This window comes from Thalassotalea litorea (assembly GCF_005843925.1).
Lineage (GTDB): Bacteria > Pseudomonadota > Gammaproteobacteria > Enterobacterales > Alteromonadaceae > Thalassotalea_A > Thalassotalea_A litorea_A.
This window is the reverse complement of sequence record NZ_VCBC01000004.1, coordinates 1-230686: the sequence shown is the minus strand read 5'-3', so window position 1 is coordinate 230686 and position 230686 is coordinate 1. Positions and strand designations below refer to the sequence as shown.

Sequence of the window (230686 nt, the reverse complement as noted above, 5' to 3'; positions counted from 1 at the left end):
CGATAGTGGGAATATAGAAGTTTGTGGTAAACGATAAAATCATTTTTGGCTGCACCCGAAAATATTAAAATAACAATAAAGGGAAAATCCTATGTCCAATGTTATCCAGTTATTAGAGCGTTTAGGTGAAGAAGCGAATCTGTCTGAGCACACGTTAGAAAATCTGCAAAAACAAATGGCAAACCTAGAGCTTTCAGAGCTTACCCAAGAAGCAATTTTGCAAGGGGATCCTCAGGCCTTGGAGTCCCTTTTAGGCTTATCACCAAACCTATGTAATATCGTCCATCAAGATGATGATGAAGAATCGGACGATAACGAAGAAGATACTTCTGACAACAACGAGCAGGCATCCTCTCAACAAGCAATTGCAATGTAATTGTTCAGTATTTGTTGTTTAGCGAAAAAGCGCCAGTGTTGTGATCTTTTCTTCTTTATCCTGCACCTGCAATGGGATTACCCAATCTCAGCGCTTATGCTCGGCTTTGAAGTCTTATTACGTTTTTTTTCAGTCGACAATCGTGCACATTTTCAACACCTTGCGGATGAAAACCGCGAGCGAAGCAAACGTTATAAAATGCTCGTATCATAAAAAAACAATCACACTGGCACTTACGGTTTCGATTACATTACTACTCTTTCAATCGGGATACGCCCGCAGCGAAGTCGTCCAACCATTGCAGGCAACGACTCAGATACAAACACTAGATGAGCTTGAGCACTGGCGAAAACGTTGGCAGCAGCAAGCCAAAGCAATTTTGCATGCACAAGGCTCACAGCAATCACAACTGCTAACGACTCAATTCAATGAAGAGCTGCATGGGAAGTTACCCAGCATTGAAGCAAACCGTACCAAAGACAGCCTCGGATTTATTCAATTAGTAAACTCTCTGAACGCATTTTTAAACGCGTACAAAGTGCGTCTGAATGAACGTAACCAAGTTCAGTGGACGTATTTAAATGCGCAAAAAGAAACCCAGGCAAATAATATTCCTCAAGCGCTTATCCTGCATAAGCGTTTAGTTCAAAATAACGACCCGTTGGTGCGTGCCAGAGCCAATTACAACATCTTGAATATTGCGATTATCACTGAAGATTATGCACTTGCCATTGAGCAGCAAAAGCACATTAGAGAAAACCTGGCCAACTTGCCCACCGGCCAAGTCAAAAGTATCAGCAAATTGATGCTCGCATATTTCTACAACTTTGTTGGTGAATATACACTTGCCTCGCAAACTCTAGAGAATATTTCAATTGCAAATTTATCTCCCAGAGATCGTTGCATATTTCGACTGCACCAATTTAACAGTGAAAAGAATCATGCGGGTCTCAAAACGATAGAAACGATTTTTAATCAGTCAAAACTTGACTGTTTATCAATAGGAGAAGCACTCCTGTTTAACGCCATTTTATTTAATGTCATTGAATATTATTTGGAGCACGATGAACATCAAAAAGTAGGTGCATTGTTCGATAAATATGCGCAATTGATGGCAAACGATCATTACCATTATGCTGAAACGTTGAGAGTTACTCTAAATTATCAACTTACCGTGAATAGACTCGAGCAGGCGAAAATCACTGTCCCTAAATTAATGGCTGAATTAGCTAGGCTCGAAGACACAGGCCGTTCTAGTCGCTATATAGCCGAGAGCTATAAATTGCTTGCTCAATACTTTTTCCAACACCAGGATTACCAGCAAGCATCTGACTTTTTACATCAATATCAACGTCATCAAGAATATACAAGTAACGAACGTCTAGCTAAAGCTCAAGCCCGAGAGCAAATGCACCAGGCACGAATGTTAGACGAACAAAGTCGTCTGCAATTAAAACAAAATCTGTTAACCAGTAATGAAAATCAGCAGACAGTACAGCAGGTATTTCAACAAAGCCTTCATCATCAGATCGCAATTCAGTTTTCGTTACTCGCGCTGGCCATTGTGATACTTGTGCTTTACGTGTTTATGCGCCGCCACCTTCTCATCATTACACCATTAAAAAAACGTCTGCAACTGGATGCCGCCAGTGGAGCCCTGACTCGACAAGCACTGGAAAACATCTGTGAACAGTGCCTGCCTACCTGGTATAAAGCCAAAGTCCCGGTAAGCGCGTTAATTATCCAATTGCCTATGGCAAAGTACCCTGCAAGTTCAGACGCCAATTCCCTGCCGTCCAATTCAATAAATACGCATATTCAAAAACCGGGTATTCAAGAACACGGGCAAGATCAACGAGCGGATATGGACCGGACTCTGCATGCCAATATCTCCAAGCAGCGTTTATGGGAATATCAGCAACAATTATTGGAGCAACAAACGGTCGCTACAATATCGTCTTTAGGAAACAGTGAACTTGGCGTTAAACAAATCAATAGATGCAACAAAAACTCAAGCGCTTGCGCTAAGCTAAAAATGGTATATCACGCGTTATTTAACGATCATGACGACCAACCAAAACACCAGTCAATGATGATTGCGCGGGCAAGTCAGCGACAATTTATCGTGCTCTACAACCAAGTTGATAAAGAACATTCAATGATATTTGCTGCCCAGCTGCAGAAAAAACTAACCGCAAAACTGGGCATCGATAATATTCGAATAGGTGTAACCCATAGTGAAAACAGCGGCTATCGTTTCCGTTACATTATGATGGATTTAATTGCTGCATTACAGGCAACCACAAATGACTCAGCGCTAGGCAATTCGGAAAACAACCTAAATCACGCGTCAAACGGTGAGTTAGGAAGCCTCTCCACTGAATTGGCCTCAGGAAAAAATAAAAATGCAATGGTTGCCTATTGCCCTCTAACAATTATTGAAAGTCCCAGTTACCAGGATAACCAATCTTCAACGCTATTTAAGCAAGCGCAACGCGATACCAATGTCACCTATCGAGATAATGACGCACAAAGTGACAAAGCGCAGTCATACCAAAAGGTTAGCGGGGAGGCGGTTGATGTTTAAGATGCTTAAGCCTGGAATGTGGTTGTCTTCGAGTTCATTATTGAGCAAAATATTTTGCAATAAAGGTCCACGTATCAGCTTGTATTTGCGGGGCAATAGAAAACAATTTTCCTTGTCCAGAGCACAGCAAAAAAAACCGCAAACTGTAGCGATGATCGTGATTACACTATTTGGGTTAAATCTGATTGGTAGTGCTTGGGCTACAAATCAGGCTGCAGATAACCCAACCGCAATCACCGCTGATTCAGGTAACGATAATTATTCCCAGTGGACAACCGAAGATTTACTCCGCAATGCCGAACAATATCGCTCTACCGATATTGAGCTAAGCAAGGCATTACTCGATATTCTTGCCCTGCGTTCATTAGATAATCAACAACATGCGCAATACTCATATCTACGCGCTTATCACTTGATACTCATTGGTGAGTATCAACAATCGTTAACAGCATTTACACAGCTTTCCGCAAGTAAGAATGTTAATACTCGCCTGCAAGCATTGTCGTATATATTAAATTTGCACCTGCTAGAGCGGAATTATCAGCAAGCATTTTCGCAATTGGACAGCATCCTTACCCTATTAAGCCACCCAGACATTGAGCCAAAGCTCTATACAAAAACGTTAATGGGTATCGGCTATTTTTATAATAAATTAGGCGCGTATCGTCAGGCATTAGATTATTTGGGCCGGCTTACCAATCGTCCATTAACTAAACGACAACAGTGTTTAGTGTTTGCTCACAAACTAGATGCCTTAATCGGATTAGACCAAACCTCACCGCAAGATGTTTTGTATCACTCAACCCTCAATTTTTGTACAAGCATTGGAGAGAACATTATTGTTGAGGGGGTAATAGCGGATATGGCGTTACTACAGATTCGCGAAGCCAACTATTCCTGGGTTATTGAGACCTTAGAATCTCGACTGGCAAGCGTCGAACAGAATAACTATCCGATGAATATGGCAGAATTTTATGCCCACCTCGCGGTAAGTTATTATCGCATGGAAAATGCACAAAAAGCCTGGTTTTATGGCACTAAGGCAATGTCGTATTCGGAATCTTTTAAGATCAATTCAAGTCTCCATCAAGCGTCTAAGATTATGGCGGAGCTGGCTAAATCCCAAGGAACGCCAGAACAGGCCTATATTTATCTGGCAGATAAATTAGAACGTCAGCAAACTCACTTTATCCAACAGCGTGCTCAGGAAGGGGTGCGACAAAACCTTGAATTTGAATTAGAGAAAAATAAACAGTTGTTTACCGATCTGAGCATTCATCTGGCAAAGCAGAACAGCCAGATTCGTATCGTCAATCAGGAAATCGATACCTTAAATAAGCAGAACTTAATCAGCCTGGGCTATATAGGCCTAGGGATATTTGTCGTGTTGGGCCTAGGTTTGAGTGTATTTGGCACTCGTAAATCAAAAGAAGCCATCTTGAAAAAATCACAACTTGATGACTTAACCCAGGTATACGATCGCGCGCATTTGCTCAAACACTTTAGTAGCAAGTGGAAAGATATTCAGAGTATGGATGAGCAAAAAGCTTGCCTGTTTTGTTTGCAACTCGATCAATTATCCGAGATAAATTATCGCAATGGTCATAACTTAGCCGACTGGTTAATCGAAAAAACATCGCAAATTCTACGCAATAATGCTCCTCACTCAAGCCTTATTGGTCGTTATAAGGGTAGTATGTTGGTTATGCTATTACCCGCGACAGACATGCATCGATTATTACAAATTCAAGGCAGAGTGATTGAGCAAATCGAACGACTTAACCCGAGTATCTTTTTAACGTATAAGTTTCCATACCACTCTACGAGTATGCTGGTAAATCTTCAAGGGCGAAAACAAAACATCTACGCGCTGTTGGCCCATTGCCAGGCAAAAATGGCGGTAAAGACACAAACGAAAGGTCATAAGTTGATTATCGATGACGTTACGCATCAGCAAGACAATGAAATCGCTACCCAACAAGTTCCTGACCAACCAGTGGAATTAAACCAAAGTTAAAGGTATTGGCTTTCAAACCAGCTTTCTAAAATTACCACGGCAGATTGACAATCGATATTATCTTTTTGTAAATTCCGGTACCCACCCTGGGCAAATAAACTTTGCTTTGCATCGGCTGTAGTCAGTCGCTCATCCTGCATGACTACTTCAAGTCCGAACCTGCCATGTAATCGATTCGCAAACTTTTTTGCTCTGGCGGTAAACGGTTGCTCGGTACCATCCATATTTAATGGCAATCCAACGACCAAAATATCCGGTTGCCACTCTTTGATTATTGCCTGGATCAAATCGAAATTTGGAATACCATCTTTTGCCTTAATGGCTTTCAATGGTCGGGCGGTACCGGTGAACTCCTGCCCTACGGAAATACCTATGTGTTTCGTGCCATAATCAAAACCAAGTGCGGTGCGAGAACCGATAGATGCGGGCAAAAGTGTTTCTCCAGGGAAATCGAGGTTTGTAGGATCAGAAGTTTAAAAGGATTATTCGAGTTGTACAAGGTTAGCCACAGCTTCACTTATATTTTGCCACGGAATTGTATTAGAAAAACATACCTGACGACTCTGGCAACAGGGCCAAGTGACTAAACCAGTTAAGTCTGCGCTGAGGATAATTGCTGCATTGCCAATGGCGTCCACGACGCAACGCAACGCAACGCACCAGAAAATCACTTTTATCCATCGACGCGTCAATCAGCGAAAACAAGGCATTATCCGCGTTTTTGCCATCGACCCAGCCTATGTAGATAACAGTGACAAGGCGTTAGCCTCATCGCTTAACGCTACGCATGCCCTACTTCACTCGACAGGTGCCCTAAATCGATACCTAGCTTTTCCGCCGCCCGCTGCCAGCGCAGCTCAATTGGCGTTTCAAACAATATCTGTTTATCCGCATCCGTATTTAGCCAAGAATTTTTCTGAAGTTCCTGTTCGAGTTGCCCCGCTGACCAACCAGCATAACCTAGGGTAACGATAAACTGCTTTGGCGCGCGTTCAGTCCCAAAGGATTGTAAGATATCTTTTGACGTGGTGATCATAATGTCATCATGCAATGACAGTGAGGAATGCCAGCCAGGTTGACTACTGTGCAAAACAAAACCGCGATCAGGAGAGACTGGCCCTCCCGCCAACACCCTTTGATTGCTGACGTCCTTTAACGGTTGTTCCGAATCGATTTGCTTTAACAGCTCTTTTAAGGTGATACGAACAGGGATATTTATCACCAATCCCATCGCGCCATTTTCATTGTGCTCACAAATGTAGGTCACCGTTTTGGTGAAATACGGGTCATCAAGGCTGGGCATGGCAATCAACAACTGATTTTCTAAACTTTGCACGCAAATGTTCCTATGCTTGGACCAGGAAGCCAGTGTCGCCACTGGCTTTGCGTTTATTGTTATTGTTGAGGCGAATTCTGGTTGATGTTTTCTTCAATGGCATCCATCAATTTACCACTGATATTAATTGGATATGCCGCTTCAATTTCGCGAATACAGGTTGGACTGGTAACGTTGATTTCTGTGACTTTATCACCGATAACGTCAAGACCAACAAAATATAAACCACGTTTTTTCAGCTCTGGAGCTATGGTCTCGGCGATCAGACGATCATTTGCTGACAGGGGACGCGCTTCACCTCGACCACCAGCGGCCAGATTTCCTCGCGTCTCACCCTTGGCTGGAATACGAGCCAGACAATAAGGCATCGGCTCACCATTTACGATCAGGATGCGCTTGTCACCGTCCACAATCTCAGGCATGTACTCTTGGATCATAGCATACTGGCTACCATGTGCCGTCAAAGTTTCAATAATTACCCCGACATTCGCTTCATCATTTTTCATTCTGAAAATCGATGCTCCCCCCATGCCATCCAGAGGTTTAATAATAACGTCTTGATACTGATGATGAAAATCTCTTATCCGTTGGCTATCTCGAGTGACTAAAGTGGCAGCGGTTAATTCAGGAAACCAGGCGGTAAATAGTTTTTCATTACAGTCGCGCAGGCTCTGCGGTTTATTCACGATTAGGGTACCGTGCGCCTCAGCGCGTTCCAGCATATACGTTGCGTAGATGTACTCGGTATCAAATGGCGGATCCTTGCGCATAATAATGGCATCCAAATCCGTAAGAGGAATGTCCTGCTCACCGGTAAATTCATACCATTTTTGGGCATCGTCAAAGACACGAACCGTTTTCGTAGTCGCTCGCGCCTCTCCCTGGAGCAGATATAAGTCATTCATCTCAATGTAATGCAGTTGATAACCACGTTTTTGTGCTTCAAGCATCATTGCCATGCTCGAATCTTTGGCAATTTTCACCGCTTCGATAGGATCCATTACCACGCCAAGTTTAATCGTCATTCACTATTCCTGAATTATTGTCTATCGCCAACTGGGCGATGTAAGATTTCATAGTTGCTATTCTAGTTCAGCCGTATCAACAAGTTAAGGGCTAACGTAAATCTCCAAAGCGACATTGAAGTGCGGTTATCGCGGTAAGCGCGGCCGTTTCCGTTCGCAATACTCGTGGTCCCATAAGAACCTCGGTATAGCCCTGATTGCCCGCCGTTTCAATTTCGTCATTGCTCAAACCGCCTTCTGGGCCAATAAGCAAGCGCACTTTATTCTGATGCGAAGCCGCTATATCCTCTATCGGTAGCCCCATTATTGAATGCTCAGCTCTTGGGTGCAGGTTAAGCTTTAAAGCGTCACTTTTCTGCTGTAAAAACTCTTCGAGATTGATTGCATCATTTACCTTAGGTACGAATGCTCTGCCACTTTGCTCGCAAGCAGAAATAACAATTTTCTGCCATTGCGACACCCGCTTTTGTAATCGTTCATTACTGAGTTTTACGCCGCAACGTTCGCTAAACAAGGGAGTAATTTCGCTGACTCCCAACTCTACCGATTTTTGCAAAGTGAAATCCATTCTGTCACCTCTGGATATCACCTGTCCGAGGTGCAGTTGCAGCGGTGACTCGTTGATCACCGGCGTTTGTTCGAAAATTTTAATGTTGGCTCGTTTTTTCGCAACATCACTTAGGGTCGCCAAATATTCATAACCATCACCATTGAATACCGCGATGGTATCCCCTTCAGCCAGTCGTAATACCCGTACCACATGGCCAAAAGCATCGTCGGTTAGCGCTTGAGTCGTTCCACACTGTAAATTATCGGGAACAAAAATACGTGTTTTTGGCGTCATAATGATTCAGTAGTGTCGCTAGATGGTGAGTCAAAAAAAGTATTGTACGGAAAAAAAACTGAAAATGAAAAGAGCGATATCCGCAAACGTATAGAAAGAAATTAATATCACCTCGTATTTAAGCTCGCAGACAATATTACTGGGCGAATGATTGACGAGCTTATGGCCTAATATGAAACCGTGCGGCTTCAATAGTCATTAATGGCAATCAGGAGGATTTACCCGATCATGCTGTGCGCATAAACGGACATAATCAATATGCTAAAAGGCAAAAGGTATTTCACGAAGATTCGATATTTTAAAGGCATCGCTTACTCCTTGTTGATAACTTAAAGAAACACGCTACTACTGACCTCCGCGAATTTGATGGCTGGTTATCGTTGCAACGATAACGATAGAGGCGCCAGACTTACTTCTGTGCATCATCATGTTTGCATTATCTATGCCTAAATAAAATACCCTTTATTTACAGTACTTTAGACATAACCTCTAAATTTTAAACATTGTTAGTGTTAATTCTCCTGACAACATTTAAAGCAATTGTCGACTTTTTATACAGAAACTTGATTGAACCTTTTTAGACGTCTAGACGTAAAAAAGTAGATTTCTGTTTTTTGAGAAGGTAGAATTCGCACTATATTGAACTTGGCATATGCTTTTTGATAGATGGCCAAGCAGTCGGTGCGATTGGTACCAAGACTGAATTTTTTATAGATAGAGGCATTATGGCTAAGCAATTCTTTACTTCAGAGTCGGTTTCTGAAGGTCACCCAGATAAAATCGCAGATCAAATTTCCGATGCTGTACTGGATGCGATCATTGCCCAGGATAAGCATTCGCGTGTCGCGTGCGAAACCATGGTAAAAACCGGGGTGGCGATCATTTCGGGTGAAGTGACCACTGAAGCCTGGGTCGATTTAGAAAAAATTACCCGCCAAGTAATTTGTGATATTGGCTACACCTCTTCCGATGTAGGTTTCGATGGAGAAACCTGTGGCATTATGAATTTAATTGGTCAACAATCTCCTGAAATTGCTCAGGGTGTTGATCGAGCAAAACCAGAAGATCAAGGTGCTGGGGATCAGGGTCTGATGTTTGGTTATGCAACCAACGAAACCGAATCCTTAATGCCCGCGCCATTGTATTACTCTCATCGTTTGGTCGAGCGTCAGGCGGAAGCGCGTAAATCCGGCATCTTGCCATGGTTGCGTCCAGATGCGAAATCTCAAGTTACTTTTGTCTATGAAGATGGTAAACCCATCGCCATTGATACCGTTGTGTTATCGACCCAGCATAACCCAGATATCAAACAGGAAGACCTATACAATGCGGTGATGGAAAACATCATCAAGCACACATTACCACCGGAATTATTAACCGAAGATACCAAGTACCACATCAACCCAACAGGTCGATTCGTAATTGGTGGTCCGGTTGGTGACTGCGGATTAACGGGTCGTAAAATTATCGTCGATACATACGGTGGCATGGCTCGTCATGGCGGCGGTGCTTTTTCAGGTAAAGATCCATCAAAAGTGGATCGCAGCGCCGCGTATGCTGGTCGTTATGTAGCGAAAAATATCGTCGCTGCTGGACTGGCAGATCGTTGTGAAATACAGATATCCTATGCCATTGGTGTCGCAGAACCGACCTCAATCGCAATAGAAACCTTTGGTACCGGTAAATTGGACGAAGATACGTTGGTTGAGCTAGTGCGCAACCATTTCGACCTACGCCCGTACGGCATAACCAAAATGCTCGATTTATTACACCCAATGTATCAGCAAACCGCCGCTTATGGCCATTTTGGTCGCGAGCCTTACCAAATGACTGTCGGTGAAGACACGTTTACCGCATTTAGCTGGGAAAAAACTGACAAGGCCGATACGTTACGCAAGGCCGCAGGGTTAGACTAACCCAACTCATCATTCCAATAAAAAAGGGCTTTCAAGCCCTTTTTTCATTTCCATCACACGAGTAACGACATCAGCGATCAAACCCCTGCAGCAACCTCTTATCAAGACACCCACAATAATCTTTTAACAAGACACCCACAGTAATCTCTTATCGAGACACCCACAGTAATCTCTTATCAAGACACCCACAGTAATCCCTTATCAAGACACCCACAGTAATCCCTTATCAAGACACCCACAGTAATCCCTTATCAAGACACCCACAGTAATCTCTTATCGAGACACCCACAGTAATCCCTTATCAAGACACCCACAGTAATCCCTTATCAAGACACCCACAGTAATCCCTTATCAAGACACCCACAGTAATCCCTTATCAAGACACCCACAGTAATCCCTTATCAAGACACCCACAGTAATCCCTTATCAAGACACCCACAGTAATCCCTTATCAAGACACCCACAGTAATCCCTTATCAAGACACCCACAGTAATCCCTTATCAAGACACCCACAGTAATCTCGAATCAATAAACGCGAAAATTTCGACTGTTGATGTTTAATGGCCAGAAGCTATCGAAACTTCCTCCCCCTGTTTTTCACAAAAGCCATAATGACCCGACGATTGCATCGTTATCGTGGGTGTCTTATTAAATATCTATTGCATAGCTGGGTTGGCAACCATGGCTGTCTTGTTAAATAATGGCTGTCTTGTTAAATATATCGATGAAAAGTGCGGGGTTTATTTTGATAGCTGTTTAATGAAACGTAGGCAGACTAAATCGGATTGGAGGGGGTTCAAGAAAATTATTGAGTTGTTATCCTATCTTTTTAATGACATAAAAAAAGCAGAGGATAAGCTCTGCTTTTTAGTGTTCCAACTATTTTTCTAACCTTGGATTTTAGCGTGATTAGTCGTCATCAAAGCCGTCTAAGGTCGCTCCTTTTAATCCACCCATACCAGTTTGTTCATTTGAACGAAGCTTGATCATCAAGCGTAGATCATTCGGTGAATCCGCATGATGCAAGGCATCGGTATAGCTGATTGTTCCGGCTTCATACAAATCAAACAACGCCTGGTCAAAGGTCTGCATCCCTAATTCTCGGGACTTAGCCATCACTTCCTTGATATCGCCAACATGGCCTTTTTTAATCAATTCACCAATGTAAGGAGAATTTAACAGGATTTCGATTGCCGCCGCACGCCCATCACCGTCACGCGTTGGTACCAATTGCTGAGCGATAATGCCTCGCAGGTTAAGTGCCAAATCGAACAATAACTTGCCATGCTGTTCTGCTGGCACTAAGTGCATAATACGGTCAATGGCCTGGTTGGCATTGTTTGCATGGAGTGTTGCAATACATAAGTGACCCGTTTCCGCGAAACTTAACGCATGTTCCATGATTTCCTGAGAACGGATCTCACCTATCAGAATGACATCGGGAGCCTGACGTAAAGAGCTTTTCAGCGCTGCATCAAACGATTCGGTGTCCATCCCAACTTCACGCTGGGTGATCATCGATTTTCCATGCTCATGGACGAATTCAACCGGATCCTCGATGGTCAGGATATGACCACGGGCATTGCGGTTTCGATAGCCGATGAGTGACGCCATCGAAGTTGATTTACCAGTACCTGTACCACCAACGAACAACACCAGACCACGCTTGGACATCACCACGTCTTTTAACACTTGCGGTAGACCGAGCTGATCAACATCTGGGATTTGGGTGACGATTCGACGAATGACCATGCCTGGCATTTCTCGTTGCCAAAAAGCCGAAATACGGAAACGACCGATGCCATCTACCGCAATCGCATAGTTACATTCTTTGGTTTCTTCGTATTCTTTTAACTGCCTTTCACTCATCGAACCTTCAACCAGCTCCAGTGCCGATCCATAGGTCAGTACTTCTTCAGAAACTGGCGTTAATTCGCCGTTAATTTTGGCACTGGGTGGCAGATTCACCGTGATAAATAAATCCGAGCCATCCATTTCAATCATTTTTTGCAATAATTGATGAAAATACATAATTAATCCCTGCTTACGGTTATCAGCCTTAGTAAACTCTGAATTGGTTTTTATCTACGGCTTTTGCCATTGCGTCATCACGGGAAATCATGCCGCGACTCAGAAGGTCCTGCAGGCATTGATCCATGGTTTGCATACCATGTTGCATCCCGGTTTGAATCGCAGAATACATCTGTGCAATTTTATCTTCTCGAATCAGGTTACGAATTGCCGGAACACCGATCATGATTTCATGGGCCGCCACTCGACCACCACCAACTTTCTTGACGAGGGTTTGTGAAATTACCGCGCGCAAAGATTCCGAAAGCATGGAGCGAACCATGTCTTTTTCAGCGGCAGGGAATACATCGATAATACGGTCAATCGTCTTCGGTGCTGAGGTTGTATGCAAAGTACCAAATACCAGGTGACCGGTTTCTGCAGCGGTCATCGCCAGGCGAATGGTTTCCAAGTCACGCATCTCACCAACCAGAATCACATCGGGATCTTCACGCAGTGCTGAGCGTAATGCATTGTTAAAGCTCAGAGTGTCACGATGTACTTCCCGTTGGTTAATCAAACATTGTTTATTTGGATGAACAAATTCGATTGGATCTTCAATGGTTAATATATGATCACGCTTGGTATCATTAATATAATCGACCATTGCCGCCAATGTCGTAGATTTACCTGAACCTGTAGGACCGGTAACCAACACTAAGCCACGCGGGTTTTCTGAAATCGTTCGGAAGATATCGGGACAACCTAAATCGTCCAAAGATAATATTTCACTGGGGATAGTACGGAAAACAGCTGCCGGCCCACGATTCTGGTTAAATGCATTTACCCTGAAACGTGCAAGATTTGGCACTTCAAAGGAAAAATCCACTTCTAGATTTTCTTCGTATTCTTTTCGCTGGCGATCAGTCATAATATCGTAAACCAGCGCGTTGACGTCTTTATCTTCAAGGGCGGGTACGTTAACTTTACGTACGTCACCGTCTACTCGAATGGCGGGGGGCATGCCTGTAGATAGATGTAAATCGGATGCATTGTGTTCAACACTAAATGCCAAGAGTTCGGTAATATCCATACATTCCCTTAACTTATTATCATTGTTATAAAGAAATAAAACATGACAGAAATTGTTACCAGGCTGACTCAGGTTCAACAACAGATTCACAATGCCTGTATTCAGGCAAATCGAGCCCCGTCTTCAGTTACCCTTTTAGCGGTCAGCAAAACAAAATCAGCGCAGTTAATTCAGCAGGCGATAGATGCGGGACAACGAAATTTTGGTGAAAACTATGTTCAGGAAGCTGTCAGTAAAATTCAACAACTTGCACATAATTCTGACCTAAACTGGCATTTTATAGGGCCAATTCAAGCTAATAAAACCCGTTTGATCGCGGATAATTTTTCCTGGGTCCACAGTGTCGACCGGGAAAAAATCGCTAAACGCCTGAATGAACAACGTGATCCTAACATTACCCCTCTGAACGTTTGTTTACAAGTGAATATTAGCGACGAGCAAAGTAAATCTGGGGTTAGTGCTCAAGAATTATTCACTCTTGCAGATTTTATCAACAACTGTAAACAGTTACGACTACGCGGGGTGATGGCAATTCCAGAAAAAACCGACAATATCGAACAGCAATTGCAACAATTTTCGGCGTTACAAAACTTGTATCTGCAACTGCAACAGCGCTACCCTGAAGTCGATACGTTGTCGATGGGAATGAGCAACGATATGGCGCAGGCAATTGGATGCGGATCAACCATGGTACGCATCGGCACCGCGATTTTCGGCAAGCGCGATTAAATGTTTTCAACTACCTTTGCGGTAATTAGAATTGTAAATGAAACTGGTTGCTATCAATGCAATACAGCAAAAATACGAAATAGATAAGTAGACACCTATGACCAATAACACCATTGCCTTTATTGGCGCCGGCAATATGAGCCGAGCGATTATCGCTGGATTAGTTGCCAACGGTTACCCTGCCAAAAACATCATTGCTGCAAACCCAAGCATCGGTAAGCTCGACGCTTTGCATCAGGATTTTGGCATCACCATCACTCAAGACAACGTTGCGGCTTGTTCGCAAGCTGACCTTATCGTTTTGGCGGTAAAGCCGCATTTCATTCAACCGGTCTGTGAACAACTGGCAAAAAATGTCAGTCTGTCGAACAAATGTTTTGTCAGTGTCGCCGCAGGCGTCAATATTAAACCAATACAAAACGCACTAGGATTTGCGGCGCCGGTAATTCGCTGTATGCCAAATACGCCTTCACAATTGGGCTTAGGCGTCAGTGGCATGTTTGCATCCGCTGAGGTCAGTGATCCGCAAAAACATTTGGCAGATACATTGATGGCGAGTGTTGGTATAGTCCAGTGGTTGGAAGCGGAAGAAAATATCGATGATTTGATTGCCGTATCCGGTTCCGGACCAGCGTATTTTTTCGCATTTATGGAAGCGATGCAAAATAAAGCCATTGCCCTGGGCTTTAATCCGCAACAAGCCAGAGCCTTAGTGCAACAAACTGCTTTAGGGGCTGCGCAGATGGTTGTTGAAAATCACGATCAAGAAATTTCTACGTTGCGCGAAAATGTCACCTCGAAAGGCGGCACAACGCAACAAGCGCTTTTAACATTTGCACAAGGCGGATTGCCTGAATTGGTCGATAAAGCCATGCAAGCCGCAAAAGATCGAGCCATTGCAATGGCCAAAGATAACGCATAAACCGAAAAAATCTGATAATTTTAAACTAGTTAATAAAAAAATTTGGAGAATTCATGGAAGCTGTCAATTTCCTACTGACCTTTTTATTTGACACCTACATAATGATTCTGTTGTTAAGAGTCTGGCTACAATTAGCGCAAGCGGATTTTTATAACCCTCTAAGCCAGTTTGTAGTTAAAGCCACGGCACCTGTAGTCAACCCATTTCGCCGCATCATTCCAGGCTTTGGCGGTGTTGATGTCGCCACGATAGTCGTTGCGCTGCTCGTCGGCATTGCTAAATTCATCGTTTTAGCCGTTGTCCATGGCGCCTCGATTGATATTGTGACCTATATCATCATTGGCGTAATTTTTACTATCAAGCAAGCGGGATTCTTAATTTTCTGGGTCTTAATACTGATGGCATTGATGAGCTGGGTTGTGCAAAGTGGTAATCCTGTGCAATCTTTATTTCACCAGTTAACCCAACCACTTCTGAATCCCATCAGACGCATGCTACCGGATATGGGTGGCTTAGATCTCTCGGTTTTAGTCGCACTGGTTGCATTGAACTTTCTCAATCTATTCCTCGGCGGCTTCGTGCCCTTTTGGCAGTCGCTGTAACCCCATCGAAAGGCGCTCTTAGCCGAGCGCTTCAATTCCCATATACCAAATCGTTCGTTAAAACAGTATGATAGCCCAGTGATTTACTGGCTTTGGGCCTAGTTAGAATGGCCGTTCAACATTTGATGTCGATTTTCATATTTGGGAAACACCAATTATACCCGCCAGAGCGCTGTCCTAACTATGCACTGGCTATGCCTTAAAGCTGTTATAATTAACTTAGATCTAATGAGCTGGAAATGAATATGTTTAAGCCTTGGTTATTACTAGTTGCCTGTCTAAGCCTTGTTGCCACCGCTTCTGGCCAACAACAAGAGCAAAACGTAAAACAACTGGGAAAAATGGAAGTCCATTACATCGGCATCCCGACGACTTTTTTAACCCCGGAAGTCGCACAATCCTACAAAATAGAGCGTAGCCGCTATCGTGGATTGCTCAATATCGTTGCCTTGGATACAACCAAAGAGGATACACCGGCGCTGTCGGTGGGGATCTCAGGCACCGCTACAAACCTGGTTGGGCAAACCTTCACTTTGAAATTTAATAAGGTCACAGAGGGCGAAGCCATCTATTATCTGGCGACCATCGACTACCCAAATGATGAAACCTATCGCTTTGATATTTTGATTAACAACAATGGCGACGAGCAGCAATTGAAGTTTACCCAAAAGTTCTATGTAGAAGAGTAGCCCCCTCCTTTGTAATACTCGACGGTGGTCCTGGTTTTAGTCCTGGTTTTAGTCCTGGTTTTAGTACTGGACTTGATACCGGCAATTGCACTGGCATAACATTTGAAATGCGGTATCATGCCGCATTTTTTATTGCTCGCTTATTTAACCTAACAAGATGGAATAATGATGAAACAATCCCTGGTATTGGCCACCGGTAACCCCGGAAAAGTAAAAGAACTCTCAGAGTTGTTAGGTGAACATCAGATTGAAGTGTTACCACAAAGTGATTTTGATGTGCCTGATGTTGCAGAAACCGGCACAACGTTCGTCGAAAACGCGATAATCAAAGCCCGTCATGCGGCAAAATGCACCGGTTTACCGGCGATTGCCGATGACTCGGGATTAGAAGTGGATTTTCTAAACGGTAAGCCCGGCATTTACTCGGCGCGCTATGCTGGTGAAGCTGGTAATGACAGTGCTAACAACGACAAACTTATGGCAGCCATGAAGGATGCAGATGATAAACAAAGAAGCGCTCGATTTCAGTGTGTTTTGGTGTATATGCGCCATGCCGATGACCCGACGCCAGTGATTTGTCATGGTACCTGGGACGGGAGTATTTTAACCACTGCACAAGGCGAACAAGGGTTTGGCTATGATCCATTGTTTTGGGTAGATGCCCATCAATGTACGTCTGCGCAATTACCCAGAGCCGTAAAAAATCAGTTAAGCCATCGCGGGAAAGCATTAAAGCAATTGTTAGCCCATTTTCAACACCTGGATTAAGCTGATGCTCGTATCTCCACCACTGTCTTTGTACATCCATATTCCATGGTGTGTGCAAAAATGTCCCTATTGTGATTTTAATTCCCATGCTCTGAAACAAGATATTGATGAGCCCGAATATGTTGCTGCGCTGCTCAAAGACCTCAGTGATGATATCGTCCGATTTACGATTCAACGGCCGGTGCATTCGATTTTTATCGGCGGCGGCACGCCAAGTCTATTTTCGCCAAAAGCTATTGGCAATATCCTCGATGGTGTCGGTCAGCGCCTCCATATCAGCAATACGACCGAGATCACCCTTGAAGCAAACCCAGGCACCATAGAGGCCGATAAATTTAAAGGCTTTGCTAGTGCGGGAGTAAATCGATTATCCATTGGCGTACAAAGTTTTGCGTCGGATAAATTAATAAAACTCGGGCGAATTCACGACTCAGGCCAAGCCATTCGCGCCGCAGAATTAGCGCATCAAGCGGGGATACGCAGCTTTAACCTGGATTTAATGCACGGCCTTGAAAATCAAAGCGTCAACCATGCTCTGGATGATTTACGGCAGGCTATTGCGCTAAATCCACAACACCTTTCCTGGTATCAACTCACAATCGAGCCCAATACCGCCTTTCATTCAAAGCCACCGACATTACCGGAAGATGAAACGCTCTGGGATATTCAGGAACAAGGTTTTGAATTACTTAGCCGCGCAGGTTATCAACAATACGAAATTTCCGCGTTTAGTAAAGGTGAACAATACCAAAGCCAACACAATTTGAATTATTGGCAGAACGGCGATTATCTGGGAATTGGCTGCGGGGCCCACGGTAAAATTACCGATATCGATGGGCAAACCATACACCGCACGGTTAAAGTTAAACATCCGAAAGGTTACCTACAAAAAGACCGCCAGGCGCTCGATAAGTGGCATCAGGTAGCCGAGGCAGAACGCCCTTTTGAATATATGATGAACCGTCTGCGCTTATTCAAACCGTTTACCTTGCTGGATTTTCAACAAGCTACCGGCTTGAACGCAGACAGCATCACACAACCCTTACAACAAGCAACGAATAAAGGCTTGTTGCTAAAAGACAATGATCAATATCGGATCTCTGAACAGGGGCACCGATATCTGAACGACTTACTGTCCTTATTTTTATAAGCGTGTCTTTTTTATAAATTATCAATTTCACTTTTCAAATCGTAGCCCTTATCGGTTACGATTTTCTCTAAAGTTTCAATGCGCTGTTTCATTTCACCGATTTCATTCAGCAATTCATCATGTTTTTTTTCAGAGCTGGTATTGTTGTGTTGTAGCTTTTGGCGCTGATTAAAATATTCATATATCAGTGAACAAACAACGATAATAATCACAAAGTTAAATACGGTCATATGGCTTTTCTTTCCTTAAGTTGCACGGCCCTGTAGGCAAAGTTCATTGGTTAATTTACTCGACTATTATAGAATAAGCAATTTGCAGACCAACGCTTAACCCGATATAAAATTCAAATGAAAAACAGTGGGTTAAGCTTTTTAAGCCGTATAAATATTGAGCACAGGATCACACCGATAGAGTGCTGTTAGACCAATATTTAGTGAAAATCCCCAAACATAAGGTTTAAGTAACGTAAATGAACAGTGACACACACGAGCAAGATCAGATGTTTATGCGTGCCGCAATGGTAGAAGCAAAACGTGCGGCTTCTGTTGGTGAAATCCCTGTAGGGGCTATATTGGTTTATAACGGTGAGATTATCGCCCGCGGTTGCAACCAGAGCATAACCCTCAACGACCCGTCGGCTCATGCTGAGATGCAGGCAATTCGAGCGGCAGGTGATGTCCTCAATAATTATCGAATGCTCGATTGCACGCTTTATGTCACCCTCGAACCCTGTCCGATGTGCGCTGGGCTATTGGTGCATAGTCGTATTAAACGCCTGGTGTTTGGTGCCCGTGATGAGAAAACCGGCGCATGTGGTAGTGTTTTTAATTTGGTGCAATCGGAGCAACTCAATCATCAGCTGGAGATAACTGCTGGCGTACTCGCACAGGAATGCTCAGAAAATTTGTCCGCTTTTTTCAAGCAAAGACGTGCCGATAAGAAAAAACAAAAGCAGGCAAAACAACAGGGATCATAGCCGTCACTCAACCCGCCAACCAACCAGTTGAATTAAATAACTCATTTAAATTCAGATGGTTATTTGAGTACGTCGCGAACGCCCTAGATAGCAATAATAGGTGTCGTTGATAAACACTTGCAACAGGCTAGTGCAAACTTTCATGTTTAGACTAAAGCCACACGCAACAGCGCTTAACTACCTTCCTGGCTTTGCAACACGACCCGGAAAAATACCCGATAACGCGCATTAACTTTACGATGCGTTGAACGCGCCTGGCGACGCCGGTGATTCGATCTTAGCGCTTTTCTTTTCATGACAACCTCCGTGATACCATAAAATTAGCCATAAACTGACGATGACCTCGTGCATATTTAAAAGGTCAATGTGGTGAACTATTGCTATCACCTACACAGGTTTTGGCCAATGGCATTACTCTTTAAGTATACAAAACCAATATGACATTTTTATGACCTGGGTGTCGAGGCCAACACCCTGGAAAGTAGGAATTTTGATAGTTTGCTCTGTAATGGCAAGTTTTTCAGCACGTTAGCTATTTAGTTATCATGCAAATTTTCTTCATCTAAATGCACTAGCGTGTCGTAATAGGCGCGAATATTCTCCACGTAGCGCACCGGTTCATCGCCTCGAACATAACCGTACTTTGCATGCTGGTAGTACTTTCTCTCTTTGAGCTGTGGCAACGTAGTCTTAACATCGAGCCAGCGATCCGGATCGCCGCCTTGTTGTTCGGTTAACAAACGAGCGTCCTCTAAATGCCCCCAACCAATATCGTAAGCGGCCAGCGCAAACCATTGTCTGTCCGGGTTACTAATGCGATGAGGGATGCGGGCAAACATTTGCTGAAACAGTTTAGCAGCACCGCGTACACTCTGCTCTGCATCCAAACGGGAATGGACATCCAATTGCTGCGCTGTTTTTTTATCCAGCATCATCATTCCCCGCTCTCCCGTGTGGGAACGAGCAGTCGGTTGCCATTGTGACTCCTGATACGCAATGGCCGCCAACAAACGCCAGTCCATTCCTTCCGCATGGCGACGGAACATGGGTTCAAACTGAGCCAGTTTTACCTTGGTAGCATTAACAAAACCGCTGTTATCGACGCCATCGATGGTTGTAATGTCGGTATAATATTTTTGCGTTAAGGTCAGTAAAGTCCCGTCATGATGCGCTTCGCCAAAAAATTCCACTAATGAAGCCAGTAATGCATCATCAGCGTTTTTTAAGAGCATCCAGGCAATGGGTTGTGATTGTTGAATGGTAAAGGCCACATTGATTTGCGGGTAGGTTTGTTGATTTAGTGTCAGCGTATTTGAATCGACGATGGTAAAATCAATGTCCCCTTCTGCGACCGCTCGCAACAATTCCTCACTATCATGGGAGCTACTTTCCTGCCACTTTAATTGCGGCTCAAGCTTTTGTAATTGCTTTAGGTTTTGCGCGTGAGAAGAGTCTTTTACGACCAGCAATTTTCCGTCAACTTCACTAATGGATTTAGGCCATTTGCCACCTTGTTTAAAGACCAGTTCCTGAGAAACCTGTCCGTAACTTGGTGCAAAGCGGTATTTTTCCAAACGCTCACTGGTCACACTAATTCCAGCCGCGACAAAGTCTACTTGCCCGGATTCGAGCTTGTGTAACAATTCACTTAGATTCTTGGCCGGTACCATCTCCAACTCGACATCAATGTACTGGCTGTACCTACGTGCCAATTCATATTCAAAACCAGCTTCGTGAGATGCGTGATGATAATAATTCCCAGGCCCCTGCAAAGTACCGACCCGCAACGTATTATGTTCGAGAATTTGCTCTAGGGAAGCGGGTTTGTCCGGTTCGCTACAGGCAAATAGCATAAATGCCACTGCCGACAACAAAACCAGTCGAAGATGTTGAGCTGTATGGATAAATTTTTTCATAATAATTTTATTGTGTCGTGAATTATGCAAATTTTACAGCACTTTTTCGAATTAGTTCGCTTTAAGCGGGTTTTTATCTTATCAAAGGTCATCTTTTCTTCTATAATGCGCAGCAAAATTTACCCTTCAATCTAACCATGGTATTTAGTTTATGGAAATCCTACGCGGCGCTCCGGCGTTATCCGATTTCAGATTAAAAAAACTCCTGACGCAATGTGCGCAATTGAATCTGCCGGTCACTGACATTTATGCAGAGTTCATGCACTTTTCGCACAATGATGCGGCGTTGACCAGCGATGAACTCAGCAAACTGCAAAAGCTGCTGACTTATGGGCCAACCATCGAAGAACACGAGCCGCAAGGTACTCTCTTCCTGGTGACTCCTCGCCCTGGAACCATCTCCCCCTGGTCTTCCAAATCTACCGACATCGCACACAACTGTGGCTTAGAAAAAATCATCCGACTTGAACGTGGTATCGCCTACTACGTTGAAACGTCAAATGAGTTATCCGCAGAGCAACAAAATGCATTGCTTGCGCTGTTCCATGACCGAATGATGGAAGTGGTATTTGCGAACTTTGAACAAGCGGAGCAATTATTCGCAAGCGCCGAACCTGGCTCTTTGGCATCCGTGGATATATTAACCGGTGGTCGCGAAGCACTGGCTAAAGCCAATATTGAATTGGGTCTGGCATTGGCCGATGATGAAATTGACTATTTAGTGGAAAATTTCAGCAAATTGGGTCGCAACCCAAATGACATCGAATTGTACATGTTTGCCCAGGCAAACTCAGAACATTGTCGTCATAAAATCTTTAACGCCGATTGGACAATCGACGGTGTTGCTCAGGATAAATCATTGTTTAAAATGATTAAAAACACCTATGAGCTTAACAGTGATTTTGTCTTGAGTGCCTATAAAGATAATGCTGCGGTTATGACCGGTTCTGAAGCCGGCCGTTTCTTCCCGAACCCAGTAAGCCATGAATACGAATACACTCAGGAAGACATCCAAATCCTGATGAAAGTCGAAACCCATAACCACCCAACCGCTATCTCACCTTACCCTGGTGCGGCAACCGGCTCTGGTGGTGAAATTCGCGACGAAGGTGCCACCGGTATTGGTTCGAAACCGAAAGCGGGCCTCGTCGGCTTCACGGTTTCAAATTTGCGCATCCCTGGTTTTGAACAACCTTGGGAAACGGATTTTGGTAAACCCGGTCGTATCGTCACTGCATTGGATATCATGATTGAAGGTCCGTTAGGTGGCGCTGCATTTAACAACGAATTTGGCCGCCCCAATATTCTTGGTTATTTCCGTACTTACGAAGAACAGGTGCATTCATTTAACGGTGAAGAAATTCGTGGTTACCACAAACCAATTATGTTGGCCGGTGGATTAGGCAATATTCGCGACGAACACGTCCAAAAAGGTGAAATCGTTGTTGGTGCTAGCCTGATCGCACTTGGTGGGCCAGCAATGAACATCGGCCTTGGTGGCGGTGCAGCCTCTTCCATGGCGTCCGGTCAGTCTAATGAAGATTTAGATTTTGCCTCGGTACAGCGTGAAAACCCAGAAATGGAACGTCGTTGTCAGGAAGTTATTGACCGATGCTGGCAGCTTGGTGATGACAACCCTATTTTATTTATCCACGACGTGGGTGCTGGTGGCTTATCCAATGCATTCCCGGAACTGGTCGCCGATGGTGGCCGTGGTGGTAAGTTTGAGTTGCGCAATGTTCCAAACGACGAGCGCAGCATGTCGCCACTGGAAATCTGGTGTAATGAATCTCAAGAACGCTATGTATTGGCCGTCGCGCCAGAGCGTATGGATGAATTTAAAGCCATTTGTGAACGTGAACGCGCGCCATTTGCAGTGGTCGGATACGCAACCGAAGAAGAACACCTGACGTTAACCGATTCGCATTTTGCCGATGACGCTGAGAAAAATACGCCAATCGATCTGTCTTTGGACTTATTGTTAGGTAAGCCTCCGAAAATGCACCGTCAGGTAGCAAGCAAAACCGAAACCGGTAAAGCGCTTGCCCTTGATGACATTACCCTAGATGACGCCGCAGATCGCATTTTGAGTCTGCCAACAGTTGCAGAGAAAACCTTCTTAATCACCATTGGTGATCGCAGTGTTACCGGCATGGTAAACCGCGATCAAATGGTTGGTCCCTGGCAGGTACCTGTGGCAGATTGTGCGGTAACCGCTGCAGCGCTTGACAGTTATCATGGTGAAGCAATGTCCCTTGGTGAACGCACCCCTGTGGCATTGTTAAATTATGGCGCCTCGGCAAGACTGGCAGTGGCTGAGTCACTCACCAATATTGCCAGTGCCGATATTGGCGATTTAAACCGAATCAAACTGTCTGCAAACTGGATGGCCGCAGCGGGCCACCCGGGTGAAGATGCCGGTCTTTATGAAGCCGTAAAAGCCGTTGGTGAAGAGTTATGTCCAGAACTTGGTCTAACCATCCCTGTGGGTAAAGACTCAATGTCGATGAAAACCCAATGGCAAGATGAAAACGGTGAAGATAAAGCGGTAACATCACCACTCTCTCTGGTTATCACTGCATTTGGCCGTGTCGAAGACATTCGTAAAACCGTAACCCCGCAATTACGCACCGATAAAGGTGAGTCGCGTATTGTTGCCATTGACCTTTCCGGTGGTAAAAACCGATTGGGCGGTTCTTGTCTTGCTCAGGTTTACAAGCAACTGGGTACACAAACCCCGGATGTTGACGATGCGAAAGTACTAAAAGGATTCTTCAACGCCATCCAAACTCTGGTTCGCGAAGAAAAACTGCTGGCATACCATGACCGTTCCGATGGTGGTTTGTTCGCCGCGGTTGCGGAAATGGCATTCGCAGGCCACACCGGTGTTGATATTGATATCAGTAAACTCGTTGGTGATGATTTAAGCGTATTGTTTAACGAAGAACTCGGTGCTGTGATTCAAATCCGAGAAACGGATATCGATGCCATCCATGCGGTTTTTGCTGACCATGGCATTTTAGAGTACTGCACCGATATTGGTCGTTTGAATAATGACGATCAAATCCGCTTTAGCCGTGACGGCGATGAAGTCTTGAGTAATACTCGCACCCACTTCCGTACGGTTTGGGCGCAAACTACATTCAGAATGCAATCGTTACGCGATAACCCTGAGTGCGCCGAACAAGAACATATGCTTAAGTTTGATACTGAAGATCCAGGTCTGAATGTAAACTTAACCTTTGATCTTAACGACGATATTGTCGCCTCGCATATCGCAGCTGACGCAGAAAACGAAACCAATCCGAAAGTCGCAATTTTACGTGAGCAAGGGGTCAACTCCCACGTAGAGATGGCCGCAGCATTTGATCGTGCTGGTTTTATTACGGTCGACGTGCATATGTCCGACGTTCTCGCGGGTCGTGTCGATTTGGCTGACTTTAAAGGCTTAGTTGCCTGCGGTGGTTTCTCCTACGGTGACGTACTGGGCGCTGGTGAAGGTTGGGCGAAATCGATTTTGTTTAACGATAAAGCGCGCGAAATGTTTAAGACATTCTTCCACCGTGAAGATACGTTCTCTTTGGGGGTATGTAATGGTTGTCAGATGCTTTCTAATCTTCATGAAATCATCCCTGGCTCTGATGCATGGCCGCGTTTCGTGCAGAATAAATCTGAGCGTTTCGAAGCACGTTTCTCACTGGTAGAAATTCAGCAAAGCCCATCCATATTCTTTAAAGGTATGGAAGGCTCACACATGCCAATCGCCGTTTCACATGGTGAAGGTCGTGCCGAGTTTACGTCAGAGCAAGCCATTGCAGACGCAAATGATTCCGGTACAGTGGCGATGCGTTATGTCGACAACTATGGTCAGATAACAGAAACGTATCCTTCAAACCCGAATGGTTCACCGGATGGTATTACGTCCCTTACAACAACCGATGGCCGGGTGACGATTATGATGCCACATCCTGAACGTGTATTTAGAACTGTGGCCAACTCCTGGCATCCCGATGAGTGGCAAGAAGACTCGCCATGGGTGCGTATGTTCCGCAACGCCAGAAAGTTTGTCGGTTAATAACATTTCAATGCTTAAAAAAGCGCCTCCGGGCGCTTTTTTTCTTTGTCCGCGTATGTAGTATTACGCTATTCATGTACGACCTCCCGAGGTTTATTACCAACATTTTCGAGTGCCTGACACCCTAACAACATCTTCATCGGTCGCAATGCCTTAGTCCCTTACTTTGTGGTTCATCTATTTTCTGCTCATCTATTTTTTTGCTCATCTATACTTAGCACAGTTTAATTTCGATAAGCGAGATACCGATGTTACGCCGCCAATTTTTAAACCGACTGGGATTGGGTATGGGAGCCGCATTTCTTCCCGCGAGTCAGGCACTTGCATTAGGTGCAAGCGGGAATTCAAATCCACAAAATCCTGCCAATGCCGGACCAATATCTCAGGGAGACTGGAAAGCGTTAAGAGACTTGTTTCCGCTGACTCGCGACTACATACAGCTCGCGACATTCTTACTGGCATCACACCCAAAACCTGTCGCCGATGCGATTAACCGTCATCGCCAGGCTTTCGACGAAAACCCTGCCGATTACTGGCATAGCAAATACTTAACGATTGATCACGACATAGCCAAATCTGCTGCGGATTACATGGGCGGAGAGCCACAATGCATTGCCTTAACCGATAGCACCACGATGGGACTGGGCCTGGTTTACAGCGGTCTGAAACTAAATTCTGGCGAGGAAATACTGCAAACCACTCACGACCATTATTCGACCGATATGTCTTTAGCCCACCGTGCTAAAAGAACCAGTGCAAAAGTGAGACAAGTCGCACTTTATGAGAATGCCTGGCAAGTGGATGTTGATGACGTATGTCAACGGCTAAAAGCGGCAATTAAACCCGAAACACGGGTATTTGCTTGCACTTGGGTGCATTCATCGACAGGCGTTAAACTGCCAATACGGGCGATGGCCGATGTAATAGAAGAAATGAATCGCACCCGTAACGACAATGAGCAAATTTTATTTTGCGTCGATGGGGTACACGGCTTTGGTATTGAAGATCAGGATGTCAGTAAGCTCGGTTGTGATTTCTTTATTGCCGGCACCCATAAATGGATCTTTGGTCCAAGAGGGACAGGTGTTATCTGGGGAAAAGAAACTGCGTGGCAACGCAGCGAAGTTGTGATCCCGAGCTTTAGTGCCTCCTATGAAGTCTGGTTAGGAACTATTGAGCAGAAACAAGTGCCTATCGGTGAACATATGACGCCAGGTGGATTTCACTCGTTTGAACATCGTTGGGCGCTACCTGAAGCGTTCAAATTACATCGTCAGCTCGGCAAAGACAATGTGCAGCAAAGGATACACCAGCTAAATACCCAAACCAAACAAGGGTTAGCAAAAATGTCCCACATAAAACTGCACACGCCAATGGCTACGCAATTGTCCAGTGGCTTGGTTTGCTTTGAAGTCGATGGCATGCATCCAGAAGAGGTGGTAAAAACCTTACACAGTAAGGGCATCATTATGAGCAATACTCCTTATCGGAAAACCTATGCCCGATTTGCCCCATCGCTAATTAATAACGAAAATGAAATCGAGCAGGCGTTGGCGCAAATAAAAGCACTGGCCTAAGCAATGCAACATGACCAATTGTTTACAGGAAGGCTGGTATGGAAATAATCGAGGTTGATAATGCAACCTTTGAAATTCATCAAGATTTTATCATCGCGCGCTTTGCCGAAGGTAGCGATCAGGGGCTTGAAGAAGCGGTTCTTGTACGTGCCCTGCTAGCGGATAAATTTACCGGAAAATTTGGCTGGATATCGGATCGTATCAACAGCTACTCGATTCAGCCAAAATTTATCGAAGGGGTATTGGAAGATTTTGATCACTTAAAGTGTATGGCATGGGTCACATATGGATGCGCAATAAAAACCGAGGTTAGCAAACTTTCTGGATTTATCCCCGAAAGCATAGAAAAGAAATCATTTGAATCTTTAGCTGAAGCGGTGATCTGGACTAAATCTTACCTAAATACGTTGCCATCAGAGTAAGCTTCCCTTGCACTGAGAAAGTCTATGGAATCAATTAAGTCAAACAATGCAATTTATGAACTTCATGAAAATTATGTGATCGCGAAATACTTTGAAGGAAGTGATCCTGGCTTACAAGAAGCAATATTTATCTATCGATTTCTTGCTGAAAAATACACCTCGGATTTTGGCTGGATATCAGATCGTGTTAACAGCTATTCAAGCCACCCGGAATTTATCCACAATTTACTGGAGGATTTTTCCAATTTCAAATGCATTGCATGGGTAACATACAAAGATTCACTAAAGACCAGAATCAGTCCACTGCCGGGTTTCCTACCCAAACGAATAAAAACCAGCAGCTTCCATTCTTTACCTGAAGCCGTTGCCTGGACACAAACGATATTGTCAAAATCAAGCGACTAAGCAAACACAAAAATTACCCTAAGATTACGCTCGTATTGAATGCCTGATGGCGAATGCTTAATCGCTTCAGGCTTAATTGGCTCACGTTCAATTACCAGTTTTTTTAATCTTGGCCCTTAAAGCCACACGTGAATAACTGTTCTTTTTTAGTTAGCTGCCTGTAATTGTGCTTGCTCCGGCGCAGGTGTGATTCTCACCCACTGACTGGCAATCAGTGAACATGTTGCAATTGCTGCACCACTATAAAAAACCCAGGAAGGCTCGACTAGCCACATCAAACCAAACGATGCAGGTATCACCACCGCCGCAATATGATTAATGGTAAAGCTGACGCCAGCATTCGAAGCGATATCAGCAGGATCGGCAATCTTTTGAAAATAGGTTTTAATCGCAATCGCCATCGCAAAAAAGATATGATCAATCACATACAAACCTGCTGCAACGTAAGCGTTTTCGACTAAACCATAGCCAGTAAAAACAATGATCAAACCGATGTATTCCAACGTGAGTGCTTTACGCTCACCAACTTTCCCAATCCATTGGCCGACCTTTGGCGCGATATAAATATTCAAAACATGATTGAGCATATACAGCAAGGTGATGTCTGCGACCGAATAGCCAAATTTTTCCACCATCATAAAGCCGGCAAATACCACAAATATCTGACGTCTGGCACCACTTAAAAAAGTCAAAAAGTAATACAGAGAATAACGTTTACGCAACACGATATGTTTGTGTTGCGCCACTTTCACCGGAAACAACGGCATGTACAGCCATAACCAGGCGGTAAGGGCGAGCCCTAAGCCACCAAGAATTAAATAGGCGGTGGCAAAAGGCATTGATAAATATTCAAACGCGATATAAATAAAACCATATACGACGAGTGCCGCAATGGATTTAATCGACAATAACTTCCCCAATTTTGCCGGTGCTTCCTGTTTAGAAAACCATTGCAGACTTAAGGATTGGTTAACCGTTTCAAAGTAATGAAAACCTATCGACATCAACACCGTAGTGGCATACAAACCGTATTCGAATGGAAAGAAGCCCGTAATTGCGACCCCAACGGTTAGCAAACATAAAGAGACCAGAGCAAAGTGTTGCTCTTTGATAACCAACAACAGAAATACCGCAGTAAAGGCAAGAAAGCCGGGGATTTCACGCAATGACTGCAACATACCGATTTCGGCACCGGTGAAATCCGCGGCTTCAATGGTGAAGTTATTTAACAACGCCTGCCAACCCGAAAAGCTTAAGGTCATGATGACCGAGGAAACAATTAAAAAGACAAAAGGAGTACGCCAGGAAGAAGATGCAGGCTGAGTCATAACGGTCATAAAAGTCTATGGGAGCAAAGACATAAGAGTATCAGGAAACATCCATTATTGATATTTCTTGCGACAATTATTGTTCAATAATTCAGTTATGGGTATGCTTATATCCATGCCAGTTAACCCGTCCAATAAGAGTCCTGAATGAAAGACCACGAAAACGCACCGCTCACTGATTACATTGAATATCCACCCGCTGAAATGTTAGCGCGTTCAGCGCAGTTCTATGACGATATCAAGCGTCGCCATTCGGTTCGCAAATTTAGCGAACGCGCGGTTGATAAAGCGATTATTGAAAACTGCATTAAAGCGGCAGGTAGAGCACCAAGTGGTGCGAACCACCAGCCCTGGCATTTCGTAGCCATTGAATCCGCACATGTAAAAAAACAAATTCGAGAACAGGCCGAAGCCTTAGAGCAAAGTTTTTATCAAGGCCGTGCAGGTGATGAATGGTTAGAAGCATTAAAGCCCTTAGGGACGGATTCTAACAAACCATATTTGGAACACGCTCCCTGGTTGATCGCAGTGTTTAGTCAGAAAAAAGGGGGAATTCATGCCGATGAAAAAAATACGAATTACTACGTCCATGAATCCGTTGGTCTGGCTACAGGCTTTCTGTTAAATGCCCTGCACCACAGTGGCTTAGTTACCTTAACCCATACGCCCAAGCCCATGTCATTTTTAAGCAAAGTCTGTAATCGAGATGATAATGAACGGCCGTATATGCTGATTATTGCAGGTTATCCCGCGGATGACGCCACCGTACCTGAGCATGCCTTGGTCAAAAAAAGCCTGAAAGATATCGCTACGTTTATCTAACGAGTCTTTTGGGCGCAGCATTAACTTTCATCACCCTCGTCTTCGCCCTCAATATTTTGCCTTTGTACATGGGCAATCAATTGAGGAAAAAAGCATTCAAAACTGGCTCGGTACAGTTCATACCGAGCCTGCACAGGAGCGATCGCCGCATCTAGTGGGTTGGCAAAACGCATTCGCCGACCAATCCCTTGTAGCGCCCGGTCAACATTGGCGAAATCCTGATAGCCACTTAACCAATCCTGAGAAATCATTCGCTCAACCATAATTTGCATTTTTTCAGGCATTAAAGGATAACCCTGTGCTAACTTTTGATAGCTGTGTTGGCGAAATTCCAGGAAATTTTTGTCACTAAACTGCTGCCATTGCAACGCTAGAAAATGATCAAATACCACATCAGAAATAATCCCCGAAAACCTTTGCAATTGTGGTGGCAAACAGGATTTCAATGCTCGTACCTTTGGGTGACTATCGGTAAAACGATCAATGCTGCGGTGATTATGAATGCCAAGTTGCACAGCGAGAGGGAGTTGCTTGATATCCAATCCCTGACAAAAATCTCCCATGAGATTGCCGGTAAGCGAATCCCGATTGGTTTTGGCAAGGTATAAATGAGCCAGGTAGTTCATGTCATTCGTAGCGTAATGGGTACGATTCTAATTACCGCCAGGTACATGCTTAACATTGGTTTAGCACCAATTTCCGTAACCGGTTATGGCCAACCACGGGCGCTATATTCGATTCACGGCTTGCAATTTTTTCAAAGCCCTGGCGCAGATACAACTGCTCGGCTTTGGGATTGCTATGGGCAACATCTAAGACTACAGATTGATAATTCTCTGATATTGCTTGTTGCTGGACAAACTCAATGAGTTGTTGACCGATCCCTTGTCCGCGCAGGTTTTTAACGACCCCAAGATGAGCCAGATAAAGGGCATTAGCCTCAGGTTTGGGCACAATACATTCAAAAGCCAGACCGCGTTTGGCGGCAATCGGGAAGTTCCAGCGACAGACACTCAGCATGTCGAGTATGCAACCCACTTCCATTTTTATCAGTTGCTGACGATCAAAGCAGGCCACTGAACCGACAATAACACCATCGATAAGGGCAACATAATGGTTTTGAAAACCGAACTGGCTACGTCCTTTATTGACGCTGTAATGTAAAAATTTTCTGCCATCGGTAAACACATAATCAAATGCTACTGGACCAGAGCTGTAGATCAGTTCTACCAATGCCGATAATTGGCTTGCCACCAATGCCGGCGTAACGCGGACGATTTGTATCTCAGACATAGGGCAGGCCAAATAATATCGACTGACAATAGAGAAAGCTTAACTGATATCTAATTCGATATCAGTACATCCTTGCCGACAACGGATTGTCGCGCCCTTGCTATCCTGGGTTTCCAAAAATTGCAGATTTTGCTGACAAGTCGGACATTTTGCAGGCTTGCCCATCAAAATGCGCTTAATCAGGGCTTTTTGGTCATTATAAGATTTTGCGGATAATTTATTTAATTGTTTTAGTTGATTTCGATCCATTCAAAACTTCTCTGGGGTTATTCTGGAATTACTCAGAACTGTGCGGCGGACAATACCAACCATCATAGATACCATCGAATTTTCGTGCATGGGTTTCTAACAACATCTGATAACCAATAATGTTGTCGTAACTCGCTGGCATTTCTGGGTATGCGGTGATTTCCCATGGATGTTCGGGATTATCTAAATACGGACAAAAGGATAATTTTTGGTTATTTTCGAGCAGGATTTGTCCAAACTGCAGCGCTTTTTCCTGACTTGGAAAAATCACTGAAAATTGAATTTCTCGAGGAGTTGTCAATTTGTCTCCGGTTTGCAACATATGCCAAAGCATATTGCCATTGGAGTCAGAAGGATATTTGGAAAGATCTCTAGCCACGGTGCACCTTACGAAGATTATTATATGAAGCTTATACCCAAGTTATACGAAATTTATACAAAACTCATACTAAACTGATACTAAATAACGAGTTAGATAATTTTCTAATCCTGCTTTATCTAGCTTAGCAAGGGTTGTCGGATTTCGAAACTCGTTGCAGGGTAAATTTATCACCGCTGACGATGTGTTCATAGGTAAATTGTTTGGTTGTTAGTTCCAATACTCGATAAGCGTGATAGTTGTCCGCATTCGTGCGATCGGCCTGATATTCACTATCATGTTCAATCTCAGAGTTTGTGATCGTAAAGTGAATATCTGCGACTAAGCCCCAATCTCCAAATTCACTGATTTGAGACAGCAACTTCCCTTCCAGGTTATAGGTATAAAATGTGAATACGAATCGCCCATCTTCGGTTAATTCAGCAATTTCACTAAATTGTTGTTTACCTAAATCTTCGCTGCGATGCCAAACCCCAACTAATTGCTCACGTTGATACACGTTCTTTCCACATTATGCATAGCTCAATGACTACCCCATACTTTAACAAAAATTACAGCATCTTATCGTCAAAAACCGACATTTGGCGTGTTTTAAGTTGATTTAACACCACCAACCCAGTTTAATCAGGGCTAAACTAATAAAAACGGGTTCAAATATCACGCTTATGCGCAAATCAACGCTATTTATCTCTGCCTTGATAACAGTAATTCTGTCAGCCAGTTTCATTGTTCGGAGTGAACAACGACCTCTGTCAGTGACCGACATCATGAAATTTCGCAGTATCGATGATGCCAGACTTTCCAATAATGGAAAGTGGCTGGCATATGCCGCTGAACCAGACCGTGGTAACACTACCTATTATGTGCAATCCGTTACCAGCGACGTACGATATCAGGTAGCTCGTGGCACCTCAGGCTATTTCAGTGATAATTCCCAATACATCGCCATCACGCAAGCGCCAGCATTACTTGCGCGGGAAAAAGCCACTAAGAAAACCCGTAAAGATTTGAAAAATGAGCTGATGGTGATTAATTTGATCACTGGCGAAAAGCACCACTTCCTCGACGTTGAAGATTTTCAATTACACCTCAATTCTCATTGGCTAGCTTTCTCCCAGACAATTAAGGCTGATGACAACGCCAAAGATACGCCATCATCGTCAAGTGAAGATGCAGAGGCTATCGAGCCAGAAGAAGCCAAACTTGCGGCTAACGATAAAGAAGAGGCACCCGAGCTTTATAACAAAAAGCAAATTAATCAGTCGTTGACCCTGGTCGATTTACGCAATGGCGAAAAGCAAATCATTGAGCATGTTGATGCCTATCAATTTTCTCCACAGCAGCCTATGCTCGCGTATAGCGCTTCCAGCGAAGACGGTAGCGACAACGGTTTATATTTACGAAACCTTGAAAGTGCCAATAACAATGCCATTGCGAAACAAAAAAATGCCAGCTTCAGCCAATTAAGCTGGAATGAACAAGGCAATACCCTGGCATATCTGCAAGGGGATTTTAGTGAAAAAACGGAACGTCGCCAGCACCAGTTAGCACTCGTTTCAATCGCCAGAAACAAAACGAAAACCAAAACTGTCGACATCAGCAAGCGCGCGCCCGACTTAGCCAACCCTTACATCCCTTCAGTAAGCAAGCTTACCTGGAGCCAGGATGACAAACGCCTGTTTTTTGGATTTAAGTCGCTTCCGGAAGCACCAGCAGAACCGGCCAAAATAAAAACCGAAGACGATTTGTTTGATATCGAGCGTTTAACCAAGCAAAAGCAACTTCAGGTTTGGCATGGTGATGACCCGTTAATCAAGACCAACGAAAAGTTTCAATATAATCGTGATAAAAAGCACACTTATCCGGCGGTATACCATGTCGCTAAAAATAAAGTCGTGCCTTTAGCCAGCAAAGATATCCCACAACTGCGCATTAATGAAAATGACCAGGCTTTAATAGCCAGCAGCGATTTGAAATATCGAAAACTACGCACCTGGGAAGGGTTTTTCAGTGATTTCTATTTAATCGATATCGATGATGGCGAGCAAACCTTAATCAAAGAAAAACTTAGCTCATACAATGATATGAAAGTCAGTGAATCTGGCCGGTATGTGGCGTATTACAATGATGGTCATCTCTGGATTTACGACAGCCGTAAGAATCGTCACCGCAACTTAACTGCGGACATGCCGATAAGTTTTGCCAATGAAGATCATGATTATCCGTCAAATGTGCCTGGCTATGGTATTGCCGGTTGGATTGAAGATGATCAAGGCTTCTTAGCCTACGATAAATTCGATATCTGGTTTTTCTCCTATGACGGCGATGATCGAGATTGTTTAACCTGTGATATGGGGCGTGTCGAGCAACGGCAATTTCGCATCAATATCGAAGATGAAGATCATCATGTGTTTGACGAAGCGCAAACCTTGTTATTAACCAGTTACAACGATCAAATGAAAAATTTTGGCTTTTATCAGCTGGCGTTAAATAGCAATAAATTGACAAAGTTGGTCGAAGAAAACAAAAAGTTTGAATATCTGAGCACCGCCAAAGACGCCGATGCGATTATTTACACTCGTGAAGATTTTAATGAATTCCCTGATTTATGGGTCAGCAACCATGGCTTTGATAACGCCAAAAAGCTGACCGAGGTTAACCCGCAAAAAGAAGAGTTTTTATGGGGAGATGCTGAGTTGGTTGAATGGACGTCGACCATGGGAGAAGCCCACCAAGGTGTATTGATAAAGCCGGCGAACTATGTCGAAGGACAAACCTACCCAGTACTGGTTTATTACTATCGACTATTTTCTCAGCGCCTCTATGAATTTAACGCGATGAACGTGAATCATCGTCCAAACTTCCCATTTTATTCATCCAATGGTTATGCGATTTTCCTACCGGATGTGCATTTTGAAATCGGTACTGTTGGTCATTCCACCAACAAGTCAATTTTACCCGGCATTCAGAAAATCATTGATATGGGTATTGCCGATAAAGACGCCATTGGTTTGCACGGGCATAGCTGGAGTGGTTATCAGACTTTGTTTGCGATTACCGAAACCGATATGTTTGCCGCAGCCGTATCCGGTGCGCCGGTTGCCAATATGACCAGTGCTTATTCTGGTATTCGTTTAGGAACCGGTCTTGCGCGGCAATTTCAATACGAAAAAGGGCAAAGCCGAATTGGCGCCAGTTTATTCGAACGCAGAGATCTTTACATTGAAAACTCACCGGTATTTTTCGCTGACCGCATTAACACGCCGTTGCTGATGCAGTTTGGCGATATTGATGATGCGGTCCCATGGCAGCAGGGTGTAGAAATGTATCTGGCGATGCGTCGTTTGGGTAAAGAGGTCATTTTGTTACAGTATGAAGGTGAACCGCATCACTTGAAAAAGTATCCCAATAAAGTGGATTACACCATCAAAATGAAACAATACTTTGATCACTTCCTCAAAGGCGAGCCGGCGCCAAAATGGATGACGGAAGGCGAGGCCTACCGTGAATAACTAAAACCATGAAAGCGGCTTACCAGCCGCTTTTTTTTGCGTCTCTCCAGCTAAATCGCCAATCAACTGCCGCAACCATCCAGGACAAAACTCACTCACGGATTTGCAGAGCCTGAATTTTCAATACCGATCAACAATAAGGAAAAATCGCGATTTGTGAATATTCTGGCCAAACGTTATTGTTTAAAACATAATCAATAAGGATTTGAATACGTTACAGAGGGATCTGATGAAAATTTCAGACTTTACATACTTGCATCTTTTCGGTTTGCTTTTAGCGCTTACATTGTCAATACCCAGTAGCGCCGCCTCTATCGCGCCACCAATCGAAGCATTCTCCAGCACCCCAGATGTTGCAAATGTAACGCTTTCACCTGATGGCCGCTATCTGGCTTCGATCGTCAAAGTGACAGGAGAATCATCAGGATCCGTTGTAAGCATTGTTGATATTGATACCCAAAGTACCCTGCATTCTATGTTTACGGATAACAACAAGTATGTATTAACTTCATTATTTTGGGCAAACAATGAAGTCTTGCTGGTAACGGCAAAATTTCCTGCCTTTCGCGGCAATACGCCAAGCGATGAATGGCGAACCTATCAGGTGCATGCCAAAACGGGTGAGAACAAAACAATTATTCCTAAACACTTGGGCAGGAAGTTGCGTTACACACCACAAATTCAAACAAGAGTTGTCGATTTATTACCTGATGATAAAGAGCATATTCTGGTCGCACTAGCCGGAACTCGTGCGCAAATTGAAACCAGTATTTATAAAATTAAATTAGGATTTTACGGCGATAACGACTTTGAAACACTGCAGCAACCCATTGATGGCGTGCGCGATTGGATCTCGGATAACCAACATAACATTCGTATCGGTATCAAGGTAGACGGTACAAATTTCGACATTATTGAACGTAAAGATGCCCTCCAACCTTTTCGGACACTATGGTCGTATGAGGCGTTTAGCGATAAGAAAATAATGCCTTTAGGCTTTGCTAACAATCCAGATATTCTATATGTCTTAGCATTACATCAAGGCAAAGATGCGCTGTTTAAAGTCAATATTCAAGACCCAAAACTGCAATTGCAACTTGTCTTTGCCAATGCCAGTTATGACGTTAGTGGTCAATTACGTCGCGATCCGACGACGAGCAATGTGATCGGTATTGGCAATCATTATTGGGATTCGCATATTTCACGATTGCAATCCTCAGTCGATGCAGTGCTATTAAATACCAACAATGTATTACTCGGCATATCAAAAGATGCAAACCGCTATCTGGTTTATTCGAGTAGTGCTCAAGAGTCCGGTACTTATTATCTTGGTGATAGAAAGGCCAAATATTTAAAAGCCGTCGCGCATAAATATCTTGCCCTGCCTCCTGAAAAGCTGTCTCCTCGGACAGAAATTTCCTTTAAAGCGCGCGATGGGTTGACCATTAAAGGGTATCTGACCTTACCCAGAGACAAGTTTGCAGGCAAACTTCCCACCATAGTATTTCCTCATGGTGGGCCTATCAGTCGGGAAACGTCAGGGTTTGACTACTGGAGTCAATTTCTGGCGAGTAGAGGCTATGCCGTTCTGCAAATCGATTTTCGTGGTTCGTCAGGATATGGACACGACTTTATGATGCGAGGTCTTAAACAATGGGGAAAAGCCATGCAGGATGACATTGAAGATGGTACTCGCTGGCTGATTTCTCAAAACATCGCCGCAGCTGATAAAATATGCATTCTTGGCGCCAGTTATGGCGGTTATGCGGCACTAATGGGCACCATTAAAACCCCGGAACTTTACCAATGCGCAGTCAGTTTCGCAGGCATTACTGATGTTGAAATGTTGGTGAAATACTCGCGACGATATCGAAACTCTCAACTTGTGGAGAAGCAAATAGGCAATGACTATCAAGCCCTATGGAATATCTCTCCAGTAAAGCATGCGCAGAAAATTAACACGCCGATTTTACTGCTTCATGGTGAATACGATCGCACCGTACGCTATCGTCATTCTGAAATTATGGCCCGTGAATTAAATAGCCACAATAAAGTGGTTCAATTTGTCACTTTAGATAAAGGCGATCATTTTTTGAGTATTTCCGACAATCGCCAGAAAGCGTTTCAGGCAATAGAAGCGTTTTTATCGAAGTATTTATCACCTTCAAGCGGTTAATAAATGGTTTTACAAGTCAAAACGATGCAAATTATATCAAGGGGTCAGAGTTATTGATTTTCAACCACTCTGACCCCTTGATGTTATTCACTGCAAATGTCGTCTTCGTCAACGACCATTTTAATGTCGCTAAAGCCCATTCTGGCAAATTCCTTCTGGCGAAAGTCTTTTACTGCATGTTTTCCTTTCGAGGTCATTCGTACCTGCTCTTCCATGGCTAAAAATCCAGAGATATCAACATTCTCAGCAGCTGCTGCGGCCTCATAGATATCGTGATGACGAGAGTAGGAAAATGGCAGTTCCTTGCGATCGCCTTTATAGACATAGGTTAGTTTTCTAGGCATCGTAACTCCAGCTTAATTGTGATTCGTTTGGGGGACAGAGCCATCATTTAATCATAGTTAATCTATTGATTTTTATAACAATGTATTTTCTTAAATTGACTCTGACCCCATAGGATTAGCTTAGGCGCTGTTGTAGCCAGTTGGAAATATCTCTTACCTGTGGGGCGCAAACGGAATGGGGCATTGGATACGTATAATATTCAGGATGAAAACCTAAAGTTTCCAATACCGATTTTGCCTGAGTCCCAAGTATTGGATTTACCACAGGATCCTGACTACCATGCATGATGCAAATATCAATACTACGATTTGCATCCGTTAATTCGATAGAATCTTTGGTAGCAAAATAGGTCGACATGGTAAGTAGCCCACCTAAGCTTTTAGGGTAGGATAACGCGGCTTGATAGGCGACCGCGCCACCTTGGGAAAATCCTGCTAAAACAATGCGTTCGGGCGCAATACCGGATGCGATTTGTTCATCAATCAAAATTTGAACTGCGCGAGCCGACTGGGTTAATTGCGCAACATCAACTTTGCGTTCAACACTCATATCAAGAATATCGTACCAGGCAGGCATCACCATTCCACCATTGATAGTGACAGGCATTTTGGGAGAATGGGGAAAGATAAAGCGCACCGATAGATATTCTGGTAATCGCAGTTCAGGAACAATCGGCTCAAAATCATGACCATCCGCGCCTAATCCATGTAACCAGATCACACAGGCTGTGGCTTGGCGTTGTGGCTCTACTTTGATTGTTTCTAATGTTAATTCACGCATATCACGCATCTACAACTTCCCAGAAAAAATGTCGATTATACACGCTTCATTTCGTTGTTCGATACTCTTTAGCCGTTTAAAAATATATTTGCGCGGCTAAATCAGAACATTTGCCTGGCATTAGCAACATCGACTCCAGAGACGATTACCAGCATTGCCAGTAAGCGGTCTGACGGCCCCTGTCATTGACTCAATTTAACTCCAATGATTTCAATATCATCGAGATGAAAATCAATGAGTTAATAATATTAATTTTATGCTAGGGTAAAAACAAAAAGGTAGCGTTATGGACAAGCAACTGCCCAAACTAACCACTCTGAGTATTTCTTTACTGCAGGGGATAGCGTTATGGTTTCTCTATTACAGTTTCGAACAACAGATTTTTCCTGCCACTAACCCAATTTGGTTCAATCCTTTAGCCACCTTGAGTATCGCCCTACCGGTACTACTTCAATTGTCTGCGACCCCTCAAAACTGGCAGCGGCTGCTTATATTTTTAGCTCTATTCGGAATTGTTCTGAGTTTAACGGCAAGCTATATCGGTTATCAGCAAATACCGGTAGCGATTATTGAATCCGGTTCAATGCAATTTATTTTTATAGTGACGACGGGAATTGCCGCTTTTAAAGCCATCATGTATGGACAATTATGGAGTGAGAAGTCCAAATTAGATTACCAAAGGTTATTTCAACTTTCCTGGCGTAACTTTTTAATCGCTGCCGAATCCTTACTGTTTACCGGGATTTTCTATGGCATCCTCAATTTGGGCGCGGCACTTTTTAACGTGATTGGCATTGATGTTTTCAGTCAGTTGTTGGAAAAGCCCTGGTTTAATATTCCTGTGCTTTGCATGGCATTTGGCTTTGCTGTGATTACGTTTCGCCGGATTGCCAAGACCGTTGATATTATTGCTAATATCTTACAAACCTTGATTAAGTTTTTACTGCCGCTCCTTGCGGTTGTGGCACTGGCATTTGTCATCACTCTCCCCTTTACCGGACTACAAAAACTTTGGGATACCGGTTATGGCAGCACACTCTTGCTGTCGCTACAGGCAATGACGCTTTTTTTTGTCAATGCGGTTTATCAAAACCATCAGGAACAACGCGCCTACCCGATATTCTGGCATCGATTTATTTACCTGAGTATCGCGATACTACCAATCTTTAGCGTGATCAGTGCCTATGGTTTGTGGTTACGCATCGATCAATATGGCTGGACTGTCAGTCGCTGTTGGGGTGTGGTTGCCTGGTCAATCCTCACCTGCTTTTGTCTTGGTTATTTACAAGGCATATTACGAGAACGAGACCATTGGTTGCGCTCGCTTAGTTGGGTCAATGTGCGGATGGGGTTAATCGTTTTGGCGCTGATGCTGCTGGTAAATTCGCCACTGTTAAATTTTCAGCAAATTTCGACTCAAAGTCAGCTAAAGCGAGTCGCCGATAATGTTATCGATATTGATCAACTGGACACCTATTATTTTAAGTGGAGTCTGGCGCGTCAAGGGTATATCGGTTTACAAGAATTAAAGGATGCGATTAACGATGAGCAATTTTCGCTGAAAATAGATCGCTTGTATGCGCCGAAAAGAGATGCGCAACAACAAGTTTCTCAACAAGAGTTTTTTCGTTATGTCGATTACTGGCCAGAACAACATACGTTTCCCGAAGAACTAAAGCTCGCCTTGTTCGAAAAGGAAAATAACCGTTGGTTTCGGCCTGGTCAGCAAGGTTACTATCTATTGGCTATCGATTTAAATAAAGATGGGTTAGCAGAATACATCAGTGTTAAAGAATCCACACAGTTTACCGATATGAATATTTGGCGACTGGACGAGCAAGGAAAATGGCAAAACAAATATCTCTATCGCAATAATCCAGCGTCTCTGCGCGGTAACAAAACCGATATCCAATCATTACTGCAAGCGAACAAAGTTCAGGCAGTCGAGCCGAAATGGCAGGATTTACTAATTGGCGATATTCGCATTCAAATCAGCTTCTAAGGCTAGTTGAGGTGAGTCAATGACAACAACAAGGCAAGACGGATGTCTTGCCTTTGAGGTTTTAGATCACATAGGTAAATGCTGCTAAATTATTTTTTCAAAACTTTAATCGAGCCGTTAACGCTTTCCAATTCCAGGTCTGAACTTGCATCACCGAACTTACCCGATAAATCCGTACCGTAGTACTTGCCTTTATCACCGGTTAAACCAAAGTCAGTGCGAATTGAGCCATTGCCGGTACTCGCTTCGACTTTAGCGCCAAAATTTTCCGGGAAGAACAGACGAATGCCACCATTGACCGTTTCAACTTCGATATCCAGATCTTTCGCATCGTCTGCAAACGTTAACTCGATTCCACCGTTTACCGCATCGACTTCCACATTAGACGCTAAACCTGTCGCTTCGATAGAGCCATTCACCATATCGGCATTGAGCTCACCGCGCACACCTTCGATAGTTAACGCGCCATTGACTAAATCGATTTCTTTTAAATCAATGCTTGCCGGTACTTGAATAATGTATTCGACACTCCCAGAGCCGTTGCTGTTGCCCCAACCTCCGCGCTCCTTATAATCGGTTTCGACACTGACACGGTCGCCACTTTGATGCATTTTGACTTCAACATTTTGCAAATCATCTTCGTCATCGGCGGTAATGATGGCTTTTACCGCAATTTTGTTTTGATCCCATGCACTGATTTCAACGTTACCATTGACGTTATCAACCAAAAGTTCACCCTGACCGCTTAAATCAAAGGTTTTCTCTACGGTTTTATCAACATCGGCTTGCGCTTGAAAAGTGATAAGACTGGCTAACGCTACGCTTACCAAAGATAACTTTTTCATTGTTTTGTCCTTTTCTAAAATTGCTACAGCAATAAATTACATGATTGAGTTGTAGAGTAAGATGCAGCAAATTGAGAAAAGGTTTAAAAAGAATTATTTTTTATTAAACACCTCATTAACGTTATGATTAACGTCAATCAAATGAATGGATTTATAACATGCTAAATGTGCAATTATTGCTAACGGGCAATGAATTATTGGCTGGCGATATCGTCGATACGAATTCGGTTTTTATGGCCCAGCACCTAAAAGAGTTAGGTGTAGAAATCACCAAAAAAATTACCGTGGGCGATACATTAAGCATCTTAGTTGAACACATAACAACACTTTCAACCGACGCCGATGTCCTGATCATCAACGGCGGACTTGGTCCAACTATCGATGACTTAACCGCTCAGGCACTTGCCCAGGCGGCAGGCGTTGCACTGGAAGAACACCCTCAGGCATTAAAAGAATTGCAAGATTGGTGCGATCGACGCCAGTATCCATTAACCGAGCCGAATCGTAAGCAAGCAATACTGCCTAAAGGTTGCGATATTGTTAGCAATCCAATTGGTAGCGCCCCCGGATTTTCCTTAACCCTAAACAACTGTCTGGTGATCTGTACACCGGGAGTGCCCAGGGAAATGAAACTTATGCTCAGCGAAAGCATTTTGCCAATTATCCAGACCAAAATGCCTGCCGATATGAACAACAAGACTCACAAACTCAAAGTCTTTGGGATTGGCGAATCGGGTCTGCAAAAAATCATTAATGACCAAATAAGTGATTGGCCTGAGCATATTGAATTAGGATTTCGAGCCAGTCAGCCGTTATTAGAAATTAAGCTGACCGCGCATTATTTATCAGATCACGGTGATCTGCAGCTTTGGACTGAAAAATTAAGGCGTTTGTTTTCACACCATGTTGTCTGTGAAGGGGAAGGCGACCTGCCCTCGACACTCGTCGAACTATTGAATACTCAGAATAAAACCCTAACCATGGCCGAATCCTGCACAGGGGGTTTAATTGCCGCATCCATTACCTCCGTTCCTGGCTCCTCTGCGGTATTCGAGGCGGGTTACATCACTTATTCCAACCGGATCAAACACAAACTTTTAGGGGTCAGTGAACAAGATTTGCAAAATGTCGGTGCGGTGAGTGAAACCGTTGTAAGGCAAATGTTGATTGGCGCATTAAATGCCTCAGGAGCAGATGTTGGTGTAAGCGTGTCAGGCATTGCCGGGCCCGATGGTGGCTGTGAAGACAAACCGGTTGGGACAGTCTGGCTTGCCTGGGGAGATAAGACCACTCAGCATACGCAACAACTGTATTTCCCAGGGCCAAGGCGTTTTTTTCAAAATTATATCGCCTATGCGGGGTTAGATTTAGTGCGTCGTTTTCTTCTCAATTATGATGAAACACCTAGATATGTCATTGAGAGACAACGAAAAAACTAAATACAATATTGACTAATTATTGGTGGTATTGACTAACCTTTACTCATAGCAGTCATCCAGTAGTTGCAATGAAACCAATAACCCATTGTTTTTATTGCATTTAGAAATATGGCAAGGGGATTGCAACACTCGTTATATCTTAATGATAAATCGTTGAAATCGTCGATATTTATCATCTCTGACAACTTACGCTGTCAGATAAAAATAACAGGTTGTGGTGCGTGCACTGCAAAAATTCAGGAGTGAAACATGAAAAAGTTGATAATAGCCAGTTTATTAGGTTCCGTATTTGCAGTCGGAGCTGCCTATGCCCACGAGGAAAATGAATATTCGAGCTTTTCTTCTGATCATTGCTCTATCAATATGAACTATGGCGTCATTGTCGAAAATGACACAATTCGCTTCCTTGATGAAGATAGCACTATCGTGCAGATCAACAATCAAAAGGATTTATTTGTAGAAGGTAAGCAAATATCACTCAGTGATGATCAACAGGCGTTAGTGTCCGAGTATGCGGCAGGGGTGAATCAGCAGGTTCCCAAAATCGTCAACCTGGCATTAGATGCGGTTGAAATCGCATTTTCAGCTCTATCGCAGGTGGCCATTGGCCTGGGCGGTGAAGATAGCGAGTCTGCACAATCGTTAAATCAGTCCTTTGCCGACATTAAGGAAAAACTATCGACCCGCTTCCACTCAGAGGATGGCTCCGTTTACCTTGCTGAGCAAAACTTTGATAGTTTAGATGAATTTATCGAAGATGAACTGGAGCAAGAAATTGAAAACATCGTCACAGATTCCATTGGTAATGTTTTTATTGCCATTGGCCAGGCAATGAATAGTGAAGATGGCGATTTTGAGCAAAAAATGGAAGCCTTTGGTGAGCGAATGGAGCGCATGGGTGAAGAAATCGAAGTTGCCGTGGAAGATAAAGCTGAGCACTTAGAAGCGCAAGCAGAGACCTTATGTACGGATCTTCAACAATTAAATGCGTTGGAAGACCAGTTGACCAGCAATGTCGACGAACTTGCCGATTTTGATTTAATTGATGTCACTGAATAAATATTAAAACCAATACGGGAGTCTGTGATTGACTCCCTTTTTATTTTAAAACACAAAGCTACCTGGGATCTGTCAAGGTTACATCAATACGTTGTTGATGTTTTTGCTGAAACTCTCCCAACGCCGGATAGGGCGTAAAATCAACCAACTCCCGATACATCGCCCAATCGATCAAGCAATACAAACAAATCGCAGGGTAATTCCAATTATCGAATGTTTGATCTTTGCAGTCCTGCTCCAATACCGCAAAAATTTTGCTGAGTCGCTCACGCTGCAAATTAAAAAATAACGCATTTTGCGCCACATCAAAACCGCTGCGCATTAACAATAATATTTCCACCAGCGAATCACTCGCAGCATCCATTAACGTCAATTGGTTTTCCTGTTCCCAGGTTAATGGCACAAGGGTGAATTTTTCACTGAGGTAACGGAAAATAATCCTTGAATCAAAGACCTGACATTCTCCATCCACAAGAAATGGGACTTTCATCGTCGGGTTATGGGCACCAAGCAGAGCCCTACCCCGCTCATCAAAAATATCAATATTATGAAATGTCAGGCTATCGTTTAAAAACGCAGCAGAAAGTAATCGGGTACGTCGTACAAATGGCGACGTTGTGGAACCGTAGAGATCCATAAAAGCTCCGGATAATGGTATGTGCTATTAATCGTCTTATCATTGCATTGAATCGGTAAACAGGAAAGTGAAAATCGGCTAAAATAGGCCGTCATTACAAAACCGGTTTGGAGCCATAATGCCTGTCAGCAGACACACCCGCCTACTCAGCTCGTTACTTGTCGTTTTATCTGTGGTGATATCCACCCAGTTAAATGCCGAGGGTCAATCAGAAATCGCGATCAAACGTGCCAAGTTTTTCGCCAATGAACAACTGCAACAACAAGCCCCCGGTGCATTTGTATTACAACCGCAAGCAAGAGAATTTGTTAATAGCGCAGAACAGAAGACCTATCAGCAAGCGGACGACTTAGTGACCGCAATACTGGCACACCCGTTACTCAATAAAGCAATAACAAAGTGGCCTGAACTGACAATTGAGCAGCAAATCCCGTACCTCAAAGAGATTTTTAAGCTAGAACACCAGGTGCTGAATATCGAGCCACCGACACTGCTCATTGATACAACGACTTACCCCAACCGTGCGGTCAACTTCGTGTTTAAAACCGATTTTAGCGGTAAAATAATCGATACAGGAACGGTTTACCTAAACCCGGAAAAGCTAAAGAGTCAGCCACATTATGGCCCGCTAGCCTTTGTTATTCATGAAACTCGTCACTCTTACCAGTACCAATTGGCACAATTAGATCAGTCCGATGCCTTATCTCAAGGTTATAAACAGGCATTTATCGCGCAAAAGCAATTATCCGGCTTTTCATTTAGTGATTTTTTAACCCTAAATAATGAATATGAAGCGTTTTTATTCGGTAATTACGTCGTAGGCCGCCTGACCAACTGGCAGGTTGATATGGTCAATATGGGCACCTTTGCCAGTCAATTTGATAATAAGGGCGTATTAAAAATCAATCTTAAGGCGATGGCAAAAAAACACGCCGCCAGACAATCCATACTACCGGCCTATAATCGAGCGGCAGAAACTCAGTTTCGTCTGCGAAAATAAAGCCGCGAGAATTCTGCTTAATCATCAACCGATTGAGCAGCCTCTAAAGACTCGTACAGTATTCCTGTATTTGCTTTTTCGCATCAATAAGTCCTAGGTTTTCCCGGCAAGGCATATAAAGCATTCCTTGATACTCCATGTTTAAGTATTTGAATGTTTCTGAAAACATTTCTTCAAAGCAGCGCTTTGGAACCATGTCATAACCTTTCGCCAATAATACAAATAGACAGGCGAGGCAAATAGGATTTTCGGGTATTGCAAAAGCACATCGATCAGCGGCATAAACTCATCAATTGGCCGGTGGTTTTGAGCCTGCTTCTCGTATCGATAAGGATGTATGCAGTACTGGTTTAAATCAATCACAAAGGCGCCTGTTTGCTCTGCGACTCGATTTGCTAAGGATGCAGTATTGCCATTGGCACGACTGCTTGCCATGAGAATCACACTGTTATTTTCGTTGTTCATATGACCGCTTCCTTTTATTGATATTGATTTCGCTGCTGGGGTAAATCACTCAGATATTCAACAAATTCCACTTCATAACCACTCGGGTCAATAAAGTAGACATTTTTACGAAACGGATTGTCCGCGCCGGGTTTTGCGACTTGAAATCCCGCATTAGCGAGACGACTGGTTAGTGCGGATAAGTTTGAGGTAACGAAGGCAAAGTGGGCTAATCCGAGGCGATTAGATGTTAAATCTCGATTGTCTCCCTGACCATTATCATTAAAGGTTAAATATTGATAATCGTCGCCGAAATGCAACCAATGTCTCAAAGTCCCGTGCCAGGTATCTTCCCCTTCGCCACGAACGTGCCAATGGGGAAAGGCGGCCTGATAAAAGGCAAGGGTTTGCGGCAAATCTTTTACCACTAAGTTTAAATGTTCAAGGGTTAGCATGAGGTTTTCCTTATCATCTGATTCACGAATTGCTGCCATGCTAAAACCTAAAGTCAGGTTGAGGTAAAGAATTAATTTCAATTATTTTTTGTTGCTTAAAACGCTTTATATGATTACTGACAAAATTTCCAACACACCACATAAGTTGCGTAACTTACTAAAATATATTTGAAATTTATGTTAGGTCCGATATATTGGGTCGCGTCGTTGGTTTAGATTGACCAGTTGTAACTATTAAGGAAGATTATGAAAAGTTCTCATTTAATGGCGCTATTACCTTTCGTGCTAACCCTTGGCGCCTGTAAATCTACACCAGAACTTAGCTTCAATCCAAAACGGTTTGATAGCCCTGAAGTTTACTCGCAACCTTTGAAAGTCAATATTGCGACGGGGTTCACAGCCCGAAGCTTAATCGTTATCGACCGTTACGAAGACTTGAATGACCATACAATCGATTCCCAAGTTCGAGAGAAAAACTACGGGGATGATGAAGTTATTTTATTCGCGTCGGCTGACGTTACTGCAGGAAACGGCTGGGAGTTTAGCCTGAGCGGAGCGGACAGTTTAAAAGCGGCGGTAAAGTATCAATTTTATGGTGAGCACTCTGAAAATTCCGATATTGGTAATCTCTCTCAAGCCGTTACATTGGGTTATGAACGCCATCAAAAAGATGAAGCAGATTGGCATCAGAAATCCGATATTATTGATATTGCCTGGGTCGTGGGTTATCGAGCACTTGCTAAAGGAATTATATACGGCGGGCCATTTATTCAGTGGGGGAAGGCCGACGGGCAAGTCAATGCCTATGAACTATCGCCTGAAACCGGAGATAGATTTTTAGCCGAAGAGATTAATTTCAGTCGCAATGGTACATTTTTGGGGCTCAATATCGCGTATGAGCACAGGTTTAATTTTGGCCTTGGCTGGGGGATCGAATTCGTCACTTATACAAACAAATGGGGTGACGATGATAAAGCTGACCAAATGTTAAATTTAATGTTGGATTATCAGTTTTAAGGTTAATACTTTCTGACAATCAACAAACAAAAAAGGCCTGCTTGATGCAGGCCTTTTGGATTCAACAATGAATTGTTATACCAATCACATTAAATTATTAGCGGGTTATTCCCACTCAATCGTCGCTGGTGGTTTACCGGAAATATCGTAAACCACACGGGAAATACCGTCGATTTCATTAATGATACGGTTTGATACCAACCCCAGGAAATCATATGGCAAGTGAGCCCAGTGGGCGGTCATAAAGTCGATGGTTTCAACGGCGCGTAAAGAAACGACCCAGTCGTATTTACGGCCATCGCCCATCACACCAACAGAGCGCACAGGCAAGAACACCGTAAACGCCTGACTGACTTTGTGATACAAATCCGCGTTATGCAATTCTTCAATAAAAATCGCATCGGCACGACGCAATAAATCACAAAACTCTTTTTTCACTTCGCCTAAAACGCGCACACCCAGGCCCGGCCCTGGGAATGGATGACGATAAAGCATATCGTAAGGTAAACCTAGTTCAAGGCCAATCTTGCGAACTTCATCTTTGAATAATTCACGAAGTGGCTCAACTAAGCCAAGCTCCATATCTTCCGGAAGACCACCCACATTGTGGTGTGATTTGATCACATGCGCTTTCCCGGTTTTTGACGCCGCAGATTCAATCACATCGGGATAGATAGTACCTTGCGCCAACCATTTAGCATTTGCCAGTTTACTTGCTTCTTCATCAAAAACTTCAACGAAAACATTGCCAATGATTTTACGTTTGGCTTCAGGTTCATCAACACCACCAAGACGATCCATAAATCTGTCTTGTGCTTTAACATGAACAATGTTGAGACCAAAATGGTCACCAAACATTTCCATCACCTGCTGGCCTTCGTTTAAGCGCAGTAAACCGTTATCAACAAATACACAGGTTAGCTTATCGCCAATGGCACGGTGTAAAAGCATTGCTACGACTGACGAGTCAACCCCACCGGATAAACCAAGAACCACTTCATCATCGCCGACTTGTTGCTTCATTTTTTCGATGGCATCTTCAATAATCGAACTCGGTGTCCAAAGCTTTTCACACTGACAGATATCGATAACAAAGTGCTCAAGAATCCGTTTACCTTGTTTGGTATGAGTCACCTCTGGGTGAAATTGCACACCATAAAAGCGTTTCTCTTCATTAGCCATCGCTGCATATTTGCAGCTTGGCGTTTGTGCAATTGTGGTAAAGCCTGCCGGGATTTGTGAAACCTTATCACCATGACTCATCCATACGTCTAGCAAGGCATTACCATTAGCACCAATACTGTCTTCAATATGTTTGAACAGATCCGATTGCTGGATGATTTCCACAGAAGCATAACCAAACTCTTTATGCTCTGAGCTTTGCACGCCACCCCCCAGTTGTTCTGCCATGGTTTGCATACCGTAGCAAATACCAAAAACCGGTACATCGGCATTAAAGACATACTCAGGTGCTCTTGGAGAGTCGGTTTCAGTAACGGACTCCGGACCACCCGCTAAGATAATACCCGAAGGATTAAATTCACGGATTTGTTCTTCCGTAACATCCCAGGCCCATAACTCACAGTAGACACCAATCTCTCGTACACGACGAGCAATAAGCTGGGTGTACTGGGAACCAAAATCTAATATTAATATTCGATGATCATGAATATCTTGACTCATTCGTCTCTTCTCTTAGTCAGGTGGCTGTCTTTATACCAATTCGATTAAATAATCGCTCACAAAGACCTATTGGTATAACAGCAAAAAATAAACAGGTACTAAATCGTTACTAAATCGGTTGTACACATAGGTACATGAAATAGGGACAAAGAAAATGGGCCCTTTTGCGGGCCCAGTTACTTAGCCTAAACGATAGTTCGGGGCTTCCTTAGTGATGGTAACGTCATGAACGTGCGACTCTCCCATCCCAGCAGCGGTAATTTTTACGAATTGCGGCTTAGTGCGCATCTCTTCGATGTTTGCACAACCGGTTAACCCCATCGCAGAACGAATACCACCAATTTGCTGATGAATAATTGCCGCCATTGGGCCTTTGTAAGCCACTCGACCTTCGATCCCTTCCGGAACGAGTTTGTCGGCTTCGTCGGATTTTTGGAAATAGCGATCACTTGAGCCTTCTTTCTGATTCATCGCCCCAAGCGAACCCATACCGCGATAAGACTTATAGTAACGGCCTTGATAAAGTTCTACATCGCCTGGCGCTTCTTCGGTACCGGCTAACATGCTGCCAACCATGACACAATGTGCACCAGCAACTAAAGCTTTGGCGATATCTCCAGAAAAACGAATCCCCCCATCAGCAATAATAGGAATGTTCATGCCGGAAACGCCCTTGACGGCTTCAGAAATCGCGGTAATTTGTGGAACACCACAACCGGTCACGATACGAGTCGTACAAATAGAGCCAGGGCCGATACCGACCTTCACCGCATTGGCACCAGCTTCTGCCAACGCTTTCGCACCTTCGGAGGTGGCGACATTACCGGCGACGATTTGCAAATCCGGATATTGTTCACGGGTTTTCTTTACGCGATCTATCACCCCTTGTGAATGACCATGAGACGTATCGATTAATAAAATATCGACACCGGCTTCAACCAATGCGGCAATACGCTCTTCGGTACCCGCACCAACACCAACAGCGGCACCGACACGTAAGCGACCAAACTCGTCTTTACAGGCATTAGGCTTGCTTTCGGCCTTTTGATAATCCTTAACCGTAATCATTCCGACCAATTCAAAATCATCATTAATCATTAAGATTTTTTCGATGCGATTGGTATGCATCAGGTTCAAAATTTCTTCACGGGTTGCATCGGGCTTAACCGTGATTAAACGTTCTTTCTCAGTCATCAATTCTGAAACTGGCTTTGCAAAGTTAGTTTCAAAACGCATATCACGACCGGTGATGATGCCGACCAGGTTTTTGTCACTATCGACTACAGGGAAACCCGAAAATTTAAGCTCATCGGCGAGTTTCGTCACTTCACCAATCGACATATCCGGACCCACGGTAACAGGGTCAGAAACAATACCACTTTCGTATTTCTTTACCTGGCGAACATTGGCAGCCTGCTCTTGTGCAGTCATATTTTTGTGAACAAAACCTAAACCACCCTCTTGAGCCAGGGCAATAGCAAGACGTGCATCGGTCACCGTGTCCATAGACGCGGATAAAATTGGCACATTAAGTTCTATCTTTTCGGTTAATTTGGTTTTAAGATTTGCGGTGTGGGGTAAGACAGTCGAGTGGGCAGGTACAAGCAGTACGTCATCGAAAGTCAGGGCTTCTTGAGCGATTCTTAGCATGGCAACATCTCACCTAAAGGCATTTAAATATTGCGGACGGATTTTATCGGTTTCCATCCGTCCAGTAAACTTAAATTTGTAATTAACTTAATAAAATAACTAAAATTTCACAAAATATTATCATGAACCCTAATTATCACGAAAAACGCAGTATTCTGCAGGTTAGCGAATTAACCAAAAAGGTTCGACTGCTGCTGGAAAGTGAGATGCATACCTTGTGGCTATGTGGCGAGATTTCCAACTTTATGGCTGCCGGTTCGGGTCATTGGTACCTTTCATTAAAGGACAGTAAAGCGCAAATCCGCTGTGCCATGTTTCGCGGTAATAATCGAAATGTGCGAATCAAACCCGGTAATGGTCAGCAAGTTTTGGTAAAAGCCAGAGTTTCTCTGTATGAACCCCGCGGTGACTTTCAGTTAATCATAGAACAAATGGAAGATGCTGGTGAGGGTTTATTAAGGCAAAAGTTTGAACAACTCAAAGGACAACTGCTTCAGGAAGGTTTGTTTGACCAAAGATACAAACAAGCAATGCCGGAGAATATTCAGTCTGTTGGTATTATCACCTCCGCGACTGGGGCGGCAGTACACGATATTCTAACGGTAATGAAAAGGCGCAACCCTGGCGTCAATGTGATTCTCTATCCAACGCTGGTTCAGGGCGATGGCGCAGCGGCGCAAATAGCTGAAACTATCGAAGTGGCCGATCTTCGTGATGAATGTGATGTACTGATTGTCGGGCGCGGCGGTGGTTCTTTAGAGGATTTATGGGCCTTTAACGAAGAAGCTGTGGTGCGGGCGATATTTGCCTGTGAAATCCCCGTCATTAGTGCGGTAGGCCATGAAGTTGATATCAGTTTAAGTGATTATGCCGCCGACATGCGAGCACCAACACCTTCAGCCGCTGCCGAACTGGTAACCCAGGATAACAAAGCGCTGTTGAATAAAGTGCAACAATATCGTCGGCATCTGGCGCACTTAATCACCGGTAAGTTTCATGCCCTGCACAGACAACAGGATCGTTTGCATCATCGTCTGGTACTAACCCATCCGAAACAGCAATTACAAAAACAACAGCAACTCGTCGATGAGTTACAGCAACGACTGAATTTCGGATTATTGAACCAGCTACAACAAAAGCAACTTCGCTTTGAACGTGTTCGTCATCAATTGCAGTCATTATCCCCGGCAAGAGAATTGCCATTGCAAAAGGCACGGTTCACGGATTTGTCGGTTCGGTTGCATAATGCGATATTGACCAGCCAGGATAAAAAACACCAAAAGCTGGCAAACCTTGCCCACAACCTCAATATTATCAGTCCATTAGCGACAATAGCCCGTGGTTATAGCATTACTCGAGATGCTGCCGGAAATATCATCCGCACGGTTGCCAACATTACTCCGGGCGATAATATCAGTGTTCAGGTTAGCGACGGTCGGCTGCACGCCAAAGTGATTGAGAAAACCAAACCTTAAAGCAGATCCTTAAAACCAAGCGCTTGATTATCCCGCTTTAGTCTACACTTATTGCTTAAATCGGGTTTAATCCAGCCATATAACTCCATCTATGGCTTAATCGTTGTGGTTTTATGTTGTGGTTTTAGTGCAAAAATGGCTCCGTATTTTCGTTGTTTTGCTGGCAGTAGCATCCTGTAATAGCGATGATAATAGTTCCGGTGTTAATTCCGATGTTAATTCCGATCCCAATCCTCAATCGGTTACGCCGCAAAGTACATCCCAACCTCCTTTGGTTTGTGGCAGCGCCATTGAGCCGTTTGATCCTCAAATTTTCAATACGCCTGGCTGGCACCTGTTTGTTTTAGGCGATACGGGTAAAGCCAATGAAGCACAGTTGATCGCGGCCCAGATCATAGAGTCCTATCATACCCAATATCCACTCGATGCCATTATTCATACCGGTGATGTATTTTATGATGATGGCATTAGCAGTGCCGATGATATTCTTACCCAAACCGCATTTGCTGACATCTATACGCCTCTTGGTTTGACCGATATTCGATGGTTTTTTTCCGCAGGAAACCATGATTACAACGGCGACATTCAAGCATTATTGCAATGGGGTGATGCTCAACCATTTATTGTTTTTCCTGAGCTTTACTATCAAACCCAAATAAATCGCAATCGCTTGTCGTTTGCCGATACCGTTAACCAGTCGCAGGGGCCTTCACTCAACTTGATCGCCATCGATACCACCCCCTTTACCTCTGGCATAGGTCAAGCAGAGCAGCTGGCCTGGTTACAGCAACAGCTCGCCAATGATGATGCTCGATACACCCTAGTATTTGGCCATCACCCTATCGTTTCCTATGGTGAAGATGGTAATGAAGAAGGCCTGCAGGGTAACGTCAGAGCCTTGCTTAAACAATATGAGGTAGATTTCTATTTGGCGGGCCATGAGCATAGCTTGCAAGTCATAGATGTGCCTGATGAACCGGTAAATATTGTCAGCGGTGCTGGTGGTGCGGAGATCACCGAATTGACGTGCGATGAACAACACCTGTTCGGGATCAGCCAGTTTGGCGGAGTTGCGCTATATGTCACCCAAAATCAGGTATTTTCTATTCCTGTGTCGCAACGGGGTATTGAAGGAATGATCCGCCATTAGCGCTTGTCGCTCACATTCTTGCTGTGCTGGACTTTCCTGTCTAAGCTTTGGACTATGAAACGCGTATTACTTTGTTTGTTGTTATTGGCATTGATGGTTTCTTTCTCCGTTGCGGCGGTGGAATCACAAGTGGATAATCGAGATATTCAATTGTTTATCGGTTACGAGAGGCAACACCCGCTTTCCCAGGATGTAGATTTTGACGGGCCAGTGTTAGGTCTGGTATTTCCTGTATCCAAACGCTGGTTTATCTATTCAGAAGCCAGCTTCCAATCAGACTCCATACGGAACAATGACTTTGAGCTAAATCGCCAGCAAATTACCTTAGGGTATAAGTTCTGGGATCAAGGCAATAGTTTTTGGCAGGTAGAACTCGGCACCATCAGGGAGCAATTTGAACAACAAATTGCGGATTTTTCAGGGCAAGATAGCGACACGGGATATCTGGGCAAGCTGGGCTGGCACTACTTATTTAATGATCGGCATCAGTTTGCGATTCAGCTTCAGGGGCATCTGCTTTATGAAACTAATCGCTATCTGGTACATAATCAATATCGATATCAGGTGAATCAAGACTGGTCTGTGGGAGCTCGCTTTAGCTTAGGCTACGACGAGACGTTTCAACATGACTTAAATGAATATCGCCTGCATATCGCTTATCACTTCTGATAACTTTCTGCAGGCTTATCTAAACCCCAAGAGTAAGCGAATGCTTACTCTTTTGTTTTATAGCCCTGGGTAGCTCGTGCTTTTTTCTTTTGCTCGGTGTAAGTGAGCTTGCGTTTATTGGCAAAAGGATTATTCGTGCTTCTAAATTCCACTTTAATTGGCGTCCCCATAATTTTCAGGGCTTTGCGGAAATAATTCATTAAATAGCGCTTATACGACTGAGGCAATGAATTTACCTGGTTGCCGTGGATCACGATAATTGGTGGATTGTACCCGCCGGCATGGGCGTATTTAAGTTTAATACGACGTCCATTGACCATTGGTGGTTGATGATCAAACACGGCCATGTCCATAATCTTGGTTAACATGGCGGTAGATGTACGCCTTGTCGCGGAATCAAACGCTTCTTCCACCGACTCGAACAAGTGACCGACACCGGTTCCATGTAAAGCCGAGATAAAGTGTAACCGAGCAAAGTCAATAAAACCCAGACGGCGATCCAACTCGGATTTCACCCGATCTTTTACCGCAGTATCCAATCCATCCCATTTGTTTACGACGAGCACCAATGAGCGACCAGATTCAAGGACATAACCTAACAAAGACAAATCCTGATCGGTAATACCATCGCGTGCATCAATGATTAGCAATACCACATTGGCGTCTTCAATCGCCTGCAACGTCTTGATAACTGAAAACTTTTCAACGGCATCTGTAACGTTTTTACGACGTCGAATACCGGCAGTATCAATTAATGTATATTCTCTGTCGCCTCGCTCCATCGGAATATAGACACTGTCTCGAGTGGTTCCTGGCATATCAAAGACCACAACACGCTCTTCACCTAAGATACGGTTGGTAAGGGTGGACTTACCCACATTTGGCTTACCAATAATCGCCAGTTTGATTTTATCGTCCTGAGCCGTCTCTTCACTATCGTCGAATTCTTCGCCTTCTTCGAGGTCAACAACCGTATCGAATTCATCGTCATGCTCATCGCTTTCGTCGTCACTGAGCACCATGCCATCGATATGAGGAGAAAGAGCCAGATTGAGTAGTTGTGTTACTCCACGGTTGTGTGCAGCCGCAATTTGATGAACCGTATCGCCAAGTCCTAAATGATAAAACTCCGCCACCGCAGAATCTGCGTCGATACCATCAATTTTATTGGCAACCAAAAAAACTTTCTTACTTTGTTTACGCAGATAATCGGCGATCGATTGATCCGCTGACGTTAAACCCGCACGAGCATCGACCAAAAACAAAACGGCATCGGCTTCTTCGATAGCCATTAATGACTGTTCCGCCATTAATGCATCAATACCTTCTTCATTACCAACAATACCGCCGGTATCAATCACGATAAAAGGCTGCCCTTCCACTTCCGCCTGACCATATTGACGATCACGGGTAAGGCCCGGGTAATCTGCAACTAGCGCATCACGGGTTCTTGTAAGGCGATTAAATAGAGTTGATTTACCTACATTAGGACGCCCAACCAGAGCAACAACAGGAAGCATGGCTACCTCTAAAATGATTTCATACTAAACCTCGTAACAAGGTGAACCTTTGCGAATGTTCACCTGCCTCAAAGAGTTAGTATTATTAAAATAATAGCGGCCCCGTAAATTTTACGGAGCCGCTGATAACTTTAGCAAACTTTGACCTTTACTGCTTTTTGTCAAATCTTGCTATTGCCCTGATACATCAGAGCAACTGATAATTTTTGGTTTTATTCAGGCGTCTTAATTACCTGAAGCTCGCCGTCACGAGACTGAGCATAAATAAGCCCTTCACTCACCACTGGTGTGACATAAATGGCACTGCTATCGACACGATAACGAGCAACAATGCTGCCATCGGTTTTCTTTAGCCAATGTAAATAACCTTCCAAATCACCGACCACAATGTAATCACCTACGCTTACGGCACCGGTCGTATCACGATTCGTCAAAGACAGCTGGCTCCACATTTCAGTACCATCATTGCGGTTTAGCGCATAAATATGGCCTTTCTCATCGGTGGCAAAAATTTGATTGCCATCAACCGTCAGTTGTCGATATGACGAGTATTTACGCTTCCAAATCTCACGGCCTGAACGCATATCTAATGCGGCCAAATTACCATTCGCAGAAATTCCATAAATTTTGTCGCCAAACACTACAGGTGTGACATCAACATCGACGATACGTTGTAACTCTGTGGCACCGGAAGGTTCGCCAATTTCAGTGGCCCAACCCTGTTGACCGCTGTCAGCGATGTACACGGCAAGCTCACCCTTTGCGTTGCCAATAAAAGCACCACCTGAGCTACTTACTACACCACTTGCACCGCGCAATGATAGAGGCGGAACGTTCTGATCTGCCTTCCACACTTGCTCACCGGTTTGTGAATCCAGTGCAACCAAAGCACCAGAAACCGTATTCACCAACACCATATTGGATTCAAGCGCAGGATTTGAAATCACTTCACCCGGTACTTTCGCTTGCCAGATTAACTCACCAGTTTCCTGATTAAGTGCATAGACAATGCCGTTTTCGCTGCCCCAGAACACCATGTTATAGCCGGCAATTCCGCCACCCGAGATACGTGCGCTAACTCGATCATCGAAGAAACTGCGAGTGCCTTCAATGTCACTTAAATCGACTTCCCAGATCTTTTTACCCGTCGCTTGATCAAACGCATAAGCTTCGCCCATTCGTTCCGCGGTAAAGACTTTATCGTAGGCAACCACAGGGTTTAATCGCGAGAAATAATGCTGTACGCCTTTATTTGTGGACTGTTCCCACAATAACTCCGGTGTAAACTCGGCCGTAATTTCGGTTAATTCTGCGACAAGGTTACTGGTATCTTCTTCTTCATCGTCAGTGGCACATCCAAACAACATCGAAGATGCTAGCAGGGTGCTGAGTAGTTTCTTATTCAAGTTTTTCACACCGTTCCCTTAGATTAGTCAGCCAGATTTACAGCAACAGCCAAGTCATCTAGCTTTAATTGTAACTGTGGGCTGATTTCTAAACCACCCGCATCGGCCGCTGCCTGATATGCACTGCGAGCCTGCTCCTTGTCACCTTTAAGCAGATAAGCATCACCTTTAGTCTGAGCTACGCTTGCCTGAAATTTCTCAGGGAAAGATTTACCTAATGTTGCCAAAGCGCCATCAATATTTTCTTGCTGAATTTGCACACGAGCCAAACGCAATTGAGCAATCGCTTTCACTTCATCACTCGGAGCCAGTTCAATAGCACTCGCCAGTTGTTTCTCAGCTTCTTTCCAGTCACTGTGTGATGCTGCATCTTTGGCCAGAGCTAATGCACTGAATGCCGCGTAGCTAGAATCTTTATTGTCATTGATAAAGCTTTGACTGCTGGTACGGAAAGTCTCGCCATCCGTTGTCATTACTTCAATGTTTTGCTGATACTGACTCGATGCAGATTCCATCGCTTCAATTTTGCTATCTTGATAATAGTTATAACCCAAGAATCCGCCTAAACCGATTACCAGGCCGGCGATAATAGAGTTACCATTTTCTTTCCAAAATGTTTTGATCGCTTCAACTTGTTGTTCTTCAGATTGATAAATTTCCACAACGTTACCCTTCTAATAAATTTGTTAGCAGCTCTGCGACTTGTTCAAAAGGCAGACTGATTTGTTCTTTTTTCTGACGTAAATATTTTACCGTCACGTTTTTTTGTTCGACTTCCGAGTCACCAAGTATTATGGCGATCTCAGCACCGGATTTATCGGCGCGCTTTAATTGTTTTTGGAACTTACCACCACCACAATGGCTTTGAATGCGAATTCCAGGAACTGCATCACGCCACTGCTCGGACAACGAGAGTGCCGCCATTTCCGCTGCGTCACCCATACTTACAACGTACACATCTGTCGCTGGTCGTAAGTCATTAAATTTGTCTAACCCCGACAATAGCAATACCAGGCGCTCAATACCTAACGCAAATCCAACGGCCGGCGTTGCTTTACCACCCAGTTGCTCAACCAGGCCATCATAGCGCCCACCGGCACAAACCGTACCTTGTGCACCTAATGAGTCGGTGACCCATTCAAATACAGTACGATTATAATAATCCAGACCGCGAACCAGTTTATCGTTGAGACGATAAGCGATCCCTGCGGCATCCAATCGTTTACATACCTGCTGAAAATGCTCTGCAGATTCGACATCCAGATACTCTGACAACTTAGGCGCAGTCACGAGTAAAGCCTGAACCTCAGGATTCTTGCTATCCAGTACCCGTAACGGGTTTGAATGCATTCGACGGCGAGAATCATCATCCAGTTGTTCCTGGTGCTCGGTTAAGAACTCCACTAACGCCTGACGATAATCTGCACGAGCTTCATTAGAACCGAGTGAATTCAACTCTAGTGTGACAAACTCTTCGACACCAAGTTCCCGCCAAAGACGAGCACTTAAGATAATAACTTCGGCATCGATATCAGCACTGCTAATACCAAAGCTTTCCAGACCAAATTGATGGAACTGTCGATAACGGCCTTTTTGCGGACGCTCATGACGAAACATCGGCCCCATATACCAAAGACGTTGCTCCTGATTGTAAAGCAATCCATGTTGGTTACCGGCTCGCACACAGCTGGCCGTGCCCTCTGGGCGCAGCGTCAGAGAATCGCCATTGCGATCCTCAAAGGTATACATTTCTTTTTCAACAATATCCGTAACTTCACCAATACCGCGCTTAAACAAAGCGGTAGATTCAACCACGGGCATGCGAATTTCTGAGTAGCCGTAGTTACTGGCGACTTTGCGCAATACCTGTTCAACCCGTTGCCACTTTTCAGTTTCTCCGGGAAGACAATCGTTCATACCACGAATGGCTTGAATAGCTTTACTCACTCGAATGTTCTCTTAAATCTTTGTTGGTAAATTCGCCACAAGGGCGGCATTATAGGCAAATCAACAGCAAACGTAAAACCTTATTCCGTTATCGCAATGACTGACAGAATGATATTGCTGTTACACTTCCTTTATCTTAATTTTTCGTTCACTGGACAATAAATCGGCCTTAGCGCGAATTTTCTTTTCTAACTGATCAACGATGTCATTATTGTCAATACGTTCTTTTTGACGCAATCCATCGAGATAAAATCCACTTTTACGGTTTGATCCTGTTAACCCAAGGTCAGATACCGTTGCTTCACCGGGGCCATTAACCACACAACCGATAATAGATACATCCATCGGTGTCAGGATATCTTCTAAGCGCTCTTCCAGCGCATTGACGGTAGAGATAACGTCAAACTCTTGACGAGAACAACTAGGGCAGGCAATAAAATTGATACCGCGAGAACGCAAACGTAAGGATTTGAGGATATCAAAACCAACTTTAATTTCTTCTACAGGGTTTGCAGCAAGTGACACTCTTAATGTATCGCCAATGCCTTCGGCAAGTAGCATCCCCATCCCCACGGCAGACTTTACCGCGCCTGCTCGAAAGCCACCGGCTTCAGTAATACCAAGGTGTAAAGGGTTGTTAATTTGCTTCGCCAGCAATCGATATGCACCGACGGCAAGAAATACGTCGGAGGCTTTTACGCTGACCTTAAACTGATCAAAGTTCAGGCGATCAAGGATATCAACATGACGCAGTGCTGACTCTAAAAGCGCTTCTGCTGTTGGTTCGCGATATTTTTCCTGAAGATCTTTTTCTAACGACCCACCGTTAACCCCAATGCGAATTGGGATATTATTGTCCCGCGCCGCATCGACAACCGCTCGGATACGATCTTCACGGCCGATATTACCCGGATTGATACGCAAACAATCGACGCCGTACTCGGCGACTTTCAGGGCAATTCGATAGTCAAAATGAATATCCGCAACTAGGGGTACTTTTACCTGCTGCTTAATTTGCTTGAATGCTTCGGCGGCATCCATTGTCGGTACAGAAACGCGAACGATATCGGCACCAACATTTTCTAAGTCACGAATTTGCTTTACCGTGGCTTCGACATCAGTTGTCGGTGTATTGGTCATAGATTGCACGGATATAGGTGCGTCACCACCTACAGGAACATTACCCACCATAATTTGTGTGGATTTACGACGTTTTATCGGATTTTCAGTAAACATGGGTAGTCTATTAATTTAATGTGATAATTTCAGGCCAGCGGACATTATTCCGCCGCTTCCTCATCGACAGGTTCAGGAACGGTAAGCTTGGCAATTTGACCGACTTTAAACTCAGCCAGAGAAATCTCTTCCCCTTGATAAGTCATTTGCACCAGTTCCGGTTTACCCAAAGTGACACTAAACGGTGGTTTGCCCGTCAATGTCATAACATAATCGTTTTTCTTGATCCCCCAGGCCAAACGATTGCCATCGGCGTCAAAAATATTTACCCAGCAATCCCCGGTAAAGACAAAGTTCAATTCCGCTTCAGCGACCACTAAATTGGTTGCGTCGGTCTGTTGCGCGGGAACCTGCGTCGTAACGGCATTCTGATTGGTGTTTGAATTTGTGCTCTGGGTGCGATTCTGAACTTCGCTAACCACGCCAGCAAGATGAACTTCAGGTACAGAGCTTTGCGATTCATCTGGTTCAACGGTGGCAATCTCACGTTCTTGTGTCTCTGAGTTAAGTAATTGATTGGCTCCCTGCTCACCCGGCGCGACCGCTGCGACATTGATCGTTGATTGCGTACCTGCTGCATTGGCGCCGCTGTCAGAAACAAGCTCTGTAGATTCAATCACATTGTTCGCGTCATCCGCGAATGCTTCGGAAAGCGTTGCAGTGTCAACAGTTTCGGCGGTCGAGGCAATGGTGACTGACTCACTATTGTCTTCAAGAATAAAGTGATACGCCGAAAACCCTATCATTAAGGTAGCAAGGACCGAACTGGTCACCATTAACAGCTTATTTTCCGCTTTTTTGGCAGTACTTCGAGAGAAACTTTTCATTTCATCCCGCTGCTGACGAGCTACCCCGAGTGTTTCATAACTGGCAAGTATGTCTTTGTCGTCTATTCCAAGAAATTTCGCATAGTTTCTTAGGTATCCCCGTAGAAACGTGCTTGGCGTACTCGCATCAAAGGCTTCCGTTTCTAGTTCATTAACCAGGGCCAATCGAAAATTCAAATGGGTTGCCACGTCTTGTTGACTCAGACCTTTGGCTTCCCGGGCCTCCCGGAGCATTTGTCCCGGCCCTACTACTTCAATATCATCACAGATATCAATAGGTTGGTTTTGTTCGCTCATAATATTCTATTAACTCTGATTATTTTTTTGGCCGACTCAAGCGTAATGCCTGGCCAACTTCAATATTTTCATCAACTAAATCATTCCAACGACGCAAGGTGCTGATTGTGATGTTGTACTTAAGAGAGATTCGGTACAAGTTATCACCTTTGACTACCACATGCACGGGTCCATTCGCAGTGTTTGCTGTTGTGACCTTAGGTTGAGGGGTCGCAGGCTTGGGCGTTTTCACTTTCGGTTGTGGCGTTATCGTGGATTTTGCCTGAGGTTTACTGGCGCTTGGATCCACCACGGTAACCGATGCAACAGTCATTGGCTGTGCCTTTGTTGCAGGATCTTTCGCCGTCGTTTGTTTATCCGCCTTTGCCACAGGTTCCGGTTTCGGTAACCTTGTTGGCTTTGTTGCCGGTGTTATCACTGCGGCAACCACCGTTGGTGCGTTTTTAACGCTTTGTCTGTCAACGTCTGAGCCCGATTTGGCTGTTGGCTGCGACTTAAGCGTGGGCGTATTTTTGGGTTTATCGGCAGCTTTACGTGTCGAGCTCGATTTCGCGGTCAGTGTAGGACTGCTAATCGGCTTGGATTTTGCCAAAATAAACTGATGATAACGGTCAGCAAGCTTATCTTCGTCGATTCTGACCAGACCATTATCCAGATATTGCAGCGCTTCATCAGATTCCGGAAACATGTTGATTAACATTTTCGCGTAATTTTCAGCAATGTCTGCATTCCCCATATTATTCTGGATCTTAAATGCCAATGCCATGGCTTGCGGGGTAAAACGACGAGTCGCCAGTTCAAAACGGCTCAAATACATGGCAGCCTGATCGTAATCGCCTTTGGCATAATTAAACTGAGCCAGTTGCTGCAATCCCGACGCGCGATTGGGGTTATGGGCCAAACTGCGCTCTAATGCGTGCTCTGCTTTGGTGAAGTTATCGATTTTTAAGTGACAAAGGGCGATATTCTCGTAAGTTTGAGCAACACGCAGATAGCTAGGTACTCGAATCGCCGCTTTAAAATAATTTTCCGCTTCATTCACCCGCTCTTGGCGACATAAAAACACACCAAAGTTGTTTAAAGTATCCGCGTCATTATCGTCAATATCCAACGCTTTGCGATAAGCCTCTTCAGCTTGTTCGTTTTCGCCAACGACTTCAAAATAATGCGCAAAAGCGCTATAAACCTCGACAGATTTCGGCGCATAGTCTTTTGCTCGCTCGAGATTGAATTTAGCTTGGGCCATATTGCCCATATTCAAATAACTCAAAGCCAGGGAGATTCGGGTTTTTGCTTTTTGTTTGTCATTTACGGCACGATCAACGACCGGCTTTTCTTCCGCATAATTTTGCGTAACACAGCCGCTAGTACCAATTGCTGCGATTAAGCCCAGCGCAATCATGGAAAATATCTTCACTGATTTTTGCATCTTCCTGCCCTTGTAGGGTTATTGTTGTAATTAGACCATTTTTACCGAAATCGCATCGCCTTGCATCTGTTTTTTTCCTGTACGCTTGGTTCTGTCTAATACATCACCCGCAAGCTGACCACAGGCAGCATCAATATCATCGCCTCGAGTGCGTCGAGTGATCACCGTAAGGCCATAAGATTGCAATACTTTATCGAAACGATCGATACGAGAATTGCTCGAACGTTTGTAAGGTGAACCAGGGTATGGATTAAATGGAATTAGATTCACCTTGCTCGGCGTACCTTCCAAAACTTTCGCCAATTCGTGGGCCTGTTCGGTTGAATCATTGACATGATCTAACATCACGTATTCAACGGTAACCTGTTTATTGGCTTTAGAGCCTTCAATATAACGACGACTGGCTTCGAGAAAATCGCGAAGTGGATACTTTTTATTAATGGGTACAAGTTCGTTGCGAAGTTCATCATTTGGCGCGTGCACGGAGATCGCCAGCGCACAGTCGATTTTCTCTTTAAGCATATCAAGCGCCGGTACAACCCCTGACGTACTTACCGTTACGCGGCGTTTAGACAGGCCATACGCGAGATCATTTAACATGTTATCCAAAGCTGGGATCAGGTTTTTCATGTTTAATAGTGGTTCACCCATTCCCATCATTACGATGTTGGTGATCGGGCGAGTGCCAGCAATCCGGGTTGCGCCAATATCGTTGGCGACACGCCAAACCTGACCAATAATTTCCGATACAGAGAGATTACGGTTGAAGCCTTGTTGGGCTGTTGAACAAAACGTGCACTCTAATGCACAACCAACCTGAGACGAGACACATAAGGTTGCCCGGCCATTTTCAGGGATCCATACGGTTTCAACTTCCTGGCCACCTTCCAGCTTTAAAGCGTATTTAATGGTACCGTCATTCGACACCTGTTTTTCTGAAATTTCTGGAGCTTTAATGTCACAGGAGCGCTGCAATTTTTGACGCAATGCTTTGTTAAGATTGGTCATTTTTTCAAAGTCATCATAACCAAAGTGGTAAATCCACTTCATAACCTGATCGGCACGAAATGGTTTTTCACCGATGCTGGCGAAATATTCACGCATCATCTGGTGATCAAAATTCAATAAATTGACTTTGGACGGACTTGCAGATTCTTGGATTTCTACTGGATTAGCGGACATTAAAATCTCGAATTCTCTGGTGGTAAAACGGCGTTCATTGTACACATTTTAAGCGTACCAAACAATTTTCAAATGTTAGTAAACTGTAATCTACAGTTATTATCTTGGTTAAATATTCATCAAGGTTTCGCTATGAATAGTTGACCCGTTTTTGGCGACGTAAAAACGACAAAAGGATTTTACCAACATCATGGTAAAATCCTTTCTCAGCCTCTAGAAGCATACCCCCTTGGTTCAATACAATGATATGAACCTGAGTTATTGCTCCTAGTTACTCAAATTAGCGAGTACGAGGACAGATTTCATCGTCGCTGAAGAAATATGCGATTTCACGAGCAGCTGACTCAAGAGCGTCAGAACCGTGAACAGCATTTTCGTCGATAGACTCAGCGTAATCGTGACGTAAAGTGCCGGCTAGCGCTTCAGCAGGGTTGGTAGCACCCATGATTTCGCGGTTTTTAAGTACCGCGTTTTCGCCTTCTAAAACCTGAACCATTACTGGGCCAGATGTCATGAAATCAACCAAAGCACCAAAGAAAGGACGCTCGCTGTGTTCCGCATAGAAACCTTCAGCTTTTTCACGGCTCAAGTGAACCATTTTTGACGCGATGATTTTAAGATCAGCAGACTCAAAACGGTTGTAGATAGCGCCAATTGCATTTTTCGCAACAGCATCTGGTTTTACGATAGAAAAAGTACGTTCGATAGCCATGATAAGCCCTCAATAAACAGATATTAAAAATTTGGCGCGAATTATAGACGAAAGGCAAAGGAATTACATTAACTTTTTACCTTCACCATTGCCTTGTGAAGCGATAAAACATCGGGGCAGCTCATAGCATGCAAAACTCTATTTTCAGCGGTTATCGGCATTTCCAATGGTGGTAATATTGGCTTTTGCATTCAAGCCTGGTGTGGAAAACGAAAAAAGGAGCCCGAAGGCTCCTTTAGCATTTAACTAACTTTTTATTATCAGTATTAGTTTTTAAGAGATACAAACTCAGGATAAGCTTCAACACCACAATCGGACTTATCAACACCGTTGTATTCTTCTTCATCGCTAACACGGATGCCAACAGTCTTCTTAAGAAGTAGCCAGATTGCAAAGCTCGCCGCGAATACCCAAGCGAAGATTACCGCAGCACCGTAAAGTTGAGCACCAAACGTCGCATCACCGTTACTGAAAGGTACTGCCATCAGGCCGAATAGACCAACAACACCGTGAACAGAGATAGCACCAACTGGATCATCAATCTTCAACTTATCGAACGTTACGATAGAGAATACAACCAGAATACCACCAAGCGCGCCGACTAAAGAGGCGAACAGAGGTGATGGAGACAGTGGGTCAGCGGTAATCGCTACAAGACCTGCTAAAGCACCATTAAGAACCATGGTTAGGTCAGCTTTACCCCAGATGGCTTTGTTTAATAACAAGGCGGCAACCGCACCAGCAGCCGCTGCTGCATTGGTGTTCAGGAAGATTTGACCAACAGCCGTTGCGTTTTCAGCGTCAGAAACCATTAACTGAGAACCACCATTAAAACCGAACCAACCCATCCAAAGGATAAAGGTACCTAACGTCGCCAGTGGCATATTAGAACCAGGAATTGGGAAGATTTCGCCGTTTTCACCGTACTTACCTTTACGAGCACCGAGTAGAAGTACACCCGCTAATGCTGCAGCAGCACCGGCCATGTGAACAATACCAGAACCGGCAAAGTCAGAGAAACCTGCTTCAGAAAGGAAACCGCCACCCCAAGTCCAGTAACCTTCTACTGGATAAATAACACCGGTTAAAACAACGGTGAAAATTAGGAAAGACCAAAGCTTCATACGCTCTGCAACCGCACCAGAGACGATTGACATAGCCGTTGCTACGAATACAACCTGGAAGAAGAAATCAGATTCAAGAGAGTGATCTGCATCACCCGCTTGTGTTCCAATCAAGCTTCCAAATGATGGTAAAATTCCGCCTTCAACGTTATCAACATACATGATGTTATAACCAATCAATAGGAACATTACACAGGCAATTGAATATAGACAGATGTTTTTAGTTAGAATTTCTGTCGTGTTTTTAGAGCGTACTAAACCGGCTTCCAGCATGGCAAAACCTGCCGCCATCCACATTACTAGTGCGCCCGAAATTAAAAAGTAAAAAGTATCTAGTGCAAATCTCAATTCGGAGACTGTTGTTGATACTGATGCTAACTCTTCCATTATTATCTCCTACTTATAGTGCAGCTACATCAAGTTCACCGGTACGAATACGTACCGCTTTATCTAGGTCATATACGAAAATCTTACCGTCACCAATTTTGCCTGTGTGGGCAGATTTGGTGATCGCTTCGATGATGCGATCCGCATCTTCCGCTTTAACCGCGATTTCAAGTTTTACTTTCGGTAAGAAGTCTACCTGGTACTCAGCACCACGATATAACTCAGTGTGACCTTTTTGACGGCCAAAGCCACGTACTTCACTTACGGTCAAACCTTCAATGCCTACTTCGGAAATTGCTTCACGGACATCGTCGAGCTTGAATGGTTTTATTATTGCGTTGATTAATTTCATTTCGCCCCCTATTAAAAGTTATTACGACTGTTACAAGTGGCGTGCCAACTTTTCAAAGACCAGTATTTATGGGCGTTAGGGGAATATTGTGATTTCGCACAAATTTAGCGCACCACAACAGTGCAAAAAAGCGCAATCGATGTGCAATTCCTTGGTGCAATTGCTCAATGCAATGAGTAAGTTGGTTCTGTCTGAATCGACCAGATTTCCTAAGACACAAATAAGTCGTAAACTTTGTGCCTTAGAAGGGTAAATGAGCGCTAAAAGATTTCCCGAAGAATTTAATTTGTCGAATGGGTAATTAGCGTCGCAAAAACTGTTTAATTTTACTGTCTTCAATTTGGCAAGGTTCGATCCCTAAGGCCTGCCGTGACAATTTATCGACCAAGCGAAGTACGTCTTTAGAATACACCATAGAGGTATGGGTTTGCTGCACCAGAATGTGCTCTGACATTCCTTCAATACGGGTTTCTTCAACACTTACCGTTCCATCAGATTCTTCTACGCTATCGCGCCAAACGCGATCCAATAACGGTCTTGCACCAATTTTCACATTGCCGGCAATGGAAATCAGCTTATTCGGCAAATCCCACTCGGGTTCATAGTGACTTGGTAATAAACCAAATTGTGGTGAAGAACCGAGCATGCCTTGAATATTCAGCTTTGCCAAATCCTCAGCAATCGTTGCGCCTTGATGCGGCGTGCCTAAGGTAATCACCAAAGGCACTTTTACCTCAGAAACTTTCCTGTGCTCAAGAAAATCTTTTATCACCAGCCCGCCGAGAGAGTGACCGACCATAACTACGGGCCCCTCTCCCACCGATTCTGCAAGCACATCAAATAGTGCTGCCTTATCTGAACTGGTGCTTGGATAAGAAAGATTATCTACCTCCCAGCCAAGCTTTTCTAATCGTAACGCCATCGGCGCCATGATCAGCCGATTCATAAACAATCCGTGTAGTAGTACGATTTTCATGGGATATTACCATTTAACCTGCAATCGATTCTTATCTGCTTCGGTGTCTGCTTTGCGCCCAAACCATCGTATATTTTGAATATCTTCCTTAATTAAATATAAGGCGGGTATTAAAAATAGGGTGATGACCGTTGCAAACAAAATACCAAACCCCAACGATATTGCCATCGGAATAATAAACTGCGCCTGCAAACTGGTTTCGGCATAAATTGGCAGTACCCCGAAGAAAGTGGTTAATGAGGTTAGCAATATCGCCCGAAAACGTTGCATACCAGCACTGACTACAACATCGAATAAACGCATGCCTTGATCTTTGGCTTTATTAATAAAGTCCACCAGTATCAAACTGTCGTTAACCACAACACCAGACAATGCAATAAAGCCAAACATCGACATCATGTTAACGGTTTTGCCCAGTATTAGATGCCCGAAAATTGCGCCGATAATACCAAATGGGATCACCGACATTATGATCAGTGGTTGTGCATAAGATTTGGTCGGAATGGCAATTAATCCGTAGATTAAAAATAAAGAGATAAGAGTTGCCATAATCAGTTGCCCGATTAACTCCATCTGCTCTTTACCAGCGCCTTCCATCCCGTATTCAACACTGGGGTATTTTTCCAATATTTTCGGGATCACTTCCTGGTTTACATCCGCGATGATCTTGCTCGATTCAACTTTTTCAGAATCGATTTCTGCCGCAATGGTAATTGAACGTTTCTGGTTAATACGGGTAATTCTTGAAAACCCCTGACCCAGCTCAATATCCGCAACCTGATAAAATGGCACAGCATCGCCGGTTGGAGTGCGAACCCACATATTTTCCAAATCCGCTAATGAACGTCGTTCCTCTTCAGGATAACGCACCATGACTTTGAGCTCATCACGGCCCCGTTGAATTCGTTGTGCCTCCTCACCATAAAAAGCCTGGCGGGTTTGTCTTGCTAAATCGGTAAGGGTTAAACCCAAAACTTCTGCGGCAGGTTTAATCTTTAATTTGATCTCTTCCTGACCACGGCTAAAGGAATTACGAATGTCATATACACCAGCATATTCTGACAATTGATTTTGTAACATTAACGCTGCAAGTTCCAACTCATCGTCGTTTTTACCGGTTAATTGGAATTCCAGAGCGGAGCCGCCACCGGCATTCGTACCGGCAAATAATCTGAGTTCGCGCACGCCAGGCAAAGAGCCTACTTCTTCACGCCACAACTTTTCGATTTCAAAGGAATTAAGGTTTCGAAATTCAGGTTTGTTTAACTCCAGCAGCATACCGCCACCGAGATCTCCCTGAGTCCAAACCATACTGTGGGCGATAAACGTCTCACCTTCTTCGCTATGCTTTTTCGAGGTTCGGTAGGCGGCATCAATTATCTCATCAATTGCCTGATTGCGCTGTTCCGGTGGTGTACCGTCAACCATGGTTATCTGACCTTGAATAAAATCACTTGGCACATTAGGAAATACTTCGACTTTCACCAGTGAACCCAAAATCAACCCCATGGAAATACATAAAATGGCAATGAAAGATGCTAGCGTGTTATAGCGATTTCTTAGGGCGATTTCGAGGGTATTCTTGTAGGTCGTTTTAATGAATTTATCTAACCAGTTTTTAAACCAAAGCTGCACGCGATGAATTAAATGAGCGTTTACGGGATCAATTTCTTTGTACTTAATGTGTGCCAAATGCGCAGGCAAAATCCATTTCGATTCAATGATCGAAAACACCAGACACAAACCGACAACCACCGCGATCGACCGGAAGAAAGTCGCCGCGTTGGCATCGATAAAGATTAATGGTAAAAATGCAGCTATGGTCGTCAACACCCCAAATGTTGCTGGCATCGCAACTTTGTGAGTTCCACGAATAACACTATTTTCGGAATGACCACTGGTTTGAATCTCAGAATAAACACTCTCGCCAATCACAATGGCATCATCAACGACAATCCCTAAAACCATAATAAAGGCGAATAAACTGAGCAGATTTACGGTGACGGAATACTCCCCAAGAAGAGGCATAAACATAAACGCCCCAAGGAAACAGATCGGAATACCAACCATCACCCAGAAAGCGACACGAATTCGCAAAAATAAGGTCAGGACAATAAAGACTAACAGCGCCCCGAGAAGGAGATTGCTAAACATCATGTTCAGGCGCTCGGACAAATAGAACGAACTATCGCCATACACATCTAAAGCCACGCCATCGGGAACTGCCGCACGCTTTTGTTCAACATACTTTTTCACCGCTTCGGCAATCGCAAGATCGTTTTGATCGGCGGTCGATTTAATGCGGATATTTGATGCCTCTTTGCCGTCAAAGCGAGCAAAGCCCTCCCCTTCAACAAACTCATCCCTAATCGTGGCAACGTCTTTTAAGAGCAACCGAGTGCCGTCCGGCTCCGTGCGCAACACAAGGTTGGCATATTCCTCACCGGTATACGCCTGACCTTCAGTTCGCAGTTGAATATAACCGCCACGGGATTTAATCGTTCCACCGGGTAAATCCAATGAAGAACTGCGAATTGCCTGACTAATTTGATCGAAGGTTAATCCGTATTCGATTAAAGTCAGTTCTGACACTTCAATGCTAATTTCGTAATCACGGTTACCAACCACGGAAGCAATATTCACTTCCGGCAACAGCATGATTTCATCACGGATGTTCTGCGCCAACTCCTGCCGGGTACGACGTTCCATATCACCGTAAACGGAAACCCATAATACATCCGCTTCAAACTCTTGTTTTACAACAAGTGGGCGCTCTATTTGATCCGGGAACGTCTGAATGGTGTTTATCTGCATCTGGATTTCATCGAGTTTTTCAGACAGTGGGAATCCATTTTTAATCTCAATGGTCACCGTACCTGAACCTTCTCTGGATTGAGAGGTGATGCGTTTAATTCCTTTAATGTTTTCCAGAACATCTTCAATTTTGATCACTACAGACTGTTCAACATCTTCAGGAGCAGCGCCAGGATGAATAACGCTGACCTGAATAGAATTAGTGGAAAACTCCGGAAACATTTTTTTGGTAATGGTGAGATAAGAGTAAATCCCCATGACCAGAATAAACACCATAAGCAGATTGGCAGCAACACTATTGCGGGTAAACCAGGCAATAATCCCTGTTAATTTTTCATCGACCGGTTGCATTACTATTCCACCCGAGTACTAGTTTGTTGAGTTTCAGTCGCATTTGAGGTTTGGGCGTCATTAGCTTTCTCAGCTTCCGCGGGTTCTGAAACCTCGTTTTGCTCGACTTCTTCGCCACTTACCCGTAGCTCCATTCCTTGTACCGGTGTTTCCAGACGTGTGGTAACCACCCGGTTACCCGCGACAATATCGCCTTGGATATACGCATAATCTTTGTCCGAGCGCAAAACATCGACGGTAACGATTTTCAGTCTATTCTCTGGATCAATTAAATAGAGCTGGCCGGCACCACGAATCGCACTGCGCGGTATGGCGGTAATGTCAGAGTATGATTTGCCTTTAATACTTGCCTTGACAAACATGCCCATTCGCAATTCAACATCCCGTTCTTCGGTTAGCAGATTGTAAGGATCGTCAATGTGAGCGACCAGATAATGAACCCGGGATCGGTCATTGACAACGCCTTCATAGCGAGAAATATAAGAATCCCAGGTTAACGTACGCAAGCCCTGCTGCGTGGATACCACGACAGTATTTGATGCATCGCCTTGTTGGTTAACTTTTGGCAGTTTGATAAAACCTATATCTTGTTGTTTCACCGGTAAACGAACTTCGGCGTAATCAACAGCAAAGGTATCAACCAATTGCGTGCCTGTGCCGACGTACTGACCAATATCAACATATTTGGCTTTTATCAGCGCATCATATGGGGCAATAATTTTCGTGCGCTTTAATTTGAGTTGAGCGCCTTGCATATCGGCAGTGGCAGCTTCCGCATCAGCCATTGCTCTTTGCAGTTGCGGCAATCGCAACGCTAAAACCGGTGCCTCAGATAACGGTTTTCCCGTAAGTTGCCATTCATCTTCTGCTTGATCGGCTCGAGCCTTTTCTTCCACTAAAGTGGCTTTTGCCGCATCCAAGCGAGATTGGGCTTCTAATACACCCACCTGATAGGTAATCGGGTCGATTTCCATTAAAACCTCACCCTTTTTAAAGAAGCCACCGACTTTCATCTTGTCGGCTACAAAGGTGATTTGTCCTGAAACTTCGGATATCAGCGCGGTTTCGGTGCGTGGCATGACTGTGCCCTGACTATGAATCGTAAAGGTAACGTCTTGTTTGGTTATCTCGGCCACTTCAACAACAGGCAGTTTTGCCAAACTTGGTTTTTTCTCTGGCTTTTCTGCCATGGCGGACAAACCTACGCATCCAGCAAATCCAAACGCGACAATGATAAACGGTGCCAGGACTACGAAAATGGATCGTTGCGATTTAGTCTTGGAATTTTGTTGTTGGAAGTCGCTACTCACACTACTCATAAAGTTCTCTAATTGTTAATTTCACTTTTAATTTTTTAAAAGCATTCAATGCATTGCTGGGCATAATTGATTCAGGCAATTATACGCATAATTTAACCCAATGGATCCCAATTTAGCTTAAAAACTCTTGCCATAACATTAACATATGCACTAAATCCGGACTACCGCATTCGGCTTCGACAAACATCGGATTTTCGTCGAATTCCTGTTGTTCAAACGGTTCGGCATCACCTTCTTCAAGATCCACATGCCTACCTTCAGTGACAATGCCCGCCTGCAAATGACTATTCGCCAAAATTGTCGCATCCTGAAAATCTGCGTCTAAGCTAAATTCTCTGCCCGATAGTTGCAATTGGCCATACCTGTCATTAATCATTTGTTGCAATTGCTGGATCAACGCTGACAACTTACTGACATTTGTGCCGATTTCTTGCTCAAGCCAAAAGCCTATGACCTCATGCCCATAAGAAAACTTAGCTTTAGGACTCCCATCGATAAAATCCTGGTAAAACTCGTACTCCATAAATCATCTTATCCGATTACCACCATCTCCTATAGTTTAACCGAGAACTTTTAACTGACGTAGTAGTCTTATGCTCAAACAACAAATCAATTATTGGTTTATTCAAGGATGAAATTGGTAACAACGATACCTAAGTCTTATGCAGTGCCGTTGGCGATGGCGTTGAGTTTGCACTGCCTTATTCTTTTTTTGCTGTTACCAAAACCCGTTACTATCATTGAAAATGCGCAAATTAAGCCTAAACCGGTAAAAATAGACAGTTACTTATACCCTCCTTCAAAAACCTTACCCCAACCGGAAGTTTCTCCCCATGAGGAAGCCGCGAGCCATGCTAACGCTGTGCCGATAAAGCGAACAACAAAACAATTTAAAGAGGACCGTGTTGTAGAGAATACTGAAGGTGTAGAACGTGTTGAAGGCTTTGAAAGTACCGATACTACTGAGACAAATATAAACACGCAGACAGACGAAACGGTAAACCGCCAAACTCAATCCAGAGTAGACACTGCAACAGAAACAGAAACTAAAGCCAGAAAACCGCTAGGAAAGGCCGTATTTAACCCTTATAAGGGATTAGATACGTTGAGTTCGCAAAAAGATCAAGACAATACGAATAATCCTTATCAAAGCTCACGAGGCTACTCGGTATTTCAGCAACTGCCTGCCTCCGTTCCAATAAGCGTTGTTAAACCAACGGCGGACCAGATTCGCGCCCAGAACACGACAATTGTCGGCAATGAAACCATCGAAAAACGCGATGGCTACTGTTATCAGGAAACGGACTTAAGCTTTATCAACGATGAGTTTGGCAAAAGCTCATCCTTTAGCGCCTGCGGGGAAAGTCGCAAAGATAAATACTTTCGAGAATTTATGCAACAGGTCGGGGAACGGCGGTAAGGGCGAGGGAGTTTGGGGGTGTCGGAGCTTGAAGGTGTCTAAGGGTGACGAAAGGTGCAAAAGAAAACGGTGTCGAAAGGTGACGAAAGGTGCAAAAGAAAACGGTGTCGAAAGGTGTCTAAAGGTGTCTAAAGGTGTCAAAGAAAAAAGCTGCTGTTGCTTGTTCCGAGACCTGCGGCCTGAAACCTGCGACCTTGCCTTTAGGCTGAGCTAATTAAACAAAAACGAGCCAATCCGAAAAGAAAGGCTCGCTTTAAGGCGAAATTAGCGTTAACTAATTAAGCGACGTTTTGTGCAATAACGACTTCTTTCGCTTTGCTGGTGTAACTGTCCATTTGATGGAAGTTCAGGTAGCGATAGGTATCGGCTGCTGTCGCATTAATTTGCTTAGCATATTCCATGTACTCATCAACCGTAGGCAAACGACCCACGATGGCACCAACTGCGGCAAGCTCGGCCGAAGTTAGATAGACATTAGCACCATTACCAAGACGGTTCGGGAAGTTACGTGTCGAAGTAGAAAGTACGGTCGACTTTTCAGCAACTCGAGCCTGGTTACCCATACATAAAGAACAACCTGGCGTTTCAATACGAACACCGGCTTTACCATAGGTAGAATAGTAACCTTCGGCGGTTAACTGATCGCGATCCATCTTCGTTGGAGGGGCAACCCACATACGAGTATTTAACACACCACCAAAGTTTTCGAGTAGTTTACCCGCTGCACGGAAGTGACCAATGTTCGTCATACAAGAACCGATGAATACTTCATCAACTTTATCGCCAGCAACATCCGATAACAATTTTGCGTCATCCGGGTCATTTGGACAACAAACGATAGGTTCTTTGATGTCACTTAAATCGATTTCGATTACGTGCGCATATTCAGCATCGCTGTCGGCTTCCATGAGCGATGGGTTATCCAACCACTCTTGCATCGCATTAATACGACGTTCGATTGTGCGAACATCACCGTAGCCTTCACTGATCATCCATTTAAGCATAACCACATTAGACTGTAGATATTCCGCAACGGCATCTTCTTCAAGCTTGATAGTACAACCTGCAGCAGAGCGCTCAGCAGATGCATCAGACAATTCAAATGCCTGCTCAACGGTCAAACCTTTAAGACCTTCAATTTCAAGTACACGACCTGAGAATTCGTTGATCTTACCGGCTTTCTCAACGGTCAAAAGACCATTTTTAATACCGTAATACGGGATAGCATGAACCAAATCACGTAGTGTGATACCCGGCTGCATTTCGCCTTTAAAGCGAACCAATACCGACTCAGGCATATCCAAAGGCATAACGCCGGTCGCTGCAGCAAATGCAACAAGACCAGAACCTGCCGGGAATGAAATACCCAGAGGGAAACGGGTGTGTGAATCACCACCAGTACCAACCGTGTCAGGCAATAACATACGGTTCAACCATGAATGAATAACACCATCGCCTGGGCGCAGTGATACACCGCCACGATTCATAATGAAATCAGGTAAGGTGTGGTGAGTCTGTACATCAACTGGCTTAGGATACGCCGAAGTATGACAGAAAGATTGCATGGTCAAATCAGCGGAGAAGCCAAGACATGCCAAATCTTTTAATTCGTCACGGGTCATAGGACCGGTAGTATCTTGAGAACCTACTGTGGTCATCTTCGGCTCACAATATTGACCGGCACGAACGCCATCAACACCACAAGCTTTACCAACCATTTTTTGGGCCAGAGTGAAACCTTTGCTGGACTCGGCAACATCGACAGGTTTTGCAAACAATTCCGTTTCACCTAAACCTAATGCTTCACGAGCACGACCGGTTAAACCACGACCAATGATCAATGGAATACGACCACCAGCACGAACTTCGTCTAACAATACTGGGCCGAGTTCAAACGTTGAAATCACTTCATCCGTGCCTGAACGCTTTACAACACCTTCGTATGGGAAGATATCAATCACATCACCCATGTTCATCGCTTGTACGTCTAATTCAATCGGTAATGCACCCGAATCTTCCATTGTGTTGTAGAAAATTGGCGCGATTTTACCACCTAGACATACACCACCACCGCGTTTGTTCGGTACATGAGGAATATCTTCACCCATAAACCAAAGCACCGAGTTCGTTGCAGATTTACGCGAAGAACCAGTACCAACTACGTCGCCAACATAGGCAAGTTGAATACCGTCTTGTTGCAATTCTTCGATCTGTTTAAGCGGACCAACAGTTCCATCATCATCAGGGTTGATGCCATCACGACCAATTTTCAACATCGCTTTCGCGTGTAACGGAATATCAGGGCGCGACCAGGCATCCGGTGCAGGTGATAAGTCATCAGTGTTCGTTTCACCGGTGACTTTAAATACTTTAACGGTAATTTTTTCAGCGACAGCTGGCTTGTTCAGGAACCATTCAGCATTCGCCCAGGATTCCATCACTTTTTGCGCCGTAGCATTACCCGCTTTAGCCTTCTCTTGTACATCATAGAAAGCGTCAAACATTAGCAAGGTTTTAGACAAACCAGCAGCCGCAATATCGGCATTTGCAGAATCGTCTAATAAGTCAATCATCGGCTGGATGTTATAACCACCTAACATGGTACCTAACAATTCAGTCGCTTTTGCTGCATCCAGAATCGGTGAGTTCGCTTCACCTTTTGCAATGGCAGCAAGAAAAGCAGCTTTAACATACGCTGCGTCATCAACACCCGGTGGAACGCGATTTGTGATCAGGTCAAGAAGAAACGCTTCTTCACCGGCTGGTGGGTTTTTGATTAATTCAACAAGTTGAGAAACTTGTTCAGCATCAAGGGGTTTGGGAACGATGCCTTCAGCGGCGCGCTCTTCAACGTGTTTACGATAATCTTGAAGCACAGTACTTTCCTCTTTTCTGTGAATGCTGGAGTACCCCTGCTTGTTTCAGGGGCTTTTTAAGCTGGCCGCATTATACGTGAATCAGCCTTTAAACTGAACCCAATATCCAAAAATGTGAGTTATATCCACTATAAATACCAAGAATAGCACTTGGCGATCTCTAACCCTTATTTTTAGCAATTAAGTTTCGCAAAAACAACCAGTAAACGCCTTTGAAACTGGGAATTTATCGAGTTTTCTACTAATTTTAAAGGATGGCATTTTGACTACCTTCAGGCTTCTGATTTGAATAGAAAAATCTCTCAACAGGATAATTTTATCTTTTTAATCGTAGCCTTGGTGATGTTGCTGGCAGGGATGGCGCTTGCGCAGCAATTTTTTGCCGGAGAGATGCAGCGATTGATGCAGTCTGCCACCGTGGTGACGCTACTGGTAGCGGTCTGGGGGGCCCATGACAAAAACTACATTTTTCGTCGTGGCCTTGTTTTTCCCGTTGTAATTATCCTAACCTCTCTCGCAAGCTATTACCTTGAAAGTATTGATAAACTCTTCTTACAACTGTTCATTATGCTTTTGTTTTTCCTGATAACGGCGAAAAAAACCGCTACTCAGGTTCTGTTTTCTGGTTCCGTAACCTGGAATAACATTCTGGGGTCGATTTGTCTTTACCTACTTATGGCAATGATTTGGGGGCTGCTGTATACGCTAATGCAACTATTTGCTGGCAGCGCATTTAACGGCATAGAGGCAGATTTACAATGGTATGAGTTATTACCGGATCTTATGTATTTTTCATTTGTAACCATTACAACATTAGGTTTTGGTGATATTTCACCTTCTACCCCGATCACACAATTTCTGGTTTATATGGAAGCAATCGTAGGCCAGTTTTATCTGGCGATTCTTGTGGCCAGTCTGGTTGGCGCCCGTATGACCGCCCCACATTCACATAGAGAGCAAAACAATGACAGATCCTAAAAGTGAACAGCCTGAAAATCAGCCCGAGCTGACCGAACAAGATTTACGTTTTACCCGGCGGATGATAGATACAGCAATCAAATTGGCGGCTATTTTTATTGTCTTGATTTGGTGTAGCGCGATACTACGACCGTTTATTATGCTGATATTGTGGGGCGGCATCATTGCCATTGCTTTATATCCTTTCTTTGCAAAGATTAGCGGTGCATTGGGAGGTCGTAACAAATTGGCGGCATTAATTATTGCCATCCTTGGGCTTGCACTGTTAGTGGTGCCGACCATCAATATCTCCGCATCTACTATCGACAGCGTGCAAACCGTTTCCGAAAGCATTAAAGAAGGAACGTTTAAGGTGCCACAACCCACGGATGCGGTTAAATCCTGGCCTCTGGTCGGTGAGAAAATTTATCAAATTTGGGGGCATGCATCGACTAACTTCGAAGCTTTTGTCGTTGAACATTCCGACGCATTCAAGTCGCTCACAGAAGCCCTCTTTAGCACCATCGCCGGAATTGGCGGCACGGTGCTGCAATTTATCATTTCATTACTGATTGCTGCGGTGATGCTAGTTAACCATGAAAAATGCTTATATGGATCACGTCTGGTTTTTAATCGCATCATGGCAGAGAACGGCGAAACGGCGATTGTTGATTCTGTTGCCACCATTCGTAGCGTCGCTCAAGGCATTCTTGGCATTGCGGTCATTCAGGCACTACTCGCCGGTATCGGTATGTTTGTCGCCGGCATCCCCGGCGCTGGTGTATGGGCACTGCTGGTTTTGATTCTGGCAATCGTACAACTTCCACCGCTCCTGGTACTGGGTCCTATCGCCGCTTATTACTTTTCCATTACCACAACAACGCCTGCGACTATCTTCTTGATATGGGCGCTTCTGGTTAGCTTTAGTGATGCGGTATTAAAACCCATGTTGCTGGGTCGAGGCATTGATATCCCAATGCTAGTAATTTTATTGGGAGCCATCGGCGGAATGTTGCTATCGGGGATCATAGGGTTATTTGTCGGTGCCGTAGTGCTGTCTCTTGGCTATAAGTTAACCATGCATTGGTTACAGCATTCGACCATACAAATCGAAAAACCCTACTCCGACTAAGCCGTTATATATGTTAAACAAAAACAATAATCCTTAAAGGTGGTCCATGACGAGTAATGAAGACAGTATCGACAACGAAAATAAATCGGCTTTGACGAATGCAGAAACAGCCACGGATGTGACATCTGATGAAAAGGCGGATAAGGAAGAATCCAAGCCGGATCTGGCCAATCGTCTAACCCGGATTATTCTGATCATCGCGGCTCTTTACTTTGTTTGGTATATCGCCAGCGATCGCTTGACCCCAATAACCGATCAAGCGAGGGTCAGAGGTTTTGTGATCCCAATTGTGCCCGAAGTTTCCGGGAAGATTTCGAGGATTCATGTCGGCGGTGATAAGCACGTCAAAAAGGGCGACGTCTTATTTGAAATAGACCCCAGAGATTATGAACTGGCGGTTGAAAAAGCCGAAGCAGCGTTAGAGCAGGCAGGTCAGGATGTTGGAGCCAGTACCGCCAATGTTGCCTCAGCGAAGGCCATTTTGGAAAAGGCTAAGGCCAATTTAAACACGATAAACGAAAATGCCGATAGGATCTTTGCCTTGGAGCAACAAGGTATCATTTCCACGGCACAAGCGGATGAAACACGCGGTACCGTGACTCAGGCGGAACTGGAAATAGCCAATGCGCAAGCCGCTTATGAACAGGCAAAGCAACAGTTAGGGGCTTCAGGGAAAGACAACCCAGCAATTCAAACGGCTATCACCCAATTGTCAGACGCCCGACTACAACTATCTAAAACTAAGGTTATGGCCCCCAGCGATGGGGTCGTTTCCTATGCCAAAGTCAATGTTGGCTATTTCGCCGCCGCCGGTGCAAAAATCATGACTTTTATTTCCACCGATGTGGCATGGATTGAAGCTTCTTACCGGGAAAACAACCTCGGTAATATTAAAGAAGGAGATGAGGTAGATATTGTTCTCGATTCGGCGCCAGGTAAAATATTTAAAGGGCAAATTAAATCGGTCGGTTACGGTGTCAGTTTTGATAAAACCCAACCTGGAGAGCTGTCTACCCCAGAAAAACCCAAAGGCTGGATGCGAGATCCGCAACGATTTATTGTTGTGATTGTTTTTAAAGATGAAGACGTTCGTGGCTTTCTTCGCGAAGGTGGTCAGGCGGACGTAATCACCTACACCGGTAGCAATATCGTTCTTAATAGCATTGGCAAACTGTATATGCGTCTGACGACTTTTATGTCTTATGTTTACTAGGTTTTTGTGGTCTTACCCGGTTAATACAATTCGCACCATACGCCTCGTCGTCGGCTTAGGTGCAGCGATTGCCATTGCGTTTGGCTATAACTGGCCGCTGGCCTTTCTTTGCCCTGTGCTGGCATCAAAATTTCTGGCGACGGACAAACCCAAAGTTCCTTTCAAAACCTTAGGAAATATATTCCTGATTGTGGTGGTGGCGTTTTCCTCGGGCATATTAGTGACCCGATTTTTACTTCCTTTCCCTGTGGTATTTATGCTGGTAAGTTTGTTACTTATCTTTTGGTTATCCTATTGGAGCCATAGTGGTGGCAATGAATTTGTGATCACCATGCTGTTAATCGGTTTTACTATTATTCCGCTATTAGCATTGCTCCATCAGGCCGTCGTTATTGAAGTTACCTATGGGTTTATCTTTTCCTGCTTAATGGCGTTAGTGATCACTATGATGGCCCATGAGCTTATTCCCGATAAGCCCGGCACTAGCTATGTGAATGCCAAAAAGGCGGCACAGGCTGAACGAAACCTCCCCAAACAAACACGCTTGCAGCTGGCATATCTGTCCACCATTATTATCATGCCAGTATTAACGATGTTTTTAATGCTGGATTTGAGCAATGCAATTTTAGTGCTGGTATTTGTGGCGATATTGGCGCAAAAGCCAAATTTACTGGTAGGAATTCAGGGGGCAAAAGCATTATTGTTAGGCAATAGCATAGGCGGTATTTTTGCCATGCTTATCTATGCCACCCTAGTGATGGTACCTCAATACAGCTTCCTTATTTTATTGTTTTTATTGTTGTTCTTGTATTTTGGCGGGCTTATTTTCTCGGCAAGGCCATTAGCCCCTATTTATGCCATGGCGATGACAACGGTGATTATTCTGGTGTCTTCTGCCACCCTTGGTAATGCTGATGCCGATGAAAAATTTTATACCCGTTTAATTCAGGTTGCGATGGCTTGTGGTTACATCATTTTCGCAACAACGTTAACCCGACCTTACTTAAATAAGATTCAGGCGACGGAATAAGCGGTGTCGCCGAGAGCTGTCGAAAGGTGTCTAAAGGTGTCTAAAGGTGTCGAAAGATGACTAGTCAAAAGCCTTTGTTGCTTTTTCTGCAGCCTGAAACCTGCGACCTAGCCTTTAGCGTCAAAGGTGGCGAATGCCTGAAGGCATTTCCTATGTTATCGAAACAAAAAAGCCAGGTTGATAACCTGGCTTTTGACTAAAAACGTTTGTTTTTATTTCTTTTTCTTAACAGCTTTGGCATTGGGTAAATCGGTAATTGAGCCTTCAAAGATCTCAGCTGCCATACCAATGGATTCATTCAGTGTCGGGTGAGCATGAATGGTTAAACCAACATCTTCCGCATCGGCGCCCATTTCAACGGCTAAACCAATTTCACCTAACATTTCACCGGCATTAATACCGATAATCGCACCACCTAAAACACGACCGCTGTCTTTATCAAAGATAAGCTTAGTTTTACCTTCAGTACGAGCAGATGCAATGGCGCGACCCGAGGCTGCCCACGGGAAGTTTGCTACTTCAATGTTTAAACCTTGTTCTTTTGCTTCGCGCTCAGTAACACCAACCCATGCAATTTCCGGATCGGTATATGCGATTGAAGGGATACAGCGAGGATCGAATACATGCTTCTTACCTGCAATAACCTCAGCAGCAACATGAGCTTCATGAACCGCCTTGTGCGCTAGCATCGGCTGGCCAACAACATCACCAATGGCAAAAATGTGATTTACATTGGTACGCAATTCATTCGTAACATTAATAAAGCCACGCTCATCAACGTTAACGCCAGCTTTGTCTGCGTCAATCATATGACCATTTGGCTTACGACCAACCGCAACTAAAATCTTGTCATAACGTACCTGACCTTCTGGTGCGTTCTTACCTTCAAACGTCACATATAAGCCGTCGTCTTTGGCATCAACTGCTACAACTTTCGTTGATAGCATTAAGTTGAAGCGTTTCTTCACGTACTTAGTATAAATCTTCATGACATCGGCATCGGCTGCAGGGACTAGCTGATCCGCAAACTCAACAACCGATACATTAGAACCTAATGTGCTGTATACCGTACCCATTTCCAGGCCGATAATACCGCCACCAAGAACCAACATTTCGCCCGGTACGTCTTCTAGCTCTAGTGCACCCGTAGAATCAAGAACGCGAGGATCTTCCGTCGGTATAAATGGCAAGTTAACCACAGAAGAACCGGCTGCGATGATAGCATTATCAAAGTTTACGGTAGTTGTACCGCTTTCACCTTCAACAACAATGCTGTTAGGACCCGTAAATTTACCAAAACCATTTACGGTGGTAACTTTACGTTGTTTTGCCATACCCGCTAAACCGCCGGTAAGCTGACCCACAACTTTCTCTTTCCAACCGCGAATTTTATCGATATCGATTTTCGGCTCACCAAAGGTTACACCGTGATCTGCCATCTCTTTTGCATCATCAATTACTTTGGCAACATGAAGTAATGCTTTAGAAGGGATACAACCAACGTTCAGACAAACACCACCCAGAGTGGCATAGCGTTCAATTAATACTACGTCTAAACCTAAATCAGCTGCGCGGAACGCCGCAGAATAACCACCAGGTCCAGAACCTAAAACAACGACTTGAGTTTTAATATCGTTACTCATGTTAACCTCAAACTTTTTATATTGGCTCGCGGCGCTTAACGCTCAGCGAGACTAGATTTTGTTCAATTAAACTTTAATTGTTTAAATAATGTTCCGTTCAACAGAGTGCATTTTTAAAGATTAAAAACGTTTATGATTGAACCAAACACGAAATTTTTCGCGCGCCAAGTGTACCTTGTGTAACAAATTTTCGCCAACTTTCGCGACAAATATTGGTAATAAGTACTATCTATAACGCCCTTCGCCAAGCTCCAGCCAAACTTGCATCGCTGGAGCTATTGGCATGTAACCTTGCAGGTTACAATATCAATTGACGAATATCAGACATTACCGACGATAAATGCACAGTAAAGCGCGCAGCCAGAGCACCATCAATAACACGGTGATCGTAAGACAGCGATAACGGCAACATTAATCTTGGGTCAAAATCTTTACCATTCCATTTAGGTTTCATTTCTGACTTAGAAACACCAAGGATGGCCACATCCGGCGCATTGACGATCGGCGTAAATGCGGTACCGCCAATCCCACCAAGGCTGGAAATGGTAAAACAAGAACCCTGCATATCTTTCGCAGTAAGCTTGCCTTCACGAGCTTTCATGGATATTTCCAATAGCTCTTTCGATAACTCGTGAATACCTTTTTGATCAACGTCACGAACAACAGGGACAACCAAACCATTCGGGGTATCTACTGCGACACCAATATGAACGTACTTTTTCATGATCAGGCTTTCACCGGATTCACTCAAACTTGAGTTAAATACCGGGTACGCGCGTAATGCGCTGGCGGCCGCTTTCATGATGAAGACCAAAGGCGTGATTTTAAAACCAAGCTTTTGCTTTTCTGCAATCACATTTTGTTGTTTACGGAATGCTTCAACATCGGTGATATCCGCTTCATCAAATTGCGTGACGTGCGGAATAGTTACCCAATTACGGTGCAAGTTAGGACCAGAAATTTTCTGGATGCGAGTTAACGCAACTTCTTCAACTTCACCAAACTTGCTGAAATCAACTTTCGGCTGGGCAATCACTTGTAGACCACCAGCACCTGCTGCAACACCGCTGCTTGCCGTCGCTTTCGGACGTGACAACTCGTATTTAACAAAAGACTGAACGTCTTCTTTTAAGATACGACCTTTGCTACCCGTACCTTTTACTACCGTAAGATCAACGCCGAATTCACGGGCTAAGCGACGGATAGAAGGTGACGCGTAAATATTGCCTTTGCTTTGACGCTCGCCGGCACTTGGATGGTGCGGAACCGGAGCCGCTTTTTGCGGTTTCGGTGCCGGTGCGGCAACGACCGTTTGCTCTTTAGTTTCAGGAGCCTTCGGCGCAGGCGCGGCGGCAGGTGCTGATGCACCGCCAGCAGTTTGCAACGTAATAATTAATGAACCTTCGCTCACTTTATCACCGGTGGCGACTTTAACATCGATAACTTTACCGGCTTCTGGCGCTGGAACGTCCATCGTTGCCTTGTCCGTTTCCAAAGTAATCAAACCGTCTTCGGCTTCAATTTCATCACCTGGGCTAACAAGTACTTCAATGACATCAACTTCACCATCTTCACCAATATCGGGAACATGGACATCGATGACGGCCGAAGCTGCAGTTGCCGCTGGCGCTGATTCAACCACCGCTTCACTGGCTGCGGGAGCTGCTGGAGCTTCGACTGTTTCCGGTGCGGCAGCTGCGCTTTCTGTCGTTTCGGTACTGGCTTCTGCGCTCGTACCTGCCGATGCTGATTCTAATATAACGATTAAATCGCCCTCAGAGATCTTGGCACCAACATCAACCTTTATTTCTTTGATAACCCCAGCGATCGGTGCTGGAATATCCATTGAGGCTTTATCTGTTTCTACACTAACCAGTGCATCTTCCGCCTCGACGCTATCACCAACAGCAACACAAAGTTCAATCACTTCAACTTCATCGCCGCCGACATCTGGGACTAGAATTTCTTGAATATCTGACATCTAAATTTCCTTACTAGTCAATTACGCGTATAGCGGGTTGATTTTATCTGTATCAATACCAAAGTCGCTAATCGCTTTGGTTACGACACTCATTTCAATATCACCACGTAGCGCTAACTCATAAAGTGATGCAACCACGATATAGTTTTGGTCAACTTCGAAATGACGACGCAAGTTTGCACGACTGTCAGAGCGACCGAAACCATCGGTACCTAGTACACGGTAATCCGTATCGATAAACGCGCGTAATTGATCGGAATAAGCTTTAACATAATCGGTGGCAGAAATTGCAGGTCCAGCATCTTTGGTAATTACCGAGCTGATGTAAGGAACTTTTTGCGCAGCTTCTGGGTGCAACATGTTATAACGTGCAACTTCCTGGCCTTCACGTGCCAACTCGTTGTACGACGTTACCGAGTAAACATCAGAAGAGATGCCGAAATCTTCGGCAAGAATGCGCGCCGCTTCACGGACCTGAACCAAAATGGTACCAGAGCCCATCAACTGTACGTTCGCTTTCGCTGCCTTGGCAGGTTTCACGGTATCCAGTTTATAAATCCCTTTGATAATGCCTTCTTCTGCATTGTCAGGGATCGCCGGGTGCTCGTAGTTCTCATTCATTAGTGTCAGGTAGAAGAAGATATTTTCATTTTCTTCATACATACGACGTAAACCTTCACGCACAATCACTGCAACTTCGTAACCATAGGTTGGATCGTAAGTTACACAGTTCGGGATCAGGTTCGCCTGAACATGAGAATGACCATCCTGATGCTGCAAACCTTCACCGTTCAATGTGGTACGACCGGCAGTCGCGCCTAATAAGAAACCACGTGCCTGGCTATCACCAGCCGCCCAAGCCAAATCGCCTACACGTTGGAAACCAAACATTGAGTAATAGATGTAGAACGGGATAGTGGTGGTATTACAGGTTGAATAAGACGTACCTGATGCAACCCAAGAGGCCATCGCACCTAATTCATTAATACCTTCCTGCAGTACCTGGCCTTTTTTATCTTCACGATAATAAGCAACCTGATCAGCATCCTGAGGAACATATTTTTGTCCTTCGTGGGCGTAAATGCCAACCTGACGGAATAGACCTTCCATACCAAAAGTACGGGCTTCATCCGGAATGATAGGAACAATACGCTTACCAATCTTCTTATCTTTTAGGAGACTGTTAAGGACACGAACAAACGTCATCGTTGATGAAACTTGACGTCCGTTAGAACCTTTCAAGATGGCATCGAAGATGGAAAGCTTTGGAATTTCCAGCGTTTCTTCCGCTTGCTCTAAACGCGCGGGTAATGAACCACCAAGGGCGGTGCGACGTTCTAGCATATATTTGTATTCAGCAGAATCTTCCGGGAACTTGTAAAAAGGAAGATCGGCGATATCGTCGTCACTGACCGGAATATTAAAACGATCACGGTATTGCTTGATGGAATCAACGTCCATCTTCTTAACATTGTGGGCAATGTTTAACGCTTCACCAGATGCACCAAGACCAAAACCTTTCACCGTTTTCGCCAGGATTACCGTAGGACGGCCTTTGGTTTCCATTGCTTTTTTGTATGCCGAGTAAACTTTCACCGGATCGTGACCACCGCGGTTTAAGCGATAAATGTCTTCATCGGACATATTCGCCACGAGTGCAGCAGTTTCTGGATATTTGTTAAAGAAGTTTTCGCGGGTGTACTTACCGCCTTTGGCTTTACAGTTCTGATATTCACCGTCAACAGTTTCATTCATCAGTTGTAATAGTTTACCTGAAGTATCACGGGCCAATAGTGCATCCCAGTATGAACCCCAGATAACTTTAACTACTTCCCAGCCAGCACCGCGGAAGGTACCTTCCAGTTCCTGAATGATTTTACCGTTACCACGTACCGGGCCATCAAGACGCTGTAGGTTACAGTTGATCACGAACGTTAAGTTATCTAAACCTTCACGAGATGCCAGACCAATCGCACCTAATGATTCAGGCTCATCGGTTTCGCCATCACCTAAGAAGCAATATACGCGCTGTTCAGAACAATCTTTAATGCCACGATCGGTTAAATATTTTAAGAATCGAGCCGTATAAATCGCTTGTAATGGACCAAGACCCATAGATACGGTTGGGAATTGCCAGAAGTCTGGCATTAGATGAGGATGCGGATAAGAAGACAGTCCGTTACCATCGACTTCCTGACGGAAGTTGTTCATTTGCTCTTCGGTTAATCGGCCTTCAACAAAAGCACGGGAGTAGATACCCGGAGAGATATGACCCTGGGCGAAAATAAAATCGCCGCCGTCTTTTTCTGTTGCCGCTTTAAAGAAGTGGTTAAAACCCACATCGTAAAGCATTGCAGAAGATGCGAATGAGCCAATATGGCCGCCTAGTTCAAGATCCTTTTTCGAGGCTCTTAATACCAAGACTAACGCATTCCAGCGGATCGCTGCACGAATGCGTGCTTCGATGGTTAGATCGCCAGGCATATTAGGTTCCTGGCCAGCTGGGATGGTATTGACGTATGCAGTTGTTGCATCAAATGGTAAGTGAGTACCGCTGCGACGAGCTCGGTCAATCAGGGTTTCAAGTAGTTGGTGTGCTCGCTCAGGGCCTTCCTGTTCCAGCACCGCTTCCATGGACTCAAGCCATTCTTGTGTTTCTTGCGGATCGATATCGTGGTTGAGGATCTCAGACATAACGACGTTCTAACTCCAAATTATAAAAAATACCGGCAAAATTTTTGTATTAAAGATAGTTGAAATATCGCAACTGTCTTAAGTTTCGCCATTAAAAATTAAGTCTTTAAGAAATTAACCAAACCGAGTAACTATACGGTTTGTAAGCGTCTTAAAGAGCGCTTAACTCGGCTATTTTCATCGCCGAGCTTTAATAATACTTCTTCTATATATGCCAGATTCTTATGACTGGCACCCCAGGCTTTGTTCGGTTCACCACTTATAATGGCTTCCAATAAACGTTTGCGATAATGGGCTATTTTTCCTGGCACTTCCGGACGTTTGGCCAGAACCATCAGGTTTTTCTCAATGTTATCAATCAACAAGGTCGACATTGAGCGCGACAAATGTAACAACACGGCGTTATGGGACGCGTTACAAATTGCCAGATAAAAATCAAATACGGCAACGGCCTCACCATGAAAATTTTCACTGATTGTGGTGTTTTCAATCTGCGCGTCCGCCATTGCATCATACTTTTTCTGGATCTGTTCGAAATCCGCTTTGGTGCCTCGCATTGCCGCATAATACGCAGCCATACCCTGGATACCATGGCGAAATTCCAATAAGTCATATTGGGATTCGCCTTTTTTGGCCAACAAATCAAACATGGGATCGCCCATGCCGCTTAGCAATGTATCATTGACAAAAGTACCGCCACCCTGGCGACGATAAACCAATTCTCGCGTTTCCAGTTTTTGAATGGCTTCACGCAACGAAGGCCGAGACACTTCAAACTGCTCCGCAAGCTCTCTTTCCGGTGGCAACTTTTGCCCGGGCTTGAGACTGCCTTCCAAAATCATGCCTTCAAGATGCTCAACAATGACATCAGAGATTTTTGCTTGCTGTATCTTCTTGTAGGCCATTGGCTTCATCCTGTGTCCATTGATGTCGACTGATATATCAAATACAACCATCAATTACATTGGTTAAATGGTCTTACCAATATTGAAATTTCTAGGTTAAAACATAACAGAAGATCTTCGACATGTAAAATTTTGCGACACAATCGCTAGGGAGATAAAGATATTTTGGAGGGTAATTATACCGAAAAAACATAATGGTCAGACCAATTTTTACTGCGTTATAGCCTGCTAAAATGATATCTAAAGGTGCTATGAATTGTAATTCGATTGGATAAAAGCAATGCAGAGAATATTTAGGTTGTATAAAGGCAATGTGGACAAAATTTAGCTTATATAAACGCAATGTAGAGAAAATTTAGGTTATATAAAGTTTAGGTGTCGGCAAATTCGGTTAAATCAAGGTGAAGCACGATCAGTGCATGAGCGTTAATCCCAGGAGTTCACCCCAAGATTTCAATGACCCATTCTAATCTAACGCGCCACCGTCATAGGACGGCTAATTGTGACAAAACGCTCCAATGTCACCCGACCGCCTCAACGTCTTCCAAATGCTGCCATCATCCAAACACCTTAATGTCATCCAAACGCCTTAACGTCATCCTCACGAAGTGGGGATCTATCGCATAATTAAAAAACACGAGAGACCTTATCCAGCATTGAATAGCAATAGGAAAGTAAAGGTAAGGGGCGACTGAAATCAGTTCGCAGTCATGTGACGGCTCATTGTAATCATGCGCCTAATGTCGTCCAAACGCATTAACGTCATCCAAACGCTTTAACGTCATCCAAATGCATTAACGTCATCCAAACGTTTTAACGTCATCCTCACGAAAGTGGGGATCTGCTTTACGACAACGAAAAGAAGTAAACCTGTAGCGGCATTGTATGCAGAAACTTATTCTAGTGAGCAACACCGGCAATGGTCATAAAGGCAATTGCAGCGAGCAACAACAATACATTGCGCTTAGCAAGACGCACTAAAAGACATGGCTCCGCTGTGCAGTCTTCATCATCAATTTGATAATCTTCTGCGATTTCGGCAACTTCACATAAATACTGACGCGGCGCCTGTTTAAAGTTCAGCATGCCTTCAAGCCACAATGTCGAAGCTTTCGAAAAATGTCCGACTAGCATATAGCCAAAGGCGACCGCGCGACTTGGAATAATGTCTAAATAAAACAGAATCTTTTGGGCGTTTTCTGCCGCAGTTTGCGGTAAGAAACTCTCCCCATCCATCTCGCCGCTATGGTTGGCAACGGCAACAAGCAGACGGTAAAACACCACACCAGTAATGCCGAAGAAGGTGAAAATCAGCATCAAAGACATATAGTATTGATAATTCATCCACACGAGCGTCTGCCCAAAACTTTCACCCTCAAATTGCTGACCTTGTTGTAATTCATCCTGATGCAGAATCACCGCTTCCTGATCGCCGCGCATCGCAGCATTTAAATAGTTTTTATAACTATCACGTATTCTTTGACTGCCAATGCAGACAATCAATACCAAGGTGACAAAGATAAAGTGAATCAGGCTATTGTCGAAAAACCACAGAATAATAGAAAGAAGTGAGGCGGGGAGCAATGCAAACACAACCAGGTTCACAACATTCTTGCTAATTTCACCTTTGGAAACAAAGCCACGGGCAAAACCAACATACTGACCGAAGTAAAAATTAAACTGCCAGTATTTGGAGAGTAAAATCCGCTCTGCTGCCAAAGCAATAAGCAAGCTAATTAAAGTCATTGAAAACCCTACTTATATAGTGATGTTATTTTCATCATGATTAACAAAAATTCTACAAGCAGAATGGCAGGATTACCAGAAACAATTCCTTAAACTTTAGAATTTATCAATAATCTCTTTAGTTTAGCTGCGGAACTGGACAATCACCTAATCGAAAGCAAGGAAACCCATCGGTTATTTCAGCAATGAGAAATAGTGTGACCAATTAAAACTCTCACCCGGATCGGTTTTTCTACCCGGCGCAATATCGCAATGGCCAGTGATATGATTTTTGGCAATCAATGGGTAGTGTTTTTGTAGCACTCGGGTAATTGCTGCAAGTTGCTGGTATTGGACTTCGGTATAGGGCACATCATCACAGCCTTCTAATTCAATGCCAATGGAAAAATCATTGCATTTACTGCGGCCATTAAATACCGATACACCGGCGTGCCAGGCTCTTTTTTCAAACGGCACGTATTGCACGACATCGCCATTTCGCTTAATTAAGCAATGGGCAGATACTTTAAATTGATAAATATCCTGGAAGTATTCATGCTCTTTCGGGTTTAACTTGCCGGTAAATAACTGGTCAATATAGTTACCGCCAAATTGTCCTGGGGGTAAGGAAATATTGTGGACGACGAGTAAACTAATATCAGCGCCTTCCCTTTCATCATAAAAAGGAGAAGGACATTGGCGAATATCGGACGATTCAACCCCTTGGCTAAAATGGTCTTGGTCGGCTAACCAGCCCTGATTGATAGTGTAATTTTTTATCATTAGCGGATATAGTGGGAAATTACGACACAGAATTATTGCACCATACTGCTGTGTGAATCAATGTGCAACAATCACCCGCAAAGTGAATCGATGAAATCGTAATAGAAATAGGAATAGAAAAATAATAAATAGTGAAATCGTATAGTCGATTTGTGCGTTTAGTATAACAATGGTGATGTACAACCGTCGGTTATCGTTTTTCTCTGGCTATGGTGGTGATTCGCGTGTTTGATTCAAGTGCCTGATTCGAGTATGTAACTCCGTGTCAAAGCTAAAATTAACAATCTGAGAGTGGGATATGCAAAAGCAGGATGATAGTCAAAAATTCGGTAAGGTAATGATCTGGATGGCATGGATCATCGGTCTGTTATTAATGGTGTGGTTTTTTCAAAGCAAACTGGACGCAGATTGGAACCCAAATCAAAAACCTCAATCACGATTGAACGCCAGTGGCGATGAACAGGTGGTACTTGAACGAAACCGCTATGGTCACTATGTGACGGCAGGCACGATTAATCAACAAAATGCTTTATTTATGCTCGATACTGGCGCCACCAGTGTATCGATCCCAATGGAAATCGCCGACCGATATGGTCTGGAACGACAAGGAAGCCATCGCGTACAAACCGCCAATGGTTCAGTGCGGGTGTATGCAACCACCATAGATGAGTTGAGTATCGGTAATATAAACTTATATAATGTGCGCGCCAATATTAACCCCGGTATGGATGGTCAGGAAATTCTGCTCGGCATGAGTGCGCTCAAGCAATTAGATTTCAGCCAGAAAGGTAAGTACCTTCACCTTAACGTACCCAAGAATTACTAACACGCGAGAATTTTATGCAGGTCCACTTGAACCAAGATATCCAAACGAGTGTCACGTTAGCGTTAGCGGAAGACTTAGGCGGAATCGCAGATGCTGACAGGGATATTACCGCAAGCCTGATCCCTGCGGATCATAATGCCGTGGCAACCATTATTTGCCGGGAAAACTGTGTTATCGCTGGTGTTGCCTGGGTTAATGAAGTATTTAAACAACTTGATGCCAAAGCAGCACTTCCAGACACAAAAATCACCTGGTTTGTTAATGACGGACAGTCAGTAAAAGCAAATAACACTCTGTGTGAAATCTCCGGCAATGCCCGACTGCTGCTTACCGGCGAACGCACCGCCCTTAATTTTTTGCAATCGTTAAGCGGCACCGCCACTATCACCTCTCAATATGTTAAAGAGCTGCAAGGCAGTAATACCCGCTTACTAGATACCCGTAAAACCATTCCGGGTTTGCGCAGTGCACAAAAGTATGCGGTTACCTGCGGCGGTGGTTATAACCATAGAATTGGCTTGTTCGATGCGTTTTTAATTAAAGAAAACCATGTCAACGCCTGTGGAGGTATCCCTGAGGCCATTGCCACTGCGAAACAAAACTTTCCAGGGAAAACCGTGGAAGTGGAAGTGGAAAGCCTGGAGGAGTTATCTCTAGGCATCGATGCCGGTGCCGATATTATCATGCTAGATAATTTTACGACGGCAATGATTGAACAAGCGGTTTCGATTAATCAGGGCAGAGCCAAACTGGAAGTTTCCGGCAATATGACACTGGCAACTTTAAAAGAATATACCAAAGCCGGCGTCGATTTTATCTCGGTGGGCGCGTTAACTAAGCACGTAAAAGCTATCGATCTGTCGATGCGGTTTGTTTAAACGGCAAAACGCCGTTTAGGATTCAGGTTCAAGGTTTCAGGGCTCAGTGTTAGCGACTTGGCTAGTACAACTTAGAAGCCCAGCTTTTTAGTTTATTCGGTAAACTGTGGCTGTAACCGCAACCTGCCCCCTCAATTACACAAGCCCCGCTTTCGCCAGGATGACGGAGTGCCTTTGTCACCGTTCGACCCCCTTAGACACCCTCAGACACCTTTAGGCACAGTTTTCTTTCGACACCCTTAGGCACCGTTTTCTTTTGCCCCCTTAAACACCGTTTTCTTTATTTTCCTCCGGATCCCCTTTGTCCAGCGCTGTCATTCACCACTACTCCCTTAATTTATCTTACACTTTTGTACAAATTTGCTTTTATTAACTGCTACCCCTTATCAGTTAACCTACTAATATTGCAGCTTTTTTAGATAAACAAACAATGACACACCTTTACAAGCGTTGATTTTTTCAGCAAACAGTACACTTTCTTCTCCAAAAGCTAATTTTTTGTTAAAAATCGTTTTACAGCCATTTAAAAATCAAGCATATTAGAAAAGGCCCCCTAAACATAAAAATAACGTTAATGGATGTTTAATATGAAAACTATGAAAAACAACAAGGGTTTTACCCTTATCGAATTAATGATCGTAGTTGCGATCATCGGTATTCTTGCGGCGATAGCTCTTCCTGCTTATCAGGATTACACGCGTAAAGCTCGCTTCTCTGAAGTAACGACTGCAGTTGGTGCAGTAAAAACAGCCATAGAGGTTTGTGTTCAAACTGGTGGTACTACTTGTCATACACCTGGTACTGCAGGTATTCCAGCCAACAATTCAACTGCAACTGCAAATTTATTGTCAGTTGCGCTTGACGGTACCGCAGCTGCACCTCGCATCACAGGTACTGGCACAGCTGCCGCTGGTGATTTAACTTATATTATGACTGGTACTGTAGCTGGTGGAACTATTACATGGGAAGCTAGTGGTTCATGTGTAGCCGCTGGCGCATGTGATGCTACTGTTGCAGCTGCAGCAGCACCTTAATAATAATTTAAGACCTAAAAAGCCCCTAAAGGGGCTTTTTTTATATCTGAAATTCGGTACACTGGTTTCATGGTTTCAGGGGTATAAAATCTATGAAAGGACTTCATCGTCAAACAAATCTATTATCCAAATTTGTTCGCACCGAGTTAATCAGTCAGCAACAGGCAGCGGAAATATTTAAAGCTTGCCAGCAATCAAAACAATCGGTGCTCGATTATATCGCCGATGAATTAAAGATTGATGCAATGACTATCGCCAAAACCTTATCGAAAAGTTATGGCTATCCACTGGTAGATATTAAATCGTTTGATTTAGAAAACCTGCCAGAAGGGCTGCGCAATCAGAAACTGATAGAAAAACATAAAGCTATGCCGGTGTATTTGCGTGCTGGCGTATTGCATATTGCGGTAGCGGATCCCACCAATCACGATGCCCTAGAAGAATTTCAGTTTAATACCGGATTAACCACCGAATTTGTACTAGTCGAACGAAATAGTTTACAAAAGCACATTGAATCGTTTCTGGACAATGAAGCGGAAGCACTTGAGATAACCGATCTAGACTCTGAAGAGCTTAGTGGCATTGATGTTGCCGAAACCGAGCAAAAAGATGACGAAGGTGGTGGTGAAAACGATGCGCCGATTGTGGTGTATATCAATAAGATATTGCTAGATTCGATAAAAAAAGGCGCATCGGATTTGCATTTTGAACCATTTGAGAAAAAGTTCCGTATCCGTTTTCGTATTGATGGCGTGTTACAAGAAGTTGCCACCCCGCCGGTTGGACTTGCCAGCCGTTTAACCGCACGGTTAAAGGTGATGTCAAAGCTGGATATTGCCGAGCGCAGGGTGCCGCAAGATGGCCGCATCAAGCTTAATATTACCAAGAACAAAGCGATTGATTTTCGTGTTTCGACTTTGCCCACCATGTGGGGGGAAAAAGTAGTGATGCGTATTTTGGATTCTTCCAGTGCCAAACTGGGTATCGATATCCTGGGTTATGAAGCGGAACAAAAAGCCATGTATATGGACGCGTTATCAAAGCCGCAGGGGATGATTCTGGTTACCGGCCCAACTGGTTCGGGTAAGACGGTTTCCTTGTATACCGGTTTAAATATTCTTAATACCGAAGAGCGCAATATTTCTACCGCCGAAGATCCGGTGGAGATTAACCTGGAAGGGGTCAATCAAGTACAAATAAATAATAAAGCCGGCCTTGATTTTGCCAGCGCGCTAAAATCCTTCCTGCGACAAGATCCGGATATTGTGATGGTTGGTGAGATCCGGGATTTGGAAACCGCTGAAATTGCGATAAAAGCGGCGCAAACCGGTCACCTGGTATTATCGACCCTACATACAAATTCCGCAGCAGAAACCTTAACACGCTTGTTGAATATGGGGGTTCCGTCTTATAACGTTGCCAGCTCGGTGAGCTTGATTATCGCTCAGCGTTTAGCAAGGCGCCTTTGCAATCACTGTAAAGCCGAAGATCAGGTAACCGACGAAGCGTTATTAGAGATTGGCTTTGCGCCAGAAGACTTAAAAGACTTAACCATCTACAAGCCAGTTGGTTGTGATGAATGTACCGGCGGTTATAAGGGCCGGGTCGGTATTTATGAAGTGATGAAAATATCGGAACAAACCGCAGAGATTATTATGCAAGGCGGTAACTCGTTGGATATTGCCAATCAGGCGCAAAAAGAAGGGTTTAATAATCTTAGACAATCGGCATTATTAAAAGCAAAATCGGGTGTTACCAGTCTCGCGGAAGTGACCAGGGTAACGGCATAGAAAATAGTGTTGTATCTTAGAAAGTAACTCACTAAAGGTAAAAATGTATGCTTGAAAAGCAAGAAAATACAATTACTAAAATAAATAGTAATTAAGCGCTAAAAACTAAAACATAGATTTTATTTGCCCCCGCACAATAAACAGAATAACAGGTAAATACCATGGCAGTGACTGCAGCAAAAAAAGCCCCAAAAGTTAAAGAGCTGGATACCTTCGTCTGGGAAGGGGTGAATCGTAAAGGGAAGAAAGTAAAAGGCGAGCTATCAGCATCCAATATTGGCGAACTAAAAGCGCAATTGCGCGCACAGGGCATAACCCCATTAAAGCATAAGAAAAAACCCAAACCGTTATTTGGTCTCGGAGGGGGCAACAAGCCAATCAACGCAAAAGATATCGCCATATTAACCCGGCAAATTGCGACTATGCTCGGGGCTGGTGTGCCTTTAGTACAATCCATAGAAATGATCGGTAAGGGTTCAGAGAAACCGGCGTTACAACAACTGTTAGGTGATATCGGCGCGCGGGTGCAAGCTGGTATTCCTTTATCGGAAGCACTACGTGAACATCCAAAATACTTCGATGATCTCTATTGTGATTTGGTAGAGTCGGGTGAGCAATCCGGTGCATTAGAAACCATATATGCGCGTATTGCTTTATATAAAGAAAAAGCCGAAGCATTAAAATCTAAAATTAAAAAAGCGATGACTTATCCAATCGCGGTAATCGTTGTTGCCGCCATTGTAACCTCGATACTATTAATTAAAGTCGTGCCGACATTCGTTGAAATATTTGCAAGTTTTGATGCAGAATTACCAGCCTTTACCCTATTTGTAGTTGGCATTTCCGATATGCTGATAGCATCCTGGCACTTTGTGTTAGCCGGATTATTTGTCGCCGGTTATCTGTTTAAGAAAACCCATGAGAAGAGCCAGGATTTTCGTGACAAAGTGGATCGCGCGATATTAAAAATCCCGGTTATCGGGATGATTTTGGATAAAGCCGCTGTGGCGCGTTTTGCCCGCACCTTATCAACAACCTTTGCCGCCGGTGTGCCTTTAATCGATGCCTTAGATTCTGCGGCCGGTGCTTCCGGTAACGCGGTTTATCGTGATGCGATTCAGGAAATTCGCACCGAAGTATCTTCTGGTATGCAAATGAACCTGGCGATGCGAAACTCCAATATATTCCCGGATATGGTGATTCAAATGGTGACCATTGGGGAAGAATCCGGTGCCCTTGATGATATGCTGGCAAAAGTCGCAAACGTATACGAGCAAGAAGTGGATGATGCCGTCGATGGTTTAACGGCGCTGCTTGAGCCAATGATTATGGCGGTATTAGGTGTGGTTATCGGTGGTTTGATTATCGCTATGTACCTGCCAATATTCCAGATTGGTGCTGTAATTTAGTTTTATTTCACCATTTTTACTTCTTTTACCTGGGTGAGAAAAATGCTTACCCGGTTCTTTTATCAAGGAATGTATTTTGTTTTCCGATGCAATTTCCCTATTCGAAGCTTTATTCGAAAGTTCTCCCTATATTTTCTATGGCGCAGTATTACTGCTTGGCCTTATTATTGGCAGTTTTTTAAATGTGGTAATTTATCGCCTGCCAAAAATGCTGGAGCAGGAATGGTTTTGTGAATGTCGCGAACTGCTCGAAGAAGAGTTAAATGATAAAGGTAGCGAGGCACTCAGGGCATCAAAGGCAGAACCAGGCTCGAGTGGTCAAGAGAATAAAGATCAGATTCTATCGTTATCAAAACCTGCTTCCACCTGCCCTCACTGTGGCCATAAAATCAAAGTTTGGGAAAATATCCCGGTTATCAGTTGGCTATTTTTGAAAGGCAAATGCTCATCCTGTGGCAAATCAATTTCTGTGCGCTATCCACTGATTGAACTCGTAACCGGTGTGTTGTCTGTGGTTATTGCCGCGCATTACGGGGTCACCTGGACAACACTGGCCATGCTGGTATTGACCTGGTGCTTAATCGCACTGACTATGATTGATTTCGATAAAATGATATTGCCGGATCAAATCACACTGCCATTGGTATGGTTTGGGTTATTGCTCAACGTAAATGGCATGTTTGTCGATATTGAAACCGCAGTGATTGGTGCAATTGTCGGTTATATGAGCTTATATACGGTGTTCTGGTTGTTTAAGCTCGTTACCGGTAAAGAAGGTATGGGCTATGGCGACTTTAAACTGTTTGCTGTTTTCGGTGCCTGGTTTGGTTGGCAGTTATTGCCGTTATTGATATTAATGGCCTCCTTGGTTGGTGCGATTATCGGCATTAGCCTGATGGTATTTCGTAATCATGAAGGTTCGAAACCCATTCCTTTTGGCCCTTATTTAGCCATTGCCGGCTGGATCACCGCATTATGGGGTGAAGGGATTTGGTCCTGGTATCTAGGGATGTTGGTGTAATAAAAAGGATGGTACGGAGCGTGATATGCGCGCTTTAGTAGGGGTACGGAGCGTGATATACGCTCCTTCGGGTACGCCAACAAACAGCATTGACTTCGGGTACACAATCAAAGATTGTTGCGAGTACGGGACGTGAATTCCACGTCCCTACGGGTACGTCCACTGGCTTCGGGTACAAAAACCTCTTGCTGAATCGAAGACTTTATTACTGACACGCAATCGAAGATTGCACCTGGCGATGATTGGGCATTACGCGCCCAATGACTCCCTCGACACCCTCGACTCCCTTGACACCTCGACTCCCTTGACACCTCGTCACCTTTGACACCTTTGACACCTTTGACACCTTTGACACCTTTAGACACCTTTAGACACCTTTGTCACCTCGCCTCCTTGACACCTATCTCCCTTTTCTTATATAACCTCAATCAATAGCAACTCACGGGAATTCAATTGTCTAATCTCATCATCGGCTTAACCGGCGGCATTGGCTCCGGCAAGACCACCGTCGCTAACCTTTTTAGCCGTTATGATATCGACATCGTTGACGCCGATATTGTTGCCCGTCAGGTTGTAGAAAAAGGCTCTGAAGCATTAACCCAAATCAAAAAACATTTTGGTGATGATTATCTATTGGCGGACGGTCAGTTAAATCGCGCTAAGCTACGCAAAAAGGTGTTTAAGGAGCCTCAGGCAAAAGCCTGGTTGAATGCCCTGCTTCATCCGTTAATCCGCACAGAGATCTCAGTACAGTGCCAAAACGCCAAAAGCCCATATTGTCTGTTAGTGGCGCCACTATTAATCGAAAATGGTCTCTACCAGTCCGTCGATAAAGTTTTAGTTGTTGATATTAGTGAAGATGAGCAACTTCAGCGAACCATGGCTCGGGATAATAATGATAAAACCCAAATCAAGGCGATTATGGCATCGCAGTTAAGCCGTGCAGAGCGGCTAAATCATGCCGACTATGTGATTGCGAATAACACCGGAGAGCAAGATTTATTGCTCAATAAAGTAGAAAACCTGCATCGAGAATTTATCAAACTGATTAGCCAATAATAAGACAAACGGTTTATGAGTTTTGTGAGTAAAATGGCACCACAGTCTATGGTAAAGTCGGCAAACGTCGGTTACCGTTTTGAGATAGTCAATGCTAAAACAGCGACAGCCGATGCCAAATATGGCTGCAAGAAAATGTCGCTCTACAGCTAATTCAAGTGCGGCTAACTCAAAGTGCGGCTAACTCCAAGTACAGCTAACTCCCAATGTAGCCAACTCCAAATACAATCACGGCTTCATATATCCAAGTTTCATATATCCAAGCTTCATATAATCACAGTTTTATATAATCACAGCTAATTAAAGTCACAAACGAACAAAGTCTATGCTGATAAAATCACAATGCTACCAGTCAGTTACCAATTCTCATTCGATAAACTGACAATTTCTAAATTATTCTCCAAAATTTTCAGATTTATCACTTTTTAAGCAATTTTTACTGTTCCATGTATTAAAAAATTGTTAAGTTAATTCAATGCGTTGATTTATCCGGTGTGGATCATAGCAATTCTGAAAAAATTTGGTGACTTGATGAGTGAGATAATTCATCGATTGCTAAGAATTGCTATAAACCTTCAAAGTTTAATAGTTAGTTGCGATATTCCCCCAGATACGCGAAAAATAATAAGAATAAATAGCCTATGTCTGAAATACTGTACGAGCATCCTTTAAATGAGAGGATCCGTAGCTACCTGAAGCTAGAACAATTGTTTGAGCAGGTGCACGGCTGCCTTAATGACGATTTCGAAAATAGCTACCCACTATTTTTCAATGCCCTATTTGCCATTTTGGATGCGTTGGATCGCCATGACATCCGAGGCGATCTCATCAAAGATTTGGAAAAACTCGAGAGAAACCTGACAGCCTGGGGCAAATCTCCCGATGTTGATAACAAAACCTTGCAAACAAACCTACATCAGGCAAAAGCCCTTTCGACGATTTTTCGCTCTAAAAATCCTTTATGGACAGATTTGAAGAATGATAAATTTCTCGATGGTTTACGCAAACGATTTACCCTGCAAGGAGCGTATTCTGGCTTTGATTTGCCCGCTCTGACATTCTGGTTTCATCAACCGCCAATTTTAATCCGTGAAGATATTAATCGCTGGCTAGCAGAGCTTAGTTGCTTAGAAAATGCCTTATCTTTAGTGTTAAAATTTATCCGTCAAAAATCTGAGTTTGAGCAAATTGAATCGAGTAATAGTTTCTATCAGGATACCGGTGAAGGTCTTTCACTATTGCGCTTAAAAATAAATAAAGGCGTTGATTACTTCCCGAGTGTCAGTGGCAATCGGTTCCGTTACTCGATACGATTCATGGAACTATGTGCGCAAAAAGGACAGCAATATATTAACGACAAAGTGTCGTTTAAATTAGCCAAATGCTAATAATTGAATGTAGTCATATTTAGCGCTTAACACAGCTTTTTATGTCACCAGTTAATCTGCTATTTGACATAGTACGCAACCCAGTCCTTAATGAATGAATTAATCTAGCACTTAACGTGAGCACAGAAATTAGATAGAATCTCGCTATGTTCTGCACGGAGTATAGCAATGCCAACCATCGTAAACTGCCCTACCTGTAAAAACCAAGTTGAATGGAAAACTGAAAACCAATTCCGTCCTTTTTGCTCAAAACGCTGTCAACTCATTGACTTAGGCGAATGGGCCGAAGAAAATCACAAAATTTCACAACCAATGCAAAGTAACGAGCCGTTAAACGAGGAAATGTTAGATGCACTGGAAGATGAATTTCTGCAACACAATAAATTTTTTGTCGAGCCAGAATAGAGCCGGAAAACTGATAAGTGGTGAGATGAAAGTGATAAGTGGTGAGATGAAAGTGGTAAGTGGTAAGTAATTTAGCCTAAGTATAAACTTGTCGGTTATATTCCTTGCACGCCATTTTACAAAGAGCGAATGGCTGAACTGCAACCATTCGCATTCGTTGTTGAGAGGGCATATTTTAAACCTTTATCCTTTACTACATTATTTTGACCGCAAGCTTATTCAGCCAAACCCGAAGACAGTGCTGCTTCGGAAGAAGGAGTTACCTGAGATTTCAAATACGCGACATTCAAGCGTGTTAAGTTGTCCATAACGATAGTATCGCTGCTATATTCCAGAGCTTTACTAAAGTCAGTAAACGCGCCTAAGGTATCGTGAGTGAAGTACTTCACAATTGCCCGGTTACTATAAGCCATTGCCGACAAAGTTCGCGATATATGGCTATCTTCAAAACCGGATACCGCAGTTACCGCCTCACTACAGGCAGATTTCGCAACCGCATACTCGCCGGTTTTAATATGTAAAGCACACAATCCCATAGCCTTCTCAAAATGTTGAGACTTGTCCATTTCAGAAGAGGTTAGTTCTGATGCACCGACGGCAAACTCTCCAGAAACGATGGCATTGCTACCCGGAGCATTTTTCACAACGGCAACTTTAAACGGCTGTTCCAGTGCTGATAGCTCTGATGATTCAGATGCCTCGGCGGCAGCAGATGCGGTTAAAATAGACAGCAATAACGCTTTATACGAATAGTTGCTCTTGTTTAACCTCTTGTTTGAATTCTTGTTTGAACTCTTGTTTAGTATCTTGTTCGACATAGTGTTTTCCTCCTCTAGGTTTTAATCATGTCGTTTGTCACCTCTATCTGATTGGCGACAATGCAACTTTAGTGAAAAGTGGGGGAAGCTGACAAACGAAAAATGTTGTCGCACTAAAGTGAAATTAATTCACTCTCGGCGTTGTGCACACAGCGTTGATGGCGAAAGCCAGGCCGACACACAGTTGCAGGACATTTACAGCTCTGTCGTCGTGTCAGAGTAAGGTTTAAAAGCAAGCTTCAGCTACTGCCATAAAATACGGGCATAAAATACGGGCATAAAAAAAGCGCACCCTAATTAACAGGATGCGCTCTATTTAAGTTCTCTTGTTTAACTGAAGATTAACTAATTGGTTAGCGGTACTGTGCAAACGCGTTTTTTACCCAGTCGGCAAACGTTTCGAGTTCTTTCGAATTTTCAATATTTTCATGTTGTAACAGATAATAACGGTCATTCGTTTCTAATTCTTCTTCGAACAGGCGTACAAGGTGTTGCTCTTGAAACCAGCTTTGACTAATAGGCATAGGAACCAACGCGATCCCCATCCCTTGCTGGGCTGCACGTGCCAAACCGAACATGCTATCGAATTGAATTATCTGTTTTGGATCAAAATCTACGACCCCTGCTCTTTCCGCCCATTGATGCCAGGACCACGGTCGCGACTGATGTAATATCAATGGAACGCTCTTTAACGCCTTGTAGCCCTCGGCTGCGAATTTACGATATAAGCGCTTACTACAAGCCGGTACATAGCGCAGTGGAAATAAATCAGTAACGATACTGCCATTTGGCTTACCGTTTGCCAGCACCACGCTTAAATCACCCTTCGCCGGCGTTGCCCCAACTTTAGCGGTTTCGAGTTGCAGGTTAATTTCCGGATTTAAATCCGTCCACTCGCTTAGTTTAGGTACAAACAATTCACTGGCAAAAAATTCCGGAAGACTGACGACGATAGTTTTGTTTTGCTGACTATTGGTAAAGTCAGAAATTGTCGTTTCTAAATCGGTAATAATTGGCTGCACAGCTTTATAAAATTGCTTGCCAGCATTGGTAAGTTCGATGGCTCGAGTCTGACGCTTAAATAGATCGGTACCTAGTTGATCTTCAAGCTGCTTTATTTGATGACTGACTGCAGAGGGGGTGAGAAAAAGTTGCCCAGCAGCATGCTTAAAACTTAAGCACTTAGCGGCAATACAAAAAGATCTGAGTCCACGAATAGGTGTTTGAACGGCCATATTAAATCATTTATGTTATTTGAAATCATTATTATTAAAGCAATTCTTGCGCCAATTTAATTTTTATATTTTTACCGGTATTTCTATGGAAATGCCTGCTTTTTCGGCATTTATGTTCAAACCTTTGCACTAGAAATAATCGTGCGCACCACAATGGTGCAGGCAATTCCTTAACCAGACAATTCCTTAACCAGACAATCGCGAGAGTTAACGAACACCGCTGCTGAGCGTCACTTTAGATTTATTCGCGGAATTATGGTGATAGATTCCCTGTAGTGTCAGGGAATGACACGCGGGGATGTGTTTCATTCGAAGCCGCATGTCCTCGGAAAGGATTTAATTGGCGTGCTCGGAGCGACGTATTCAGCCTTGAGGTGATAGATTCCCTGTAGTGTCAGGGAATGACACGCGAGGGTGTGTTTCATTCGAAACTGCATGTCCACAAAGTGGTTGTAATCGGCGTGCTCGGAGCGACGTATGCAGCCTTGAGGTGATAAATTCCCTGTAGTGTCAGGGAATGATACGCGGGGGCGTGTTTCATTCGAAGCAGCATGTGCTCGGAGCGATGTTTATGAGAGTGTGCTCGGAGGGAATTCAATTGGTGTGCTCGGAGCAACGCATACAGCCTTGTGGTGATTGATTCCCTGTAGTGTCAGGGAATGACACGCGGGGGTGTGTTTCATTCGAAGCAGCATGTGATCGGAGCGATGTTTATGAGAGTGTGCTCGGAGCGACACATTCAGCCTTGTGGTGATAGATTCCCTGTAGTGTCAGGGAATGACTCGCGGGGGCGTGTTTCATTCAAAGCAGCATGTCCACAAAGTGTGTTGTAATCGGCGTGCTCGGAAAGGATTTAATTGGAGTGCTCCGAGCGATGTTTATGAGAGTGTACTCGGAGGTAATTCAATTGGTGTGCTCGGAGCGACACATTCAGCCTTGTGGTGATAGATTCCCTGTAGTGTCAGGGAATGACTGGCGGGGGTGTGTTTCATTCGAAACTGCATGTGAACGGTCTACTCGAATTGGATTTAGTCGGTGTATTCTGACTGGGTTTAGTCGGTGTATTCTGACGGGATGTAATCGGTGTATTCTGACGGGATGTAATCGGTGTGCCTGAAGTGGATGTAATCTGTGTACTCGGTAGGATATGCTTCGTCGCGAACGGCTTTGACCAGCACAGAGCTTTTACTAAAAGATGGTTATTTCTGAGAATATTAACTTTAAAAATTCACACGAATAAAAGGTAAAAAAAAAGGGCATCAAAGATGCCCTATAAAAAAACCAAATGATACTTTTAGAAAATCTGGGGAGATTTCGAAAGCAAAGTTAGAGTAAACAATCTAACTAATTTCGACAAACGAGAAGAACTAATCTAACAATTAAATTATTTTCACTTATCATTAATAGCAGTCAACAACTTAGCATCGCGATATAGAGCAAAATGGATTGATTCTAATTTACATCGATGTGTTTTATCATGAGTCAAACTAAGCAGTCGTAATTCATCATGCCCAGAAGAAACAATTTAAATTTCAAAAATATCAGTGCGGGAATTATTTGTGTACTTATCGTCGCTTATATCATTAATCGGCCTGAACCGAATGTCCAGAGTGCCCCGAGTGTCAATCAGGATAGCGCGAGCACTGAGGTCAATCTCCCGACCAGTAGTGCGGAAACAACCCAGAATTTACGTGCGTTAGACGAAGCGTTTCGAAATCGACAAAGCGATGTGCAAATTCAGGCGCTTGGAAAGGTGCAAACACTCCTTGCGGACGATAACAAGGGTAGTCGCCATCAACGCTTTATATTGCGTGTGTCACCCTCACAAACGGTCCTCGTTGCTCACAATATTGATCTTGCTCCGAAGATTACAGATTTAAAAAAAGGCGATTTGGTTGAGTTTTATGGTGAGTATGAATGGAATTCAAAGGGCGGGGTTATTCACTGGACACACCACGATCCAAATAAAAAACATATCGATGGCTGGCTCAGACACAAAGGTAAAGTTTATGAGTAACCTTGGGTCTTGAAGAATTATGGGTTTTGAAGCTTGACGATAATGTCTTTATTCGCGTTCGGGAATTCTAAGTTTGATAACTCTGAAACTTTGAACCACCCTTGCTCCATCCCTTCCTGAGATTCCGGTTCGCCACTAAATTGATCGACAACAAAAACCTCAAGCAACACAGACTTATCTTCATAATCATGGGCAATATTCATCAATGGACGCATTGCCAGCGTATCGATGGCAACTTCTTCCATTAATTCTCGGTGTAATGCCTGATGAACCGTCTCATCTGTCTCAACCTTTCCCCCCGGAAATTCCCATTTCCCGCCCTGGTGTTGATGTACATGACGACGCGTCAGGAATACCTGATCATTTCTTAAGATAACACCAACCGCAACGTGCACACGCTTTTTCATAGATTGCCTTGCCCCATTGAATTCTGTCTCTTTATCGTTTCTGTCAATTTGTCTACTGTGCTATAAAAAAGGCCGGAATGAACCGGCCTTATCGTTAATCTATTTGTTTGGATACGCTTTGCTTCGCTTAGCCTAACTTGCCGTGGCATTGCTTGTACTTCTTACCCGATCCACAAGGGCATGGATCATTTCGACCAACACGTTGCGCTGGAGGTTCAGAAACAAGAGGACCGGCTGATTCATGTTGCAGTTTTTGCTGCATCTCAGCTTGTTTACGGCGTTGCTCTTCTAAAGCATCGACATCCGACTGTTGCTGAATACGAACTTTCGAAAGAATACTGACAACGTCATACTTCAAGTTTTCAAGCATATCTGAGAACAAGGCGAAAGATTCTTTCTTGTACTCTTGCTTAGGATTTTTCTGTGCGTAGCCGCGCAAATGAATACCTTGACGCAAATGATCCATCGCCGCGAGGTGTTCTTTCCAATGAGAATCCAGGCTTTGCAACATGATCGCCTTCTCAATTTGGCGCAATGCATCTGCCCCAACCTGCTCTTCTTTTGCTAAATACGCCTGTTCAACACTGTCAAAAATTTTATCGCGTAGCGACTCTTCGTGCAGCTTGTCATCTTCCTCAAGCCATTTCGCGATTGGTAAGTCGATCGTCAACTCACCACGTAATTGCTCTTCTAAGCCATGAACATCCCACATTTCTTCCAACGATTGTGGTGGAATGTGCTGAGAGATCATGCCCGACAATACATCTTCACGAACCACTTTAATGGTTTCGCCAATATCACCGTCTTCGAGCAATTCATTACGTTGCTCGTAAATGACTTTACGTTGGTCATTGGCAACATCATCATATTCAAGCAATTGCTTACGAATATCAAAGTTACGACCTTCAACTTTACGTTGGGCGTTTTCAATACTGCGAGTTACCCAAGGATGTTCTATCGCTTCGCCATGTTCCATCCCTAGCTTACGCATCATGTTGGCAATTCTTTCTGATGCAAAAATTCGCATCAAGCCATCTTCCATCGAAAGATAGAATCGTGTTGAACCGGGATCACCCTGACGACCTGAACGACCACGTAACTGGTTATCGATACGACGGGATTCATGGCGTTCGGTTGCAACAATATGTAATCCGCCAAGTTCCAACACTTTGTTGTGTTCTTCTTGCCATTGCTCTGTCACTTTAGCAATTTGCGCTTCGTCGGCACCGTCAATTTTTGCCAGCTCAGATGATAAGTTACCACCGAGAACAATATCGGTACCACGACCGGCCATATTGGTAGCAATAGTGACCGCACCAATTTTACCGGCTTGTGCGACAATTTCTGCTTCTTCCGCATGGAATTTAGCATTCAAAACTTTATGTTTGATTTTTTCTTTGCGAAGAAATTTTGATAGAAATTCAGACGTTTCAATGCTGATGGTACCAACAAGAATCGGTTGACCTCGCTCGACACAATCTTTGATGTCGGCAAGAATGGCTTCCATTTTTTCTTCAGTGGTCAGATAAATCAAATCTGCCATATCGTCACGAACCATCGGACGATTGGTTGGGATCACGACCGTTTCCAAACCATAAATATGGTTAAATTCAAACGCTTCGGTATCCGCAGTACCCGTCATCCCCGATAGTTTTTCATATAACCGGAAGTAATTTTGGAAGGTAATCGATGCCAGAGTCTGATTTTCATTCTGGATATTAACACCTTCTTTGGCTTCTACTGCCTGATGCAGACCTTCAGACCAACGACGACCTTCCATTGTCCGACCAGTGTGCTCATCGACGATAACAATTTCGTCTTCCTTAACGATGTAATCGACATCTTTTTGGAACAGTTTATGGGCACGAAGCGCTGCCATAACGTGGTGTAACAATGAAATTGAACTGGCTGCGTATAAAGATTCAGACTCTTGTAGCAACCCGCGTTCCTGGAGAATTTCTTCCACACGAACCTGACCGCGTTCGGTTAAATAAACCTGTTTGGCTTTTTCATCAATGGTGTAATCGCCGGTGCTATCTTCACCTTCCTGATCTTCTTCATCCTGCACTTCAAGTAAGGGTACGACCTGGTTGATCGTCTTATACAATTCAGAGCTATCTTCTGCCTGACCTGAAATCACCAGCGGCGTTCGGGCTTCATCAATTAAGATTGAATCGACTTCATCGATAATGGCGTAATGCAATGGGCGTTGAACTCGTTGCGCCGTCGAAAAAGCCATGTTGTCGCGCAGGTAATCAAAACCAAATTCATTGTTGGTACCGTAGGTAATATCCGCAGCATAGGCCGCCTGTTTCTCTTCCTGAGAAATATTCGGGATATTACACCCAACCGTTAAACCAAGAAATTCAAATAATGGTCGAGACCAGTCGGCATCACGTTTTGCCAGATAGTCGTTAACGGTAATGACATGCACACCTTTACCGGATAACGCGTTTAAATAAGCAGGCAATGTCGCGGTCAGTGTTTTACCTTCACCGGTACGCATCTCAGCAATTTTACCTTGATGTAAAACCGTGCCACCGATCATTTGCACGTCGAAGTGGCGCATACCAAAGACACGAACCGACGCCTCACGAACCACCGCAAACGCTTCAGCTAATAAACTCGCAATGGTTTCGCCGTTTTCGATACGCGCTCTAAGCTCTGCTGTTTTTGCTTTTAGTTCGTCATCAGACAGGCTTTGCAGCCCTTCTTCCAGCGCATTAATTTTCTTTACGTCTTTTCGCATAAGTTTGAGTAATCGATCGTTACGACTACCAAACATCTTCGTCATCATTTTTACAAACATGTTAATCTAAACCATTTCCCTGAAACTCAGTTTCAGCTTCAATATTTACAAACTCTTTGAGTTTATTGTTTATGCTGTTGATATCTTTACGTTTTAGGTTTTCTATAAACGTATTTAATCGGGTTAATCTGCTGATTACCGCGCAGGATTTCATAATGAACGTGAGGACCTGTTGAGCGACCTGTACTACCCATGCGAGCTATGATTTGCCCTTTACTTACCACATCACCAACTTTTACTAATAGGGCACTATTATGCCCATATCTGGTCTTAAAGCCAGTGCCATGATCAATTTCTATTAAATTTCCATAACCATAGCGTTCTGACGCCCAACTCACTACCCCGGAACCCGTTGCAATGACCTCGGCATTTTCCTTACCAGCAAAGTCGACTCCCTTATGCATCGTTGGATTACCATTGAACGGATCCTTACGGATCCCATAATAGGAAGAAAGCCAACCACTGGAAATGGGTCTACCAGATAAGTAGCTGCTATCTTCTATGTGGTGACCAAGGGCCAGAGATTCAAGTAGGTTAAATTGATTTTGTTGCTGCTCAACATTTAACGCCAATGAACCCAGGTCAGATTCTAATTCAGAGAGGGAGTTTTGACTGACAAAAGGTTCTGCTTGCAATGGACCACCAGACGACGGCGCAGTGCTCATATTGAACTCGTCTTCCGGGATATTGGCATCTTCCGCCAGGCGTTTAGCTAATGCATTAAGGCGCAGGACATGACTTTGTAATTCCGCCAACCGAGCGGTTAACGCAGTTACCTGTAGGGCATCATGATTGATTTCGCTTTGAGGAGAATTTTGTGCATCAACCAGAGCGGCTGCCAAATGCACAGGAACGTCTACTGGCTTTAAGATCCAATGTATCACCAGACCTGATAACAAAGTAAAGCTGGCTAAAATCGCAACCCAACGGGCCTTAGTCAGGCGCAATGAAAAACGAACGTTCTTTCCACGGTATAAAACTGTTAAACTCATAATTATTATTCTTCATACTTGCTTTGGATTGAGCGTTTAATCATGTCCCGTATTGAAAAAACACCTCAGGATTTGGCCAAGTTAATCGCCGAATCGTCAGGCAGTCTTGCTGGCTTTAGCGCCAAAGCAAAAACACTGCAATCAGTTAATTCTATTATCGCCGCTATTTGTCCGGATATTCCAGAGGAAATTTGGCAAGTAGCTAATTGTAGACAAGAAACGGTGATATTAGAAGTCAAATCAGCCGTTTGGGGGCAAAGATTACAATTTGAACGAAATCGAATTTGCCAACAACTATCGCAAGCAAGTCAGGGCCAGCTAACCAAGCTTGAACTTAAAATAAATCCGTTTGGTCACCAACGCCCGGATGAAGCGCAAGCACGCAAAGAAGCAACCAAAAAAACCTCTAAGCATATGTCGAAGCATACCGCTGAACAGTTAAATATGGTGGCAAACAATGCACCGGCAGGCTTACAAGAGAAGATTAGACGACTGGCGCAACACGCCAATAAATCGGATCAAAACAAAGACTGAAAGGCGGAAATTAAAAACCGAGGGTTAACCTCGGTTTTAGAATTGGATTAGTTGTGGACGAGAGCGTCCTGATACGCGATCGGTGCAGGACGGTTGTCTTCATAAGTGACCCACTCCCAGTTTTCGCTTTGCTTAAAGACTTCTCTCAACAATAGGTTGTTCAGACCGTGTCCGGATTTATAAGCATTTAACTCACCAAGAATACTCACGCCGGACATATACAAATCACCGATAGCATCGAGGATTTTATGTTTGACGAATTCATCGTCATAACGTAAATCATCGGAATTAAGCATACGGTATTCGTCCAGTACGATAGCATTTTCCAAGCTACCGCCTAATGCCAGATTATGAGAACGCAAAAACTCAATATCTTTCATAAAACCAAAGGTGCGAGCACGACTGATTTCTTTAATAAATGAGCTGCTAGAAAAATCCATCTTCATGGTTTGTGCCGTATTGGCAATAACCGGGTGGTCAAAATCGATGGCAAAATTTACTTTAAAGCCTTCGTAAGGACGAAGCTCGGCCCATTTATCGCCTTCTTCGACACGAATCGTATTTTTAATTCGCAGAAAACGTTTGGCGACATTGGCTTCATCAATCCCTACAGACTGAATCAAATAAACAAACGGTAATGCACTACCATCCATGATTGGGATTTCCGGAGAATCTACTTCGATAATCATATTATCGATACCCAACCCTGCAACGGCTGCAAGCAGGTGTTCAACGGTGGAAATTTGAACACCCTGTTCATTTACCAGACAGGTACACAACGTCGTCTCGCCCACGGCTTCAGGGCAAGCTTTGATATCAACAACCGGTTCTAAGTCTACACGGCGAAAAATAATACCAGTATTGGCAGGGGCAGGACGGAGAGTGATCTGCACCTTTTCACCTTTGTGTAAACCGACTCCTGTGGCCGAAACACTATCTTTTATCGTACGTTGTTTAATCATAATTCGCCTTAATGCTGCGCAAAATTAATCTTTTTATCTTGGCTCATCGCTCGCCTTATCTCTGTTTTAACAGTTCAGACCAGTGAGCCGGGGGCGTAATATAGCAAAACTCTCGCTAGCAGTCAAAATTCGCCCTTTCCAGTTATAATAAACACCGAAAATTCAACCACTTATTTAACCTCCAAAACAGAGGTTCCGACTAATCAGCCTGTTTTCGTAGGAAAGCAGGGATATCTAAGTAGTCTGGATCGGCACTGCTCGCTTGTTGCGGTGCGGCTTTTTCTTCTGCGTATGGATTACTCACTGGCTCTGGCTCCGCATTACCTGCAAAACCGCCATTAACAACCATAGGCTCCTGAACGGGTTTATTCGGTACTATGGTGATTTCAGGTTTCTGAGCAATACCAATACCTGTGGCCACAACCGTTACCCGTAATTCATCGGACATATCCGGGTCAATCACGGCGCCAACAACGACCGTTGCATTTTCAGACGCGAACGCTTTCACTGCATTACCAACGGTTTCAAACTCGTCAATACTGATATCCATACCGGCAGTGATATTGACCAAGATACCGCGTGCGCCGGCAAGATCGACATCTTCCAATAACGGGCTGGAAATCGCAGATTCTGCAGCTTCTTCCGCACGGTCTTCACCGGAAGCAATGCCTGAGCCCATCATCGCGGTGCCCATTTCTGACATTACCGTACGAACATCGGCGAAATCGACATTGATTAGACCTGGACGGGTAATCAGTTCCGCAATACCTTGCACAGCACCTAAAAGTACATTGTTTGCAGCTTTAAACGCATCCAATAAACTTGTACCTGGACCCAGTACTTTAAGTAGTTTTTCATTCGGGATAGTGATCAATGAATCAACGTTACCAGCAAGGAACTCAATGCCTTGCTCCGCGTAATTCATACGTTTTTTCCCTTCAAATGGGAATGGTTTGGTTACTACTGCAACCGTCAATATCCCCATTTCTTTAGCCACTTCAGCAACAACAGGTGCAGCACCAGTACCGGTACCACCACCCATGCCAGCGGCAATAAATATCATATCTGACCCTTGCAGGGTCTGGCGAATTGTCTCGCGATCTTCTTCAGCCGCACGTCGTCCGATTTCCGGATTCGCACCTGCACCTAAACCTTTGGTGACATCCGCCCCCAATTGCAAAGTGATATTAGCCGATGAATTGCGTAAAGCCTGGGAATCGGTATTCGCCGTGATAAACTCAACCCCTTCAATGGTCTGGCTTACCATATGCTCCACCGCGTTACCGCCGCCGCCGCCGACACCGATAACTTTGATGACCGCTTCCTCGTTGTGGTCGTCCATTAGTTCAAACATAGTTCTCTCCGTCTTTGTTACTTTTTTTGTTCCACCAAAAACTGTATTTTAAAATTCCTTTAAAAGGGAACGGAACTTGGCCCAGAGTCCTGCCATTCCCCCATTATTACCTGTTTCAGCCCCACTTTGATTGCTGTGTTGCAAACCATAGTGGAGCAAACCCACTACTGTACTATAACTTGGGTCATTTACATAGTCTGTCAAGCCGGTAATATTCAACGGTGTGCCGATGCGAACCGGCATTTGGAATATTTCTTCGGCAAACTCAACTACGCCTTCCATTTTTGCGGTTCCGCCGGTCAAAACGATACCCGCTGCTATCTGATCTTCAAGACCTGTTTCTCGCAATTCTTCCTGAATTAGCTCAAACAACTCATGATACCTAGGTTCAACCACTTCCGCCAGTGTATGACGCGACATGCTTCGCGCCGGACGCCCACCGACACTGGGAACCTCGATATTTTCTTCCATTGACACCATTTGGCGCAATGCACAGGCGTATTGTACCTTGATTTCTTCCGCATGACTCAACGGAGTTCGAAATATTTTTGCAATGTCACTACTGACCTGATTACCACCAACGGCAATCACCGCACTATGGCGTAAAGCACCGCCGGTAAACACCGAAATATCCATCGTGCCTGCGCCCATATCGACAACACAAACACCCAGTTCTTTTTCATCTTCCGTCAGGACCGCATAACTTGACGCGAGTGCCGAGAAAATCAACTGGTCTGCATGTAAATCACAGCGCTCAACACATTTAACAATATTGCGGGCCATATCATTGGCACAAGTTACAATATGTACCTTCGCTTCCATCCGTACCCCGGACATGCCGATCGGGCTTTTAATCCCCTCCTGACAATCCACCGTATATTCTTGCGGTAACACATGCAACATACGGCGCTCTGCCGATAATGGCACGGAACGCGCTGTATGAATAACGTTGTCGACGTCTTCCTGCATCACTTCGCTGTCATTAATGGGCACCATACCGTTTTCGTTCTGGCATTTAATATGTTTTCCAGAAATGCCCAGGTAGACATTACCAATCCGACAATCCGACATTAATTCTGCTTCGTTAATGGCACGCTGAATCGATTGCATCACCAAATGCAAATCATTAACGCCGCCCTTATCCATACCTCGTGCCGCATGCTGACCGACACCGACGATGTTCAATGTGTTGTCCAATGTGACTTCACCAACCACGGCAACAATTTTTGAAGTGCCGATGTCCAGTCCAACTACTAAATTTCTTTCCATTGCTTTAGGCATTACCATTGTGCTCTTCTTTTGGTTGTATTGGTTTAAAACCTACGGCCAAACCCGTGTCATAACGCAAGTCCACATAATCGACTTGCTGCTGCTTTGTTTGTTGCGCCTTAATTTGTGGATAGGCATCCATATATCGTTGCAAACGTTTTACCCGATCTTCTCGCCCCAGATTCAAATAGACACCATCGGATAAGGTCAATTGCCAGGCAAAGCGTTCGGTTAACACCAATTCACGAATATCAGACTGAATGAAGGCTAATAACTCATTGAGATTCTGATAATTTTCCAGGGCCGTTTTTTCACTGCCTTCCGGACCAAACAATTTTGGCAGTGGGTGCTGTACTCGCGCCTGTGCCGCTTGAAAAATTGTGCCGTGTTCATTAATGAAAAAATCTGAGTTCCATTGCGCAACCGGCTTTTGATCTTCAACATAAACCCTAAGTTCATTAGGCCATTGTTTGCGAACGGTTGCCGAATAAACCCAGGGCAACGCTTCTATTTGCATTTGTACCTGATTAACATCAAGCTGGAAAAAGTTATCCAGTTTCGCCCGGGTAATTGCCGCAACAATCTCATCTTGCTGGGTGTACGGGGTATTGCCATTAATCACTAATGAGGAAACCGGAGCAACATTTTCCTGCATCATCCCTTGCAATAATCGAGTCAGGCCAAATAACAACCCCAGGCAAGTGACGATAAAAAACACTAAGCCTAACCAAAACCTAAGGTTCGGCTTTGCGCTTGTTTCTGTTATCGTCAATTCGCGACTCATTTCCAATCCCTGTTAATCACGTTCAAGCAACGCTTAGTTGCAAAATTCGCTCAGTCAGCGCGGAAAAGCTTAATCCCGCCTGTTTCGCAGCTTTCGGTACTAATGACGATTCCGTCATTCCCGGCACCGTATTCACTTCCAAGACCTGCCAATTTCCTGATTCATCCTGCATCACATCAACGCGTCCCCAACCTTTTGCGCCAGTAGACTTAAACGCTCGCAATGCTAATGCCTGTAATCTTACTTCTTGTTCTTCAGAGAGACCGCACGGGCAATGATACAAGGTTGTTTGACTCTGGTATTTTGCCTGGTAATCATAAAACTCATTAGGGGTTTCCATACGGATCGCCGGCAATGCGTCGTCGCCTAGGATTGCCACTGTATACTCAGCGCCACTTAACCACTGTTCAATCAATACCTGTTGGTCATATTTCAATGCCACAGCAACAGACTGCTTTAATTGCTCACTATTGCTGGCAATACTCATCCCTATGCTCGACCCTTCTTTGGCAGGTTTTACCATCACCTTGCCACCCAACTGCACAAGAATCGAGGACAAGTCCGCCTGTTGGTAATCTTCTCGGTTGATAACATAAAACGCCGCTGTTGCAATGCCGCTGGCTTTAAATAATTGCTTAGAGCGGACCTTATCCATGGATAATGCCGAGCCAAGCACGCCCGAACCGGTGTAAGGGATCTTCATGTATTCAAGTGCCCCTTGCAAACAGCCATCTTCTCCGCCACGGCCATGCAGGGCAATAAACACTCGGTCGACTTTTAACGCATGTAAATCGGTCAGCGAAAAACCCTGGGTATCGATTGCCAAGACCTGGTACCCAAATTGCTCGAGCCCTTTAACAACCGCTGCGCCAGAATTTAATGACACGTCCCGTTCGGCACTATCGCCACCAAACAACACGGCAATTTTCTCTTGTTTCAACTGCTCTGTGGTGAGCATGGCTGCGTTAGTCATTATCATCCCCAGTTTTTTTTAGCTTGGTGTCAGGCTTAATATTTAATACTTTGGCTTTAATCAGCTCGCGCGCAATTGCCCCGATATTCCCGGCGCCTTGGGTGATTAACATATCCCCGTCTTGTAAGATTGACGACATTATGTCCGGTAACTGCTCCGGTGAACTGACATAAATGGGTTCTAGCGCCCCGCGAGAACGAATACTGCGTGCTAACGCTTTCGAATCGGCGTTTACCACTGGCTCTTCACCTGCCGCATAGACATCCAATAACACCAGCGAATCTACCTGAGATAATACCTCGACAAAGTCTTCATACAAATCTCGGGTTCTGGAATATCGATGCGGTTGGAACATCATTACCAGACGCTTACCCGGCCAGCCATTGCGCATTGCTTTAATGGTCGCATCCACTTCACTTGGGTGATGTCCGTAATCATCGATGACTTGCATTCCCCCCTGCTCGGTAGATAGCTGCGCTAAAAATTCAAAGCGACGACCTATCCCTTCAAATTTTTCTAACGAGGCAACGATTGCTTGATCGCTAACACCTTCATCCGTGGCCACGGCGATGGCCGCTAACGCATTCAGCACATTATGACGACCCGGCAGGTTCAAGGAAATTGCGAGTGCCGGTTTGTCCTTGCGATGCACGGTAAAGGTTGAGGTTTGCGAGCGTTGTTGGTAATCCGTGGCGCGCACATCGGCATCGCTGGAAAAACCATAGGTAATGATTTGCCTGGAAATTCTTGGCAGTAATTCTTTAACAACCGGATTATCAACACAAACAACGGCCAGACCATAAAACGGCAAATTATGTAAAAACTCGAGATACGTGTCTTTGAGTTTTTCAAAGTCCCCTTCATAGGTTTCCATATGGTCGGCATCGATATTTGTAACGACCGAAACCATAGGTTGCAAATGCAAAAAAGAGGCATCGCTTTCGTCTGCTTCGGCCACCAGATAGCGACTGCTACCTAACCGCGCATTGGTGCCGGCACTGTTGAGCAAGCCACCGATAACAAAAGTCGGGTCGAGTTCACCTTCCGCAAGAATGCTGGCAATCAAGCTGGTGGTGGTGGTTTTGCCATGGGTTCCGGCGATGGCAATGCCATGACGAAAGCGCATTAACTCGGCCAGCATTTCCGCTCGACGAACCACAGGAATACGCAGTTTCTGCGCGGCTTGCAGCTCGACATTGTCGGCGTCGATTGCTGTTGAAACAACGATAACGCTGGCACCGTGGATATTCTCAGGCTGGTGACCAATGGAGATTTGTGCGCCCAACGATGTTAAGCGGTTGACGACCGCATTGACACCGATATCAGAACCGGTGACTTGATAACCTTCATTCAAAAGTACTTCTGCGATGCCGCCCATGCCGGCACCGCCAATGCCAACGAAGTGAATCACTTTCACTCGGCGCATTTCGGGAATATGAGCTGTTAATTGTTTCATAGGTGTACCATTGATTGACATATTTCACTTACGTGTTGCGTAGCTTCTGGCTTTGCCGCAGCATTGCTCGCTTTGCTCATAGTAAGCAAATTTTGCTCAGAGCTAAATAGCGACGTTAATTGCTGTGCCAAAGCAGCAGCGGTTAATTCAGATTGAGGCAGCAGTTTCGCCGCCCCAGCGTTTACCAAAAACATGGCGTTTTTTGTTTGATGATCATCGACTGCATGGGGTAATGGGACGAATATTGCCGGTTTTCCCGCCAACGCGAGTTCCGAAACCGTCAATGCTCCAGCTCGGCAAATGACCACATCCGCCCAACGATATGCTGCAGCCATATCATCGATAAATTCGGTAATTTTGATATTGTCATTGTTAAGATTTAGTGAGCGATACGTCTCCTGCACTGAGGGGAGATGTCCGGCGCCGGTTTGATGCCACAATGAGACCGGATCAGATGTTATCTGGGCAACAGCTTCTGGCACAGTGTCGTTCAGTACTTTTGCGCCTAAACTGCCCCCAACCACCAAGATATTTTTGTTCGCGTGTAACGCGGAAGTTTCGCTTGCTTGACCGTCTTGGGCTAGAACTTGTTCTTGCTCATCAACTTGAAGCAAATTGAGAATATCCGCTCGTACCGGATTACCGACAACTTCCACATCAAGGTTTGAATCAAATGCATTGGGAAATGCCGCCAAGACTTTACTGGCAATTTTTGCGAGCATCCGATTCGATAATCCTGCGGCAGCATTTTGTTCATGCAACACCAGAGGTATCCCTTTTATTTTGCTGGCCACGCCGCCTGGCCCCGATGCATAACCACCCATACCAAGCACGACATCCGGCTTTACCTGTTCTAAAACCGCAAGCGACTGACGCACAGATTTAATAATTTTTACCGGAGCACTTAACCAGGAGCGAATTCCTTTACCCCGTAAGCCGGCAATATCGATAAATGAAATCTCATAACCATATTTAGGGACAACCTGGGCTTCCATTCGAGATGAGGTGCCAAGCCAGTGCACTTGCCACCCCTGCGCTTGCAAATAATCAGCCACCGCAAGACCTGGAAAGATATGCCCGCCGGTGCCTCCGGCCATAATCAGTATTGTTGGGGCCTTACTCATCATCGCCCCCTGCTTTGCTACGTGGTTTTCGTGTTTTGTTTGCTGCTTTGCCATTTGATTTACTATTTGATTGATTCGCACTATTTAGCGTTTGCACCCGTAATTCATGATCGATGCGGATCAAAACCACGATCGCCAGGGTCATCACGATCATCGAACTGCCACCATAACTTATCAGTGGCATGGTCAATCCTTTAGTTGGAAATACGCCAGCACTGGCACCTACATTTACCGCAATCTGAAAACTCATCCAAATGCCGATGGCGTAGGCAAAATAACCTTCAAAATATTTTTCATTGAGCAACGCGCGTTTGCCCAGAAATAAGGCTTTAATCACTAAGGTAAAACAAATCAGTAAAATTATGAAAATACCGAAAAAGCCAAATTCCTCACCGACAACCGCCATAACAAAGTCCGTGTGTGCCTCCGGTAAATACTCCAATTTTTGGATACTATTCCCCAGCCCCTGACCAAACGTTTCCCCGCGCCCGTAGGCCATCAGCGATTGAGTCAATTGATAGCCTTCATCAAACGGTCGTTCCCAGGGTTCCATAAATGCGGTAATACGACGCCAGCGATATGGCGACATCACAATCAGCGCAGCAATCCCCATCAGACCACCGAACATTACCGCTAAAAACTGCCAGATTTTGGCTCCCGCCAGAAACAATAAACCAATGGTGGTAATGAACATTACCACGGCAGTGCCCAGATCCGGTTGCATCAGCAATAAAAAGCCAAGCACCCCAAGCACCAGTAAAGGCTTAAAAAAACCTTTGATCTGTTCGGTAATTTCATCTTTTTTACGGACCAGATACGCGGATAAATAACAAAAGAAAAAGAGTTTCGCCGGTTCCGCCGCCTGGATATTGAAAGGTCCTAAGGCAATCCAGCGCGTAGAACCATTAACCGTACGGCCAATAACTAACACAGCGGCCAGCATCACAATTGCCAATATCAGCAGATAACCACTTGCCTGGTGCCATTGTTGCATTGGGCGGGTAAGCGCCAGCGCAGCAATCACCAGACTGATAACGATGTAAAAGCCATGGCGAAAGACAAAATGAAATGGATTGTCATACAAGCGCTCTGCCACTGGCATCGATGAACTTGCGACCATAATCATACCGATAAGAAACAACGCCAGCGCCAATAACAAAAAACCTCGGTCATATGTAAGCGGCTGCTTCTCGTCACCAGACAGGCTCAGCCATTGCCCCCATCGAGGAATAGAAGCCATTAATGGCATGGGTAATGAGGTATTTGGTTTAGCCATGCTGCACCTCCCTGACACAGGCACTGAAGTCATCGCCGCGCGCCATATAATTTGCGTACATATCGATGCTCGCGCACGCTGGCGATAACAACACCATATCGCCGCGACCGACTCGCGCTTTGGCATAACTTACCGCTTCGTGCATGGAGTCCACCAAAATCGCATCTGGCTTTAATTTTGCTAATGCCTGTTTATCTTTACCAAATACTATCAACGAATCGACTTTATCGGTGAATGCCGATTGCAACGGTGTAAAGTCCGCGCCCTTGCCGTCACCGCCAGCTATCAGAATCAGTTTATTGGCACTGTTAGCCAAGCCTTCAATCGCTGCCAACGTGGCGCCAACATTGGTAGCCTTGGAATCATTGACCCAGGTAACACCGTCTTTTGAGCCAACCACCTGGCATCGGTGTGCCAATCCCCGGAAGCTCTTTAGACCTTCCAGCATAGATGTCATTGGCCAGCCTAAAAGCTGACCATAGGCGAGTGCTGCCAGACAATTTAAATAATTGTGTTCACCACTTAATGGCAATTCGTCGGTCGCCATTAACGTGCGCTCATCAAAAGCGAGATAGGTCTTGTCGGTTTGGATCAGGCCAAACTGACCTTGTTGCGGTTGATCCAGACCAAAACTCAGTCGTTTTTCTGCGGTTTTCGGCGGGAGTGTTCGTGCATCCTGACGATTGTAAACGCAATATTGACTCATCTGATAAATGCGTTGTTTTATCGCCTGATAATTTTCTAACGTCTGATGGCGGTCCAGATGATCATCACAAATATTGAGAATGCCACCCACTTGCGCCTGCATCTTCGACATGGTTTCTAATTGAAAACTGGAAAGCTCGAGAATAATTAAGTCGGCATCGCGTTCGACAATATCTAACACCGGTTGGCCAATATTACCGGCGAGTATGCTATTTACACCGCAGCTTTGCGCCAGATGGGCGATTAAACTCACCACGGTTGATTTACCATTGGATCCGGTTAGCGCAACAATGGGTTTGGTATTAACCCGAACAAACAATTCTACATCACCAATCACTTCCGTGCCAACGGCGATAACGTCGGCGATATTGGCATCGTTAATATCGACGCCTGGACTGGCGATGATAATCTCGCTATTGGCGATAATCTCTTTTTCCCAACCACCCAGATAGACACCAAGGCAATGGGGCAAGGCATTCGCTTGTGCGACGCCAGCGACACACGCACGGGAGTCGATCACCGAAAAAGGAATATGATGACGGTCAAGAAAACGTGCACAAGACATCCCAGTCGCGCCCAGACCGAGAATTGTTACGCGTTTATCCTGTAAAAACTGCAGTGCCGTCATCGTCTTCTCTATATTCCCTTATCTCTTTCCCGTTTGTTGCCTAGCGCAGTTTTAAAGTCGCCAGACCGACTAATACCAATACAATGGAAATGATCCAAAAACGCACGATAACGCGCGGCTCTGGCCAACCTTTTAATTCATAATGGTGATGAATTGGCGCCATACGGAAAATGCGCTGACCGCGTAATTTGTAGGAGCCCACTTGCAAAATCACCGAGAGTGTCTCAACGACGAACACACCACCCATAATGAAAAGCACAATCTCTTGCTTCACTAAAACTGCAATCACACCCAATGCCGCGCCTAGAGCAAGCGAACCTACATCGCCCATAAACACTTGTGCGGGATAGGTGTTAAACCATAAAAACCCAAGCCCCGCGCCTACAATGGCGGTACAAACCACCACCAGCTCACTGGCATTTCGTAAATGCGGTAGGTGCAAATATTCTGAGAAGTTCAAATGCCCGGTAACGTATGCAAACACTGCAAATGCTGCGGCAACTAAAATGGTCGGGACAATCGCAAGGCCATCAAGGCCATCCGTTAGATTTACCGCATTGGAAGTACCAACAATAACCAAATATGTCAGGACGATATACAGCATCCCCAATTGCGGCATCACATCTTTTACGAATGGGATCAATAATGATGTTTCGGTAGGACTTGCGGCAATCGCATAGATGAAGAATGCCGTGATTAAGCCAACCACGGTTTGCCAGAAGTATTTCCAGCGGGCGATCAATCCATTGGGATCTTTACGAATGACTTTACGGTAGTCATCAACAAAGCCAATGAGGCCAAAACTGATAATCACAAACAGCACGATTTGTACGTAAGGATTTGATAAATCGGTCCATAGCAAAATACTGGTAACGATGGCACCTAAGATCAGAATGCCGCCCATGGTGGGAGTGCCCGATTTAGACAGGTGGCTCTGTGGCCCATCATCTCGGACCGTTTGGCCGATCTGCATTTTCTGCAAGTATCGAATCAGTTTTGGACCAAAATACAGTGATAACCCGAGCGCCGTCAATGTACTGATAATCGCGCGAAAGGTTAAATATGAAAATACGTTAAAAACGCTAAAATACTGGGTAAGATATTCACCCAACCAAACTAGCATGCTGCTCCCCCTGTTGTTGTACTGCGTCGCCATTTGGCGATCTCTTCAACAACTAATTCCATTCGCGCACTGCGCGAACCTTTAACTAAAATCGTAATTGGCTGAGTTTCATCGGCGATAAGTTGTACCAGATAATCCAGTAGTAGTTCTCGCGATGAAAAATGCCGGCCTTGTTGTTCGTATACGTCGGACGTTGACTGACTCAAAACCCCAAGCGTCAACAGATTGTCGATACCCTGAGCTTTAGCGTATTCACCGATTTCCTGGTGATACGTACGAGCATCTTCGCCAAGCTCAGCCATATCACCCAATATCAATAACGTTCGACCCTGATAACCGGACAAGAGTTCCGCTGCTGCTCGAGTAGACTCGACATTGGCGTTATAGGTGTCGTCAATTAGGGTTAAATCGCCAGGTAATTGATGTAGGTTTAACCGTCCTTTTACTGGCTGCATACTCTCCAGACCTTGTTTGACCTGGTTTAATGTCGCGCCCATGGCCATACACACTGTCGCTGCGGCAACCGCATTGCTGACATTATGGATCCCAGGTAGCGGCAGTTGCACGTCAACGGTTTGTTGCGGAGTATGCAATACAAATGCGGCGCAACCCAGCGTATCCATTTCGATATCACTGGCATAATTGTCCGCCTGATTATCGCTGGCGGAAAAGGTTTTAATCTGTTTGCCTTCAAGGCGCCACAACCATTTGTCTGCGTATGGCGTGTCGAAGTTATAAGCGCCAAAACCGTTTTCTGGTAATCCGTCAAAAATCTCGCCTTTGGCTCGGGCAACACCATCAAGATCACCAAAACCCTCTAAATGTGCCGCGGCGATATTGTTGATCATTGCCACATCGGGTTTGGTTAAATTCGTGGTGTAAGCGATTTCCCCTAAATGATTGGCGCCGAGTTCGATAACCGCGTATTCATCACCTGGTGATAAACGCATTAATGTTAACGGAACGCCAATGTCATTATTAAAATTGCCAGCGGTCGCGAGTACTTGCCCTAACTGCGACAAAATCGCTGCCGACATTTCCTTCACCGTTGTCTTGCCGCTACTGCCGGTGATCGCCAGAGTTTTCGGATTGACACGGGATTTAACCAGGGCGCCAAGTTGGCCTAAGGCTTTATGGGTATCGGCGACTAAAAGCTGAGGGATGGTAATTTCTTGTTTGCTGGATACAATCGCAGCCGCACATTTTGCATCTTGCACCTGATTGATAAACTTATGGGCATCGAAATTCGGTCCCTTAAGGGCGATAAATAAATCGCCAGCCGTTAAGTTGCGAGTATCCGTACTTACCGATTCGATTTCGGTATCATCGCCAATTAATGTCGCGCCGATATGTTTGGCAATTTCTGACAAAGTTAATTTAATCATCGGTTACTCCTGGAAAAATAATCTGCCACCAATGCTCGTTCATCGTAATCGATGCGCTGTTCGCCAATAATCATATAATCTTCATGCCCCTTTCCGGCCAATAGCACCATGTCCTGAGCCCCGGCCTGAGATAACGTATCGACAACAGCTTGGCGGCGTTCGAGAATGATCTTAGCAGCCGATTTATCCGCCAGACCAGCAACAATGTCATCGGCGATAGCCTGCGGGTCTTCGGATCTTGGATTATCATTGGTGATGACTAATCGGTCGGCGTATTGTTCAGCCACCTGCGCCATTAACGGGCGCTTGCCTGTATCACGATCACCACCACAACCAAAAACCACCCATAGGTTTTCCGGGTTATGATAACGACAGGCTTTCAGGGCATTCTCCAGCGCATCCGGGGTATGGGCATAATCAACGACCGCAGTCACAGACGCAGCATCTGAGCTAAATGCTTCCATGCGCCCGGCAACCGCTTGTAAATGCAACGCGGCATCGGCTAAATCCTGAAGTGGATAGCCTTGAATTAATAACGCGCTCAAACAAGCAAGTAAGTTGTCGACATTAAAGCGACCGATAAGCGGCGTCGTAACTTTGACATCCCCCCAGGTCGAACATACATCAAACGCCAGTCCTTGAGGATGACACTCGATGTTACTCGCAACGAGAAAATGCTCTGCCTTAGTATCGTCACTGCGTAACTGTTGTAAGGATTGGGTCGATGAAAATAGCACCACTGAATTTTTATCCGCGCGCTGACGCAAATACGATTTGGTTTGTTTATCGTCGCCATTTAGCACCCAGCGCTGATGGCCATTATCAACAAACAATTTTCCCTTAGCTTCTGAGTAGGCCTGCATCGAACCATGATAGTCGAGGTGATCCCGGCTTAAATTGGTAAAAATGGCAACGTCGATTAAATCCGGTAACAGGCGCTTTTGCTCCAACGCATGGGAGGACACTTCCATCGCGACATTATGCAACCCATCTTGCTTGAATTGTGCGAGCAAGGACTGCAACATTGTCGGACCAGGAGTGGTGTTATTGATCGTCACCAAATCGTCAACTGGACCGGCACCTAAAGTTCCGATAATCGCCGCTGGCTTACACAGAGTATTTAGCATTTGCGCAATCAGCTGACAGCAACTGGTTTTGCCATTTGTTCCCGTCACGCCATATAACGTCATTGATGTGGCCGGATGACGATAATACTCACTGGCCACAGCCGCGAGCTGTTGGCCGAGATTATAAAATTCAATCGCAGCGACGGCGTGATTAGGACCTTGTAGCCAGCGCAATTGTCCATGTCCGGCTTCATCGTCAATATCAATCAGGATCAACGAAGCACCGGCAGCTATCGCCGCTTCAATAAATACGTGGCCTTGTTCTAATGTGCCACGTACTGCTGCAAAAATATCGCCAGGTTTTACCTGACGAGAATCATTCACAATATGTTTTTTGCCGACATCAAGTTTTGGATCAAGAGCTATCTTGAACTTCGCGAGTGCCGAGGTAATGGAATAAGCAGTTACATCACCCATTGCTCACTCCTGTACGAATCGTATTGGTTGTTTCTGTCGTTTGCGTGGTTAATTGCGGCAATCCATCGGGCGTTATATTCAAATAACGCAAAGTTCCCGTCATAATTTTTGAGAAAACCGGAGCGGCAATTTCGCCGCCGTGGTATAGATCACCGGCCGGTTCATCAATCACCACAACAATCGCTACTTGTGGGTTCGATAACGGTGCGATCCCAGCAAACAATCCCATATAATCATTGCCATAACCACCAACGGTAGTTTTTATTGCGGTACCGGTTTTACCACCGACCCGATATCCTTCTACTTTGGCCCGCCAGGCTCCGCCGTCATTGACCACCTGCTCCAGCATTGCCATCAAGGCGATCGCATTGTCATTCGATACAACCCGCTCCCCCTGATTAAATTTCGGATCTTTTAACACCGATAAGGGTCGTTTGATACCGCCATTGCCTATGGTTGCGTAAAAACGTGCCAACTGCAGTGGGCTAATTGCCAGTCCATAACCAAACGATAAGGTCGCTAACTCAAATTTGGACCAACGACTGCGATCGGATAACATTCCTGACGTTTCGCCAGTTAGGCCAGTTCCGGTATCTTCGGAAAAACCCATCTCAAAAAACTTGCCGATAAAATAATCTTTCGGCATATCTAACGCAAGCCGGGTACTGCCCATATTTGAGGAATTTTTCAAAATATCCGCCAGGGTCTGCTCGCCATACGGTCTGGGATCTGAAACCCGACGCCCACCAATGCGCATTGAACGCCCGGTTTTAATCACCGCATCTTTTTCAACACTGCCAAATTCAAGGGCACTTAACACCGTCAACGGCTTCATTGTCGAACCCGGCTCAAACACATCGGTAATGGCACGATTTCGAAATCTATGGGTAGCGACACCCTTACGATTGTTAGGGTTAAATGACGGACCATTAACCAGGGCTAAAATTTCACCGCTGTTAACATCAACAACAACGACGGAACCGGAATTCGCTTTAAAAGATTTAATTCCGGCAATCAGCTCCCGATACGCCAGTGCCTGAATGCGTTGATCGATTGACAGGGTAATATCTTGCGGCTGCTGCGCTTCCTGCTCATCAAGGATTTCGATTAAGTTACCTTTTGCATCTTTGCGGTACTGTTTTTTACCGGATTGTCCGGTTAAAACGTCATTGTAAACCCGTTCAAGTCCCTCAATCCCTTTATCGTCAACATCCGTAAATCCAATCAAATGCGCTGTGATTTCGCCAGCAGGGTAAAATCGTTTCGATTCTTTGCGCAGATGAATGCCAGGAATTTTTAGCTCTTTGACATACTGAGCAATTGCGGGGTTGATTTGTCTGGCAAGATAAACAAAACGGCGCTTAGGATTGGTACCGATGCGTTTTTTTAAGGTGGTTAAGTCCATACCTAAAACGTCGGCAAGGGCTTGCAGACGACGGGTTTGGCTCAGGCCATTTTTTTCAATGACATATTTAGGATCGGCATAAACGGTTTGTACAGGAACACTGACCGCCAGTTCTTCACCATGACGATCAACGATGGAGCCACGGTGAGTATCTTTTGTGGCAGTTCTTAAAGAGCGTAAATCCCCTTGAGCTTTCAACATATCAGGCTCAAGAACCTGAATATAAGCGGCTCTTAAAATCAGGCCGAAGAAAACCAGACCGATGCCAGCAATCACCAGGTTGAAACGCCAGGTGATGGTCGTCGGTTGAACGTTGCCTTTGTTCTTTTTCGGTTTCTTAGCCGTCATGGTATTTTTATTATTTTTTCGTCTTTTGCCAACGGTCTTGTCATCATCAAAAAGCTCTGAGCTTTTTGTTCTATTTCACTATGCTCTGCCAAAGCGCTTTGCTCAAGAATCAGGTTTCGCCATTGAATATTCAACTGATCCTTCTGACTGAGCAACTGGTCCAGTTCTGTGGTTGTTTGCCGATTCAAATGAGTAAAGTAAATTACTGAAAATGCTGAAATTAATAGCGCAATCATCAAGCCATAGGTCATTTTAAATTGACAAATATCTTGCCAAATCTGTGTAACCAATCCTTGATTTTTGTCTGCCATTTCAGCTTCCTCGTGACGTTTTCGTCGGCCTACTTGCCTAAACGCTCAGCGACGCGTAGAACGGAACTTCGCGATCGCACATTCTCTTCAACTTCCGATTTGCTCGGTTTTTGTTTACGCCCGATTAGGGAAAGTTTTTTGCCTTTTTGCAGTTCATGCTCAGCGATCGGCATTCCACGGGGCACTTGACGCCCCTGGCTTTGCTTTTTCATAAACTGTTTAACCAGTCTGTCTTCTAAAGAATGAAAGCTGATCACGACCAGACGACCACCCTCTTTTAATACATCTAATGACGCATTTAACACCGCTTCAATCTGTTCAAGCTCACTGTTGATATAAATACGGATCGCCTGAAAACTTCGGGTTGCAGGGTGTTTTTTGATTTCTCGTTGCGGCGCTGCAGTGGCAATAATTTTGGCCAATTTTGCCGTGGTGTTGATATCTTGCTCCAGACGAGCATCAACAATGGCATTGGCGATACGCCAGGCATGTTTTTCCTCACCAAAGGTTCTTAGTACCCAGGTTATGTCTTCAACATCGGCGTGAGCTATCCATTCGGCTGCTGTTTGTCCTTTGCTGGTATCCATGCGCATGTCCAGCGGGCCGTCTTTCATAAAACTAAAACCGCGACTGGCATCATCAAGCTGCGGAGAAGAGACGCCTAAATCAAGCAAAATACCGTCAACGCGATCAAGCAGAGAAAGATCCTCGGCGATTTCAGCAAGGTTGGCGAAACCGTTATGAACGATCTCAAAGCGATTGTCGTCGGCGTATTTCTGCGCAGCGGCAATGGCCATCGGATCACGGTCAATGGCAATCAAGCGCCCCGTTTCTCCTAATTGGCTCAGGATCAGTCCAGAATGGCCGCCACGGCCAAAAGTGCAGTCAATATAGGTTCCGTCCGGCTTAATCGCCAGACCATCAACCGCTTCTTCAAGCAGTACTGAAATATGTTTAAATTCTTGTCCCATGACTATAAAGAGAAGTCCTGTAACCGTTCCGTTAATTCAAAATCACCAGACTGAATGCTGGTAATGCCTTGCTGCATGTGTTGTTGCCATTTCGCTTCTTGCCAAATTTCGAATTTATTAAATTGCCCAACCAACATAGATGCCTTATCTAAATTGGCGTGCTCTCGCAATACCGGACTAATCAAAAAGCGACCATTTTTATCCAGTTCACATTCGGTTGCGTTGCCAAGAATCACTTGTTGGAACAAACGTTCTTGCGGAACCATGCTGGAAAGTCGTGATAATTTAAGTTCAACTTCTTCCCACTCAGCCAATGGGTAGAGTAATAAACAGGGATTTTGGATATCGACGGTGCATATTAGCTTGCCTGAAAAATCCCCATACAAAACATCACGATACTTGGTTGGTATCGTGAGACGGGATTTACTGTCCAGGGTTACTTTATTTGCGCCTCTAAACATCAGCCTTGTTCTTATTAAAATTCATGGGCGAATACATCATCACTATAGTAAAGATCACACAAAGATCCACTTTTTTCCACTTTTCCCCACATTTAAACAGTGTAGAGAGTTTATTCAAGACCTGCAAGTGAGAGTCAGGATTAAATTTTGACATGAAAATCTAATAACAATGGGCGTTAGCGAGAAGTTTTTGAATTTGTGGAGTTTTGTGAAGTAACCGCGTAAAACCCTAGGTTTTATTCAAAAAATACACGGCGATTTTATCACAAACCGATAAGGCAAGTCATGGCAGATTACGTAAAGTTACAAGTAACACGGGGATATTCTACGAGTGGTAAAATGCTCAATCAAAATTATCGTTAGCATTGGATCAGAAAACAGCTCGGCAAACCGCTGAAGTCGCCAATAAATTCCGTGATGACATTTAGCAAACGTCTTGTCGGTTAAAGCGTTCGCTAGCGATGTTTGGGGTGACTATACTTGTCGATTACGCTTGCATTTCTTCCAGTTCTTTACCTTTGGTTTCGTGCACGTATTTAAATACAAAAATTGCCGAGAGAATTGCACCTAAGGTGTAAAATCCATAGGCACCGGTCAGGCCGATACCGGATAGCATAATCGGGAAGGAAATCGTGATCAGGAAGTTCGCGAGCCATTGCGCCAATCCGGCAATCGCCAGCCCAGAACCACGCAACTGATTCGGAAACATTTCGCCCAGCATCACCCACATAACGGGCCCCCAGGAAAAGTTGAAAAATATAACATACAGATTGGCGCTAACCAGTGCCAAGGTGCCATATTCCCCAAGGCCTAAATTGCCGTTTGCTTCGATATCCGCATTGGCAAAGGAAAAGACCATTGCCGCAAGCGAAATCGCCATACCAATCGACCCTATCAGTAATATCGGTTTACGGCCGATTCTATCAATGAGCAACACTGTAACAATACAGGCGGCAATACTGACAGCACCGGTAATCATATTAATTTGCAGCGCATCGGATTCGGTGAACCCCACCGCTTGCCATAAAATCGCACCATAATAAAAAACCACATTAATTCCAACAAACTGCTGAAACACGGCAAGACCAATGCCTACCCAGACCAAAGGTCGGATTTTACCCGTGGCTTTATCCAGCAGATCCGCCATTGATGGTTTGTGATCAAACGACTGCACTGAGTCACGAATGGTGTTTAGATGACTTTTCCCTTCCACCGCGCCATACAGTTTGAATAAGACTTTTTCCGCTTGGACATAGCGCTGTTTGAGAATCAAATAACGTGGACTCTCAGGAATGAACATTAACAATACGAGAAATAAGCAGGCCGGAATTAACTCCATCCAGAACATCCAACGCCAAGCTTCAAACCCCAACCAAAACTCCACCGTTGACTGACCTGCGGCCTTAGCAAGCAAGTAATTACTTACAAACGCCAAAAACAATCCGGTAATGATGGCGATTTGTTGAATGGTTGCCAGCGATCCTCGCATTCTCGCAGGTGCGACTTCGGCAATGTAGGCCGGCGCGAGAACACTCGCCCCGCCAACGGCCAAACCACCGATAATTCTAAATACAATAAATTGGCCACTGGTGGCGGCTATACCTGAGCCATAGGCACTGATGATGAAAAATGTCGCGGCCACGACTAATAAAGATTTTCGCCCAAATCTGTCTGCAAGTTTCGCCGCAAAAAATGCTCCCACTGCACAGCCTAACAACATACTGGCGACATTAAAACCAGTGCCAACGCTATCGGAGTTAAACGCTTTTTGCAGTCCAGCAACCGTACCGTTAATTACGCCCGAATCAAAACCAAACAAAAAGCCACCAATGGTAGCAACGCAGCTAATCAGAATAATAAAACCAATATTTTCCTGGGATTCAGTCGCCGATACTTGACTCACAATCGATTTCCTCAATGTACGGTTTGATAGATTAAACGATGACGTATTCTGTAACTCACGTTAACCCTCCCCTGAAAAACGCGTCAGCGAATAGGCATGGGTTTAGGTTTTGCTAGGCTTTAGTTTAGCCGATTGGGGCTGATCTATTTAAAAAAAGCGAAACTGCAATTAACGTGTCGGGGCATTGGCAAAAGATCAGGCTGTGATGTCTTGAGTCGATTCGCGTTCAATAATTGAGAAATCCAGTACATGGCGAAACTGTGCCTTATTTGCCAAGGATAAATCAGCAAATTTACCAGAACTTAGCAGATCAATCGCCAAGGCTGCCATTTCGTTAATTGGCTGACGAACCGTTGTTAAATGCGGCCAGATTGTTGATGCCAATTGGGTGTCATCAAAGCCAACGACAGACAATTTTTCCGGAACATCGAGTTTGAATCGATTGGCCGCCGATAATACCGCAGCGGCCATATCATCATTACTGGCAAATATTGCCGTCGGCTTATCTTCCAGACTTAGTATGTTCATCGCCGCATCTAAACCAGATTTGTAATCAAAAAGGCCTTGCTCGATATATTCCGGTGGCACGTTAATTCGATGCGATCTCAATGCATCGAGATACCCCTGATAGCGCAGTCGGCTCACGCCTTGATCCGGGTGACCAATAATAAAGCCGATTTTTCTATGGCCTTGCTCGATTAAACGATTCGTGACTTCAAAAGCTGCCTGATAATCATCCATGCAAATAAACGGGGAGGCGGTCAGATTGGTATCCGGCGCAATACGAATAAATGGCAAATTAGCATCGATAATGACTTGTAAAATTTCTGGGTTATCGCAGATTGGCGGTAGCAATATCAAACCATCGACACGGGAGACTTCAATGAGCTCTTTTAACGATTCCAGCGTCTTTTGATTGTAATCACTGCACTCATCAACGATCAAATGATAACCTTTAGCCCGACAACTCTTTAGTGCACTTAATAAAAACTGACTGGTGTACGAACCACTCGGATTGTCATACAGCAGCCCGAGAAAAAAGGATTTGGAGCTCGCCAGCCGACGCGCCGATACATTTGGACGATAATTTAATTCTTTAACGACTTTCATCACCTTTTCACGGGTTTTGTCGCTGACTTTGGCATCTTGGTTTAATACGCGCGAAACCGTCATCATGGAAACATTGGCTTTCGCAGCAACGTCCTGAATTCTGGTTCGTTTTTTAATAGCCATATATCCTTCCTGATCGGTAGATACTCAATAAAATCGGGTTAACAGGCGGAAACCAGATGTTGTAAGAAAAGAGTTTACTGTTAGCGCTCTCAATGCGCTTTGAAGTAAAGTGACAAGATATACGTATTAAATTGAAACATCAATAAAAACAGAGGAAAGACGAGGGTATGAACGCATTTCAATGCACGTTATCAGTGCTTGAATATTCTCATTTTTAAAGAAAATATTCCCGGCAATATGTTACGTTTTAGAGAGGGTAAAAAGCGATTTTTCGAATCCCCCCCGTCAGGTCACAAGCCACCTGACAATATGGGGGTCAACAAAAACGCCTGGGGTGCTCCAAGATCCTACTAGGCGCGACTTGACATAAAAGTGCGAGCAAACGGCCCGCAGCAATTTATCTACGGCCCGTATTTTTATCACATATCATTTTCCATCACACACGATTGGGCACCAATTCTTGTTCAATTTGTTCAAGCGATTTATTTTTAGTCTCTGGCAATAACCAGATCACCAGTACCAAACCAATGATGGCGAATATGCCATAAAGCATAAATGTCATCGCATTACCGAGATTGCTGATCTCCCAGGGTAATAACATCTGTACGGTAAAACTGACACCTGAATTAATCAGCCCCATCGTTGCAATGGCAATGCCGCGCAGATGGTTTGGAAAGATTTCTGCCAGTAACACCCACATCACGGGCCCCAGGCTAATTGCAAACGACGCGACAAAACCAAGAATTCCGAATAACACCAGCTCAGGTTGAATATTGATCGACTCCTGAATAATTTGTGCCTGGTGGGTTTTAAATTCTCGGGACGATAAGCGACTTTGCAGTGCTTGTTTGAACACCAAATCATTCTCATATTTTACGCCAATCATACCTTCGAATTTACCGGGCTCTAACTGCACCTGCTCGATCGCGTTGGTATCAAGTTCATAGGTCGCATTCTTAAAACCATAAGATACAATACTCATGCTGATGAAAACACCGAGTAATCCGATGATCAATAGCGGTTTACGACCCACTTTATCAATCAACAACATCGCAACTATGGTAAACACGACATTGATCACGCCCACCCAGATGGCTTGCACAAATGCGGCATTCGTACCAACCCCGCTTTGTTCGAAAATGGATGGCGCATAAAAATAAATCGCGTTCACACCGGTAATTTGCTGAATCACCGCGATAACAATGCCAATGGTCAGCACCAAACGCATATTTTTTGAAAATAAATCTCTGAAGCCGGTCAGTATGCTCGCTTCTTTTCGATGAGACTTCTGCTCTATCTCAGCCATTTCGATTTCCATGGCTTCAACCCCATGTAAATCCGTTAAAATTTCCCGAGCCTGCTGTTTCTGACCATTGAGCACAAGAAACCTGGGGCTTTCCGGTATGAATGTTAACAGCAGCAAGAACACCCCTGCAGGAATTAATTCAATACCTAACATCCAACGCCAGACATTGTCTGTGATCCCTAACGCCACCACCCAGTCGGCATTGCTTTGGGCTAAGTTCAACAAAAAGTAATTTGCAAAATAGGCAACGGATATTCCGATAACAATATTAAATTGATTGATGGAAATCATTTTACCGCGATTGGCCGGCTCTGAGATTTCGGCGATATAAACCGGTGCGATAATTAAGGATGCAAACGCAAAGCCACCAATGGTTCGGGCCATCACTAGCATCCAATAGCTACTTGCAAATGCTGAAAAAAGTGCAGAAATAACATAAAGGAAAGCGATGCTAACAAGTACTTTCTTGCGACCAATACGGTCGCTGATAGTACCCGCAATTAACGATGCAATTGCCGCTCCCAGAGTTGGCGCACTTACCACAAAGCCTTGTTCCCATTCATTCAAATCAAATTCAATGGCGACAAAACTCACGACACCGGAAATCACCGAAGCATCAAAACCAAACACGAATCCCCCGAGAGAAACAATGATGGCGATCATAAAGCTTGAAGATAATATTTTAGACATGTTTAGATTCTTATTTGGTAACGCTATCAATGAATGTTCAATCAACCAATGAGGGATAACATTTAACTGATACGCGTATTTTTTTGTTGTAATTATGGGTCTTATCAAAATACATGACACGATTCTCGTATCGGTGTTTATTATTGTGCTTCTCTTTAAACGAGTTTCGCCGCTAAATTATCTACCGAGCATCCCCGCCTCAAAGACTTATTGACGCAAGGTTGCCATACATTTTAATGCCTCTAGAGTACCACTTAAGGCTCATACATGCACCCGGCATCATCTAACCTTCTAAACGGGCTTGTTCCGGTTTATTTGCTTGCCATATCGCAAATATTTTTGCAGTTGCGGACTTAGGCTCCGTATTAAAATAAAAGTCCTTATGGTATAACATCAACAAAAGTGATAGCGTTAACATTTATTATCCCTTACTGAGTTATCGATATGTATTTAGGCATTGATCTTGGTACCTCTGGCGTAAAGGTCGTGGTCCTTGATGAGCAAAAACAATTAGTTGCACAAGGCAGCGCACCGTTAGAGGTGTCCTATCCGGCTCCTTTGCATTCGGAGCAAAATCCACAAGACTGGTGGCAAGCGACGAATGTTGCTATTCAACAAATAAAACACCAGCAACCGGATTTGCTCGCCAAGGTAGTCGCCGTTGGTCTGTCAGGGCAAATGCATGGCGCAACATTACTTGATGAATATGACAATGTCATACGTCCTGCAATTCTCTGGAATGATGGTCGTAGTCAGCAACAATGCCGCCAGATAGAACAAATGGTACCTGAGAGCCGAAATATTACCGGTAATATAGCAATGCCTGGGTTTACCGCCCCAAAAATTCTATGGCTGCAAGAGCATGAACCACAAGCTTATCAACGTATCGCTAAGGTCTTATTACCTAAAGATTATTTACGTTTCAAAATGACCGGTGACTACGCATCGGATATGTCAGATAGCGCCGGTACCTTGTGGTTAGATGTTGGCAAACGTAGTTGGTCTGATGAAATGCTGCAAGCCTGTGGTTTAACCCAATCCCATATGCCGAAATTATTCGAAGGCAATCAACCCACGGGAACATTAAGCGCAGAGATAGCCAAGGCGTGGGGGATGGCGGAAGTGCCGGTTGCCGCGGGTGGTGGCGATAATGCCGCCGGTGCCGCGGGAATTGGCGTGATTAACCCGGGAGATGCTTTTTTGTCACTGGGTACCTCCGGAGTCTATTTTGTCGCCAACGAGACTTACAAACCCAACCCTGACGGGGCCTTACATACGTTTTGTCATTGCATTGACAATACCTGGCATCAAATGTCAGTCATTTTGAGCGCTGCCAGTTGTCTGAGTTGGGTCATAAAATTAACGGGCGCTGACAATGAAACCTCATTTCTAGAGGAAATAAGCGCATTGAACTTTAGCGAGCCAGGCCAGGTTATGTTCCTTCCTTATTTAACGGGTGAAAGAACGCCACATAACGACCCGGATGCGAAAGGCGTATTTATTGGTTTAACGCAAAGTACCGACCGAGCAGAACTTGGCCGCGCCGTACTCGAAGGTGTCGCCTTTGCCTTTGCAGACGGGCAAAAGTCGTTGCTTGATGCCGGTACGCCAATTAATCAGGTATCGGTAATTGGCGGCGGTTCAAAGAGTCCTTTATGGGGCAAAATTTTAGCCAGCGTTTTAAATCAGACACTCATCTATCGCAACGGTGGCGATGTAGGCCCTGCTTTTGGCGCCGCAAATTTAGCGCGTCTGGCGGTATCTAACGAAACTGCAGCATCGGTGTGCACGTCGGGGGAGATCATACAAACCATCGGGCCTGACGCTGTTATGTCAGAATTTTATGCCAAACAATGGCAGACCTATCAACAACTATATCGCAGTCTGAAACCCATTTTTCGGGATTTAAGGCCGCACATTTAATGCAACCTAACCATCATCAAATGATATGACCAACTTTTTAGCCGGAGACCAATCATGAGCGAAAATTTTTTTACGAATGTCGAGAAGATTCAATACGAAGGGGAAAACAGTACCAATCCGTTAGCGTTTCGCTATTACGATGAAAATCGCATCGTAATGGGCAAGAGCATGAAAGAACATCTGCGCTTTGCCGCCTGCTACTGGCACAATTTCTGCTGGCCGGGCTCAGATATTTTTGGCGCGGGTACATTCGACCGCCCCTGGATCACACCATTTGGTGATCAAATGGCCCATGCAGAACAAAAAGCGCGAGTTGCCTTTGAGTTTTTTGAAAAACTCGGAGTACCCTACTTTTGCTTTCATGATACCGATATTGCTCCCGAAGGTGCAACGTTGCAAGAAAGCCATGATAATGTTTCTCGCATCGTTGATATCTTCGGCGAGGCAATGCAACGAACCGGCACAGGCCTGCTATGGGGTACCGCTAATTTATTCTCCAATCCTCGATTCTGTGCAGGTGGTTCCACCAACCCAGATCCCGAAGTCTTTGCCTATGCTGCCGCGCAGGTAAAACATGTACTTGAAGCAACCCATACCTTAGGTGGTGAAAACTATGTCTTATGGGGTGGTCGAGAAGGTTACGATACGCTGCTGAACACCGACTTAAAACGTGAAGGTGAACAATACGCGCGCTTTTTGAAAATGGTGATTGACCATAAACACAAAATTGGTTTTAAAGGTACCATTTTGATCGAACCAAAACCTCAGGAGCCGACCAAACATCAATATGATTATGACACCGCAACTGTGCATGGTTTTCTGCTTGAACATGGTTTACAGGACGAAGTCAAAGTCAATATTGAAGCCAACCATGCAACGCTTGCCGGTCACAGTTTCCACCATGAAATTGCAGTAGCTTGTGCTAAAGGCATCATGGGCAGCGTAGATGCCAACCGCGGTGATATGCAAAACGGTTGGGATACGGATCAATTCCCGAATGACGTCGCTGAATGTACCTTAGTCATGTATGAAATTCTCAAAGCCGGCGGTTTTGAAACCGGTGGATTTAACTTTGATACCAAGATTCGGCGCCAATCGACCGCACGTGACGACCTGTTTCATGGTCATATCGGCGGTATGGACACAATGGCAAAATCGTTGCTTAATGCTGCGAAACTTATCGAGGATGCACCGTTATCGGATTTTGTTGAGCAACGTTATGGACACTGGAATGGCGAACTCGGCCAGAGCATCCTTAACGGCACCGCAGATTTAGAAAGTTTGTCGAAACTGGTACTGGAAAACAATATCAACCCTGAACCGGTATCCGGCCGCCAGGAATTGTTAGAAAACATCGTTAACCGTTACGTTTAACTTGCTGTTTAACGGGGGCAAGCCCTGCCCCTTTATTTTTAATAGTGTTGGCCCTGGCGCAAAGAACGCGGCACGAATTTACTCGAATAACCGCCTAACTATCTGCAACGTTTCACTCTGCCATTGATAATAGCGAGCAATGATATTGTTGCTATGTGTCATTAGTTGCATGTCCGTGTATGTTGATTGTCGGTGTAAGTTGGGAAATTCTATAACGCATAGCCAAGTAGGTTTCCATCACAAATGTGGTTTGAACCAACAAAAAAACCAATATTGCTTTTGCCATAGCGTTCGGTGCTATTTTATAACCGTTACGATAGTGACATAGGCCACCAACGTGCTAATATGCCGGCTTAGCTGGCATTCAAGTGCTGGTATAATTGCTGAAAATACCCAATAAATTTTATCTACAATATCAATTCAATACGTAAACTAAGGTAAGTAACAGATGACCTCGCGCAAACAATTAGCCAATGCAATCCGCGCCTTGAGCATGGATGCTGTACAACAAGCCAATTCTGGTCACCCAGGAGCGCCTATGGGAATGGCGGATATCGCCGAAGTGCTTTGGAATGATTTTTTAAAGCATAATCCTACCAATCCTAATTTCCCGGATCGTGACCGATTTATTCTCTCCAATGGTCATGGCTCAATGCTAATTTATTCTCTGTTACACCTTAGCGGTTATGATCTACCGATTGGTGAACTGAAAAACTTCCGTCAACTACACTCAAAAACCCCAGGGCACCCTGAATATGGTTATACCCCGGGCGTTGAAACCACCACGGGTCCATTAGGCGCAGGTATTGCTAACGCCGTAGGTATGGCTATTGCGGAAAAAACTCTGGCAGCACAGTTTAACCGTGAAGACCACGATATTGTTGATCACTTTACCTATTGTTTTATGGGCGACGGTTGTTTGATGGAAGGCATTTCCCATGAAGCCTGCTCGCTTGCCGGTACGTTAGGCCTAGGTAAGCTCATTGCCTTTTGGGATGACAACGGCATTTCTATCGATGGTGAAGTCGAAGGCTGGTTTACCGACAATACGCCAGAGCGCTTTAAAGCCTATGGCTGGCATGTTATTGCCGATGTCGATGGGCATGATCCTGAACAAATCAGTGCGGCAATCAAAGACGCACAATCGATAACCAATAAACCAACGCTCATTTGTACCAAAACCATTATTGGTTTCGGCTCGCCAAATAAATCCGGATCCCATGATTGCCATGGCGCACCATTAGGCAACGACGAAATTGCTGCGACACGCGACTTTCTCAACTGGCATGAGCCAGCGTTCGAAATTCCTAATGACGTCTACCAAGGTTGGGATCACAAAGCTCAGGGAGCACAATCTGAACAAGATTGGCAGCAACGCTTTGTAGCGTATCAACAAGCCTATCCTGAGCTTGCCAAAGAATTTAAACGTCGTGTTATCGATAAACAATTGCCCGCAGACTTTGGTACCAAGGCCGATGCCTTTATTGCTCAGTGTCAGAATGACATGGCAAATATTGCCAGCCGTAAAGCGTCACAAAACAGCATTGAAGCTTTCGCACCTTTATTACCAGAATTGCTCGGTGGTAGTGCCGATTTAGCCGGTTCCAACTTAACCCTTTGGTCCGGTTCGAAAGGGATCGAAGCCAATGACGCCAGTGGTAACTACTTGTTCTATGGTGTTCGTGAATTCGGTATGAGCGCCATTATGAATGGCATTTCCCTACACGATGGCTTTATCAACTACGGCGCCACTTTTCTGATGTTTATGGAATATGCTCGCAATGCGGTGCGCATGTCAGCATTGATGGGTATCCAGAATATTTTCGTGTATACCCATGATTCTATCGGTCAGGGTGAAGATGGCCCAACCCATCAGCCAATCGAACAAATCGCCAACCTACGGATGACACCAAACCTGACGACCTGGCGCCCATGTGATGCTGCCGAATCGGCAGTCGCCTGGAAAGCGGCCATTGAAAGCCAAAATGCGCCAAGTGCTTTAGTATTCTCACGACAGGGCTTAACCCACCAGGTTCGTAATGAAGAACAGTTGGCCAATGTCAGTAAAGGTGGTTACACCTTAATCGATTGTGCAGGCAAACCTGACATTATTTTGATTGCGACCGGTTCAGAGGTCGAATTGGCCGCGCAAAGTGTTAAAGCACTGCAAGCGCAAGGCATTCAAGCTCGTCTTGTGTCGATGCCTAGTACCAATGTTTTCGACAAGCAAGAACAGGCCTATCAACAACAGGTGCTGCCTAACGATGTGGTCAATATTTTAGCTATTGAAGCGGCACACGTTGATTTCTGGTTCAAGTATGTTGGCCGTCACGGTGATGTGGTTGGCATGACAACGTTCGGAGAATCCGCGCCAGGTGGCGTCTTATTGGATCATTTTGGCTTTAACCTTGATAACGTGGTGAGCAAAGCCAAACAATTAATCGAACGCAATCAATAAGGGACGAGGAGCACAGCGAATGGCACTTAGAACTCAACTTTCAGGATGGCAAGCAGTTGAACAACACGCTGAGACGATGAAGTCTCAGCATATGAAAGATTTATTCGCCAACGATAAAGAGCGATTCCAAAAATTCTCTTTGTCCTTGCCTTCCATGCTATTTGATTATTCAAAAAATCTGGTGGATGAAACCACCATGCAGGCATTATTTCAGCTCGCTCGCGAATGTGAGCTGGAGGCCTGGCGCGACAAAATGTTCCGCGGAGAACGGATAAATATCACTGAAGATCGATCGGTATTGCACGTTGCTCTGCGTAATCGCAGTGCAGAGCCATTGCTCCTTGATGGTGTCGATGTTCGTGCTCAGGTCAAAAATGAGCTGAACAAAATGCAGGCCTTTACCGAAACCGTGCGTAGTGGCAAATGGTTAGGATATACGGGTAAAGCCATTACTGATATCGTAAGTATCGGTGTTGGTGGTTCTAACCTGGGTCCGCAAATGACGACCGAAGCATTAAAAAGCTATGGTGATGGCACATTAAATGTGCATTATGTGTCGAATGTGGACGGCAACCAGGTTGCCGATGTGTTGGCACCGTTAAATCCGGAAACGGTTTTATTTGTGGTTTCAAGTAAGACCTTTACCACTTCAGAAACCATGACCAATGCCAACACAGCAGTCAACTGGTTACTGGCCAGTGCAACCGATAAGTCAGCAATCGCTAAACATTTTGTCGCGGTTTCTACCAACACCGACAAAGTCACCGAATTTGGTATCAGTGAAGATAATATCTTCGATATGTGGGACTGGGTTGGTGGTCGTTTTTCACTGTGGTCAGCAATCGGGTTACCAATCGCGCTGTATCTGGGTTTTGAGCAGTTTATTGAGTTGCTTGACGGCGCTCACATTGTTGACAATCATTTTGAAAACACGCCATTGGAACAAAACATGCCGGTAATAATGGCACTGCTTAGCCTGTGGAATTGTACGTTTTTAGGCGCACAATCTCAGGCCATATTGCCTTATGACCAACCATTGCACCGTTTGACGGCCTATTTGCAACAAGCAGAAATGGAAAGTAATGGTAAACATGTCAATATGTCAGGCGAGAAAGTTCCCTACCCTACGGTTCCAACAATCTGGGGTGAAATCGGTATTAATGGCCAGCACGCATTTTATCAGTATCTGCATCAAAGCAATAATATAGTCCCTGCGGATTTTATTGGCTCAGTGACAAGTGTTGCGAATGTTGCAGGTCATCACGATATTCTGATGGCAAACTTCTTTGCCCAATCTGAAGCCATGATGGCTGGCGTTAGTGAAGAAGAGATCAGAGCGGATCTGGCCAGCAAAGGTCATAATCAGGCTTATATCGATAGCGTTGCTCCTCATAAGGTTCATGAGGGCAATCGTCCCACCAATACGATTTTAATGGATCGATTAGAGCCGAAAACCATGGGTATGTTAATTGCGCTTTATGAGCACAAAATCTTTACCCAAGGGATCCTGCTGGATATCTGCTCTTTTGACCAATGGGGCGTGGAACTTGGTAAAGGTCTGGCAAATCAGATCCATCACGAGATTGCCGCCAATCAAGTCAGTGAACATCACGATTGTTCAACGGCCTCTTTGGTAAGTTATTATAACGATAACAAGTAGGCGGTCATGATAATAACGCGCCGAGGTTGAAAAACGTTTACCCAATGACATCATAGGTATCTACGAACAATACTTCGATGTAATCCTCCTGCTTTATGGCAAGCTTACTAAGCCCGGTTCACACCGGGTTTTTTATTTTGTTTAGCCGATATAAAACAATATGATGCTAAATGCCCTGCCCCCAATCATGTCTATCTCGAACTGCTATTATTAATAACATTAGCGGCTACATAACGAATCATTTTGACCGAATCCCTGATTGCTATCATTGTTCTGCTCATTGCTATTCTGGCTTTGGTGATCAATAGCCTGAGAAACCATGTAAAGCAGCTGAAAAAACCAATTCTGGAAGACTCGCAATCCAGGCGTCTTGTGCTTGGCGCTTTGGTGATATTTGTTGTCATTATTGCCGTGATCATCATTTTCGGCTTGCAGCGAATCAAAATGCAGACCAATGAGCAAGTCGGCAAAGCCTTGAGAGCGATGGTAGAAACCACCGAGACCGCTCTGGAAAACTGGTATGAAGGGCGCAAGACACTACTTCGCTATATGGCGGATAATCCTGCAGTCATTGACCAGACAGAGCGACTGCTCAGCATTGAAAAAAATTACCTGGAAGGCAGTGTTCCTTTAAAAACCATTCGCGAATTTTATCGAAATTTGCCCAATGATTATTACGGTTCTTTAGGATTTTTTATTATTTCCAAGGGCTACATCAATTTTGGCTCGATGCGCAATGAAAACCTCGGTCAGGAAAATATCATTTACAAGCAACGACCCGAGTACCTTAATCGGGTGTTTCAAGGGCAGACCATTTTAATTCCGCCAATGATTTCTGATGTTCCCTTACATAAACTGCAACGGGGAGCCGGTTCCCACAACACCACCATGTTTGTGGCAACACCGATTTTCAATGACAAAGGGGAAATTATTGCGGCGTTGGCGCTGCGTCTGGATCCTTTTAAAGAGCTCGTTGGTATCACCCAAATTGGCTATCTCGGATCTTCCGGAGAAACCTATTTAATTGATAATCGCGCCGTATTAATTTCTTCTTCCCGATTTGAAAAAAAACTCGCCAATTTAAATTTATTGCAACAAGGTCAGGCCAGCATTCTAAACGTTAAGGTATTAGATCCGAAACGCGAGCTAACCGAGGATAAACCGTTTAACGCCATACGTGATGAGCTTATTCCTACATTCAGTGCTCAGCAGGCATTAAACAAAGTTGCGGGTTACTCCGTTGATGGCTACCGAGACTATCGTGGCAAACAGGTTATTGGCGCTTGGAACTGGAATGAAGAGTTAAATCTAGGCATTATTTCGGAAATCGATTACGAAGAAATTCAGGCTGGACATCTGGCACTGCGTAACACCGTCACCGCAGTGTTGCTTAGCATCCTTATCTTGTTCACTCTTCTAGGCAACTTTTCACTGCGCATCGTGCGCACCATGAATACCCGACTGAATGAAGCAAATTCGTTGTTGGAGCAAAGAGTCGAAGAGAGGACTCGGGATCTTACCGATCGGGAACGACGATTGTTTGATATCTATGAGCATTCGCCGGTTGCTTATGCCACCATAGATCCCAGTGGCCATTTCGACAAACACAATCACGTATTTGCTGAATTAACCGGCTATGCGCGAGAAGCATTCGACTCTTTAGATTTTTGGCAATTAATGCCGGGTGGTAAAGAAAATCAGGAGGGCCAGGCGCTATTAATCAATGCCCAAAAAAGTCCACAAAAAGACATTAACCTGACCATAATTGATCGTCAGGGGCGGGAAAAAGAGGTTTCAGCATCTGCAACTTTCACCAAAGCCAACCATGAAATTCGTCTGTCGTTGCTCGATATCAGTGGACGAGTTCAGGCATTACGTAAGGTTGCATCAAATGAGCAGCAAATTCGTTCAATCGTCAGTAACTTACCCGGGGCCGTATTTCGCTTTGAGTTATCCGGTCGGCATTGGCAAGAACGGGGAAACTTAAAATTCCTGAGTGACAAAATAGAAGGCCTAACCGGCTACCCGAAAGAAACCTTTCTAAAAGAACCGCCTGATTTATTATTATCAGAACTCATTATCGACAAAGACAGAAAAAGAATTATTAAGCAGTTCAAGGATGCGGCTATCAAACAGCATCCGCTACTCACCACATTCAAACTCAACGACAAACACGGCAATGAGCGAGTGATTCAGGTGCGCGCAAATGGCGACCGGGACAACTACAGCGATACCATTTATTTTGATGGCGCATTGCTCGATATTACTAGCCAGGAAAGCTTAAAAGCAGAACTAAAAGAAAGTGAAAACCGATTTGCGACCATACTCGACAGTGTAGCCGATGGCGTGGTTGTGATTGACCGCAACGGCGTTATTCAAAATTTCAGCCGTTCGGCTGAAACAATTTTTGGTTATAGCCGCCACGAAGTGATAGATAAAGAAGTCTCTATCCTACAACCCGATGCGATGGGGGATACCCACAATATTTTCTTAACTCACTACAAAAGCAAGGGGGGGTCTGACGTTGTCAATCACGTGCGCCAACTCACTGCACAGAGAAAAAACAAAGAAGTGTTTCCAATGGAAATTGCGGTGCGCGAAGCGGAATTGGATCATCAAAAAGTATTTATCGGGATATTACGGGATATAACCGAACGCAATCGCCAGCAGCAACGACTGATTGAAAGTGAAGAGCGACTTGATAGCGCGACTCATGGGGCAAAAATTGGATTGTGGGAGGTATACCCACAGAAAGGCTCTGCGCTCATTAACGCCGTTTGGGCAACAATGTTAGGTTATGAGCCACTGGATATTCTTGAAAGTGACAGCAAGTGGTCAAAACTCAAGGGTGGCTACGAAACCTGGATGAGCCTGTTTTTGCCAGAAGACCAACAATTGCTAAAGAACCTGGCCAGTGACTACATGGGGCAGAAAATTGTTGAGCACAGTAACGAAATAAGAATGCGCTGCAAAGACGGAAGTTATAAATGGATCCTAACCATGGGTCGGGTCATTGAAACCGACAATCATAACGAACCTACCCGAATTTTAGGCGTTCATATTGATATTAATGAGCGGAAAAAGCTTGAGCTTAATTATGAATCGGCGAAAGAGATTGCCGAAAATGCGAACCGTGCCAAATCAAACTTTCTCGCCAATATGTCCCATGAAATTCGCACCCCAATGAATGCCATTATTGGCATGTCGCATTTAGCATTGAGTTCTGATTTAAACCAACAGCAACGGAGCTATATCGATAAAGTCCATCGTTCCGCAGAATCTTTGCTTGGCATCATTAACGACATTCTCGATTTCTCAAAAATCGAAGCCGGTAAACTAGACGTGGAATTGAGTAATTTTGATCTCAGCGAGGTGCTTGAAGATCTGGTGAATTTTGTCGGTATTAAAGCCGAAGAGAAACACCTCGAACTTTTGTTCGATATTCAAAATGATTTGCCGATGGCGTTAATCGGCGACTCCTTGCGGTTGACTCAAGTGCTGATTAACCTGACCAACAATGCCGTGAAGTTTACTCAAGAAGGTGAAGTATTGCTGCAGGTTTCTTCTCTGCGCACGACCAACTCAGATGTGGAAATAAATTTTGCGGTTACCGATACCGGTATCGGCATGAGCAAAGAGCAGCAAGCTGACTTATTTAAGCCTTTTACCCAGGCAGATGCTTCTACCACGCGAGTCCATGGAGGCACGGGCCTGGGCTTAGCCATTTCTAAAAAGTTAATTAACCTGATGGGTGGGGAAATTGTTGTACAGAGCAAGCTCGGAAAAGGCAGCACCTTTTCATTTTCAATTAAATTCAAATTACAAACCAACTGCCCGAAGAAACAAGTCGCTAAAGTCGGCAAGATACAGCATATTCTCGTGGTCGATGATAATGCCCATGCCAGAGATATATTCGCCCGGATACTGCAATCCATGGGGTATCGATACAAGCTCGTCGCGAATGCCAAAGATGCCTTGGCCCTCATCAATCAGCATGACCAAGAGGATCCATTCCAGCTTTTACTCGTGGACTGGCAAATGCCGGTACTCGATGGCGTAGCGTTGGCGCGGATCGTTTTAACCGAATTGGAGTTAAAAAATCCACCTCTGGTGTTTATGGTAACGGCGTTTGGCCGAGAGGAGTTAACCCTGCAGCTTAATGATTTGGTAGTGGATGATATTCTCACCAAACCGGTAACACGCAATAAACTGCAACAAGCAATTGTTCAGGTCAGTGGTAAGCGACAAACGAGCGATCTGAAGTTTTCAACACCAAAACTAAAAATGCAAGCCGCGATAAAGCAACTGCGTGGTACGAGAATTTTGGCGGTGGAGGATAACGAGGTTAACCAACAACTTATCAGTGCATTGCTCACCAAAAATGGTATTGAATGTGATATTGCCGAAAATGGCTTGATCGCGCTAGATATGCTTGAACCGGATCGCTATGACGGCATATTGATGGACTGCCAAATGCCGGTGATGGACGGCTATTCCGCCACCAAAAAAATTCGCCAACAACAAGCGTATACGACATTGCCTATCTTAGCGATGACGGCCAATGCGATGGCCGGTGACAAAGAAAAAGCCATCCAAGCGGGGATGAACGATCACATTGCCAAACCTATTAACGTCGAAACCATGTTTCAAATAATGGCGAGTTGGATCAATACCGATGAGCAGCGGCAACCACAACACATAACATCGAGCGTCGAAAACACCATTGAAAACATTATTCCCAACAAAATGATCACCATCAATATCAACGATGGACTGAGGCGTGCAATGAACAATCGCCCGCTTTATCAAAAATTACTGCTCGGTTTTGGTAAAAGTCAAAAAGGGTTTAAAGACAAGTTTCGCGCCGCAATCGAAAACAATGACATTGATGAAGCAATTTATCTGGCCCACACTCTCAAAGGGCTGGCTGGCAATATTGGCGCGCTTGAGGTACAACAAAATGCCGAAGTACTCGAGCAACAGGCAAGAACCGGCAACCTGAATTTTGCGGCAATGCAACAAGTGACAAGGCCACTGGAAATGGCCATCAAAGAAATTAGTGTTAAAGTTCCTGCGCTTGTAAGTGAAAGTGACAGTGATACCGAAGCGTTACCATCACAAGAATTCAAACCGGCAAGGAAATGTATCGAAGAATTACAGATAATGCTTTGTGCTTACGATACCGCCACCTCTGACTTTATCAGTGCCAATCGACAGACGTTACAATCGGCTCTCGGGGCCAGTTTATATACACAGTTAGCCCGTTCAATCGAACGCTATGACTATGAAACCGCACTGGTGGATTTGCAGGCGCATATTCAGCAACAGTCGGACGAAAACGACAACGGAATCCCAAACATCGAATAACGTAAATCCCAAAAAAGAAAACCCCGCCGTTATCGCTAACGTCGGGGTTGTAGTATATGTGAGTTGGCCGCATAAGCCGGGTTCTGTTCTTCAATCATCGAAATGAAAAAAGTGACAATCATTCGTCTAGGCTATAAATCGCTCTATAGCTCAAGCAACCTACCCGGTTCTCGCGCGAGCCACGCATTAATTCCGAAGAATCGTAGAACCCTATTTGGTCTTGCTCCGGGTGGAGTTTACCCTGCAGCCAACTGTTACCAGCGGCCCGGTGCGCTCTTACCGCACCCTTTCACCCTTACCGGTATCTAGGATACTTAGGCGGTCTTCTCTCTGCTGCACTTGTCGTGGGCTTGCGCCCCCCAGACGTTATCTGGCACCCTGCTCATTGGAGCCCGGACTTTCCTCCCCCATTTAACCGAAGTCAAACGGCAGCGATTGTCTGGCCAACTCGGGCGGCATTGTACCGATTGCCCACTGGCAAGGCAAATTTAAACCGCATCAGGGGCTAGTTATTTTTGTCTTCCAGGGTCAGTGCATAGAGATCATTCTTTTTCAAACCAAACACCTCAGCGGTCACCGCACAGGCTTTTTTAGGTTTCATTTCTTTCAAAAGCAATGCCAAGGTTTTGCGCGCTAATGGGGGAATTTCGTCAGAAGACGCTTTTTTTCCTTCAATCATTAACACCAGCTCACCTTTTTCCTGATTCGCATCCGTCTGCAACCAGCGTAATAACTCTGAGGCAGTATCGCCATAAATAGTTTCAAACGTTTTGGTGATCTCCCGGGCAATCACAACATAGCGATCTGTCCCAAGGGTATTTACGATATCCGCGACGGTATCCACGATTCGGCGCGGCGCGTCATAAAATACCATAGTGCGAGTTTCATCTTTTAATGACTCAAGCGTGCTCATTCTGGCACCTTGTTTCGAGGGTAAAAAGCCCTCAAATGTAAACCTGTCGGTGGGCAATCCTGCTACAGATAGTGCCGCAATTGCAGCACAGGCACCGGGCACTGGTACAACATTTAAGGATTCGCTTCGACAATGACGTACTAAATGAAAACCAGGATCAGAGATTAGCGGCGTACCCGCATCACTGATTAAGGCGACCGACTTGCCGGCTTTCAACCATTCACTAATTTGTTCCTGGCGCTGACGCTCGTTATGGTCATGTAAGGAAATCGTTCGATTAGAAATACTGAAATGTTGTAACAAACGCCCGCTGTGACGAGTGTCTTCGCATGCTATCACATCAACCTGACTAAGGACTGCAATTGCCCGTTGAGTCATATCCAGGAGATTTCCTATTGGCGTGGCAACCACATATAGAGTGCCCGGCTGAACAATTTGCTGATTCATAATTTGCCTGTTTATCTAACGTTTAGCATTTGCTACATAAATGAATAATATCGATTCGTGTATTTGGGTAACACTGAGTAACGGTATCGCGTCTTATTCGCGAGATTACTCCGGAGTCTGATTTTCGTTAAAAATCTTTTTGACTAACAGGCCTGTTTTTGAGCTTTCCTGGTAATCTGATTACACCTTGTAACATCTATCGGTTGCCCTATTGACGGTGGGCGGTTTATTATAATGTTAATTACAACAATTATCTGCTCTATGTTTTAGGAATATGTCGTTTTATCGTACTCACCATGAAATGACTGTTAGTATTCGCAAAGCATCGGCATAGAAGATAATAAAAAACCTAGCCCCCTTACGCTAAAGCGAAAATCAGACTTTATGAACGTTAAATCCCTGCTGTTTTTTAGTATTGTCATATTAATACTTAATGGTTGTGCAACGCCTGAACCTAAAAAAGCGCCTAAACAAGCGAATGATACACAGCAACAATTAGAAAGCGTTGAGGAAAAGCCCGTTTCGGTTGAAGATCTATTAGCTCAGGCTAAAACTGAAGATAACGAAGACGCGATCATTCTCCTGCTTCAGGCCGGGCAAAAACTACTTAAACAAGAGCAGAGTGAAAAATCACTGTTTCTGTCTCAGCAACTGAGCAACCTGCCGCTGAATCAAATCCAATCGAATTACAACTTGCTAAATATGGCAGAGGCAAGTTTAATGCTCGATGATCCAACATTATGTCTTTCTTTACTGTCGCAAATAAAAGCATCGAGTACCGCCAAGCGAAAACTTCGCTTAACGGCAGATGCATTACTCGCACAGGGCAAGCTACCGCAAGCAATAATTGCTTACCTGGAACAATACAACCTCTATCCTTCCGATGATATCGAGGAATTGCAAAAGCTAGAGCAATTAGTCGGTCAGCTTATGCCTTGGCAGGTAGATTTTCTGGAAAAGCAAAATCCTCCTGAGTTAGCAGGCTGGCTTGAGCTGTCAGAAATTTTAGCGGCCACCAACCCAGAATCGACACAAAAAGATAACTTACAGCGCTGGCAAAATCGTCATACCGCGCACTCTGCAATGCCACTAGTAGAATCTAAATACCAGCCTGTCTTTATTTTACAATCAACAACGCCTGTTCAAACTCAGGAAAGCGACGTTGCAGGGCTTATTGATGAGATGAATGGCAAAGGTGCTGACACTAAAATAGAAAATATTACGGTCATTATCCCGTTGTCCGGTCGCGAAGCGAGTATCGGCGAGTCGATTCAACATGGACTGCTGGCGGCTTATCAAAAAAATGATAATACTCGTCAGTTAACCTTTATTGACAGCAATAGCACCCCAATGACTGATATCACTCAGTCGCTAATGCTCACACCACCAGATTTCGTTATCGGGCCATTGCTGAAGCAAAATGTCGATGCCTATCTCGCCACCGAACAAGTATTAATGCCACACACCTGGCCAACACTGTTGTTAAATTTGCCGGAACAGCAAATGTTAGGCGAACAACATTATGTGTTTTCAATGCGCCCAGAAGATGAAGCTAAACAATCGGCGTTTACTTTGTATCACAAAGGCTACCAACATCCCGTGATCCTCAGTCAGGATTCCAGTTTAGGTAAACGACTTGCGGATACATTTCAAAACCAGTGGTTTCAACAAAGCGGCAGCAAACCTCAGGTCATCTATTACCAAACCAGTAAAGAAATGGAGTTGGCCGTCAAAAGCGCGCTCGATGTCAATTTATCCAAAGAGCGAATATTCTTAATGCGCAATCGCATGAACGAGAATTTAAAAGCCGAACCTCGTAATCGCCGGGATATCGACATGATCTATATCTTTGCCAGCGCCGATGATGCCCGCCTGCTTAAACCTTATGTTGATGTGAATATCAGCCCATTTGCACAGGCGATCCCAATATTTGCCAGCTCTCGCAGTCATAATATCAACCGCGATAAAAATACCAGTCGCGACCTTAACGGTTTAACGTTTACTGAGATCCCCTGGTTATTGCCAAATGAAGCCAGAGATAAGCAATTAGCCGAGCAGGCACAGCAGTTATGGCCAACCACAACCAGCGTCATGCAGCGTCTATACGCCATGGGCATAGATAGCATGAATCTGGTCGATAAAGTTCAGCTGATGGCGCAAAATCCAGCACAACGTCATAACGGCGAAACCGGTACATTACAAATGGATAGCGACCGAATTATCAGCCGCTCCCTGTCCTGGGGTAAATATGGTTTTCGACAGGTTACGACAACTTCGATGGAATAAGCTCGCGGCTAAGCCTGTGGCGGCTGCGATGGAATGTCGCGCTCGCCAGTATATAAAAGCGCAGGGGCTTGATTTTATTACCGCAAATTATCACAGTAAATTTGGTGAAATTGATTTAATTTTCAAGGATCAGGATTGCTGGGTATTTGTTGAAGTGAAATATCGATCGCAAACTAATTATGGCGAAGCGGCTGAACAAGTCGTAAAGTCTAAACAACAGAAAATCATTCGCACCGCGCAAGTTTTTCTGCAAAAACAGGGACTGAACGAGTACAATACTCAATGTCGTTTCGATGTCCTGAGCCTGACAGGCTTAGCCATCAACCCTAGAATATCCTGGCTGAAACATGCCTTTTTTGGAGCTTGATTATGTTAGAACGAGTTAAAGACAATTTCCGCGAAAGTATTGAAACAAAAATTGCGGCAAGTGAAGCATTACCAGTGGCGATTGAAAAAGGCGGCATGGTAATGGTGGAATGTCTTTTGGCCGGAAAAAAAATCCTAACCTGCGGTAACGGTGGTTCAGCAGGCGATGCCCAACATTTCTCTTCAGAGCTGTTGAATCGCTATGAAACGGAACGTCCAAGTTTACCGGCGATAGCATTGACCACCGATAGCTCAACATTAACCTCAATTGCCAACGATTATAGCTACGAGGAAGTTTTTTCCAAGCAAGTGAGAGCCCTGGGTAACGGCGGCGATATCCTCTTGGCAATATCGACATCCGGTAATTCGAAAAACGTTATCAAAGCAATTGAAGCCGCAGTCGCAAGAGATATGAAAATTATTGCTTTGACCGGTAAAGACGGTGGCGAAATTGCCGGTTTGTTAGGAGAGAATGATGTTGAAATCCGTGTTCCTTCTAGCAGAACGGCACGAATTCAGGAAGTGCACTTGCTTGCCATCCACTGTTTGTGCGAAATTATTGATACAACCTTATTTCCACAGGCTCAAAGTTAACCCAAAATAACAATAAACATTGCTTTTAGTCATCTAAAAGCGCCAACAACAATCAAACAAGAAGAATATTATGTTAAAGCAGCTTATTTTGATTACAGCCATGGTTGGCACATTGCAAGGATGTGCAGTGGCTCTTGTAGGCGCAGCCGCCGGCGGCGCAATGTCTTATAATGACCGTCGCACATTAGGCGCGCAAGTTGATGATCAGGCGATTGAAGTTAAGGCCTACGGACGGGTTCGCAACGAACCTTTGCTTGAAGAAGCCACAAACGTCAAATTCACCAGCGTCAATGGTCATTTACTCGTTGTCGGTCAGGCACCTACGCAAGCACTAAAAGATCAGGTTATTCGTTTAATCAGTGATATCCCAGGTGTGCGCAAACTGCATAATCAAATCCGTGTCGGCAAAATGTTAAATATTACCAGCAAGGGCGCAGATTCCTGGCTTACGACGAAAGTAAAAACCGAATTGTTGATGGATGAACGTATCGACTCTTCTGCAATTAAAGTGGTAACTGAAGACTCTGAAGTCTTTTTAATGGGGTTAGTCGATCAGCAGGAAAGTCAGATTGCGGTAGATATTGTCCGTAATGTGTATGGTGTTGCCAAAGTCTATCGAGCGTTTGAATATCAATAGCCTTAGGGAATCATCAGGACATAAAAAAACGGGTTTCAAACCCGTTTTTTTATGTGGAATACTCTAGAGATTATTTAACAATCGATAACGTTGGCTTGCCTTTTTTGGGAGGCTTGAGTTCTTCTTCCTGCTCAACCTCTATCGATACTTCCTCAGGTAACTCTTCAGGGTAGTTAACTTCAAAAGAGGTACCTACCCCATTTTCCCGTGCATAGATAGCAGCAACCGCTTCGAAGGGCACCACCAGGTGCTCCAATTTACCACCAAATCTGGCACTAAACTCGATCACTTCCTCACCCATTGCGAAACCGCCCACACTTACAGGTGCGATATTCAGAACGATTTGTCCTTCGGTAACATAAGCAACAGGTACTTGAACGTCAGGGAAATACGCATCAACGGCAATATAAGGCGTTAATTCGTTATCCACTATCCATTCAAAAAAAGCCCTGATCAGATAGGGCTTATTAGACGACATCTCAATATTCATACTACTACAGAGAACTATACTAAGCTGGGTGACCGAAGCGCAACTCGCGTTCCGCTTCCGTTAAAGACGCCTGGAACGATTCGCGATCAAACAGGCGTAACATGTAAGACTTTAACTCTTTGCTACCTTGGCCAGAAAGCTCGATGCCAAATGCCGGAAGACGCCACAATAGTGGTGCCAGGTAACAATCTACCAAACTAAACTCTTCGCTCATAAAGTAAGGCGCTTCGTTTAGAATCGGAGCAATTGATAACAAGCTCTCACGTAACTCATTACGCGCAGATTCCGCTTGTGCAGCAGAACCATTTAAAATCTTAACCGCTAAGGTATACCAGTCGTTTTCAATGCGATGCATCATCAAACGGCTACGGCCGCGAGAAACAGGATATACAGGCATTAATGGCGGATGAGGGAATCGTTCATCTAAATACTCCATAATGATCTTGGCTTCATATAACGCCAATTCACGATCAATAAGAGTTGGGACAGTTCCATATGGATTTAAATCAATTAAATCTTCAGGAAGGTTATCCATGTCCACCAAGTGGATATCCACACCGACGCCTTTCTCAGCCAACACGATACGTGTTTGATGACTGTACATATCATCGGCGTGTGAAAACAAAGTCATGACAGAGCGTTTGTTTGCGGCTACAGCCATATATCCTCCAAAAATATTCTTATTAAAAAGTATCGGTTTAAGAAAAAGACCTGATACGACAAAGGGGCTGAAACTAATATCCCTATCTCGATATTAGTATAGCCCCTGAATTTTGCCCTAACTTAACGTGTCAGGGCGAAATAAATTAGTGAACGTCACGCCAGTATTCTTTCTTCAGCAAGTAGCTCAAGATAAACAGAATAACCAAGAAGCCCATCACCCAATAGCCAAGACGGATGCGGTCAACTTTCGATGGCTCACCGGTATATTCCAAAAAGTTAGCTAAATCGCGAACCATAGTGTCATATTCTGCCGCTGTCATCGTGCCTTCTTGCACCATCACTAAATCATCACTGCTTAGCGGACGCTGCTCTTTCGTTGGCAGTGCCAGCATGGCTTTTGCGTCATCACTCAATTCCTGCACGCCTTGCAGGTTTTGAAATACGTGCGGCATACCCACATCTTTAAAGACGATATTGTTTACGCCAAAAGGACGTTCCGGGTCGACATAGAAACCACGTAAATACGTGTAAATCCAGTCTGCACCTTTGCGAGAGCGAGCGACCAAAGTCAGATCAGGTGGCGCAGCACCAAACCAGGCAGCAGCTTCTGCCTCTGGCATATTATTGGTGATGTGATCGCCCGGCTTTTCACCGGTAAACATCAAGGTTTCGATGCCTTCTTTTTCATCAATACCTAAATCCGCAAAGGTACGGTTATAGCGTTGATATTTTAATGAATGGCAACCTAAACAAGAATTCATAAAGGTTTCAGCGCCATTGCGCAACGAAGCTTTATCGGTAATATCGTTATTCGCTTTATCTAGTGGAATGTTGCCACCAGCGGCAAATACCATTGCCGGGAATACACATAATAGGGTTACTAATACTTTTTTCATTATTAAGATATCCTTTCCGGTACTGGCTTAGTATCTTCGCCTTTAGAATAGAACCAAAGCGCAATGAAGAAACCAAAATAACCTAATGACGCAATTCGACCAACCAAGTTGGCGAGATCAGATGCTGGCATGGTACCCAAGACACCAAGAATAACAAAACAAACTGAAAATTGGATTAAGTTTAGCAGATGCCACTTGCTACGATATCGGAATGAACGCACAGTACCACGGTCGAACCAAGGCAAGGCAAATAACATACCAATCGCGGCAAACATACCGACCATACCAAGTAATTTGTCTGGAATTACACGCAATATGGTGTAGAACGGACCAAAATACCAAACCGGAACAATATGTTCAGGGGTTTTCAAACCATTTGCCGGTTCAAAGTTCGGCGCTTCTAAGAAGTAACCGCCACCTTCTGGAGCAAAAAACATTACCCAACAGAATAATAGTAAGAAACCAACCACGCCCATAATATCTTTTACCGAGTAATACGGGTGGAAAGGTACCGCATCGACGATGTCGTATTTTTGCGTATAGCTTTCATGGTATTTAAACGGACTTTGTTCGGATTCTGGAACACTGCCTTTTGGCTTTTTGATATCAGTGCCTTCCGGGTTATTAGAACCCACTTCATGCAAGGCAAGAATATGAAGGAACACCAGAACCACAAGCACCAATGGCAACGCAATAACGTGTAATGCGAAGAAGCGGTTTAATGTCGCGCCGGAGATTACATAGTCGCCTCGGATCCAGGTTGTAAGGTCTTCACCAATCACAGGTATCGCACCAAACAGGGAAATGATTACCTGCGCGCCCCAGTATGACATATTACCCCAAGGTAATAAGTAACCCATAAAGGCTTCAGCCATTAGAACCAAGAAGATCAACATACCGAAGATCCACAATAGCTCACGAGGCTTCTGGTAAGAACCGTACATTAGACCACGGAACATATGCAGGTATATGACGATAAAGAATGCCGATGCACCGGTAGAATGCATGTATCGCAATAACCACCCGTAATCAACGTCTCGCATAATGTACTCAACCGATGCAAATGCGCCGTCACCCGATGGTTCGTAATTCATTGTTAACCAAATACCAGTTACGATTTGGTTAACGAGTACTAGCATGGCGAGTGAGCCAAAAAAGTACCAAAAGTTAAAGTTTTTTGGAGCCGGATACTGACCAACGTGTTTGTTCCACGCTTCAGTAACCGGTAGTCGCTTGTCTATCCAAGCCATGAAATTAGCAAACATTAGGCATCTCCTTCATCAATACCGATGATCAAGGTGTTGTCATCTAAGAATGAATGCTTAGGAACGACAAGGTTCAATGGCGCAGGGACACCTGAGAATACTCGGCCTGCCATATCAAACTTGGAACCGTGGCATGGGCAAAAGAAGCCATAATCGACGCCTTCAACCTGCTCTGCGAAATCTCCCTTTTTATAGGAAGGAGCACAACCTAAGTGTGTACAGACACCCTCAGCAACCAGATACTCTGGATTAATGGAGCGATATTGATTTTGCGCGTATTCCGGCTGTTGCGCTTCATCGGATTGCGGATCGCTTAGCTGGTCTTCATGACCACCTAAAGCGTCAATTACGTCTTGACCACGACGCACAATATACACCGGCTTACCGCGATAATTTGTGCGAACCAACTGGCCAGTCGCAATTTTACTGATATTAACTTCCACAGGTGCACCGGCGGCTTTTGCTTTCGCGCTCGGGTTCCAGGAAGCAATGAAAGGCACAGCTGCACCAACAACACCTGCTCCGCCTACTACCGAAGTAGCGACTGTCAGAAAGCGTCGACGGCCGTTATTCACGGGCGCATTGCTCATTCCATCTCTCCATTATTAACTAGACAATAAATTTTAAGTATTTATTTCATTCCCTTTACAACGATGAATTAGCTGAGTGCTTTCAAGGTATTTAAGGGACTAAAAAATTTTGCCTATGATAATGAAATAGCCGTTTTTTTACAAGGTAAAACAATAAACAGAGGCGAGAAACTCGAAAATAGAGAAAACATTCAAAATCAATATTCAACAATCGGCAAACACCATTGATTAAGATTTCAGCAACTGTCCGTTGGCGCCTCAAAACAAGCGTGACATGGAATCATTACCGTTCGGTAACTGATTGAAAAGGAATACAAATACGGGATCGGATGGATTCATCTATGGAATAACACAATTGCATAGCGGTCGATGCAAGTCCAATCGCGATTGGGTAACTTTAGGGTCGATGTTGATCGGACGATACCGTTAAAACAAAATATCCAGACAAAATTTGCTCATAAAAAAAGCCGGTAAAGACCGGCTTTTTTGAACACGTAGTAAAATTAACGTTTTGAGAATTGTGGACGCTTACGCGCTTTGTGTAAACCAACTTTCTTACGTTCAACTTTACGAGCATCACGAGTAACGAAACCAGCGCCACGAAGACCGCTGCGAAGAGTTTCGTCAAATTGCATAAGTGCACGAGTGATACCGTGACGGATAGCACCGGCTTGACCAGAAATACCACCACCAACAACAGTGATGTTAAGGTCAAACTTTTCAGTCATGTCGACAAGCTCAAGTGGCTGACGAACAACCATGCGAGCAGTTTCACGACCAAAATATTCGGAGATATCTTTTTTGTTTATAGTGATGGTACCGTTACCAGCTTTCAAGAACACACGAGCAGTAGAGCTCTTGCGACGACCAGTACCGTAATATTGATTATCAGCCATTGCTTAAAGCTCCAAAACTTTAGGTTGTTGTGCCGCATGCTTGTGCTCAGGGCCAGCATACACTTTTAATTTACGATACATGTCACGGCCTAGAGGACCTTTAGGTAACATGCCTTTTACTGCAAACTCAATTGCACGCTCAGGCGCTTTCTCGATTAGTTTTTCAAAACTAATCTGCTTCAAACCACCAGGGAACTCAGTATGCGAGTAGTAAATTTTACCTTTCGCTTTGTTACCAGTAACGTGAACTTTCTCAGCGTTAACAACAACGATGTAATCACCGGTGTCAGCGTGAGGAGTATATTCTGGCTTGTGCTTACCACGTAAACGACGAGCAATCTCAGTAGCGATACGACCTAAAGTTTTACCTTCAGCGTCCACTACAAACCATTCGCGTTGAACGCTTTCTGGCTTAGCTACAAAAGTTTTCATTAAAAAAACCCATTTATTAAAAAGTTACATTAAATGGTAGATGATTTATCTACCGGTTAATTAAGACTTCGCTATTACCCCTTCGAGTATCGAGTCCGATGCCTGAAAACAGGCGTTGTAACGTTGGGAGGCGCGAATTATAGAGAAATTTATCGAAAAGATCACGTATAAATTTCAAACAAAGTGAAAAAAAGTGCCCTTTAAGGAACTTCCACGTTATTTGTACCCGAAACTGCAGGTTATCATCGACCTTAATGGAGTGTTACAACGGTCTGGTTAAGGTATATGTTCCGCCGCGAGGTAATCCAGTGACTGCATTTCCTGCAATCGACTCAGGCAACGTTTAAATTCGAAGCTCAGCGTGCCCGTCTGATATAAATCTTCCATTGCCGCTTCAGCCGAAATAATCAACTTAACTTTGCGTTCATAAAATTCGTCTACCAACGCGATAAAACGACGAGCAGCATCATCATTGTTTTGTCCCATGGCTTTGACGTCCGCAAGCAATACGGTTTGATATAGTCTCGAAATTTCCATGTAATCGGTTTGACTGCGCGCAGTCTCGCATAATTCATGGAAGTCAAAATACACAATACCATCGGCTTCTTTAATCGTGGTTAATTGGCGATTGTTGATTTCAATAAGCTTAGCTTGCTGTCCCTGCTCTGGTGCGAGCTGCTGGAAATACTGATCTAAGTTATTCGCGGCTGTTTGATCATTGGGATGGTGAAACAGGTTCGCCTGTTGCAAGGTGCGCAAACGATAATCAACGCCACTGTCAACGTTAACCACATCGGTATGTTCGTTAATCAATTTGATTGCGGGGAGAAATCTGGCGCGTTGCAAGCCGTTGCGGTAAAGGTCATCGGGAATAATGTTTGAGGTTGCCACCAAAGTCACGTTTTCCGCGAAGAGATACTCAAACAGGGTACCCAGAATCATTGCATCGGTGATATCCGATACGAAAAATTCATCAAAGCAGATTATTCGCGTTTCTTCGGCAAATTTTTTGGCGATAATTTTTAACGGATCCGATTGCCCTGACAGGCCTTTCATTTCCTGGTGAACGCGATGCATAAAGCGATGAAAATGCACTCGCATTTTATTCTCAAACGGCAAGCAATCGTAAAAAGTGTCAACCAAATAGGTTTTACCTCGCCCAACACCACCCCAGAAATACAGACCCTTGATTCGGCTTGGCGTATTTTTGCGATACACTTTTTTCCAGCCAGACCAGACTTTCTTAAAACCACTGACGGCGACCGGTTGCACCAGCAAGTCATCAAATAGGCGTTGCAAATGCCGAATGGCATTTTCCTGCGCAGTGTCATGGCTGAAATCTTCGCGTTGCAAATCTTGTTGGTATTTTTGGATCGGAGTAAGCTGAAGCATAATCATCTACAGGGCTGGTTTTACCAGCCGTGTTTGCTAAATAAGTTAATGTACTGAAGTCAATTTGCGGCTATTATAGAAGAATATAAGAACAAGTGGCACTGTTGTTTTTATACCAGGCTTCCAGATTAAATTCCGATTATGCATGGCATTCAACTGGTTTACGCAAAGTGGTTTGGTATTATCTGCAGTTGTTCACCGCACATATCGCAATTATAAGGGTAAAATATGGATATCATTATTTCGCTAAGTATCTTTGTCGCAGGTTTAATTATCGGTATTGTCGCGACACGTTTGTTGTCTAGTTCCAGTCAGGAAAATCAACGTTTAGAGAAAGAAGTCGAGCAACGTCGTTCTTCAATGGAGTCCTATCAACAAGACGTCGCCGTACATCTGAAAAGTTCTATGGAACTGCTTGGACAAATGAATGCTGCCTGTACCAAGGCAATGTTACAGATGGAAAAGAGCACTGATTTATTAAACAAAGTCAATCAGGAAACCAATGGTATGCCGTTTTTTGGCGCTGAAACCGAAGCTGAATTACAAGCGGTAGCAAAACTGCAGCGTCGTAAAAAGAAAGTTGAAAACCTCACCGAAGCACCTCGTGACTACTCCTCTGATCCGAGCGGTCTATTTGACAAATAAAAACAATTCGTTACATTTACCTACGGCTCTGATAGGAACTTTCTTCAGAGCCCTGAGTCTTTAAATTCATGGAGCGAATAGCGCCCATGTATTTTACTAATAAATAATAATTCGCGAACGGAAGTCAACACCGGCTATCCGACGCTATTGTTGCAAGTTTTGCAGTGAATTTTGGAGTCTCTTAACCTATGAAAAAACTCTCTTCTATAACTTCTATCGCCCTTGTCGTTGGCACTCTGGCCTTGTCCGCGCCAACCAGCTTTGCTGCGCTACCGCAGTTCTTCGAAGATGAACCCATGCCGAGTCTCGCTCCCATGCTAGAGGAAGCAACGCCCGCAGTGGTCAGTATCTCCGTTGCCGGAACTCAGGAAGTGCAACAGCAAATTCCCGATGCGTTTAAATTCTTCTTTGGCCAACGTCGTGGCCAACAACCCCAAGAGCGCCCTTTTCGCGGCTTAGGCTCTGGGGTAATTATTGACGCTAAAAAAGGTTACATCGTCACCAATAATCATGTGGTCGACGAAGCTGACGAAATTCAGGTAAACCTGAAAGATGGTCGCCAATTTGAAGCGAAAAAAATCGGTAGCGATGCAGAAAGTGATATCGCCCTGTTACAAATAACCGCAAAAGACTTAACCGAAATTAAACTGGCAGACTCCGATGACCTTCGTGTTGGCGATTTTGCCGTCGCCATTGGTAGCCCATTTGGGCTCGGTCAGACCGTGACCTCCGGAATCGTTTCGGCGTTAGGTCGAAGTGGTTTAAACATTGAAAATTTCGAAGACTTCATCCAGACAGATGCGGCAATTAACTCAGGAAATTCCGGCGGCGCGCTGGTCAACCTCAAAGGCGAATTAATCGGTATTAATACCGCAATATTAGGGCCAAATGGTGGTAACGTTGGGATAGGTTTTGCCATCCCTTCAAATATGATGCGCAATCTGACCAACCAAATCATCGAGTTTGGCGAGGTGCGACGCGGCGTTCTCGGAGTGACCGGTAATAGCATTAATGCCGAATTGGCGAAGGCGATGGATCTCGATACCAATCAGGGTGGTTTTATCAGTCAGGTTGCCCCAGATTCCGCCGCGCAAAAAGCCGGAATCAAAGCCGGAGATATCATCATCGCGGTTAACGGCAAGCAGGTCAAAACCTTTAACGAACTCCGAGGCAAAATAGGTTCCATAGGTGCCGGTAAAGAAGTTGAGTTCACGATTTTACGCGATGGCCGTGAGAAACAAGTAGTCGCCAAATTGAAGCCCGCAGCCGATGCCAATATTGCAGCTTCCACCATGCACCCAATGTTAAAAGGTGCACAATTTAGCAGTGCTGATAACAATCAGGGTGTTGAGGTATCTGCACTGGAAGCAAATTCAGCGGCGCAAGCGGTAGGCCTGAGAAAAGGCGATACCATAATTGGTGTAAATCGTAAAAAAGTGAATAATTTAGCGCAACTTAGAAGCGCTCTGGAAGGCGTAAAAGGTGTCGTTGCTTTGAACGTAGTTCGCGGCAATACTGAATTGTACTTAATGATACGATAACACCGTACAACACGCTGCTATCAGGCGCTACCTGAGTGATATTTTATGGGTAGCGCTTTTTATTCAATAGAAGCACTCACTGTGGTCATCGACAACAGCACTACAATCCCTGAAAGATAAATGCTACTCTTTAGGGAATATCAATAACAACTCTCTGAAATCTTTTGAAAATAGTACCTGTCCTGACATACATACTGCGCGCGACCAGTTATGGTTTGCTAACCGCTGTTGTTCTTTTAATCTTGGTACCTGACCTGCGCTCCAGCTCCTCTTCGTCGCTCAATATTTTTAAGCCAGTTGATGAGAAACCCAAACCCGTTTCCTATGCCAACGCCGTTGCCAAAGCCGCACCAGCCGTAGTTAATATTTACAGCGAAAGTATCGAAACCAATCCCAGGTATCGCAGTCGTTCATTACAACGAATCAAACTTGGCTCTGGGGTGATAATGGACAGCCGCGGATACATACTGACAAACTACCATGTCGTGCTTAATGCTGATCTGATTACAGTCGTGCTACAAAACCAGACGGAATTAACTGCAGAAGTGATTGGAAGCGATGAACTGACCGACTTAGCCGTGTTGAAGGTACAAGCCAACAACCTACCCGTGATCCCCATGGACGACACCCTCACTCCTCTCGTAGGCGATGTGGTTCTGGCAATCGGTAACCCGTTAAACCTAGGACAAACGATTACCCAGGGAATTATATCCGCGACCGGTCGAAGCGGCCTGAGTAGCACCAGTTATCGCGAGTTTTTACAAATGGATGCCGCAATTAATGACGGGAATTCTGGCGGTGCTCTGGTTAACTCCAACGGCGATTTGGTCGGTATTACCACCGCTCAGTTCAAACGTTTAAATCCGCAGATTAATATTCAGGGAATATTTTTCGCTATTCCTTATAAATTAGCGAAGAAAGTGATGTTAGAGCTTATCAGTAACGGCCGTGTTGTACGTGGTTGGCTCGGCATTAGTTCGCAACGTTATAACTGGCAGCTAAAAGGGTTTGTGGTTGATGATATTACCCCGGGCAGCCCTGCCCAGGTCGCCGGATTGCAGAAAGATGATGTCGTTTATAAGATCGACGGCGCTGCAATCGTTAGTATAAACCAGGCCCTGGATATCGTTGCAGAAACCAAGCCGGGTACCGTACTTAACTTTTCGGTGATCCGAAATAAAAATACCATCGAAGTTCCGGTAAAAATCGTAGAACTCAATCGTTAACTCAAACGAAAATTAAATTCATGATCAAAAAAGGCGTATTCGAAGAATACGCCTTTTTATTTTGTTGTAGACTCGTTGCTAGCACAAGGTTAGAACGAAATTTCCATTTGCAGCGATTATGCCGGCTTATCAAATCGGGTAATATCAGCACCGAGTTTTTGTAGCTTATCTTCGATATGCTGATAGCCGCGATCAATGTGATAAATTCGATCTACGATGGTTTCGCCTTCGGCAACTAAGCCGGCAATGACCAAACTCGCAGAAGCGCGTAAATCGGTTGCCATTACCTGGGCACCGGTCAAGCCAGTAACACCTACAGAAATTGCAGTATTCCCTTCGAGGTTAATATCTGCACCCATACGCTGCAGCTCCGGCACATGCATAAAACGATTTTCAAAAATCGTTTCTACGGTCGTGGCGGTTCCCTCGGCAATTGTATTTAAGGTCACAAACTGTGCCTGCATGTCAGTTGGAAATGCAGGGTGCGGCGCAGTGCGGATATTTACCGCATTCGGACGTCCGGTCATTTCCAATTCTATCCAATCTTCACCCGTCGATACATTGGCGCCGGCTTCCTGAAGTTTGCTTATCACAGCTTCCAGCGCACTTGGGTCGGTGTTTAAACAACGAACCTTGCCACCCGTAACCGCAGCAGCGACCAAGAAGGTTCCCGTTTCGATTCGGTCCGGCATAACCGGGTAATCGGCGCCTTTTAGGGATTCAACCCCTTCGATGGTTAAAGTATCGGTACCCGCCCCAGAAACTTTTGCACCCATCAGATTTAGGAAGTTGGCCAAATCGACAATTTCAGGCTCTCTGGCGGCGTTTTCAATCACCGTTGTCCCTTCAGCAAGGGCCGCAGCCATCATCAGGTTTTCTGTGCCAGTAACACTTACCGCGTCCATAAAGAATCTGGCACCTTGCAGGCGGCCTTCTTTGCGGGCAATGATATAGCCGTTTTCAACGGTGATATCCGCACCCATGGCCTTTAAACCTTGAATGTGTAAGTCGACCGGTCGAGCACCAATAGCACAGCCACCAGGCAGTGACACTTCAGCATGACCAAATCGTGCCAATAACGGCCCTAACACTAAAATTGACGCACGCATCGTTTTCACTAGCTCATAAGGAGCCAGGCAATTATTGATTGCACTCGCGTCGATAGAAACATTATTGTCAGAAGACCAGTCAACATTTGCGCCCAGTTCAGCCAAAAGCTTTAGGGTTGTGTTGATATCATTCAGACGTGGCACGTTGCTAACCTGCAACGGCGTTTCCGCCAGGATAGTGGCAAATAAAATGGGTAGAGCGGCATTTTTGGCGCCTGAGATGGTAACGTCCCCATGTAACTCGTTACCGCTGTGAATTCGAAATGCTTGCACAGTAATTCTTCTTATCAGGTTAACTTATGACGGTAGTATAAATTTCTTTTCCCGTTGCCACTGGCTATTGGTAAAAGTTTTGATACTGACCGCGTGAATATGGCCTTGGTTTATGGCCTCGGTTAAGGGGGCGTATACAGTTTGTTGTTTTTTAACCCGGCTCATATCATCGAATGAATCTGAGACGGCAATAATGCTGCACTGTGAGCCATCAAAGGTCACCCGCAAGTCATCAAGGGTCAATGCATCATTTAATATTTTTTCGATATCGGCGGTTTGCAATGTCCTTCTCCAATATTAGTTCTTAACAATCGGCAATAACTGCTCGACTCGACTTAGTTTGGCGAGTTTAACCAATTCTAGAGGGGGATTGGAATAGCTAATTTCAAATTGTTTTTTACCCGCTATTTCAACCAACGCCAATAACCACCCCAGACCTGCCGTGTCGACCTTTTTTAAGGCTTTAAGATCAACACGTTGTTGGTTTGACAGTAAAATTGATAAAAAGTTTTTCTGTTGTTTGCCAATTATGGATTTTCTGGTCAGTTCGCCAGTCAACTCGACATTTTCCGGATCGATCCGTTCAATGGTGAGCATCGCATTTGTCATTACTTATCGATCCCTATTTCTTTCATCGCATCTTTTTTACCATTTTTCTTAAATACGATATCGCGCTTACTTTTTTCTCGTAACATTTCCGTTACCTGAGGGACACCATTTTGAGCCAGAATACTGCGTAATTCTTTTTGTTTCGCATCGAGCAAACTAACACCTTCAGCAACCAGGTCAAACGCTTGCCATTCATTGGTTTTGGTATTTTTGCGAACTTTAAATTTAAGATTAATCGGTGGGCGCTGGCCATCAATCACATTGACGCCAACCATAACAATTTTTTCTTTATCAAAATTTTTGGCCGGCTCAAATTCAATTTTTTGATTGTCATACAGGGTAAACACCTGGGCATACGAAGTAATCAGGTATTCACGAAACGCGACTACAAACGCTTTGATTTCTTCTTTGCTGGCGTTTTTGCGATAGTTACCTAGCACTTTCAACGCCGCGTATTGATAAAATACATAAGGCATTAATTCTTCGCGCACGATACCTTTTAACAGGTTGGGATCGGCTTTGATCTGTTTTTCTTCTCGGGCGAAACGATCGAAGGTAATCTGCGACACTTCCTCGATCATTTGGTAAGGGTCGTCCTTGCTTACATCCGATGCAAACGCATTGCTGCACAAAAACAACGCACCTAAAAATACCGCATTAATTGCTTTGAATTTCATCATGTCCCCTTAATCGTCACTTCCCTGACTGAATAAAAACTGACCAATCATTTCCTCTAATACCAAGGCAGACTTTGTATCTTCGATATAATCGCCCGGTTCCAATATACCAATGCCTAACTCTTCATCTATAAACCCTGGCTCTAGTCCAAGGTACTGTTCCCCTAAAAGGCCCGCCGTTAAAATAGACAGCGAAGACGCTTCGGAAAAACCTTCATATTGTGAATTGATACTTAGCGTGACAACCGGCATTAAGTCATCATCATCCAATGCGATATTCTCTACTCTACCGACGATCACACCGCCAACTTTAATCGGAGAGCGTACTTTTAAACCGCCAATATTATCGAATTTAGCATATAGATTATAGGTTTGACCATTACCTTGAATACCGGCATCAGCAACCTTAAGTGCCAACATCAAAATTGCTGCAATGCCAATCGCAACAAAAATACCCACCATCAATTCAATTTTCTTTGACACCATGTCAGTTCACCAATTTCCTAATTTACGTCAGGCCTAAGCCAAATCATCACTCTAAGTTTAGTTAGTAAACATTAGCGCGGTTAAAATAAAATCCAATCCCAGAACCAGTAAAGAAGCCTGCACTACGGTCGATGTTGTCGCTCTGCTGATCCCCTCTGAAGTGGGGATACAATCATAACCTTTGTACACGGCAATCCAGGTGACGACGAATGCAAAGACAATAGATTTAATCACACCATTGAGAATATCTTGCTGCCAATCAACCTGCGCCTGCATGACCGACCAGAAGGTACCACTGTCGACACCAAGCCAGTCAACCCCTACCAAATGAGCGCCGAGAATACCTACCGCGGAGAATATCGCGGCCAACAATGGCAGACTAATAAAACCCGCCCAAAATCTGGGTGCGATAATTTGTCGCAGCGGATCGACCGCCATCATTTCCAAACTACTGAGTTGTTCTGTTGCTTTCATCAAGCCAATTTCTGCGGTTAACGCAGAGCCGGCGCGTCCGGCAAATAAGAGAGCCGCGACAACCGGGCCTAATTCCCGCAGTAGAGAAAGCGCAACCATTGGCCCAAGACTCGCCTCTGCGCCGTAGCCGACAAGGATGGTATACCCTTGCAACGCCAATACCATGCCAATAAACGTGCCTGAAACGACCACAATAATTAACGACAACACCCCAACAGAGTAGAGCTGTGTCATTAATAAAGGAAAACCTTTGCGCGGTGATGGCCAATGCAACAATGCCGAGAGCAACATCAGGACTGCACGTCCAAGTCCTGCGATTAAGGCGATGGTGTTATGGCCTAATCGTTGTAAAGAATCCAACATCCTTATTTTCCTAATAACTGCTTGGCATAAGATTGCGCTGGATAATGAAATGGTACCGGCCCATCATCTTCGCCTTTTATAAACTGCTGCACCAATGGTGATTGCTGCTGACGTATCTCTTGTGCCGTACCCTGTCCGATAATTTTTTGCTCAGCGATGATGTAGATGTAATCGGCAATACTCATTACTTCGGGGACATCATGGGAAACGACGATGGACGTCAATCCAAGCGCGTCATTGAGATCGCGGATAAGGCGCACAATAACGCCCATTGAGATAGGATCTTGTCCAGCGAATGGTTCATCATACATAATTAGTTCCGGATCGAGCGCAATCGCTCTGGCCAGAGCCGCACGTCGAGCCATACCACCGGATAATTCGGATGGTTTTAAGTCCATTGCCCCTCGCAAGCCGACAACCTCGAGTTTCATCATTACCATTTTTGCAATGATATCTTCCGGCAATTTACTGTGTTCGCGAATCGGAAAGGCGACATTATCGAAGACACTCATATCGGTAAATAATGCACCGGATTGAAACAGCATACTCATACGCTTACGGCTTTCGTACAGATCGCTACGGGATAATTGATTGAGATTTTCACCCGCAAATTCAATGCTTCCCTGAGAAGGCTTTAGTTGCCCACCAATCAGTTTTAGCAAGGTAGTTTTGCCAATACCACTGGGCCCCATTATTGCAGTTACCTTGCCTTTTGGGATCGTCAGATTAATGCCGTTGTAAATACAGCGTTGTTCTCGATAAAACGACAAGTCGTTGATGTTTACCAGATTATCCGTCATAAGGTACTGAGATTCATTCTCATCTTCCGTTTTCTAAGCTTGTGAATTCTACCTGAGGTAGAGCCTTGATGCAGCTAAATTTCGTAATAAATTGTTAATAACTTAGTTCGATATATTCGAATTAATGGATCACTTTTAAATAAAAAAACTTTCAAAATGATTTCAGCAGCGAATACGCTCGAGATGGGTTAATTTCAACAAAGTTTAGCTTTAGCTACGACTTTAACATCAAAATTTTCACCCAAAGTAACACAAACGCAGTCAGAATCACTGTGAGGTAAGATGGTATTTCACTAGAAAATCAGCGGCTTAGAAGTTGAAGTTAGTGTGAGTCTGCTGAGATTTTCACCTCAGCAGAGCGCAGAAAAGAGTCAAAAAATTTTAGAAATGGGCACCAATGCGCCAAATTATGGCGTCACCATAATCGTCGACACCGAGTTTATTTGCAAAGTAACGATATTGAATCCCGACATAGACATGTTTGGAAATGTCATACCAAAGTGCAATTGCACCGTTAAGTCCGGTATCACCGTTCTGATAGTCCGCATATTCACTGTTACGGGCAAACTCAATTTCATTCCAGTGGGTAAACATAAAGTCCGCGGCGCCTATCGAAAAAAAAGCGCCAAGATTCCACCCCAGCATACCGCCATTAAATCCCGAAATATTGTTGCCAAAAGGATCATTGAATGGGGAGGTGACATGATGAAGGCCGAGAAACGGTTTAAACCAATAGGTCTCAGTGCTTATGCCAAGATAGCCTAACCCTAACACCCGATTTTGCTCATCGACAAAACCGCCGGATTCGGAATAGTCATAGACTTGACCATAGACTGTCCATTCTCCCCCAAGCCGATAGTGGGCACTCACCTTGAAAGCTTGTGAGCGAACGTCAGCAGATTTATCTAATTTTTCCGCTTCCATAAAGCCATAGGCTTCGCCCCAATCAAAGGTCACTCCAGCCTCAATTCCCCAGGTGACGTGGTCGTCTCGGTCTTCACTCACATCGATACCGTTGTAGCCCTGAGTGCCCTGATTCCACGACAGGTAATCAAAATATGTATTGGCAAAACCGAATTGATAGTCCGCATGAACCAGTGCTGAGAACAGAATACCGGTTAGCAAAGATAAGATTCGTAACATGTCACACCCAAAGCAGTTTAATGGACCTGAGATCCGCTAAAGAGGAGTTCAGGTCGGTTTTGATTCTAATGAAAGCCAGATAAATCGCTTCCAATCGGTACAACAAGTTTTGTTAATATTAGTCGCAATTAAGCAAAATCCTGCTTCATCTCAATCAGTTAACGGTTAAAAATCGTACATTATGTCGTTCTGATATGATTTTTACGTTTTTTATCAGGATAAGACTTTTCATTTCCATGCTGACAAGCGACAATTTACAAAGCGAATATGGAGTAGTGAATGTTCACAGAAATACTAATTTTAATTGTCTCTCTGATTTTCTTAGTCTGGAGTGCAGATAAGTTTGTTTATGGCGCCGCCGCACTCGCCAAAAATCTGGGTATCGCCCCGATGATTATCGGTTTGACTATCGTCGCGATGGGCTCTTCTGCCCCGGAAATGGTCGTAGCCGCTACCGCAGCCTTACAAGGTGCGCCAGATACCGCCATTGGTAACGCCATTGGTTCTAACATAACCAATATTGCCTTAGTCCTCGGCATCACCGCAATTTTTAAGCCGCTGCTGGTTTCATCGTCAACATTAAAACGCGAAATTCCCCTGCTATTAATTGTCACTTTGATCGCCAGCGTCATGCTCTTCAATCTGCAATTTAGCTTCGTTGAAGGTTTGACCCTGCTAATCGGCTTTATTGCGTTTATCACAGTTCTAATCATAATTTCCCTGCGACAAAGTAAGGAAGAACGAGCAAAGGACCCGATGCTCAGCGATGCAGTATCGGAAATTCCAGAAGATGTCAGTACCTCAGCCGCTATTCTCTGGTTACTGATTGGTATGACTCTGCTACCTTTGAGTGCAAACTTTCTGGTAGATTCCGCAACTGTCATTGCCAAAGATTTCGGGGTCAGCGATCTCGTGATTGGCTTAACCATCATTGCCATAGGCACGAGTTTGCCTGAACTTGCTGCCAGCATAGTCAGTATCATTAAGAAAGAAGATGACCTGGCACTCGGCAATATTATTGGTTCCAATATATTTAATATTCTTGCGGTGTTAGCCATACCCGGATTACTCGCACCCGGCGCAGTTGATCCGCAAGTGGCGAGCCGGGATGTTCCCTATATGATGGGGCTAACCTTGTTGTTATTCGTTCTTTGCTTTAGCCTACGAGGTAGGTTTAGTATTCGACGCATTGAAGGCGGTATACTGCTGGCAGCGTTTGTATTCTATCAATATCTGATATTTTCTCAGATGGCGTAGGCTTTGGGGCAAGAAGGAAATAACATGACCTCACATCAACAATTTAAAGCTCTGGCAAAACAGGTTATTGACATCGAGCAGCAAGCTGTCGCTAACCTGGAACAATACATTGACGATGATTTTGCCAGTGCCTGTCAGATGATCTATTCCGCGCAAGGTCGTGTCATCGTAATCGGCATGGGAAAGTCTGGGCACATTGGCGGTAAAATCGCTGCAACGTTTGCCAGTACCGGAACGCCAGCATTTTTTGTTCATCCAGGTGAAGCAAGCCATGGTGATTTAGGAATGATCACCAGCGAAGACGTTGTGTTAGCCATTTCCAATTCTGGACGCACCAATGAAGTGTTAGCCATTATGCCGGTATTAAAACGAATTGGTTGTCAAATTATTGCTATGACGTCTGACCGTTCATCAACGTTATCAATGTTAGCCGATGTTCACGTGTGCATTAACGTTCCCAAAGAAGCCTGCCCATTAGGGTTGGCCCCAACATCGAGTACGACAGCAACGCTGGTAATGGGAGATGCGCTCGCAGTCGCATTGCTCAACGCTAAAGGGTTTAGCGCAGATGATTTTGCGTTATCCCACCCAGGCGGCAGTTTAGGTAAGCGGTTGCTATTGCGTTTAGTGGATATCATGCACAGCAAAGATCGCCTACCGGTTGTAAGCCAAGACGCCAGTATTAAAGATGCATTATTGGAAATGTCCGCAAAAGGACTCGGCATGACTGCCGTGGTCAACGGTGAGAATACATTAACTGGCTTATTTACGGATGGCGACCTCAGACGCATACTCGATTCAGAAGTAAACATCCGCACCGGTAAAATCAGTCAGGTCATGACCAAACACCCTATTGTCGCCCAAGCCGATATGCTTGCCGCGCAGGCCCTAAAATTAATGGAAGATAAAAGTATCAATGGTCTGATTATTGTTGATGACCATCACACCCCTGTAGGGGCAATGAATATGCATGATATTTTAAAAGCAGGAGTGCTGTAATAATGACCGATTCGACAACTACAACGTTATATGGTGAAGTTGATAGCCAGATATTAAAAATTGCCGCTAATATTAAATTGCTGGTCTGTGACATTGACGGCGTATTTTCCGATGGCAGAATCTATTTAGGTAATGATGGCGAAGAGTTAAAAACCTTTAACACCAAAGACGGATTTGGTATTAAAGCGCTGCAAAATGCCGGCGTAGAAGTCGCGATTATTACCGGACGACGATCCAATATTGTCACCACCCGGATGACCAGTCTGGGCGTAAAACATATGGTTCAAGGCGAAGAAGATAAATTACCTGCGATGAAAGACATTATGCAAACCTGTGGCGTCGATTTTCATCAAGTTGCCTATATTGGCGATGATGTGCCAGATCTGCCCTGTATTGAAGTCGCAGCCTTAGGCGTCGCCGTTCAGGATGCTCACCCTCTGGTCATTCGCGCCGCCAATTATATTACCTTTTTAAATGGTGGTAGCGGCGCTGTCCGTGAGCTGTGCGATTTGTTAATGCAGGCCAAAGGCGTTACTGCTTCGGTTGTAGGCAAAAGCCAATGACCCGACTGCATGCCATTTCAACTCTGATATTCGTAATCGCCCTTGGTGTATACGGGTATATGCAATGGCAAAATGCCAATATGCTCGACGCATTACTGGCAACTGACGAAGAAAAGCCCGAATTTATTGCCAAAGACTTACAAACCAGCAAATTCGACAGCGACGGTAAGTTAAGCCACACGATTTACGCTGAACAAATGAGTCATTACGCAAGCAGCGAAGAAACCCTGTTTAAGCACCCTTCTTATACCTTATACCCAAATGATGGCACCAGCTCTTGGAATATTTCCGCGAATGAAGGTAAGTTAATCGGCAGTAAAGAGCTGATTTTAGAACGTCGGGTGCGTGCTGTTGCCGATCAACAAGATAACTTTATTTCAGAAATTCATTCAAAAGCGTTACAGTTAGATTTAATAAACAATACGATAAGCTCAGATCAAACCATAATGATCAAGGGTCGCGATTTCACCATGTACGGCTCCGGATTATTCGTCGATATCGACACGACTAAGATGACAATAAATGAACATGTGCAAACCATCTATAAAAATCAATAAGCCACTCGTTGCTTTATTAGCGACTTTGACATTGCTACTTCCTGTTGCAAATGCTGCGCAATCCGACTTTGAACAAGAAGTGGTGATTCAAGCTAAGCGTCAGGCCAGTGATTTAAAAAATAAAATTGCCAGCTATCTAGATGATGTGAAAATCACCCAGGGCAGCCTGACGATAACCGCCGATGTCGTGCAGGTAATCAATGACCCGAACAGTCAGGGGAAAAGCTACCAGGCAAAGGGAAAACCCGCGCGCTTTAGCCAACGTCTTGATGATGGCAAGTTGGTTGAAATTCAGGCTCAGGAAATCACTTATACACCATTGACTAGCACCTTAGTGATCAAAGGAAATGCAAAAGTCAGCCAGGAAGGGAGTCAGGTTCAGGGTGATATCATTACCTATAACATGCTAACGGAACAGCTTACCGCAGAAAGCCTTGATGACAGTGATATCGTGACCACGATTATTCAACCACAGAAAAAAGACAATAATACCACTGAGCAAAATGAGCAACAAAAGCCAGAGCCAGAACAAGGCGAGGAGCAGTAACTTGGCCACCAGACTTGAGGCCCGTCATCTGGCCAAATCCTATAAAAATCGCAAAGTCGTAAAAGATGTCAGTTTAGGTGTTAGTGCCGGGCAAGTTGTGGGTTTACTCGGTCCTAACGGCGCGGGTAAAACGACATCTTTTTATATGATTGTCGGACTTGTTCCCAGTGACTCCGGCACCGTAACCCTTGATGATGAAGATTTGACACTGTTACCCATGCATGAGCGAGCGCGTCAGGGTATCGGCTATTTGCCGCAGGAAGCTTCGATTTTTCGCAAGCTCACGGTGCGTGACAATATTATGGCGATTTTGCAAACTCGTAAAGATTTAGACAATGCCGGTCGTGAAGAAAAACTGGCAAGCCTGGTGGAAGAGTTTAATATCGGTCATATTGTTGATAATACTGGTCAGAGTCTCTCTGGTGGTGAACGTCGACGCGTAGAAATTGCCCGCGCCCTGGCCGCAGATCCACATTTTATCTTGCTGGATGAGCCATTTGCCGGTGTCGATCCAATCTCTGTCAGTGACATTAAAAAAATCATTTTACACCTAAAACAGCGTGGCATCGGCGTATTAATTACCGATCACAATGTCCGTGAAACACTCGATGTGTGTGAGCATGCGTATATTGTAAGTCGTGGCGAACTCATCGCCGAAGGTAGCGCTGAACAGGTATTAAGTAATCAGCAAGTTCGTGATGTCTATCTTGGTGAGAAATTCACGCTATAGTTAAACATGGAAGACAATAATTTTGATAACTGGAAGTAAGTAAACGCAGATGCGCCCAAGTCTTCAGCTCCGCATGGGGCAACACTTAACCATGACGCCGCAATTGCAGCAAGCGATAAAGCTGTTGCAACTATCGACGCTTGATTTACAGCAGGAAATCCAGGAAGCCCTGGACAGTAATCCTTTGTTGGAAGTTGATGATCCTACGTTAAATGGTGATGGTGAAGTAAATGACAACAATGATCTCAATGATCTGGAAACTGCCAGCAGTTCTCTGGACGGCAATAATGAAATCTCCACCAGCGAAGCCTTGAAAGCCGATAACATTCCAGACGAATTACCAACAGATTCCCAATGGGAAGATTCATATAGTGCTTCCGTACCATCGGGCAGTTCACATGCCGCCGATGACAGCTATGTTTTTCAAGGGGAGACCAAAGACTCAATCCAGGATCATTTGCTCTGGCAGATGGAACTGACACCTTTTTCAGAAACAGACCAATCCATTGCAATTGCCATTATTGATGCCATTGATGATAAAGGTTATCTCACCATAAGCAGCGAAGACGTTCTGGAAAGCTTAGGCAGTGATGAGGTCGAACTGGATGAAGTAGAAGCGGTATTAAAGCGCATCAATATGTTCGACCCTATTGGCGTTGGTGCCCGGTCGATTGCCGAATGTTTATTAATCCAATTGAATCAATTTAGCGAAGATACGCCTTATCTGAAAGAAGCGAAAGTGTTGATCGATCGCCATATCGATTTATTGGCGATTCGTGATTTTCGGCAGATCATGCGTAAAACGCGCCTGAAAGAGCCGCAGTTAAAAGAGGTTATGCAATTAATTCATTCCTTGAATCCTCGTCCCGGGGATGTCATTAATGAAAGCGATGACCAATACGTTATTCCTGATGTCAGTGTCTTTAAAAAAGGTGGTCGCTGGGTGGTCGAACTCAATGCCGACAGCGCGCCTAAGTTAGCCATTAATAATCAGTACGCCGCGCTCGCCCGCTCCTCCTCAAATAGTGACAGTCAGTTTATTCGTTCACATTTGCAAGAGGCTAAATGGTTTATTAAAAGTCTCGAAAGCCGTAATGATACCTTACTAAAAGTATCCAATTGTATCGTGCAACAGCAGCAGGCATTCTTTGAATACGGCCCGGAAGCAATGCGCCCTATGGTGTTAAATGATATTGCTGAAGCCGTCGATATGCACGAATCAACCATTTCCCGGGTCACCACTCAGAAATACATGCACACACCCCGTGGAATTTTTGAATTAAAATATTTTTTCTCCAGCCATGTCAGTACCGAAAATGGCGGAGAATGTTCTTCCACAGCGATCAGAGCTTTGATCAAAAAAATGGTAGACGCAGAAATACCAAGTAAGCCGCTTAGTGATAGTAAAATTGCAGATTTGCTCGCCGATCAAGGCATCAATGTTGCACGTCGAACTATTGCCAAATACCGGGAGTCATTGGCGATCCCACCCTCAAATCAGAGGAAAAGCTTACTTTAAATAGCCAAAAACCGTTCTGAGGAGCCAAAAATGCAAATTAATTTGTCAGGTCATCATGTTGAAATTACGGACTCTTTAAAAGGATTTGTCGATACTAAGTTTGAAAAGCTAGAACGACACTTTGACCACATAAACAATGTCTATGTGGTGCTGACCGTTGAAAAACTGCAGCAAATTGCCGAAGCGACTGTCAATGTTAATGGCGGTGAAATCCACGCTTCCTCAGAACACCAGGACATGTATGCCGCAATTGATGGTCTTATCGACAAACTGGATCGTCAGGTGATTAAGCATAAAGAGAAAATATCCCAACATTAACTAAAATGTATCGATGAAATTAGAACAATTATTATCTCCGGACTGCACCGTATGTGCAGTACCGGGAACCAGTAAAAAGGGTGTGCTACAACAAATTAGTCGGATCGCGGCCAATGCGTTCAAAAATGCCACAGAGAAAGAGTTGCTCAATGCACTGGTTGCCCGGGAAAAACTTTCCAGCACCGGTATCGGCAAGGGCATCGCGATTCCCCATGGCAGACTTTTAGATCACCAACAGATTATCGCGGTATTGATTACCACCGAAAAACCGGTGTCATTCGACGCGATAGACGATCAACCGGTCGACATTTTCTTCGCCTTATTTGTTCCGGAAGATCACTGTCAACAACATCTACAGACCCTGGCTGCCATTGCCGCATTTTTAGGCGATAAAGGAAACGCGAAACGCATCCGTAAATGCCAAAGTTCAGAACAACTATTTAAAATGGCCACAGGTCAGCAAGACTAAGGAAAGTCCAATGAAACTGATAATTGTCAGCGGCCGTTCAGGTTCCGGTAAATCCGTAGCATTGCGAGTGCTCGAAGATCTCGGCTACTATTGTGTCGATAATATTCCGGTTAACCTACTCCCTGCACTGACCCATACGGTCATTAATGACTATGACAAAGTCGCAGTTTCACTCGATGTTCGTAATCTTCCGAATAATCCAGAAGATGCACGGGAAATCATTAATTACCTGCCCAATACCGTTGAGCTAAATGTACTGTACCTTGATGCCGATGATGATGAGTTAATTCGCCGTTACAGCGAAACCCGGCGTTTGCATCCTCTGATTAAGAAAGACATGGCACTTGATCAGGCGATTGAATTAGAAAAAACCTTGCTCGAGCCCGTCGCAGAGCGCACCGACCTCTACATTGACACTTCCATGCTAACCCCTCATCAACTTGCAGATATCGTCCGTGAACGAGTACTCGGCTCGAAAACAGGCAATATGGTCATTGTGTTCGAATCATTTGGTTTTAAAAATGGTGTCCCTAATGACGCTGATTTTGTTTTTGATGGGCGGTTTTTACCAAACCCATTCTGGGAGCAGGAATTAAAACATAAAACCGGTACCGATCAGGAAGTTCAGGATTTTTTCGCCAGTCAACCGATTGTGACGAAATTTGTTTGGCAGATTAATAGTTTTCTGATGACTTGGTTACCTCACTTGGAACGTAATAACCGTACCTATTTAACCATTGCCATTGGTTGTACCGGTGGCCAGCATCGCAGCGTTTATATTGCTGAAACCCTGGCAAAGCATTTCGATAAACAAGAAAATGATGTGCAGATCCGCCACCGGGATTTAACCGGCAAATGAATAAATGTCAGAATAAAGTCACCATCGTCAATAAACTTGGCTTGCACGCCCGTGCAGCCACCAAACTGGCCAAGCTTACCCAAAAATTTGATGCCGCCATTACTCTACAGCTTGAAGATAAACACGCTCAGGCAGATTCAATTATGGCGTTAATGCTATTAACTGGCAGTCAGGGTAAGGAAGTGCTGGTTACCGCCGAAGGTGAAGATGCACAATCGGCGTTAGAGGCAGTTTGTCAGTTATTCAGCGATCGTTTTGACGAGCCCGAGTAAGGTCAAACGTAATCAGCGAATACGGTAATGATTTTCATCACGCCAGAGATAAAATAGCTGAACATTTTATTAACATAAGATACACTTGCGAATAATTCTTAAAGATTTTCGGCCGGTTACCTAATGGCCCGAAAAAAACTGCTTTAACTGCGGCTCAGGGTGATTCATGCCGGAAACTTCAGAGCAAGATTTTAGTCAACAACGTTTTTTAGAAATCAATACCGCTTTACAAAGCGGTATGTTTGTTTACGTCCGAAAAATGTTCCAGACTATGCCTGCTTATGACATTGCCCTGCTGCTGGAATCCTCCACATCAAAATCTCGTAACCTGCTCTGGCAACTCGTCGATCCCGACTTACACGGTGAAATCCTCGAAGAACTCTCTGAGGAAGTGCGTAAAGGCATACTGAAAAGTATGGATCCTGAAAAGGTCGCCGCCGTTGCTGAAGGTATGGATATCGATGATTTGGCCGAGGTATTACGTACTCTGCCCGATGCGGTTTACCAGGAAGTTCTGGGCTCAATGGATACCCAAGACAGAGCCCGGGTAGAACAAGCACTGTCCTACGAAGAAGACACCGCGGGCGGTATCATGAATACCGATACCATCACTCTGCGCCCGGATGTGACGATCGATGTTATTCTTCGTTATTTACGCCTCAAAGGTGAGTTACCGGAAGCGACCGATTCTTTTTACGTCGTGTCCCGCAATGACAAATTTATCGGCTCGGTCTCTTTAGCTGACTTAGTCACCGCACGTCCTGAACAAACGATTGCCGAAATCACCGATTACAATACGGTGCCGGTCCACGTAAACTCTACCGATACCGAAGTTGCCACGTTATTTGAACGTTATGACTGGTTTTCGGCACCGGTACTGGATGAAGAAGGACATTTGCTCGGTCGTATCACCATCGATGATGTCATTGATATCATCCGTGAAGATGCTGAGCATTCGATGCTAAGTATGGCCGGTCTTGATGACGAAGCGGATACCTTCGCACCGGTCATCAAAAGTACCCGGCAACGTTCAATATGGCTTGGTGTAAATATGATCACCGCATTACTTGCCGTGGCGGTATCTTCGATGTTTGAAGGCATTCTGTCGCAGATGGCAATTTTAGCGGTACTCAATACCTTAGTGCCCAGTATGGGTGGTGTTGCCGGAGGCCAAACCCTGACCCTGGTCATTCGCGGTATGGCGTTAGGACATATCGGCGACAGTAACGCCCGCAGCATCTTTACAAAAGAGCTGGCAATCGGCTTTTTAAACGGACTGATCTGGGCCATATTAGTTGCTGGAATCGTCGCTATCTGGAAACAGGATTTATTACTCGGCGGGATTATTGCCTTTGCGATGTTGATGAACCTGACAGCCGCGGGCGTTGCCGGTGTGACGGTGCCGCTATTATTAAAGCGCATGAAAATCGATCCAGCTCTGGCGGGTAGTGTTATTCTCACCACCGTTACCGATGTCGTGGGTATTTTTGCTTTCCTTGGCACCGCAACATTATTGCTGAGCTAGAAGGTACTCAAACGCAAACTAAATCATTCATACACGATTGATTTTACAATCAAATCACGCTTTCAAAACACCAGGGTTGCGAACAACTAAGGTTCGGCAATAATGCCTCGGCGGTCGTTTGAGTGCATGTCTGTAGTAATTGAATTAAGAGGTTTATTTTATGGATTTATGGTTGTCTGTCACCATTTTATGTTTAGGTGCAGTGGGTCTGATGTTGGTTATCGTCGGCTCATTGTTTAGTGCAATCCATGCACTTGGCAAAAAACAATACGTGTTTGGCTGGTTGAACTTCCTGTTTTTACCCGCAATTCTGTATTGCGCGCTGCATTGGCGTGATGCCCAGTACCCAGCAAGACTCACCTTTGGTGGTCTTGCGTTGTTATTGGTAACTGGATTGTTAATTCTTATCTCTGAAGTAAGTTAACGATGCAGTTATTGCCCTGAGACCTGCATCTGTTCGATGAGTACCGAACCGGTACGAATACTGCCTCGCTCGTCATAATCACTACCGGTGAGCGCCAAGCTCTTGAACATATCTTTGAGATTGCCAGCAATGGTCACTTCCGCAACGGGGAATGCAATTTCACCATTTTCGACCCAGAATCCAGCCGCGCCACGGGAGTAATCACCGTTAACAATGTTTACCCCTTGTCCCATCAATTCAGTCACCAATAAGCCCGTGCCTAATTGCTTTAACATGGCATCGAAGTCACCACCGTTGGCGGAAACTTGCCAATTATGGATACCACCGGCATGACCATTCGTTTGGGCCTGCATTTTTCTCGCTGAATAACTGGTTAACAGGAAGTTTTGTAAAACTCCGCTGTCAATAATGTCCATATCCGAGGTTTTTACCCCTTCCGAGTCAAAACTGCTACTGGCCAGTCCTTTTAATATGTGTGGACGCTCGACGATATTTAAGTGCTCAGGAAATATTTTATCTCCCAGAGCATCGAGTAAAAACGATGACTTGCGGTATAAATTACCACCGCTGATTGCGGCAATTAAATGGCCAAATATGCCATTAGCAATATCGGCTCGAAACAGTACCGGCACTTTTTGTGTGGCAATTTTTCGAGTGCCTAATCGACTAATGGTCTCTTTGGCTGCTATTGAACCTACCTGTTCAGGCGTCCATAAATCTTGATAATCGCGGCTGACGCTATAGGCATAATCTCGTTGCATTTCATCGCCGGCACTGGCGATCATCATACAGCTTAACGAATGACGACTGCTCGGATAGCCAACAAGTTGGCCATGGCTGTTACCATAAACTTTAAATCCTTCGTAGCTGGCAAAATTAGCGCCATCGGAATTCGTTAATCGTTCATCCGACTCTAATGCGAACAATTCAGTTGCTTTGGCAATATCAATCGCCTGCTCAGAAGTAAAAGTATGGGGATGATACAAATCTAAGTCTTTTGGTTGATACGCCAGCAGTTCGGCATCAGCCAAACCTGAGCAAGGATCTACTGATGTATATTTTGCAATTTCAATCGCCGCTTTAACCGCTTGTTCCAGAGCGCCATCTGAGAGATCCGCAGTCGACGCTGAACCTTTTCTGCCCTCTTGATAGACAGTGATACCAAGAGCTCCATCATTGGTAAATTCAACCGTTTCGACTTCACCAAACCGAGTCGCAACACTCAAGCCTTGTTGCTTACTCATCGATGCCTCAGCCGCATCGGCGCCTAGCTGTTTGGCTTTTGCCAATACCTCTGCGAGTCGTTGTTTTACCTGTTGCATCTGTTCGGTCAGGATTTGCGGGTCTGACATGGTTGAATTCCAAAAGATTATGTTAATACTTGCCTGCAAGCTTACCATAGAGATCAACAGGATGATGAATAAAGTGGTGGGAATGATGTATAATTTCGGCATAATTCGCCGGGAACTAGAAATTCATGAGTAAAGAGCACGATAATGACGCGCAGCAAGATGAAGAAATCATCTACGTCAGCAAATCCGAATTAAAACGGGATATGAAAGAGCTGCAGGAATTTTCCATTAAACTCTCGAAGTTAAGCGTAAAGCAACGTGGCATGTTGCCTCTGAACGAAGAAATTATGCAAGCCTTAGCGTTAGCCGATAAAATTCGTAATAAACACGACGCATTTCATCGCAACATTCAATTTATCTCGAAGCAATTGCACGGTGATAACGAAGAAGCGGTCAGGCTCGCTTACGATAAAATTACCAATAAGCATGCTCAGGAACATATTCGAGTCGCCAAACTGGAACAAATGCGTGAAGCGTTGATTCATGGCGGTAATGATGCTGTTGAAAGTCTGCTTGCTGAGCATGAAGGCTTTGAGCGCCAACGATTACGTCAGTTAACACGCCAAGCTGCCAAAGAAATGAAATCTGGCAAAACGGGCAAAAGTTTTAAAGAGCTTTATAAATATCTGTCGGAAAATATTCCACTATAAAGTGAATGGCAATGTTAGCTGGATGGCACAATGCATTTTTGCATTCGTCTTTTGTTTTGATTTACCAGGGCAAGTGACGTTAGATTCGAAGGGATTTGAGATAAAATGCGTTGCTTACAAAGATCTTCATAGGCGTGGGCAGTATCAAGACAGTTATGGTAATCAAAGCTGTCTGAATGTCCTTTTGCACGGTCAAGACACAACTGATCCACCTGCATCATTGCTTCGCTCAATACCGACTCAGCCGAGCGTTGAAAATCAGGCTCTGAAGCATTGAAAATCACACCTTGCTTCACCAGTACGCCAATCACGACGGCTATCAAACCAAGCAGTAATTTTTTCATTGCCTCCATCCCTGTCAGACACACCTTGAGCATACATCCTGTGCTCAATTTTCAATAACTTAAATGACAATAACCTGTTTTTTCTGCAATGACAACGCTTACTCAAATCCTGAAAAACGTGATAAATCCTCAAGATAGGAATAAAGCGCAGTTGTCAGATTCTTTGTATCTATATTATCCGTCGCCAAATAATAGTGGTTAATTGGTGCCGCCTATCGTCAGCTCGTCTACTTTGACTGTTGGCTGGCCAACGCCTACAGGCACGCTTTGACCATCTTTACCACAAACACCGACCCCATGATCTAAGGCCAGATCATCGGCGACCATACTGATTTTTTTCATTGCCTCAGGTCCAGAGCCTATCAAGGTTGCTCCCTTGACGGCCGTGGTAATTTTACCATTTTCGATAAGGTAGGCTTCTGCGGTAGTAAACACAAATTTGCCACTGGTGATATCCACCTGACCGCCGGCAAAATTCGGTGCATAAATGCCTTTTTCAACGGATGCGATGATATCATCTTTGCTGTGTGGACCATTTAGCATATAAGTATTGGTCATGCGCGGCATCGGCAAATGCGCATAGGACTCACGACGGCCATTACCGGTTGGGTTTACTCCCATTAGCCTGGCGTTCTGTTTGTCCTGCATATAGCCTTTTAAAATGCCTTTTTCGATAAGAACATTGTATTGCCCTGGTGTTCCTTCGTCATCGATACTCATCGAACCTCGGCGATTTTCCAGGGTGCCATCATCAACAACGGTACAAAGTTCAGACGCCACTTGCTCGCCAATTTTTCCGGAAAATGCGGAAGAACCTTTGCGGTTAAAGTCCCCTTCAAGACCATGCCCAACGGCTTCATGCAACAAGACGCCGGGCCAACCCGCACCGAGTACAACCGGTAATGTGCCGGCTGGTGCATCTACTGCATGTAGATTGACAAGAGCCTGGCGTACCGCTTCTTTGGCAAAATATTGAAATCGAGGTTGGTGATTATACACTTCGAAAAAATAGTCATAGCCGAATCGACCACCACCGCCACTGCTGCCGCGTTCACGTTGGCCATTTTCTTCCACCAACACCGAACAATTAAGACGAACCAATGGACGGATATCCGTTGCATACGTACCATCACTGGCAGCAACTAAAACTTTTTCGTAAACACCGGATAAACTTGCAATGACTTGTTTTACCCGAGAATCGGCTTGTCTAGCCGATGCTTCCACATCATGTAAAAGTGCGATTTTCTGCTCTTGATTCAAACTTCCTAATGGATTCTGAGCACCATAAACGCTGTGAACCTGTTGCTGGGAAAATGCATTAACTGAAAAGCTTTGATTTTCACGGGTGATCCCTCGTGCTGCATCTGCCGCCCGGTTCAGTGCTAATAAATTGATATCATCGGAATAAGCAAAGCCGGTTTTTTCACCACTGACAGCTCTTACGCCAACGCCTCGTTCAATGTTAAATGAACCTTCTTTGACAATACCATCTTCCAGAACCCAGGATTCATGATTAGAGGACTGAAAATAGAGATCGGCATAATCAATTTGTTTTTGACAGATAAAGCCTAATGTAGACTGCAAATCATCTGGGGTTAATTCACTGCTGTGTAGTAGTTCTTGTTCAACAAGGTTCATAATTATGGGTAAATCGTTAGTTTGACAAAGACGAAGTAGTTAAGGTGTATATTACACTGTCTCACATTTTTTCGCTCAGTTAATTACTCAACGTGTGAGTCTCGGCCGGCCAAGATAGTTTAAAAAATAAATCTCGGTGCAACGGAAAATATTATGACCATAAATCTAATCCGCTGACTAGGCGAGCAGACGTTTTTGGATTAGTTAAAGTGCAAGGTAAAACGATTATGATCATTGACTGGTATGCTGGCTCGCACTCGCTTGATAAGCTGTTGATCATAACGAATCGATACCAAACCGCTTAACTGCGTTTCGCTATCAATAACCCTGCAATCTCCCCATGGATCCACGACCATCGCATGGCCATAGGTTTCCCGCCCATTAGCATGCACACCTTGTTGCGCCGCAGCCACCATATACACCTGGTTTTCAATCGCTCTGGCTTGTAAAAGTGGTTGCCAGTGGGCTTCTCCCGTTACCTGAGTAAAGGCGCTAGGCAGGCATATCACCTGCGCTCCTTGTTGGCGCATGGCCCGAAACAGCTCTGGAAACCTTAAATCGTAACAAATCGCCAAACCAATGGTGATCCCGTCAATATCCACACAGGTAACTTTGCCGCCGGGTTGAGTATACAAAGACTCTTGATAACTTTTGGTATTATCATCGACGTTGACATCAAACAGATGCAGTTTTTGGTAATCAGCGATAAGTTCGCCGGATGGCGAAAATAGCAGACTGCTAGCCGAAAAGCGCTTTGCTTTAGCCCCAGACTCCGCTCCGGGTTCTACACTGTGCGTCGGAATCGAACCGGCCAATAAATAGCATTGGTGCTTTGTAGCAAGCGCTGCCAGAGCGGATTGCATTGAGCCTGGACTCATATCACAAAGTAATTCCGCTAACTGTAATTGCTGTTGGTCGCGCCCGCCAAAAAATAAACAACATTCAGGCAGGACAACCAAGTGCGCTTCATCTTTATCCGTTTTTATTGCGTGCTTGGTTAAAATTCGGTCTATTTCAGCGAGGTTTTTATCGACATCCGGTTGAGAGGACATTTGTAACGCAGAAAGCCACATGGTTATTGATTGCCTTTATCGTCTTTGTCTTGCTCTTCTTTATCCGCAGCAACCGATTTAGCCACGGACTTTTCAGGTGGTGGAGCAGGAGATGCAATTTCTGTGGTCGGTTTACGTTCATCGGCCTTCATTTTGCGACTTCGACGCTCAACTTCTTTAAAAACCGGTTCATCGATGGTGCCGGTAAGCTCAAAGTTGATAACTGAAATTACTTCCGATTTTTGCAAAACTTCATCGACAACCATCGCGCCAAGGCCTGCGGCAGGGTTAATGGCAAATGCCAGAATAATCGGTATCGATGAAGTAACCTTGGGCGCAAACGACATTTTGTAATCCAGGGTCTCGTCATTAAGGTTGGTATTCCCCTTAATCGCAACGTTCCCGGCAACGCCATCCATACGTAGGTTGTCAGTAAAGATCACCCCATCATTTAGGATAAAATCACCTTTGATATCGTTATAAAACATCCCTTTGGCAAATACATCGCGAAAATCCAGAGCAAGCTTACGCACTAATGACTGAATGCTAAACAATGCTAATAAGCGTGCGCCTTTATCATCAACATCCGCTAAATAGCCGTCATCAAGGCGGGCACTGACTTTGCCATGCAAACTATCCAATTCAAAATTCTGCGGCCCCCCTTGCCAATTAAAACTGAATGTGGCGTTTAATCCACTGTCTCGTATTTCTGAGCCAAAACCCAAACGCTCCATTTCTGAGCCAATATCGTTACTGGTGAATTTGCCCTGGATATCGGTGAGATTCGCCTCATCATTCACCAACCACTGCCCTGATAAATCCACTCTAAAGCCTCGACGAACGGCGGAAAATGATTCTAAATTAGCGATATTGGTGCCGCCTTTAACGAGTGAAAAAGTGACATTACCAAGATCCAGATTCTGATATTTACAACTAGTACAGTTAAACTGAATTTTCGGCATATCTGAGGGTAAAAAGCTGATTTCTGTTACCGCTTCTTCTAAAATCGCGATTTGTTCCTCGGCCTGCGCTTCCGTTTGTGGCGCATTTTCCATCAGGTGAATAAAATCCGCATCAATTTCTAACCCCAGGCGGGTAAAGTCATGATGAAATTTTACCCGACTTCGGGCTTCATCAGAGTTTAATTGCAACAGCCACCAAGCTTCTTTGTCCACAAGGTTAAAGGAAACATCGGTGAGATCCTGACTAAAGAACTTCAAGCGGGCAATATTGCCACGGATCCGCTCCGGTGCCTGGATAAAGCTCGGAGTGCCTGATGATGCAGAACCATTTGGAATACTGGTTAAAATATCACTGACCAGTGAATACCAGGGTTGTAATTCTATTGCCTGTAGATCGGTTGTGATATGAAAGCCTTCGAGTGGCAAGAACATCTTTTCCCGGCCGAGAATTAAATGGGAACGTTTAAAGCGCACTTCCTGGTGGAGTAATTCACCAAAAAAGTTAAGCTCTTCACCAAGCTTTACTTCGATATTCGAATTATTGACTCGCCCACTGGCCGTCGCGCTCAACGCCAACGCCTTACCCACGGATTTACGATAAGGGGCAGGCAATGCGAGATTTGCCTCTTGTAAATCGGAATTCACCGTTAGCTTATAGCTAAATTGTCCTTCCTTAGGCATATATAGCGCTAAGTCACCTTGCCAGTCTAAAGGCCCGGAAATATATGGCTGCAGAGGTTCCGGGATTTCACCTTGATAATGTTCTGGTTGCCAATTACCTGCCAATCCCAAATCGACCTGATAGAAGTTGTCTTCAATGCGGCCATCAACATCAATACTCATTGGCAATTCACGCCACAGCATTTGCAGGTTATCGGCTTTTATTGCAGAATTTTCAAAGCTTAACTGCCCTTGAATATTTCGAAAAGACATTTGCGGCGCACTTAAACTGGCACTTAAGTTGGTAAAGTTAACGTCACCTTTGGCGATAGCCTTGCTGGTTTCAGTTAGTGGCAAATCGAGAGAGAACCAGCCAGTGACATCCCCTTGAGGGTTAATAAAATTCAGGGTTTCACCGACACTTTGTCGTAATGGGCTATCCAGCATGAGTTGCTTTAATCGTTCGCCATTGGTCGCAACAGGTGTGCGTACGGTTAACAACCCGGCTTTACTTTTCAGCTCTGGAATCGCGACCTTAACATTGCGAGTTGGAATGCCTTTTAAAACGCCGTCATAAGCCGTGATCAACATCGAATTATTGGTAAAATTCAGGTTGGCTTTTAGCTTTTCTATCGCCGGCCAATCTTGCTGAAACTGATATTTGCTTTGTTCAATATCGGCATCAACAACAAATATCCCGGAATTGTCGGTAAATGGAAAATCTTGCAATGCGCCGTTAAATAACACCGAAGCCCGAGTCAGATTGCCGTAAAAAATCGAACGATTCAAATAACTAACCAGGTTTGGCGACATCTTTTTCAATGGCAGATAATACTTGGCCCGGCTGATATCACCGTTATTTACGATCACACCTAAGGCCATCGATGTCGGAGTATCTGTGGCGCCCTTAAGCGTCATTTTACCTTCGAGATTAAGCTCGTCGGAATCGAGATTGATTTGTTGCGCCTGCAAGCGCCAATGATCATCCGAATAGTCGAAACGAATATCGGCATTGAGTTCCGTAACCGGCATAGGGCGCGCAAAATGTTCGCCAAAATCCAGTTCACTGTCACTACTGGTTACGCTGGCAAATATCTTGTTATCCACCATTTGCACTGTGCCGTGAAAATTTTCAATCCCCGGTATGGCACCAACATTGTTCCAGCTAAAGTCCTGCATTTTCATGGATGCTAAGGTATATCGGGGCCTTACCTGATAATGCAGTTTTTCGATTTCGCCCTGCAACTGCAGTTGTTCGAGCAACTCATATTGCGCAAATAAGCCTTCAGTAATGGGCAGTACCTGTCCCCATTCAGACAAGGATAAGCGTGAAAGATAGGTATGCTGAACACCTTGTTGCTGCACAATGGATAATTGCAACGGCGTCAAAGCCTGCTGATTGAATTTTACGTGTAATGGCGAGGTTTGCAGTCGATAGCTATTTCCTTGTCCAATACGTTGCCAATCAACCCGCCCCTGCTCAAAGCTCAGGTGCATTGGTTGCTCGCCCTGGTCCCATACCAGGGTATTTTCGCCCAGACGTAAGCGCATATTCTTGACTTGCCCATGGGCAATATCAAACCAGGAACGGAAATTAATGTTTGAATCTAACTCATTAGCACGCTCGCCCAAAAATGTATCCAGGAATGGCGTGATATTCAGGTTATTGGCCTGTAGGTACATCTGCCCCGCAAGCCCCTGCTCGGTACCCGATTTGAGATTAACCAAAAGCTTAGCTGAGTTATCCGCCAGCCCCTGTAAGTGAATATTGCCGACACCACGATGCTTGTCGCCTTCATTGAGCCAGGCCATTTGTGCAATTTCAAAGGTATGCTGCGTTTCCCCTTTATCGACAATAAACAAACTATTTTCGACGGTAAAACGACTGGTTTTTTGTAAAAATAAATCAAGAATCGATTGCACATCGGTATTCGATTGCTGATCCTGCTGGGAAATTAATAATTGCGGGTTTACCTGTATCGTCGCACCGACCAAGTGGAAGTTCTTCGCAATTAAGCCTCTTCGTTTGACGCTGTTGATGATATCTAACGACACATCAATTTGCTGAATCTTAATATCCAGCGCCTTATCCTGTGAAACATTCACTTCTTTAACAACGAGAGCCGGACCAAAATTTTTCCAGCCAGCAGAAAGCTCGCCAATGCTTATTTCACCGTCGTAAAGTTCATTCACATAATCTTCGAGGCTGGCCTTATACGTGTGGGCATAGGGGAGAAACAAGCGGGCAGCAGAAAACAGTACTGCGAACAATACCAATAACACCGCCAAGGTTTTATAGAGGCGGTTAAGCCAGATGCTTAGCCATCGCTTGACGCCTTTCACTACATCATCACCACGTCGAATTGTTCCTGGTTATACATAGCTTCTGCCTGCACTTTAATTTGTTTACCAACAAATACCTCCAGTTCCGCTAAATGATGATATTCATCTTCGTTTAACGATTCGCTTACCGCAGGTGACGCATAAACAATAAATTTGTCGGCCTCGTAAGCTCGATTGACCCGGACAATTTCTCGTAAGATTTCAAAACAGACCGTTTCAACCGTCTTCATATTGCCACGACCATCGCAAACCGGACAGTGAGAACACAAGATATGTTCCAGACTCTCCCGAGTGCGCTTGCGAGTCATTTCGACTAACCCCAAGGAAGAAAACCCGCTCACGGAGTACTTCACCTTGTCTTTAGACATGGCTAACTCCAAACTGTTCAATACGCGTTTTTGATGTTCTTTGCTGGTCATATCGATAAAATCAACAATGATAATCCCACCGAGATTTCGCAATCGTAACTGGCGGGCAATGGCCTGAGTCGCTTCGATATTGGTATTAAAAATTGTCTGTTCTAAATTGCGGTGCCCGACAAATGCGCCGGTATTGATATCTATGGTGGTCATGGCTTCAGTCTGATCGATGATCAAATAGCCGCCGGATTTAAGTTCAACTTTTCGCTGTAAGGCTCGCTGTATTTCATTTTCGACATCGAATAAATCAAAAATCGGTCTCTCGCCCGGATAATATTCAATAATTGGCGACATCTCGGGGACAAATTCTTCGGTAAATTCTTTAATTTCCTCAAAACTTAATTTGGAATCCACACGGATACGTTCCAATCCACCACCGACAAAATCGCGAATTACCCGAACCGCTAAATCTAAATCCTGATATAAAGGCAACTTAGTTTGCTTACGAAGTTTGCGTTCTGACACTTTCTGCCAGACCCTGCGCAGAAACTCGGCATCGTGACGAACTTCCTGGTCTCCAGCCCCTTCAGCCGCAGTGCGCACGATAAAGCCACTTTGCTCGTCACAATATGGAGTGACAATGGATTTTAATCGAGCTCGCTCTTTATCATCTTCAATTCGCTGTGAGACGCCGGCATGGTTAGCGTTAGGCATCATCACTAAATATCGGGAGGCGATGGTAATATCCGTGGTTAATCGAGCCCCTTTGGTACCCAGAGGATCTTTAACAACCTGTACCATCAGCAGTTGGCCTTCATGCACTAACGTGCGTATATCTTTTTCGCCTTCATCTTGATCGGTTTTTTCGGCAGTTATTAAGCGGGTGCGAATATCGCTTGCATGTAAAAATGCGGCTTTATCCAAACTGATATCGACAAACGCCGCCTGCATCCCTGGCAATACCCGGATTATCTTACCCAGATAAATATTGCCGACAATACCGCGCTTGCCATTACGTTCAATATGAACTTCCTGCAAAGTGCCATTCTCTATCAGAGCAACACGAGTTTCACTTGGGGTTACATTGATTAGAAGCTCGCCACTCATCGATCAGTTACGTCCTTTATTTAATAAAGCGATTTAATAGTTGTTCAGTCTCGTATAAGGGTAGGCCAACTATCGCAGAATAGCTGCCATCAATGCGGGTCACGAATTTCCCACCAATACCTTGTATTGCATAGCCACCAGCCTTATCCTGAGGCTCTCCGGTTTGCCAGTAAGACTGCACTTCCAAAGCACTGACGCTGCGAAAATACACATCCGACGAAACCAACACCTGTTCCAGTGCCTGCCCTTGACGCACAGCAACGGCCGTCAACACTTGGTGCACGCGACCGGAAGTACGAGCAAACATGGTTTGCAAATCATCGAAGTCTTTGGGTTTCTCAAGAATCCTCTGATCCACCACCACAATCGTATCAGAGCCGATTACAATGTCATCGGCTGCGACATTTTTCTGACCCGCTGCGGATTTATCCCTTGCTAAGCGTGTGACATAGTCTTCGGGTAGTTCATCCGCGTAAGGCGTTTCAACAACAGAACCTTCGACCAGCTCAAATTCCATACCGAGCTGGCTCAACAACGCTTGACGTCGTGGCGATTTTGATGCGAGATAAAGCATATCAGGACCTTTTGACCTTTACAGCTCGTATTTTATTCAACGGAAGTATACCCATTAGAGCAAGCACATCATTGGATTCAACTTACCCCGTTAACAATAAACCGTCTCTACCGAACCTTAAATTGTCGCCTTATTTTCCGTAACAGAAGAAATATAACCCACCAAAGTATGGCACTGGTGATAACCGGGATCAGATAGGTCATTGAAAAGTCGACGCCAAATACAAATCGTTGCACCCAAAATATCAACAGATGATAAAGCGCTGTTAATAACCCGATGATAAGCGATTGTTGCCAAAGAGAAAAGTTTCTAATGGCCAAATAGTTATTTGCCATCACATAAACCACCATGGCCAGTGCAAACGCATTGATCCCCAATACGGACCCCAGTAAAACATCAAGCAATAAACCGACAAACCAGCCGGTTAATACACTGACTCGATTGGGTAGCGCCATGGCCCAATAGCAAAGTACCAGTAACGCCCAGTTAGGACGATAGGCATCCAATGCAATCGGCAAAGGAATAATCGAAAAGATAAGTGAAATAAAGATGGTGATATAAATCACCTTGGTATTGTTCTTAGCCTTCATCCCTGACCTTCTTGCGGTTTTGTATCCTGATCTTCAGGCGCACTGGATGACGGTTCTAAGCTTGGCTTATCTGGCCATAACAAAAGTAAGTATCGCAAGCGATCGATTTTAACCAGAGGTTTAATCGTCACTTGTGCAAATTCGCGAAAACTGTTGGCACTGACCTGAGTCACTGTCGCCACCGGATAACCTTCCGGGAACTTACCACCTAACCCTGAGGTAACCAGCAAGTCGCCCTCTTGAATATCGGTCGACAGTGGCACATGGATGACCTCCATGTGATTAACGCTGCCCGTGCCTTTTCCAATCAAACGTATGCCATTGCGGTGGATTCTTAAGGGGATAGCATGGGAAATATCGGTCAGTAACAGAACCCGGGAGTTATTCACGCCGACGTGGAGAATTTGCCCGGCAACACCATGATCATCAACCACAGGTTGCCCTTCATACAGACCATCGTCCAAACCTCTGTTAATCACCACTTGATGGGAATAAGGATCGGAATCTACGGCCTGAATCTCAGCAACCATTTTCTTATAGTCCTGGCGAACAGGAGAGGCTAATAAATTGCGAAGACGATCATTTTCCTGTTTGAGAATGTCCATCTGCAATAATTTTTCTTTAAGTTTAAGTTCGCTCACCTGATAGCGCTGATTTTCCGTCATCAATTGCTTGCGACTGACTAAATTTTCCGCGGTGGAATCGAGAAATTGTTTCGGGGCGTTGGCGAGATATTGCAAAGGGCTCACCAGTGACTGCATAAAGCCCCTGGCAACTTCAAAACTTTCCAGCTTGTGGTCGCAATACATAAAAGCTCCGGATAAGACCAGAGCTAAAAACATACGTCGATGGCTGGAAAACCCTTCAACAAAAATTGGATTCATGGTTATCTATTTCTCTTGCTTAATGAGAAATGTGATTATTCATCAGAGAATATATCACCACCATGCATATCGATCATTTCTAAGGCTTTACCACCGCCTCGGGCGACACAGGTCAATGGGTCTTCGGCGACGATTACCGGAATACCGGTTTCTTCCGCCAATAAACGGTCCAAATCTTTTAACAAGGCGCCACCACCGGTCAACACCATACCGCGCTCAGAAATATCTGACGCTAGTTCCGGAGGAGATTGCTCCAATGCGACCATAATAGCACTCACAATACCAGTAAGAGGCTCTTGCAAAGCTTCAAGAATTTCATTGCTATTTAAGGTAAAGCTGCGTGGTACACCTTCTGCCAGATTACGGCCGCGTACTTCAATCTCTACCAGTTCTTCGCCAGGATAAGCAGAACCGATTTCATGCTTAATGCGCTCCGCCGTCGCTTCACCAATTAAGCTACCGAAATTACGGCGTACATAATTGATAATGGCTTCGTCAAATTTATCACCACCGATACGAACCGACGAAGAATAAACCAGACCATTGAGAGAAATAATACCAACTTCGGTAGTACCACCACCGATATCAACAACCATAGAACCGGTTGCTGCAGAAACTGGCATATCGGCACCAATCGCTGCCGCCATCGGCTCATCAATCAAGTAAACGTCACGAGCACCAGCACCTAAGGCCGATTCTTTGATTGCACGACGCTCAACTTGGGTTGAACCGCATGGTACACATACCAACACTCTCGGGCTCGGGCGCAAAAGATTGCCGGAATGCACTTGTTTGATAAAGTGTTGCAACATTTTTTCGGTGACGAAAAAGTTAGCAATCACGCCGTCCTTCATAGGACGAATCGCTTCGATATTACCAGGTGTACGACCTAGCATCTGTTTTGCAGCGGTACCAACGGCGGCGACGCTTTTCTGGCCACCAGCGCGTTCCTGTCGGATTGCGACAACCGATGGTTCATCAAGGACAATGCCCTGATCTTTTACGTAAATCAGTGTATTAGCGGTTCCCAAATCGATAGATAGATCATTAGAGAACATGCCACGTAAATATTTAAACATGGTCGTAATTTCCTCTTGATACCACAAGGTATTATTTAACCCGCAACCTGGATTCGTTGTGGGTGTGTACAACCAAGAATGGGGGTTCTTGAGAAACACAGTTAGTCGTAATTAATTGGCCTAATCATAACCCAGTAAAATCACTATGTATCGTCTATTTTTGAAAAAATAAGTAAAATTTTGCAATTTTTTTCAAACAAACGAACAAGCAGTTTAATTTCATAAAGTTACATTGCGTTTATCGCCTTTTTTTATGACCATAATGTTAATCAATAGTTGCTTGACAGGAGAATATTTCGACCAAAAAAGTATTCCGTGTGATAACAATAAGAAGAAAACCATTTACCTGGACGTTTATTCACAATTTGTTGAAATATTCGCCGCAGTCAATTAACCAATGTAATAAAAGTTTCGGGTACAATAATGGTAAGTGACATGATGAGAAGCGAAAAAATTGTCCATTGATTTAGCATTACCTTCCGCTTTACAAGCGATAAAGCACCCTCTATTGGCGCAAAAGCAGGTCAATGTCTGGGTTAAACGTGATGATTTAATTCATCCGATAATATCCGGCAACAAGTGGCGCAAGCTCAGCGCCAACCTCAAGGCCTGCAAAAATGAAGGCGCTACGCAGGTCGTAAGTTTTGGCGGTGCTTTTTCTAATCACATCCATGCACTGGCATTCGCTGGCTACACAATGGGACTCGATACAGTAGGGATCATCCGTGGTGAACCGGAATATGCCAGTAACTTCACCTTAAGCTGGGCTCGATACTGGGGTATGAAACTCAAATTCGTCGATCGCAGCACCTATCGATTAAGAGAGCAATCCGAGTTTCTGCAACAACTACAGCAAGAATTTCCAAGTGCAAAAATCATCCCCGAAGGTGGCAGCAATAAGCTTGCGCTCAACGGCGTCGGTGAAATCATATCCGAATTGCAAAAACAAACGGATTTTGATTACCTCCTATGTCCGGTAGGCAGCGGTGGCACGATTGCAGGCTTAATTAATGCGGCCGATCAACAACATAAAATTTTTGGAATTAGCGTATTAAAGCAAGACGGATATTTAGAACAGCAGATTCAGCGGCTACTTGTCGATTCGACGAGTTGTGCTCAATGGCAACTGTTTAACCAATACCATTGTGGGGGCTATGGTAAGTTTAAAGACATTGATTTACAACAGATGCTCGAAATCCAGAATGCATTGAATATCCCATTAGAACCCATGTACTGTGGCAAACTTTTCATTGCCTTTTTCGATATGCTTAAACGCGATTGTTTTCCTAAGGGCAGTAATATTGTGTTACTTCATACCGGAGGATTACAAGGTTTAGGAGGGTTGGCACAACGGCGATTAATCAAAGAAGAACAGTGGCACGTACCAGCATTCCCTAAAACTGGGCAATGAAAGGGATAAGAAAATATCTCTAATGAAACAACTACCCAGCCTACCCCTGCGATCCGTTATACTCAAATTCATCCAATAAAAAAGCCGGCAATGCCGGCTTTTTTTATTTAAGAAGTACAGTTAGTACAACTTAATCGCTTATGCTTCTGGGATGATAACTACTTTGATAGAAGTATCAACGTCCGCGTGCAAGTGAATTACGATATCGAATTCACCCGTTTCACGGATTGCACCAAGAGGCAAACGAACTTCAGCTTTGGTTACTTCAACACCAGCTTCGGTGATCGCATCAGCGATGTCACGAGTACCGATAGAACCAAATAGCTTACCTTCGTCACCAGCTTTAGAAGCGATAGTTACTTCAGCTAGTTCGTTAAGCTTAGCAGCGCGAGCTTCAGCAGCAGCTAAAACTTCACCTAGTTGCTTTTCAAGTTCAGCACGACGTGCTTCGAAGTGTTCAACGTTAGCTTTAGATGCAATAACAGCCTTACCTTTAGGTAGAAGGAAGTTACGTGCATAACCAGACTTAACAGTTACCTGATCACCCAGGCCGCCTAATTTGGCGATTTTATCAAGAAGAATTACTTCCATTTTAACAGCCCCTTTAGGTTACTTGTGAAGATCAGTATATGGTAATAGAGATAAGTAACGAGCACGCTTGATCGCACGACCAAGTTGACGTTGATACTTAGCTGAAGTACCTGTAATACGGCTAGGAACGATTTTACCACTTTCAGTGATATAGTTTTTCAACGTTGCGATATCTTTATAATCGATTTCGCTAACGCCTTCTGCGCTAAAGCGACAGAACTTACGACGTCTAAAAAAACGAGACATTTGAATTTCTCCTAATTAATCATTTCAATCTGTTGGGCATGTAACACCAAAATGGGATTGCCATTTCGACTTTCGTGGCGGTTTATAAAACCACGAACTTTTACGTTAATGCCTGCAGTTAAATCACGCGTTAAGCTTTGCGACTGTTCCCCTGTCACCACCACCTGCATTCTTACAAATGCGTTTCGGGTTAAGCCATCCTCGGTTTGCATCGACCTATGGTCAATCACAAACTGGCAATGATGTATCCCGGCGGGGCTCGTTGAAAGCTTCGGGGGTTTAATCACCTCACCTATCAACTCAAGACAGTTGTCAGTCACTTAAGTACTATTCGCTTGCAGCTTCTTCAGTTTTTACTTCTTCAGCTTTCGCTTCAGGAGCTGGAGCAGCCTGAGTAGTCACTTCTTTTTTAGCTTCGCGGCGCTCATCGCGACGGTCTTCTTTAGCCATTGGAGAGGCTTCAGATACCGCGCCTTTAGTGCGCATGATCATGTTACGAATAACAACGTCGTTATAACGGAAAGAAGTTTCTAATTCGTCAATCACAGCTTGCGGAGCTTCAACGTTCATAAGAACGTAGTGAGCTTTGTGCAATTTGTTGATTGGGTAAGCTAACTGACGACGACCCCAGTCTTCTAGACGGTGGATCTGGCCTTCAGCGCCTTTGATCAGGTCGGTATAACGTTGGATCATACCAGTAACTTGTTCACTCTGATCAGGGTGAACCATAAATACGATTTCGTAATGACGCATTACGAGCTCCTTACGGTAGTAGCCTCTTTCTGGCTCAGCCAACACCAGCATAAAGGCAAGGAACAAAATAATATGGCTGAATTAAGGTCGCGTATTGTAGGGAAAATAGACAGTTAACGCAAGCGGAAATTGGAAACGGGGTTGATAATTAAATCAAGGTAGCATGTGGCAGGTTTCAGGGTTCAGAAAAAGTACCTCCGCCTCGCGTCATTCCCTATATGGACTCCCGTTTCATTTCAAGGATATTTGGTTAGGCAATCTACGAAACTGATTCACTCGCTCCTCTTAGTTTCGATAAGTATATCGCAAATGCAAGCGATAAAAATCCGGCTAGCCATCCAATGTTGACTATGTGCGATGCGCTCGAATATGCGGAAATATATAGATTCGAATATTCCGCCCAAATGATAGAATTTCCAGCAAAATTCACAATCCCATGAATTACCAAAATACTAATGAAGAAAAAAGAGAAGGGATTCTTCGTAAACCTTAACTCCCTATCCCTGAAAAGGATAATAACGAAAATCACTTCGACAAGAATATAGACAATATTAAGGCGCGCCATTCCACTCAAGTCAGGTATTAAGCTTGCCCCCATTAACCGCGATAATGGCGCAGGCAAAACAACGAGAGCCGTAATTGCCATAAAGCGAGCGTGTAACTGAATTTGCTTTGTAAATCGAACCGCTAAGAAATAGGAAAATGCAAACGCTAAAATCATTCCATGATCAACCATAAAGAATGTAAGCGTCCAAAACGCGTCCATTTTTAAGTCAGTTTGACTCACATACATAATGTGAAAAGCACTACCAATCACAACGGGAGCTAGTACAAATGATGCTTTTCCAATAATCCGATGTAAATTGTTTTTCTTTTGTTTAATCAAAACTGCCTGAGAAATTAACAATAAATACCATAGGATTGCCGATAGACTATGAATGTGATGGGCAACATCATTTTCACCAAGTTCAAGAAAATAACTTGGCATAAATCCTGAGACCACTACCAGAAACGAAACAAAAAAATAGATATACATTCGTTTATACATTGCTTGCTCTCAATTTTTATTGCTTTCGCATAACATGTTTATAGCGAGCTATTCGCGCGTTTTTCTACCGCAGCATAGCTTCTTTTTCGTAATAACCTATTTCTACCAGAGCCTCTAACCAATTGCTAGCAATTAGAAAATTGAGTTAAAATGTAGTTCGATTTCGGACAAAACCGAGCGATTGGGTCGTTTTACTGAGTATGCAAGCAAAACACACTGGATAGATAAAAAGAATGGGTGAGCGAGCGCTCCTCGCTATTTAAAGATATCAACCTTTTCAATCTATTAACGTCAAACTAGTATCAGGATTAGTCTTTTAATAAATGCTAATTTGGAGAGCAATTAACGTGCTAGGAACTTGGATTTAGTTTAAAAAAAGACACTGAACTCAGGCAAGCCATGTGAAGCTTTCAACTGTTCAAACTTGTCTTTTTGATATCCGGCGTACACTATTTCATCAGCATTCAAGTAGCCATGATCCTGCGCTTTATTGATATAGAAATAAAGTATATCGCCACGAATGCGCCTTTGTATTACAACGTATTCGGAATTCGAACCAACTGCTACAATTTCTGGTTCAAATCTGCCGATATATATATCGTCGCCTGCCTTTAGGCCAAAATGAGCCTGACCGTCAATAACATACACAGCATATTTGTCATCTTCCCAGAGAGTTGAATCGCTCCAAATCATCATAAGAAAGAGCAGTAGCAAACAAACCCCAATTAATCTTTTCATTCGTCCAAGGCCTTATTATATTGCATTTATCGGCTTGTCATCTTTACGTGGGAATCTCTATAAAGAAGTCTCTTCAACGACTCTAACTCGCTCATCAAAACCGCACAAGGTAAATCAAGATAGACAAGCCTAGCGGACAACCGCTAGAAGATATAATCCTGACACGCTGCTCTATTCTCCGATGGGCAAATTTTCCCAACCGGTTTCTTCAACCAGCTTTTGTAGTTGCGGCGGTCGATAGCTCGAATCGTGTTCATATCGTGTTTGCACACTTGGATGAATCAATGTGGGTTTGCCTGCAACTAAGAGGGGTCGGTCTAAGGGGCGTTTGAATCGATAAACGTGTTTACGTGAGCGATGAATTGGTGCCAATTCGCCGTCTGAAAGTTGTTCATGTATATGCGTTTCTATGTTGAGCCCGACTTGTTGTGCTTCGTTAAGCATCCAGGCTAAAGGCATATCAGATGCCACATTGCCGGTACTTTTGTCCGGCGGATAAGAGCCGCCAACGTCAGAATGCACGCCTGCAAACCAGACCTGCTTTAAATCGACCCCATCCCTGGGCATCCAAACTGTGGGTTCGAAATCCTGACGCTTTTCATCAATGGCTAGAGCATGACGAGCAAAGCTAATGTTTGACCCCATCTTGGTGTCGTAAAATTCATCGTGACTATCAAACAACCCCATAAGACTGAACGGGATCCCCAGCGCGCCTACCGTATCCCAGACACCGACAAAATGAATGTGTTTCGACGGATGACAATAATCCGCGAAAAACTGTGAGGAATTTTTACCTTTTGGTGCGTTTTTAGAAACCGGGCTTTTGTAGATTTGCCAGGCCTCGGAAATCCGATTGGCATGTTGGCGCTTTAAGATCCCACAGTTATTGATCAATCCACTTAACGCTCTAACGGTATATGCGCCGCGACTAAAACCGAATAAATAAATATGATCGCCTTCGGCATAATTCTGGGCGATATAGCGATAACCATCGAGAATATTTTTATGGATACCAGCGCCCGTAGTCCCAGCGCCCATCGCATTGTGATATGAGCCTAACCCCCAGTCATAGAAAACATGTTGCTTATCATCGGCACTACCTGGCGAAATGGCGCGAGCCAGTTTAAGTACATTGGTTGGAAAGTCTTTTTGTAAGTCTTCTTCAGGACGGTTCCAGGTGCCATCCGCACAGATAATGATATTTGCCATTCACGTAACTCTCAAACCCTACGATTAGCTTTAGTGTATCCAGATTTATAAATTTCTCAATAAAAGCAAACAGATGGGATATAAATATCAAGGGGTCAGAGTAGTTGATATTTTCAACGACTCTGACCCCTTGATCAAAACTTAGGTGATTAACTTAGATTCTGGCGAACAATCTCGAATAGACAAATACCACAGGCTACACTGACATTTAAACTCGATACCGAGCCAGCCATTGGCAGTTTAATTAACTCATCACAGGTTTCCCGGGTAAGGCGGCGCATGCCTTTACCTTCAGCGCCCATCACCAATGCAATAGGGCCGGTGAGTTTGCATTCATAGATGGATTGTTGCGCTTCACCGGCAGTACCCACCAGCCAAACGCCCAGTTCCTGCATGGCTTTCATGCTGCGGGCAAGATTTGTTACTTGCACCAATGGCACGGTTTCAGCAGCACCCACTGCAACTTTTCGTACCGTCGAGGTAATGCGGGCAGCATTATCTTTAGGGACAACAATCGCATCCACTCCTGCCGCATCGGCATTTCGCAAACAAGCACCTAAATTATGTGGATCAGTCACGCCATCAAGAACCAATAAAAATGGGTTCTTTCCCTTTTTCTTTGCCGCTTCGATTATGTCATCGAGATCCTGCTCAGTAAAAACCTTACCGGGTTTAACGCGAGCAATCACACCCTGGTGTTGCTCACCTTCACTTTTATCATCCAGCGCTTTACGATGCACAAACTGCACCGACACACCATATTTACGTGCCAAATTGATAATCGGTAGCAGGCGCTCATCTTCCCGGCCTTTTAAAAACCAAATTTCGATAAAGCGCTCCGGAGCACGTTTTATCAATGCATTGACGGCGTGGATACCGAGGACAATTTCGTCTTGTTTTGCCATAGCTGTTTACTAGTTTGCCTTTAGTGCTTTAAATTTCATGTTAATGGAGCAAGGTCGACATTTAACCTGCAACTGTTAACCTTTCGGGTTTTTACGAGCATTCTTACCTGGCCTGCCCTTACGCTTTTTGGCGCTGGATTTTTTAGTTTTGTTGCCGCGTTTGTCCGCAGGCGTAGTTGCCGATGTTTTATCAGAGCCCGCTCGCGAACCCGGTGCCGATGACCTAGCCGATGACTTGGGTGCATTGCCATTCGGTTTTGTCCGGCGGCGCAAGCCTTTCGCCTTGCCTTTACTTTTTGCTTTACCAGCAGTCACGGGGTTGCCTATCGTCAAATCAATTTTCTTGTCGTCAATATTCACCGCAGCCACTTGCACTTCGATAATATCGCCAACATGGTATTTAACCCCACTGCGTTCACCAACCAGGCACATGCGAACTTCATCATGATGAAAGAAATCCTGCCCTAATGAGCTGATGTGAACTAAACCTTCAATATGAAAGTCCTGCAAGCGCACAAACATGCCAAAATTCGTGACTGTGGCAATTACCCCTGTAAACGTATCGCCAACATGATCCTGCATGAATTCACATTTTAGAAAATCTGCGACATCACGGGTTGCTTCATCGGCCCGGCGTTCAGTCATTGAGCAATGCTCACCGAGCTCGGTCACTTGACCAAGATCATAATCATGGAAACCAACATTAACCTTATCGCTTTGTTGCTGTTCTAAAATTGATTTGATGACGCGATGCACAACTAAATCTGGATAGCGGCGTATGGGGGAAGTGAAATGGGCATAATGGGGCAGTGCTAAACCAAAGTGGCCTATATTTTCTGCTTGATAAACCGCTTGTTTCATTGAACGCAGTAACATGGTCTGGATCAGTTCCTGATCCGGTCTGTCGCTGATTTTATCAATAATATCGCCAAAGTCTGCAGGTTCTGGTTCTTTCTTCTTCTCAAGGTTTACGCCTAACTCACTCAAGTAGTTAAGCAGATTCCCATACTTTTCTTCATTAGGTTTATCATGGACTCGGAACAAACCGGGTTTTTGATGTTTTTCGATAAATTTCGCGGTAGCGACATTGGCCATAATCATACATTCTTCGATGATTTTATGGGCGTCATTTCTCACTAGCGCCTCTACCGATTCAATCTTGCGATTGGCATTAAAGATAAACCGCACTTCTTCGGTTTCAAATTCAATTGCACCACGGTTTCGGCGTGCGTGCACCAAGGCATGATAGAGCTGATGTAAATTTTCCAAATCGTTAACCTGGTCTTTATATTGCTCCCTTAAGGGCGCATCACCATCGAGAATAGCCGCGACCTTGGTGTACGTAAACCTTGCGTGGGAACGCATTAATGCAGGATAAAACTTAGCACCGGTTAACTTACCTTTAGCGCTGATGGTCATTTCGGACACCATACACAAGCGGTCAACGTGAGGATTTAATGAACACAAACCATTTGAAAGCACCTCAGGAAGCATCGGAATGACCTGCTCGGGAAAATACACCGAGTTACCACGTTTTATCGCCTCACCGTCTAATGCCGTTTCAGGACGCACATAGTAACTGACATCGGCAATAGCAACCCACAAGCGCCAGCCACCGGATTTTTTCGGCTCACAAAAAACCGCATCATCAAAATCTCTGGCATCTTCGCCATCGATGGTTACCAGTGGTAAGTTTCGTAAATCCACTCGCCCTTGTTTGGCAGATTCTGGTACTTCCTCAGTTAACGTTGCCGTTTCTGCCAACAATTCATCATTCCAGGTATGGGGCAAATCGTGTTGATGGATCGCGACCTGAATTTCCATACCTGGCGCCATATGATCCCCTAACACTTCGGTGATCTGGCCAATGGCAGATGAACGTTTTGATGGGCGTTGTAATAATTCAACAATGACCATTTGACCATGACGAGCGGCGCCGCGTTTGTCTTTCGGAATGACGATTTCGTGGGTAATGCGCGCATCTTCTGGCACCACCACAATACTTTGGTTATCAACAAATAACCGGCCAATAATGGCATCTGTGCGGGGCTCTAATATATCGAGAATTTTAACTTCTTGTTTGCTTTTAGTATCAGCCCCTTCCACCACTCGCGCTTCGACGATATCGCCATGAATGACATTGCGCATTTCATGGTAAGGGATGAATAAATCCTTATCGCCTTCATCGGGCTTTAAAAAACCAAAACCATCGCGATGACCAATGATTTCCCCGGTAATGACGGTGGTAGCACTCGCTTTTGCATATTGCTTAAACTTGGTGAACAGCAATTGCCCGGCGTTTTCCATCGCGCGTAAGCGGCGTTTTAATGCAATTTTTTGCTCTTCGCTTCTATAATCTAATAGTTTGCAGATTTGCACGAAGGTTAATGGGTAGCCTTTTTCTTCAATAAGTGACAGCAAAAATTCACGGCTGGCAATTGGCTTGTCATATTTTTTTGCTTCACGATTAAAGTGGGGATCTTTGGATTTCACTCAGTCCTTTCCAATTCAGTAGACAGATCAGCGATTGTGGAATTTTCTCCCAACTCACCGTCTGGTAAGGAAAACTTGTCCACAGTATATCTCAGTTAAACAACAAGCACCTAACTTTGTGTTCACCATTAGAACCATTCGCGGCAAAGCGTCGTATAAACCCGATAAACAATATTGAATATTCCTCTTAACCTCTGTATAAATTTGCCAATGACAGATTTTAGTACAACAAAATGAGAACTAAATTATGAAAAAGTTATTAATTTCCAGCTTCGTATGCGCTTTAACCATGTCTGGTCCGGCGATGGCCAACGATGTTCATCCAATGTGTGGTGAAACCGAACTTGCAGGCATCATGGGCGACATGAAAGACAATATGAAAGCTTATAAAAAAGCCATGAAAGCCGGCGACACAGAGACGATGAACGTCGTTGCTCAAGACTTGCTTGCCAATATTGAAAAAAGTGATGGTTTAGTACCTTTACAGATTTCGGATAACAAAGAATTAACTGCCGCACAGCAGGCTGATTTTGATCAATATCAAAAAGGCATGGCATATTTACAAGAATCTGCTGAAGCGCTTAGCAAAGCGACTACAGATGACGAGCGTAAAGCAGCGCTAAGTCAAATCGGTAAAGCCAGCAAAAAAGGTCACAAAGCCTTTAAAATGGATTGTGACGATTAATTCATGTCCGCAAACAGCGTAAAAGTCTGGGACAGCTTTACCCGGGTTTATCATCTAAGCCAGCTAGTGTTGCTGGCTTTGCTTTGGTATACCGGCGAAGAAGGCATTTTTGAATGGCATTTTATTGCCGGATTTACCCTACTTGCACTCTGGCTTACTCGCATCTTCTGGGGGTTTGCCGGTAGCCAAACATCACGTTTTGCAAATTTTATCAAAACGCCGATTGCGGTGGTTAATGCCTGGCGCAACAATGATATCGCACGCCCTCATGTGGGTCACAACCCGGTAGGCGGATATATGGTGATGGCCCTGTTGTTAACATTAGGGTTGCAGCTAGCCACGGGTCTGTTTAGCTCAGACGATGTCTTTAGCGAAGGACCTTTGTATGCATTGGTAAGCGATGATATCGCTGCTTTTATGGTGTCCTGGCATAAAACCTTATTTGATGTATTACTCGTCCTGATTGGCATTCACGCCATTGCTGGAATCTTGCATGTCGTTCGTGGCGACAACGTCATTGGCGCCATATTTACCGGTCGCAAAAAGCAACAAATGATCGCACAGCCGACTCAGATACAGTTTAAAAATGGTTTGATCGCGATTTGCATCTGGTTGATATTAAGCGCCGTGGTCAATTACTTCGGTTTAAATTTTTCCAGTTATTAGCTTTGCATACTTAAGCGAAATACAGATTGCCCTTGAAGGTTCGAAATAATCGCACCTTCACTTCCACTCCAGTGTGAGCTGTTATTAAATGCCCCCCCTAATCAACAGACACCTCTGCGCGACATAGGTGATAATTGTTCTTCCAACAGGAATGTTTACCCTTCACAAATAAAGCACTGCCAAATTTTTATATTATTTTTCATGATGTTGTGGTGAAATAGATAGCAATTTTGCAGTCACACCTCATCTAAATCATGAAGCGTTCATTCCCTTTAATTCTGTCTCTTATATTCATTACTACTATTGCAACCGCAAAAAGTGCCCCCGTTTTTACAAATGAGTGCGGCAACCACCAGCAAGCGGTTATTCTGGCAAATTTAATTAAACAAGATAGTGAGCAACAACGAGCAGAGTTGCGTTGTAATAAGCTTTTGACGGCATTGGCTCAAGATAAAGCCCGAATCATGGCAGAACACGGGATGGTAATGCATAACCTTGATGGCAGTCCGAACTCTCACTTACGCAATGGGGGTTATCAACTTCCTGACTATTACGGTAGTATGATGAGTAATCAGGTAGAAGCCATTGCCGGTGGCTACACGAGCGCCGATTCGGCTTGGCGTGCGTTTAAACAATCCACCGCCCATCGCCAGCACCTCTTAGGTGAACTGCCTTTTTATTTGGAGCAGGACGAAATCGGTGTCGCTTTTCTACGAGATACTAATGCCCCTCATGTCGAGTACTGGGTCGTATATGTCAGCAAAGGTTATATGCCAAATCAAAGCAACCAATTTAGTGCCGAGCAGATTCCAAACAAATCGATTTTTGACCCGGTTTTAAAACCCGATCAACAACAAAGAAAATAGATAGGAACCTTAACCTTATGGCAGACCATGACATTGTGATTTGGGTAGACGCCGATGCCTGCCCAGCCCCCATCAAAGAAATTTTATTTAAGGCCGCAGATCGCACCCAGACACAAACGAACCTATTGGCCAATCATCCATTGCGCGTACCACCATCAAAATTCATTCGTTTTACTCAAGTTAGCAGTGGTTTTGATATTGCCGACGATGAAATCGTCAAACAAGTTAGCGCCAGGGATCTGGTTATCACTCAGGATATTCCCCTTGCTAAAGAAGTCATCGATAAAGGCGCCATCGCCTTGTCACCACGCGGTGAATTGTTTACTAATGAAAACATCGGCTCTCGTCTGAATCTGCGTGATTTTTTCGATACCATGCGAGCCAGTGGTGTACAAACTTCAGGCCCGGCACCACTCTCCGCGGCAGATAAGCAACAATTTGCCAATCAACTGGACAGGTACTTACGTCAAAACAAGCCGTCAAAATAGACCTTCAAAATAAGCCGTCAAATGTACATGCCAATGCAATCGCGCAAATAGGACCATCTCCCTGTGTTTTTCAGGCAAACCTTTGCACACGGAGAAAACAAGGTTAAGTTATAGCAATCGCAATAATAAAAAAAGCACTGCCATGTCAGAAACCGAAAAACCGACTAATACCCACTTTCGCCAGCAACTTTGGTTCAAAGTACTAATCGCCCTTTTTTTAGGGTTTAGTGTTGGCAGTTTGCTGAGTGAAAACTTTGGCCTGGTCAATGTAAATACGGCCAGAACTCTCGGACAATGGCTCGCTCTCCCCGGCACCATTTTTATGATGCTGCTGAAATTCATTGTCCTGCCACTGGTGTTAAGCTCTGTCATATTAGGGATTGCCAGCTCTAATGATGTGAAAGCGCTAAAGACCTTAGGTTTTGGTGTTAGCTACATACTCTGCACCAGCGCATTAGCCATTGCTTTAGCGTTTGTCCTCGCCGGCTGGATCCAACCCGGACTCGTCATGAATCCTGAGTATCTTGGGCAACTCTCGCCCCCAGAGATGCAGCGGTTGGACCTTACCGAGAATGGCTTGATCGGCATGATTACTGGAATTTTCCCCACCAATATTTTCAGCCATTTGAGCCAGAATCAAATGTTGCAAGTTGTGGTCGCGGCAATCATCATTGGCTTTGGTTTATTGCATATGGACAACAAAAGTGCACAACCATTGTTAGCACTTATGGAGAGTGTGCAATCTTTATGCATGACCATCGTACTTTGGTTGATGAAGTACACCCCCATTGTTGTCTTTGGCCTGATTGCAAACGTCATCATAACCAAAGGGCTTGGTGCGATTAGCGCCGTTTCGTTATTCTTTATTAACGTGTTGATAGGCCTGTTATGTATCATCCTGGTTTATCTGTTTATCATTGCAGTGTTTGCAAAAAAATCCCCCTGGGAATTTCTTCGTAATTGTCGGGAAGTTATGGCTCTGGCACTCGCGACCTCATCTTCCAGTGCGACTATGCCCGTAACCCTGCGAGTCACTGAATCCCTGCACGGGGTTAAACCCCAGATAAGTCGGCTGATTATTCCCTTGGGTACCACCATTAATATGGATGCCACTGCAATGTATCAGGCAACCGTCGTTTTGTTTATCGCCCAGGCATTCGGAATTGATTTAACGACGGCGCAAATGGTGACCATCGTATTGTTGAGTTTGGTTGCCTCCATTGGAGCCCCGGGTATCCCTTCCGCTTCTTTACCGATTTTAGCCGGTACGCTTGCCAGCCAAGGATTGCCCGTGGAAGGAATGGCACTTATTCTGGGGGTCGACCGCTTGCTCGATATGGGCCGGTCTGTGGTCAATGTTACCGGTGATATGACTGCCGCAACCGTATTAAATCGCTATATCAATAACAAGTCTAACGACTAAAACTGGTGTTTTGAGGCGCTTGCCTGCAATAGAAAAGATTCTTTTCGATACCTTCAATGGTAAACCACAATAAACATTGAAAGCATTTGAAAAGAATCTTTACGGTTTTCCGGATGAAAACCACCGTTTTTAACACCGCGCTCTTTTACAATAGCGAACTGGTATTACCGTTTTCATCGAGCATTACTGCGTTACGCATCAAGCTATTCTCCTCCAAATATTGTGCGATAGAGGTGAATGTCGCGGTATAAATTTTGCCACTATGATCCTTCAAGGTGAGATCTTTCATAAAGGCCGAACCAAACAGCAGGGCAAGCGGACTGGTTTTGATGCGTTGCGGCTGAAAATAAGCCTTGGCATTCGCTTTTAACTTTGCCTTGTCCGTTGTTTGATAAATGCTGGCATTGATCACATCCAGAGTATGCTCAGTACAGTTTTGAAATTCACCGTTAAATGGATTAGCCATCACCGAATATTCCGCATTATGGACTTTGGCGTTATCACCTCGAGCGATCGCCTGAATCAAACGAGCTTGCAATTGCGGTTCAGGAATAATGATCCCAGCCTTGAGATCATGAACGCCCCAAAAAAAGTCGACCGGATAGTCGGTAACGAGCGTACTTTTACTTTTGTCACCTTCTTTTTGGTAAAGGTTATGCACCGCATACCCTTGGATGGTGTCGCCATTATCGAGTTGAATATCCGAATAAATGGCAATCGCTGCATGGGTAAAGGTTACACCTTCAGGTAACTGAGATTTCGGTCTGCCAATTCGGCCAATAATGAATGCCCGGGCACCTTGCTCAGCCGCATAGCGCTCCACTTGCTTAGCAAAAGACTTCAATACCTCAACATCATGTTGGTTGTCCTTTGGGCTGGCACTTCCAGCCCAACTCGTACTAATGGATAACGTACAAATCAACGTTATCGCAATTGTTCTGATCATGGATAATCTGTTCATCATCACTACTCCTGATTGCCGTTTGTCTGTTCATGGTTAATATTGATCACCACGTTTGGCGCAGGATCAGGTTCAGTTTTGACCACTGGCGATGAGGTCACCGTTAGCTCAGTGATTAACAGCGGCTGTGTCGTCAACGCATTTTCCATTAACGCATCACCTGCCCTGCCACTGGCATTGCCAACGGCACCGAGTGCCGTTAGCGGTACCGCCACCACACCACTCACCGCTTTACCACTCGCCGTACCCGCATTAGAAACAGCGAGTGCACTGTGCTTTCCTGCTTGAGCAGAATGTTCCGAAACGCCTGGTGCTGCGCATACAGAGCCAGAAACCAGAGCGAGTAGCGTTGTACTTATCATGACTAATGTTTTCATTTTCACTTCCTTCCTAAATAGAGATTTTGTTGAGTGCCTTCTTGCTCGAGGCATATTCACTATGGAAGGTGATTTATTATTTGTATACCAAGATTGTTAATGTCGTGTTAACTTAAACCCAAGGTATAGCTAAAATATACTTTTGTTGTTTTAGCAACACGATTAATGTCTCACTAAGGTCAATTAGAAATGTCGCAGATCCCGAAAATGATGCAGGTGTTAAAACGGCTGCTCAAACAACAGCAACTCACCTATGCAGATGTTGCCGCCAGTTTTTCGATGAGTGAGGCGAATGTAAAACGTTTTTTTTCACAGCAGCGATTAAGCATGGATCGACTTGAACAATTATGTGAATTATTGGATTTGACCCTGTCTGATTTCTTTTATCTGGTTGAAAAACAGCAACAAAAAATTTCTCAATTAACCTTAGAGCAAGAGCAACAACTGGTAGATGACCCGAAGCTATTGTTAGTCGCCGCATGTGTTCGCGATGGCTGGAGTTATCACGATATTATTTCAACCTATACCATTGAACCGCTACAGGCGGTGCGATTGCTCGCTCGTCTGGATAAACTTAATATGATTCAACTGTTACCCAACAATCACTATAAGCTATTAATCGCCCACGATTTTCAGTGGATAAGTCGCGGACCATTAGAGCGTTTTATCGCTAACGACGTGATGAACAAATTTCTGATGTCTGATTTTCAGGATGATAATGCGTTTCGATTTTATTTGCGGGGTAGCTACAGCGCATCGAGTATTAATTTAATTAAGAAAAAGCTACAACACCTGAAACAGGAGTGTGATGAGTTGAACCAACAGGACAGCAAAATCAATCCCGCGAATCGACAGCACATTGGCGTTTTATTGGCGATGCGCCCATGGGAACTTTCAATGTTTCGGCAATTAAGAAGAAGGGATGAGCATAGCAATTAGCGTCCAATTCGGGCACACTATAACGAAAATTTATAACGGACATGGACAACGTAAAATATGGCTGATTTATCCGTTGCGGTAACGCAAATCAAACAAATGCTAACCATGCAAGATGCAATGAATTCTCGCGTGAGTGAAACTTGGCGCGACAATGGTTATGAATGGTATCGTGCCATTTGGGTAGAGTGTGCGGAGATGCTCGACCACCACGGTTGGAAATGGTGGAAACATCAAGAATGTGATGTGCCTCAGGTACAACTTGAACTGGTAGACATCTTTCACTTTGGTTTAAGCCTGCGTCTGATGCAGGAAGCCGATAGCAATAAGATTGCCGAAACCTTAGCCACTGAAATTCAGCATCCTTTGGCCGGTAGTGACTTTAAAAACGTACTAGAAGTGCTTGCTGGTGCTGCAGTAAGTGAGCAACGTTTTGATGGGCCAAGTTTTGCGGCCTGTCTGCAATTGATGAATATGGATCTTGATGAATTATTCCGTCAGTACGTTGGTAAAAACACCTTAAATTTCTTCCGTCAGGACTTTGGTTACAAAGAAGGTACCTACATAAAGGTCTGGAATGGCAAAGAAGACAATGAAGTGCTGGCTGATCTGGTAGATTCATTAGATAGCAGTGCTAGTGATTTTCAGCAGCAGGTATATGCGGGTTTAAAAGCCGCTTACCCGGTTTAACGTGACCATCATTGCATAAACAAAGCCTGGGTTCCCCGGGCTTTTTTGTTTTCCAACCCCTTAATCTATTTCGCCCATGGCGATGCTAGCAGTCTTGCTCGCGGCGTGTTTTTAAGGAAATGTATCGCGAGCATTCACCTTTTTCCGCACAATCCTTTATAATCCGCTCATTATTTTATCCAAAAGGTTATTACATGAAAGCCGGTATCATTGGAGCGATGGAGCCTGAAGTCGCCATTTTAAAATCAAAACTTGAAAATGTTAATCAGTCCAGCCACGCAGGATACACCTTTTACAGCGGCACAATTGATGGCAGCGAAATCGTTTTGGTGCAATCGGGAATTGGTAAAGTGGCCTCAGCACTGGCAACCGCCTTGCTAATTGATAAGTTTTCACCGGATTATGTCGTCAATACCGGCAGCGCTGGTGGCTTTGAGCAATCGTTAAAAGTCGGTGACATTGTGATCAGTTCCGAAGTCCGTTATCACGATGCGGATGTAACCGCTTTTGGTTACGAAATCGGTCAGTTACCCGCGATGCCAGCGGCTTTTTTACCCCACCCGACTTTAGTGGCAGCGGCGCAATCCGGTATCGAGCAACTGCAAAACATTCAGACATTAACTGGACTGATTACAACCGGTGATACCTTTATGACCAAAGAGGAAGATATCGCCAAAGCCCGAGCAAACTTCCCGACCATGGCTGCGGTAGAAATGGAAGGTGCGGCAATTGCCCAAACCTGCCACCAGTTTAATATTCCTTTTGTGGTGATCCGTTCAATGTCAGATATCGCCGGCAAAGAATCACCCACATCATTTGAAGCTTATTTGGAAACCGCATCGGTTAATTCATCGCAATTGGTTATCAATATGTTGAGTGCACTCAAAGGCAAGTCACTTTAAGGCATTTGCAAATCGGGCTGGTTTCGCATTTTCTGTCTTGCTGCTGCAAACCTAAAACTTGCAGTGGCGAGAATGTTTATGTACCGTTACACTGACAATTGAGCTTGCCAATAAGGGAGCAAACCTTATGCTACGTCCACTTACGCTGTTTTTCGTGCTGTTGTTGTGCGCTTGTGCAGAAAAATTTCCAGTTAGTCAAAGCGAACTACCCGAACAAGCAACCCAAAGCCAGGTATTGGCATTAATGGAGAGCAAGGAAGACTTTCTGTTGCTTGATGTCCGGAGCCCTGAAGAATATAACGAAAGCCATATTACTGGCGCCGTGAATATTCCCCACGATACACTTGATCAAAATCAGCCTTTGCTTAAATCCTACAGGGGCAAAAATATCGTTGTCTATTGTCGTAGTGGCAGACGAGCACAAATGGCAATCGATACCCTCAAAGAAAACAATTTCCAAAGAGTCAGTCATTTGGAAGGAGATTTTCAGCAATGGCAGGCGAATGAGCTACCTTTAACTAAAGAGAGTATAAAGACAACTGACTAGCCGGATCATACGCGATGGAAGAACACCACATATCCGCCTTTATTGAATATGCAAATTCTATCGCGATTGTGGCGTTTGCCCTATCCGGCGCGTTAACGGCAGGTCACTATCGCCTTGATCCATTTGGTGTCATGGTACTGGCTGCTATCACTGCAGTCGGAGGTGGTACGATTCGCGATCTTATCATGGGTGTCGAGGTGTTCTGGCTGTCCCGCAATGATTATATTTACTCTATCGTTATCACCTCTTTAATCACCATGCTCTTTGTTCGACGACCGAGCCATGTGCCGATGCAGCTACTGTTGGTTGTTGATGCCTTTGGTTTAGCGATGTTCGCCGTTCTCAGCGCCCAAAAGGCCCTCGATTACCAAATGACCGGATTAATGGCGGTGATAATGGGCACGATCACCGGTGTTGCCGGGGGTATTATCCGTGACATTATCTGCAACCAGATACCGCTATTATTGCGTCGAGAGTTTTATGCGGTCGTAGCCCTGTTCTCCGCCAGCCTGTTTGTGATCTTTGAAAGTCTTGGTTTCAGTGAAAATTTCTCACTGTTTGTCTCTATGATCTGCGGGCTAGTGTTGCGTCTCGCCGCCATTTACTGGGGATTCTCTTTGCCCGCATTTGCCATTGATGATGATGAAGATGTTCATAATCAACGCGGGCGCGAAGAGGAGGAGGAAGTATGTGTAACGGCAGACAGTGACGAAAAAAAAGAAAGCCCTTGATAACCCAATTTATGCGGACTCATCATCCGCAAAATGTACACCCCAGCCATCGTTGTAGCCGTCATATTGACGGGCGAGCTTTTCAAACTGTGCTTCTTTGGCAACAATATTTTCGTAACTTGGGATCATTTTTACAGTACAGTCAACATCCCAGACTTCAGGGGTTTGATCAGGGTGTAATTTAACGTCAAGAATGTCTACCTGCGACGACAAATAATCCGCCAACGCCTTGGCATTCTCCTTTTTCTCGAAAAGTTGAAAAAACTCCACGACAACCGGTTGGCTCAAATCCATTCCAGCATCTTGCATCTCAAGCAAGATGGAACCGACTTCATCGTTTGGGATGGTCATAATTAATCTCGTAATTTGTGTATGCCGTTATTATACGGCTTTATTCGTAATTGCTGAAGAAAAGCAATGAAACTAAATGCGGTTATTTGCCAGGTGTCGTTAACATTGGTAAATCGGCCAGCCCATGTTGCACTGCCTCGATAATCAATTGCTGATTTTCATCGGAGCTGTTTTTCGGTTTCATTTTCAAACCAGATATTTTTCGGTATACGCTTCTCATATTCTTGGTCGACAATAAATCAATGATTAACGTCTCAGTATTAATATTTTTATTCAGTGTGCGTTGTTCTTTCTCAGTACAGACGAGACAGGCTTTCACTTCTCGGTTATACGCTTTAAGTTCGGCTAAGCTTGATTGTACGAAAAAATAACTGACAACCACATCGGCTTTTTCCTGTTCAGCATAGGAATAATTCAACGCTTCCATGCCTTCCTCAATCGCCAGTTCAATCCGATTTCGTTGAAAGTCACTTAGCCTTTGCACATCATTGATGGCATGGTCACGGGGAAAAAGCGCATAACTTTGGATATCAGAAAAGGCATATCCCGGATTAAAATTCGCACTCGGCTGACTGGCGCAGCCGGTCAGCAAGAAGGTGATCAGAATGAAAATATTTGCAGCAAAATTACGGTAACTCAATGTTATTCTTAGTTGGTTTCCCTAGCTTAACTCTACTCTACAGTGTAATAAAAAAGCCAGCATTAATATTAGATTAATACTGGCTTTGAAAAATGCACTGGCGCAGATTACGCGATCATTTATTTCAATGAGACCTTAGCAAATTTACGTTTACCAACCTGATAAATGGCCGTTGTACCAGCCATACAGGACAGTTTATTGTCGGTGACCTTAGCACCGTCAATTTTCACCGCGCCCTGTTTTACCATGCGCATGGCCTCTGATGTTGACGCAACCAGCCCCGCTTCTTTTAGTAAATTGCCAATCGCAATCTCGCCATTTTCAACAGTAATATCCAGCTCTGGGATATCATCTGGCATCGCCCCTTTTTGGAATCGATTAATAAATTCCTGGTGAGCCGCATCAGCCGCTTGTTGATCATGGAAACGAGCAATTAATTCTTTTGCTAACTCAATTTTAATATCACGAGGATTCGCACCTTGTTCTACCTGAGTTTTATAACCGGTGATCACGTCCAGCGCCTTAAAAGACAATAGATCATAATAACGCCACATTAAATCATCCGAAATCGACATCACTTTGCCAAACATTTCTGTCGGGCTATCGGTGATACCGATATAATTATTCAGTGACTTAGACATCTTTTGTACGCCGTCCAGCCCTTCCAACAATGGCATCATTAACACGGTCTGCGGTCGCTGGCCTTCTGATTTTTGTAATTCGCGGCCCATCAATAAATTGAATTTTTGATCGGTACCACCTAACTCAACATCGGCTTCTAAAGCAACCGAGTCCCAGCCCTGAACTAATGGATACATAAATTCATGGATGGCGATCGACTGGCCTTCCTTAAACCGCTTCTTGAAATCATCTCGCTCCATCATTCGGGCAACGGTTTGACGCGCGGCAAGTTTAAGCATACCCGCAGCACCCAGTTTATCCATCCAGGTAGAATTGAATTCAACGCGAGTCTTAGCAGGGTCTAGAATTTTAAACACCTGTTCCTTATAGGTTTGCGCATTTGCCAACACATCGTCTTGAGTTAAGGCCTTGCGTGTGACATTTTTGCCGGTTGGGTCGCCGATCATACCGGTAAAATCACCAATCAAAAAAATGACTTCGTGCCCCAATTGCTGAAACTGACGAAGTTTATTAATTAACACTGTGTGACCTAAGTGCAAATCCGGTGCGGTTGGATCAAATCCCGCTTTGATTTTTAGCGGCTTACCGGTTTTTAGCTTTTCTAATAACTCATCTTCAAGCAAAATTTCTTCGGCGCCACGCTTAATTTCAGCAAACGCCTTTTGGATATCGGTCATCAAGTTGTCTCAATTGAAATCTAATTAATCAGTATTGGTTACAATTCTACTGTATATTTTCAGGCAATTTAAGTGTAAAAGTTATGTGGATTTTGCTTTTTTTGTTATAGTTTAAAATGATACACCTATGAAAATTCCAATAAATAGCGTTAATACATTGAATAATATAATCAATCTATATTCACAACTTCCCAGAAAACATCAAATGTTAATCATTTGTTGCAGTATTTTTATGCTATTTCTGCTGGTTTTACCGTCTAATCCTGGCCAAGAGCATAAAGTTGCCGGTTTACCATCGGTAGAAGTTGGAAAGAAAAACAAACTTGAACTCACCAACCTAGCTGCTGAAACGATAAAAGCCGAAGCAAACGCTAGTGATAATGCCGTGAATTGGCAAACCGTCAACGTGAAAAGCGGCGACTCATTAGGTAAGATTCTTTCTGGTTTGGGTTTCCCTGCAAAAACGACTCATCAAATCGCCAATACCGAGGGCGCAGATATTCTCAAACGCCTGAAAGTTGGTGATGAATTACAAATCGCCAGCAACGAGCAGCAAAAGTTAGTCGCTCTTTCGTATGCGGTATCTCCCGTTAAAACCTTGCAGCTAAGCAAAAGCGAGTCCGGTTTTGAAGTCGCATTTGATGAAAAGCAGGTCGAACGACGAATTTCCTACGCGCAAGCAACAATTAAATCGAATTTCTGGAATGCCGCGCTTGGTGCGGGCATGACCAATGCACAAATTATGAACCTGGCCAACATTTTCGGCTGGGATATCGATTTCGCACTAGACATTCGCGCCGGCGATAATTTTAGTGTGATGTATGAGAATGAATACATTGACGGTGAATTTGTCGGTCATGGGGCGATTTTAGCCGCTGAGTTTGAAAACCATGGCGAGATGTTTCAGGCCGTTCGTTTCAAAGATGGTGAATATTACACGCCGAGTGGCAAAAGTATGCGCAAATCGTTCCTGCGTGCACCGGTTAGCTTTAATTACATCAGTTCTAATTTCAAACCTAAGCGTTACCACCCGATCTTAAAACGTTACAAAGCTCATAATGGTGTAGATTATCGAGCGCCAACGGGAACACCGGTAAAAGCGGCTGGTAGTGGACGTGTTATTGCATCAACTTACAATAAGTACAATGGTAACTATGTATTTATTCAACATGCAAATAGCATAGTCACAAAATATCTGCACTTTTCAAAGCGTGCCGTTAAAAAAGGGCAACGCGTCAAGCAAGGTCAGGTTATCGGTTATGTCGGATCAACCGGTCTATCGCAAGCACCGCATCTGCATTATGAATTTTTGCTTAATGGCGTGCATCGCAATCCACGTACAGTGAAATTACCGGAAGCTCTGCCAATCAATAAGCAATACAAGGAAGAGTTTACCGCTTCTGCAACGCAATTATTAACTGAATTGCAGGGTTCAAAACGCACATTATTGGCCGCTACGGATGTCAGCCAACAAGAAATCGCAGAGTAATCTTAACAATTCAAGCCTGTATATTGGCTTAATGTCTGGAACCAGTGCCGACGGAATCGATTTGGCACTGGTCGATTTTGCCGGTGTTCAACCGCAGTTAATCGCCAGTCACTTCACTCCTTATTCCCACAGTATTCGAGATGAAATTACCGGATTATATGTACCTGGCCACAATGAAATTGATCGAGCCGGTTTTTTAGATAAAAAACTGGCTGTGTGCTTCAGTGGTGCGATAGAAGATTTTCTTGCACAGCAACAATTGCATCACCTGGATATCCGGGCCATTGGCAACCACGGACAAACCATTCGCCACCGTCCCATCGGTAAAAATGTATTTACTCAGCAAATTGGCTGCAGCCAGACTCTGGCTTGCCGGACTGGCATTCGGGTCATTGGTCAGTTCCGACAAAAAGACATGGCGCTTGGTGGCCAGGGCGCACCGTTAGTCCCTGCTTATCATCAAGCAATTTTTCAGCAAGCAGGAACGGATGTTTGTATCGTCAATATTGGCGGCATTAGCAATATTTCGTTTCTTCCTGGCGATCTCAAACAGCAAATCTGTGGTTTTGATATTGGTCCGGGTAATGCATTGTTAGACGACTGGTATCGCCACCACCACCCGCGTTGTACCGCTGGCATCGATATGGATGGTCAGTGGGCCGGCAGTGGCTCAGTAGAGCCTGATTTATTGGCATTGTTCAAACGCGATCCTTATTTTTCCCTGCCTTTTCCAAAAAGTACCGGTCGAGAATATTTTCATATGGACTGGCTTAATACCCATATCCGCGCTTTTGAGAAATCCAATCGTAAAATGGCCCCTGAAAACGTGCAAGCGACATTATTAGCCTTAACTAGCGATACCATTGCGCAGACAATTACAGCACTATCCCAATGCTGTGAAGTGATCGTATGTGGTGGCGGAGCCAATAATGGACTGTTGATGAACTCGCTTAAAAACAACCTCGCTGGGCATACCGTTATTCGCTCAACGGATAAAGGGGTCGATAATGATAGCCTTGAAGCCGTAGTGTTTGCCTGGCTTGCCCGTCAATTTGATCTAAACTTACCATCCAACCTCCCCTGCGTAACCGGCGCATCAAGAGCCTGTTCACTCGGCATCGAATTTTTGCCTTAAGTCTGTCAAGAGATCACTTGACGAGAACTAGCTCTGGCGAAAACCAACGCCGGCGATCATTAAATTTGGAAATAGTCGGAACTTTTGCCTCAAAGATAAGTCATAACTCTTGTTGCTGGCATTAAGCTAGCCCCGATCTATCACTTTCACTTAAAACGGAGGAAGTATGGATTTTGACAAGATTCGTATAGGAATGATCTGCGGTAGTCGAAAGGGAAGCGGCACGGTAACTTGGGTTGATGGTGCAACTCAAATGGTTTATTTAACTGACTTACAGGACAATCGAAGTTTCGAAGTGGGCCTTGAAGAACTACTCGATGACCCACAAATTCATAATCACGACGATTATTATTATTAATGCCGTTTAAGGCAAAACAATTCAAGTTTCTCCCTCTCACGCCAGAGTCGCTGTTTATGACTCTGGCGTGTTTTTACTACTCCTTTGACTCTTAGTTAATTTATTCATTTAGCTACTCTTTTGTGTTGGTCCGGGTTTGCAAATCACGTTTATCCCGTTACTCTAATGGCATCATTTTTTGTGAGCGCCAAACCATTGCCAGAACAAGAACTCGCCGTCGGTGAATTATCGCAACGTACCGGGGTTGCTATTTCAACTCTGCACTTTTATGAAAAAAAGGGACTTATTAAATCCTTTCGAAATTCGAGTAATCACAGGCGTTATCCAAGAGACGTGATCCGAGTGATATCCGTGATAAAAATTGCCCAGTCCGCAGGGATCTCCCTGTTCGAGATCAAACAGCAATTCGCTCGACTCACTAATCAGAAAAAGGTCACTATTGATGACTGGAAACAGTTGTCCGCAGCGTGGCACGATACGCTCAATAACAGAATAAACACTTTGACTGCATTGCGGGATAATATTGATGGGTGCATCGGCTGTGGTTGCCTTTCAATGAGCAGATGTCAGCTCGTTAATCCAGAGGATATTGCCGCGCAGCAAGGGCCTGGTCCACATATTGACAATGATACAGACTGATCGTTAAAGAACCGGAGACATTAATCGGCTGGCATTAACCGCGAATTTAAACCAGATGGATTTATTCGCATAATCATCTTTTTGCATTTTGATGCTCTGCCCAAAACCACTTTCAAACATAGCTTCAACATCATTAGCAAATTCATCACCGCCAATTAACGCAGTGATTTCAAAGTTGAGCCGAAAGGAGCGATTGTCAAAATTTGCGGTTCCGATGGCGGACAAACTGTTATCGATGAGCAGCACCTTTTCATGCGTAAACCCTGTCTGATAGCGATAAAATTCAACACCGCTGGCAACCAATTCATCAAAAAAGCTATAGGCGGCAAAATAGGTAGGCAGGCTATCTGGCACTTGAGGAATGATGACGCGTACATCAATCCCACGCAACCTTGCCAATTGCAACGCGAGAATAACACTCTCATCGGGCACGAAATATGGGGTCGAAATCCAGACGCGGGATTTGGCACTGTTAACAATGTGAGTAAACATCAACAATGCAGTATCCATATCATCAGCCGGACCCGTTGGAATGATGAGCACTGGCTGGTCGTCCTTATGGTCTACCTCTACTTGCCAGCTGAGTTCAGGGAAGTAGTCCGCTGCCCAGCGAAAATCTTCCAGAAATGACACCTGTGCTGCCAGCGCTGCAGCCCCGGAAATCTTTACATGGGTATCTCGCCATGGACCAATCTTATCGTCTTTCCCTAAATATTCATCGCCAACATTGTGGCCTCCTATCCAAGCAGTTTGACCATCAACGACCACAACCTTCCGGTGATTACGAAAGTTAACCTGAAACCAGTTATGAATCCCCTTACGCGTATTAAACGGATGCACCACCACGCCTGCCGCTTGCAGTTCGCTAATATATGATTTACCGATCCCGACCGATCCGAGCTCGTCATAAAGAAAGAACACCTTTACACCAGCGTTCGCTTTTGCCTTTAATTTGTCCTTTAAACGATTGCCTAAACCGTCCGGTCTGACGATATAAAATTGCACCAGAACATACTTCTCAGCACTATCAATGCCGGCAAATATCGAAGCAAATGTTGCTTCACCATCAATCAGAAGTTCACAGCGATTACCCGTTACCAAAGGCACCCGAGCCATTAATTCTGCTGCGTGTATACTCGGATTCCTTTGTTCTTGGGGGAGTATGAAAGATTGGATATTGGCGATTAGATTTGCCGGCACGTCATCAAAATCTTCCAATACTCGTTTTCGGGCAAGGACATAGCCTTCAAATTTTCGGCGGCCAAACACCCAATAAGCAGGTACGGCGATAAATGGGAAAGAAATCAGCGAAAGTGCCCAGGCAATGGCGCCTTGGGAAGTACGATTATATATGACAGCATGGAATGCAGAGACGATACCCAACACATAAAGAACCGATAATATAATACCGAAGATGATCAAGGTTTAGGCCGAACCCTTTTTAAGAACTCCCAAATCAGGATTGATGAAAAACCACCGATAACACCGGAGACATAATCCGGGAGAGAGAAGCCAAATACACTGCGCACCAACAGCCCAATTAAAAAACTTACGACAAGCATTACCGCAAGGGTAATTAAACAGCGTTTCCACAAAGGTAGTGCGATTGGAGTTGAGGCGTTATTTGCGTTCGACATAATTATTCTCGACTAATAATAATGACTTAGTTTAGTCGTCGAAACTCAAATCCCGCAAATTATCGCGCCAAAATAGACCAATAAAAAACCCTGCCAATGCAGGGTTTTAAAAATCATATTTTTATGATGCCGATTTACGATCTAAAACGGAATATCATCATCAAAGTCCATCACTGGCTCTTGCGGGTTTACCTTAGGCGCGGCCTGTTGGTTATTTTGCTGAAAACCGCCTTGTTGGTTTTGTTGAAAACCACCACTTTGTGAAGACTGAGGTGCCGCTGGTGCAGGTTGTTGGCTAAAACCACCTTGGTTTTGCTGATAACCACCTTGTTGCATGCTTGGCTGTGAACCTGATTGAGGCGCGGATTGCTGGTTAAAACCACCTTGCGCTTGGTTTTGACTGAAGCCACCGCCAGCACCCTGGCCTGCGCCACGTGCATCTAGCATTTGCATTTCATTGGCACGAATTTCTGTCGTGTATTGATCCTGGCCCTGCTGGTTCTGCCATTTACGAGTTTGTAAGCGACCTTCAACATAAACCTTTGAGCCTTTTTTCAGGTACTCACCGGCAATTTCTGCCAGACGGTTATTAAATACTACGCGATGCCATTCGGTGATTTCTTTTTGCTCACCGCTTTGCTTATCTTTCCAGCTTTCAGACGTTGCAATGGTGACATTACACACTGCACCACCACTTGGAAAGAAACGAACTTCAGGGTCTTGCCCTAAATTACCAACAATAATTACTTTATTTACACCACGACTGGCCATGAAAAAAATCCTGTATTCTTATACCAATGTTTATCCAATAGAGATGTAATCGATTAACAAAGATTATCTACGGATACGTGTTGGCATTAATCTATAAACTTATGATAATAACTCGTCGTTTAGGAGTGTGAACGAGCTACATTCGCTGTGTCCTTCAAAGCAAAACACAAAGTCAAAACCTCGAAGAAGAGGATCAGTTTATCACTCGATGGCGAGATTCTAAAGCAAAAATATTGACCATTTAAGCGGTATTTTTATGTTGTTATTTTCTATCCGATTTTCAATCTCAACTGGCATCAATATTCGTTGCATAGAAAATAAAAAGCCACGTTAGACGTGGCTTTTTCGAATAGGGCCTGGCTATCTTTGTTTATTGTTCAAAATAGAAAGGCTGGCGCTCATTATCATAGTTGCCAATCTCATTCATGCTATTGGCATCATACAAGCGACCATTGATCATCACCTGCTCGACTTTATCGGACTGACGAATATCTTGAGTCACATCACCATCGACGACGATAATATCCGCAAGTTTCCCTTCTTTTAGAGAACCGAGTTGCTTATCAAGGCCTAAATGCTTCGCCGGATCTATGGTCGCCGTGCGGATCGCTTCAACTGGTGTCATCCCACCTTGGGCCATCATCCACATTTCCCAATGTGCCCCCAGGCCCTCACGCTGACCATGGGCGCCAATGCCGACAAGTACGCCCATATCCTGCATTTCTTTGGCAACTTCGGCCACGCGAATATGATTGTAATGATGTTCTGGTGCTGTAGTGCGGCGCATCGAGCGCGGCGCCAGAACATCCATAGGGACATATTTACTCAGTAGTGGGTGCTTCCAAACTTGGGTTTTATCATACCAGTAGTGCTCACCAGAGATGCCACCATAGGCTACCACTAAAGTAGGTACATATGCGGTGTCTGACGCTTTCCAGAACTGACGAATGTCGTTATAGATTTTCGCCGTAGAAATAGAGTGCTCTAATGATGTGTGTCCATCGGCGACCATACTCAGGTTATGTTGTAATAATGAACCACCTTCAGGCACAACCATTACGCCAAGTTCGCGACCTGCCTGAATGATTTGCTGACGCTGATTACGACGTGGTTGGTTGTATGATTTTACGCTAAATGCGCCAACAGATTTCAATCGTTCAACCTGAAAACGCGCATCATCGAGACTATCAACATGGGATGTATAACCCGCAGCGGACGCACCGTATAAAATACTACCGGTAGAGAAAATGCGTGGTGCAACAATCTTACCGGTTTTTTGTAATTCACTGGCTGCGAAAATTTCGGTCGTGTCATTCGATGGATCGTGAATCGTAGTAACACCTAATGCCAACGTTGCGTAGTTTTTCCAGTTTTGTTGAGGAATGATCTCATTGCTACCTTGCGGTCCATGGGCATGGGCATCAACTAAGCCTGGCATTACTGTTTTACCGGAAGTATCGATAACTTTGGCGGATTTAGGGATCGAAACCTGATCTTTGCTACCGACGGCTTTGATATGATTTCCGTCGACCAAAACCACACCATCGGTGATCACTTCATCACCTTCCATAGTCACAACTTTACCGCCGACAAAGGCAACCATACCGGTTGGTACATCGGCCTTTTTGTCAAAGCCAATACTGGTTACTTTCGGCTCTTTTACTTCCGCTTTATCCTGACCAATATCAAACATACCAGCTAACGATGCTTGATAAAGATCTGGCCCAAGACTCCAGTAGATTTCATCACTATTGCCATTAAAACTAATGTTTTCGCCGGCACGAGCAGAAAGCTTGTGAACCGGAACATTCTTGGCAGAAGGACCAATATTGATCACATCACCACGTTCAACCAATGGCGTTACAAATACTTTAAAGCGTTCTGCAAACGCCAAGTACTGTCCATCTGGGGAAACGCGGAATTCAGTGGCATATTTGCCCATATATAACGCTTTTTCATTTTTACCATCGAGATCGATGCGCGCCAATTCAGGCATCTCGCCATAACGCTGCACATAAATACGATCATTGCGATCGGCAAATTGCGGCTGGCTACCATTGTCAGTAATTAGTGTTGCCTCACCACCTTTGGCGGAAACCTTATAAATACCTGGCTCTAAGCTATGTACGGCAGGGGTGATATAACCACCTTTGGCTTTACGATACACAACTGTTTTACCGTCCGGTGAAAATACCGGCTCGATATATTTACCGGGCTCATCCAAAACATACTTACCACGACCGCTGCGCGCGGATACAACACGAATGTTACCTTGTTTTTGATCATTCCAGGTTGCAAATACAATTTGCTTGCCATCACGGGAAAAACTCGGGTTTAATTCAAAATGCGTCGTCTGTTTTGTTAAACGCTTCGGCTTTCCATCCGGTAAAGAGCGCACATAAACATGGCCAAGTGCTTCAAATACTACCTTACTGCCATCCGGTGAAATTTCCACATCACGCAGCATTTTTACATCGATGTTATCGATATCGATATCTTGTTCAAATCGTACAGTTTCCTGCATCTGTTTTTCAGTTTTTACATGAAAATCAATGACGCTGGCTTGCTTGTTGTCAATATCAAGTTTATTGATTTTACCGCCGGCCCAGAAAATGATTTCGTCATTATCTGGGGTCCATGCCATCGTAGGATAAACCCCATGAATGGCCCAGGTTTCTTGCATGTCACGATCAAGTTTGTCATAAACCGCGGTTTTTTCGCCGGTTTCTAAATCATAAATAAACAAAGTACTTTGGAAATCGACGCGACTGATATACGCAAGCTTCTTGCCATCCGGAGAAGGAGTCGGACGGATCGCCCCACCACGACCCGACAAAATCACTTCGATTTCACCGGTTTCACGATCTAGGCGTTTAATTTTGTAAATGCCCTTTTCACTGTCTTTCGAATAATGGAACGTTTTACCTGGCGTCGCATCCTGTGAAAAATAGACATAACGACCATCCGGTGAAAACGCAGGCTCACCTAAATCTTTTTGTTGATTTGGGCGTTTCGTTAGCATCATGCCGCTACCACCCGTTTTGTGGTACATCCACACTTCACCTGCACCTAATGAGCGCGAGCCAGTGAAATGTTTACGACCGAGTAAATAGTTCCCATCAGGACTCCAGGCAGGAGAATTAATCAGGCGAAAAGTTTCATTGGTTACGGCAACTGGATTTGAACCATCTGCTTCCATTACCCATAGGTTATCACCGCCGCCCTGATCGGAAGTAAAGGCAATGTATTTACCATCTGGAGAAAACCTTGGTTGCATCTGCCAGGCAATGTCAGTCATTAATGCTTTTGCTTCACCACCGCTAACTGGCATGGTGTAAATGTCACCGAGCAGATCAAACACCAAAGTTTTGCCATCGGGACTGATATCAACATTCATCCAGGTGCCTTCGGTAACGTCGATGGCAACGGTTTTAAATTCACCCATTGGCTCATTGACTGACCATTCAGTCTTGGCTTTTTCGGATGGTTGTGCAGCTTTTTCTACTTCAAACGCATTGCTTTGTGAAGCAAACAAAAGAGAAAGACTCGCCGCAATCAGCGATGGCTTTAATCTTTGATATGACATAACGCCTACCTTGTTGTTTTGATGAAAGGAGTATTTTCGTTATGGCAATAAACCATAAAGCGTATTGGGAGTAAAGAAAGGGAAATACTTTAAGTCGATATTTGAGACAGAATTAGATTATTTATCGACAGGATGCAACAGTGAAACCTAGCTTACTGACGATTCCAGTATGGCTGAGCAATCACGATAACAGTCACTTCAGCCATCACAAACACCATGAATAGATCAATTCATGGTTTAAATGGGCAAGCTAATTGGAATAACCCCAACGTGGCATAATGTCCTGCTCAATACCAATATGGTCCAACATTCTCCCTACCATAAAATCGATTAAATCTTCGATAGACTGAGGATTGTGATAAAAACCTGGCGCCGCTGGCATTATGGTAACGCCCATTTGTGACAGGCTATGCATATTAGCCAAGTGGATCGTGGAAAATGGCGTTTCTCTTGGCACCAGAATTAACTGACCACGTTCTTTGATCACCACATCTGCGGCTCGTTCAATCAGATTATCGCTCATGCCCTGGCTAATTGCGGCAAGGGTTCCCGTACTGCAGGGGCAAACAATCATTTGTTTTGGCGCAGCAGAACCGGACGCCACGGGAGAGAACCACTGATCTTTACCAAACACCTGAATTTGTTGGTCTTTGCAACCAAATTTCTCGGTTAAGAATTGACTCGCCTTGTCTGGATTTCCCGGTAACTTAACGCCGATTTCAGTATCAAACACCACACGCGCAGCGGAAGACACCAGCACATAAACCTGATAGTTTGCGTGTAGCAAGCATTCCAGCAACCGCATTGCATAAGCACTGCCTGAAGCGCCAGTAATTGCCAATGTTATCTTGCCATTAAAATCAGCCAAGTGAAGTTCCTTGATAAAATTTAATCCGTAAGCTTATTCAAAAGCTTAGTATGAAAGCCTGCAAACCCGCCATTACTCATCACCACAATATGATCGCCAGGTTGCGCATAATTGACGACCGAGTTTAATAATTCTTCAATCGAATGATGAGCGCTGGCACGTTTGTCGATTTGTTGGCACACATCCGAAACAGACCAATCAAAGGCTGAATCTTCAAAAATAAACACTCGATCAGCATCATGAAATGCCTGAGCCAGGGTGTCTTTATGAACACCGGCTTTCATTGTATTTGATCTTGGTTCAAGCACCGCGATTAAACGATTGCTACCGATATGGCTGCGCATCGCACTTAAGGTTTTGCTAATTGCAGTAGGGTGATGAGCAAAATCATCATAGACATGAATATCTTTCGGTGTTCCCAAAAGCTCCTGTCGTCTTTTGGTATTCACAAAAGAAGCCAGAGCCTCACAGGAAACGGTGACCGGCACACCCGCATGACGGGCCGCACCAATTGCCATCAACGCATTATCGACATTAAAATCACCCAGCAAATCCCAATGCACCTCGCCTTGTTTTTCACCGTTAAAAAGCACTTCAAAGGCACTGCCATCACGATGAATATTATTGGCTTGCCAGGCTTTTGCTGTGCGACTAAATTCCGTCGGTGTCCACAGACCCAATGCCAGCATCTCATCAATATAAGTTTCTTGTGCTGGTGCCAGAATTAAGCCATTCCCTGGAACCATACGCACCAAATGATGAAACTGGCGTTGAATATCGCTAATGGAATCAAAAATATCGGCATGATCAAATTCCAGGTTATTGATCACTAATGTGCGTGGGCGGTAATGCACAAATTTAGAACGTTTATCAAAAAACGCAGTATCGTACTCATCCGCTTCAATGACAAAAAAAGGCGAGTTGCCTAATCGTGCGGATTGCTGAAAATTTTGCGGAACGCCGCCGATTAAAAATCCCGGCGTCAGCTTAGCGTACTCTAAAATCCAGGCCAACATACTACTGGTCGTTGTTTTGCCATGAGTCCCGGAAACTGCCAGAACCCAACGCTGCTGCAACACATTATCCTGCAGCCATTGTGGGCCGGAGGTATAAGGGATATTGCGCTCAAGCACGTATTCAACCATCGGATTGCCACGGGACATGGCATTACCAACAATCACCAAATCCGGCTCGTCGGCAAAATGTTCCGGTAGGTAACCGGATTTCAATTCGATCCCCAATTCTTGCAATTGGGTACTCATTGGTGGATAAACGTTGGCATCTGAACCAGAAACCCGATATCCCAATTCTTTAGCGATGGCTGCGATACCTCCCATAAAGGTACCACACACCCCCAAAATATGAATATGCTTACTCATTAACGCGACGCCTTTATACAAATTGCGACAGAAGATGCTGATCGAGCGAACTTTAACATCGTATATTTAGGACACCCTAATACACTGCATGGATTCGATCTGTCGTGAGAGAAAATGAGAAATCTATCTGCAAATCTCGCACATTCTAAATGCCCTTAAAGCATTTAGAATCGAGCATGAACCTGTCGTAATTGCGATTAATTATTTCCGATTGGCGATCCCGGTGGCAATTTTACTTTTGCCTCTGGGCTTATCACCTTACCTTGCTGCAGACTATACGCGATCTGACCTGCAAGCAAGTGATACTGGCTGGCTAATTTGTCATTACCAACACGGTTGGCATTGATATTTAGCCACTCCTGAAGCTCTACCAGATGTTGATGTACATCGGCACGAACTTCTGCGACCAGTTCTGCGTCATGGTAAAGGCTGAATAAGTTATCCAAGGTTTGCTGATTAACTCGTTGCTGAACAACAAATTCCATTCCCGAGGCAGGGCCAGACTTGATTGTCTTTGTCGTCAACTGATTCAATAGATCCGATACCGCTGGAATCGCATTATTGCGGGCATGGTGTTGTTGCAGACGCGCAAGTCGCTGCGGTTCTAGCATCAAACTAATGGTATGTTTAGCACTCGCCTGAGCAGCCGAAACCGGATCGAATGCAAGACCCGTTTTACTCGGAAAGCTTTCGCGATCTCGATAGTAACCGTAGGCTTTCGGCGGGATCAGCGATAAAATTGACTCAGGCAGTGTCAAAAATTGACTGTCTAAGGTCAATAACAATGCGTGAATTGCTTGTTTCTGTTTGCTTGCGTCGACGAGTTTAACCGGTGAATTGTCTTCCCCTTTAATGGCGTATTGATAATCCAGGCCAGCAATAAGTTTTACCGCAGCTTCCACCTGATAACGGTGGAAATTGTATATCGGCACCAATGCATTTTCTAACTCTGAAAAAGGCGTACCGGCTGGGATCGTATCTGCGCCAAATCTCTCCAAAGCCTTATTACGAACTTTATTTACGCGAGCTAATTCCTCGATAGGATCGGCACCGTTATCCCAAAGGTGTCCATGAGCATCCGCACCAGATCTTGGCCTTGCATCGGGATCTGACATATATTTCAGGCCCTTAGCTTTCGCTGAACGAATGAGATCTGTCAACGATTTTTGCTCATTTTTGAAAATACCATAAGCATAGGCGATAACGTGTTTATCCCAGGCACCAACACCTACGTCATAGGCTTCAGACAAATCGACATTGCCATTTTCATCGAGTTGAATGTACGGGTGTGGGTAATCCATAACCGAAGCTCGATTATTGACACTGGCAGAAAAATTATGGGCGATACCGAGCGTATGCCCCACTTCATGGGCAGATAGCTGGCGAATACGTGCTAATGCCATCTCTTTCATCGGTGAAGTATCCGCTTGCTGTTTGCCATCAAATGGCGATGTAAGACCTAATGCAATCAGGTAGTCCTGTCTAACGCGCAAAGATCCCAAGGTCACGTGCCCTTTTAAAATTTCACCGGTGCGAGGGTCAATCACTGACGCACCATAAGACCAGCCTCGAGTAGCACGATGAACCCATTGAATCACGTTATATCTGACATCCATAGGGTCGGCATCTGCAGGCAACATTTTCACCTGAAAGGCATCGATGAATCCTAATGCTTCGTATGCGTCATTCCACCATAGCGCGCCTTCGATTAGCGCACTCTTAACCGGTTCTGGTACACCAGGATCGAGATAATAGATAATCGGCTCAACCGCTTCGCTGCGTTTTGCTTCTGGATTTTTCTTTTCCAATCGATGGCGAGGGATCAAACGTTTCACTAAATTGTCTTCGATTGCACTAGCGTAATCGGCGTATTCGACCGACCACATTCCAGAGAATGGATGAAACGTTCTGGTTTGGTAATTATTGTCTGGCAATCGGATCATTGAATGATGCAAGTTAACCGACACGGCATTGGCATCGGGTGTCACCGATTTTAAATAAGCCCCAGTGCCCTGCCCTTTAAATGTGACTATGGCTTCCAGCTCGGTATTATCGACAAACGCTTTACTACGTTCCTGATACACAGCGCTGCGGCTTTTATCAACAGCAAAACTGCCTTGTTTTCGACGTTTTAAGCTATCGGCCAATCCGTGAATATCTGACATTAAAAAATCTGTGTAATCGATAATCACTCGATTTTTATCCGATTCGACAATGCTAAACCCTTGAATAATAGAGCTCGCAAAAGCCTCATTAACCGCCTGACGTTCCATTACGTTATCACTGTCTGCGCGATAATACGTATTCAGTTGGCGTAGCAACACTTTGTCACCGCGTTTTTCAAACTGAACCAAACGTGTATCGCCTAGCTGACCGCGATCCAGCCCGATGTCATTCGAGCCTATACCATGGGGCAGACTGCTTTGAAACAGAAATGGCTGGTCAAATTCACTGATCTGCAAGTAAACTTTGCCTGAACTTTCATCGAGATAAAACGGAATAAAGCCAGTGAACAATTGCTTATCTTTCGCAAATTCGCTTAAAGATTGAGCATGGACTTGCAAGCTAAACGCAAGCATAAGAAATGTAAGGTATTTATAGAAGCGCATCGTCGACCTTTAGAATTGTTATTTCGTGTCCAATATAACCTAAATCTTGACTCACAGCGAACTTAAAACCATTGATTTTGAATCCCCATGTAAGTTTTGCCATGGACTAAATTAGTCCAATTACGAATAGTGATTTGCAATGAACTTTTGTACAATAAACACTCCCTTACAAGATAACCATAAAAACTAGGCAAAATTATGCAACGTCTCGCTCCAGCTCTACGTCAAGATAATGTTCCTCTTGATTTAATCTCCTTAATCAAAACGATTCTAGCGGCAACCAAAGAAATTTCTTTCCGTGTTGGCCAAGGTCATTTAAGCGAAGTGATGGGCTCGACTTTGGATGAAAATATTCAAGGCGAAGTGCAAAAGCAATTGGACGTTGTGGCAAACCAATTACTTAAAGATATCTTGCTTGAATCCGGTTTTGTAAAAGCCATTTCCTCTGAAGAAGAAGATACGTCCGTTGCAGGACAGGAAAAAGGTAAATATATCGTTTCCTTTGATCCTCTCGATGGTAGCTCGAACATTGAAATCAATTCTCTGATTGGTACCATTTTTTCGATTATGGAAGCTCCAGAAGGTATGGCCGCAAATGACCCAGATATTTTCAAGCAACCTGGACATCAACAAGTTTGCGCCGGCTATGTGCTTTACGGGCCAAGTACGACACTCGCCATGACCACGGGTGCAGGAACGCATTTTTATACCCTGGATAAAACACACGGCAGTTACATGCTGACGGAACGAAATGTGCAAGTACCAAAAGACACCTCTGAGTTTGCCGTTAATATGTCGAATCAACGATTTTGGCTAGCCCCGATGGCTGCCTATATTAATGATTTAGTTGCCGGTTCAGATGGCCCGAGACAGCGAAATTTCAATATGCGCTGGAACGGTGCTATGGTTGGTGATGTGCATCGTGTGCTAACCCGCGGTGGCTTTTTTACGTATCCAACAGACACCAAAAGTCCGGCTCAACCCAATAAATTGCGGTTAATGTATGAAGCGAACCCAATGAGCTTTCTAATTGAACAGGCCGGCGGATTAAGTGTCACCAGCCAAGGCCGAATTATGGACATTGAACCCGATGACATCCATCAACGGGTCGAGGTTATTTTAGGTTCTCAACATGAAGTTGAGCAATGCTTAAGTTATTACGCCAACAAGTAACCTAATTTAGAAACGCTTTAAAACCGGCAATCGCCGGTTTTTTTTCGCCTTGTATTTACATTCTTTCTCGCAAAAACGTCAGCCTGAACCATACTAATAGATTGTCAATTCATCACCGTATAAGACTTTTTATTTTAATGATGTCAACTGGTTAAGGTTTTTTGAGATGCAAGGTCAACCGCACAATAAAACTGTCTTTGTTGCCATTAGCATGGCGCTGTTATTAGTAACCTTCCTTTCCCCTTGTGTCAGTGCCGCCCCGCCCATACCTGATGCTCTCTATAATGATGTATATGTTGAACAGGAAAGTCAGGAACCGCCAGTTTCCCAACAACAGGAAGCGGAAGATCAAGTACAAAAACCTGACAGCATTTTACCAGAACCTGATAGTGTCGCTAATGTCGAGGATAATCCGCAAGGCCAACTGGAGCAATTTGAAACAGAATTTGCCGAACTGAAAGATAAAATAGACAATTTAACCCGAAGTCCCAATGACTATAAGGAGTTTTATTTTCGACTAAGACCCGTTATTGAAGAAAAAGTCGCACTATTTGAAAAAGATTTACTCTCAGAAAAAACAGATTTGAGCCTGTTTGCGCAAATAAACAACGACGAGTACTTTCAGCATTTATTCGCTCAAGCGATTGAAGTAAAAAACCTATTTTATCTTCGCGAAAAAATATTCAATGAAGCCCCGCCAGAATTTGTCGCGCTACACACCAGCACCAAACTCGATGGTATTAAGGAAGCCAAACTAGAAGCCAGTTATATAAAGCTGGAACTGATAATTATCGCCAAAGCAACTTACGACCGCTTTAAGGAAATACCCAAGCGATTTGAACTGGCTCCTTTAGGCATAATTACTACGATTTTAAAAATGCTTCTGGCGATATTTGTTTTTTACATGTGGCGTTCATGGTCTAAGGATGGCTTTCCCAATTGGCGAAAACGCATTCTAGATAAAAAGCCGGTTAGCAGTATCAAGCGTAAATATGCGCGCTTTATCTGGTATGTCGATAAAACTCGCAGCCCTTTAGAATGGCTAATTTTTATTAACATTATTTTGGCCTTTTTAGACGTACTGCAAATCCCTATCTCAAAAGCAACCATATCTACCGTTGCGTTTTGGGCGTGTATCACCATATTCATTTTCAAACTCTTAGAGAAAATGATCGAACGGGGAAAACAAGGGTTATTGAAAGGCATTAGTAAGCCGCAATCCCGCTCGATTAAATTGTTAATCTGGTGGTTTGGCCTATTTATGATGATGGACTCTTTATTGAGTCTTTATATCGGTGAGGTGACCATCTTCGCATGGCTTTCAAGGCTGTTTCTGCTGCTCTTTATTCCTGTATATCTATATTTAATTAGCAAATGGCGAAAGGATGCGTTCCAGGTTGTAGGACAGGAGAGGGATGCGCCTGAATGGATAAAACGCGTACATAGCAATCAAACCGGTTTAAAGGGCTTCATCAGCGCCAATATTTGTGTGCTCTACTCAATATACATGGGCACCATACATATCTTTTTACAGATAATATCCAAAGCCGAAACCGGTCGGCGATTTACAACGGAAATATACCGGAAAAAATTCATCAGCGATAATCAGGAAGGGATCGATAAACACAGTCATTTGCCTGATATAGCCGAGTCATTAAAGGAAAAACTGATATCCGGAGATGGCGATGAAATTAAAAGTGTCCATGCCAAACATATAGAACTTGTGAAAAGGATGATGGATAGCGGCGACTTGAGTCATGTCTCCGTAGTCGGGGAAAGAGGCATTGGAAAAACATTCTTTCTGAATTCTTTAAGCAAAATCACCCCGAATCATTTGCAGCTAAACTGCAAACCCAGCTTTAAAAATCTCCTTTGCGACCTTGCTCAGCAGCTTGATGTACCCATTAACCAATCAATGATGAAACACGTTCGAAACGCCATAATCGAAAGAGACATTCGCCTTATCCTGATCGACAATTGTCATTTGCTACTATCTCCCAGGGCAAACGGGCAAAAACAAATTCGAAGACTATGCTCATGGGTCAATAACCTGTCGGGACAATGTTTATGCGTACTTACCTTCAACAGTAGTTCCTGGCCTCTCGTCAAAGCATTGGGACTAGAGCCAGAACATAACACAACTGCCATTAAATTGAGCCCATGGAAACAAAGTGAAATTGAAACATTACTTGATCAACGAACAGCTCAGAATAAAGTTGTCCCAGATTTTTCGCAGTTAATCATTCCTCGGCAACTCGCAGACAATGAAGGTGAGGAACCCGAAAATCAGAAAAAGAGTGGCGTATACCGAGTCATTTGGGGCTATGCCGATGGGAATCCAGCGATTAGTTGTCGGTTACTGTCGGATTCTTTAGCGCAGGATAAAGACAAAATTATCGTTAGATTACCGGATTATCCGGATACAACGTTGATGGAGGGATACGAAATCACTACCTTATTATTATTAAGGGTCATTTGCCAGTTCGGGGCAATCTCATTGAAGGAGATTAAGGGCAACCTCGGTTATCGCAACTTTGCACTAAAAAGCGCATTAGCGAGATGTCAGGCGAATGGGATGATTGGTTTTCATGACAATAAGTACTCAATAAGCTGGCTTTGGTATCGTTCCGTATCACGATATCTGTCACGTCAAAATTTATTAATTCGGTAGAAGTCCATGCAGAATATTCATAGATTACTTAGTACGTTAATGATTTTGTTAATTGCCAATCCAGCTTACAGTGAAGAGGCTTCTCAAGAACTTCAGGTTATTACGACCCTCGCAGATGTCATCCGACCCGCAGGCCTTTTCTTTTCATTGATTATTATTATCGTCGTTTGGATTTTACTCAATGTAATCAAAAAAATTGTTACAGAGTTAACAGACGTATTTGCTGAACGGCGCTTACTGTTTCAAAAAGTTCTGCTATTTGTTCAATTTATTATCTACTTTGCCACCTTCGCCACAGTCATATTACTGAGTTTCGACATTAGTAAAGAGCTGCTGGCAATTATGGGCGGTACGCTCGCTGTAGCCATCGGCTTTGCGATGAAAGATCTGGCAGCATCGATTGTTGCCGGCATTACCATTATGTTTGACCGCCCCTTTCAGGTTGGTGACCGAGTAAGGTTTGGCGGAGAATATGGTGATGTCATCAATATCGGTTTGCGTTCCGTAAAACTGCAAACCCTAAACGACGATGTCGTAACCATTCCAAATAACGTGTTCCTTAGTGATATCACCGCCTCTGGTAATTACGGTGAACTGGACATGCAAATTCAGATAGAGTTTTTTGTCGACCCTTATCAGGACCTTATTAAAGCAGAAAGAATCATTAGGGAAAACGCAGCATTAAGTAAATTTGTTTATCTAAACAAGCCGATAGTCGTTAATATTTCTCAGGTTTTAAATCACAATTTTGTTGTATATCAGTTAGTTCTCAAGCTCTACGTACTCGATACCCGCTATGAAAAAAACCTACAAACCGATATTACCTTGAGAGTCAAAGAGCAATTTGAATTGCATGGCATTAAGCTGCCAAGTATTGAACTTAGCGGCGATCCACGCGAGTCCGCGGTGTTATAAGTACAGTAACCATTCTGACAAATGATTCGAGGGTGGAGGCTTCGCGGGTGGATAAAACCTTAGTCTCGGCAGGTTTTTAGGTGACGACTGCGTAGGTGGATAAAACCTTAGTTCCGACAGGTTTTTAGGTGACGACTGCGTCATCTTCACACTCAACTCCGTCATCCTCACGAAAGTGGGGATCTGCTTTTGCTTTAGATCCCCAGTAGTGTCTGGGAATGACGGCAAGGGTAGTCACCCTAAGAGAACTTTAGTTCGATTTGTCACCAGAAGCAGGCTTGTTTGCTGCGGCTGTCCCCCTAACACAGCGTTTTTAGCTGTGTTTGTCACCTTTAGAGCTTTAGCTCGCACTTTGTTCCGTCATCCTCACGAAAGTGGGGATCTGCTTTTGCTTTAGATTCCCAGTAGTGTCTGGGAATGACGGCAAGGGTAGTCACCCTAAGAGAACTTTAGTTCGATTTGTCACCAGAAGCAGGCTTGTTTGCTGCGGCTGTCACCCTAACACAGCGTTTTTAGCTGTGTTTGTCACCTTTAGAGCTTTAGCTTGCACTTTGTTCCGTCATCCTCACGAAAGTGGGGATCTGCTTTGCTTTAGATCCCCAGTAGTGTCTGGGAATGACGGTACTGGTTAATGATTTGCTGCAGGGAGTATTTTCTCCATCTGCGCTAGCTTCCCTCAAACGCAAAAAGCCCGCTCAAATGAGCGGGCTTTTCTTAAATTGGAAGCCTAGCGATTCTGTACAAGGACGTACTAATGCCGACAGGTTCATGGATGAACGTTGTATGTCGGCGACCTACGGTAGGTCGAGCTAGGCTGAAATGTAAAAAAGCCCTTAGCGTTAACTAAGGGCTTTCTTGGAATGGAAGCCTAGCGATGACCTACTCTCACATGGGAACTCCCACACTACCATCGGCGCAATTGCGTTTCACTTCTGA

General features: G+C 44.4%; 204 protein-coding genes and 1 other RNA gene. 88 read left to right on the top strand and 117 right to left on the bottom strand.

Annotation, left to right across the window (positions count from 1 at the left end; translation table 11 throughout):
* The first annotated feature begins 91 nt into the window (after window positions 1–91).
* From FE810_RS04715 to FE810_RS04705, 3 genes are all read left to right on the top strand, one after another.
* Window positions 92–376, top strand: coding sequence for a hypothetical protein (locus tag FE810_RS04715; RefSeq protein ID WP_138318878.1), 285 nt, complete (start codon window positions 92–94; stop codon window positions 374–376).
* Between the two features lie 142 nt (window positions 377–518).
* A complete protein-coding gene (locus FE810_RS04710; RefSeq protein ID WP_171022263.1) occupies window positions 519–2963 on the top strand; it encodes a hypothetical protein in 2445 nt (814 codons plus the stop codon).
* The gene (locus tag FE810_RS04705) at window positions 2956–4980 is read left to right on the top strand and encodes a GGDEF domain-containing protein (RefSeq protein WP_171022262.1); all 2025 of its coding nucleotides are present in this window, start codon (window positions 2956–2958) and stop codon (window positions 4978–4980) included. Before FE810_RS04710 ends, FE810_RS04705 begins: the two co-directional genes overlap by 8 nt.
* On the opposite strand, the gene ruvX is transcribed toward FE810_RS04705, so the two are convergent.
* From ruvX to rsmE, 4 genes are all read right to left on the bottom strand, one after another.
* Window positions 4977–5411 (bottom strand): Holliday junction resolvase RuvX, encoded by a 435-nt coding sequence (gene ruvX, locus FE810_RS04700; protein ID WP_212744471.1) that lies wholly within the window; start codon window positions 5409–5411, stop codon window positions 4977–4979. The genes FE810_RS04705 and ruvX overlap by 4 nt on opposite strands.
* Window positions 5412–5761: 350 nt before the next feature.
* Complete coding sequence (locus FE810_RS04695; protein WP_138318875.1) at window positions 5762–6316, bottom strand: YqgE/AlgH family protein; 555 nt, start codon at window positions 6314–6316, stop codon at window positions 5762–5764.
* 59 nt (window positions 6317–6375) lie between these two features.
* Window positions 6376–7341 (bottom strand): glutathione synthase, encoded by a 966-nt coding sequence (gene gshB, locus FE810_RS04690; RefSeq protein ID WP_138318874.1) that lies wholly within the window; start codon window positions 7339–7341, stop codon window positions 6376–6378.
* A 91-nt stretch (window positions 7342–7432) separates the two neighbouring features.
* Window positions 7433–8185, bottom strand: coding sequence for a 16S rRNA (uracil(1498)-N(3))-methyltransferase (gene rsmE / locus FE810_RS04685; protein WP_138318873.1), 753 nt, complete (start codon window positions 8183–8185; stop codon window positions 7433–7435).
* Window positions 8186–8910: 725 nt separating this feature from the next.
* Here rsmE and metK point away from each other — a divergent pair.
* Window positions 8911–10101, top strand: coding sequence for a methionine adenosyltransferase (metK, locus tag FE810_RS04680; RefSeq protein WP_138318872.1), 1191 nt, complete (start codon window positions 8911–8913; stop codon window positions 10099–10101).
* A 910-nt stretch (window positions 10102–11011) separates the two neighbouring features.
* On the opposite strand, the gene FE810_RS04675 is transcribed toward metK, so the two are convergent.
* The gene (locus FE810_RS04675) at window positions 11012–12133 is read right to left on the bottom strand and encodes a PilT/PilU family type 4a pilus ATPase (RefSeq protein ID WP_138318871.1); all 1122 of its coding nucleotides are present in this window, start codon (window positions 12131–12133) and stop codon (window positions 11012–11014) included.
* Window positions 12134–12161: 28 nt separating this feature from the next.
* Entirely contained in the window at window positions 12162–13205 is a 1044-nt protein-coding gene (locus FE810_RS04670; RefSeq protein WP_138318870.1) for a type IV pilus twitching motility protein PilT, read from the bottom strand.
* 42 nt (window positions 13206–13247) lie between these two features.
* Between FE810_RS04670 and FE810_RS04665 the strand changes: the two genes are divergently transcribed.
* The 6 genes from FE810_RS04665 (at window position 13248) to hemW (ending at window position 18065) form a co-directional block, all read left to right on the top strand.
* A complete protein-coding gene (locus FE810_RS04665; protein WP_138318869.1) occupies window positions 13248–13934 on the top strand; it encodes a YggS family pyridoxal phosphate-dependent enzyme in 687 nt (228 codons plus the stop codon).
* A 97-nt stretch (window positions 13935–14031) separates the two neighbouring features.
* Entirely contained in the window at window positions 14032–14856 is an 825-nt protein-coding gene (gene proC, locus FE810_RS04660; protein ID WP_138318868.1) for a pyrroline-5-carboxylate reductase, read from the top strand.
* Window positions 14857–14909: 53 nt separating this feature from the next.
* Window positions 14910–15458 carry a YggT family protein gene (locus FE810_RS04655; RefSeq protein WP_138318867.1) on the top strand — a complete coding sequence of 183 codons (549 nt, stop codon included), beginning with the start codon at window positions 14910–14912 and terminating at the stop codon, window positions 15456–15458.
* A gap of 239 nt (window positions 15459–15697) precedes the next feature.
* Entirely contained in the window at window positions 15698–16147 is a 450-nt protein-coding gene (locus FE810_RS04650; RefSeq protein ID WP_246036908.1) for a DUF4426 domain-containing protein, read from the top strand.
* A 168-nt stretch (window positions 16148–16315) separates the two neighbouring features.
* Window positions 16316–16915: an XTP/dITP diphosphatase gene (locus tag FE810_RS04645; protein ID WP_138319012.1), complete on the top strand. Its 600-nt coding sequence runs from the start codon at window positions 16316–16318 to the stop codon at window positions 16913–16915.
* A 4-nt stretch (window positions 16916–16919) separates the two neighbouring features.
* Window positions 16920–18065 carry a radical SAM family heme chaperone HemW gene (hemW, locus tag FE810_RS04640; protein ID WP_138318865.1) on the top strand — a complete coding sequence of 382 codons (1146 nt, stop codon included), beginning with the start codon at window positions 16920–16922 and terminating at the stop codon, window positions 18063–18065.
* Window positions 18066–18076: 11 nt separating this feature from the next.
* Here the strand turns inward: hemW and FE810_RS04635 are convergent, their stop codons facing one another.
* A complete protein-coding gene (locus tag FE810_RS04635; RefSeq protein WP_138318864.1) occupies window positions 18077–18295 on the bottom strand; it encodes a phage shock protein B in 219 nt (72 codons plus the stop codon).
* A 239-nt stretch (window positions 18296–18534) separates the two neighbouring features.
* Here FE810_RS04635 and tadA point away from each other — a divergent pair, with 239 nt between their 5' ends.
* On the top strand, window positions 18535–19041 hold the full coding sequence (tadA, locus tag FE810_RS04630; RefSeq protein WP_138318863.1) for a tRNA adenosine(34) deaminase TadA: 507 nt from the start codon (window positions 18535–18537) through the stop codon (window positions 19039–19041).
* Window positions 19042–19214: 173 nt separating this feature from the next.
* On the opposite strand, the gene FE810_RS17260 is transcribed toward tadA, so the two are convergent.
* Both FE810_RS17260 and mltF read right to left on the bottom strand, forming a co-directional pair.
* Window positions 19215–19337 (bottom strand): hypothetical protein, encoded by a 123-nt coding sequence (locus FE810_RS17260; RefSeq protein ID WP_281278319.1) that lies wholly within the window; start codon window positions 19335–19337, stop codon window positions 19215–19217.
* A 240-nt stretch (window positions 19338–19577) separates the two neighbouring features.
* A complete protein-coding gene (gene mltF / locus FE810_RS04625; RefSeq protein WP_138318862.1) occupies window positions 19578–20957 on the bottom strand; it encodes a membrane-bound lytic murein transglycosylase MltF in 1380 nt (459 codons plus the stop codon).
* Window positions 20958–21108: 151 nt separating this feature from the next.
* Between mltF and purL the strand changes: the two genes are divergently transcribed.
* The 4 genes from purL (at window position 21109) to FE810_RS04605 (ending at window position 27436) form a co-directional block, all read left to right on the top strand.
* Window positions 21109–25032: a phosphoribosylformylglycinamidine synthase gene (gene purL, locus FE810_RS04620; RefSeq protein ID WP_138318861.1), complete on the top strand. Its 3924-nt coding sequence runs from the start codon at window positions 21109–21111 to the stop codon at window positions 25030–25032.
* A gap of 248 nt (window positions 25033–25280) precedes the next feature.
* A complete protein-coding gene (locus FE810_RS04615; RefSeq protein ID WP_138318860.1) occupies window positions 25281–26609 on the top strand; it encodes an aminotransferase class V-fold PLP-dependent enzyme in 1329 nt (442 codons plus the stop codon).
* A gap of 38 nt (window positions 26610–26647) precedes the next feature.
* A complete protein-coding gene (locus FE810_RS04610) occupies window positions 26648–27031 on the top strand; it encodes a hypothetical protein (RefSeq protein ID WP_138318859.1) in 384 nt (127 codons plus the stop codon).
* A gap of 24 nt (window positions 27032–27055) precedes the next feature.
* The gene (locus tag FE810_RS04605; RefSeq protein WP_138318858.1) at window positions 27056–27436 is read left to right on the top strand and encodes a hypothetical protein; all 381 of its coding nucleotides are present in this window, start codon (window positions 27056–27058) and stop codon (window positions 27434–27436) included.
* A 146-nt stretch (window positions 27437–27582) separates the two neighbouring features.
* Here FE810_RS04605 and FE810_RS04600 read toward each other — a convergent pair whose 3' ends face one another.
* A complete protein-coding gene (locus FE810_RS04600) occupies window positions 27583–28764 on the bottom strand; it encodes an MFS transporter (RefSeq protein WP_138318857.1) in 1182 nt (393 codons plus the stop codon).
* A 147-nt stretch (window positions 28765–28911) separates the two neighbouring features.
* On the opposite strand from FE810_RS04600, the gene FE810_RS04595 reads away from it, so the two are divergent.
* Complete coding sequence (locus tag FE810_RS04595; RefSeq protein WP_138318856.1) at window positions 28912–29586, top strand: nitroreductase family protein; 675 nt, start codon at window positions 28912–28914, stop codon at window positions 29584–29586.
* A 20-nt stretch (window positions 29587–29606) separates the two neighbouring features.
* Here the strand turns inward: FE810_RS04595 and FE810_RS04590 are convergent, their stop codons facing one another.
* The 5 genes from FE810_RS04590 to FE810_RS04570 form a co-directional block, all read right to left on the bottom strand.
* The gene (locus FE810_RS04590; RefSeq protein WP_138318855.1) at window positions 29607–30212 is read right to left on the bottom strand and encodes an acyl carrier protein phosphodiesterase; all 606 of its coding nucleotides are present in this window, start codon (window positions 30210–30212) and stop codon (window positions 29607–29609) included.
* A 49-nt stretch (window positions 30213–30261) separates the two neighbouring features.
* A complete protein-coding gene (locus FE810_RS04585; RefSeq protein WP_138318854.1) occupies window positions 30262–30879 on the bottom strand; it encodes a GNAT family N-acetyltransferase in 618 nt (205 codons plus the stop codon).
* A 39-nt stretch (window positions 30880–30918) separates the two neighbouring features.
* Window positions 30919–31128: a hypothetical protein gene (locus FE810_RS04580; protein ID WP_138318853.1), complete on the bottom strand. Its 210-nt coding sequence runs from the start codon at window positions 31126–31128 to the stop codon at window positions 30919–30921.
* A gap of 28 nt (window positions 31129–31156) precedes the next feature.
* Window positions 31157–31507, bottom strand: a complete 351-nt coding sequence (locus FE810_RS04575; RefSeq protein ID WP_138318852.1) for a ribonuclease E inhibitor RraB — start codon at window positions 31505–31507, stop codon at window positions 31157–31159.
* 124 nt (window positions 31508–31631) lie between these two features.
* Window positions 31632–32006 (bottom strand): hypothetical protein, encoded by a 375-nt coding sequence (locus tag FE810_RS04570; protein ID WP_138318851.1) that lies wholly within the window; start codon window positions 32004–32006, stop codon window positions 31632–31634.
* A gap of 268 nt (window positions 32007–32274) precedes the next feature.
* Between FE810_RS04570 and FE810_RS04565 the strand changes: the two genes are divergently transcribed.
* Both FE810_RS04565 and FE810_RS04560 read left to right on the top strand, forming a co-directional pair.
* Window positions 32275–35019 carry an alpha/beta hydrolase family protein gene (locus FE810_RS04565; protein ID WP_171022261.1) on the top strand — a complete coding sequence of 915 codons (2745 nt, stop codon included), beginning with the start codon at window positions 32275–32277 and terminating at the stop codon, window positions 35017–35019.
* Between the two features lie 229 nt (window positions 35020–35248).
* A complete protein-coding gene (locus FE810_RS04560; protein WP_138318849.1) occupies window positions 35249–37195 on the top strand; it encodes an alpha/beta hydrolase family protein in 1947 nt (648 codons plus the stop codon).
* 83 nt (window positions 37196–37278) lie between these two features.
* Here FE810_RS04560 and FE810_RS04555 read toward each other — a convergent pair whose 3' ends face one another.
* Both FE810_RS04555 and FE810_RS04550 read right to left on the bottom strand, forming a co-directional pair.
* On the bottom strand, window positions 37279–37539 hold the full coding sequence (locus tag FE810_RS04555) for a DUF2960 domain-containing protein (protein WP_138318848.1): 261 nt from the start codon (window positions 37537–37539) through the stop codon (window positions 37279–37281).
* Window positions 37540–37654: 115 nt separating this feature from the next.
* On the bottom strand, window positions 37655–38329 hold the full coding sequence (locus FE810_RS04550) for an alpha/beta hydrolase (RefSeq protein ID WP_212744470.1): 675 nt from the start codon (window positions 38327–38329) through the stop codon (window positions 37655–37657).
* 277 nt (window positions 38330–38606) lie between these two features.
* Between FE810_RS04550 and FE810_RS04545 the strand changes: the two genes are divergently transcribed.
* Window positions 38607–40322: a DUF4153 domain-containing protein gene (locus FE810_RS04545; RefSeq protein WP_138318847.1), complete on the top strand. Its 1716-nt coding sequence runs from the start codon at window positions 38607–38609 to the stop codon at window positions 40320–40322.
* Between the two features lie 89 nt (window positions 40323–40411).
* Here the strand turns inward: FE810_RS04545 and FE810_RS04540 are convergent, their stop codons facing one another.
* Window positions 40412–41167: a DUF4097 family beta strand repeat-containing protein gene (locus tag FE810_RS04540; protein ID WP_138318846.1), complete on the bottom strand. Its 756-nt coding sequence runs from the start codon at window positions 41165–41167 to the stop codon at window positions 40412–40414.
* 158 nt (window positions 41168–41325) lie between these two features.
* Between FE810_RS04540 and FE810_RS04535 the strand changes: the two genes are divergently transcribed.
* Window positions 41326–42606 (top strand): CinA family nicotinamide mononucleotide deamidase-related protein, encoded by a 1281-nt coding sequence (locus FE810_RS04535; protein WP_138318845.1) that lies wholly within the window; start codon window positions 41326–41328, stop codon window positions 42604–42606.
* A gap of 249 nt (window positions 42607–42855) precedes the next feature.
* Window positions 42856–43665 carry a YggN family protein gene (locus FE810_RS04530; protein ID WP_138318844.1) on the top strand — a complete coding sequence of 270 codons (810 nt, stop codon included), beginning with the start codon at window positions 42856–42858 and terminating at the stop codon, window positions 43663–43665.
* 58 nt (window positions 43666–43723) lie between these two features.
* Here FE810_RS04530 and FE810_RS04525 read toward each other — a convergent pair whose 3' ends face one another.
* A complete protein-coding gene (locus tag FE810_RS04525) occupies window positions 43724–44302 on the bottom strand; it encodes a glutathione S-transferase family protein (RefSeq protein WP_138318843.1) in 579 nt (192 codons plus the stop codon).
* A 118-nt stretch (window positions 44303–44420) separates the two neighbouring features.
* On the opposite strand from FE810_RS04525, the gene FE810_RS04520 reads away from it, so the two are divergent.
* The gene (locus FE810_RS04520; protein WP_138318842.1) at window positions 44421–45302 is read left to right on the top strand and encodes a hypothetical protein; all 882 of its coding nucleotides are present in this window, start codon (window positions 44421–44423) and stop codon (window positions 45300–45302) included.
* A gap of 141 nt (window positions 45303–45443) precedes the next feature.
* On the opposite strand, the gene FE810_RS04515 is transcribed toward FE810_RS04520, so the two are convergent.
* Both FE810_RS04515 and FE810_RS04510 read right to left on the bottom strand, forming a co-directional pair.
* Complete coding sequence (locus FE810_RS04515; protein WP_138318841.1) at window positions 45444–45767, bottom strand: NAD(P)H-dependent oxidoreductase; 324 nt, start codon at window positions 45765–45767, stop codon at window positions 45444–45446.
* A gap of 14 nt (window positions 45768–45781) precedes the next feature.
* Window positions 45782–46201 (bottom strand): VOC family protein, encoded by a 420-nt coding sequence (locus tag FE810_RS04510; protein WP_138319010.1) that lies wholly within the window; start codon window positions 46199–46201, stop codon window positions 45782–45784.
* Between the two features lie 246 nt (window positions 46202–46447).
* On the opposite strand from FE810_RS04510, the gene FE810_RS04505 reads away from it, so the two are divergent.
* Window positions 46448–47218 carry a hypothetical protein gene (locus FE810_RS04505; RefSeq protein WP_138318840.1) on the top strand — a complete coding sequence of 257 codons (771 nt, stop codon included), beginning with the start codon at window positions 46448–46450 and terminating at the stop codon, window positions 47216–47218.
* Window positions 47219–47323: 105 nt separating this feature from the next.
* On the opposite strand, the gene guaA is transcribed toward FE810_RS04505, so the two are convergent.
* Both guaA and guaB read right to left on the bottom strand, forming a co-directional pair.
* On the bottom strand, window positions 47324–48901 hold the full coding sequence (guaA, locus tag FE810_RS04500; RefSeq protein WP_138318839.1) for a glutamine-hydrolyzing GMP synthase: 1578 nt from the start codon (window positions 48899–48901) through the stop codon (window positions 47324–47326).
* A 180-nt stretch (window positions 48902–49081) separates the two neighbouring features.
* Window positions 49082–50551, bottom strand: a complete 1470-nt coding sequence (gene guaB, locus FE810_RS04495) for an IMP dehydrogenase (protein ID WP_138318838.1) — start codon at window positions 50549–50551, stop codon at window positions 49082–49084.
* Window positions 50552–50673: 122 nt separating this feature from the next.
* Here guaB and xseA point away from each other — a divergent pair, with 122 nt between their 5' ends.
* The 3 genes from xseA to FE810_RS04480 all read left to right on the top strand — a co-directional run bounded on the left by xseA (window position 50674) and on the right by FE810_RS04480 (window position 53845).
* Window positions 50674–52026, top strand: a complete 1353-nt coding sequence (gene xseA / locus FE810_RS04490) for an exodeoxyribonuclease VII large subunit (RefSeq protein WP_138318837.1) — start codon at window positions 50674–50676, stop codon at window positions 52024–52026.
* A gap of 127 nt (window positions 52027–52153) precedes the next feature.
* Complete coding sequence (locus tag FE810_RS04485) at window positions 52154–53176, top strand: metallophosphoesterase (protein WP_171022260.1); 1023 nt, start codon at window positions 52154–52156, stop codon at window positions 53174–53176.
* 54 nt (window positions 53177–53230) lie between these two features.
* Entirely contained in the window at window positions 53231–53845 is a 615-nt protein-coding gene (locus tag FE810_RS04480; protein WP_138318835.1) for a DUF481 domain-containing protein, read from the top strand.
* Window positions 53846–53889: 44 nt separating this feature from the next.
* Here the strand turns inward: FE810_RS04480 and der are convergent, their stop codons facing one another.
* The 15 genes from der to FE810_RS04405 form a co-directional block, all read right to left on the bottom strand.
* Entirely contained in the window at window positions 53890–55365 is a 1476-nt protein-coding gene (der, locus tag FE810_RS04475; protein ID WP_138318834.1) for a ribosome biogenesis GTPase Der, read from the bottom strand.
* 212 nt (window positions 55366–55577) lie between these two features.
* Complete coding sequence (bamB, locus tag FE810_RS04470; RefSeq protein WP_246036907.1) at window positions 55578–56780, bottom strand: outer membrane protein assembly factor BamB; 1203 nt, start codon at window positions 56778–56780, stop codon at window positions 55578–55580.
* A gap of 14 nt (window positions 56781–56794) precedes the next feature.
* Window positions 56795–57433: a YfgM family protein gene (locus tag FE810_RS04465; RefSeq protein WP_138318833.1), complete on the bottom strand. Its 639-nt coding sequence runs from the start codon at window positions 57431–57433 to the stop codon at window positions 56795–56797.
* 4 nt (window positions 57434–57437) lie between these two features.
* Window positions 57438–58718: a histidine--tRNA ligase gene (gene hisS, locus FE810_RS04460; RefSeq protein WP_138318832.1), complete on the bottom strand. Its 1281-nt coding sequence runs from the start codon at window positions 58716–58718 to the stop codon at window positions 57438–57440.
* Between the two features lie 120 nt (window positions 58719–58838).
* On the bottom strand, window positions 58839–59954 hold the full coding sequence (gene ispG, locus FE810_RS04455) for a flavodoxin-dependent (E)-4-hydroxy-3-methylbut-2-enyl-diphosphate synthase (protein ID WP_138318831.1): 1116 nt from the start codon (window positions 59952–59954) through the stop codon (window positions 58839–58841).
* Between the two features lie 44 nt (window positions 59955–59998).
* The gene (locus FE810_RS04450; RefSeq protein WP_138318830.1) at window positions 59999–61078 is read right to left on the bottom strand and encodes a RodZ domain-containing protein; all 1080 of its coding nucleotides are present in this window, start codon (window positions 61076–61078) and stop codon (window positions 59999–60001) included.
* 19 nt (window positions 61079–61097) lie between these two features.
* Window positions 61098–62507, bottom strand: a complete 1410-nt coding sequence (pilW, locus tag FE810_RS04445) for a type IV pilus biogenesis/stability protein PilW (RefSeq protein WP_138318829.1) — start codon at window positions 62505–62507, stop codon at window positions 61098–61100.
* A gap of 30 nt (window positions 62508–62537) precedes the next feature.
* Window positions 62538–63689 carry a dual-specificity RNA methyltransferase RlmN gene (gene rlmN, locus FE810_RS04440; RefSeq protein ID WP_138318828.1) on the bottom strand — a complete coding sequence of 384 codons (1152 nt, stop codon included), beginning with the start codon at window positions 63687–63689 and terminating at the stop codon, window positions 62538–62540.
* Between the two features lie 280 nt (window positions 63690–63969).
* Window positions 63970–64401, bottom strand: a complete 432-nt coding sequence (ndk, locus tag FE810_RS04435) for a nucleoside-diphosphate kinase (protein ID WP_138318827.1) — start codon at window positions 64399–64401, stop codon at window positions 63970–63972.
* Window positions 64402–64667: 266 nt separating this feature from the next.
* Window positions 64668–65912 carry an ammonium transporter AmtB gene (locus FE810_RS04430; protein WP_138318826.1) on the bottom strand — a complete coding sequence of 415 codons (1245 nt, stop codon included), beginning with the start codon at window positions 65910–65912 and terminating at the stop codon, window positions 64668–64670.
* A gap of 13 nt (window positions 65913–65925) precedes the next feature.
* Window positions 65926–66264, bottom strand: coding sequence for a P-II family nitrogen regulator (locus FE810_RS04425; protein ID WP_138318825.1), 339 nt, complete (start codon window positions 66262–66264; stop codon window positions 65926–65928).
* Between the two features lie 301 nt (window positions 66265–66565).
* Window positions 66566–67240 (bottom strand): lipase family alpha/beta hydrolase, encoded by a 675-nt coding sequence (locus tag FE810_RS04420; protein WP_138318824.1) that lies wholly within the window; start codon window positions 67238–67240, stop codon window positions 66566–66568.
* A 6-nt stretch (window positions 67241–67246) separates the two neighbouring features.
* Window positions 67247–70405: an efflux RND transporter permease subunit gene (locus FE810_RS04415; protein ID WP_138318823.1), complete on the bottom strand. Its 3159-nt coding sequence runs from the start codon at window positions 70403–70405 to the stop codon at window positions 67247–67249.
* Window positions 70406–70407: 2 nt separating this feature from the next.
* On the bottom strand, window positions 70408–71724 hold the full coding sequence (locus tag FE810_RS04410; RefSeq protein WP_138318822.1) for an efflux RND transporter periplasmic adaptor subunit: 1317 nt from the start codon (window positions 71722–71724) through the stop codon (window positions 70408–70410).
* 112 nt (window positions 71725–71836) lie between these two features.
* Entirely contained in the window at window positions 71837–72247 is a 411-nt protein-coding gene (locus tag FE810_RS04405) for a YacL family protein (protein WP_138318821.1), read from the bottom strand.
* A gap of 108 nt (window positions 72248–72355) precedes the next feature.
* Here FE810_RS04405 and FE810_RS04400 point away from each other — a divergent pair, with 108 nt between their 5' ends.
* Window positions 72356–73144 (top strand): hypothetical protein, encoded by a 789-nt coding sequence (locus tag FE810_RS04400; RefSeq protein WP_138318820.1) that lies wholly within the window; start codon window positions 72356–72358, stop codon window positions 73142–73144.
* Between the two features lie 278 nt (window positions 73145–73422).
* Here the strand turns inward: FE810_RS04400 and acnB are convergent, their stop codons facing one another.
* Window positions 73423–76020, bottom strand: coding sequence for a bifunctional aconitate hydratase 2/2-methylisocitrate dehydratase (gene acnB / locus FE810_RS04395; protein WP_138318819.1), 2598 nt, complete (start codon window positions 76018–76020; stop codon window positions 73423–73425).
* 285 nt (window positions 76021–76305) lie between these two features.
* Between acnB and FE810_RS04390 the strand changes: the two genes are divergently transcribed.
* Genes FE810_RS04390 through FE810_RS17055 form a run of 5 tightly spaced genes read left to right on the top strand, consistent with a single transcriptional unit; the run spans window position 76306 to window position 80552 of the window.
* Window positions 76306–76998, top strand: a complete 693-nt coding sequence (locus FE810_RS04390; RefSeq protein ID WP_246036906.1) for a potassium channel family protein — start codon at window positions 76306–76308, stop codon at window positions 76996–76998.
* The gene (locus FE810_RS04385) at window positions 76985–78109 is read left to right on the top strand and encodes an AI-2E family transporter (RefSeq protein WP_138318818.1); all 1125 of its coding nucleotides are present in this window, start codon (window positions 76985–76987) and stop codon (window positions 78107–78109) included. The genes FE810_RS04390 and FE810_RS04385 overlap by 14 nt, the downstream gene beginning before the upstream one ends.
* Window positions 78110–78155: 46 nt before the next feature.
* Entirely contained in the window at window positions 78156–79322 is a 1167-nt protein-coding gene (locus FE810_RS04380; RefSeq protein WP_138318817.1) for an HlyD family secretion protein, read from the top strand.
* Window positions 79312–80352 (top strand): DUF2955 domain-containing protein, encoded by a 1041-nt coding sequence (locus FE810_RS04375; protein WP_138318816.1) that lies wholly within the window; start codon window positions 79312–79314, stop codon window positions 80350–80352. The genes FE810_RS04380 and FE810_RS04375 overlap by 11 nt, the downstream gene beginning before the upstream one ends.
* Before the next feature lie 56 nt (window positions 80353–80408).
* Window positions 80409–80552, top strand: a complete 144-nt coding sequence (locus FE810_RS17055) for a hypothetical protein (protein WP_171022258.1) — start codon at window positions 80409–80411, stop codon at window positions 80550–80552.
* Between the two features lie 12 nt (window positions 80553–80564).
* Here the strand turns inward: FE810_RS17055 and lpdA are convergent, their stop codons facing one another.
* The 6 genes from lpdA to ampD form a co-directional block, all read right to left on the bottom strand.
* Entirely contained in the window at window positions 80565–81995 is a 1431-nt protein-coding gene (gene lpdA, locus FE810_RS04370) for a dihydrolipoyl dehydrogenase (RefSeq protein WP_138318815.1), read from the bottom strand.
* Between the two features lie 298 nt (window positions 81996–82293).
* Window positions 82294–83976: a dihydrolipoyllysine-residue acetyltransferase gene (aceF, locus tag FE810_RS04365; RefSeq protein WP_138318814.1), complete on the bottom strand. Its 1683-nt coding sequence runs from the start codon at window positions 83974–83976 to the stop codon at window positions 82294–82296.
* A 21-nt stretch (window positions 83977–83997) separates the two neighbouring features.
* Complete coding sequence (gene aceE / locus FE810_RS04360; protein ID WP_138318813.1) at window positions 83998–86670, bottom strand: pyruvate dehydrogenase (acetyl-transferring), homodimeric type; 2673 nt, start codon at window positions 86668–86670, stop codon at window positions 83998–84000.
* A 131-nt stretch (window positions 86671–86801) separates the two neighbouring features.
* The gene (gene pdhR / locus FE810_RS04355; RefSeq protein WP_138318812.1) at window positions 86802–87575 is read right to left on the bottom strand and encodes a pyruvate dehydrogenase complex transcriptional repressor PdhR; all 774 of its coding nucleotides are present in this window, start codon (window positions 87573–87575) and stop codon (window positions 86802–86804) included.
* A gap of 900 nt (window positions 87576–88475) precedes the next feature.
* On the bottom strand, window positions 88476–89321 hold the full coding sequence (gene ampE / locus FE810_RS04350; RefSeq protein ID WP_138318811.1) for a regulatory signaling modulator protein AmpE: 846 nt from the start codon (window positions 89319–89321) through the stop codon (window positions 88476–88478).
* A 174-nt stretch (window positions 89322–89495) separates the two neighbouring features.
* The gene (gene ampD, locus FE810_RS04345; protein ID WP_138318810.1) at window positions 89496–90083 is read right to left on the bottom strand and encodes a 1,6-anhydro-N-acetylmuramyl-L-alanine amidase AmpD; all 588 of its coding nucleotides are present in this window, start codon (window positions 90081–90083) and stop codon (window positions 89496–89498) included.
* Window positions 90084–90381: 298 nt separating this feature from the next.
* Between ampD and FE810_RS04340 the strand changes: the two genes are divergently transcribed.
* The 10 genes from FE810_RS04340 to yacG all read left to right on the top strand — a co-directional run bounded on the left by FE810_RS04340 (window position 90382) and on the right by yacG (window position 99893).
* Window positions 90382–90909: a retropepsin-like aspartic protease family protein gene (locus tag FE810_RS04340; RefSeq protein ID WP_138318809.1), complete on the top strand. Its 528-nt coding sequence runs from the start codon at window positions 90382–90384 to the stop codon at window positions 90907–90909.
* A 14-nt stretch (window positions 90910–90923) separates the two neighbouring features.
* On the top strand, window positions 90924–91787 hold the full coding sequence (nadC, locus tag FE810_RS04335) for a carboxylating nicotinate-nucleotide diphosphorylase (protein ID WP_138318808.1): 864 nt from the start codon (window positions 90924–90926) through the stop codon (window positions 91785–91787).
* Window positions 91788–92365: 578 nt separating this feature from the next.
* Window positions 92366–92821: a pilin gene (locus tag FE810_RS04330; RefSeq protein ID WP_281278318.1), complete on the top strand. Its 456-nt coding sequence runs from the start codon at window positions 92366–92368 to the stop codon at window positions 92819–92821.
* 92 nt (window positions 92822–92913) lie between these two features.
* Window positions 92914–94611: a type IV-A pilus assembly ATPase PilB gene (gene pilB, locus FE810_RS04325; RefSeq protein WP_138318807.1), complete on the top strand. Its 1698-nt coding sequence runs from the start codon at window positions 92914–92916 to the stop codon at window positions 94609–94611.
* Between the two features lie 161 nt (window positions 94612–94772).
* Window positions 94773–96020 carry a type II secretion system F family protein gene (locus tag FE810_RS04320; RefSeq protein WP_138318806.1) on the top strand — a complete coding sequence of 416 codons (1248 nt, stop codon included), beginning with the start codon at window positions 94773–94775 and terminating at the stop codon, window positions 96018–96020.
* A 76-nt stretch (window positions 96021–96096) separates the two neighbouring features.
* On the top strand, window positions 96097–97041 hold the full coding sequence (locus FE810_RS04315; RefSeq protein WP_281278317.1) for a prepilin peptidase: 945 nt from the start codon (window positions 96097–96099) through the stop codon (window positions 97039–97041).
* Between the two features lie 453 nt (window positions 97042–97494).
* Complete coding sequence (coaE, locus tag FE810_RS04310; protein WP_138318805.1) at window positions 97495–98100, top strand: dephospho-CoA kinase; 606 nt, start codon at window positions 97495–97497, stop codon at window positions 98098–98100.
* 15 nt (window positions 98101–98115) lie between these two features.
* Window positions 98116–98253, top strand: coding sequence for a hypothetical protein (locus FE810_RS17050; protein ID WP_171022256.1), 138 nt, complete (start codon window positions 98116–98118; stop codon window positions 98251–98253).
* Between the two features lie 488 nt (window positions 98254–98741).
* On the top strand, window positions 98742–99488 hold the full coding sequence (locus FE810_RS04305) for a cell division protein ZapD (RefSeq protein WP_138318804.1): 747 nt from the start codon (window positions 98742–98744) through the stop codon (window positions 99486–99488).
* A 168-nt stretch (window positions 99489–99656) separates the two neighbouring features.
* A complete protein-coding gene (yacG, locus tag FE810_RS04300; protein ID WP_138318803.1) occupies window positions 99657–99893 on the top strand; it encodes a DNA gyrase inhibitor YacG in 237 nt (78 codons plus the stop codon).
* 215 nt (window positions 99894–100108) lie between these two features.
* Here yacG and FE810_RS04295 read toward each other — a convergent pair whose 3' ends face one another.
* Both FE810_RS04295 and FE810_RS04290 read right to left on the bottom strand, forming a co-directional pair.
* On the bottom strand, window positions 100109–100711 hold the full coding sequence (locus FE810_RS04295) for a hypothetical protein (protein ID WP_138318802.1): 603 nt from the start codon (window positions 100709–100711) through the stop codon (window positions 100109–100111).
* Window positions 100712–101064: 353 nt separating this feature from the next.
* Complete coding sequence (locus tag FE810_RS04290; RefSeq protein WP_138318801.1) at window positions 101065–101946, bottom strand: LysR substrate-binding domain-containing protein; 882 nt, start codon at window positions 101944–101946, stop codon at window positions 101065–101067.
* Between the two features lie 1507 nt (window positions 101947–103453).
* Here FE810_RS04290 and FE810_RS04285 point away from each other — a divergent pair.
* Window positions 103454–103963 carry a DUF3465 domain-containing protein gene (locus FE810_RS04285; RefSeq protein WP_138318800.1) on the top strand — a complete coding sequence of 170 codons (510 nt, stop codon included), beginning with the start codon at window positions 103454–103456 and terminating at the stop codon, window positions 103961–103963.
* 17 nt (window positions 103964–103980) lie between these two features.
* Here the strand turns inward: FE810_RS04285 and mutT are convergent, their stop codons facing one another.
* From mutT to FE810_RS04270, 3 genes are all read right to left on the bottom strand, one after another.
* On the bottom strand, window positions 103981–104370 hold the full coding sequence (gene mutT / locus FE810_RS04280) for an 8-oxo-dGTP diphosphatase MutT (RefSeq protein WP_138318799.1): 390 nt from the start codon (window positions 104368–104370) through the stop codon (window positions 103981–103983).
* Window positions 104371–104497: 127 nt separating this feature from the next.
* The gene (gene secA, locus FE810_RS04275; RefSeq protein WP_138318798.1) at window positions 104498–107179 is read right to left on the bottom strand and encodes a preprotein translocase subunit SecA; all 2682 of its coding nucleotides are present in this window, start codon (window positions 107177–107179) and stop codon (window positions 104498–104500) included.
* Window positions 107180–107265: 86 nt separating this feature from the next.
* Complete coding sequence (locus tag FE810_RS04270) at window positions 107266–108171, bottom strand: M23 family metallopeptidase (RefSeq protein WP_138318797.1); 906 nt, start codon at window positions 108169–108171, stop codon at window positions 107266–107268.
* Window positions 108172–108213: 42 nt separating this feature from the next.
* Between FE810_RS04270 and FE810_RS04265 the strand changes: the two genes are divergently transcribed.
* Window positions 108214–108705, top strand: a complete 492-nt coding sequence (locus FE810_RS04265) for a DUF721 domain-containing protein (protein WP_138318796.1) — start codon at window positions 108214–108216, stop codon at window positions 108703–108705.
* A 47-nt stretch (window positions 108706–108752) separates the two neighbouring features.
* Here FE810_RS04265 and lpxC read toward each other — a convergent pair whose 3' ends face one another.
* From lpxC to FE810_RS04170, 19 genes are all read right to left on the bottom strand, one after another.
* On the bottom strand, window positions 108753–109667 hold the full coding sequence (lpxC, locus tag FE810_RS04260; RefSeq protein ID WP_138318795.1) for a UDP-3-O-acyl-N-acetylglucosamine deacetylase: 915 nt from the start codon (window positions 109665–109667) through the stop codon (window positions 108753–108755).
* A gap of 199 nt (window positions 109668–109866) precedes the next feature.
* On the bottom strand, window positions 109867–111021 hold the full coding sequence (gene ftsZ, locus FE810_RS04255; RefSeq protein WP_138318794.1) for a cell division protein FtsZ: 1155 nt from the start codon (window positions 111019–111021) through the stop codon (window positions 109867–109869).
* 48 nt (window positions 111022–111069) lie between these two features.
* A complete protein-coding gene (ftsA, locus tag FE810_RS04250; protein WP_138318793.1) occupies window positions 111070–112302 on the bottom strand; it encodes a cell division protein FtsA in 1233 nt (410 codons plus the stop codon).
* A complete protein-coding gene (locus tag FE810_RS04245) occupies window positions 112295–113074 on the bottom strand; it encodes a cell division protein FtsQ/DivIB (protein WP_138318792.1) in 780 nt (259 codons plus the stop codon). The genes ftsA and FE810_RS04245 overlap by 8 nt, the downstream gene beginning before the upstream one ends.
* A 22-nt stretch (window positions 113075–113096) precedes the next feature.
* Window positions 113097–114047, bottom strand: coding sequence for a D-alanine--D-alanine ligase (locus tag FE810_RS04240; RefSeq protein ID WP_246036905.1), 951 nt, complete (start codon window positions 114045–114047; stop codon window positions 113097–113099).
* Window positions 114040–115503 carry a UDP-N-acetylmuramate--L-alanine ligase gene (murC, locus tag FE810_RS04235; protein ID WP_246036903.1) on the bottom strand — a complete coding sequence of 488 codons (1464 nt, stop codon included), beginning with the start codon at window positions 115501–115503 and terminating at the stop codon, window positions 114040–114042. The genes FE810_RS04240 and murC overlap by 8 nt, the downstream gene beginning before the upstream one ends.
* On the bottom strand, window positions 115500–116627 hold the full coding sequence (gene murG, locus FE810_RS04230; RefSeq protein WP_138319004.1) for an undecaprenyldiphospho-muramoylpentapeptide beta-N-acetylglucosaminyltransferase: 1128 nt from the start codon (window positions 116625–116627) through the stop codon (window positions 115500–115502). The genes murC and murG overlap by 4 nt, the downstream gene beginning before the upstream one ends.
* Window positions 116620–117903, bottom strand: a complete 1284-nt coding sequence (gene ftsW / locus FE810_RS04225) for a cell division protein FtsW (protein ID WP_246036901.1) — start codon at window positions 117901–117903, stop codon at window positions 116620–116622. The genes murG and ftsW overlap by 8 nt, the downstream gene beginning before the upstream one ends.
* Window positions 117896–119236 (bottom strand): UDP-N-acetylmuramoyl-L-alanine--D-glutamate ligase, encoded by a 1341-nt coding sequence (murD, locus tag FE810_RS04220; protein ID WP_138318790.1) that lies wholly within the window; start codon window positions 119234–119236, stop codon window positions 117896–117898. The genes ftsW and murD overlap by 8 nt, the downstream gene beginning before the upstream one ends.
* A 40-nt stretch (window positions 119237–119276) precedes the next feature.
* A complete protein-coding gene (gene mraY / locus FE810_RS04215; RefSeq protein WP_138318789.1) occupies window positions 119277–120359 on the bottom strand; it encodes a phospho-N-acetylmuramoyl-pentapeptide-transferase in 1083 nt (360 codons plus the stop codon).
* Window positions 120353–121744, bottom strand: a complete 1392-nt coding sequence (murF, locus tag FE810_RS04210; protein ID WP_138318788.1) for a UDP-N-acetylmuramoyl-tripeptide--D-alanyl-D-alanine ligase — start codon at window positions 121742–121744, stop codon at window positions 120353–120355. Before murF ends, mraY begins: the two co-directional genes overlap by 7 nt.
* On the bottom strand, window positions 121741–123288 hold the full coding sequence (locus tag FE810_RS04205; RefSeq protein WP_138318787.1) for a UDP-N-acetylmuramoyl-L-alanyl-D-glutamate--2,6-diaminopimelate ligase: 1548 nt from the start codon (window positions 123286–123288) through the stop codon (window positions 121741–121743). The genes murF and FE810_RS04205 overlap by 4 nt, the downstream gene beginning before the upstream one ends.
* The gene (locus tag FE810_RS04200; protein WP_138318786.1) at window positions 123281–125041 is read right to left on the bottom strand and encodes a penicillin-binding transpeptidase domain-containing protein; all 1761 of its coding nucleotides are present in this window, start codon (window positions 125039–125041) and stop codon (window positions 123281–123283) included. The genes FE810_RS04205 and FE810_RS04200 overlap by 8 nt, the downstream gene beginning before the upstream one ends.
* Window positions 125038–125352 carry a cell division protein FtsL gene (ftsL, locus tag FE810_RS04195; RefSeq protein WP_138318785.1) on the bottom strand — a complete coding sequence of 105 codons (315 nt, stop codon included), beginning with the start codon at window positions 125350–125352 and terminating at the stop codon, window positions 125038–125040. Before ftsL ends, FE810_RS04200 begins: the two co-directional genes overlap by 4 nt.
* Window positions 125353–125381: 29 nt before the next feature.
* Window positions 125382–126323, bottom strand: a complete 942-nt coding sequence (gene rsmH, locus FE810_RS04190; protein WP_138318784.1) for a 16S rRNA (cytosine(1402)-N(4))-methyltransferase RsmH — start codon at window positions 126321–126323, stop codon at window positions 125382–125384.
* A 2-nt stretch (window positions 126324–126325) separates the two neighbouring features.
* Entirely contained in the window at window positions 126326–126784 is a 459-nt protein-coding gene (mraZ, locus tag FE810_RS04185) for a division/cell wall cluster transcriptional repressor MraZ (protein ID WP_138318783.1), read from the bottom strand.
* Window positions 126785–127271: 487 nt separating this feature from the next.
* Complete coding sequence (locus FE810_RS04180) at window positions 127272–128702, bottom strand: sugar porter family MFS transporter (protein WP_281278316.1); 1431 nt, start codon at window positions 128700–128702, stop codon at window positions 127272–127274.
* Window positions 128703–128882: 180 nt separating this feature from the next.
* Window positions 128883–129920 (bottom strand): LacI family DNA-binding transcriptional regulator, encoded by a 1038-nt coding sequence (locus tag FE810_RS04175; RefSeq protein ID WP_138318782.1) that lies wholly within the window; start codon window positions 129918–129920, stop codon window positions 128883–128885.
* A 436-nt stretch (window positions 129921–130356) separates the two neighbouring features.
* A complete protein-coding gene (locus FE810_RS04170) occupies window positions 130357–131946 on the bottom strand; it encodes a sugar porter family MFS transporter (protein ID WP_370738915.1) in 1590 nt (529 codons plus the stop codon).
* A 414-nt stretch (window positions 131947–132360) separates the two neighbouring features.
* On the opposite strand from FE810_RS04170, the gene xylB reads away from it, so the two are divergent.
* From xylB to FE810_RS04145, 5 genes are all read left to right on the top strand, one after another.
* Window positions 132361–133839, top strand: coding sequence for a xylulokinase (gene xylB / locus FE810_RS04165; protein WP_138318780.1), 1479 nt, complete (start codon window positions 132361–132363; stop codon window positions 133837–133839).
* A gap of 54 nt (window positions 133840–133893) precedes the next feature.
* Window positions 133894–135213, top strand: a complete 1320-nt coding sequence (gene xylA / locus FE810_RS04160; RefSeq protein ID WP_138318779.1) for a xylose isomerase — start codon at window positions 133894–133896, stop codon at window positions 135211–135213.
* A 448-nt stretch (window positions 135214–135661) separates the two neighbouring features.
* Window positions 135662–137671, top strand: coding sequence for a transketolase (gene tkt / locus FE810_RS04155; protein WP_138318778.1), 2010 nt, complete (start codon window positions 135662–135664; stop codon window positions 137669–137671).
* Between the two features lie 19 nt (window positions 137672–137690).
* Window positions 137691–139331 carry a glucose-6-phosphate isomerase gene (gene pgi / locus FE810_RS04150; RefSeq protein WP_138318777.1) on the top strand — a complete coding sequence of 547 codons (1641 nt, stop codon included), beginning with the start codon at window positions 137691–137693 and terminating at the stop codon, window positions 139329–139331.
* A gap of 243 nt (window positions 139332–139574) precedes the next feature.
* Window positions 139575–144698: a PAS domain S-box protein gene (locus FE810_RS04145; protein WP_138318776.1), complete on the top strand. Its 5124-nt coding sequence runs from the start codon at window positions 139575–139577 to the stop codon at window positions 144696–144698.
* Window positions 144699–144753: 55 nt separating this feature from the next.
* On the opposite strand, the gene rnpB is transcribed toward FE810_RS04145, so the two are convergent.
* An RNA gene (gene rnpB / locus FE810_RS04140) (RNase P RNA component class A) lies at window positions 144754–145149 on the bottom strand.
* A gap of 54 nt (window positions 145150–145203) precedes the next feature.
* The gene (gene rsmI / locus FE810_RS04135) at window positions 145204–146058 is read right to left on the bottom strand and encodes a 16S rRNA (cytidine(1402)-2'-O)-methyltransferase (RefSeq protein WP_138318775.1); all 855 of its coding nucleotides are present in this window, start codon (window positions 146056–146058) and stop codon (window positions 145204–145206) included.
* A 384-nt stretch (window positions 146059–146442) separates the two neighbouring features.
* Between rsmI and FE810_RS04130 the strand changes: the two genes are divergently transcribed.
* The 4 genes from FE810_RS04130 (at window position 146443) to FE810_RS04115 (ending at window position 149941) form a co-directional block, all read left to right on the top strand.
* Window positions 146443–148344, top strand: coding sequence for a penicillin-binding protein activator (locus FE810_RS04130; RefSeq protein ID WP_138318774.1), 1902 nt, complete (start codon window positions 146443–146445; stop codon window positions 148342–148344).
* Window positions 148307–148711, top strand: a complete 405-nt coding sequence (locus FE810_RS04125; RefSeq protein WP_246036898.1) for a YraN family protein — start codon at window positions 148307–148309, stop codon at window positions 148709–148711. The genes FE810_RS04130 and FE810_RS04125 overlap by 38 nt, the downstream gene beginning before the upstream one ends.
* Window positions 148712–148713: 2 nt before the next feature.
* On the top strand, window positions 148714–149304 hold the full coding sequence (locus tag FE810_RS04120; RefSeq protein WP_138318773.1) for a phosphoheptose isomerase: 591 nt from the start codon (window positions 148714–148716) through the stop codon (window positions 149302–149304).
* A gap of 70 nt (window positions 149305–149374) precedes the next feature.
* The gene (locus FE810_RS04115) at window positions 149375–149941 is read left to right on the top strand and encodes a BON domain-containing protein (RefSeq protein ID WP_138318772.1); all 567 of its coding nucleotides are present in this window, start codon (window positions 149375–149377) and stop codon (window positions 149939–149941) included.
* 70 nt (window positions 149942–150011) lie between these two features.
* On the opposite strand, the gene FE810_RS04110 is transcribed toward FE810_RS04115, so the two are convergent.
* The 8 genes from FE810_RS04110 to zapE form a co-directional block, all read right to left on the bottom strand.
* Entirely contained in the window at window positions 150012–150419 is a 408-nt protein-coding gene (locus FE810_RS04110; RefSeq protein WP_138318771.1) for a ClpXP protease specificity-enhancing factor, read from the bottom strand.
* A 31-nt stretch (window positions 150420–150450) separates the two neighbouring features.
* Complete coding sequence (sspA, locus tag FE810_RS04105; protein ID WP_138318770.1) at window positions 150451–151092, bottom strand: stringent starvation protein SspA; 642 nt, start codon at window positions 151090–151092, stop codon at window positions 150451–150453.
* A 145-nt stretch (window positions 151093–151237) separates the two neighbouring features.
* Window positions 151238–151990 carry a cytochrome c1 gene (locus tag FE810_RS04100; protein ID WP_138318769.1) on the bottom strand — a complete coding sequence of 251 codons (753 nt, stop codon included), beginning with the start codon at window positions 151988–151990 and terminating at the stop codon, window positions 151238–151240.
* Window positions 151991–151992: 2 nt separating this feature from the next.
* Window positions 151993–153255 carry a cytochrome b gene (locus tag FE810_RS04095; protein ID WP_138318768.1) on the bottom strand — a complete coding sequence of 421 codons (1263 nt, stop codon included), beginning with the start codon at window positions 153253–153255 and terminating at the stop codon, window positions 151993–151995.
* Window positions 153255–153845 carry a ubiquinol-cytochrome c reductase iron-sulfur subunit gene (petA, locus tag FE810_RS04090; protein ID WP_138318767.1) on the bottom strand — a complete coding sequence of 197 codons (591 nt, stop codon included), beginning with the start codon at window positions 153843–153845 and terminating at the stop codon, window positions 153255–153257. Before petA ends, FE810_RS04095 begins: the two co-directional genes overlap by 1 nt.
* Window positions 153846–154348: 503 nt before the next feature.
* On the bottom strand, window positions 154349–154741 hold the full coding sequence (rpsI, locus tag FE810_RS04085; protein ID WP_138318766.1) for a 30S ribosomal protein S9: 393 nt from the start codon (window positions 154739–154741) through the stop codon (window positions 154349–154351).
* Window positions 154742–154744: 3 nt separating this feature from the next.
* The gene (rplM, locus tag FE810_RS04080) at window positions 154745–155173 is read right to left on the bottom strand and encodes a 50S ribosomal protein L13 (RefSeq protein WP_136734097.1); all 429 of its coding nucleotides are present in this window, start codon (window positions 155171–155173) and stop codon (window positions 154745–154747) included.
* 276 nt (window positions 155174–155449) lie between these two features.
* On the bottom strand, window positions 155450–156565 hold the full coding sequence (zapE, locus tag FE810_RS04075) for a cell division protein ZapE (protein WP_138318765.1): 1116 nt from the start codon (window positions 156563–156565) through the stop codon (window positions 155450–155452).
* A 228-nt stretch (window positions 156566–156793) separates the two neighbouring features.
* On the opposite strand from zapE, the gene FE810_RS04070 reads away from it, so the two are divergent.
* The 3 genes from FE810_RS04070 to FE810_RS04060 all read left to right on the top strand — a co-directional run bounded on the left by FE810_RS04070 (window position 156794) and on the right by FE810_RS04060 (window position 159977).
* Window positions 156794–157210, top strand: coding sequence for a Z-ring associated ZapG family protein (locus FE810_RS04070; protein ID WP_138318764.1), 417 nt, complete (start codon window positions 156794–156796; stop codon window positions 157208–157210).
* 188 nt (window positions 157211–157398) lie between these two features.
* The gene (locus FE810_RS04065) at window positions 157399–158751 is read left to right on the top strand and encodes a Do family serine endopeptidase (protein ID WP_138318763.1); all 1353 of its coding nucleotides are present in this window, start codon (window positions 157399–157401) and stop codon (window positions 158749–158751) included.
* A gap of 164 nt (window positions 158752–158915) precedes the next feature.
* The gene (locus FE810_RS04060; RefSeq protein WP_138318762.1) at window positions 158916–159977 is read left to right on the top strand and encodes a trypsin-like peptidase domain-containing protein; all 1062 of its coding nucleotides are present in this window, start codon (window positions 158916–158918) and stop codon (window positions 159975–159977) included.
* A gap of 116 nt (window positions 159978–160093) precedes the next feature.
* Here FE810_RS04060 and murA read toward each other — a convergent pair whose 3' ends face one another.
* The 8 genes from murA to FE810_RS04020 form a co-directional block, all read right to left on the bottom strand.
* Window positions 160094–161359, bottom strand: a complete 1266-nt coding sequence (gene murA / locus FE810_RS04055) for a UDP-N-acetylglucosamine 1-carboxyvinyltransferase (protein ID WP_138318761.1) — start codon at window positions 161357–161359, stop codon at window positions 160094–160096.
* Window positions 161360–161383: 24 nt separating this feature from the next.
* Window positions 161384–161641 (bottom strand): BolA family protein, encoded by a 258-nt coding sequence (locus tag FE810_RS04050; RefSeq protein WP_138318760.1) that lies wholly within the window; start codon window positions 161639–161641, stop codon window positions 161384–161386.
* 15 nt (window positions 161642–161656) lie between these two features.
* Complete coding sequence (locus FE810_RS04045) at window positions 161657–161968, bottom strand: STAS domain-containing protein (RefSeq protein WP_138318759.1); 312 nt, start codon at window positions 161966–161968, stop codon at window positions 161657–161659.
* Window positions 161968–162648, bottom strand: coding sequence for an ABC transporter substrate-binding protein (locus FE810_RS04040; RefSeq protein WP_138318758.1), 681 nt, complete (start codon window positions 162646–162648; stop codon window positions 161968–161970). The genes FE810_RS04045 and FE810_RS04040 overlap by 1 nt, the downstream gene beginning before the upstream one ends.
* A gap of 6 nt (window positions 162649–162654) precedes the next feature.
* Window positions 162655–163131, bottom strand: a complete 477-nt coding sequence (mlaD, locus tag FE810_RS04035) for an outer membrane lipid asymmetry maintenance protein MlaD (RefSeq protein ID WP_138318757.1) — start codon at window positions 163129–163131, stop codon at window positions 162655–162657.
* A gap of 57 nt (window positions 163132–163188) precedes the next feature.
* On the bottom strand, window positions 163189–163968 hold the full coding sequence (gene mlaE / locus FE810_RS04030; protein ID WP_138318756.1) for a lipid asymmetry maintenance ABC transporter permease subunit MlaE: 780 nt from the start codon (window positions 163966–163968) through the stop codon (window positions 163189–163191).
* A gap of 2 nt (window positions 163969–163970) precedes the next feature.
* The gene (gene mlaF, locus FE810_RS04025; protein WP_138318755.1) at window positions 163971–164768 is read right to left on the bottom strand and encodes a phospholipid ABC transporter ATP-binding protein MlaF; all 798 of its coding nucleotides are present in this window, start codon (window positions 164766–164768) and stop codon (window positions 163971–163973) included.
* 381 nt (window positions 164769–165149) lie between these two features.
* Window positions 165150–165911, bottom strand: coding sequence for an outer membrane protein OmpK (locus FE810_RS04020; RefSeq protein WP_138318754.1), 762 nt, complete (start codon window positions 165909–165911; stop codon window positions 165150–165152).
* Between the two features lie 279 nt (window positions 165912–166190).
* Between FE810_RS04020 and FE810_RS04015 the strand changes: the two genes are divergently transcribed.
* From FE810_RS04015 to FE810_RS03955, 13 genes are all read left to right on the top strand, one after another.
* On the top strand, window positions 166191–167168 hold the full coding sequence (locus FE810_RS04015) for a calcium/sodium antiporter (RefSeq protein WP_138318753.1): 978 nt from the start codon (window positions 166191–166193) through the stop codon (window positions 167166–167168).
* A 24-nt stretch (window positions 167169–167192) separates the two neighbouring features.
* Window positions 167193–168167, top strand: coding sequence for a KpsF/GutQ family sugar-phosphate isomerase (locus FE810_RS04010; RefSeq protein ID WP_138318752.1), 975 nt, complete (start codon window positions 167193–167195; stop codon window positions 168165–168167).
* A gap of 2 nt (window positions 168168–168169) precedes the next feature.
* Window positions 168170–168730 (top strand): 3-deoxy-manno-octulosonate-8-phosphatase KdsC, encoded by a 561-nt coding sequence (gene kdsC, locus FE810_RS04005; RefSeq protein ID WP_138318751.1) that lies wholly within the window; start codon window positions 168170–168172, stop codon window positions 168728–168730.
* Window positions 168727–169287: an LPS export ABC transporter periplasmic protein LptC gene (gene lptC / locus FE810_RS04000; protein WP_138318750.1), complete on the top strand. Its 561-nt coding sequence runs from the start codon at window positions 168727–168729 to the stop codon at window positions 169285–169287. The genes kdsC and lptC overlap by 4 nt, the downstream gene beginning before the upstream one ends.
* Window positions 169259–169834, top strand: a complete 576-nt coding sequence (gene lptA, locus FE810_RS03995) for a lipopolysaccharide transport periplasmic protein LptA (protein WP_138318749.1) — start codon at window positions 169259–169261, stop codon at window positions 169832–169834. Before lptC ends, lptA begins: the two co-directional genes overlap by 29 nt.
* Window position 169835: 1 nt before the next feature.
* Window positions 169836–170564 (top strand): LPS export ABC transporter ATP-binding protein, encoded by a 729-nt coding sequence (gene lptB / locus FE810_RS03990; protein WP_138318748.1) that lies wholly within the window; start codon window positions 169836–169838, stop codon window positions 170562–170564.
* Window positions 170565–170613: 49 nt separating this feature from the next.
* Window positions 170614–172083 carry an RNA polymerase factor sigma-54 gene (locus FE810_RS03985; protein ID WP_138318747.1) on the top strand — a complete coding sequence of 490 codons (1470 nt, stop codon included), beginning with the start codon at window positions 170614–170616 and terminating at the stop codon, window positions 172081–172083.
* Window positions 172084–172113: 30 nt separating this feature from the next.
* Window positions 172114–172401, top strand: a complete 288-nt coding sequence (gene hpf / locus FE810_RS03980; protein WP_138318746.1) for a ribosome hibernation promoting factor — start codon at window positions 172114–172116, stop codon at window positions 172399–172401.
* A 13-nt stretch (window positions 172402–172414) separates the two neighbouring features.
* Window positions 172415–172870, top strand: a complete 456-nt coding sequence (gene ptsN / locus FE810_RS03975) for a PTS IIA-like nitrogen regulatory protein PtsN (protein WP_138318745.1) — start codon at window positions 172415–172417, stop codon at window positions 172868–172870.
* Window positions 172871–172880: 10 nt separating this feature from the next.
* A complete protein-coding gene (gene rapZ / locus FE810_RS03970; protein ID WP_138318744.1) occupies window positions 172881–173729 on the top strand; it encodes an RNase adapter RapZ in 849 nt (282 codons plus the stop codon).
* A complete protein-coding gene (locus FE810_RS03965; RefSeq protein ID WP_138318743.1) occupies window positions 173726–174001 on the top strand; it encodes an HPr family phosphocarrier protein in 276 nt (91 codons plus the stop codon). Before rapZ ends, FE810_RS03965 begins: the two co-directional genes overlap by 4 nt.
* A gap of 166 nt (window positions 174002–174167) precedes the next feature.
* Window positions 174168–175526 (top strand): magnesium transporter, encoded by a 1359-nt coding sequence (gene mgtE, locus FE810_RS03960; protein WP_138318742.1) that lies wholly within the window; start codon window positions 174168–174170, stop codon window positions 175524–175526.
* A gap of 160 nt (window positions 175527–175686) precedes the next feature.
* A complete protein-coding gene (locus FE810_RS03955; protein WP_138318741.1) occupies window positions 175687–175950 on the top strand; it encodes a hypothetical protein in 264 nt (87 codons plus the stop codon).
* Window positions 175951–175958: 8 nt separating this feature from the next.
* Here the strand turns inward: FE810_RS03955 and pmbA are convergent, their stop codons facing one another.
* The gene (gene pmbA / locus FE810_RS03950) at window positions 175959–177302 is read right to left on the bottom strand and encodes a metalloprotease PmbA (RefSeq protein ID WP_138318740.1); all 1344 of its coding nucleotides are present in this window, start codon (window positions 177300–177302) and stop codon (window positions 175959–175961) included.
* Between the two features lie 125 nt (window positions 177303–177427).
* On the opposite strand from pmbA, the gene yjgA reads away from it, so the two are divergent.
* Window positions 177428–177952: a ribosome biogenesis factor YjgA gene (gene yjgA, locus FE810_RS03945; RefSeq protein WP_138318739.1), complete on the top strand. Its 525-nt coding sequence runs from the start codon at window positions 177428–177430 to the stop codon at window positions 177950–177952.
* Window positions 177953–177966: 14 nt separating this feature from the next.
* On the opposite strand, the gene FE810_RS03940 is transcribed toward yjgA, so the two are convergent.
* The 9 genes from FE810_RS03940 to FE810_RS03900 form a co-directional block, all read right to left on the bottom strand.
* Window positions 177967–178296 (bottom strand): hypothetical protein, encoded by a 330-nt coding sequence (locus FE810_RS03940; RefSeq protein WP_138318738.1) that lies wholly within the window; start codon window positions 178294–178296, stop codon window positions 177967–177969.
* Window positions 178297–178494: 198 nt separating this feature from the next.
* Entirely contained in the window at window positions 178495–179934 is a 1440-nt protein-coding gene (gene tldD, locus FE810_RS03935) for a metalloprotease TldD (protein WP_138318737.1), read from the bottom strand.
* A 200-nt stretch (window positions 179935–180134) separates the two neighbouring features.
* On the bottom strand, window positions 180135–181007 hold the full coding sequence (locus tag FE810_RS03930) for a carbon-nitrogen hydrolase family protein (RefSeq protein WP_246036897.1): 873 nt from the start codon (window positions 181005–181007) through the stop codon (window positions 180135–180137).
* A 2-nt stretch (window positions 181008–181009) separates the two neighbouring features.
* Complete coding sequence (locus FE810_RS03925) at window positions 181010–184951, bottom strand: YhdP family protein (protein WP_171022254.1); 3942 nt, start codon at window positions 184949–184951, stop codon at window positions 181010–181012.
* Window positions 184951–186417, bottom strand: a complete 1467-nt coding sequence (gene rng / locus FE810_RS03920; RefSeq protein ID WP_138318735.1) for a ribonuclease G — start codon at window positions 186415–186417, stop codon at window positions 184951–184953. Before rng ends, FE810_RS03925 begins: the two co-directional genes overlap by 1 nt.
* A 16-nt stretch (window positions 186418–186433) precedes the next feature.
* Window positions 186434–186991 (bottom strand): Maf family protein, encoded by a 558-nt coding sequence (locus FE810_RS03915; protein ID WP_138318734.1) that lies wholly within the window; start codon window positions 186989–186991, stop codon window positions 186434–186436.
* 107 nt (window positions 186992–187098) lie between these two features.
* A complete protein-coding gene (mreD, locus tag FE810_RS03910) occupies window positions 187099–187581 on the bottom strand; it encodes a rod shape-determining protein MreD (protein WP_138318733.1) in 483 nt (160 codons plus the stop codon).
* Complete coding sequence (gene mreC / locus FE810_RS03905; protein WP_138318732.1) at window positions 187578–188465, bottom strand: rod shape-determining protein MreC; 888 nt, start codon at window positions 188463–188465, stop codon at window positions 187578–187580. The genes mreD and mreC overlap by 4 nt, the downstream gene beginning before the upstream one ends.
* A gap of 35 nt (window positions 188466–188500) precedes the next feature.
* Window positions 188501–189544, bottom strand: a complete 1044-nt coding sequence (locus FE810_RS03900; RefSeq protein WP_138318731.1) for a rod shape-determining protein — start codon at window positions 189542–189544, stop codon at window positions 188501–188503.
* A gap of 454 nt (window positions 189545–189998) precedes the next feature.
* On the opposite strand from FE810_RS03900, the gene FE810_RS03895 reads away from it, so the two are divergent.
* Complete coding sequence (locus FE810_RS03895) at window positions 189999–190955, top strand: 1-aminocyclopropane-1-carboxylate deaminase/D-cysteine desulfhydrase (RefSeq protein ID WP_246036896.1); 957 nt, start codon at window positions 189999–190001, stop codon at window positions 190953–190955.
* 138 nt (window positions 190956–191093) lie between these two features.
* On the opposite strand, the gene rplI is transcribed toward FE810_RS03895, so the two are convergent.
* From rplI to rnr, 9 genes are all read right to left on the bottom strand, one after another.
* The gene (rplI, locus tag FE810_RS03890) at window positions 191094–191546 is read right to left on the bottom strand and encodes a 50S ribosomal protein L9 (RefSeq protein WP_138318730.1); all 453 of its coding nucleotides are present in this window, start codon (window positions 191544–191546) and stop codon (window positions 191094–191096) included.
* Between the two features lie 18 nt (window positions 191547–191564).
* Window positions 191565–191792: a 30S ribosomal protein S18 gene (gene rpsR, locus FE810_RS03885; RefSeq protein ID WP_136734056.1), complete on the bottom strand. Its 228-nt coding sequence runs from the start codon at window positions 191790–191792 to the stop codon at window positions 191565–191567.
* Between the two features lie 11 nt (window positions 191793–191803).
* The gene (gene priB, locus FE810_RS03880; protein WP_138318729.1) at window positions 191804–192112 is read right to left on the bottom strand and encodes a primosomal replication protein N; all 309 of its coding nucleotides are present in this window, start codon (window positions 192110–192112) and stop codon (window positions 191804–191806) included.
* A 7-nt stretch (window positions 192113–192119) separates the two neighbouring features.
* Window positions 192120–192545 (bottom strand): 30S ribosomal protein S6, encoded by a 426-nt coding sequence (rpsF, locus tag FE810_RS03875; RefSeq protein WP_138318728.1) that lies wholly within the window; start codon window positions 192543–192545, stop codon window positions 192120–192122.
* 259 nt (window positions 192546–192804) lie between these two features.
* Window positions 192805–193593: a hypothetical protein gene (locus FE810_RS03870; RefSeq protein ID WP_138318727.1), complete on the bottom strand. Its 789-nt coding sequence runs from the start codon at window positions 193591–193593 to the stop codon at window positions 192805–192807.
* A gap of 369 nt (window positions 193594–193962) precedes the next feature.
* Complete coding sequence (locus FE810_RS03865) at window positions 193963–194331, bottom strand: hypothetical protein (RefSeq protein WP_138318726.1); 369 nt, start codon at window positions 194329–194331, stop codon at window positions 193963–193965.
* Between the two features lie 171 nt (window positions 194332–194502).
* On the bottom strand, window positions 194503–195540 hold the full coding sequence (locus FE810_RS03860; protein WP_138318725.1) for a T6SS phospholipase effector Tle1-like catalytic domain-containing protein: 1038 nt from the start codon (window positions 195538–195540) through the stop codon (window positions 194503–194505).
* A gap of 149 nt (window positions 195541–195689) precedes the next feature.
* A complete protein-coding gene (gene rlmB, locus FE810_RS03855; protein ID WP_138318724.1) occupies window positions 195690–196445 on the bottom strand; it encodes a 23S rRNA (guanosine(2251)-2'-O)-methyltransferase RlmB in 756 nt (251 codons plus the stop codon).
* A gap of 75 nt (window positions 196446–196520) precedes the next feature.
* Window positions 196521–198938, bottom strand: a complete 2418-nt coding sequence (gene rnr / locus FE810_RS03850) for a ribonuclease R (RefSeq protein WP_138318723.1) — start codon at window positions 198936–198938, stop codon at window positions 196521–196523.
* Between the two features lie 247 nt (window positions 198939–199185).
* Here rnr and FE810_RS03845 point away from each other — a divergent pair, with 247 nt between their 5' ends.
* From FE810_RS03845 to FE810_RS03825, 5 genes are all read left to right on the top strand, one after another.
* Window positions 199186–199623, top strand: a complete 438-nt coding sequence (locus FE810_RS03845) for a cytochrome b562 (protein WP_138318722.1) — start codon at window positions 199186–199188, stop codon at window positions 199621–199623.
* Window positions 199624–199626: 3 nt separating this feature from the next.
* Entirely contained in the window at window positions 199627–200289 is a 663-nt protein-coding gene (locus FE810_RS03840) for a cytochrome b/b6 domain-containing protein (protein ID WP_138318721.1), read from the top strand.
* A gap of 254 nt (window positions 200290–200543) precedes the next feature.
* Entirely contained in the window at window positions 200544–201155 is a 612-nt protein-coding gene (locus FE810_RS03835) for a CAP domain-containing protein (protein WP_138318720.1), read from the top strand.
* Window positions 201156–201187: 32 nt separating this feature from the next.
* Window positions 201188–201643: a YaiI/YqxD family protein gene (locus FE810_RS03830; protein WP_138318998.1), complete on the top strand. Its 456-nt coding sequence runs from the start codon at window positions 201188–201190 to the stop codon at window positions 201641–201643.
* Window positions 201644–201785: 142 nt separating this feature from the next.
* Window positions 201786–203066 (top strand): dicarboxylate/amino acid:cation symporter, encoded by a 1281-nt coding sequence (locus tag FE810_RS03825; protein WP_138318719.1) that lies wholly within the window; start codon window positions 201786–201788, stop codon window positions 203064–203066.
* A 145-nt stretch (window positions 203067–203211) separates the two neighbouring features.
* Here the strand turns inward: FE810_RS03825 and FE810_RS03820 are convergent, their stop codons facing one another.
* Window positions 203212–204012 carry a DUF2145 domain-containing protein gene (locus tag FE810_RS03820; protein ID WP_246036895.1) on the bottom strand — a complete coding sequence of 267 codons (801 nt, stop codon included), beginning with the start codon at window positions 204010–204012 and terminating at the stop codon, window positions 203212–203214.
* 20 nt (window positions 204013–204032) lie between these two features.
* Window positions 204033–204404, bottom strand: coding sequence for a hypothetical protein (locus FE810_RS03815; protein WP_138318718.1), 372 nt, complete (start codon window positions 204402–204404; stop codon window positions 204033–204035).
* Window positions 204405–204593: 189 nt separating this feature from the next.
* Between FE810_RS03815 and FE810_RS03810 the strand changes: the two genes are divergently transcribed.
* The 5 genes from FE810_RS03810 to FE810_RS03790 all read left to right on the top strand — a co-directional run bounded on the left by FE810_RS03810 (window position 204594) and on the right by FE810_RS03790 (window position 208210).
* A complete protein-coding gene (locus FE810_RS03810) occupies window positions 204594–205343 on the top strand; it encodes a helix-turn-helix domain-containing protein (protein WP_138318717.1) in 750 nt (249 codons plus the stop codon).
* Between the two features lie 57 nt (window positions 205344–205400).
* Entirely contained in the window at window positions 205401–206030 is a 630-nt protein-coding gene (locus FE810_RS03805) for a dUTP diphosphatase (RefSeq protein ID WP_138318716.1), read from the top strand.
* Window positions 206031–206224: 194 nt separating this feature from the next.
* A complete protein-coding gene (gene mtnN / locus FE810_RS03800) occupies window positions 206225–206932 on the top strand; it encodes a 5'-methylthioadenosine/S-adenosylhomocysteine nucleosidase (RefSeq protein WP_138318715.1) in 708 nt (235 codons plus the stop codon).
* Between the two features lie 127 nt (window positions 206933–207059).
* Window positions 207060–207479 (top strand): rhodanese-like domain-containing protein, encoded by a 420-nt coding sequence (locus FE810_RS03795; protein ID WP_138318714.1) that lies wholly within the window; start codon window positions 207060–207062, stop codon window positions 207477–207479.
* Window positions 207480–207493: 14 nt separating this feature from the next.
* Window positions 207494–208210, top strand: a complete 717-nt coding sequence (locus FE810_RS03790) for a trimeric intracellular cation channel family protein (RefSeq protein WP_138318713.1) — start codon at window positions 207494–207496, stop codon at window positions 208208–208210.
* A gap of 9 nt (window positions 208211–208219) precedes the next feature.
* Here the strand turns inward: FE810_RS03790 and FE810_RS03785 are convergent, their stop codons facing one another.
* From FE810_RS03785 to tyrS, 3 genes are all read right to left on the bottom strand, one after another.
* The gene (locus tag FE810_RS03785) at window positions 208220–208561 is read right to left on the bottom strand and encodes a ribonuclease E inhibitor RraB (protein ID WP_138318712.1); all 342 of its coding nucleotides are present in this window, start codon (window positions 208559–208561) and stop codon (window positions 208220–208222) included.
* An 82-nt stretch (window positions 208562–208643) separates the two neighbouring features.
* Window positions 208644–209201, bottom strand: a complete 558-nt coding sequence (locus FE810_RS03780) for a DUF4136 domain-containing protein (protein ID WP_171022253.1) — start codon at window positions 209199–209201, stop codon at window positions 208644–208646.
* Window positions 209202–209320: 119 nt separating this feature from the next.
* A complete protein-coding gene (gene tyrS / locus FE810_RS03775) occupies window positions 209321–210520 on the bottom strand; it encodes a tyrosine--tRNA ligase (protein WP_138318710.1) in 1200 nt (399 codons plus the stop codon).
* A gap of 127 nt (window positions 210521–210647) precedes the next feature.
* Here tyrS and FE810_RS03770 point away from each other — a divergent pair, with 127 nt between their 5' ends.
* The 4 genes from FE810_RS03770 (at window position 210648) to soxR (ending at window position 214141) form a co-directional block, all read left to right on the top strand.
* Window positions 210648–212009, top strand: a complete 1362-nt coding sequence (locus FE810_RS03770) for a peptidoglycan DD-metalloendopeptidase family protein (RefSeq protein WP_138318709.1) — start codon at window positions 210648–210650, stop codon at window positions 212007–212009.
* Entirely contained in the window at window positions 211981–213144 is a 1164-nt protein-coding gene (locus FE810_RS03765; protein WP_138318708.1) for an anhydro-N-acetylmuramic acid kinase, read from the top strand. The genes FE810_RS03770 and FE810_RS03765 overlap by 29 nt, the downstream gene beginning before the upstream one ends.
* A gap of 166 nt (window positions 213145–213310) precedes the next feature.
* Window positions 213311–213502 (top strand): hypothetical protein, encoded by a 192-nt coding sequence (locus FE810_RS03760; RefSeq protein WP_138318707.1) that lies wholly within the window; start codon window positions 213311–213313, stop codon window positions 213500–213502.
* 165 nt (window positions 213503–213667) lie between these two features.
* The gene (gene soxR / locus FE810_RS03755; protein WP_138318706.1) at window positions 213668–214141 is read left to right on the top strand and encodes a redox-sensitive transcriptional activator SoxR; all 474 of its coding nucleotides are present in this window, start codon (window positions 213668–213670) and stop codon (window positions 214139–214141) included.
* 3 nt (window positions 214142–214144) lie between these two features.
* Here the strand turns inward: soxR and cls are convergent, their stop codons facing one another.
* From cls to FE810_RS03720, 6 genes are all read right to left on the bottom strand, one after another.
* The gene (gene cls, locus FE810_RS03750; protein ID WP_212744469.1) at window positions 214145–215563 is read right to left on the bottom strand and encodes a cardiolipin synthase; all 1419 of its coding nucleotides are present in this window, start codon (window positions 215561–215563) and stop codon (window positions 214145–214147) included.
* A 356-nt stretch (window positions 215564–215919) separates the two neighbouring features.
* Window positions 215920–216549, bottom strand: a complete 630-nt coding sequence (gene ssb, locus FE810_RS03740; RefSeq protein WP_138318704.1) for a single-stranded DNA-binding protein — start codon at window positions 216547–216549, stop codon at window positions 215920–215922.
* Window positions 216550–216919: 370 nt separating this feature from the next.
* A complete protein-coding gene (locus FE810_RS03735) occupies window positions 216920–220135 on the bottom strand; it encodes an amidohydrolase family protein (RefSeq protein WP_138318703.1) in 3216 nt (1071 codons plus the stop codon).
* A gap of 250 nt (window positions 220136–220385) precedes the next feature.
* Window positions 220386–221003: a flavin prenyltransferase UbiX gene (locus tag FE810_RS03730; protein ID WP_212744468.1), complete on the bottom strand. Its 618-nt coding sequence runs from the start codon at window positions 221001–221003 to the stop codon at window positions 220386–220388.
* A gap of 20 nt (window positions 221004–221023) precedes the next feature.
* On the bottom strand, window positions 221024–222382 hold the full coding sequence (mpl, locus tag FE810_RS03725; RefSeq protein WP_138318702.1) for a UDP-N-acetylmuramate:L-alanyl-gamma-D-glutamyl-meso-diaminopimelate ligase: 1359 nt from the start codon (window positions 222380–222382) through the stop codon (window positions 221024–221026).
* A gap of 197 nt (window positions 222383–222579) precedes the next feature.
* Window positions 222580–224991 carry a zinc-dependent metalloprotease gene (locus FE810_RS03720; RefSeq protein ID WP_138318701.1) on the bottom strand — a complete coding sequence of 804 codons (2412 nt, stop codon included), beginning with the start codon at window positions 224989–224991 and terminating at the stop codon, window positions 222580–222582.
* Between the two features lie 198 nt (window positions 224992–225189).
* Between FE810_RS03720 and FE810_RS03715 the strand changes: the two genes are divergently transcribed.
* From FE810_RS03715 to FE810_RS03705, 3 genes are all read left to right on the top strand, one after another.
* A complete protein-coding gene (locus tag FE810_RS03715) occupies window positions 225190–226164 on the top strand; it encodes a class 1 fructose-bisphosphatase (RefSeq protein ID WP_138318700.1) in 975 nt (324 codons plus the stop codon).
* Between the two features lie 166 nt (window positions 226165–226330).
* Entirely contained in the window at window positions 226331–228835 is a 2505-nt protein-coding gene (locus FE810_RS03710) for an AAA family ATPase (RefSeq protein WP_138318699.1), read from the top strand.
* Between the two features lie 6 nt (window positions 228836–228841).
* Window positions 228842–229750 (top strand): mechanosensitive ion channel family protein, encoded by a 909-nt coding sequence (locus tag FE810_RS03705; protein WP_212744467.1) that lies wholly within the window; start codon window positions 228842–228844, stop codon window positions 229748–229750.
* Window positions 229751–230686: the final 936 nt, after the last annotated feature.

Excerpts from the sequence above, each read along its gene's own strand:
- FE810_RS04100 (WP_138318769.1), bottom strand. The coding sequence starts at position 151,990 with ATGAAAAAAGTATTAGTAACCCTATTATGTGTATTCCCGGCAATGGTA.
- rpsR (WP_136734056.1), bottom strand. The coding sequence starts at position 191,792 with ATGTCTCGTTTTTTTAGACGTCGTAAGTTCTGTCGCTTTAGCGCAGAA.
- FE810_RS03815 (WP_138318718.1), bottom strand. The coding sequence starts at position 204,404 with ATGAAAACATTAGTCATGATAAGTACAACGCTACTCGCTCTGGTTTCT.
- FE810_RS04415 (WP_138318823.1), bottom strand. The coding sequence starts at position 70,405 with ATGCAACCGGTCGATGAAAAATTAACAGGGATTATTGCCTGGTTTACC.
- mreC (WP_138318732.1), bottom strand. The coding sequence starts at position 188,465 with ATGAATCCAATTTTTGTTGAAGGGTTTTCCAGCCATCGACGTATGTTT.
- yjgA (WP_138318739.1), top strand. The coding sequence starts at position 177,428 with ATGAGTAAAGAGCACGATAATGACGCGCAGCAAGATGAAGAAATCATC.
- xseA (WP_138318837.1), top strand. The coding sequence starts at position 50,674 with ATGAACCCTAATTATCACGAAAAACGCAGTATTCTGCAGGTTAGCGAA.
- xylB (WP_138318780.1), top strand. The coding sequence starts at position 132,361 with ATGTATTTAGGCATTGATCTTGGTACCTCTGGCGTAAAGGTCGTGGTC.
- FE810_RS04645 (WP_138319012.1), top strand. The coding sequence starts at position 16,316 with ATGAAACAATCCCTGGTATTGGCCACCGGTAACCCCGGAAAAGTAAAA.
- FE810_RS03915 (WP_138318734.1), bottom strand. The coding sequence starts at position 186,991 with ATGCTTTATCTCGCATCAAAATCGCCACGACGTCAAGCGTTGTTGAGC.
- FE810_RS04525 (WP_138318843.1), bottom strand. The coding sequence starts at position 44,302 with ATGGATCTCTACGGTTCCACAACGTCGCCATTTGTACGACGTACCCGA.
- petA (WP_138318767.1), bottom strand. The coding sequence starts at position 153,845 with ATGAGCAATGCGCCCGTGAATAACGGCCGTCGACGCTTTCTGACAGTC.
- FE810_RS03760 (WP_138318707.1), top strand. The coding sequence starts at position 213,311 with ATGGATTTTGACAAGATTCGTATAGGAATGATCTGCGGTAGTCGAAAG.
- FE810_RS04410 (WP_138318822.1), bottom strand. The coding sequence starts at position 71,724 with ATGAGTAGTGTGAGTAGCGACTTCCAACAACAAAATTCCAAGACTAAA.
- FE810_RS04200 (WP_138318786.1), bottom strand. The coding sequence starts at position 125,041 with ATGACGGCTAAGAAACCGAAAAAGAACAAAGGCAACGTTCAACCGACG.
- FE810_RS03790 (WP_138318713.1), top strand. The coding sequence starts at position 207,494 with ATGGAAGAACACCACATATCCGCCTTTATTGAATATGCAAATTCTATC.
- FE810_RS17055 (WP_171022258.1), top strand. The coding sequence starts at position 80,409 with ATGACTAGTCAAAAGCCTTTGTTGCTTTTTCTGCAGCCTGAAACCTGC.
- FE810_RS03785 (WP_138318712.1), bottom strand. The coding sequence starts at position 208,561 with ATGACCATCCCAAACGATGAAGTCGGTTCCATCTTGCTTGAGATGCAA.
- FE810_RS04530 (WP_138318844.1), top strand. The coding sequence starts at position 42,856 with ATGAAAAAGTTGATAATAGCCAGTTTATTAGGTTCCGTATTTGCAGTC.
- FE810_RS04290 (WP_138318801.1), bottom strand. The coding sequence starts at position 101,946 with ATGGCCGTTCAAACACCTATTCGTGGACTCAGATCTTTTTGTATTGCC.
- FE810_RS03770 (WP_138318709.1), top strand. The coding sequence starts at position 210,648 with ATGAAAATTCCAATAAATAGCGTTAATACATTGAATAATATAATCAAT.
- FE810_RS03900 (WP_138318731.1), bottom strand. The coding sequence starts at position 189,544 with ATGTTTAAATATTTACGTGGCATGTTCTCTAATGATCTATCTATCGAT.
- FE810_RS04115 (WP_138318772.1), top strand. The coding sequence starts at position 149,375 with ATGTTAAAGCAGCTTATTTTGATTACAGCCATGGTTGGCACATTGCAA.
- mraZ (WP_138318783.1), bottom strand. The coding sequence starts at position 126,784 with ATGTTTAGAGGCGCAAATAAAGTAACCCTGGACAGTAAATCCCGTCTC.
- secA (WP_138318798.1), bottom strand. The coding sequence starts at position 107,179 with ATGTTTGTAAAAATGATGACGAAGATGTTTGGTAGTCGTAACGATCGA.
- FE810_RS04615 (WP_138318860.1), top strand. The coding sequence starts at position 25,281 with ATGTTACGCCGCCAATTTTTAAACCGACTGGGATTGGGTATGGGAGCC.
- FE810_RS03715 (WP_138318700.1), top strand. The coding sequence starts at position 225,190 with ATGCAACGTCTCGCTCCAGCTCTACGTCAAGATAATGTTCCTCTTGAT.
- FE810_RS04590 (WP_138318855.1), bottom strand. The coding sequence starts at position 30,212 with ATGAACTACCTGGCTCATTTATACCTTGCCAAAACCAATCGGGATTCG.
- FE810_RS04650 (WP_246036908.1), top strand. The coding sequence starts at position 15,698 with ATGAATATGTTTAAGCCTTGGTTATTACTAGTTGCCTGTCTAAGCCTT.
- FE810_RS04070 (WP_138318764.1), top strand. The coding sequence starts at position 156,794 with ATGGATATCATTATTTCGCTAAGTATCTTTGTCGCAGGTTTAATTATC.
- mlaF (WP_138318755.1), bottom strand. The coding sequence starts at position 164,768 with ATGACGGATAATCTGGTAAACATCAACGACTTGTCGTTTTATCGAGAA.
- pilB (WP_138318807.1), top strand. The coding sequence starts at position 92,914 with ATGAAAGGACTTCATCGTCAAACAAATCTATTATCCAAATTTGTTCGC.
- rlmB (WP_138318724.1), bottom strand. The coding sequence starts at position 196,445 with ATGGCAAAACAAGACGAAATTGTCCTCGGTATCCACGCCGTCAATGCA.
- FE810_RS03965 (WP_138318743.1), top strand. The coding sequence starts at position 173,726 with ATGAATAAATGTCAGAATAAAGTCACCATCGTCAATAAACTTGGCTTG.
- FE810_RS04320 (WP_138318806.1), top strand. The coding sequence starts at position 94,773 with ATGGCAGTGACTGCAGCAAAAAAAGCCCCAAAAGTTAAAGAGCTGGAT.
- FE810_RS03820 (WP_246036895.1), bottom strand. The coding sequence starts at position 204,012 with ATGATCAGAACAATTGCGATAACGTTGATTTGTACGTTATCCATTAGT.
- FE810_RS04375 (WP_138318816.1), top strand. The coding sequence starts at position 79,312 with ATGTTTACTAGGTTTTTGTGGTCTTACCCGGTTAATACAATTCGCACC.
- zapE (WP_138318765.1), bottom strand. The coding sequence starts at position 156,565 with ATGCTTCAGCTTACTCCGATCCAAAAATACCAACAAGATTTGCAACGC.
- FE810_RS04670 (WP_138318870.1), bottom strand. The coding sequence starts at position 13,205 with ATGGATATTACCGAACTCTTGGCATTTAGTGTTGAACACAATGCATCC.
- FE810_RS04045 (WP_138318759.1), bottom strand. The coding sequence starts at position 161,968 with ATGACAAATGCGATGCTCACCATTGAACGGATCGATCCGGAAAATGTC.
- soxR (WP_138318706.1), top strand. The coding sequence starts at position 213,668 with ATGGCATCATTTTTTGTGAGCGCCAAACCATTGCCAGAACAAGAACTC.
- mpl (WP_138318702.1), bottom strand. The coding sequence starts at position 222,382 with ATGAGTAAGCATATTCATATTTTGGGGGTGTGTGGTACCTTTATGGGA.
- FE810_RS04405 (WP_138318821.1), bottom strand. The coding sequence starts at position 72,247 with ATGGAGTACGAGTTTTACCAGGATTTTATCGATGGGAGTCCTAAAGCT.
- kdsC (WP_138318751.1), top strand. The coding sequence starts at position 168,170 with ATGACCGATTCGACAACTACAACGTTATATGGTGAAGTTGATAGCCAG.
- der (WP_138318834.1), bottom strand. The coding sequence starts at position 55,365 with ATGCTTCCTGTTGTTGCTCTGGTTGGGCGTCCTAATGTAGGTAAATCA.
- FE810_RS17260 (WP_281278319.1), bottom strand. The coding sequence starts at position 19,337 with ATGAAAAGAAAAGCGCTAAGATCGAATCACCGGCGTCGCCAGGCGCGT.
- FE810_RS04380 (WP_138318817.1), top strand. The coding sequence starts at position 78,156 with ATGACGAGTAATGAAGACAGTATCGACAACGAAAATAAATCGGCTTTG.
- FE810_RS03710 (WP_138318699.1), top strand. The coding sequence starts at position 226,331 with ATGCAAGGTCAACCGCACAATAAAACTGTCTTTGTTGCCATTAGCATG.
- FE810_RS04430 (WP_138318826.1), bottom strand. The coding sequence starts at position 65,912 with ATGGAAGAGTTAGCATCAGTATCAACAACAGTCTCCGAATTGAGATTT.
- lptC (WP_138318750.1), top strand. The coding sequence starts at position 168,727 with ATGACCCGACTGCATGCCATTTCAACTCTGATATTCGTAATCGCCCTT.
- FE810_RS03810 (WP_138318717.1), top strand. The coding sequence starts at position 204,594 with ATGTCGCAGATCCCGAAAATGATGCAGGTGTTAAAACGGCTGCTCAAA.
- mlaD (WP_138318757.1), bottom strand. The coding sequence starts at position 163,131 with ATGGTGTCAAAGAAAATTGAATTGATGGTGGGTATTTTTGTTGCGATT.
- metK (WP_138318872.1), top strand. The coding sequence starts at position 8,911 with ATGGCTAAGCAATTCTTTACTTCAGAGTCGGTTTCTGAAGGTCACCCA.
- FE810_RS03860 (WP_138318725.1), bottom strand. The coding sequence starts at position 195,540 with ATGGCAAATATCATTATCTGTGCGGATGGCACCTGGAACCGTCCTGAA.
- mgtE (WP_138318742.1), top strand. The coding sequence starts at position 174,168 with ATGCCGGAAACTTCAGAGCAAGATTTTAGTCAACAACGTTTTTTAGAA.
- FE810_RS04675 (WP_138318871.1), bottom strand. The coding sequence starts at position 12,133 with ATGTATTTTCATCAATTATTGCAAAAAATGATTGAAATGGATGGCTCG.
- FE810_RS04605 (WP_138318858.1), top strand. The coding sequence starts at position 27,056 with ATGGAATCAATTAAGTCAAACAATGCAATTTATGAACTTCATGAAAAT.
- guaB (WP_138318838.1), bottom strand. The coding sequence starts at position 50,551 with ATGCTAAGAATCGCTCAAGAAGCCCTGACTTTCGATGACGTACTGCTT.
- FE810_RS03705 (WP_212744467.1), top strand. The coding sequence starts at position 228,842 with ATGCAGAATATTCATAGATTACTTAGTACGTTAATGATTTTGTTAATT.
- FE810_RS04510 (WP_138319010.1), bottom strand. The coding sequence starts at position 46,201 with ATGCTAACCCTTGAACATTTAAACTTAGTGGTAAAAGATTTGCCGCAA.
- FE810_RS04505 (WP_138318840.1), top strand. The coding sequence starts at position 46,448 with ATGAAAAGTTCTCATTTAATGGCGCTATTACCTTTCGTGCTAACCCTT.
- mutT (WP_138318799.1), bottom strand. The coding sequence starts at position 104,370 with ATGAAAAAGCGTGTGCACGTTGCGGTTGGTGTTATCTTAAGAAATGAT.
- rsmE (WP_138318873.1), bottom strand. The coding sequence starts at position 8,185 with ATGACGCCAAAAACACGTATTTTTGTTCCCGATAATTTACAGTGTGGA.
- FE810_RS04095 (WP_138318768.1), bottom strand. The coding sequence starts at position 153,255 with ATGTTTGCTAATTTCATGGCTTGGATAGACAAGCGACTACCGGTTACT.
- FE810_RS04020 (WP_138318754.1), bottom strand. The coding sequence starts at position 165,911 with ATGTTACGAATCTTATCTTTGCTAACCGGTATTCTGTTCTCAGCACTG.
- ssb (WP_138318704.1), bottom strand. The coding sequence starts at position 216,549 with ATGGCCAGTCGTGGTGTAAATAAAGTAATTATTGTTGGTAATTTAGGG.
- murG (WP_138319004.1), bottom strand. The coding sequence starts at position 116,627 with ATGAGTAAGGCCCCAACAATACTGATTATGGCCGGAGGCACCGGCGGG.
- rpsI (WP_138318766.1), bottom strand. The coding sequence starts at position 154,741 with ATGGCTGATAATCAATATTACGGTACTGGTCGTCGCAAGAGCTCTACT.
- FE810_RS03840 (WP_138318721.1), top strand. The coding sequence starts at position 199,627 with ATGTCCGCAAACAGCGTAAAAGTCTGGGACAGCTTTACCCGGGTTTAT.
- mlaE (WP_138318756.1), bottom strand. The coding sequence starts at position 163,968 with ATGTTGGATTCTTTACAACGATTAGGCCATAACACCATCGCCTTAATC.
- FE810_RS17050 (WP_171022256.1), top strand. The coding sequence starts at position 98,116 with ATGAGTTTTGTGAGTAAAATGGCACCACAGTCTATGGTAAAGTCGGCA.
- FE810_RS04125 (WP_246036898.1), top strand. The coding sequence starts at position 148,307 with ATGGTTTTCGACAGGTTACGACAACTTCGATGGAATAAGCTCGCGGCT.
- FE810_RS04610 (WP_138318859.1), top strand. The coding sequence starts at position 26,648 with ATGGAAATAATCGAGGTTGATAATGCAACCTTTGAAATTCATCAAGAT.
- aceE (WP_138318813.1), bottom strand. The coding sequence starts at position 86,670 with ATGTCTGAGATCCTCAACCACGATATCGATCCGCAAGAAACACAAGAA.
- ptsN (WP_138318745.1), top strand. The coding sequence starts at position 172,415 with ATGAAATTAGAACAATTATTATCTCCGGACTGCACCGTATGTGCAGTA.
- FE810_RS04520 (WP_138318842.1), top strand. The coding sequence starts at position 44,421 with ATGCCTGTCAGCAGACACACCCGCCTACTCAGCTCGTTACTTGTCGTT.
- FE810_RS03870 (WP_138318727.1), bottom strand. The coding sequence starts at position 193,593 with ATGTATAAACGAATGTATATCTATTTTTTTGTTTCGTTTCTGGTAGTG.
- FE810_RS04595 (WP_138318856.1), top strand. The coding sequence starts at position 28,912 with ATGAAAGACCACGAAAACGCACCGCTCACTGATTACATTGAATATCCA.
- rpsF (WP_138318728.1), bottom strand. The coding sequence starts at position 192,545 with ATGCGTCATTACGAAATCGTATTTATGGTTCACCCTGATCAGAGTGAA.
- lpxC (WP_138318795.1), bottom strand. The coding sequence starts at position 109,667 with ATGATTAAACAACGTACGATAAAAGATAGTGTTTCGGCCACAGGAGTC.
- sspA (WP_138318770.1), bottom strand. The coding sequence starts at position 151,092 with ATGGCTGTAGCCGCAAACAAACGCTCTGTCATGACTTTGTTTTCACAC.
- FE810_RS04545 (WP_138318847.1), top strand. The coding sequence starts at position 38,607 with ATGGACAAGCAACTGCCCAAACTAACCACTCTGAGTATTTCTTTACTG.
- aceF (WP_138318814.1), bottom strand. The coding sequence starts at position 83,976 with ATGTCAGATATTCAAGAAATTCTAGTCCCAGATGTCGGCGGCGATGAA.
- FE810_RS04305 (WP_138318804.1), top strand. The coding sequence starts at position 98,742 with ATGTCTGAAATACTGTACGAGCATCCTTTAAATGAGAGGATCCGTAGC.
- ftsW (WP_246036901.1), bottom strand. The coding sequence starts at position 117,903 with ATGGCTAAACCAAATACCTCATTACCCATGCCATTAATGGCTTCTATT.
- FE810_RS04600 (WP_138318857.1), bottom strand. The coding sequence starts at position 28,764 with ATGACTCAGCCTGCATCTTCTTCCTGGCGTACTCCTTTTGTCTTTTTA.
- FE810_RS03765 (WP_138318708.1), top strand. The coding sequence starts at position 211,981 with ATGTCAGCCAACAAGAAATCGCAGAGTAATCTTAACAATTCAAGCCTG.
- FE810_RS04175 (WP_138318782.1), bottom strand. The coding sequence starts at position 129,920 with ATGGCTATTAAAAAACGAACCAGAATTCAGGACGTTGCTGCGAAAGCC.
- pilW (WP_138318829.1), bottom strand. The coding sequence starts at position 62,507 with ATGCAAAAATCAGTGAAGATATTTTCCATGATTGCGCTGGGCTTAATC.
- FE810_RS04040 (WP_138318758.1), bottom strand. The coding sequence starts at position 162,648 with ATGATGAAATTCAAAGCAATTAATGCGGTATTTTTAGGTGCGTTGTTT.
- ftsA (WP_138318793.1), bottom strand. The coding sequence starts at position 112,302 with ATGCCTAAAGCAATGGAAAGAAATTTAGTAGTTGGACTGGACATCGGC.
- guaA (WP_138318839.1), bottom strand. The coding sequence starts at position 48,901 with ATGAGTCAAGATATTCATGATCATCGAATATTAATATTAGATTTTGGT.
- FE810_RS04540 (WP_138318846.1), bottom strand. The coding sequence starts at position 41,167 with ATGAAAAAGTTATCTTTGGTAAGCGTAGCGTTAGCCAGTCTTATCACT.
- FE810_RS04110 (WP_138318771.1), bottom strand. The coding sequence starts at position 150,419 with ATGTCGTCTAATAAGCCCTATCTGATCAGGGCTTTTTTTGAATGGATA.
- rapZ (WP_138318744.1), top strand. The coding sequence starts at position 172,881 with ATGAAACTGATAATTGTCAGCGGCCGTTCAGGTTCCGGTAAATCCGTA.
- FE810_RS04065 (WP_138318763.1), top strand. The coding sequence starts at position 157,399 with ATGAAAAAACTCTCTTCTATAACTTCTATCGCCCTTGTCGTTGGCACT.
- FE810_RS04010 (WP_138318752.1), top strand. The coding sequence starts at position 167,193 with ATGACCTCACATCAACAATTTAAAGCTCTGGCAAAACAGGTTATTGAC.
- ispG (WP_138318831.1), bottom strand. The coding sequence starts at position 59,954 with ATGTTTACTGAAAATCCGATAAAACGTCGTAAATCCACACAAATTATG.
- pmbA (WP_138318740.1), bottom strand. The coding sequence starts at position 177,302 with ATGTCAGACCCGCAAATCCTGACCGAACAGATGCAACAGGTAAAACAA.
- FE810_RS03835 (WP_138318720.1), top strand. The coding sequence starts at position 200,544 with ATGAAGCGTTCATTCCCTTTAATTCTGTCTCTTATATTCATTACTACT.
- FE810_RS04120 (WP_138318773.1), top strand. The coding sequence starts at position 148,714 with ATGTTAGAACGAGTTAAAGACAATTTCCGCGAAAGTATTGAAACAAAA.
- murC (WP_246036903.1), bottom strand. The coding sequence starts at position 115,503 with ATGAAACAATTAACAGCTCATATTCCCGAAATGCGCCGAGTGAAAGTG.
- hemW (WP_138318865.1), top strand. The coding sequence starts at position 16,920 with ATGCTCGTATCTCCACCACTGTCTTTGTACATCCATATTCCATGGTGT.
- FE810_RS04715 (WP_138318878.1), top strand. The coding sequence starts at position 92 with ATGTCCAATGTTATCCAGTTATTAGAGCGTTTAGGTGAAGAAGCGAAT.
- FE810_RS04015 (WP_138318753.1), top strand. The coding sequence starts at position 166,191 with ATGTTCACAGAAATACTAATTTTAATTGTCTCTCTGATTTTCTTAGTC.
- murD (WP_138318790.1), bottom strand. The coding sequence starts at position 119,236 with ATGACGGCACTGCAGTTTTTACAGGATAAACGCGTAACAATTCTCGGT.
- proC (WP_138318868.1), top strand. The coding sequence starts at position 14,032 with ATGACCAATAACACCATTGCCTTTATTGGCGCCGGCAATATGAGCCGA.
- ndk (WP_138318827.1), bottom strand. The coding sequence starts at position 64,401 with ATGGCTATCGAACGTACTTTTTCTATCGTAAAACCAGATGCTGTTGCG.
- FE810_RS04480 (WP_138318835.1), top strand. The coding sequence starts at position 53,231 with ATGAAACGCGTATTACTTTGTTTGTTGTTATTGGCATTGATGGTTTCT.
- FE810_RS04400 (WP_138318820.1), top strand. The coding sequence starts at position 72,356 with ATGAAATTGGTAACAACGATACCTAAGTCTTATGCAGTGCCGTTGGCG.
- ftsZ (WP_138318794.1), bottom strand. The coding sequence starts at position 111,021 with ATGTTTGAACTAATGGACGACCACAACGAGGAAGCGGTCATCAAAGTT.
- lpdA (WP_138318815.1), bottom strand. The coding sequence starts at position 81,995 with ATGAGTAACGATATTAAAACTCAAGTCGTTGTTTTAGGTTCTGGACCT.
- FE810_RS04655 (WP_138318867.1), top strand. The coding sequence starts at position 14,910 with ATGGAAGCTGTCAATTTCCTACTGACCTTTTTATTTGACACCTACATA.
- pdhR (WP_138318812.1), bottom strand. The coding sequence starts at position 87,575 with ATGGCCTACAAGAAGATACAGCAAGCAAAAATCTCTGATGTCATTGTT.
- hpf (WP_138318746.1), top strand. The coding sequence starts at position 172,114 with ATGCAAATTAATTTGTCAGGTCATCATGTTGAAATTACGGACTCTTTA.
- FE810_RS03955 (WP_138318741.1), top strand. The coding sequence starts at position 175,687 with ATGGATTTATGGTTGTCTGTCACCATTTTATGTTTAGGTGCAGTGGGT.
- mraY (WP_138318789.1), bottom strand. The coding sequence starts at position 120,359 with ATGCTAGTTTGGTTGGGTGAATATCTTACCCAGTATTTTAGCGTTTTT.
- tldD (WP_138318737.1), bottom strand. The coding sequence starts at position 179,934 with ATGAACCTTGTTGAACAAGAACTACTACACAGCAGTGAATTAACCCCA.
- yacG (WP_138318803.1), top strand. The coding sequence starts at position 99,657 with ATGCCAACCATCGTAAACTGCCCTACCTGTAAAAACCAAGTTGAATGG.
- gshB (WP_138318874.1), bottom strand. The coding sequence starts at position 7,341 with ATGACGATTAAACTTGGCGTGGTAATGGATCCTATCGAAGCGGTGAAA.
- murF (WP_138318788.1), bottom strand. The coding sequence starts at position 121,744 with ATGATTAAATTAACTTTGTCAGAAATTGCCAAACATATCGGCGCGACA.
- FE810_RS04285 (WP_138318800.1), top strand. The coding sequence starts at position 103,454 with ATGCCCAGAAGAAACAATTTAAATTTCAAAAATATCAGTGCGGGAATT.
- ampE (WP_138318811.1), bottom strand. The coding sequence starts at position 89,321 with ATGACTTTAATTAGCTTGCTTATTGCTTTGGCAGCAGAGCGGATTTTA.
- FE810_RS04385 (WP_138318818.1), top strand. The coding sequence starts at position 76,985 with ATGACAGATCCTAAAAGTGAACAGCCTGAAAATCAGCCCGAGCTGACC.
- FE810_RS04560 (WP_138318849.1), top strand. The coding sequence starts at position 35,249 with ATGAAAATTTCAGACTTTACATACTTGCATCTTTTCGGTTTGCTTTTA.
- ftsL (WP_138318785.1), bottom strand. The coding sequence starts at position 125,352 with ATGGCAGACAAAAATCAAGGATTGGTTACACAGATTTGGCAAGATATT.
- FE810_RS04705 (WP_171022262.1), top strand. The coding sequence starts at position 2,956 with ATGTTTAAGATGCTTAAGCCTGGAATGTGGTTGTCTTCGAGTTCATTA.
- FE810_RS03845 (WP_138318722.1), top strand. The coding sequence starts at position 199,186 with ATGAAAAAGTTATTAATTTCCAGCTTCGTATGCGCTTTAACCATGTCT.
- purL (WP_138318861.1), top strand. The coding sequence starts at position 21,109 with ATGGAAATCCTACGCGGCGCTCCGGCGTTATCCGATTTCAGATTAAAA.
- FE810_RS04550 (WP_212744470.1), bottom strand. The coding sequence starts at position 38,329 with ATGCGTGATATGCGTGAATTAACATTAGAAACAATCAAAGTAGAGCCA.
- FE810_RS04565 (WP_171022261.1), top strand. The coding sequence starts at position 32,275 with ATGAAATTTCGCAGTATCGATGATGCCAGACTTTCCAATAATGGAAAG.
- FE810_RS03825 (WP_138318719.1), top strand. The coding sequence starts at position 201,786 with ATGTCAGAAACCGAAAAACCGACTAATACCCACTTTCGCCAGCAACTT.
- mtnN (WP_138318715.1), top strand. The coding sequence starts at position 206,225 with ATGAAAGCCGGTATCATTGGAGCGATGGAGCCTGAAGTCGCCATTTTA.
- rng (WP_138318735.1), bottom strand. The coding sequence starts at position 186,417 with ATGAGTGGCGAGCTTCTAATCAATGTAACCCCAAGTGAAACTCGTGTT.
- FE810_RS04580 (WP_138318853.1), bottom strand. The coding sequence starts at position 31,128 with ATGGATCGAAATCAACTAAAACAATTAAATAAATTATCCGCAAAATCT.
- rsmH (WP_138318784.1), bottom strand. The coding sequence starts at position 126,323 with ATGGGACAAGAATTTAAACATATTTCAGTACTGCTTGAAGAAGCGGTT.
- FE810_RS04265 (WP_138318796.1), top strand. The coding sequence starts at position 108,214 with ATGTCCCGTATTGAAAAAACACCTCAGGATTTGGCCAAGTTAATCGCC.
- nadC (WP_138318808.1), top strand. The coding sequence starts at position 90,924 with ATGCAGGTCCACTTGAACCAAGATATCCAAACGAGTGTCACGTTAGCG.
- rplI (WP_138318730.1), bottom strand. The coding sequence starts at position 191,546 with ATGGAAGTAATTCTTCTTGATAAAATCGCCAAATTAGGCGGCCTGGGT.
- rsmI (WP_138318775.1), bottom strand. The coding sequence starts at position 146,058 with ATGAATCAGCAAATTGTTCAGCCGGGCACTCTATATGTGGTTGCCACG.
- tadA (WP_138318863.1), top strand. The coding sequence starts at position 18,535 with ATGAACAGTGACACACACGAGCAAGATCAGATGTTTATGCGTGCCGCA.
- mltF (WP_138318862.1), bottom strand. The coding sequence starts at position 20,957 with ATGAAAAAATTTATCCATACAGCTCAACATCTTCGACTGGTTTTGTTG.
- FE810_RS04425 (WP_138318825.1), bottom strand. The coding sequence starts at position 66,264 with ATGAAATTAATCAACGCAATAATAAAACCATTCAAGCTCGACGATGTC.
- FE810_RS04555 (WP_138318848.1), bottom strand. The coding sequence starts at position 37,539 with ATGCCTAGAAAACTAACCTATGTCTATAAAGGCGATCGCAAGGAACTG.
- FE810_RS04585 (WP_138318854.1), bottom strand. The coding sequence starts at position 30,879 with ATGTCTGAGATACAAATCGTCCGCGTTACGCCGGCATTGGTGGCAAGC.
- FE810_RS04130 (WP_138318774.1), top strand. The coding sequence starts at position 146,443 with ATGAACGTTAAATCCCTGCTGTTTTTTAGTATTGTCATATTAATACTT.
- FE810_RS04515 (WP_138318841.1), bottom strand. The coding sequence starts at position 45,767 with ATGAACAACGAAAATAACAGTGTGATTCTCATGGCAAGCAGTCGTGCC.
- FE810_RS03720 (WP_138318701.1), bottom strand. The coding sequence starts at position 224,991 with ATGCGCTTCTATAAATACCTTACATTTCTTATGCTTGCGTTTAGCTTG.
- FE810_RS03940 (WP_138318738.1), bottom strand. The coding sequence starts at position 178,296 with ATGAAAAAATTACTGCTTGGTTTGATAGCCGTCGTGATTGGCGTACTG.
- xylA (WP_138318779.1), top strand. The coding sequence starts at position 133,894 with ATGAGCGAAAATTTTTTTACGAATGTCGAGAAGATTCAATACGAAGGG.
- mreD (WP_138318733.1), bottom strand. The coding sequence starts at position 187,581 with ATGAAGGCTAAGAACAATACCAAGGTGATTTATATCACCATCTTTATT.
- lptA (WP_138318749.1), top strand. The coding sequence starts at position 169,259 with ATGTGCAAACCATCTATAAAAATCAATAAGCCACTCGTTGCTTTATTA.
- FE810_RS03985 (WP_138318747.1), top strand. The coding sequence starts at position 170,614 with ATGCGCCCAAGTCTTCAGCTCCGCATGGGGCAACACTTAACCATGACG.
- FE810_RS03735 (WP_138318703.1), bottom strand. The coding sequence starts at position 220,135 with ATGTCATATCAAAGATTAAAGCCATCGCTGATTGCGGCGAGTCTTTCT.
- FE810_RS04240 (WP_246036905.1), bottom strand. The coding sequence starts at position 114,047 with ATGACTAACGCAGCCATGCTCACCACAGAGCAGTTGAAACAAGAGAAA.
- FE810_RS04205 (WP_138318787.1), bottom strand. The coding sequence starts at position 123,288 with ATGGGTGATGTAACTGCTTATTCCATTACCTCGGCACTCGCGAAGTTC.
- FE810_RS04535 (WP_138318845.1), top strand. The coding sequence starts at position 41,326 with ATGCTAAATGTGCAATTATTGCTAACGGGCAATGAATTATTGGCTGGC.
- tyrS (WP_138318710.1), bottom strand. The coding sequence starts at position 210,520 with ATGACCGATATCCAAAAGGCGTTTGCTGAAATTAAGCGTGGCGCCGAA.
- rlmN (WP_138318828.1), bottom strand. The coding sequence starts at position 63,689 with ATGTCCGCTAATCCAGTAGAAATCCAAGAATCTGCAAGTCCGTCCAAA.
- FE810_RS04270 (WP_138318797.1), bottom strand. The coding sequence starts at position 108,171 with ATGAGTTTAACAGTTTTATACCGTGGAAAGAACGTTCGTTTTTCATTG.
- FE810_RS04340 (WP_138318809.1), top strand. The coding sequence starts at position 90,382 with ATGCAAAAGCAGGATGATAGTCAAAAATTCGGTAAGGTAATGATCTGG.
- FE810_RS04295 (WP_138318802.1), bottom strand. The coding sequence starts at position 100,711 with ATGTCGAACAAGATACTAAACAAGAGTTCAAACAAGAATTCAAACAAG.
- FE810_RS04420 (WP_138318824.1), bottom strand. The coding sequence starts at position 67,240 with ATGAAAATCGTACTACTACACGGATTGTTTATGAATCGGCTGATCATG.
- FE810_RS03865 (WP_138318726.1), bottom strand. The coding sequence starts at position 194,331 with ATGAAAAGATTAATTGGGGTTTGTTTGCTACTGCTCTTTCTTATGATG.
- FE810_RS04450 (WP_138318830.1), bottom strand. The coding sequence starts at position 61,078 with ATGAGCGAACAAAACCAACCTATTGATATCTGTGATGATATTGAAGTA.
- FE810_RS03930 (WP_246036897.1), bottom strand. The coding sequence starts at position 181,007 with ATGTGGCTTTCTGCGTTACAAATGTCCTCTCAACCGGATGTCGATAAA.
- FE810_RS04245 (WP_138318792.1), bottom strand. The coding sequence starts at position 113,074 with ATGAGTCGCGAATTGACGATAACAGAAACAAGCGCAAAGCCGAACCTT.
- FE810_RS04330 (WP_281278318.1), top strand. The coding sequence starts at position 92,366 with ATGTTTAATATGAAAACTATGAAAAACAACAAGGGTTTTACCCTTATC.
- pgi (WP_138318777.1), top strand. The coding sequence starts at position 137,691 with ATGGCACTTAGAACTCAACTTTCAGGATGGCAAGCAGTTGAACAACAC.
- FE810_RS04665 (WP_138318869.1), top strand. The coding sequence starts at position 13,248 with ATGACAGAAATTGTTACCAGGCTGACTCAGGTTCAACAACAGATTCAC.
- tkt (WP_138318778.1), top strand. The coding sequence starts at position 135,662 with ATGACCTCGCGCAAACAATTAGCCAATGCAATCCGCGCCTTGAGCATG.
- rplM (WP_136734097.1), bottom strand. The coding sequence starts at position 155,173 with ATGAAAACTTTTGTAGCTAAGCCAGAAAGCGTTCAACGCGAATGGTTT.
- FE810_RS03805 (WP_138318716.1), top strand. The coding sequence starts at position 205,401 with ATGGCTGATTTATCCGTTGCGGTAACGCAAATCAAACAAATGCTAACC.
- FE810_RS04635 (WP_138318864.1), bottom strand. The coding sequence starts at position 18,295 with ATGACCGTATTTAACTTTGTGATTATTATCGTTGTTTGTTCACTGATA.
- FE810_RS03795 (WP_138318714.1), top strand. The coding sequence starts at position 207,060 with ATGCTACGTCCACTTACGCTGTTTTTCGTGCTGTTGTTGTGCGCTTGT.
- ampD (WP_138318810.1), bottom strand. The coding sequence starts at position 90,083 with ATGATAAAAAATTACACTATCAATCAGGGCTGGTTAGCCGACCAAGAC.